The following is a 230,686-nucleotide window of genomic DNA, read 5'->3' on the forward strand; positions in this document are numbered from 1 at the left end:
ATAACTGAAAGTCTTTGGCCTGTCCAAAGGCAAAGCCCATAGACAGCATTAAGGCAATAACAAATACTAATTTTTTCATAACTTTATTTTTTATTTAATTTAATAGCCGTAGCTTTCTCTAACAACTCTTCAACACCTATATTTTTTTCATATATATCCATGTGAAAATCATGTAACTTATTTAATAGCGTTATAAGCTCAATTTTTTCACTATCCGAAAGATTTCCCGTCACGATACTGGTGGCATCTCTAATTTTTTGCATCTGACTATCCAAAACTTCTGACCCTAATGGTGTTATAGCAATAATTTTACTCCTTTTATCAGTAGAAGAACTTTCCTGTTTAACCCAGCCTTTAGACATCAATCTATTAATAATCAATATACCTACAGATTTTTCTTGTATATTCTTCCTTATAAGTTCCATTTTTGTCATTTTGCCAAAAGCTCTAAGGTTAATTAAATAGATAAAATCTTCTTGTGTAGAAAATTCCGAGTCACAAATAGCTGCCTTAGCATAATTCTTAGCAAACTTATTCATATGAACTAGCAATGTACTAATAACGCTATCAGCCGTACGACCACTATCTTTGCCTTGCCAATCGGGGGCAATATCTAATTCAACAGAGTTTGAATAATTAGCTGCAATCCACTTCTTAAAACCCTCTAAATCATTAGTATATAAATCATTAAAACGCCCAAACTCCTCCACTAAACCAACAATATTTTTTATTAGATTATAATTCATAAAAACAAATTAGTTTATAAATATACTAATTTTATTGATAAAAGTATAAATTTATACTTAAATATCCTTATTATTTAATTTCCATTTTTAATTAAGACCTCTATAAAATAGAATATTAGTACATAAAATCTTACCTTTGCAGCGTACTAAAAATAATTCAAAATAGAATGAATAAAGGATTAATTGCGTTAGCCTTTGGCGGTCTAGCTATAGGAATGACGGAATTCACCATGATGGGAATCCTCCCTGATATTGCAAAAAACATACATATAGATATTCCAACAGCAAGTAATTTAATAGGTCTCTATGCTTTAGGAGTAGTTGTAGGTGCACCTACACTTGTAGTAGCTACCTCCAAATACCCTGCCAAACAAGTCTTATTATTCTTGATGTTCTTATTCTTTGTGTTTAATGCCCTATTTACATTGGCACCAAATACATGGAGTCTTTTTGTAGCACGATTTACTTCAGGACTACCACATGGTGCTTTCTTTGGTATCGGATCAGTTGTAGCTGCAAAGCTTGCTAAACCAGGAAAGGAGGCACAATCGATCTCCATTATGTTTACAGGGATGACTATAGCTAATCTAATAGGAGTTCCATTAGGTACATACATAGGTCACGTATTTGACTGGCGTATCACTTATGGCTTTATCAGTTTATTAGGCTTGGTCACTTGTGTTGCGATCTATTTTTGGATGCCTGATATACCTGCTGACAAAGAAAATAAAATAACACAACAAATAAAATATTTCAAACGTTGGGATGCTTGGTTGATGGTTGCAATCATTGCGATCGGTACAGGCGGATTATTTGCTTGGATAAGTTATATTTCCAAATTAGTAACTACTGTTTCCGGCTTACCAGAAGCTAATGTTTCTATCATTATGGTATTGATCGGTGGCGGTATGGTCGTTGGTAATTTCCTCGGCGGAAAATTGGCAGACACCATTTCACCAAGTAAAGCAACCATATGCTCTTTTTCAGCCATGGCAATATGCCTACTGATATTATTTTTCACCGCACATATTACAGCTTTAGCCTACCCAATGGCATTTATTACAGGGATGATAGCATTTACAATAGGTCCACCATTGCAAATGATGCTTATAAATAACGCCAAAGGAGCCGAGACATTTGCCGCAGCAGCGGGACAAGCTTCCTTCAACATCGGTAATTCTATAGGTGCTTATTTTGGCGCTGTCCCAATCGCTATGGGCTTTGCCTACAACTACCCTTCCTTGATAGGTGTAGGTATGGCTTCTATAGGTGCATTTCTAGCTTTTATTTTCCTACTGAAAGTAGAAAAACAAAAGCCAGAGTAAAACGTAAAATTTAAGTGATTACTATAACGATTGGAAAAGCTCTAGGTATTTATCTATAGCTTTTCTTTTTTTGGTATCTAAATGAAAGTTTAGACTTTGAGTAAGGTAATACTTATAATCAAAATTAGCAATCGGCGGTAATGCTGAGATTACATCCGCAGGATGAGAAATACCATCTGCTAAAGCCTTATTAAAAGTAGCAATAAACCCCTCAGGAAGCACTTTATTCGAAGCCCATACAGCATAGGCAAAAGGAAGGCCTGTATATTCCATCCAGTAGTGTCCTAAGTCGTAAACATAGTTTACAGTGTCTTTTTTACCAAATGTACGATCTCCGATCAATACATAAGCATCTGCATCCCCTTCGGTAATAATCTCGACCTCTATCTTCCAGAAGTATTTAAGAAGAATACGTGCTAAGCCATTTGAGGTACGCGATTCCTTATCTAATCGCAATGTTTTTATATCTTCAATAGGTTTATCGGCAAATATAAAAACAGAATCCACCGCACCTACTGAACCGATACAATAATCAGTAATAATACGGTAATTAGGAATATCTATTAGTGCGGCAATGGGAATAATACCTAAATCAACTTCATCTTGTATCACTTTTCTTGCACACTCCGCCGGAAAATCTACCGTTAGATCAATCTCATCTATTATAGGCGAAGATTTAATACCTTGTAAAAATGGCAATGTGTTAGTATAACTCACTGCCGATATTTTTATTTTTTGCATTATAAACCTTCTAAATGTTTTGTATTGTAATAATCAATAATCTTATACTTCCCATCTTCATATTCTAATACATAAAGAGAGGTATTAGTATGTGGGAAATCATCCATCAAGTTGACAGAAACATCTGTCAGATGGCACATCAAAATACGAAGGGCTCTACCATGCATACAAACTAAGACGGTATCTTCCTCTTCTTTTTGCAGCATATATTCAAAAGCTTCCTTTTGTCTTTGTACAACTTGATTAGGAGATTCACCCAATTCTATAGCTAAATCTAAATCATTGCTGCGCCAAGATTCTACCACCTTAGCAAAGCCCGACATTATCGTTTCATCTTGCTCCTTACCTTCATAAACACCCCAGCTGATCTCATCCAGACCAATAAGCTGCTCTGTAGGTATTCCCAGTTGAATAAACTTATCTACCGTCTGATGCGTACGCAACAAGGTCGAAGTATACACTTTGTCAAATGGGATATCCTTATAGGCTTCGTAAAAAGCAGATGCTTGTTTTAGACCATTTTCATTCAGTGGCGAATTAACACCTCTTCCTTGCACTATCCCACGCAGATTAAGATCCGTTTGTCCGTGTCTTATGATGTAAAAAGTCTTCTTTTTCAATTTATATTTTTAATTTACTACTGGTAAAGCGTAATATTTCTTTTCTTTTTCCTCTTCAAAAACAACATCCTTATAATCCACGACAACATTGTACAGCGTATCACGCTCGATAGGATGTCTACCTACATTTTTGATTAACTCTACCAATTCTTTTGTACTCATAGCAGGTTTTTGCTCTTCAGCACCAGCCATTGAATAGATCTTGGTGGTATCATCCAGCGTACCATCGATATCATCAACACCATAGGCCAAAGACATCTGCGCTGTATTTCTAGATATCATAGCCCAGTATGCTTTTATATGGTCAAAATTGTCCATATAGATACGTGCTATAGCATAATTACGCAGATCTTCAATAACTGAAACCTCCGGCACATCAGACATTTGATTTTCTTTATTCCTGAATTTCAAGGGAATAAATGTTTGAAAACCACCGGTCTTATCTTGCAATGTACGCAAGCGTTCCATATGATCTACACGATGCCAAAATTCTTCGATGTGACCATACAGCATGGTTGCATTGGTACGCATTCCCAATTTGTGTGCTTGTTCGTGAATATCTAACCATTGCTCAGCAGTACACTTGTCGTACGCTATTTTTTCTCTTACTTCGGGATGAAATATCTCGGCACCGCCCCCAGGCATAGAATCTAATCCACATTCGTGCAAATATTTCATTCCTTCATAGTGGCTTAACTTAGCTTTTTTGAAGATATAATAATATTCTACAGGGGTAAGACCTTTGATATGTAACTCGGGACGATGTGCTTTACATTGGCGAAAGAAATCTGCATAGAATTCTAAATTTTGTTTGGGTACTACCCCACCCGTAATATGTACTTCGGTAACAGGTTCGCCATCATATTTCTTTACGACATCCATCATACCATCAACATCCATCTCCCATCCTTCTTCACGCTGTTTGATCATACGGGAATAAGAACAAAACTTACAATCATAGACACACACATTCGTAGGTTCAATATGAAAGTTTCTATTGAAAAAAGTATGGTCGCCGTGCTTTTTCTCTCGTATATAATTAGCAAGAACACCTAAATAGTTCAGTTCTCCCTTATGATATAATAGAACACCATCATCAAAAGAGATACGCTCCCCATCCACGACCTTCTGTGCAATAATTTTTAAATCAGTATCTAAGTTTTCATCATTTAATAGAAAACTTAGTTTTTTCGTAGCATTCATACGTCTTTCCTTCTTTTACAAATGTATCAAAAACTATAGCAAATAATCAACCCTTGGGCTTATGAATCTGCAAACTGTTGCATATCGATTAAACGCTTATAAAGGCCATTTTTGACTATCAATTCATTATGAGAACCTGTTTCAATAATTTGTCCAGCCTCGATAACAACTATTTTATCTGCATTCTGAATCGTACTTAAACGATGCGCAATAACAACTGTAGTTCTATTTTTCATCAACTTATATAATGAATCTTGGACCAAACGCTCCGATTCAGTATCTAAAGCCGATGTAGCCTCGTCCAGCAACATGATCGGCGGATTCTTCAGCACAGCACGTGCTATAGATATTCGCTGACGTTGGCCACCTGATAATTTGGCACCACGATCGCCTATATTTGTTTGATAACCATGCTCCGTTTGAGCTATAAAATCATGTGCATTAGCAATACGTGCTGCAGCCTCCACTTGTTCTAATGTAGCTGTTGTATTACCAAACGCGATATTATTAAATATAGTATCATTAAATAAGATAGATTCCTGATTTACGGTACCGATCTGATTACGCAATGATTCCTGATTCAATTCCCGCAGATCAATGCCATCAAATGTAATTCCTCCTTTATTGACATCCATAAATCGAGGTATCAAATCTATCATGGTAGATTTTCCTCCTCCAGACGGGCCTACTAAAGCAACTGTTTCACCTTTATTGATCTCGAGATTGATACTTCTTAATATCTCTTTATCATCATATGAAAAACCTACTTCATGGAAAACAATCTTATCGTTAAAATCTGTTACCACAGCAGCATTAGGCTTATCTACTAATTGCGGTTTTTCATCTATCAAATTCAATACCCGCTCCCCTGCTGCAATACCATTATGTATATTAGAAAATGCGTCTGTCAATGCTTTTGCAGGACGCATTACTTGAGAAAACACAGCTATATAACCAATAAATTCAGAAGCTTTTAAATCACCCTGACCGCTCAACACCAAACTACCACCATATAATAGAATAATAGCGACCATCACGACACCTAATAATTCGGACACAGGTGATCCCATCTGTTGGCGGCGCACCATTCGACGCATAATATTAGAATAGTTTTCACTTTCGCTATTAAACCTATTCTTTACAAAAGAAACAGCATTAAATGCTTTTATAATTTTGACCCCCGATAAGGCTTCATCCAAATAAGAAATCATATTACTATAAGACTCCTGACCTTCGATAGCTTGTTTTTTTAGCTTCTTGACAATCAACGATATAAACAATGCCGACACCGGAATTACCAGCATCGAGAAAATCGTCAATTTCGCGGAAATAGAAAATAGAAAAAGTATATATGCGATTAGTTGTAAGGGTTCTTTGAATATAACTTGTAATGTAGCAGTCACAGAAAACTGAACAACCTGCACATCCGATGCTACCTTAGAAATAATATCGCCTTTGCGCTGATTCGTAAAATAACCTAAATCTAAATCCATTACATTATCAAAAACAGATTTACGCAAATTTAATAAGGTATGAATACGTAGATTTTCCATTACACGCTGTGACAAGTAACGGAACAAATTGCTAATGAATACTGAAATTATGATAACAATACATACATATTGCAATGCTTCATAGGGACCCAAGTCATAATATAGCTTATCCGCATAATAGGTAAACCAATCGCCTATTTTGTCCCAACTTTCAGGCTTTTCCACTACCCTACTAGTGTCCACTTCGACATCTCCTGTCCCCTTAAAAAGCACCTGCAATAAAGGCACTAACAAAGCCAAGTTTAAAGTCCCAAAAACAACAGTGATAATCGTACAAATGATATAAGGAATCGCATACTTTTCTATGGGCTTAGCGAATGAGAGTAATCTAAAATATGTTTTCATCTATATTTAAAAAGTAAACAAAAATAAGAAAAAAAACAAGCATGACTGTTACTTTTGACTAACTCGCTAAATTGTTGCAATGTTTTGATTATTGCGGGTATAAATATTTCAAAAAATTCAACAAAACAATTAAGTTTTTATAAATTTAGCGACCAAATAGAATGTCAATGGAAATCGAAGTTGCAAAAAGGTTACAACAAACGGAAGAATACTACTTTTCGAAGAAGTTACGTGAGATAGATCAGATGAACCAAGCTGGTGCAAAAGTGATTAATTTGGGTATAGGAAGTCCAGACTTACCACCGCATCCCGATGTTATCAAAGTATTGCATGAGCAAGCGTCATTAACAAATACACATGGCTATCAAAACTATAAAGGAGCACCAGTATTGCGTCAAGCAATAGCCGATTGGTATTCCCGATATTATCATGTATCCTTAAATGCCGAAACAGAGATATTACCATTAATAGGATCTAAAGAAGGGATCGTTCATATCGCTATGACCTACCTACAGGAAGGTGATGAGGTATTAATCCCCAACCCCGGCTACCCAGCGTACACAAGTGCTGTAAAACTGACAGGAGCTACTGTTGTTCCTTATGAATTGAGCGCCGCCAATGACTGGTTAGTTGATTTTGACGAATTGGAAAAACGCGACCTTTCTAAGGTAAAAATGATGTGGATGAACTATCCACATATGCCAACAGGTGCTTCAGCAAATATTGCGTTCTTTGAGAATGCTGTAGCTTTTGCTAAGAAGCATACTATATTATTGGTACATGATAACCCCTATAGTTTTATCTTGAATGATAATCCTATCAGCCTATTGGCTGTAGAAGGCGCTTTGGATGTTGCGATAGAATTAAATTCACTGAGTAAGTCATCCAATATGGCAGGCTGGCGCGTGGGGATGTTAGTCGCTAATCAAAAACGCATAAGTGAAATCTTACGTTTTAAATCCAATATGGATTCAGGCATGTTTTTGCCCGTTCAATTTGCGGCAGCGAAAGCGCTAAGCTTAGACAAATCATGGTACGAAACCCTAAATAAAGAGTACGAAGCGCGTAGACTGAAGGTGTATGAAATAATGGATATATTAGGCTGTGATTACGACACCAAACAAGTAGGTTTATTCGTATGGGCAAAAATACCATCCAACTACAACAATTGTTACGATCTCGCAGACGATGTATTATACAAAGCTAAAGTATTTATTACACCTGGGGGAATATTTGGTTCCGCTGGCGAGCAGTATATTCGTATCAGCCTATGTGGTAAAATTGAAACTTTAGAAGCAGCAATCGAAAGATTGAAGGCTAATTTATAATTATTAATAGTAGAATATCTACCTAACAAATAAAACGATGAATATAGCTATTGTCGGTATAGGTTTAATCGGAGGCTCTGTAGCCATTCGATTGCGAGAGACAAAGTTTGTGGATAAAATAATTGGTGTTGACAAGAATGAAGCAAATCAAAAGAAGGCTTTGCAGCTGAATCTTGTAGATGAGATAATGACTTTAGATGAAGCAATATTAACGGTAAACGTTATTATATTGACTACACCTGTAGATGCTATTATGAAGTTGGCACCTTATATACTTGATAAGATAGAAGATCAAGTATTAATTGACATGGGTTCTACAAAGATTAATATTCTTCAACATATCGCCGATCATCCCAAAAGAGGACGATACGTAGCCGCTCATCCTATGGCAGGAACCGAATATTCGGGGCCAGAGGCAGCTTTATCGAATCTATTTAAAGATAAAAACATGGTCTATGTAGAAGCATTCAAGTCCGATGAAGATGCCTTTGATTTGGCAGATGCTATCACAGACCAATTGGAGATGAAGTCTTTATTTATGACTGCAGAGGAGCATGATATGCATACAGCATATGTATCACATATCTCCCATTTAACGTCATTTGCATTAGCATTAACGGTCTTAGAGAAAGAAAAATCACAGGGCAGAATATTTGAACTGGCAGGATCAGGATTTGAATCAACCGTACGCTTAGCAAAATCATCTCCAGATATGTGGACCCCTATTTTCAAACAAAACCGGGAGAATGTATTAGAAGTATTGGAAGAGCATATCAAGCAACTTCAAAAATTGCACGACAAGCTGGAGGAAGAGGATTATGATGGCTTACATAAATTGATAAAAAAATCAAACAAAATTAAAAGAATAATAAAATAACACCTTTTCTAAAAAAGCAAAGCTCGCTAGTATATAATTACTAGCGAGCTTTTTTGTGCTATATATCGTTCAATCGAATACAATCCGTACCTAGTCCTTATTATTCACTATTTCCACAGAATCTTTAAATTCAGAATAAGCATTAGGTGCTATTGGGGTACCATATAATAGAGCATAATTTTTGGTAAATACAGCACCAAAGTAAAGTATTATAGCCGAATAGTATACCCAAAATAGAAGTATCAAAATTGCACCTGCAGTTCCGTAAACCGTAAACTTATCTGAATTTTCGATGTACATACCAATTAACCACTTTCCAATCATAAAAAAAAAGGACGTAAATAAAGCCCCAACAAGGGTATCCCTAAATTTGATAACACCATCAGGTAATTCTTTAAACACATAAAAGATTATAAAAGTGATAACAAAAAACACAAATAACGTATCAAATAGATCAGCCAAGTAAATAATTTCTACATTAAACACTGAAGAAAGCTTGCTATAGAATACCTCAATAAAAGAATCTATGAGAAGAGAAATAATCAATATCAATCCGAAAATCCCTATCATAGAGAAGGAAAAAAATTGATCTATTACCGCATGTATCAATCCCTTTTTGGGCTTAGATTTCAATTTCCATATATCATTGATAGAGCTTTGTATCTCGGTAAACATTCCTGTTGCAGAGAACAATAACGTGATCATACCGAGCACCGTTTCTAAAATTGTAGATCTTGAAAATTGACTATTCTGCACTATTTCTTGAACTTGCTCTGCAGCTTGATTACCAATCATTTTATTGATTTGAAGAAAAAATTTCCCTGCGACCTCTTCTTCATTTAAAAAGAAACCAAAAAAAGAAATTAGAAAAATTGCAAAAGATGGCAAAGCGAAAATTGTGTAATAAGAAAGTGAAGCACTAAACTTCATACATTCATTGTCCATGAAATCTTTCCATGAATTTATAAAAAGCTTAAAAAAACGTTTCTCTTTAATTGTCATCAGCAAAATATATTCTAAATATAATTATCCTCTACCTACAAACAATTAGAAGCTCTAATGGTTTCATATAGCTTAAGTAATAAACAGCAAATATCAGTCAATTGTATTAAACTAGTACTAATAGTATAAAATAATTCACTATGAATTTCAACAACAAAACAGTGTTAATAACCGGAGGAGCTTCAGGGATAGGTAAAATAATGGGGCGTAAATCCCTGGAAAGAGGAGCTGCTAAGTTAATAATTTGGGATATCAATGAAAAGGGATTAGCAGATACTAAAGCGGAATTTGACAGGTTGGCTGGCGAAATAATAACCTATAAAGTTGATGTTTCAAATAGTGAAGAAATCATAAATACAGCACAGGTTGTAAAAGATAAAATAGGTACTATAGATGTGCTCATCAATAACGCTGGTATTGTTGTAGGTAAATATTTTCATGAGCATACCCATCTCGATATTAGTAGAATGATGGCGATCAATGCGGATGCTATAATGCATATTACACGCGCCTTTTTGCCGGAAATGATGCAAAGAAATATAGGTTCAGTATGCAATATCTGTTCTTCAGCTGGATTAATATCCAACCCAAAGATGTCAGTCTATGCTGCTTCAAAATGGGCTGCTATAGGCTGGAGTGATAGCCTAAGATTAGAGATGAAACAATTAGGGAAGCGCATCTATATAACGACTATTATGCCCTTCTATATAAATACAGGTATGTTTGATGGTGTAAAATCGAGTATATTACCTATCCTAGAACCAGAACCTACGGCAGAGCGAATAATGAAAGCTATAGAACATAAAACCAAAATGTTAGCAATGCCACTTCCATATTGGTTTATAAGGCTGAGTCAGGGATTACTTCCTATCCGCATATTTGAATGGATAATGCAACACATATTTGGAATTTATGATGGCATGAAGGAGTTTAAAGGTAGGCAATCATAAAAGCATATTTTCCAATCAGATTATAGGGATATAACCTGATTGGAATAAGTATCTATTAATATTTCCAGTTAAATCTATCAAATACTTTGGACCATAACCAAATAGGTCCAATGCCCAAAAATTTAAGCATAGTAATATTGTTCATATTTTTTTCTTTTTTCGCTAAAGCTAACAAGCCAAAAAAACCAACTAAAGAAAGCACACTACATACCAACACTACGGATGGTCCTCCATCTTTTTCTACATATTCTAATTGCACGATAAAAAAGCTCATAACACTAATACTAAATAAGGCTACATATGATAATGTAGGCGCTAATTTTAGATAAGAATAGATTACAATCGCGATAAAAAGTGAACCCCAATTTAAGAAAGTATGCATTTTTAAATTAATCAGAAATTGCATTTGAGGGAACGGTATCATCCAAATAAGCCCCATTATACCAAAAAATGCTAAACCTAAAAATACCGCATATAATACTTTATTTCCAATAGCAAAACTGTCATTTAGTTGATCAAAATACTTATCTATGGTACGCTTCTCTACGACCTTCTTTACGTTAGAATTAGATTTTTTATTCATGATACAAAGGTAAGTATATTTAAATGCAAAATATAAAACGTTTATTAATAACAGCCTAATAAAAATACCTAATTATAGTTATGATAATAAATTCATTTTCAATAAATTTGAGTGATAAACACCTTTACCTAATTGATTAACATGTCCTTAGAAATAAAGAATGAAAAATGGAAAGACCTTTTCGAGCAACAGAAATCTCAAACAGCTTCCAATGAACCTACAACGGAGAAAATAGATAGTTACTATTTCATTTATGATTGTAATATCAACCAAATTTCATTTATCAATTTGGCTTTCGAAATCATCACAGGATATGATTCAAAAACATTTACTGTAGAAAAACTGATAGAGATGATGCATCCAGAAGATCAACCTTATTTTTTCGGTTGTGAGGAAAAGGGATTACAGTTTACAAATAAATTATCATTCAATGAGCATTTTCAATATATAATGGGATATTCCTATCGTATAAAGACGGATCAAGATAAATATATTTGGATCAAACAGCAATGTCAGGCTTTGGAAGTAAATACACAAGGGCATCTTACCAAAACATTGGTTATACATCAACGTATCTCAGAAGGGAATTTTGAAAGACCTATCAATGATTATAGAATATTTGATAAATCAAGAAATATATATTTAGATGCCGAGAATTGTTATAATTTAACAAAACGTGAGCTTCAGATTCTACAACTTATCCAAGCTGGATTGAGTAGTACAAACATCGCCAATCAATTATTCACGAGTAAGTATACCATAGATACACATCGTAAAAATATACTTAAGAAAACAAATAGTGTAAACTTTATAGAGCTTATCCAGAAATTAAACATTACATAAAAAAGAGGCTGCCTATTATAAGACAGCCTCTTTTTTATGTAATCAATATTTTTAATCGTGATTATGAAATCTATTCGCTCTTTTAAAAGTACCTAAATCATTAAAACGTACACCATATTTCTTCAGTACTTCTTGTGCCTTTTTACGTCCTATATGTCGTATATAGAATGTTTCATTGACAACAAAATGATGTATACTATGTGTCCATCCAAAGAAAAAACAAAACAATTGAAAAGGAAAAGTCCACCAAACCGTCAACACTTGTGTTTGTTCCATTACATTACCATCTTCCACATCACCAAAATAGTGCATATTGGAGGTGATAAAATGCAATGAAAATTGACGCAATAAATTTGGTAACAATATGGTGTAGATAATTATATTTAACCAATCCAAACTTTCCTTAATAAACTCTGGCAATACGAAACTAGTATTAAAAGTTTTATGGAAGTAATCTAATATTAGATCACCAAAGAAAAAATACAATACCACATGCGCAATAATAGTGATCGGTATAATACTTAAAAACATAAACTTACGTAGCTTGTGCGAGATTTCAAGTTTCAGACGTCCCGCTTTCACTTCTTTATCCATATCTTTAAACATGACGCCTAGGCGCATCAAGCCTCCTAATACAACATCAGCTGTAGTTAGAAACCTCTTAAAGGTCCATTTTTCACCATTGGTAACAGATCTTTCTTCTACATCATGCAGGGTACCCGAAAACTTGTGGTGGTGGAGATGTAGTGTTCTTCGAATCCATGGATTTACCGTTAATGGTCTTAATATCCATACGACAAAAAGCATAAAATGATGTACGACTTTATTTCCTTTGAAATATAGCCAATGAATAAGATCATGCTCAATCTCATGCAATACACCCATAAAAAAGGCATTAATGATAATCATCAGCCAAGAAGCTATTTCCCCCTTATACCAAAAATAAGAAGTAAAGCCAATTGCTAAAATAGAGCCTAAAAATATGATTAGCCCTAAAGTATTCTGATAATTAAATATGGGATAAGCCTTTTTCAGTTGAAAATATGCAGCATTGATTTCCTTTCTGATTTTACTCGTTTTCTCTTGATGTGTCAAAATTTTAATCCTTCTATTTTCTCAAAAGTACACAATAATAGTATTTAAAAAGAAATCTATATGCGAAGTTTAACATTAAAAAGACGTAATAAAAGTATAAAAGCGATGCTACTAGCATCGCTTTTCGTAATTTTTATGCACTAATATGGTGATTATTTAATTTTGATGGGATCAAATACTATTGTTTTATAGTTGTCCTTTTCATACAAGACACCGACCGTATTTTTATTAATTAACACTAAGTCCGAATAAGCAGAATAAGCGCCTTTATAACCTTCAGGTGCTTTGGCTACTACTTTGTTAAAGTACCACGTTTTTCCTTGGTCTTTGGATAAACGAAGAGTTAAATTATCTCTATTACGTTCGTCCGCAGCATTGCTATGTGCTAATATAAATTTCTTACCCTTTTTCCACGATAATACAGAAGCTTGGTTTATAGGATCAGGCAAATTGGCATCTGGTGCTGAAGATACCCAGGTCTGTCCACCATCATTAGATATAGAAATGATACGCTGTTTTGGTGTTAGCTGTTGATTTCTAGAAGTCATATATACCGAGTTGTCATCGATCTGAGCAGCTAAAGATTCGTTAGTACCAGGGAAAGGAACTTTTTGGCTCAATTTAAATGTTTTACCATGGTCATCAGAATAATAAGCGTGTGCATTCCAATCTTTATTCTGTGGCGCAGGATTACCAGCATTATGATTAGCAGCAATATAAATCCTTCCCTTATTTGGTCCTGCCACAAATTGAAAACCATGTCCTGGGGTATTGGCATAAGTACGCCAATCTTCGCTAAAATTATATTGTGGATTGATTTGTGGTTGCTTTGGTCTATGTGTTTGCGTGGTTATATTTACTGCATCTTGCCAAGTTTTACCACCATCATTAGACACAACATACCACACCTCGCGCAGCCCTTTACCATTTCGCACATCCCCTTCATGCCCATTTCCAGTATTATAGAACAAAAATAAGCGGCCATTCGGGTAAGCAGGATCTAACAAATCTACAACAGGGGCAGGATTTCCTGCTTGCAAATTATCATAATCTACAGCAACCTGCAAGGGTCCCCAAGTTTTGCCATTATCTTTACTTACTTTAAAGACAATATCTACATTACCGTAGTCACCGGCATGATCCACACGGCCTTCAGAAAAAGCAACGAGATTACCATTTTTATTCTTAACAATTGCTGGAATACGGTAACTAGCGTATCCATCATCACCAGATTTAAAAACAGTTACTTCTTGCGCTTGTATTAATAAAGCAAAAGTAACAGCACAAACACTTAAAAATAGTTTTTTCATATTATGGTAGTTTATTTATTTCTAATCTACAGGAACAAAAGTAAACATCCATTTTACAGGAGTTTGCCAATTTTTCCCATTAAAATCTTTTACGGGAAGCTTTATAAAAACTTCATTCCAGCCCTTCTTCAAATTAATATTCGTAGGTGCCCTATAAGAATATCCTTCATCTACATATGGTATCTCCAAATCCCCGGCTATACCCGCTTGTTTCCAAATTGGTGGCTCTATTAGTTTATTGTTGACCTTTACCCAACTTTTTCTATTATCCCAAGTTCCTAAATCAGGAGAATCACTTGCATATGATCGGGATAAATTATCAAAACCGATCCAAAACCCTCTCTCCCCTTCTTGGTCACAGTATATACGTGCTCTAGCATACCAAGTCGTATTTTCCGAAGGATTATCAATTGCTCCTTTTACGACATCATTCCACCAATGCCTCAATACTACTGTTCCTCCTTCCACCTGCTTCATTGCGCTATAAGCTGTGGAAAAAGGAGCTTCTTCAATAGGAAATATCGCTTCTAGATCACCTCCATTATCAAAAGGGCCTATCAAATCCCAAACTAATCCCATTTGTTTAACATAGGGAAAAGGCTTGTCTGTAAAATAGGACGTTTTGTGGTTTAACAATCTAACTTCATATTCTTCAAAGTCATTATTTTCTCTTGTCCCCTTAGGCAGGATATTAGCGGTCCATAAAGATCTTCCTTGGCCGCGCCAGCTACGCTCGGCAAAAGTTAATAATCCAGGATAAACTGCATTTTGATAAAACATATCTATGGGATGAGCAACAGCACGATCAGGCCAAGCACATAAAGTGGCTCCCAGAAGATTATTGTTTCCTTCCGTTTGCTCACCGATTTTACGATAGAATAGCGTAGTTACAGTCTCTAATGGATCCATATGATTTATATAGAGGTGCTTTGAATCAATATAAACTTGGTCGCCCTTTTCTTCAATAACCGTTGGCCCACCCATCCACAATTGTCGGAATGTATTGGCTGAAAGATTAGAACCGGGCTCCCAGCCCATCGTCATTTTATAACCTAAGTCTTCCACATATTTGGTAATCTCAGGCATAAAATTATTGTTCGTTATCTTCACTTCGTCGCCACCAATATGCAGATAATCTAGTTCAGGATAAGTTTCTTTAAACTCTTTGAGTAATTCTTTTATATATAACATGCCCGCATCAGACTGCATATCCACCCCAAAATAGCGCTTAAAAGCAGCACTATGTCCGGGCATATCTATTTCTGGAAAAAATAAAATATTACGCTGTTTACAATATTTTATTAAATCTCTAAACTCAGCCTCACTGTAATACTTTCCTTCCCAACGTCTCATCACAGAGGCATCTGTCAATCCAGGATATTTTTTGCTCGCTAAGCGCCAAGCCAAATCTTCGGTAAAATGAAAATGTAAAACGTTTAATTTATATTTTGCCATTACATCGATTTGTTCCTTCAACATATCAATAGGTTGATATTTGCGACCTACATCCACTAAAAATCCGCGCCAAGCAAATGCTGGCTTATCTACTATTGTAGCATATTGAATTCTATTATTAGCTAATTCAAACTGCCTTAGTGTTTGCAAACCATAAAATATACCTACAGGAGAGCTCGCCGCTATTAGGATCCCATTCCTATCAATTTTCAAACGATAGGCTTCGTCCGATTGTTGGTCTTTAGCTGCTACTAATTCCAATCGAATCACCGGTATACCTTTCTTAGCATTGTTATGCAAAAGAATATTCCATTCCTTCAATACCCCTTTAAGCGCATCGATTTCAGCAGATAAGCTCTTGCTACTGATAGGGTCAAAAATAGAAGTTTGTAAGACTAATCCACTAGATAAATTTAATCTTCCGCTCTCTAGCTGCATATGGATAGGCATAGGTATAATATTGTTTTGTGCGAAAACAGTAAATACAATACCTGCAACAAAAGAAACGGCCATTAAAATAATCTTTAGCATATAATTATTTAGTGTATTTTTCTAAAATCGACATGCAATACCATTCTTGACGAGGTAAATGGAATGGACCTTTAAACATATTACCTTTAGCAGTCTGTGCTATGCGGCCGTCACGATGCAAGTAACCGAACCACTCGCCATGCTCTTTATCATGAAAATGTGCATATGCATAGTCATGAATCTGCTGATGCATAACTGCATATTTTTCATCTTTGGTAATCAAAAAGGCTAATAGCGTAGCAATAATAGTTTCATTTTGAGGCCACCAGAACTTCATATCTTGCCAATATTCTTGAACAGGCCTATCATAGACATCTCTAAAATATAAAATACCACCATGCTCTTTGTCCCATCCACGCTCCCACATATAATCTAACATACGACAGCCTAAATCGATCAATTTAGGATCGTTATTACGGTATATTGCTTCATGCAGTATAAACCAAGCTCCTTCTATGGCATGCCCCGGATTAAGGGTACGACCATCGATATGATCTATTATAGATCCATCGAGAGCGACTTGCTCCATTACACATCTTATATCATCCTTCACAAAATAGGTTTCAATTTCGATGATATATTTTTCTATAGCTTCATCACAGCGAGGATCACCAATGGTTTCGCGCAATTGCTGTGCCGTATTCATCATGATCATCGGTATACCAATTCCTTTTGATGGTCTAGTATTTTCAAATTTAGGTGCTATAGCACGTTCGCCATTCGCATACTCCAAGCAGACACCAAATAATCGTCGTGCAAGATCTGCCGCCTCTTGGTCTCCCGAAGCTTGTGCATATGCGGCGCAGGCAATTACAGCAAATGTCTCCGAAAAGAAATAACGCCTCATGCGAATAGGCATCCCTTCTTGATCCACGTGAAAATACATTTTACCATTGGTATCGAAGCATTTATTCTTAATAAATTCATACCCAATTTTTGCCCCTTCAAGCCATTCTTGTTTTGGTTCAACTGTATTATATAATGTCGCTAATAACCAACAAGCTCTCCCTTGAATCCATACCGCTTTATCTGTATCAATCAAGGAGCCATCCGCATCACGCATCAATAAATAGCCTCCATTTTCAAAATCATAAGATCTAGGGAACCAAAAAGGGACAGTATCATTTAAAAGCTGATTTTTATAAAATTCAGCCAACTCATTTAATTGTTGATTATTGTACATCATACTAATTGATTTTTAGATTAAATGTAGCAACAGGGACGTCACTGTTGCTGGACAAATTGCCTTCGGTGAATGCAGTATAACCATATTGTATAGATATAGCTCCTGCTAAGGGTTCTTTTATACGCACCTTATTTTTTATTATTTTACTATCCTGGATAGGTATAATATTTCCAAATCTATCCATTACAGATAAATCTTTGATGCCAGTGCCATTCGTTAACTTTAAGTGTTTACAGTTATTAAATGTGATGGTTATAAACCCTTTATCACTGACTACTGTTGTCGGCTGAGGTGAATTGGCTACGATCTTCTTTTTATATTCATGCTGTTTTACCAAATTAGCAAGACGCTTACCGATGATTTCTTTTTCTACAGGATGTACATCGTTTATGTTGCCAACATCCGAAGATACCGCCATATATGCTTTAGGAATTCTATTAGCCATTAATCGTTGTGAATTTCTAAAACTCCCCCACGAAGGGCGGTTTATACTGGATAATTGCACAAAATAGAAAGGCAACTCCTGCTTAAAAAGCGATCTCCATGAAGCTACTAATTTCTCAAATAAATATTCATGATGCTCCATATTGTGGGCATTGCTTTCGCCTTGATACCACAATACTCCTTTCATATTTGTATTAACCCACTTATGAACACCAGCTTCATAATTATATGCAGGATCATATGGATGACGTTGGTATTTGGCCGTAGCCAATTCCAAATTCTTAGCTCCTCTTTCACGACAAAAGTCTTGGACAAAATCTGACTTTCGCCATTGGTGAATATACGTAGCCAAGAGATTATCATCCTCCAATGTTTTACGTGGAATCCAAGACTCTGTATTACTGCCACCGACGGACAAATCTATTATTCCGATAGGTATATCCATAGCAGCATTCAAATCATTAGCAAATACATATGCTATAGCCGAAAAATACTTTACATTGTCTTTATTAGGCACTTCCCAAGTACCACTGAAGTAGGCTAAATCATTAACTTTTTGCAATGTATTTTGATCCCATTCCACATGTGTTGTTTCTACTAGATTTTTGTTTTTAAAAATCCTTACACGGGCATTATTTATACTATTATCAATATAAAACTTACTATTCTTCATTTGATGAAGCTGGAAAGCCATATTGGATTGTCCTGACGCCAAGAACACATCGCCAAACAAGATATCTTCTAGCGTTACCGTATCCTTATTATTAAAAATATTAATACTATAAGGCCCACCTGCTTTCATGGGAGGCAATGCAATAGTCCATTTACCTAATTGATCTGCCTTAGTAGTATATGTTTTAGTATTAAAAATCAACTTAACGGTTTCATTGGCGCTAGCAAGTCCACGTATACTATTGACTGTATTTCGTTGCAATACCATATGACTACCTATAGCCTCATCTACACTTAACTTATGCGCTAATGGCACCAAATATTGATATATATTATTAGCCAAAATCGTTGCTCCCTGAGCAGATGGATGAAGGTTGTCATCAAAGAGATCTATTCTTGCAGCTAGAACAATATGATTGTCTATTAACTGTGCATCATTCGCCCTGGCAATATCTGGAATCAAACCTTGAATCTGATCAAACCAATCACGTGTACCAGACAGAAAACGAGCATGTCCCGAAAAAATAGGGGTCATATTACAGATATATACCTCTACGGCAGGATTAATTTCTTTAAAGTCACGAATCAATTGGGAATAATCAGCAAAAAAATCATTACTGTAATTGGGCCAATTGCGTGGATCTGTATCATTCAGCCCCAAGGCCACGATAATCACATCGGGACGAAAGGCTAAAGCATCGCTATAGGCCTGAGTTTTATGATAAGGATTATGCCCTTTTCTCAATAAGGTAGCTCCCGAATGACCATAATTTTCAACCTGATAGCGCTCTCCTAATAACTGTTGCAATTGATAGGGATAAGATTTCGTATAATCTTTCAACCCATAGCCCTTGGTTACAGAATCCCCAATACAGGCTACTCTTTTTTGTGCCCAAATCAGCGTAGTTGTACTCGTTAATAGTACTAAAAAAAATAGCTTAAACAGGAACTTCATTTTTCTTAGGCTTCAATACCGTTAATTGAATAATCAAAACTACAAATACAATAACAGCTAACATCGCAAAATCAGACCCTAAGCTCCCTGCATCTGCTGAAGCGCCTAAATATTTGGTGATATATGCTCCCGCAAATACACCAACCATATTCATAATACCATAAGCTGTAGCTCTATATTTGGCGGCTACAAATTGGCATAATATAGGCATATTATTAGCATCAAACATACCAAAGCCAAAGCCAAACATCAATCCAGCAGCTACAATAGCAAAAATACTAGATCCATAACCGATCAATATTACAGCAGGAATAGTTAATGATAACCCTATTGCACTCGTATATACGCGACCTTTGCTATTTTTCTGTACCCATCTATCCGATAATATCCCTCCAAATAATACCCCCAGGAAAGATGAAAATGCAATTGTAATAGTAGATAAAGGCCCAGCTTGTTCCATAGGAATATGTAGATTTTCGGCGAATAATGTCGGTAACCAATTTTTTGTAGCCCAACCAGGTAGACTAGGTACTGCAAAATATAAGAGGATCACCCAAAAAGCGATATTACTAAATAAGATAGATAGCCCCTTCACTAAAGGTACTTTTTCAGATACTTGTTCTTCTTGTTTGGTACGTGCTGATGTTTCAAACAATGTAAATAAAAGGACAACAGCATAAATAATACCTATAAATCCAAAAAAGATAAACGTATGCTGCCACGAATAATTAGCTGCTACTATAGCACCAAATCCACCCAAGGCTTGGCCAAAGTACAATCCTGTCATATGTATCCCTATTGCTAGCGATCTTGTCTTGTCCGAGTGATAGTCCGCTATTAGGGACAAACCTGCCGGAATATAAATAGCTTCACTAACGCCCATTAAAGCGCGCATCACATACAATTGTTCATAATTCACGGCATAGCCCATGGCGAAGGTCACTGCTGACCAAACAAATAAGCTCCCAACAATTAAAGACTTCCTATTGAATTTGTCTGCGACAATCCCTGCTACGGGGCTCATAAACCCATATATCCACAAGAATACCGCCATTAAATTTCCGAATACCGCAGCACTTTCCAAATCACGAATATCCATTGCTATCGCAGGACGCATAGTAGATAATATCTGGCGATCCATATAGTTTAATAAAGCAACGAACCATAAGAGTCCGACTACGACCCAAGGATAATATTTTTTGGTTTTCATAATTTGGTTAAAGGTTATTTAAATAGGTTACTTAATTTTACCGGATAAGATTTGATTTGTTCTTACCCCTGCCCTAATCTCCCCACTAGGTATTACAATTAAATCATTCCATATTAAAGCAGTCGTTGTGACAGGACTATCGCCTACGATTTCATCCGTGGGTAACCATGCTTTGGTATCAAGGTCAAATCGCCATACTTTTTTACTAAAACCAGGATGTGCGCTTTGTATGTTATTTTTCTGTAGTGTTAATTCTTTCTTTTTAACCTCATCTGTTGTCATATTGATCTCCGCTATCAACTCTTCTACTTGGTGAAAAGTACTGGCATTGTCCCCACCGAACACCAGTATATTATCCTTATAGAAAGTACCTGTCCCCGCTGCCAATTGCTCAGGCAAATTGGGCAAAGAGGTTATATTTTTGGTATTTACATCAAGCTGATAAACCTCTTTATAAATGTCACTCTTGGCATTTACATTTCTTTTTCTACCACCTACGATATACAACTTATCCATCGCATCATTGACTACGATTGTATGTGTTATAGGATTGGGCAAGGTCAAGAATTCAGTCCATTTTGAACTAGCATCGTACAAATCTAACGCATAAATTTTATTGGAAACTGTATCCGCATTTTCACCGCCAATAAAATAAAGTACATTATTCAAATGCGTAAGGGATCCATTTGTCAATGGAATAGGCAGATTTGGCAAAACTAAATCCTGACGGATAAATTTATCTCCTTCTAAATAATAGATAAATACATCCGCAGTAGCATTTCCATTGCGTTCACCTCCTACAGAATATATCTTATTTGCGACACTAACATTAGCTGCATAGGCCAGACTATCTTGAAAATCCTGCCTTAATTGATATACTATATGTCCATTATCCTCTATGTCATAGATATAAACATCTTTCTGGTATGTCTTGGCACCACCATCCCATGGCATAGCAGCAGGGAAATTTGCGCCCCCTGCTATGATCAATTTATTATTTATAATACCCGTAATAGGCCCTGCAACACCAATATGCTGTTGTTTATTTGAATCTGGCAACACCGTATTACTTTGCCAATTTATAGCCATTTTATTTTTATTCATTTGACATCCTAAGGATAAAAGACTTACTAATAGTATAGCGGATTTGAGCATTAGATTTTAGATTTGAATGATTCAAAGCCTAAAGCTTGAACCTCCTTTTTGAAAGATTCAAAAGATTCTGTCGACATATTCGCAATAGGCAATCTAAACTCACCACAATCAATATCTACCAATTTCATATAAGCTTTACCAGTAGCAATACCGCCATATTTCCCTAATAAGCGAATCATGTCAATTGATTTTTGTTGTAATTCATTCGCTTTAACTAGATCACCACTATCAAATGCTGCAATTAAATCATGGTATAAAGGTGCTGCATAATTGTATGTACTACCAACGGCTCCTTTGCTACCTAATGCTAAAGAAGACAACATATTCTCATCACGTCCCCACAGCATTGTATATTTACCACCTTTGAAATTCATACATGATAAGAAATCCATAAAATCTTCATGTGTATATTTAATCCCTTTGAATGTTGGGACTAAACCATCTACCTCAGCCAAAAGATCTAACATAGCATAATTGCCACCCGTCAAAACAGGAATATGGTAATAATAGAAATCTGTATTAGGCGCTACCGCAGCAATCTCTTGGCAACATTTTGCCAACTGCTTTACATTAGCAGGTTTAAAATAGTAAGGAGAAGTGAAAGATATAGCATCAACTCCCTCTTGCTCTGCAATTATAGCCAATTCTTTACATTCTTTGACATTTGTACCTCCTAAGAACATAATTAATGCAAAATCTTTATCATCCTTAGTTAGAGCAGTCCAAGCTTTCAATACTTCGACCTTCTCTTGAAAAGTCAACGATACCCCCTCGCCTGTAGAACCGCATATAAAAGCTCCTGTTACTTTATTCGCCTTCAAAAGATTATAATAAGATGGTATGATAGAAACCTTTAAATTTCCTTCAGAATCAAAAGGTGTGAAAGGAGCTGAAATCAGGCCCTGAATATTTTGGTTTAACATAGTATAGATAATAATAAAACAATAATAAACAATATGTCATACATAATCAAATGTATAACATATTATTTACAATAATAAATGATTAGGTTCCCGAGTAACCTGGATTTTGTTGCCCACTTAACGTAGGATCAGCAGTTAAAGTATTCAAATCAATAGGCCATAATATTTTATGATTTTGTCCTGATACATTTTGCAACACACCTACCAAAGGTAAATCCGTTCTAAAAGCTAATGGCTTACCACTAGCATCTTGCATACGTCTCAGATCATACCATCGTTTGCCTTCAGCAACAAATTCTTTTGAACGTTCATAAAAAATAGCCAATTCATTCGCTTCAAAAGAACCGTTCACAAATTGAGGAGCAGAACCAGCGTATGCTCTATTGCGTACAGTCATAATTTCGGTTGTAGGATCTTCACCGAGTTTATTTTTTATTTCAGCTAAGAGAAGATATGCTTCAGAAAGGCGATAAATGGGATAATCATCAGTATATACTCTAATATTATTAAGAAAAGTACCTAAGTATTTACGTAAAACAACCGCATGAGTCGTTCCTTTATTAAAATTAAGGAAAGTAGCATTCGCACGTTGATCTTGGGGATCAAAAAGTTGATATAAACCAAATTTATATTCATAGCGAATAATGGAACCACTAGAAGCAATTTGTAACGGATCACCGGCCAAACTATTGCCTAATTCATCTACATAACCTGATATATCATCCGTAGGGGCATAAATAAAGTTGGAGAACAAACCATTTGCCGCTTCCCCAGCAAGGTACCTTATTGCAAATATGATCTCATTATTACCTAGGTTAGCAGGAACACTAGCCGAGTTAAAAACATTAATAAATGAAGACTGTAGCGAAAATTTAGGAATAATTGCTTCTACTGCTGCTTTAGCTAATTGCAGATCTTGAGCCGTATTAGTTGGTGCAGCGCCATCAATATCTACTTTTGCAGACCATAAATAAACTTCCGCTTTTAGCATTTGCGTAGCTGGCAAAGACCATTGTCCCTTTTGTTGCTTGATCGTATAATCCGCTCCAAAGTATTGCGTAGATTTATCAATTTCTGCTTTAATAAAATCTAAGGTTTCTTTTTCAGTTTCCGTTCTTGGCTTATATGCATCAGCGGCAGAGTTGGGCGTACTAATCGCCACTAAAGGCTCCGTAACTATAGGAACACGCCCATAAGTACGATACAAATGGAAGTAATAATATGCCCTAATACCATAAGCTTGTCCGAGATAATAAGCCTTTTGCTCATCTGTCATAAAGGCTGCTTTATTCACTTGATAAATAAAATTATTTACCTGAAATATTGGCGCGTATAAACCTGCCCAAGAACTAATGCCTGGCGAACTTTCTCGTATATCTTGTGTAATAATATTTGCTGAACTAAGAGATGCTGTACCAGTAAAACTTGTCCCATCACGTAAGGATCCACCTCTGATCTCTCCTAAATTCCAAAATGTACCTTGAAAATTTCTGAGTTGACTATGCAGCCCTATCATAGCACCATTCACCTGCTCAGGATTTTTCCAAAAGCTTCCACTTGCAAAATAATCTTCAGGCACCAAATCTAAGTCCATTTTATTACATGATGTAATACAAGTAGTTGATGCTAAAATAGCGATTGCTAAAAATATTTTTTTCATAATTTTTAAGATTCTAAAATGTTAATTGTAAACCAAAAATTATTGTTCTTGGCAATGGGTATCCACCGCCACCTTGCTCAATAGTTCCACTCTCTGGGGAGTATAAAGTACTTTTTGACCAATAGTGTAAATTTTGTCCGGTAACAGAAATACTCAAGTCCTCCAACTTAGCCTTTTGAGCGATTAATTTAGGAAGCTTATAGGATAGGGATAATTCTCTCCAAGCTAAATAATCTCCTTTATTATAAAACATACTACTAGGTCGACTGGTATTGTTTTTAAATAATTGATCTGCCCAATAATATGTTGGATATTTGGCTTCAGGATTTTCTGTTGTATAAGTATCCTTCACATCAGCAATTGTATTGAAGGTACCCTGCATCATTCCCAAAAACCAAGTTTTTGGACCATCATAAGCAACAAATCCTAGCGCATAATCAAAACGAGTATATATACTTAAATTTTTCCAAGAAACATTAATTCCATATCCCCCAGTCCAACGTGGTACAGTCCTTCCTTGGTAAACACGGTCATATGAATTAATAATACCATCTTCATTGACATCTTTCCACATAACATCACCTATTGCGATAGGATAATGAAGTCCTTTGTCAGTGGCGGACATCGCATTATAGACATCCGGATGAACAAGTGCTCGTGCACCTAATAAATCTTTAAGTTTTAAAGCATAACTATCCAGATCTGCTTGGTTACGAATGATACCTTCCGCTTGATACGCATAGGCCACATTTGGGTCTTGACCTTCTTGTGTTCCGCCAACCCAAATTAGCTCTTTCGTATTTGGATCATAAACTTGAAGGCCTCCTTGACGGTTATTTTGTACACCATTCTCTGGAAGTCGAAGGACTTTGTTTGCATTGTAGGCTGTATTCCACGAGAAATTTACATTCCAATCACTATTACGATAAACATTGTAGTTTAAATCTACTTCTACACCTTGATTTCTCATATCACCATTATTGGTAAATATGGGAAAACCACCAGATGTTGCCGGTAAGATCAATTGCGCAATTTTGTCATAAGTGGTACGGTAATAATACGCTACCGAAAGGTCTATTTTATTTAATAAACGAGCATCTATACCAACCTCCTTGGTTGTTAAGCTTTCCCATTTCAGATTAAAATTACTTGGATTGTTCATTACAAAGCCGATATTACCGCCATATGACGAACTACCATAAGCACCCTGTAGAAAGTAATTGCCACGACCATCCTTAGTAATTAAGCCTACATCACCATTCTCCCCATAACTAGCTCTTAATTTTAACGTATTCAACACATGATCTGCACCTACAAAATTCTTTGCAAAACTTTCATTATGTAAATTCCATCCTACAGAAACTCCAGGGAAAGTTCCCCAGCGATTGTTCAACAAAGTTGAATAACCATCACGTCGAGCGGTTAATGTCAATAAATAGCGCTGATCATAGTTATAATTGATACGTCCAAAGAAAGAATTAATTCGTTGTCTGGTATGATAAGAATCTATAGTACGCATATTAGCATCTTTACTTGTTAAGGCTAAATCCATAAAATCATCTGTAGGTGCCCCAGAACCAGACGCGGATAGCCCTTGATCATAAGAATCGAAAAACTCCCAACCCAACATGGCATCAAAACTATGCTTGTCAACAAATGTTTGTTGGTAATTTAATACGGAATTATAGGTTTGATTAAGCAACTTTTTATAGCCGGCACTTGAATTGCGACTTCGCACCCAATTACCCGGCGAATTCAGATAATCTTTATTAAAGGATTCATTTAATTCTTGATTCAAATACCAGCTTCCACTAGTTCTCCAACTTAGATTATCTAATAGATTAACCGTAAATGCTTGTGAAAGGGTATATTTTTGATTTTGATTATTACGAATAAACTTGTCAATATTCACGGCAACATTACCATCCCAATTGTCTCGTCCCAACAACAAATCTCCATTTTCATTATAACCACGCATAGTCGGTGGTGCACCTAAGGCGCGAGTCATATAATTTGCCTCTGCATTATCGGCATCTCTCCATTTTGTATTCGAAAAATTTACTCCTGAGCTAGACAATAACCAAGGTTTGATTTTATAATCGGCATTTAAGACAAAAGTAAGACGATCATAAAAGGTCTTTACGGGCATCCCTTGCTCATTGTATTTACCAATACTTGCATAATATTTGCCTTTATCATTTCCTCCTTGTACACCTACATTATAATCTTGGGTTACACTATTTTTGCGAAGAGCATAATCAGAATAGTCAAAGTCTGTATATATTAATTCTTTACCTGTTACAGGATCTATCATCGTTTTCCATCCTTTGGACAGTAATTCTTTATTTGTATCGTCCAAAAACATCGTACTCCAAACGGCAGTATTTGTAACATTACCGTCAAGAATATTTCCGTTTTGATCTTTATATTTATTCCCCGTTCCAAAAGGTGAAACCCCTGTCAATTGAGATAATTGACTTGGATTGTACATACCTGAAGTCTCTATAGATTTTCGTGACCAATAAATATAATCTTCAGCTCCCAAAAATTCAAAAGGTAAATTTAAGGTATTGATCCCCGTTTTGGAACGTAAAGTAACACTTGAAGCCCCTTCTTTTCCACGCTTGGTAGTAATCAATACTACACCATTTGAAGCTCTAGCACCATAAATAGCGGTAGCCGAAGCATCCTTTAAAACATCAATAGATGCGATATCATCTTGATTAATATCCTGAAAACCAGAACGGACCAACCCGTCAACAATTACTAACGGCTCACCACCACCACTATAAGTAGTACCTCCCCGCAAGACAATATTAGGTACAGAACCGGGTCTTCCAGAAGTTTGTTGAACACGTAAACCAGGAATGGTTCCTGCCAAAGCAGAGGCTGGATTGGATCGAACTCCAGTTTCAAGCACCCTATTATCCAATCGAGACACAGATCCTGTCAAATTAGACTTTTTAATAGATCCATAACCGACAACTACGACTTCATCCAACTCTTGATCATTGGTCAATAAAGTAATTTTTATAGGCGTATAATTAAGTACTGAAGTTGATAGGTCTTTATAACCTACAGAACTAAATTTCAATACATCGCCAACATTTGCAGAGATAGCGAATTCGCCATTGCCATTTGATTTGGTACTCGCTTTTCGAGACTCATTCACAATACTCACCCCCACTAAGACTGTCCCTTGTTCAGTTTGTACCAAACCCTTCAATACTGATTGTGCATAGGATACCAATTGCATACAACACAATGAAAGAAATAATAAAATCTTTCTCATAAATTAAGGTTTAATAAATTAATTAGTTTTATATTATGTTATACATAATAAATCAAATGTATAACATAATAACCTTTAATGCAAAAAAATAATATGTATTTTTTTTGTATTATTGTATATTGATCTAAAACTAATATGAGTAATTTGAAACCAGAAGTAATCAAAATCCCTATTATTGATACCTCTAGCTTAGTTGATAAAGCAGAAGAAGCAATAATAAATTATATAAAACTAAATCAACTTACTGTTGGTGATGTATTACCAAAAGAATTGGATTTAGCAGTACAATTAGGTGTTAGTAGGACAGTTATAAGAGAATCTTTACTTCGTTTGAAAGCAATAGGACTTATCGAATCCAAAAAACACAAAGGGGCAATTATTACAAATCCCGATGTATTGGGATCTATGAAAAAAATCTTTCACCCTTCCATATTGGATACAGATACATTAAAAGATCTTTTTGAAATGCGCTTAGCACTTGAAGTAGGTATAGCAGATTTTATAATCAATAAAATTACTGACAAAGACATTCAAGAGTTAGAACAAATGACAAAATCTATTGTCTCTGGTGATACAGCATTACCATGGAGTATAGAGGATGAGAAAAAATTTCATGGTAAGCTATATGAAATTTCTGGAAATGGTCTATTATTAGAGATTCAGGAAATGCTAATTCCGATTTTTCAATATGTTCATCAGTCAGGAATATTAGAAAAACCTATTATAAAAGGGGAATTTATATCACATCACGAATTAGTTGAAGTACTCAAAAAAAGAGATGCTGAAGCTTATCGTAAAGCGATTCGTATCCATCTAAACAATCACTTTGAGCGTATTCTTACTTAAAATTATTATGCAATAGCAAATAATAATAGGCATTATTAGTATGATGTAGCATGAAATTTTTGGGATTTTCTGCTGCATTGTACTTCGTATTATACCCTGTATCTGGATATAACAGAATTTGCCTACCTACCCTTACATACTCACTACTAGGTGAAAATGGAGGTAATTGAAAGGATGGATAATCCAATTTTATTTTGTTGCCAATATAATCACCCAAAAACTGTTGATACACATCAACAACTTTAAAAGGCGGTTTAATAATTTTGTTATAAATAGATTTAAAGAAAATCCTTTTGAACAAAGATTGTTTTTTAATTGATTCTTGAATAAAAGAAACAGGATTTACAGTAGGTAAATCATCTACCGTTTGCACAGTAAAAGGAGTTTGCGGTACCCAGTCTTCCGTATTCACGACATGATAAGACCATCCATCTAAAGCAACACGATCATAATCATAAGCAAAATATAAATTTCCAGGCTTAGGACTAGCAGTTGTATAAATTTTGAAACGTATATCTTGTGGTAATAGGCCATCCTTTTGTTGCCATAATAAATTAGCGGCTAATATATAAGAAAGTCCACCGCCTTGACTGTGCCCGGTGACAATTATATCTTTTATACCTATCTTATAAAGAGAATCTATCTTTGGTAATATATCACGCACCAAAAATGCAGTACTAAATACGTATCCTGCATGAACTGCTGCCTTAGGGCTCTCTGCTAATTTATAATTAAATACAAAATCCTCAGCTATAGTTAGTTGTCCTTTAGCAGGAATCTGGACCGCAAAAAGATTAGCTAACCAACTATCTGTAGACATTATAGATCCTCTAATACCTATTATAGCAATATGTTGATCTTTAATCCAAAGCTCCCATTTATTATCGAGCCCTAGCACAGGGCTTTGATATACCAGTTTAGAATATTTTGGTTTCGGCATTAAGTCTTTATTGGCTTTTGATTCAGAATAAGTAGTATTTATACTGACCAATTCTTCCAATTCTTTCTTATCAAAACCGGCAGATAAATACTGTCCATTAGCTATTACGGTTGTGAAAAAGAAAATAAATAGCACTGTAAACCTAAAAAAAGACAACATAAATTAATTGACTACAAAAAATAAATCCTAAAACTAGACCAAGGTAATTTACTAAAATTTAACACGAAAACAAATAAAGAGACCTTATAACGAATCTATATAGTTATTATACTTAGCTTTTCAAGTTAGACCTTCGAAACTTGTATTCATATATTTCTTTCACTTTGTACATTTATACCAGCTTTACTTACCATTTAACGATTTGGGCAATCTTTCGAAAACTTTTTATACGCAACTGTACTCTTGACAATAAAATGAATATAATAATAGATTCAATGAATAGGAAATAAGCATCATAATTACATAATAAACAGTCTAAAAGGATTCGGAACTAAATAATTATGACGAATTAATATGACTTTAAGATTAGATTTTATCTCCTAATTTAGGCAATTATGAAATTTAAGAAAATGATGTATACGCTATTGATATTGGTGCTGTTAAGCTTAATTGGTGGAATTTTATATATGTATCACCCAAGGTTTGGTACTGAAGCTACAGGAAAACGATTGGCGAATATGGAAAGTAAGCCAAAATACAAAGATGGTGCCTTTGACAATCTCGAGTACACACCTGCATTGGCAGAAGGCGTAACCTATACGGACATTTTAAAAAGCTTCTTTTTTGAAAAGAAAATCAGAGTAACCCCGATAGATACTCTTCCTGTAATTAAGTCAGATCTACATAATCTTCCAGCAGATAGCAACCTATACGTCTGGTTTGGTCATTCTTCTTATTTATTGCAGTTAGACCATAAAAAGATACTAATAGACCCCGTATTTAGCAAATATGCAACACCTGTGCGTGTCAGTGTAAAGGCATTTGATATGTCCTATGAATATACCGCTCAGGATATTCCAGAAATCGATATTATGGTTATCACACATGATCATTGGGATCACTTGGATTATAATACATTCCAAGAAATAAAACATAAGGTAAAGCATATCGTAACTGGATTGGGTGTAGGTGCCCATCTAGAGAAATGGGGATATCCATCTGCTCAGATAACCGAGCTTTATTGGGGTGAATCCGCTAATATAGCAGGCTTTGAATTTACGGCTGCCACAGCAAGACATTTTGCAGGTAGAACATTCAAACGTAATGTTACCTTATGGTCGTCCTTTATCCTACAGGCTCAAAATCTTAAATTGTTCCTTGGTGGCGATAGTGGCTATGGCAAACACTTTAAAGAAATAGGCGAAAAATACGGACCTTTTGATTACGCTATATTAGAAAATGGACAATACAATGAGAAATGGATTAATATACATATGCTTCCAGAAGAAGTCGTTAAAGCAACAAAAGAATTAAATTCGAAACATCTAATTCCGGTTCACTCCTCGAAATTTCCACTGGCAGTTCATCCTTGGGATGAACCATTGATACGAGTTACCAAAGAAGCGGAAAAAGAAAATATAGCCATAGTAACACCCCAAATGGGTGAAATAGTATCTTTAGATACCTACCAAAAATATCCCCACTGGTGGATTGGTCTAAATTAAAGTTAAGTTAAATTTATCTCCTTTATTACATAAGTTATGCTTAATTGAAACAAAAAAAGATAAAATATCAGCAAAACACAAAAGAGGCTACTAAATATTTTTAGTAGCCTCTTTTATTATTTTTATCCTAAATGTTAATCTTCATTAATGGCTTTCCACAGCATATCTTTCAATTGAAGAATATTCTTTCCTGCTACAGAAGATATGAAGATGGAAGGGATACCTTGAGGCAACTGAGCCTTCATTTCATCTTCCAATTCTTGATCCAACATATCCGATTTCGAAACCGCTAATAAACGAGGTTTTGTCAACAACTCTTTATTATACAATGTCAATTCATTCAACAATATATTATATTCTTCTTCGATAGTACGGTCCGTATCTGCAGGCACTAAAAATAACAACACAGAGTTGCGTTCTATATGACGAAGAAAACGAATCCCTAAACCTTTACCTTTAGACGCTCCTTCGATAATACCCGGAATATCTGCCATCACGAAAGATTTGCTATCACGATAGCTTACGATACCCAAATTAGGAACCAAGGTCGTAAACGGATAATTAGCAATCTCTGGTTTTGCTGCTGATACAACAGATAGTAAAGTTGATTTACCTGCATTAGGGAAACCTACCAAACCAACATCTGCCAATACCTTTAGCTCAAGAATAACCCATTGCTCAATACCAGGCATACCTGGTTGTGCAAAACGAGGTGTTTGTTGTGTTGGTGATTTGAAGTTATTATTACCCAAACCGCCTTTACCACCAGGGGTTAAGATTACAGTTTGACCATCTTCCGTTATCTCACATAAGATCTCACCTGTTTCAGCATCTTTGGCTACAGTACCTAAGGGTACTTCAAGAATCTCATCTTTACCTGTAGCACCAGTACAAAGCGCCGAACTTCCACATCCACCTGGAGCCGCGATAATATGCTTTCTATATTTGAGATGTAATAGTGTCCAATGTTGAGAAGAACCTTTTAAGATAATATGCCCACCACGACCACCATCACCTCCATCAGGTCCACCTTTCATGGTTGTCTTATCACGATGCAAATGTGCAGAACCTGCCCCACCATGCCCCGAACGACAACACACTTTCACATAATCAACAAAATTTGAACCTTGAGCCATATATACCTTTATAATTATTAAATATTAAAATTGATTAAGCGTTGTACCCATCAATTACAGCTGATAAATCAGCAAAAATTGTTTCAATCTCGCCTATACCATTTACTTTAGTCAATTTACCTTGAGCCTCGTAATACGGTAAAACATGAATTGTCTTACCAAAATACTCCTCAATTCTTTTTTTCAATTTATCTGCAGCATCATCAGCACGTCCTGATATTTCTTGACGTTTAGCGATACGCTCTGTTAATACTTCTTCGGTAACATCTAAGGCAACGACACCTGTAATAGCTGTACCATTAGCGATTAAAAAAGCATCTAAAGCTTCTGCTTGCGCAACAGTACGAGGAAAACCATCAAAAATAAATCCTTTAGCTTGTGGATTTTGTTTAATTTCTTCTTCCAACATTGCGATAGTAATAGAATCTGGCACTAAATTACCTTCGGCAATAATCTGGCTAACTTGTTTACCTAGCTCCGTTTGATTACTGATGTGTGCACGAAATATATCACCTGTTGAGATATGTACCAAATTGTACTTAGCGATAAGTTTTTCAGATTGAGTACCTTTTCCTGCTCCCGGAGGGCCAAATAATACTAGGTTTAGCATAATGATGCGAGTTATTTTTTTTTAGTGAAAAAAACAAAAGCCTAATCTTATGTTATAAGAATTAGGCTCTCAGTTAACTATGTGCACTCCAAGGGAGTCGAACCCCTAACCTTCTGATCCGTAGTCAGACGCTCTATCCAATTGAGCTAGGAATGCATTTTTCCATTCACTTCGAAGAGGTATCTCTTTCCCGTTTTGGTGATGCAAATATAGCTATATTTTCATTTAACACAAACATTTTGTTAAAAAAAATGAAAATAATCTATGCTTTATTTGTTGTGAACTAATCGTCTAATCAACAATTATAGTACAACTATCTAATAATGAAAATCATAGTGTATAACTTCAAAAATTAGACAGTTGTACTAAAAAAATTATTTCTTGATTGCGTATTTAAAGTTTTTACCGATGAAACGTGCATTTTCACCTAACTCCTCTTCAATACGTAACAATTGATTGTACTTCGCCATACGATCCGAACGTGAAGCCGAACCAGTTTTGATCTGACCACAGTTCAATGCTACCGCTAAATCGGCGATTGTAGCATCTTCAGTTTCACCCGAACGGTGAGACATTACCGAAGTATAGCCCGAATTTTGTGCTAAGGTAACCGCATTAATTGTCTCCGTTAAAGAACCGATTTGGTTTACTTTTACTAAGATTGAATTTGCTGTATTTGTATCAATACCTTGTTGTAAACGAACAGTATTCGTAACGAATAAATCATCACCTACTAATTGTACGCGATCACCGATTTTTTCCGTTAATGTCTTCCAACCAGCCCAGTCATCTTCAGCCATACCATCCTCAATAGAAATGATAGGGTATTTTACAGATAATTCAGCTAAGTATGAAGCTTGCTCTTCGCTAGTACGGATAGCACCTTTGTCACCTTCAAATTTAGTATAATCGTATTTACCATCTTTGTAGAATTCCGAAGCAGCACAATCTAATGCTAAGCATATATCGTCACCAACTTTGTAGCCAGCTGTTTCGATAGCTTTCAATACAGTCTCAATAGCATCTTCAGTACCGTCAAAAGTAGGTGCAAAACCACCTTCGTCACCTACAGCTGTAGATAAATTACGGTCATGTAAGATTTTTTTCAACGTATGAAATACTTCTGCACCCCAACGTAAAGCCTCAGAGAATGTAGGAGCGCCAACAGGCATAATCATAAATTCTTGGAAAGCAATAGGCGCATCAGAGTGAGAACCACCATTGATGATATTCATCATCGGGATAGGCAAAGTGTTTGCATTAACACCACCAATGTAACGGTATAAAGGTTGACGAGACTCTTGTGCCGCAGCTTTAGCTACCGCTAAAGAAACACCTAAAATAGCATTAGCACCTAAATTACCTTTATTCTCTGTACCATCAAGATCAATCATTAATTTATCGATAGCGTTTTGCTCGAATACATCAACACCTTCTAATGCTTGTGCAATTTTAGTATTTACGTTTTCAACTGCTTTCAAAACGCCTTTACCTAAGTATTTTGATTTATCACCGTCACGCAATTCAACAGCTTCATATGCACCAGTTGATGCTCCAGAAGGAACAGCAGCACGACCTACAAAACCATTTTGTGTAGTTACATCAACTTCTACAGTTGGGTTACCGCGCGAATCCAAAATTTGACGCGCTTTTACATCGATAATTAAACTCATTTTATTTTTATTGGGTTTATGACTAACAGACACACACACTTAGTGTATATCGGACACTAATATAAATAATATTATTGCCTTTTCAAAAATACGAATATAAAAACATATAGTTTCCATATTTTTTTGGCAGATATAGATTAATTTCTTTAAAATGGATTATTATGGGTAATAACCATATTACTTAACAAAAAAAGTCTTCAGTTGGGGGAACTGAAGACTTTTAATTAACCAATTATTAACCTAAATTATGAATACTAAATACTAAACAAGCACTATGCCAAAAACATATTAATCCCCAAATCGTACAGTATTCTGACATTTGACAGGTATAAAAGCAAGCTCAGCATTCACTATTGAAACTAAATACAATTTGAATAACACAATCTATCGTACATTAAAAATGGAAATAGAAATAAACTAATAATCAATATTTTACCTAAAAAAACAGCAATAAATAGTCTCGACACAGAAAAGTCTCCAGCCGGGGAGACTGGAGACTTTAAACTAACCAATTATTAACCTAAATTATGAGTTAAACACTAAACAAGCATTGTGCCAAAATATCCTAAAAGAATAAAATACATTAGCTTAAGATAATTTATTACCTCAAAACGATATAAAAAAAATACCAATCATCAATATTTATAACTCCACTTCGATTGCTAAATCAAAATATTTTTAATACCCCCAAAAAAACGTTGTTAGCGGTCGATAAGTGATAGACTAGTGTTGAGGTACCAACCCTTCCATAAATAGCAAATGAAAAAGTCTCCAGCCGGGGAGACTGGAGACTTTAAACTAACCAATTATTAACCTAAATTATGAATACTAGATAATTATCAACGACTGTGCCAATACAAAAAATAGCTTTTCTTTTAACGAAGTTTTAACAAACAAAGGCTATTACTATACTTTAATTAGCTAATTTTGTGTCATGGAAATAAATTCAATTTTACAAAGACTCAAGATAGAGGCGCTAAACAGTATGCAAACTGAGGCTTTAGAGCGCTTTGAATCTAACAAAGATCTCATATTGCTATCACCTACAGGATCAGGTAAAACGTTAGCGTTCAGTCTACTGATTGAAAAAACACTCCAAAAGGACAAAAAAAATGAAGTTCAGGTATTGATTGTAGTGCCAACACGTGAACTAGCCTTACAAATTGAATCAGTTGTAAAAAATGTCATAAAAGGACAAAAAGTCCTATGTGTATACGGTGGTCATGACACGATGACGGAGAAAAATGCTTTAAAAGAAGCCCCTTCTATATTAATAGGTACCCCCGGAAGGATAATATATCATTTGGAGCGAAATAGATTTTCTACAGCTAGTTTAGAGACATTAATATTAGATGAATTTGATAAATCCTTAGAATTAGGCTTTCAATTTCAATTACAAACTATTGCGGATGCATTTCCAAATGTAAAGCGTAAAATATTAACGTCAGCGACAGATTTAGATGAATTCCCGGACTTCTTGACATTCAATGAGCCGATCAAATTAGATTTTCTACATCTTGATGACAACAAGCCAGATATTACCTTCAAAAAGGTAATTAGCCCAGTACAATATAAATTGAAGACCTTATTCAATTTAATATGCAGCCTTGGAGAGCAAAAGATATTGATTTTTTGTAATCATAGAGATGCAGTGGATCATATCAGTGAATTGTTGGACAACAGAGATTTGATTCATGATGTATTCCATGGCGGATTGGAACAAAGAGATCGTGAGCTGGCGATATTAAAATTCCGTAATAACAGTAACCGCATCCTATTAACGACAGATTTGGCGGCGCGTGGATTGGATATTCCGGAGATCGATGTTATTGTACATTATCAGCTTCCGAGCAAAGAGGATGCGTTTATTCACCGCAATGGTCGTACGGCACGTATGCATAGTAAAGGAGAGGTAATCGTGATGCTAAAACCAGAAGATGACTTCCCTTATCTGACGGAAGATGCAGAAGAGATTATCTTGGAAGAAGAATATCCAATGCCAAATAACACGCCTTATTCAACGCTTTATATACCTTTTGGTAAGAAAGATAAAGTCAACAAAATTGATATCGTAGGTTATATTTTAAAATTGAACGGTTTAGAAAAAGACGATATCGGCATTATAGAAGTTAAAGATAAAGAAGCTTATATATCTGTCAAGCGACACGTAGCGGCTACTATCATTCGTGAAGGAACCAACGGTAAAATAAAAGGACATAAGATTAAATTTTTTAGAACATAAAATAAATACTAAAGGCTCTTTTAAAAAGAGCCTTTAGTATTTATTTTACTAATTTTGATAAGTTTCCACAGCTTATCGCTAAATAGTATAATCAGTATCACATATATTAGCTGTGAAGCAAGGTAAAAAACATCTTGCACCGCAACGGAAGAAGAAATCCAATCCAAATTGCGACTTACTATAAAATTCAATACCGTTCCAAAGACAGTTCCTATCAAAAAGCATAGTACCGCAAAAAATTGACTTCTCCCCGCTTTGGCTTTATTCAGTTCATAGCTTTCAATCTTTGACATCATACGGTCCTCGAAATCAGAAAAAGGCATTTCTAGCCTACTGTCCTGCATCAATTTCTTTAGCTTATCATCTTCATAGTCCATAATAATCCTCCTTCATTAACTTTGATAAAATACCATATAAGCTCTTCCTTCCTCGAAAGAGAATGGTCTTGGTATTGGTTTCTGTCCATCCTGTTATCTCTCTTATTTCCATCAAGGACAATTCTTCTAGATAAAATAATCGCAGCGCTAAAGCTTCATTGGCTGAAATTTTGAGCAAGCTATCCTGAATCAACTGCTCACGCTCCTTCTTTACTAGCCCTGCAAAGGCATCATCATCAAACTGAACATCATGTAAAGCGACGTCTATCACATCATGTTTTATTTTATGTTTGCGTAAAGCACCAAAAGAGCAATTCACAACAATTCGATACAACCAAGTACTAAATTTAGCCTGTGCTCTAAAACGAGAAAGAGATTGGTAACATACCATAAAAGCATCTTGCACAACTTCCTCAGCAAGATGCTCTTGCTTAACGATAGACATAGCCACCGAATAGGCCATATTCTTGTACGTTTCTAGGAAATAACGAAAAGCTTGCGAATCCCCAGCCAATACCTTATCGATGTACAATTGGTCCATCAATATTAATCTTCAGTACTTTTATCCTTATCCAACACATTAGCGATTACCATGGCGACTCCAGCACATATGGTTACTATACCAACATTGATAGCATCATTATCAATGATGGTATTTGTGTGTAAAATTCCCGTCATTAAAATCCCAAAACCAATGCCTAACACCACAATTCCTGGCTTTTGCCAATCCGACTTCCTTTTTGGAGGCATCGATACTTCCAAAACATCTGGAGGTCTTACGGATTTAAATTTCATAATAAAATAAACTGTTAATACCACCATAGTAAAAGCACCAAGCCAAACTAAAGTTATCATCATATTACTATTCATAATTTATCTTTTTAGTACATTAGTTGCATGGTAGCGCTAAAAGGTTGCATTAAAAATAAAAAAGCATTTCACAAAAATGTAAAATGCTTTCATATAAACGTATTACCGAATAATACTACTTGATAAAACGTAGTATTTCTTGCGGCACTAAACTATTTACAGAACCTCCATTGGCTAATATATCACGTACTATAGTAGACGAAATATGACCTGTACCAGATCTACTCATCAAAAAATAGGTCTCTATGGATGGTGCTAGTATAAGATTATTCTGTGCTATTGGATTTTCAAATTCAAGGTCCTTCGCATTACGTAAACCTCTCAAAATAAACTGCGCCCCTACGATTTTGCAATAATCAACTGTCAACCCAGTAAATGTTTCCACCACGACTTGCGGATTCCCCGCATAGAGCGCTACAATAGAAGCTTTACGTTGTTCGTAATCCAGCATTCCCTTTTTGGAGGAATTTACACCAATGGCAATATAGATCTTATCAAAAAGACCTAAAGCACGATCTACTAAATCTTTATGTGCAAAGGTAAATGGATCAAAAGAGCCCGGAAAAACTGCTACTTTCATAAACTGCTATTTATTGTGGTAAAAACTAAAAGAAGAATAACCGTATTTACGGGTTTCTATAAACAAAGGATGATCTACCAACTTACGTAAGGAAGGATGCTCTATAACCAATATACCGCCTTCTTTAAGCAAGCCATTATCTAATATTAGCTGTGGCAATTGTGGTAGCTGTGCAACATCATACGGCGGATCAGCAAATATAAAATCGTATGATTTTTTGCAGGAACTGACAAATTTAAATACATCAGCCTTACGTGTTGTGATAACCTCCAAATCATGCTTCTTGGCTGTATCTTTCACATAAAACAAACATTTACTATGAATATCTACGGCGTCCACTTCAAGTGCTCCACGTGAAGCAAGCTCAAAAGAGATATTCCCTGTTCCACAGAACAAATCCAAACAAGTAGACTCGTCCCATTGGATCTGATGTTGTAAAATATTAAACAACGCTTCTTTAGCGATATCTGTTGTTGGCCTAACCGGCAAATTAGTGGGAGGATTGAGACGGATTCCTCCTATTTTACCTCCTATTATACGCATAGTATTGTATCTGCTAATATATTTAAAGATGATAAATTTTGCTGTACACCGGCATTACTTGTTGTCCAAGCCGTTTTCGGCTGCAATAGAATTAAATTCTCCGCATAATTCTGTAATCTATATGCCCATTCTGATTCTTTATCAGCACCACTCAATAACACCTTATTGAGCTTACCTGTCACCGCAAAATTCTTCAAAATACTAAGGACAAAATAATTTAAATCATCTGCAGTCGCTACTTCAAACGTATTATACAACTTGAATTCACCATTGATAAATAAAAATATATCAGCTTGATTGTCGTACACATAAACAGCTAAAATCGCCCCTTGATCATTTATATAACCTTTCGCTTGATGAATAAATATTTCAAAATTAGGCACCAACTTAGCCTGTGGAAATATCTTTGTCCATCGATTCAATAACAATTGGTCATACTGATACAATGCGACGGCAGCCAAATCATCAAAATCTCTAGCCAATATGGTATCTACATTTTCATCCAAAAAATAAGTGGCATACAAGTGCTTTTCAGACGGATCATACACCTCTGCGGGCACCCATACCAAATTTTGGTGCGGCATACCTATAATAACTTTTGCAAATGGTAGACTCAAAAATCTAACCGCTTCAGCCGAAGGCTGCAAATTATCATAATGTAATAATACCAACACTTCGTTATCTTCATTAACAACGACTAAATAATCATTTTTGAAGTCACTTTGAATAAATAAAGTATAGCTTGCGATATAATGTAAATGAAAGTCTTCTGAAATAAAATTCATTTATTAATGTATTAAAAAAAGCACTATTGCCTGATGAACAAAATTAGCTTTTACAATTGAATTGACAAACCTTTTTGAATAACTTTGACCGTGCATATACAGAATCTATTATTACAACAGTTCTCATGGAACCCTACAGAACAACAGAAAGAAGTATTTTCCCTTCTAGAGGAGTTTCTACACACATTTGCTAGGGATTCTACCTTTATCCTAAGAGGATATGCTGGTACAGGAAAGACTACGATTATCAGTGCATTAGTCAACACACTACCCAGATTAGGGAAGCGTTCAGTTCTATTAGCTCCAACAGGTAGAGCAGCTAAGGTAATGGGTAGCTACTCCGGTAGAACTGCTCTTACTATCCACAAAAAGATCTATAGAAAGAAAAGTGCTGCATCTATAGAAATGGATTTTGATATCGCCGAAAATCTATATGAAAACACTTTATTCATTGTAGATGAAGCATCTATGATTACTACAGAAGGTTTTTCAGTATTTTCGGAAGGCTTATTGAGTGACTTGATACGCTATGTACAGTCGGGAAAAAATTGCTGTTTGATGCTTGTTGGCGATACGGCACAGCTACCTCCAGTCGGCCTAGATAATAGCCCAGCCCTGAATGCTGCATTTATTCAAGCAGAATATGGCTTTACGACATTTACCTACGAACTAACGGATGTAGTACGTCAAGACAAAAATTCTGGCATACTCTTCAACGCCACCAAGATAAGAAATGAAATCCGCCTAGACGAGGAATTTCCAGAGTACCAATTCCCACAATTTATTACCCAAGGGTATAGCGATGTTTTCCGTATGACAGGAGAAAGACTGATCGAAGGATTACATTATGCCTATAACAAGTATGACATAGAAAATTGTATGGTAATATGCCGCTCCAATAAATCGGCCAATCTATACAATAAGCATATACGCAATCAAATTCTTTTTAGGGAAGAAGAGATAACGGGAGGTGATATCATCATGGTTGTAAAAAACAATTATTATTGGTTACAACAGCACGATGAAAAGCATACTGGCTTCATTGCTAATGGAGATATGGCTGTCATCAAAAAAGTAAGTAATGTCCACGATATGCATGGCTTTCGATTTGCCGATTTGTATTTGACCTTTATGGATAATAACGAAGGAGATGCTATTCGTTGCCGTGTACTGTTAGATAGCTTACATGTGGATGCCGCACAATTGCCTCGGGATCAACATCAGCTGCTATATCAAAGTATAGCAAAGGACTATGAAGATATATTCTCCAAGAAAGATCGTATGGAAGCGATCAAAAAAGACCCTTATTATAATGCCTTGCAAATAAAATTTGCCTATGCTATCACCTGCCACAAGGCACAAGGTGGACAATGGCCTTTAGTATTTGTAGATCAAGGCTATCTAAACGATGATATGTTGAACACTGAATTTTTGAGATGGCTCTATACCGGTATTACACGGGCTACAAAAGAGCTATTCTTGGTCAATTTTAATGAGAAGTTTTATTAAGCTATCTAAAATATTACAGCTGAAATAATTCAGTATATGTAAATAAAGCAATATTTTAGCGTTTCATAATCAACATTAATAATACATGAAATATTATTTCTTAGGTTTATTTGCTTTTTGTTATCAACTTAGTGAAGCACAACAGAAAGAAAATCTACCTACTCCTAACTATCAATTAGCGGCTAAGTATTCGCCTAGCAAATTAAGAACAGTAATACAATCTACCGATGTAAAACCAAATTGGATAAATTATGGTGAAAATTTTTGGTATGAATATACAACCTCATCCGGCAAAAAATGGTATTTAGTACAGCCAGCATCACGCAAAAAAAGCCCTTTGTTTGACAATGGAGAAATGGCTGCCCAAGTAACATCTATTGTTAGAAATCCATTTGATGCGCAGCATCTACCTATCCAAAATTTGCGCTTTATGGACAACGAAAACTTAATTCGTTTTGAAGTACAGAGCAGTAAAGATACAGTAAAAAGCAAAGATGAAATCGCAAAGCTTACAAACAAAAAAGATACCTTAAAAAAGAAGTTATTCTTCTTTGAGTATGATTTAAATTCAAAGAAACTAACAGAAATTAGTGATACCACGAAAGAAAAAAAACGCCTTAGTTGGGCTAGCTTCAATCCAGATACGACAAAAGTATACTATGCCAAGGACTACAATTTGTATTGGATGGACTATGCTAACTATCAAAAAGCACTAAAAGATGAGAAAGATTCTACTATTATCGAACACCAAATAACGAAAGATGGCGTTCAATATTATGCATGGGGCGGCGATCAGTACAGTACGACTACAAGAGATAAAAAAGCGGACGAAGAAGAAAAGAAAAAACGTAAAGGTGTTTGGTTAAATTGGTCACCTAATGGAAAATACTTTGCATTAACAAAGAAAGATTCTAGACATATCAACGATCTTTGGGTGATCAATAATACCGGTAGTGCACGTCCGACATTAGATACCTATAAATATCTATTGCCTGGTGAAAAAGATTCTACAGAAGTAGAACTATACCTATTCGACAGTGCCAATCATCAAGCGAAGAGAGTAAATATTGCGGCTTTCAAAAACCAAACTATTAGTTTATGGAATAAAGATCGTACGAAAGATAGTTTTAAAGGAAAGCATTTTATCAACTATTGGCATGGCAACAATGAGGAGTTCTATATCGCACGTAGCAGTAGAGATTTACACAAAATAGATGTTGTCGCAGTAGGTGTAGATGGAAAAACACGTGTGCTTGTCGAAGAACGTGCTAATGTATACCAAGATATCAAAAAGCCAAAATTTATCAATAATGGTAATCAATTCATACAATGGAGCCAGCGTGATGGTTGGGGTCATTTTTACTTATATGATATCAATGGTAAGCTGATCCATCAAATCACTAAAGGTGAATTCCATTGTGATGATCTATCGGCATACGATGAAGCTACGGGTACCCTATATTTTGTTGCCAACGGCAAAGAAAATAATATAGATCCTTATTATAGCTATTATTACGCAGTATCAAAAAATGGCGGTAGCCCCAAACTATTGACACCTGGTAATTTTGACCATCAAGTAGCCATCAGCGAAAGTGGGAAATATTTTATCGATAATGCATCACGTGTAAATACAACTCCGGTAAGTAATCTATATTCAGCTTCGGGTCAATTAATCATGAAACTAGAAGAAGCTGACTTGTCACAACTATTTGCTACAGGTTACAAATTTCCTGAACCATTCAAGGTGAAAGCAGCAGATGGCATCACGGATATCTACGGTGTGATGTATAAACCATATGATTTCGACTCTACTAAGACCTACCCTATTATAGAATACGTATATCCAGGTCCACAAACAGAGGCTGTAAACAAAAGCTTCGGCCGTAGCATGGATCGTATAGACAGATTAGCACAAATGGGCTTCATCGTTATCTCGGTAGGTAATCGTGGTGGACATCCATCACGTTCCAAATGGTACCATACCTATGGATATGGTAATTTGAGGGATTATGGTTTAGAAGATAAGAAAGTCGCAGCAGAACAATTAGCAAACAAGTATCCGTTTATTGACATCAACAAAGTCGGTATAACAGGGCACTCTGGAGGCGGTTTTATGTCTACAGCAGCCATGCTAGTATATCCTGATTTCTTTAAAGTTGCTGTTTCGGGTGCTGGTAATCACGAAAATAATATTTACAACAGATGGTGGAGTGAGCGTCATCATGGTGTGAAAGAAGAAATTTCTGCAAAAGGAGATACAACCTTCAACTACCAAATTGACCGCAACTCAGATTTAGCTAAGAACTTAAAAGGAAAACTATTAATTGTCACGGGAGATGTAGATAACAATGTGCATCCTGCAAATTCTATTCGTGTGGTTGATGCTTTAATAAAAGCAAACAAGCGTTTTGATTTTGTAATGCTTCCCGGTCAAGCACATGCTTTTGGTGATATGACAGAATACTTCTTCTGGAAAATGGCGGATTATTTCGCTGAACATTTATTAGGATCATCAAAAATGAATGAAGTAGATATCACAGAAATAAACAAAGAACGCCCTCTAAAACGTTAGTTGTGGATAACCAAAGAAAACTAAAAATAGCAGCAGTACTACAAACTTGTAGTACTGCTGATTTTAACGAAGATTTCCTCAGAGAAATTTCTATAGAAGATCTGATCACTATAATAAACAGATCCTCAGACAATAAGACAGCATTTAGAGCTGCTTGGGCACTGGAGCATCTATTACTACAGCAGAGAAACTTATTACTCAAATACAAAGAAGATGTGCTACACCTCTATTATACCAGCACAAATTGGAGCGTACTGCGAAGTGTCAGTAAATTGACAATAGAATTGTTAAAAAATCCGCTGAAGTATATTTTGTATGTCAGTGACGAATTAAAAGGTAAACTCCTAAACAGGACATTTGCATTATTAGAAAACAAACAGTGTGCTATCGCTGTTCGCTGCAATACCTATGATATAGCCTTTCTATTGGGAAACGATGAGCCTTTATTACTTAAAGAGCTCCAGCAGTATATATTATTGGACTTAGAGAAAGAGCCTACTGCAGCCATAAAAAGTAGAGCTACAAGAGTAGAAAAAAAAATTAGAAGGAATATTTAATGCCTAAAGAATAAAACCTATAAAAATCATTCCCATAATCTATTTTATCACCATTCCCATCCAATGGAGTATACCCATCCAAGATATCATTGTTCGCAAAATTAAATTGTGCATTTGCTACAAATCTTAAGATATATTTACCACTACTATTTTTCAACTTACGGTAATTAATCATGGGGGAAAAACCAAAATTAAGAGCAGGTAACATCCATGAGTTAACTTTATCTTTAAAGATAGGAATTCCGTCTGCATTGTAATGGTCTATAGGACCATAAGTAGTAAAGTCATTAGGATCTCTAAATATGGATTTTAATCGATTACTGGTTTTCATAACATCAACTTCAATATATAGCGCATTTAAGAAGTAGCGTTTAATCGATAAAGCCCCTCTGCCATTATCTTCTTCTTCGAGCAAGTCAAAAGGGTATATTAATACCCCCCCACCAAAACTGGTATAACGTGAAAATAAACTCCTATTATCAAATAACGGTTCGGCACCAGGTTCAATCCAAAGACTTCCTATTTGTGCACGTGCACCTAAGAATAAGCCTTTAGTAATTCTATAATCGAAATTAAAATACGATCCTAAACCATTTGCATTGGGCAATCGTCGATCAACTTTGAGCGTTGTTAATCCTGCGCCAAATCCGACTTGAAAGGTACTAATAGAATTATTATATTTTGCATTGGGCTTTTTTTTGGAATACGTATCAGGGCAATAAAGCTGTCCATGCAGCGTCTCAACAACTGTAATAGCTAGGAGTGATAGAATCAAATTTTTCATTGGCATTGTACTTAAATATCATTTCAACAAAATGAATTTACCCCGCAGTATTATAAATAACGAATTCTTTATCTAGAACAAACTAATTACATCAAACGTATCAAGTAAAAAATATTGTTATATTATCCTCCTATAACTACCTAGAATGAATAACGAAGACCCAGAGAATAAAAATTATATCTGTCATTCTCCTCACTTATTCGATTCATATTCTGATCATATGGTGTATAACCATCTAATTCATCGTTATTTGCAAAATTAAATTGTGCATTTAACACCAATCGAATTACATTTTTTTTACCTGAAGAATTTGTTTGTGTTCTACTATTCAATACAGGAGCAAGACCAATATTTAATGATGGAAGCATCAAAGAAGTTACTCTATTTTTAAAAATTGGAACTCCATCGGCATCATTACCTTCAATAGGGCCATAGCTATTATAGTCTGAAAGATCTCTATAAACTGAATTGAAACGACTGGAAACATTTAATACATCAACAGCAATATAAAAATCTTTTACTAAGTTTCTAGCCATCGAAGTAGCCCTCCTTCTATTGTCAGCACCGTTAATTAATTCAATAGGATGAATTAATACACCTGCGCCATATCCAAAATATCGAGCATCAGATTCACGATAATCATAATTGACGGGCGACATCTTAAGACTTCCTAGTTGCATCCTTAACCCAGCATACAAACCACGAACAAACTGATAATCAAAATTAAAATACCCCGCTGTACCCATTGCATTCGCGGATTTACGGTCGCCTTTTAACGCTGTTAACCCACCTCCTATACCAATTTGAAACCTTTTCATGGTTTCATCAGTTTTTGCAAATGGACTTGGGCAGCCTGGTTGACTTTTAGCAAAGCTAACAACAACAAGACACAGTAGTATAGTAATTATAGATTTCATATCGTTTTAAAACAAAGTTCCCCCCTTATTAAAATGATTTCTTCCAAGGTGCTTAAACGCTGCCTCGGTACATTCCCTCCCACGGGAAGTTCTCATAATATATCCTTCTTGTATTAAGAAAGGTTCATAAACCTCTTCAATAGTGCCTTCATCCTCTCCTACTGCGGTAGCAATAGTTTTAAGCCCTACAGGGCCTCCTTTAAATTTATCAATAATAGTTGATAAGATTCGGTTGTCCATCTCATCTAATCCATTTTCATCGACATTCAAAGCATTTAAAGCATAATTAGCGATTTCTTTATCAATAGCTCCATTGCCTTTAATCTGCGCAAAATCTCTTGTTCTTCGAAGTAATGCATTCGCAATACGCGGTGTACCGCGGCTTCGTCGCGCAATTTCATAGGATCCTTCTTCACTAATCGCTGTATTAAGAATACCCGAAGAACGCTGAACAATTGATGTTAGTAATTTGGCATCATAATATTGTAATCGTGCATTGATTCCGAATCTCGCTCTCAATGGCGCTGTTAATAAGCCCGATCGAGTAGTTGCTCCAATTAAAGTAAATGGATTCAAAGAAATCTGGACCGATCTTGCGTTAGGTCCTGTTTCCAACATGATATCTATTTTAAAATCCTCCATTGCAGAATATAAATATTCCTCAACGATTGGCGATAGCCTATGAATTTCATCTATAAACAAGATATCACCTTCTTCCAAATTAGTCAATAACCCTGCCAAATCCCCCGGCTTATCCAAAACTGGACCAGAGGTTATTTTTATACCTACCCCCATTTCATTGGCGATGATATTTGACAATGTCGTTTTCCCTAGCCCTGGAGGGCCATGTAGCAATACATGATCAAGGGCTTCTCCTCTTAACTTTGCAGCTCTAACAAATATAGATAGGTTATCCAATATCTTTTGTTGCCCCGTAAAATCATCAAATGTCTGCGGGCGCAATACGCGTTCAATATCTTTATCAGTAGGATTCAGACGTTCAGGATTAGGATCTAGATTCTCGTTTATCATATTTTATTTATAAGATTTAAAGAAACTATCAATCTTCATCTGTATAACACCAAAAAATGCTTCTTTAAATATTTTGGTACTCATTTTAGATTCTCCCAACGTACGATCCGTAAATATTATAGGTACTTCTACAACATTAAAACCATATTTTATGGCTTTAAATTTCATTTCAATTTGAAAAGCATAACCTACAAATTTTATCTCATCAAGGTTTATTTTCTCCAACACTTTACGGTTAAAACAAACGAAACCAGCTGTAGCATCTTGAATAGCAATTCCTGTAATAAATCGAACATATACAGAGGCGAAATAAGACATTAATACCCTATTCATAGGCCAATTGACGACATTCACACCGTTAATATAACGTGATCCTATAATCATATCAGCTCCTGCTAAAGCAGCCTCTCTTAATCGGATCAAATCTTTAGGATTATGACTAAAATCAGCATCCATCTCAAATACATAAGTGTAATTACGATTTAACGCCCACTTAAATCCATGTATATACGCTGTTCCTAACCCTAATTTACCTTTACGCTCTTCGATAAATAATTTGCCTTCATATTCGGTCATTAACCGTTTTACAGCATCTGCTGTACCATCGGGTGAATTATCATCTACTATTAAAACATGAAAATCTACTGGTAAAGAAAATACTTTTCTAATAATATTTTCAATATTTTCAATCTCATTAAAGGTTGGTATTATTACAATACTATCTACCACTTTATCCTATTAAAACGTTAACAAAAATAACTTTCTCAACTAATTAAAGACCTATTCTTTAACTATTTATAAAAAATCGTAATTAAATATCTACAATAGATATTTAAAAGATTCAGTTACAACACATTTGTATGCACAAAAGAACAACAATTATGTCAAATATTATTTTACCCCTTGCATCAGTTTTTTTACTAATGGAGATAGCAAAATCAACACAAGCCCTGCTATCAAGGCATATATTCCCAAATCTTTGTATCCTTCGGTATATGTCAGTATAGTCTCAGATGCTGGTGCTCCTTCTCTTGCTTCTGCTAGGTTAGCACCAATAATCCCTGCTACATATTGACCATAGGCACTTGCCAAAAACCACATACCCATCATTATCCCCTGCAATCGTGCTGGTGATAGCTTTGTCATAATAGATAAACCAATTGGGGACAAACATAGTTCTCCAAAAGTAATCACTAATAAAGCAATGGTAAACACATCCAATGAACTCACGCCATCAAAAGCAAAAAATCGTGTAGCAAACAGCACATAATATCCTAAACCTAGAAATATAAATCCTAAGCCAAATTTTATAATGGTATTGGGTTCAATTCCTTTTTTACCCATCCATATCCACAGCAAACCAAATACAGGTGCTAAAGCAATAATAAAAAATGCACCTGCTGAATTATTTACCCCATTAGGATCTACAGTTATACCCACTAAAGAATCATTCAAATGCTTGGCTGCAAAAATACTTAACGAGCCGCCACTTTGTTCATATATACCCCAGAATAAAATAGAAAACACAATAAATACCAATGCTGCGAGTAATTTTTTCCTTTCAGCGGTAGTAACATTAGTCATCTCATAAAACAGATATAGCAGTGTCAAGGGACCAATAGTATACATAAAATAGTTTGTATACTCCGGTTTTGAAACCATAATCTGTATAATAGGAATCAACAGCAACGTACCTCCATAAACAATATACTCTACCCATCTTGGCAATGGTTTAGTCTTTACAATCGCATCTGGATGCCCTGGTTGTAAACCTATAGGTCCTAATTTCTTTTGTGTAAATGCAAAATTTATTAAGCTTATCAACATACCAAATGCGGCTAAACTGAATGCCACATGCCAACGCATAGACTCTTCAATTAAGGAGGAGAACATATATCCTTTGCCTATGGCTACACATATATAACCTCCAAGAAAAGCACCAAGATTGATCCCTGCATAAAAAAGAGAGAAGCCAGCATCACGGCGATCATCATTATCTTTATATAGTTCGCCGACCATGGTAGATATATTTGGCTTAAAGAAACCAGTACCAATAATAATAAAAGATAGGCCGATAAAAAAACAACCATGAGGATCATACCCCAATAAGGCACTTCCTATTATCATCAATATACCGCCCCAATATAAAGATTTTCTAAAGCCTAATATTTTGTCAGCAAACAATCCCCCTACAAACGTAAAAGCGTAGACAAATGCCTGTGTAGCACCATATTGAAGGTTAGCTTCTTTTTCATTAAAATCTAATTGATTAATCATAAAAAAGACGAGCATACCCCTCATTCCATAGAAACAAAATCGCTCCCACATTTCCGAAAAAAACAAACTCCATATCTGTTTCGGATACTTCCCTTTAAAATCGTGTATTTGTTCTAATGTATACATAAAAAAAGAGATTGCTTTCATTGATGAAAGCAATCTCACAAATTTATAAAATCTTACGTTGGAAAAATTGATTTCCGCTAATTATTTAACACCATGCATCATGGCTACCAATTTCTTATTTAACAGTAGTAGACCTACACCACAAACGATAACGAAAATGGAAACGTATAAGAATATATTACCGGCCCCCATTCTATCTACATAAGAGGCTAAATAACCACCTATTACATTGGCAAAGAAGGACGATAATAACCAAACGCCCATTAGCAAAGAAGCTAATTTTGGCGGTGATAGTTTGGTAACAACAGATAATCCAACTGGCGATAAACATAACTCACCAATTGTATGGAATAAATACGTAAATACTAACCATAACAAACTAGCTTTAACAGTATCGTCAGCTACATTACCACCTCTTTCACCAACAGCACCAAGCATAAAAAAGAAACCTACACCCAATAGAATCATGCCCGAGCCCATTTTTACAGGTGTAGTCAATTTCTTACCTGCCTTAGAGCTCCAGAATATACTAAACAAGGGTGCTATAGCGACAATAAACAAAGGGTTTACAGACTGAAACCACGAGGTTGGAATAGTAAAACCAAACACATCACGATTGATATATTTATCAGTATACAAAGATAAAGAAGACCCTGCTTGCTCAAATCCTGCAAAGAAGAAAATTGCAAATAAGAAATAAACAAAAATAACCGTTATTCTTTGTTTCTCATCTTTTGTCAATGGTTTATTTGGATCTACTACAGCTACATTATCTGCGCTAGGAGAAGAATTTAAGCTACCTGGTTTTTTTCCAAGGTCACCCAAATATTTTTGCGCTAGCAAATTAAATACTATCTGCCCTAAAAACATACCTATAGCGGACGCTAAAAACCCATAACGGTAGCCATAAGAGATAATTTGATTACCTGCTTCATCTTTTACTGCAAAAATATTATCTGTTAATAAACCAATTACCAATGGCGCTAGGAAAGCCCCTAAATTGATCCCCATATAGAAGATAGAGAATGCAGAATCCCTTCTATCGTCCCCCTCTTTGTACAAACCTCCTACTAAAGTCGAGATATTTGGTTTAAAAAAACCATTACCTATAATTAACAACAACAATCCTAAATATAGGCCCACATGTGAAACCATGGAGAATAAAACTATTTGCCCTAGCATCATGGTAATACCTCCGATAGTGATTGAGTTGCGTTGACCTAAATATTTATCGGCTAACCAACCACCAATAAGCGGCGTAAAATATACAAAACCTGTAAACCAACCATAGATTAAACTTGCTGTTCCTTCTTCAAATGCTAGTCCTCCCTCTAAAAACGTCTTTGTAAGATAAAGAATTAAAATACCTCTCATCCCATAATAAGAAAAACGCTCCCACATCTCTGTAAAGAATAGAAGATATAATCCTTTAGGATGTCCCTTTTGCTCCGGTGCCCCCATATAATATTATTTTATTGTTTGATTAAGAGCGACAAATATAGTTGTTTCACATTATTGTAAAAGATAAAAAACAGCAAAAAAGAATATATAATTGTTTAAGCAACCTTATGTGACTTTTCTCGATAAAATATTCCCTAAAAATAGCGCATTACTACGGTTGGGATATCCTATTTTGAGTTCTCATTTCTTGAGGTTCGATGAGGTATAAGACAAAAACACCATCCATCAGATAATAACGCAAGCGTTCCCACATTTAGGGAAAACAAATAAGGGAGCCCTTTAAGGTATTTCTTCCTAAAGAATTTCCTTTAACAATAGATTCCTATAAAACAATTGGGTTAGTTAAATAAAAATAGCAGTAAATAAATTCAAAATTAGATGTATATCATTTTCATGAAATTTCCACGATAATAGATGATTAATAAATAACAGAGAGATAATATTAAGCAGGGTACAAAAAGTTTAAAAAAAAAGAGGCTGTCTCAAAATGGACAGCCTCTTTTTCTTATTTTATAACAATAAAAAATTACTTGACACCGTGCATTAATTTTTTAATTAATGGATTACAAATCATCACTAAAAGTCCTGCCGCAGCGGGAATTGCTGTAAATAAGAAGAAAAAATGACTCAAAGAGTACTGCTCTTGGATAGTTTCAACTTGTCCACCTAATACAGCGGCTAATTTTTGTGCAATTGCGATTGCTAAATACCAAATACCAAACATAAATGCTAACATTCGCGCAGGTACTAATTTAGAAACATAAGATAAGCCGACAGGCGATATAAATAATTCACCTAATGTATGAAATAAGTAAGTCAGTACTAAGAATATCATTGATATCTTCACCCCCTCAGATACGCCCATAGCACCTAATCCTAACACTAAAAATCCAATCGCTACTAAGATTAAACCAAAGCCATATTTGAAGGCTGCCGAAGGGTTATATTTGGATTCCCACAATTTGGAAACCGTAGAAGCTAAAGCAATAATAAAGAACGAATTTAAAGTAGAGAACCAAGAAACAGTAATTTCTGATGCTTCTTTGGAGAATTCATTTTTAAGCATCCATATCGCTGCTCCCCAAATAATAACAAAACATACGATTAGAATAATATTCGAAAGAGCTATTCGTGTCCATGTAGCCTTAGCTAAGCGTATTAATACCCAAGAAATAATTAATAACGGACCGATAGTAAGTAATGCATTAATAATATTGAACGTCAACAACGCAGATCCCGACAACGATCGATCGATATAATCACGCGCAACCAATACTAAAGATGTTGCTCCTTGCTCGAAACTCATAAAAAAGAATATCAAGAAGAAAGCTAATAATACAACTGCAAACATACGATCACGAACTACCTTATCATAGCGTATAATACGTGAAACCAATAGGTATACAAAAATCAATAAAGCGACAATAATCATCATATATTGTCCTCTTAGGAAACCTGTATCTAGAAAGGCGAATAAATCTATAATTCCATTTTTAGATAAAGGATCATTAAACGCATATAAGAAACCAATAACCCCAACTATTCCTATTAATAAATAATCACTAATTGTAAATGGGTTTCTTTTATCAGTATCCTCCAATTGTTTGGCCGCAACAGCTTCTTTATCGGTATTGATAACCCCTAAGTTGCCCATCAGAGGCTTAGCGAAAGCAAACTGCAATGTACCAAGGAGCATAAAAACACCTGCCAATCCAAAACCCCAATGCCAGCCTTGCGTTTCAGCAACATACCCACATAGCATCATTCCGAAAAAAGCACCTGCATTAACACCCATATAGAAAATAGTATAAGCACCATCTTTCTTCTCCGGAAGATCTTTGTACATCTCTCCTAAAATAGAAGGCATGTTAGGTTTGAAAAAACCTGTACCTATAACTAAACAACCAAGACCGATAAAAAACATAATCGTCGTATCAAATGCCATGGCAGCATGACCTAAGGTCATAATAATAGCACCTACAATAACAGCCATACGTGAGCCGATATATTTATCCGCTATAATACCTCCAAAAATTGGCGTCAAGTAGAGCATCATCGCATAGGTACCGTACAGGGCACCCGCCTGCTCCGCACTCCAAGCCCATCCTGATTTGGCATCCCCGACAAGCACGGCTGCTGTTAGGAACTGAATTAATAAAACGCGCATTCCGTAAAACGAAAAACGTTCCCACATTTCAGTAAAGAAAAGCACGAACAATCCGGATCGCTGTCCTAATACTAAGTCCTTGTAATCGCCTTGATTTGTTGATTCAGTAGATCCACTACTTCTAGAAACATTACTCATATATTATTTTATTTTACACACTATTCTTATAACAAGAATCTATAAATAGTTAAACAATAAAGGCTTGATTTCCTCTAATCAAGCCTTCAAACTCTTCTATTGATTTTTGAATTAATTCAATATAATTACCTCTACACGGCGATTTTTTTGTCTTCCTTCGGGTGTTTTATTATCTGCAACCGGATTCGAAGGGCCAAATCCTTTTGTCGCTATGCGTGAAGCACTTATTCCTACACCTTCCAAATAAGTCTTTACAGAGTTAGCACGCTTATCGGACAACCAGATGTTATATTGTTCTGTACCCGTTGCATCTGTATAACCATCCACACGGATTTTTTTTGTTGTTTCTTGCTTTAGTACTTTTGCTAACTTATCTAATTCTACCTTTGCCTTATCTGTTAAATAAGATGAATTTGAAGGGAAAAGTAAATCTGAAGACAAGGTAAATTTGATTCCTTCTACCGTTTCTACAGCATCTTTAAATTCCTTTTTAACATTCTTCAAACCATCCTTCGTACCATCTTGCGTCACTACAGCTCCAGGAAGCACCTTTATTTGTTGTTGTTTACAAGATGTCAGAGAAATTGCACCTGCTAATACAGAAAAAAACAATATATTCTTGATCATAATTTTAACGTAATTACTAAATGTCATCTAATATAAAAAGAATTAATCAACTTCTAAAACTGCCGTATTAAATAGTCGGTCTCGTCCCTTTTTCAATTCAGGAATTTTTTCATATAACTTCCAAATTAATCCTGTTTTAACATTTTCTAAAACAATTGCTAATGTGGATTGATTCATGGCTAAATATTCGTTTGATTCATCTTTATTACGCAAATCTAACCACGATTTAAAGCCGTATTCAGAAAATAATATATTACCATAATATTTATACAAAGCCAAAACTGAAGCTTTACCCAACTGTGTATCTACCAGCATAGCTGTCGGCGCTATAGAAGGATTGATACGATAATTCCCTACAGAATCTTTGTGTTGATAGAATCCCCAAATATCACTTGTATATGCCCCCACCCCCAATTGATTATCTCTACGTTTGACATAAGTAATATAAGATTTCAAAGCATCTGACCAATTGACCAAGCTATCCGTAATTATATTGGGTTTGATAGTAAGAAAGGGTTTATAAAGATCCATTAAACTATGTGAAAACTCTCCAAATGGCACTTTAACACCGTATTTATAAACCGGATTGAAAAGTGAAGATTTAGACATTCTGTCTACATAATTAATACTATCTACCGCCTGCGTAAATCCCTCCGCAGTAACACTATCTGCATAAACATTGGATTCAAAATCATCGATTTGTTCTATCGGCTCTACACCATATGTATTGTAAATAGCATCATAATAAGTATCAATTGGTAAAGAATATTTACGCGATGAAATAGCAAGGAGATAGACATTTATAGCTTCATTAGCTCCATGAATAGGCAATAGCAAATTATTAGAACTTTCGGTCATGCCATCTAATAAACCAAATTTGGGCTTTAATAATGCATTTTCATCGAGGATAGCATTCCACTCTATTTGATCATATAAAGAAGTAATTCTATTTCGTAAATCCTTTTCATTTTCTTGATCGCTATCAAAATACTCTCTAGCAATAAGTAATGCTTCTATCAACGAAGCTGTCGCTTGGACATCATAGGTATCTGTTCCTTTTTTATATTCAGGTAAGCCTTTACGACCATCAAAATATGCTGGATATATGCCATTCTTATGCTGTGCTTTGAGAAGAAAATAAGAAATCTTAGAGATGCGATTCAGTACCTCATTTCTTGGTATTTGTTTGTTTTCGACTCCAATAATTAAAGAAAGTATAGCACCTGCAGTTTCTTTGGTAGAAACAATAGCTTTGTCTTTAGCCCGAACGGGCATATACATACCGCTATTAACATCAAAATTCTCTACAAAATAATTGATATTTGCAGCTTGAATTAGATTAAGTATAGCCGTATCACTAAGTATCTTTGTTTCCACATCTTTCGATACCGAAGCAGGAGATTCTTTATAATTATGGTCAACCCATGCTATTTTATAAAAATACTTATACCCAACATTTGGTACTACATCTAAGCAGGACTGCAAATGTATAGGACGCATAGCTACAGGGACAAAATCTTTACCATTAGTAGAACGGTAAATCTTTACATAACGGATATTGGGTGATAAAGGTAATTGCCATTTAAGATGTACCATTTTATCATAACCAATCGCTTCACTCAATATAGCAGGATAGCTCAATCTAACATCAACCAACTTACCTGGGAGAAATTCAATTTGGTCCAAAAAGAGATGATGCTCCCTATCTGAGGGTTGATTTTGTACAAAACCTACCCCTGTGACAATACTTTCCTTGTTAAGACCTGAAAAAATTTTACACGGTATCTTTACCTGAATCCATTTTTTTGGTGCATAATCTACGAAATACTTATCCAAAGATATTGTATCTATAACTCCCTCATGGGAATTAATATACAGCCTTGGTAAATCTTTTATTTTTGTATTTTTAGAATTAACAAAGATAAAGAAGCTCAGTTGATCATTTTCGCTAAAACGATAATGGCTCTTATGTTTGTTATAATTAATTCGTGCATTCCAAGATCCATTATCTCCAGAAATATAACGTAGCGATAAGGAATTTCCTGGGGTAAAGAATAGCGTATCTGAGGTCAATAATCTATTATTCATATTTTCTACCCAGCTATTCCCTTTATAAGAGACAATACTTTTAGCATAACTACCTGCACCAATACTATTATCAAAAATCACTTCAGGATACGTATCAGCTACAACTAATCGAGGTAGATAAAATAAGACTATTAAAATGTAAATTATTCTTTGCATATTTTTTAGTCAATGTTTACCTACAAAAGTACACAAAACTGTCCATCATCCTGCATAATCTACTATTTATTCAAAAAATAAAAAAAATAATACACACAAAAACAAGCAATTACACACGAAATAAAAAGATATATAAATAAAAATTTTAGAAATAAATAAAACTCTCTATATTTGCATCATCAAAACCGATAAGCGCGATGCTTTGAAAACATTGAAAAACTTATAAAAGCGAAAATAGCTCAGCTGGTAGAGCACAACCTTGCCAAGGTTGGGGTCGCGAGTTCGAATCTCGTTTTTCGCTCCAGAGTTGCCTAGGTGGTGGAACTGGTAGACACGCAGGACTTAAAATCCTGTTCCCGTTAAGGGAGTGCGGGTTCGATTCCCGCCCTAGGTACAAAGCCTCGAGAGATATCTCGAGGCTTTTTCTTTTTATAGCTATTTTAGCAGACTATATCCTCTATATAAAGCTTTGAGGTCTTAAACAAACTGCGCGCTATAGAATTTTTAAGTACTTTATATTAACTGTAATAGACTGAAGTATTTTGTTCCCTTTAGTAAGAAGAGTAATTTTTTTAAATTTCCTTGCTAAAATTATGCGAATAAATCCGGCATTAATATCAGTTGCTTAGTTCCGTTTAGCATGGGTATTATTCTACCAGCCTTGTTCTTAATCTGCATTTTCGGTATCTCTAAAATACCTATAGATTATTAAAAATATTATTGGATCATATCTTCCTATTTTCAATATCAAGATATAGCATAGTTTTTACCTTCCAAAAGCGAAGTATCTACTCAACGGATGCTGCTTACCTTCCATCCATAGGGAAACCATTTCCATACCTGTAACGGAAAAGGTAATCCCATTTCCCCCGAATCCCAATACAAAATACGAATGCGGGAAATCTTTGTGTTCACCTATATAAGGAAGGCTGTCTTTTGTTTCTCCAAATGTTCCCGCCCAGACAAAATCAACATTAAAATCAGTTTTTGGTTTAATCCTATGATATGATTTAACAAGTTTGATTTCCTTTTTGTTCAACAAAGCATCCCTTCGGGCTGGATCTCTAAATTTCTCATCTTCTCCGCCTATCAGCATTCTATGATCATCAGTAGTACGTATATAAATATAAGGATCCGCAGTATTCCATATTAATAGGTCTTTATATTTATTGGCTATTTGTTCATCAATTTCCGAAACGACAGCATAAGTACTAATTAAGTTTACAAATTTCTCCTTCACCATGGATTGGCTTTCATAACCTACACAATAAATATTTTTTTTAGCTCTTATGGTAGCGCCAGTTGACAAGGTACATTCGTTATATTTCTTTCCATATTTCACCGTTTGTAATGCCGTCTTATCAAATACCTGTAAGCCTTTCTTTACATTAAAATCAAGGATTTCATGAACTAACATAAAAGCATCTACACTAGCACCTTGAGTAGATAGGATTCCACCATATGTATGTTCCAAGTCATATTTCTTTATAATATCTTGCGCATCTAACCATGAAACATCAAATCCCGCCTGCTTTCTACTTTGATATTCCTTTTGGAGCCAAGAAACATCTTTCTTACGTGCTGCAAAGTACAAGGATTTCTTTTTTCTAAAACCCGCTTTGGAATTTACGTCCTTGCATACTTGCTCCAATTTATCGATAGCGTCATGGCATGCCCAAAAACATTTTTCAGCTCCCTTTGCACCTATAATTTCGTTGAGCTGATACAGTGGTTTGTCCACTTCGTATTGCAACATCGCAGTGGTTGCTGAAGAGCTACCGTTAGCAATTTCCCTTTTATCAATCAATATCGTTTTCAATCCATCTTTCACACATTGATGAGCAATCAAAGAACCTGTAATTCCCCCTCCAATAACTAAAATATCACAATCCAAATTTTCACGTAGTGATGGATATGATTTCATTATCCCATTTTTTAGTAACCAAAATGGCTCATTAGATTTTAAGTTCATAGATTTTTGTTTTATTAACCGTGCATTATTATATCTCGTAAGACAAAGTAAATACCAATAAATGAGTTTGAAATTATATAGCATTTTAACGTCAACAAAAAGAGCTACCTATTAAAAGATAGCTCCATATTAATTTTTATGTACTAAGGGAATTTAACCCTTTCTTAAAGACTATCTAACCAATCTTCAATTTGTTCTTTTGTTTTACCGCTTTTCTTTTGAAGGCGTCCTAATAATTCATCTTCCTTACCTTCGGAGTACAGTAAATCATCATCTGTCAAATCTGCATACTGCTGTTTCACTTTACCTTTAAGCTCATTCCAACGTCCTGTCCATTTTAAATTGTTCATAATAACCTCCTTTTATGTTTGATGTTTATTAGAAGAACAAACTTTCCCCAATAAACGTTCATTTATTTTTATTTTTCCTTTCAGGATATTATAAATTGAGTCTTTTTTGGTGAAATCATTGTTCACCAAAAAAGAATAATCTAAGCCAAAAGCACATCAAATACATGTTTAAACACTGAAATTACAGCAACAAATACATTGGTATTATTAATCCAAATAGGTATCTTAGTTATTCTCCAAATTAAATCTATATATGCTAAAACAGCCTTTGTATAAAAAGTCGAAGATTCAAGATTTTGGATACCTTATTTGCACAGATAGCTCAGGGATAATAACAGGTATAAGTACTAATATTACAGATATATTACCGCAGCAATTTGATTATTACCTGGAAAAACCTTTTGCCACTATTAGTCGTACTATTTTTGTGGAATGGGAGGATAAAATCCTTGAAGCTATTCAAGCGATAGAGGAAACGCACTATATTAGAAAAATAATTGACATTCAGATTGATCATGAGCCCTATTATTTGAGCCTTTACAAAGAGGAAAGGTCAATTTATTATGAAATAGAGAAGAAAACAACCAATTCAATGACACACCTTGCATTGAACGATTTATCTTCACTATTATCGGCACCTTCAGAACAGCTTTGGCAGAATCTATCTAACAATATCTGCAAAATATTAGGCTTACATAAAACCATTATTTTCAAAATAAACAATGATCAAACAGGAACAGTATGTGCCCAAACTATCAATGGAGACTATAAATCAAGTATGGGTCTTCATTTTGCTGAAGAATTCATTTCTGACGATATCATTGATTTTTATAAACAATCAACATCGAGGTTTTGCTATGATATAAACAAATTAAATAGTCATTTATGTACTACACATTCGAGCGATGTTAAGCATCAGCATACACAACAAGCCCCATTTCCTTGTACACACCTTACATATCTTAAAGAAATAGGTGTTAAAACAGCGTTAGTATATCCAATTATAATAAACAACAAATGTTGGGGCTTATTAATTGGGACACATTATGAAACGAAATGGATGGACCTCCATCTTCGCCAGGTAGGCTGTCTGATGGTACAATATGCATCGAACGCTTTTGGATCATCTATGAAGCATAATCTCTTAAAATTTCACAAAAAAATTAAAGAATTTGAACTTGATCTTAAAGGACAACTGCTTGTTGATAATGATATAAACACTACATTAGCACATAATATAAAAACCTTATGCGAAGTGGTCCATGCCGACGGTATAGCTATTGTACAACAAGAGGATCATACATATTATGGCCTCTGTCCTTCCGAACACCAGTTAACTCAGATCCTAAACACTATAAAAACACATAAAGATAAAAGAGTGTTTAAAGATCATAATTTTTCGCTAAAACGTAAATCAATGATTGAAGGACAATTACCTTTTGCAGGGATAATGAGTTTGCGGTTAAACAAATCTTCAGATCACTACATTTTTTGGTTTCGCAAAGAAACAGCCAAAGAAATTATTAATATAGCACACAATCCCGAAAATATTACCCTTTCAAAAGGGAGCAGTAACCTAACAAAAAATCCTAAAATATGGAATAATATAATCTCCAAAAGTAGTATTCCCTGGAATGCGAGTGATTTATATCTAGTCAACAGACTCTATAATTTAGTTCAAGAAATTAAAATTAAAAAATCTGAAGAGCAAGAAAAAGTAAACCATGAACTGATTTCGCTAAATAACGAATTAGAGATGTTGACATTCACGCTTTCACATGACATAAAAAACCCATTATCTATCGTTAAACTAGGTTCACAGATGCTTCAGTTAAATGCAAAAATGACAAAAGACGAAGTTTACAAATGGAGCAAGACCATTCAAGAAGCAACCCAAAGTATAGAAAATCTCGTGGATAGTTCGTTAGTATTCACACAGGCTAAGTCCTATATATTTAAAAAAATAGATATTCAGATTACGCCAATCATACGTAAAGTGATCAATGAGTCTAGATTGATGTACGAAAAGAACTCCTGCGAGTTTGTCTGTGGCAACCTTTTACCACTATATGGTGAACGCAATCTATTGTATCAAGTATTTCTAAATATAATAGGCAATGCTATCAAATACAGCGCCAACAAAGAGTTTCCAAAAATAGAAATATATAGTTATATGGATGATAATCACGTGATATATAATATTCAAGATAATGGAATCGGTATTCCGGAATCTGATTTACTTACTATATTTGAAATATTTAAAAGGTCAAATAATGCGAAGCAATTTAATGGATCGGGCGTAGGATTAGCCTTGGTAAAGAGAATACTAGATAGATTGGATGCATCGGCAAAAATAGAAAGTATCGAAGATGGAGGAACACTAATAAGTCTATATTTTCCGAAATCACCGCATATGACACCAATAAATTAAATGATGAGTAAGGGATATTTGTCCTTTTAAAAGCTATTAAATAGAATTTTATTCTTTAGTTATTATTTTGAATAGTCAGGGCTATTTTTCTCTCAGCTAGAAAAAAATAGCTTACTATCGCATCGGCAGCAATTAGGAAATCAAACTATTCTTCACAGCATATTTTATAAGGGAAGCTGTATTTTTAGACTTCGTTTTATCCAATAAGTTTTGACGATACCCTTCTACTGTTCTTTTACTTAAAAATAATTTATCGGCAATTTGCAAATTCGTCATTCCTTCTCCTATGAGCTCCAATACCTCGAGTTCTCTTTCTGTTAAATCTATCTCTTCCATCAACTCCTTCAACTGATAAGACATTGATGGTAAATCTTGTAGCTTATCAAGCAATTGCATACTTATTTCTTCACATAGAAACCTCCCTCCTTTGGATACATGTTGAATACAAAATAACAATTCGTCGTAGCCGACATTTTTCACCAAATAACCCAATGCACCTTTGTCAAAAGCTTCAATTACATATTGTATATTATTAAGCATAGATAATACTATGACTTTTATATCAGGATATTGAATAGTCAGACGGTCTATTAACTCCAAGCCGTCCATCTCGTCCATTCTAATATCGGTCATCAATATATTTGGAACTACTCCATTTTCTAAAAGGGTTAATACCTCTTCACCACTACTAGCTTCACCAATAACTGCAAACTCAGCTTGTGATTCCAACAACAATTTTATCCCATTACGTACCACCAAATGATCTTCAGCAAGTATAATTTTAATCATTATTAACTTCTTTTTTTAATGTAATTAATAGATTCATCCCTTTGGAATTATTACGTATATCCATCATCCCATCATAGTACAAAATACTTTTTTCTATATTCTTAAAATGAGAACTACTTTTCCAATGTTGCTCGTTATCACTATGCGCTCTATTATCAGAGATTTCTACATTAACTAAAGCATTCTTTATTCTAATATTTATACTTATACTAGATATTTCGATGTGCTGAGAGACATTCAGCAGAAACTCTTGAATAATACGATACAAATGGAATTGATACTGTATCGATAAATTCTCTACCGTACGATCTGTCGTAATTTTAAATTTAATCTTTTGATTATTTTTTTGCGATATCAAATCATCTATTGCTCTCGCAAAGCCAAAATCTCTAAGTACGGTCGGGAGCAATTGATTAGCAATCTGTTGTAATTCAGAAATAGTAGCATTAAGCATTTTTTTGATAGCATCTATTTCATCTGTTCTCCCATGCATTATTATATAACGTTGTAAGGAAACTCTTACAGCATATAATTCTTGTGCTACATTTTCATGAAGTACATGACCTAAATTCAGCATATCTACTTCTTGCGAATTAATAATTGATTTATACAGGTTTATCTTTGTCTCTTGTTGCCCTACTTTCTTCATACCTATTCACCTTGTTAAGTATTTTATAATGCGTACAATATATTTACCACTTAGACCACATCAAGCGACAAGAAGGCAAATCTATTATATGTAGTTTATATCAAAAATAACTCCTAAAAAAGTTAAATAACTACTGATTTTGGTTATTTATCACACGTATAAATACGCAAGTAATCTTAAATCTAAGAAAAATAGATGAAGATGAGCCTTATAATAGGGAATAAAATATTTGTTTTTAAAAGCTTTTATACTAAATAATCGTGAGACTATAATTCGAATTATCGGTATAACATTTCATCCTACTAAAATACTATGGTGATTTCACCGCCTACCGTATATGTAGAGGACTTACCGTATAAAATGCATGAACCAATACGTAGTTATTTCTAATAAGCTATACAAATACGTATTCTTTCCTTTTTTTTAATGTCTCTAAAATGTTACATAAAATACAAATAACTATCCTAAAAGCGCAAAGAAGAGGGTTTTCAGTAGTAAAATCACTATAAACGTAGAAACTACGTATTATCAAATGTAGTCCAAATTATGAGAAACGTAGCATTTTTTTTGATGACTACTCAGTAAGGAGTTGAGAGAAAATCTCCGTGTAGTAAAATATAAACTTAAAAACAGAAACTTATGACTACCCAAATGATCAATGCTACAATTCAGGAAAATAGACCTATTCTACAACGCTTTGCATTCAAGTTTACAAAGGATCCATTTGAAGTAGAGGATCTTGTCCAGGAAACATTTATGCGTTCCCTAAAAACCATAGAAAAACTCATCAATGATCCTAAATTATTGACATGGTTATTTGTGATCATGAAAAATATATACATCAACAAATACAGAAAAATAAATCGATACAAGCAAATTGAAACACATTTAACGCATTCGGCCAATACTGTAACATGTAAAAATAATGCCGAGTCCAATCTCGTTTACAGTGATATCAATACGGCACTCAAGAAACTTAAAACCAAGCATTATGAATGTATCGTCATGCATCTTAATGGCTATAAATATCATGAGATAGCAGCGTGCCTCCAAGTTCCAGAAGGAACTATAAAAACAAGAGTACAGCTATGTAAAAAAATTCTAAAAAAGGAACTGAAGTCCTATAGAAGTTAGCGGGAATATTATATAAAGAAACCATATAGGTACATATTAGGCGTCTACTTATTTCGTGTTTTTATTGGCAGTTGTCGTACACAAAATGTGTCATTGACGAAGTCAAAAACACCAAATACATTACTATTAAACTATTTAGCATATAATATTATTGTTTGCTAACAAAAATTAAGTCTTGTAAGGAGATAGAAATAAATGAAGAAACAATTTTTTCACTTTTCAGCTTACAGGTGATTTTCTAAACAAGATAAGACTATAGCAATAGTCCTAACAAATAATAAGACCTATGAATAAAAAAAGAACAATTATTATTTCCAATCGTTTACCCATTCGAATAGAAAGAGAAGATAATGAACTCAAATTTATTCCTAGTGAAGGTGGATTAGCCACAGGGCTTGGTTCGATCTATCAAAATGGAAATAATATTTGGATAGGATGGCCTGGTATTATTCCTCGTGACGAGCACGAAGCGCAAATCATTAGCGATCGCTTAGCAGAATGGAATTTAGTGCCTGTTTTTTTAACAGAAAAAGAAATTGAAGAATACTACGAGGGATTTTCAAATGAAATATTGTGGCCTGTCTTTCACTATCGCCCTTCCTATGCACATTATAAAACTAAATATTGGCTCGCATATCAAAAAGTAAATGAGAAATTTTGTGCCGCAACTATTGCGCAAGACATAAAAACGAAAGATAAAATATGGATACACGACTATCAGTTAATGTTGCTACCGCAGCTAATCCGAAATATATATAGTGATCTTACAATAGGTTATTTTCAACATATACCATTCCCTAATGACGAAGTATTTAGAAATATCCCTTGGCGGGATCAATTACTCAATGGTTTATTAGGTGCTGACCTAATCGCTTTTCATACGTTCAATGACACACAACACTTTTTGAATTCTTGTGCGCATATATTGGGCTTAAATATTAAAAATAGTTGTTTACATGCTGATGGACGCACTATTTTTATTGAAGTATTCCCAATGGGAATTGACTATGAAAAATTTAGCTCCTTAGCCAACAATGCGGCAGTACGTGAACGAGCAAAAGAAATAAAAGACTACTATGCTGATCAAAAAATAATCCTGACTATCGATCGCTTAGATTATAGCAAAGGCATCTTAGAAAGATTAGAAGCATTTGAAAGCTTACTGAAAGAATACCCAGAATTAATAGGCAAAGTAGTATTATATATGCTCGTTGTACCTTCTCGAGATAAGGTATCTCAATATCAACTATTACTCAATGAGATAAATCGCTACGTAGGACACATCAATGCAACATACGGCACTAATGAATGGACGCCAATTGCTTATTTTTATAACTCTTACCCTATCGAAGAGATAGCAGCCTTATACGTAGCAGCGGATATCTGTTTGGTGACTTCTATAAGAGACGGGATGAACCTTGTTTGTAAAGAATATATCGCCTGCAAAGAGGAAACCGAAGGGGTTCTTATTTTGAGTGAACTTGCGGGAGCATCCAAAGAATTAATGGAAGCTATTCAGATAAACCCCAATTCTATTGACCAAATAAGAGAGGCAATTCACCGAGCAATACATATGTCTTCAGTAGAGAAAAGAATACGGATGAAATCTTCCATAGATATTGTTCGTAAATTCAATATCAGACATTGGGTAAGGCTATTCTTTAATAGATTAAGAGAAATTAAAGTATACCAAAAGCAGGAAATTGCAAGACGTATAAACATCAATACAAAGGAAGCTATTCTTAACAATTACGATAATGCCTCAAGGCGATTATTTTTCTTGGATTATGATGGAACACTAATAGGTTTTCAAAAGGATGCAGAGGTAGCTAGCCCTACACTAGCATTATATAACCTTTTAGAAATGTTGAAGAAGGATCCTAAAAATGAAATTGTTATTATCAGTGGGCGCCCTCATCATGTCCTCGAAGAATGGTTCGGTAATCTCAATTACTATTTAGTCGCAGAGCATGGGACATGGACAAACTATCCATCCTATGTATGGACATACACAGCAGAACTATCTACACGATGGAAAATCCCTGTAAAACATATCATGACAAAATACAGCAGTACTACGCCTGGAGCATTTATTGAAGAAAAAACATACTCCATAGCATGGCATTATAGAAGAGCACAGACCGGATTAGGTACTTTGCGGGCTCAAGAATTGGAGGAACGATTACGCTATTTGATTCAACATCATGGGTTACAACTGATCATGGGAGAAAAAGTGATCGAAGTAAAAAATAGTGAGCTAAACAAAGGAAAAGCTGCTAGAGAAATCGTTAGCGATTACAAACCAGATTTTATTTTCGTTATCGGTGATGATACAACTGATGAAGATATGTTTACCGAATTGACACTCGATGCTGTGACCATCAAAGTAGGTAATAATAAATCGGCAGCCAAATATTACGTAGATACACAGATTGATGCTGTTAAGCTCCTTGAATACTTCGCTGACAAAAGCAAAGATGAAAAACATGAAAATATAAAAGCTATTATTTCAAACTAATATGAGGATGGAAGCACAAAAAAGACATACATATCAGAGCGGTATAATTGGAAACTGCTCCTATATCGCACATATTGCAAAAGATAGTAATATTTGTTGGCTCTGCTGGCCCACTTTCCAAGATTCTTTTATATTTGGCGGATTGCTAGATACTCAAAAAGGAGGTGAATTTTCTATTAAGCCTACTACAACATTATTGGATAGCCAACAAGAATATATTCAAAATACAAATATATTATGTACCTCGATCACTAGTGAAGATGGTAGCTATAAAATAACAGATTACGCTCCCCGATTTGAGCAATATGACAGGTACTATAAGCCATTGATGCTCATCCGAAAAATAGAACCTTTACATGGCAATCCCAAAATAAGGGTTAATTGTAAGCCCCGTTATGAATATGGAAAATCAGGCTTCGTAAGAAATAGAGGAAGCAACCATATTCAATTTGATAATGCTAACATCAAAGTAAGATTGACTACGAATATGCCAATAAGCCATTTTTTTGATGATATAGCCCACGTACTTAGTACTCCAATATACCTTATCCTAACTGTAGGAAACGTCTTTGAAAATTCAATTGAGGATACGGCAGAAGATTTTTTAAACCGTACCCGAAACTATTGGCAAAACTGGATTAAAAGAGCCTCTATTCCATCATTTTATCAACAACAGGTGATACGATCAGCTTTAGTTTTAAAAATGCACCAATACGAAGATACCGGTGCTATCATTGCGGCCAGCACAACAAGCTTGCCTGAATTTCCAAACTCAGGCCGTACTTGGGATTACCGGTATTGTTGGCTTCGAGATAGCTATTATGTGCTTACCGCATTAAGTCATATTGGGCATTTTGAAGAAATGGAAAAATATGCATCTTATATAGCTAATATTACGCAAACGGATCACGGTCGCCTACAACCGCTCTATAGTATTATGGGGCAACACAAGCTGACAGAAACTACATTGGACCATTTAACTGGATACCTAGACAACAAACCAATAAGAATAGGTAATCAAGCCTACGAGCATATTCAAAATGATGTATACGGGCAGGCATTAATCACGTTGCTACCACTTTTTACGGATTACAGATTCAGATTTCAAAATACCGGGTTTGCTAAATCATGGACTACATTTATTCTTAATAAAATTAAAAATACGATTGACGAGAAAGATGCAGGCATCTGGGAATTTAGAAACTTAGAAAACAGGCATTGCTACTCCAATCTTTTCCAATGGGCTGGGGCTACTGCTGCCTTAAAAATCGCCAATCAATATGGTTTTGAGGAAATGAAAGAAGAAGCTGAAATGCTACGCAAAAAAGCTTCAGAACATATTGAAGATTGTTATGATCCAGATCTTAAAGTTTATAAAAATGCCGTCGACAGCGCCAATTTAGATGCATCTACTTTACAATTAATAATGATGGGGTATTTGGATCCTACTAGTGAAAAAGCTAAAGATCATTTACAAAACTTAGAAAAAGAACTGAAAGGGGAAAAAGGATTATTCTATCGGTACCTTCATAAAGATGATTTCGGAAAACCCAAAGCTACTTTTTTAGTCTGTGCCTTTTGGTATGTCGAAGCTTTAGCGTGTGTCGGTCGTATTGATGAGGCAAAACAAGTTTTCGAACAACTATTATCTTTCGGTAATCATTTAATGCTATTTAGTGAAGATATCAATGATAGCGATGGCAGTCAATGGGGCAATTATCCACAAGCTTACAGCCATGTCGGATTGGTAAATGCAGCTTATCGAATAGCCATAAAACTAGATAAACCTACATTCTTATAATATATGTAATTGTTCAACATAACTTGAAATAAAAGATTAATAAAAAACAGATTTTATACATCCTCATTAATTTTTAATTATTAAAAATCTATATATCATGGACAAAGAAAATATCAAGCAAACGGAATTATTAAATGATTTAATAGCAATTAATACTAAACGAATAAAGGGTTATAATAATGCTATCACTTGGATAGCTAATAAAAACAAAGCCTCCATACAAAAGTATTTCGAAGACCATAGAGATCAATCCATACAAATCAACACCACTCTAAAACCGCTAATAACATTAGAGAACATACCCATAACAGATGACCGTTTACCTATAGATTATGCTCAAAAGAGTAATACAGAAGCTAAAACTGAATCATGTCATGAAAAAGATTTGAATGCGATTTTAATTTACTGTCAACAATTAGAAACTGAAACTACCCTTGCCTATAATCAAGTAATAGAACAACAATCTGCTTTAAATCCGCAACTATTAAGCATCATAGAAAGCCAAGCATCTATGCTTCTTGAAGCACATAAAATGATTAATAAAATATATAACCAAATACATGCTGCGACTTAGGGATGCTAAACTAGAGATATACAACATACTACAATAGCTATTCTACAGTCATATCATCGGAAGAAATTATAATAATAATATAAAAAATGAAACGAAATCATGCTTTCGTTTGTTATTAATTAAAAATAGCATAAAACACTATATTAAATATAAATCATATGAAAAATTTAACAGTATTATCAACAGTTCTATTGAGTGGGCTAATATTAGCTTGCAATAGTAATACGCCACAAGAGAAGGCTGAAAGTGAAATGCAAAAGTATGAGGAGAAAGCTATTGATGCAGCTAAAGAAGCTAATAGCTCTGCAATAGATGCAACGGACAAAAGTATTGAAAGTGCTGTTTATTCTAATATAGCAGCAGCAAATGAAGCTATTGCACAGATTCCACTGCCGGTATTATCCAATGCGGAAGCAAAAGATTTGTGTGCAAAATTAGGAAAATCGATCGTAAATCGTATTAATGCTACTGATGCCTCTGAAGCAGCAGAAAATGAGAAAAATATCATGAAGGAAAAGACAGAGGTAGAAAATGCACTTATAGATAAAAAAATCACGGAAGAGGATAAAACTAAAATTATGAAATATGTGGATGATTGCTTAGCAGCATCAAAAAGTTTCATTTAATTCAATCAGATATTGTTAATGCCCTTCATTGAATTGTTCTAATGAAGGGCATTTTTATCAAATTAACACCTATCATCAGCTTCTTAGCGCTAAAAAAAAAGAATTGGTCAATATATTTATTATTTATATCGCCCCATTAAAGGTTTTGTTTTAAACAATTAATAATAAATGCTCCAATAGTAATAAGTAATTGTTGAAACAAATCGAAAAATAATAAACATCTGCTATACCACTAAAAAAATAACATATTAAAATCAACATATTAAATTTCAGATAATCATCTTTAAACCTTAAACGATATTATAAGTCTAGATAGCGTAAAATATTAGTTTTAATCATAGAAAAATGAATTATAGAGTAATATTACACTAGTTTAATAGCTATGCGAATAAATATTAGCTCTTAAATTAAGATTATGATGAATAAATAATAGAATTTACATATAAATGTTGCAATCGAGAAACTAACATTTTAACAATTTTACAGTTACCTACTGAAAAACAACATGAAAACATACGAAGAATATAAAAAAGAAGAAAACTATTTTAACTTAGGTCAATTGAGTGTATATAATGATTTTATAACATCAAATAACCTTAAACCAGACTATAAAATATGGGATGGAGCGATTTTCTTACTGCTTGCTCATACAAATGTGGACGAATTGTTGGCGGAAGACTTTAAAGATTACAAATCATATTTTGACATTATTCTATTAGAAAGTAATGTTGTTAAATCTGATAATAATCATCTTTTTAATGCCTATCAACTCAAATTAAAAGAATAAAAATATTAATTATCTCAACCTAGTAAACCTTGATAGTTAATACTATTCCTTCGCATACAATATTTAGTACCTCCATAAAATTACTTATATGCACGAGTAAAGTCTATATAAATTAATTAATTAAAAGGATAATAAATAGTGTACGTGTAATTATTAGACTATAAACCTTAGCGCCTCGCGATATTCAATGCTAAAAGTATTTATTATATCCTTAAAGATATTAATAAGGAAAAATATTAATTGATATTAGCGAAGTACATAAAACACTTCTAATCAACATTTTAACCAAAGTGTAAAAAACAATCGACTAAATTTTCTTAAAAACTAAAAATTAATTAATGTAACAGAATATTAATTACTCAAAAATTATATTAATTTATTTTTGATATATTAAGTTAATTTATTAATTTTAAATTAACAATTATATCAACAATATGAAAACATACGAAGACTATAAGGCAATAGAAAACTTTATAAGTTTAGGTCATTTAAGCATTTATAATGATCTTTTGAAAACCAACAATCTAAAAGCAGACTACAAAATATGGGACGGGGCGATATTTTTGCTACTTGCTCATATTGATGTCGATAAATTACTTAGCGAAGAATTTAAAGATTACAAAAAATATTTTGATATCCTTTTAATTGAAAGTAATATCATAAAAAAAGAAAATAATCACCTTTATAATTGCTACCGCCTGAAATACAAAAATTAGATTGTTATTATTTTATTAATATATCGACACTATTACGATTCAATTTGATACGTCCCTCTGTTTCTAGGGCTTTCAAAAGCCTAGAAACAACAACCCTAGAGGTATTTAATTCTTTAGCAATATCCTGATGTGTTTTATTTACAACCCTACTGTTATCTATTTTTGATTTTTCAAAAAGGTAATTTAACAATCTACCTTTCATATCTAGGAAAGCTATAGTATCAACGGCATTTAGCAATTCATTAAATCTATTATTGTAACTTTCAAATACGAAGACCATCCAGCTTTTATACTTACCGATCCATTCGGACATCTTTTGAATAGGAATCATTAATAATATACCTGGTACCTCACCTATTGCACGTATTTCGCTCTGTTTTTCACCCATACAACAGCTCATCGACATAGCACAGGTATCACCTTTTTCGAGATAATAAAGTAGTAACTCGCCACTATCGTAGTCCTCACGCATTACTTTGACTGCACCAGACAATAATAGTGGCATGCTCTTTATATATTGGCCATAATCGATCAGTACATCCCCTTCTTTATACGCTACTTGCTTAGCCAAATGAGCTATCTCCTGTAAAAGTTCTTCCTCAAAGACATGGCCATAAGCCTTATATAATAAATCTTCCATAGTAGTTCAATTAAAAAAGCATTACAAATTTACACCCTGAAAAAGATAAAATAGGTAACAGTTGTAACCTATAGATCAAGAAATATGATCCTTATAAAAGGATTTACGAAATTCAAAAACATCAAAATCCAATGGAGACAATTCTCTATATGCATGCAATATATCATCTAACTGATGAACAGTACGTGTACCAATCAGTGCTGAGGATACTTCCTTTTGTTGAAGTACGTAGGCCAAAGGCAATATTATTTCATTCAAATAATGTATTTGGCTATATGCTTTGAGTTGACCTTGAATATTGGCAACCTCATCTTCCTTGTAATCAAGATAACATTTAGCTTTTTTATTTACCAATACTCCTTGTGCCAATACGCCACGCGCAATTACACTTACATTAGATTGTTCAAACAATGGAAAATAAGGCTCGGGTCTATTATCCAAAATACTGTATTGCATCATATTTGAAACAATATTCGACTCCTTACAATATTTTGTAAATACATTGGGACGGATAGATGAAATGCCATAATATCGGATTTTCCCTTGCTTCACGAATTGCTCCATCGTATCCACTACAGCTTCAAAGTCGTCTTGATTTGTTCCCCCATGAACTTGATACAAGTCAAGATAATCCGTCTGAAGCCGTGTAAGTGAATTATCGATAGCTTGCGTAATATAAGCCGGTGAGACGTCCCAATCCCAACCACTTCCATCTTTACGCCACCTATTCCCTACTTTACTGGCTAGAACTATATTCTTACGAAAAGGCTTTATTGCTTTACCAAGCAATAATTCATTGGCTCCATTATCATATAAATCTGCAGTATCAAAATAATTTATCCCCTGACCGAAGGCATACTGTACTAATGCTATGGCTTCTAATGGTTGATTTACATCCAAAGACATCGCTCCAAATCCAATAGAGGATACTGCTAAATCTGAATTACCTAATTTATTATATTTCACTACTTTTCTTTACCCCCAATAACTCTACTTCGAATATCAATGTACTAAAAGCAGGAATAGCTCCAGTTGCACGTTCTCCATAGGCAAGATTATAAGGTACAAAAAACTTATATTTAGAACCAATACGCATCAAAGGGATACCGAGTTTCCATCCCTCAATAACACGATCCAAATTTAAAGTCAATGGTTCATTGCGATCATATGAACTATCAAATTTTTCGCCATCTATCAATGTCCCTTTATAATGAACAACAACTTCGTCCGTACTTGTAGGATAAGCACCCTCACCTTCCACCAAGACCTCATATTGTAATCCTTCAGGTGTAACTCTAACATTAGGATTCTTTTTATTCTCCGTCAAAAAATCACGACCCGGCTTGGATCTCATTTCAATCATAGCGGCAGAAATAATAGATGATGTTTGATCTTCTGCTATTAAAATAGGTTTATCAGCAATATGCTTAGTAAGTGCTTCTGTAAGCGCAATTGTATTTAAATCAAAACCACTCTGCTTTAATGAATTAGCAATATCTACTCCTAATGCATAAGATAAAGAATCCTTGATATTTGTTAATTGGAAAGGTTTTGCTGCTGCAGCAGCACCTTTTGTAGCGCTAGTCGTTGTCTTCTTAGCACTTGGTTTTGTTTGTGCCTTCGCACAATTTATAGCCAATCCCGCAACAACGGTAAGGCATAATAAAGATTTTATTTTCATATGTTACTTTTCACAATTGATTCTACAATTGACATTGTATTATTAGGATAATTTACTTGAATTTGATTGTGGTTATTCAACCACAATTCTATATCATATTCATACTTTCTTTTTAAACTCTGTATCACGGGCACCCCCATATTTTCAAGAGATGCCGCATTCAGATGCTGCTCATATTGATTTTTCATTGGTATGACCAATAATTTCTTTCCCAAATATAATGCTTCTGCTGGAGTCTCAAAACCAGCACCGCACAATACTCCTTCTGCTGAAGCCATACTATTTACAAAAGCATCACTAGAAATAGGGTTAATATTTACATTCTTGAAATTCAATGGTTTGACATTGTGTTTCGAAAAAACATCCCATTTCACACCAGAGAACTTTGTGAGGTGCTTGAGCAGATGCGCATCATCATAAGATGGTAAATACACTGTATAGTGGCCTTTATTAGTAGGAGTTAAATTACGGATAGATTCCCTTATGACGGGTGTAAAAATAGACTTATGATATTCTTCAAAATGAAAACCATACGCCGAAGTTACGGGAGCATAATTTTTCATAATAAACTTACCCATCAAATCCCCCTCTTCAGGCTTAGGGCTATTGGGGTGCAGCGCACCGATCTGATGACTTAACCCTATACAAGGGATTTCTTTAATATGACAGGCCCATGCCGTAATAGGTTCAAAGTCATTAATAACTAGATCATATTCCTCAACCGGAATAGAGTTTATTTCTTGAATAAATCTACGAATCGTAGAACTCATGAATGTCTTCCATAAATCTACACCCCCGGACTTTCCAAAAATAAAACTTAAGCCATGTAATCTATATTTTATGGGAAAAGGCAGTTCAATATCCGCCTGAATACCACTTATCAAAACATCTACCTCACCTAGCTCTTGCAAACAAGGAACAACATCCATCGCTCTACACAAATGACCATTACCTGTCCCTTGAACGGCATACAATATTTTCATAGCTATAAATTACTCATTCGAAAATAAGAATTTTTTTCCAATCGCAATAAGGAGTTTAGATTAATTAAAAATTAAAATATTTTATTACCTTTAATATCCACAAAACTCCTTGATAATGAATAAAATACTTATCACACTAATTACCGCATTCTTATACATATTATTTTCATCATGGGGATTCTATGCACATAAAAAGATAAATGAAAGTGCTGTTTTTCTATTACCTACAGAATTAGCTATTTTCTACAAAAAAAATATCAAAGAAATAACGAACAAAGCTATCGATGCTGACAAAAGATGCTATACAGACTCGCTAGAACCTCCACGTCATTATATCGATATCAATGAAATTGACGACAATATAGATTCTATTCCAGTCCATTGGCGCAAAGCAACAGAAAAATACACCGAGCGCAAACTAATAGCAGCAGGAATCATCCCATGGCAGATTTCACGAACGTATCAAAATCTAGTGCAGGCTTTTAAAATAAAAGACAGGAATAAGATTATTCGCTACAGCGCAGATTTAGGGCATTATATCGCTGATTCGCATGTCCCTTTACATACGACAAGCAATTATAATGGTCAACAAACCAATCAAATAGGTATACATGCCTTTTGGGAAACAAGATTACCAGAAATGTTTGCCAAACATTATAATTTATTTATTGGTACTGCATCCTATGTAAACAAGCCTTTGGAGGCAGCATGGGAAATCGTTCGAAAGAGTAATACCATGGTAGATTCCGTATTAACACTCGAAAAGGAATTGTCACAAACATTCCGTCCATCGGATATCAAAGCCTACATTGAACGTAATAATCAATTGATACTCATGTATTCAGATGCTTATGCTACAGCCTACCACGACGTTTTAAATGGGATGGTAGAAAGACGTTTTCGATCTTCTGTACATGCCGTTTCTTCATATTGGTATTCGGCATGGATTGATGCGGGGCAGCCAAAATTAAACAGCTTAGATTCAACAAATGGGCTAGAAAATGAAATAGAGGCTAAAGAAGGCATAAAATCATTGGGACGCCAGGAATGGCATTGATAATAAACATTTTGCTCCAATACTACATAGGCTTATACCATTGTTATAAATAACCTTGAAAATAACAAAAGTATAATATTAGCGTAATAAAAACCATATATTATAATATTCATGTACAATAGATATCAAATTCTATTTTAAATTATCTTACCTTTGCGCAAAGATTAAAATATAATAACAAATGTCACATCAAGTACCTGAAGACGGCACACTTTTACCTCTTATGGAGGAATTTTATACTATTCAAGGTGAAGGATTTCATACAGGTAAAGCTGCGTATTTTATCCGTCTAGGTGGTTGTGACATCGGTTGTCATTGGTGCGATGTAAAAGAAAGCTGGGATGCTACTTTACACCCATTAACTACTGCAGAAACAATTGTAGAGAATGCTAAAAAACATCCGGCCAAAACAGTAGTTATCACTGGAGGAGAGCCTTTAATCTACAATCTAGACTATTTGACAAGACGCCTACAAGAAGAAGGTATAAAAACATTTATCGAAACATCTGGTGCATACCCGTTAAGTGGCTCTTGGGATTGGATTTGTTTATCTCCAAAAAAATTCAAAGGACCAAGAAAAGATGTATTAGAAAATGCAGGCGAATTGAAAGTAATCATTTTCAACAAAAGTGATTTTCAATGGGCCGAAGAACATGCTAAAATGGTAGGGCCAAATTGTAGATTATACCTACAACCCGAATGGTCAAAAGCAGCAGAAATAACCCCATTAATCATTGACTACGTCAAAGATAACCCACATTGGGATATTTCGCTACAGACGCACAAATATTTAAATATTCCTTAATTCTTAAATACGACAATAGTTTCTTATTTTTAAGTAAATAAACTTAATTATATGAGTCTTTATTGTAGCTTACGTTTTGGTATACTATTTATGCTTGTGCCGATACATTTTTTATTAGCACAGCCTACTCCTGCCAATAAAAAAGCTTTAAATGCATACAAAAAAGCGGAATTATCTCTCAATAACCGTAATATTAAGGAAGCAATAAATCAACTTCATATAGCTATTGAAAGTGACCCTAGCTTTGCGAAAGCCATTCAACAACTGGCCGACTTATATAGAGTAGACAAAAATTTTAAGCAAGCTATCCCCCTTTACGAAAAAGTAATACAGATAAACCCCAACCTTACATCGCTCTCCTATTTTGGTTTGGGAGAATCGCTCTTGGCAGAAGGCAGATATAAAGAAGCATTACCTTATTTAACGGAATATGCTAGAGGTAAATTAACAGAAAAAGGAGCTTTACTTACAAGTAAGTATATTGAGGATTGCAAATATGCTTTAAAGAATGAGATTAATCCATTAATAATCATTGAAAAGCTCCCTTCTACTATAAACACTAAAGACAATGAATATTTCCCTAAATTTGCAGCGGATAGTAGACGTATCATATTCACACGAAAAACTAACGATCAAGAAAATTTTCACGAAAGCATCTTCAGAGATGATAAATGGTCAGCGGCGCAAAAGCTAACGGAAAATATTAATACTACAGACTTTAATGAAGGCGCACATTCCATCTCTCCAGATGGCAAATACCTATATTTCACCGGTTGCAACCGCCCCGATGGACTAGGCAGCTGCGATATATATGTCTCACAACTAACAAATGGTGACTGGGGCATACCACGAAACTTAGGTGCTCCTATAAATTCCAATAATTGGGAATCTCAACCTTCCATATCTGCAGATGGTCGTTTTCTATATTTCACCAGTAATAGACCTGGCGGATTCGGAGGATATGATATTTGGAAAAGTGAATTGCTTGAAAATGGCATTTGGAGCACAGCAATCAATCTAGGGGATAAAATAAATACTGCATTTGATGAAGGATCCCCATTTATTCATGCAGACAACAAAACACTGTACTTCGCATCCAATGGCTGGCCCGGATATGGTCAGCAAGACCTATTTATGAGCAAAATAGATAGCATGAATAATTGGAGTACACCCATCAATCTAGGGAGTCCTATTAATAATCACTATCATCAAAACTCAATACAGATTACGATGGATGGTGATAGTGGCTATATTTCCTCTCAAGATTCCAGTAGGCAATTAGATATATACAAATTTGCTATACCTAAATCCATAAAACCTAATCCTATAGCTTATATCATCGGTAATATCTATGACAAAGACACTAAGAATAATATTTCCGCAACTATCGCTATCACCAATACAGCGTCCAAAGAGATCGTGTACAAGGAAAAATCTAACTATATAGATGGTAGTTTTTTGGCAACATTGCCAATTGGCTATAACTATGCTCTACATATTCAAAAAGAAGGTTACTTGTTTTACTCGGAGCAATACGATCTTTCACCAAGCCAAATAAAGGATAAAGAGTTTATAAGGGAAATATTTTTAGATCCCATCAAATCAGGAAGCTATATTAAATTGAACAATTTATATTTTGATACCAACAAATACAATCTTTTACCAGAATCATTCACCGAACTACATGTACTTATTGATTTCTTGAACCTCCATCCAAACTTAAATATTGAAATTGCGGGGCATACTGATAATACTGGAGCTGTTAATCATAATATCCTACTATCAGAAAACAGATCCAAAGCAGTATTTACATATTTGGTGGAACATAAAATATCGCCAAAAAGAATAACCACCATTGGCTATGGGGACAAGCAACCAATAGCTGATAATAATGATGGCGCAGGAAGAAAATTAAACCGAAGAACAGAAATTAAAATCATCAAATAACGAGAACCACCTATTTCATATTAAAACCATAAGCTCCTCATAGCTTGAGGAGCGCTTAATATGGAAAGTAGGTTAAAGGTTAATTGTATGCCCTGTTTTTACAGATTCATCACAGGCCAGCGCTATTACTAAGCTATTCACCGCATCTTGCATAGACTTAGTCAAATCAAGGTCATGGCGGATAGCATCTAAGAAAAATAGTTGCTCTCGGTTACATAATTCCTGATGATCAGGCTCATCTGTTAAATTTATCCATTCATCATTTTTGACAAATTTATTGTCATGATCAATCGCTGCATGGTGAACACGTATGGATTCTGTCTTGGTATGCGATTCAACAGAATCCGAATTACCATCTTTTGAGGCTTCATCAGCTACTATGGATACGGAGCCATTAGGACCGATAACGTCTTTCACAAAAAAAGCCGTTTGGCTCATCATAGGCCCCCATCCTGCTTCATACCAACCGACACTACCGTCATCAAAACGAAGCTGCAATTGCCCATAATTATAATTATCATCAGGAATATCAGCTGTCAGCCGAGCACCGATAGCCGAGACGCTGACAGGCTTGGCATCCGTCATCTGGCACATGACATCAATATAATGTACACCACAATCAACAATAGGGCTTAAGCTCTTCATCAGGTTGCGATGTACGTTCCACATGTAACCCTGACTCTGTTGGTTCAAATTCATTCTAAAAATCAAAGGACTACCCAATTTGCGTCCTTCTTCTATAAATCGAATCCAAGAGGGATGATGCCTCAATATATAACCGACGACTAGTTTTTTATTAGCTTGATTCGCTGCTTCGACTACTCTCTTAGCTCCTATAACAGTATCTGCTAATGGTTTTTCGATAAAAACATGAGCTCCACACTGAAAAGCTTTCACCGCATATTCTTCGTGTGTATCTGGATAGGTCGATATACATACCGCATCGGGAGAAGTAATACGTAAGGCTTCGTCATAATCATTAAACAAAGGATAATCTGCGTTCAATACTTCATTCAATTTTATTTTACTATCTCCTCTAGCCACTAATCCTACGATTTCAAAATCATCAAAATCATGGTATGCCTTAGCATGTGATGCGCCCATATTACCACATCCTACTACCAGAATGCGTATTGCTCTATTGCTCATTATACAAATTTCTTTAATCCTGGTCTAGCAATTTCAGCTTCGTCCAATTTCATATCTTTAGAATACTGATCTGAATGAGGGCCCAACGTTTCCGTTGAGTTCATAATTTCTTCATAGGTAATCTTCTTTCCCGTATATGCAGCCGTTCTACCCCATATCGCTAATAAAGTGGAATTAACCATGTGATCACCGTCATTAAGGACTTCATTATTATGTATTGCCTTCATCAACTCATCATGTTGTGTCTGATACATATTATTGATCGTGCCGGAATATACATAAGGAGAATCGCCTTTAATAGCATAATTACTCATAATATTCACATCCAACACCCCTTTGGTTCCAATCACTTCAACAGTATTTCTGGAGTCAGCACCATTCTGCTGACGTGCAAAATGCATCCCTTTGATACCATCACCGTAATCATATTCTACGGCAAAATGATCGAATATATTACCTTTAATATTCCAGGGTCTACTCTGACGTCCACCCGTAGCAAATACAGCCTTGGGAAGTTTATTATTCATCAACCAATTCATATAATCGACACTATGTATAGACTGCTCGACAATTAAATCTCCTGAATAACGTTGATAATTGAACCAATTTCTCAATTCATAATCCAAATCACTCCAATCAGGCTTTCTATCATGTGTGGTCAATTCACCACCACAACGAAAGGTCATTACCGATTTTATATCTCCTATCGCTCCAGCCTGTACTCTCTTCATTATCTCTCTATTAGGAAAAGAATAACGGAAACAAAAACCAGACACCAATTTCAAGTTACGCTCTTTAGCAAGCTTTACGCTTTCCATTACACGCTTTAAGCTAGGAATATCTACAGCAACAGGTTTTTCACAAAAAATATGTTTATTTTTTTGAACAGCATATTCTAAATGATCTGGTCTAAAATTTGGTGGACTACAAAGCAAAACAACATCAACACCTGAATCAATTAACTTTTTATAGGCATCAAAACCTACAAATTGTCTTTCAACAGGAATATCAATACGCGCACGATCTTTATTATTCAACACCTTCAACGTTTGATCTAGTTGATCCTGATACACATCTGCTAAAGCTGTAACGACCACAGCAGGATCAGCTGTAAGCGCTTGTACGACAGCACCTGTACCTCTCCCCCCACAACCTACCAATCCTACTTTAATTGTAGATTTACTATCGATGGTATTTGCTATAGAAATAAATGGCATCGTGCTCAAAGCTAAGCCGCCAGTTTTCACAAATTGCCTTCTAGATATATTCATATTGTTCAATTGTTATCATAATTAGATGAATCTAAAAACCAAATTAATTAAAAATAATGTTACATTAGAAATCTTATCAATATTATTACATATTTGCATAAAATATTAAATTTAAACTATGTCAACCTTAGCACTAGCACCTGAACCATTAATTACAAATACTACCGTGATCGTCGGGATATTAATGAGTATTTTAGGTTTAGTTTTTTACACTTCCAATTTATCAAATAAATACATTAAGGGATTTTATAACATAATGCCTCCCTTATTAATGTGCTATTTTATTCCAGGGATTCTTAACTCATGTGGCGTATTTGATGGCGAAAACTCCCCATTAACTACAGTTGGAAGTCGTTACTTCCTCCCTGCTTGTTTAATTTTATTTATATTAAATCTCGACCTAAAGGAGATGTGGGCATTACGCAAACGCGCAGGCTTAATGTTCATTACTGGCACAATAGGGATTATTTTAGGAGGTCCAATCGCCGTTTACCTAACCTCATTAATTGCTCCACAAGTAGTAGGCGGAATAGGCCCAGACGCGGTATGGAGAGGATTGGGTACATTAGCAGGATCTTGGATCGGCGGCAGTGCTAATCAAGTTGCACTTAAAGAAATACTTCAGCCTTCACCAAAGTTATTTTCTTCTGTGATTGCTGTCGATGCATTTGTGGCTTACTTATGGATGGCCTTTTTATTATACGGCGCTAGTAAATCAGCGCAATTTGACAAATTTTTCAAAGCTGACGCTAGAGATGTAGAGGAATTAATGGTAAAGATGGAAGCTCAAGACAAAGAGAATGCACGATCACCAGAAACAAAAGACATTATAATAATGCTTGCAATAGCTTTCGCAGGAACAGGATTAGCCACCTTTTGCGCAGAGCCAATAGCCCAGTATATCACAGCTAATTACCCGCATTTAGAAACATTCTCCTTGACAAACACATTCTTTTGGATTATCCTTTTTGCGACTATAGTAGGTGTTATTTTATCCTTTACACCGGCGCGTAAATTGGAGCATGCAGGCGCTTCGAAATTTGGCTCTGTACTACTCTATATGCTAATCGTGACAATAGGAATGCAGATGGATATCCTTGCAATATTAGAGAATCCAGGATTATTTGTAGTAGGTATAATATGGATATCATTTCATGCTCTTTTATTATTGATCGTAGGTAAAATATTCAAAATACCATTCTTCTATTTTGCTGTAGGATCTATGTCGAATATTGGAGGGGTCGCTTCTGCCTCTGTAACCTCCGCTGCATTTCACCCATCTTTAATTTCCGTAGGTGTTATATTGTCCGTATTCAGCTATGCTATAGGCACATATGCAGGTTGGCTAACTGCGAAGCTCATGGAATTAGCATCTCCCGTACTTTAATACCTTTAATCAAACATTTGAAAAATACAAAACTCAACAGGACAACTATTGATAATATAGCAACTCATAATAAATAAACGGACAATATTATATATATTAATAAAAATCAGGTATTTGCATAAATTTGTTTTTAGCGATCAAAATATACTTTAAACAAATGAATATAACACACCTAAAACTAAGCGGATAGGTATAAAATACGTTTACTAACAGTACTTATTAAATAGCATGGTTATTAATAAAAAATAGTTCATATGAATAAGGGTAATTTCTTCAAAGGGCAAGTATTATGGTCTCAAATAGATGCTAACAGACATTTGAGACATTCGGCGTATGCAGATTATGCCACCCAAGCAAGAAGCAATATGCTCAATGAAATAGGCTTATCATTAGATCTGTTTGCGTTAAAAAAAATTGGTCCTATTTTATTTAAAGAGGAATTACTCTATTATAAAGAAGTAAAATTAGATGAATACATCCATGTTAGTGTTCATCTTTCTAAATTAGATAAATCAAATGGTCGTTTTTCATTTCGACATTTAATATATAAAGAAAACGGGACTGTGGCTGCTGAAATCAATGTAGATGGCGCATGGCTAGACTTAACAACACGAAAGTTGACCGCTATACCTTCTGAATGGTATAGTATATTTAATAAAATACCGCAAACCGAAGATTATACAGAAATTCATTCTTAATCATGTTTAATAAAATCTTTCCATACCTCCTTATTGGTATCATTTCTTTCTTTAATGCAGATGCATATTCGCAATTGATGCAAGCAAAAAACATGTATACTAAAGCGGATTCCTTACGTGGACAGTTAACTCCTTTACGAACATGTTATGATGTCAAATATTACCACCTCGATATAAAAGTAGATATTGACAATAAATTTATCTCTGGGTCAAATCTTTTTAAATTTCAATCCGTTGAAGATTTTGACAAATTACAATTTGACTTATTCGACAATCTTTCCGTAGAACGAATTGAATATAAAGGTGCTCCCCTCCAATTCACACGTGAATACAATGCTGTATATGTAGAGTTTCCTAACGTAATACCTAAAGGTGAAGTCGACTCCTTCAAAGTATTCTATGCAGGACATCCTATTCAAGCCACAAAAGCACCTTGGGATGGCGGTTTTGATTGGAAAAAAGACAGCAATGGTAAGCCATTTGTTGCTACAGCATGCCAAGGGTTAGGCGCTAGCGTATGGTGGCCCAATAAGGATCATCAATCTGATGAAGCAGATAGCATGCTTATTTCGGTAGCTGTCCCTAAAGATTTGATCAATGTATCTAATGGAAGATTAGTAAAAACAGAGAAATTAAAAGACGGCTATAAAAAATATCATTGGCAAGTACAAAATCCAATAAACAATTACAATGTAGCTTTAAATATAGGCGACTACATCACATGGGATGAAGTCTACGAAGGGGAAAAAGGAAATTTAGATATCTCTTATTATATTTTGAAAGAAAATAATGATAATAGAAAGAAAGAGCACCTTAGTAAAAATGTCAAGGAAACACTAGAAGCCTTAGAGCATTGGTTTGGTCCTTATCCTTTTTATGAAGATAGTTATAAAATCGTAGAAACTGCACATCTGGGGATGGAACATCAATCAGCAATAGCCTATGGTAATAAATTTGACAACGGCTATCTAGGTGGTGACGGCTCCGGTACAGGATGGGGCAAAAAATGGGATTTCATTGTTGTACACGAGTCTGGTCATGAATGGTTTGGGAATAATATAACAGCCAAAGATATAGCAGATATGTGGATACATGAATCATTTACCAACTATTCTGAGGCCTTATTTATTGATTACTATTATGGTAAAGAAGCTAGCCAAGCATATGTACATGGCAATAGAAGATCTATTCGCAATGACTCCCCATTACAAGGACCTTTTGGTGTCAATAAAGAAGGATCTGGAGACATGTACAACAAAGGAGGTGTGATACACAATATGCTACGCACCATTCTTAACGATGATGAAAAGTGGCGCTCGATATTAAGAGGATTAAATAATAAATTCTACCATCAACAAGTTTCTTATGACGATATAGTAGAATATATCAATGAAAAGTCAGAAATGGACTTGAAAAAAGTATTCGAACAATATATAAAGCACAAAAGCATTCCCGTTTTAGAAATTAAATTTGAAAATAATGAAGCATTTGCACGATGGATAAGTGAAGTAAATGACTTTCAAATGCCAATTCATATTGGTATTGGACATATGGATAAAAAGTTATTTCAGGTAACCACCTCTTTCAAACCCATTGATTTACAAGGGTTGACAAAAGAAAATATAAATGTTGACACTTTTAATTACTATATTGGAGTCTTATTACAATAAAAAGTAATTTTTAACGTTTCTAACAGTAGGATAATCATAATAAAAATTGACGTAATAATTTAACGTATTTTTATATATGGTTACACCATCTTAATCATTTTTTTTTAATATTTTTGCCTCATATTTAAATAGAATCAGGACTTACTAAATGGGTTTATTCAATTGGTTTACGCAAGAAGTTGCGATTGACTTGGGTACTGCAAATACCCTTATAATACATAACGACAAAGTAGTGGTGGACGAGCCCTCTATTGTTGCATTTGACAGAACAACCAATAAAGTTATCGCTATTGGTAAGCAGGCGATGCAAATGGAAGGTAAAACCCATGATAATATAAGAACTTCTCGCCCATTACGTGATGGTGTTATCGCTGACTTTACTGCAGCAGAGCACTTGATACGAGGAATGGTAAAATTAGTTAATAATGGAAAATCGTGGTTCTTTCCTTCATTACGTATGGTAGTATGTATTCCTTCGGGAATTACAGAGGTTGAAAAACGTGCTGTACGTGACTCTGCTGAGATTGCAGGTGCGAAGGAAGTATATTTAATTCACGAACCAATGGCTGCTGCTGTAGGTATCGGAATTGATGTAGAAGAGCCTGTAGGAAATATGATCATCGATATTGGTGGTGGTACCACTGAAATCGCTGTTATTGCCCTTTCAGGTATTGTTTGTGATCAATCTATACGTGTAGCTGGAGATAATTTTGACGCTGATATCGTTCAATATATCCGTCGTCAACATAATATCATGATTGGTGATCGTACAGCAGAGAAGATCAAAATTCAAGTCGGCGCAGCACTTCCCGAATTACAAGAGCCACCTGAAGATTTTGCTGTTCAAGGAAGAGATTTAATGACAGGTATCCCGAAGCAAATCACTGTTTCTTATACTGAAATTGCTCATTGCTTGGATAAGTCTATTTCTAAAATTGAAGAAGCTATTTTAAAAGCATTAGAAATTACACCTCCGGAATTATCAGCAGATATCTATCAAACGGGTATTTACCTTACTGGTGGCGGAGCATTATTAAGAGGACTTGACAAACGTATTCAAGCAAAAACAAAATTACCCGTTCATATTGCTGAAGATCCACTTCGTGCTGTTGTTCGTGGTACAGGAATTGCTTTAAAAAATATCGGAAGATTCAAATTCCTTATGCAATAAAAAAGAAATAAATAACGTTTTAATACGCGATATAGAAAAATATTTTTCTATATCGCGTATTTGTTAATAACAAATACAACAACTATAGTAGTTTATGAAAAACCTATGGCTCTTCTTTGTACGATTTAATGCCTTTTTTTGGTTTTTATTGTTTTTCACCTTTTCTATAGTTTTAGTAATCCGTAACAATAATTACCAGCAATCAGCTTTTATTAATTCGTCAAATATTTTTGTTGGCACACTATACACAAAATTTAACTCGTGGCAAGAGTATATCAATCTTTCGAAAGATAATGAGCTATTAACAGCAGAAAATGCAGCACTTAGACAGCGTTTGCAATTTTTTGAAGATTCAGACTCTACTGTTATGCCTGCAATAAAATTAACAATGGATGAAGCTCAGTATGAATTTATTCCTGCAAATGTTATTAATAATAGTATAAGCCAAAAAAACAACTTTATCACACTAAATAAAGGTATAAAAGACGGTATCGAGCCTAATATGGGCGTTATCTCTTCGAATGGTGTAGTTGGTACAGTTTTAAAAGTATCAGAAAATTTTTGTACTGTTACCTCTTTATTAAATTCAGCAACAAAGATTTCGGTAAGTCTAGATAGTACGAGTGAGACTTTTGGTTCATTGGTATGGGGTAATAATATAGACTCTAGATATGCTATGGTAAAAGATATACCTAATCATATTAAAGCTTATGTTGGACAACCCCTATTTACATCAGGATATTCAACTAAATTTCCCAAAGGAATTAAGGTTGGTCATATCTTAGAAACTGATTTGACATCAGGAGGTTCGTTCAAAGATATGCGTGTATTATTGACTACTAATTTTTCTAATTTAACGCATGTATATATCGTTAAAGACAAATTAGCTAAAGAAAAAATAGAATTAGAATCCTCAAATAATAACAATGGCTAAAATTATTATTTTCAACATAATACGCTTCATATTACTAGTTATCTTACAAGTAGCACTATTAAAAAATGTAAGCTATTACAATATAGCCACACCATTTCCCTACATATTATGTATCTTACTGCTACCTTTAGGTATATCAAATTTAACACTATTTACATTAGCGTTTCTGACAGGTATAACTATCGATGCTTTCTATGATAGTGTAGGTGTACATACTGCTGCATGTGTAGCATTAGCTTACTTTAGAATATTTTTTCTAAACATTACTTTAGAGGTTGACCAAAGAGATTCATTCCAGACACCTAGCTGGGGAAATATGAAATTCAAATGGTATAGTACCTATATTCTATTGGCTACTTTAGTACAGCATATCGTTTTATTTACTATAGAAATATTTTCGTTCGAGAATATTTTACAAACATTAATTAGAGCATTATTAAGTACTATATTTACTATTGCTATTATCTTTGTTATTAGTTTACTTACATATTCTGGTAAAAATAAAATACCTAACAATTAGAAATGAATAGTTTTTTTGAACGAAAGTATATTATTCAAGGTATATTCATTGCGATTGCTTTATTAATTATAGCACGGTTGTTTTATTTACAAATAATAGATAATTCGTATATCTTATCTGCAAATAATAATGTCCTTCGCAAAGTAATTGTATACCCTGCTAGAGGTGTTGTTTTAGATCGACATGGTCAGGTATTAGTTCAAAATGAACCTGTTTACGATATCTTAGTTACTCCACGCGAAGTAAAAAATATTGACACATTATTTTTGTGTCAATTATTAGATATTAATAAAGAAGAATTTGATAAAAGGCTAAAAAAAGCACGCGACCATTCTCCATATAGAGCATCCACCTTTGAGAAATTATTGGATGTAAAAACATTTGCCAAATTCCAAGAGCATCTTGATAAATTCTCAGGCTTTCAAGCACAACCGAGAACCATTAGACATTATCCAGATAGTATTGCGGCACACTTTTTAGGATATATACAAGAAGTCCAAGAGAAGGATATAGAAAAATCAAATGGGTTTTATCGCTCAGGAGATTATATCGGAGCTTCAGGTGTCGAACGATCTTACGAAGAATTGATTAGAGGTACTCGTGGTATAAAAAACCAGATGGTAGATGCTTTTAGTAGACCTAAAGGTATATTTATGGATGGCAAATATGATACTCTTGCTGTTTCAGGCGATGGACTAGTTTCTTCTTTGGACAAGAATTTACAAATGTTAGCAGAGAAGCTAATGAAGAATAAATTGGGATCCATTGTCGCTATTGAACCAGCAACTGGTGAAATATTAACTTATGTAAGTAGTCCAGGCTATGATCCTAATATGATGGTCGGTAGACAAAGAGGTAATAATTATATGAAATTATTGAACGATCCTAATCGCCCTCTTTTCAATAGACCAATAGCAGCCTCTTACCCGCCGGGATCTGTATTTAAGGTTGTTGCTGCACTAACAGCACAGCAAGCAGGAGTTATCAATCCACAAACAGTGTTCAACTGTCCGGGTGGCTATTATGTAAACGGTGCACGTATGCGCTGTACACATGTCGATGGCCCGACAGATTTAATCAAATCGATCCAAAAGTCATGTAATACGTATTATGGTTATGTATATGCAAGAATGTTAGATTCAAGAGGTATTTCTACCCCTGAAGCATACAGCCTTTGGAGAGAAGGATTGACAAAATTTGGCTTAGGAAATCCGTTAGGAATTGATTTACCGGGCGAGAAAGGCGGTGGAATATATACAGCAGAGCAATACACCAAAAAATTTGGTAGTGCCAAATGGAAATCTACGTACAATATCTCTAATTCAATTGGCCAAGGAGAAATCGGAATTACCCCGCTTCAAATGGCAAATATAATGGCTATTGTTGCGAATAGAGGGTTTTATTACAGACCACATCTAATAAAGGGAATCGGTGAAAAACAAATTGTTAAAAAAGAATATACAGAAAAACTTTTTGCCGGTGTAGATGCTAAGCACTATGAACCTGTAATAGAAGGAATGAGCCGAGTAGTAAATATGCCTGGAGGTACTGGTTATTCTGTAAAAATAAACGGCATTGAAATGTGTGGAAAAACAGGTACCGTACAAAATGCACATGGAGAAAATCACGCTGTATTTTTTGCTTTTGCTCCACGTGTTAATCCTAAGATTGCAATTGCTGTCTTCGTTGAAAATGCAGGTTATGGCGGTACATGGGCTGGACCTATAGCGAGTATGCTGACCGAACAATATCTACGTGATACAATTACTTTACCAAAGCATCTTCAAGATCGTATATACAATGGCTATTTATTACCCAAAGTAGAGAAGAAAAAGGAAGAGGTAAAGAAAGAAGATAATAAAATAGATAGTTCAAAAACTAATAATCAGATTGCTATTGCAAATAAGAAAAAAGAATTAGTAGTACACCATAGCCAAATTGTAAGATAATGAATAATCAAAATAATAGCTTCTTTGGAAGAATTGATTGGATTACCATCGCTTTATGGCTAGCTTTATGTATTATTGGCTTGTTCAACATCCATGCTGCAGTATTTAATCCAGAACACCCTGGCTTATTCAACATGGAAACCAATTATGGTAAGCAATCAATTTATATTTTCACAGCCATAATTATTGGTTTTAGCATATTAATTATTGATCAGCGTTTTTTTATTTCTGCAGCGCCGATCATTTATTTTATTGTTGTATTACTATTAATTACAGTACTTATTGTAGGTCGAAATGTCGGTGGAAATCAAGCATGGATACCTATCGGTAGCTTTAGACTGCAACCGTCCGAATTTGCAAAACTAGCGACATGCTTACTTCTTGCTGTATACTTAAACTCACAATCTAGTAAAACACCCAATATGCAATCCTTATTAATAGGCTGTTGCATCGTTTTATTTCCGGTATTTTTGGTTATGCTACAACCGGATACAGGTTCTGCTTTAGCCTTTTTTTCCTTAATCTTTGTATTCTATAGAGAAGGATATGTAAGCACAAAATTTATGGTCTTTGGTGGTTTAGCTATAGTATTATTTGTGCTCGCTTTATTAGTTCCTAACGAGTGGATATTAATTATCTCGTTAACATTGATAGCAACAATATCCATATACCTTAACAGGCAAAAAAGAAAGCATATAATCAATATATCCGTCCTATTTTTAGCCTCAATAATTTATGTTTTATCGGTAGATTTTGTTTACGAAAATGTATTACAATCACATCAACGGAATCGTATAGATATAATCTTAGGGAAAATGGATGACCCACGAGGTCAAGGTTATAATTTAAACCAATCTAAAATAGCTATTGGTTCAGGACAATTATTTGGAAAAGGCTATTTGCAAGGTACACAAACAAAATATAACTTCGTTCCCGAGCAAAGTACTGATTTTATTTTCTGTACGATTGGCGAAGAATGGGGGTTTGTAGGATCAGTAACCTTAATAGGGATCTATATATTTCTTCTACTAAGGATCATCAATATTGCAGAGCGACAACGAACGACATTTGCTCGCGTTTATGCTTATGGTGTAGCTTCTATATTATTCTTTCACTTTTTTATTAATATAGGAATGACTATTGGTATTGTTCCTGTTATTGGTATCCCGCTACCATTTATTAGCTATGGGGGATCGTCGTTATGGAGTTTCACTATACTCCTATTCTTATTGTTAAGATTTGACTCCGCAAGAAAAGGAATAAATCAAAACTAAATTAAAATGCGCTACTTTTTAAAATCGTTAGATCCTAAAAAGTAGCGCACAAAATATAAATATTTTTATTAAAATCTATCCAATATATAACGAATAGCGCCATCAACAACCTGTTGTGGATTGTCACTAAATTCTTCTTTTACACGCGATGCGAGAATCGCATTTATGGATATAGCATGATGGCCAAACATATTCGATAGAGCATATATCCCTGCAGTTTCCATCTCTAAGTTAGTTATCTGACGGCCATCGACCACGAATGAATTTGCCTTTTGAATCAGATTGGGATATACATTATGTGAACGCACACATCTACCTTGAGGGCCATAAAAACCAGGTGCTGTCATCGTAATCCCTTTAGGTAGATCCTGAGCAAACTGTTTTAACAATTTTTCACTTGCTCTGCCTACATAGGGACGGAAGGATAAAGATGAAAACTGCTCATCGATAGCTTCCTTTATACGTTCTTCTTGATCTGTATAAGATTTAATATAATATTGCATTAAAGCATCAAAGCCTATTGCATACTCACTAGCCAATATAGCTCCTATAGGAAGATTGGGTTGAATAGCTCCTGAAGTACCAATACGAATGATATCTACGGATTTAAGATTTTCTTTTAATGTTTTTGTTGCAAAATCTACATTGACCAAGGCATCTATTTCATTCAATACAATATCAATATTATCAGTACCTATTCCGGTAGATATCACAGAGATACGCTTACCTCTCAATGTACCGGTATGCGTTATAAACTCGCGCTTTCCTTTCTTAATATCTACAGAGTCAAAATATTGGGACACCAAGCCTACACGATCTGGATCTCCAACGAATATAATGGTATCTGCTAAATCTTCTGGGCGAAGATTCAAATGGTAAATACTACCATCTGGATTTATAATTAATTCAGAATCTGCAATCATATAGTAGTTATATATTTCGTCTTTACACCTTCTATTTTATCAAATTTGCCAATAACAGTATTAACTTGCTGCTTACGCATTTCCACTTTAATAACGCAATTATTATCAAATTGTTGTTCTGATACCAGTATATTTTCATCCTTAATAATTCGCATGACATCATTCATCTGTAGATAATCAAAAGCTACAGCATATATATCATTGACTGTTTTTTCTACTATAGCAGCATTTTCTAAAGCGTCTAAAGTAGCCATTTTATAGGCATTGATTAATCCTGGTACGCCCAATAAAGTACCTCCAAAATAACGAACCACAACCACAAGGATATTCGTAATATCTTTGGAAAGTAAAACATTTAAAATAGGACGACCTGCAGTACCAGATGGTTCACCATCATCATTAACACGAAAAACAGTACGATCAGGGCTCAATCGGTAAGCCCAACAGTGATGTCTAGCTTTGGGGTGTAAAGCTTTAAGCTCGGCAATAATATCCTTAATTTTAGATTCATCACGAAAAGGATAAGCATAGGCAATAAATTTACTCCCCTTATCTCTAAAAATTCCCTCCGATGACTCTTCGACTGTTGAATACGTATCTTCAAATAAACTCACAGATATGTAATTATAATTATTGAAACAATAGCCAAAATTAACCCAATAAGATTGATTTTACTTAATTTTTCTTTAAATAACAAAATACCTACAAACGTGCCTAAAACTATAACACCAATATTCATCGTCGTAAATACGATAGATGGATTATCCGGTAAAGCACGATGGGCCTTCATATAAAAGAAAATATTGGAAAAATTAAATACCCCCAAAATAATACCCCATACAATAGCAGATCTATCAAAATACTCTCTTTTGACTAAAATCTTCCACAATAGCAATAATAACGCAAAGCATAAAGCACCAATAAAAACAATAAACATGGACGTTATATAAGGAATTTCCTTGTGTTGCGCGATCTGCTTAAATAGAATATCTATAATCCCCATTCCTACAAATACTATAGCAGGAAAATAGAAACTTCCCTTTTTGGATTGTCCCGATGATTGTCCCCAAGAAATAGAACATATAACCGCTATTAGTCCTACAGATATACCTATAGCAGTATTCACAGTTAGCTTTTCATGGAATAATAAGAAAGATGCTAAGAGCGGAATAAATAATGACATCCGTTGAGCAACGTCAGTTTTTACGATTCCACTATATTTAATGGCTAAAGCAATAAAAATAAACAGACTTGGCAAAAGAACTATTAGTGGTACATACAACTGAATAGGCAATCGGTCTATAGCAATATCAGAAAATGAAGGTTGAAATAAAAAATAAGTCAAAAGCACAGTACTAGGATAGTTCCACAGCACCATTTGCTGTACATCGATCTCCCGCTTACGCGCAATCTTAATAAGAACAGCCACTATAATACTGCAAAAAACACTTAAAATTACATACAACATATCTTATATCTTTACCTCCGACAATAGTACAAAAAAAATATACATTAATAAAATGCTAAAAAAATCACTGAAAAATAGGATATATAAAGGCTAAATATTTGATTAAAAAAATCATTAAAAAAACATAAAAAAATAGCATATATTCATATTAAAAAAACACCATTAAAAACACAGTAAAAACAACAAAACCACATTTAAACGCATTAAAACACTATTTAATAAAAAAATACATACTATTTTACGGTAAAAAATAAGGATAAAAAAAATACAAAATAAACACTATTTTTAACGCAAAAAACAACATCTTTTTTCAATTATTTTAAAAATAATTTTGATTTAATATATCAATAGTATACCTTTGATTTATCAAAACAGGAACATGAATAACTTTTCGACATATAATTTTTATTATTTCTTTTATTTTAACAATAAAAGCAAGGACTAATTGTACAGTTAAAAGTTAACTAGTAAAATATACAAAAGGTCCGGATTTGAAATCAGGGCCTTTTTTTGTTAAAAAACAAACTATGAGTATTAAAATTGCAATTCAAGGTGTTAAGGCCTCATTTCATGAAGAAGCTGCTTATAAATTTTTCGGTGAAGACATTGAAACAATAGAATGTGGATCATTCAAACAGACATGTGAAATGTTAAAGCAAGGGAAAGCTGACTATGTAGTAATGGCTATTGAGAATTCTATTGCAGGAAGTATCTTACCAAACTACAATCTATTGAGAGACTATAGATTCCATATCATTGGAGAAGTACACCTTAATATACAGCAAAATCTATTAGCATTGCCCGGTGTAAAATTGAGTGATATTCAATTTGTAGAATCCCACCCTATTGCCATTCGCCAGTGTGATGAATTCTTAAGCGAGCATCCAAACTGGATCGTAAAAGAAGGTATGGATACTGCAGGATGTGCAAAAAAGATTAAAGACGAAAACTTAACACATACTGCAGCAGTAGCTAGCGAATATGCTGCTAAAACATATGGATTAAATATCTTAGAAAAACGTATTGAGACGCACAAAAAAAATGCTACACGATTCTTAATTCTATCCAATGATGTAAAAGAGCAAAAAGGTGCTAATAAAGCTTCTTTGTCATTCCAGACAGGAAATGCGGTAGGCGCTTTAGCATCAGTACTTCAATGTTTTGCAGAGCAAAATGTCAACTTAAGCAAAATACAATCGATGCCAGTTATTGGTCGTCGCAATGAATATGATTTCTACGTAGATGTAGAATGGAAAAAACAATCAGACTATGATGCCGCAATACGCAAAGTACTAAAACACACCGTTAACTTTAGTATAATGGGTGAGTACATCAAAAACGAAAAAGTATAAATAACAGAGCTACTAACAATTTGTAAATAAAAAAATTAAAATAAAATGAAACATTCATTAGAGATTCTTCCTTTAAGTTCATGGATTGACACAGAAGGTAAACCATTGATCATATCTGGACCTTGTAGTGCAGAGACTGAAGATCAGTTAGTATCTACAGCACACCTATTAGCAAATACGGGCAAAGTTCATGTATTGCGCGCAGGTATCTGGAAGCCTCGTACTCGTCCAGGAGAATTTGAAGGTATCGGAAGCATCGGGTTAGAATGGTTAAAGCGTGCTAAAGAAGAAACAGGTTTATTGACAGCTACTGAAGTTGCAACAGCAAAACATGTAGAAGAAGCATTAGCTTCAGGTGTTGATATTCTTTGGATCGGTGCACGTTCTACAGCAAATCCTTTTACTGTTCAAGAGATTGCAGACGCTATCAAAGCTTCAGGAAAAGATATCCCTGTTATCGTTAAAAACCCAGTAAATCCAGACTTATCTTTATGGATTGGTGCATTAGAGCGCATCAATGGTGCTGGCATCAAAAAAATCGCTGCTATCCACCGTGGTTTCTCATCATACGAAAAAACAGCTTTCCGTAATGAACCCATGTGGGATTTAGCTATACAATTGAAAACTATAGCACCAGAATTGCCTATTATCAATGATCCTAGCCATATCTGTGGTAACCGTGAACTAATTCCTTACGTAGCACAAAAAGCAATGGACATGGATATGCAAGGTTTCATTATCGAGTCACATATTGATCCTTCCGTAGCATGGACTGATGCTAAACAACAAGTTACTCCTGCTGCATTAGCTGAATTATTAGACAACTTATCATACCGCACACCAGAATCTAGCGATCCTTCATTCGGAGATAAATTGGCTGAATTGCGTCAACAAATTGACAAATTAGATGACCAAATATTAAAGTTAATTGGTGATCGTATGAAAGTAGCTGAGAAAATTGGAGAATATAAACGTGATAACAACGTTACTATTTTACAAGTAAATCGTTGGGACGAAATCATCCAAAAACGTGTTCAGTTAGCTAAAGCTTTGAACTTGGGTGAAGATTTCTCTATCAAATATCTAGAGTTATTGCACAACGAATCTATTCGCAAGCAAAACGAAATTATGAACGTAAAAATTTCTGCGGAGGCATAATATAATGAGTCAAAAAAGCATTACGCTAACTCATCCAACAAAACATGTAAGCGGCACGGTACAGTTGACAGGCTCTAAGTCTGAGAGCAACCGTGCTCTTATTATTAAAGCGATAAGCAATGGAAAGGTAACGATAGAGAACCTGTCCGAAGCTGATGATACTGTTTTATTAACGAGAGCACTGGAGATAGCCAATACAGCATCAGAGGACGCTAAGATCATAGATATCGGCCCTGCAGGTACTGCTATGCGTTTTATGACGTCATACCTTAATCTTATTCCAGGAAAATTCACATTGACTGGAACAGAGCGTATGCAACAACGTCCTATTGGTATATTAGTAGATGCACTGAAAGATATTGGTGCTGATATTCATTACCAAAACAAGGCTGGCTTCCCTCCTCTTCAAATAGAAGGAAAAATTTTCCAAGGCAAAGATACTGTAAAAATTAAAGGCGACGTAAGTAGTCAATACATATCTTCTTTATTATTGATCGCTTCAGTATTGAAGAAAGGATTAACGATAGAGATTCAAGGTGAACTAACATCGCGTCCTTATGTAACGATGACCTTAAATATGCTTGAAGAAGCAGGCGTCAAACACAGTTGGATTGACAACAAGATTACCATAGCGAAACAAGAAGCGCAAGAATCCACGATCTATATTGAACCAGATTGGAGTGCTGCTTCTTATTGGTATGCTATCGTTGCCTTAGCACAAGAAGGAGAAATTAGACTTCCAGGATTAAAGAAGAATAGTCTACAAGGTGATATTGCAATCGCTGAAATAATGGAATACTTCGGTGTAAAAACTACCTTCGAAGAAAAAGGTATATTACTTCAAAAAATTGCTATTGATACTACAAAGACACTTTTTGACTTTAAGGAATGTCCTGATTTAGCACAAACGGTAGTAGTTATTGCCGCAGCACAAAAGCGAAATGTTTCTTTTACAGGCTTAGAAACGCTAAAAATTAAAGAAACAGACCGTATCGCAGCATTACAAAATGAGATCGGTAAATTTGGTGCTACATTGACGGAAGATAATGAAGTCTATCATTTAGACAGTACTCATGTCAAAGAACCAGATTCTATTTCAATAGCTACATACGAAGACCACCGCATGGCCATGGCATTCGCACCATTAGCGTTGGTATTCAAAGACATCACTATCGAAGAACCACATGTTGTTGAAAAATCATACCCTATGTATTGGGATCATTTGACAGCACAGGGTTTTTCGTACTAATTCTATATTTTATAGGATAAAACATAATCGGCATACCGTAGCCTGCAAATCAACTATTCTAATTAGCACATTCTACGGTATATCGATTTTTTAGTTACTTTTTAGTAAAAATGTAACTGCCTAGCCGGCAAAATGGCTATTATTTATATAATTCTTATATTAGTAATTTACTAATCATTATGGCAGGAAATTCATTCGGAGATTTATTTAGAATTACTACTTTTGGCGAATCCCATGGGAAAGCAATAGGTGTAATTATTGATGGATGTCCATCCAATATAGAAATAGACGAGTTATTCATTCAGTCTGAATTAGACAAAAGAAAACCCGGTCAATCAAAAATAACAACCCAACGCAAAGAAAGTGATACTGCACAGATTCTATCTGGCACATTTGAGGGCAAGTCTACAGGAACACCTATTTCAATAATAATTCCTAACGAAGACCAACGATCAAAAGACTACTCGCATATTTCAGATAAGTACCGCCCCTCACATGCCGATTATACGTACCAAATGAAATATGGTATACGTGATTATCGTGGCGGCGGACGTTCTTCAGCACGTGAAACGGCTGCTCGGGTCGCGGCAGGTGCAGTAGCTAAATTGTTCTTAAAACAAGAAGGTATTGAGCTATTTGCGCATGTATCCGGTGTAGGTGAAATTGAAGCACCCAATGTAGATAGCACTGATCTTAATGCTTTATTAGAAACACGTGAAGCTAATATTGCGCGCTGTGCTGACCCTGCAACAGCCAACGAAATGATTGACTATATAGATAATACAATTCGCAAAAATGGCGATACTGTAGGTGGTCGTATATCTGCTATTGTACGTGGTGTTCCGGCAGGCTTAGGTGAACCTGTATTTGATAGACTTCATGCCGAAATAGGCAAAGCAATGTTGAGTATCAATGCTGTACATGGCTTTGAATATGGATCAGGCTTTGAAGGTTCTAAATTAAAAGGTTCGGAGCACAATGATATATTTACCACAGAAAACAACAAAGTAGTAACAAAAACTAACTTTTCAGGAGGTATACAAGGGGGCATTTCAAATGGTATGGATATTACATTCAAAGTAGCATTCAAACCTGTAGCCACAATTATGCGTGACCAAGATACACTCAATCAATCGGGAGAAGAAACGACTATTTCGGGCAAAGGACGTCACGATCCTTGTGTAGTACCACGCGCAGTTATCATTGTTGAAGCTATGGCAGCTTTGGTGATAGCCGATCAATTATTAAAACAAAGAGCTTACACAAAATAAAGAAATAAACTTCCGTATATATTTACGGAAGTTTATTATCACAAATTGTATCTCATTCCATAAAAAAATTATGTGCGTAACGTTTTTTAATTAAAACGCGAAAAAAGATTTTTTGATTTAACAAAGAACAAAAATAAACATACAACCAATGCCTGAGATAAATGCTTTTTACAATTAGCATTTATAATAATAATAATAAACAAAATTATCTCCAAAAGATATAGAAAACATATCTTTGATATATAACAAACCATTGCTATTTACCAATTATGTCAGAAAATCCTAAATATATTTTATCATGTGATATTGGAGGTACTCATATTACTAGCGCTATCGTCTTAAAATATGATTGGAAGATTATTCAGAATACGATCACTAGAATGTACATTGATTCATCTTTAGATGCTAAATCGATTTTTCAATTGTGGGCTTCAAATATTCAACGCTGCATAGATCGTAGTGATCATGAGATTCTGGCTCTTGGTATTGCAATACCAGGGCCCTTTGACTATGAAAATGGCATATCTTTAATGACAGGACAAAGTAAATACGACTCCATCTATAGCCTCAACACAACTTTAGGAATCCAAAAAGCCTTAAATAACCATACCCTCGAAATCCGATATATCAACGATGCCGCAGCATTCCTACAAGGAGAGGTTTATGCAGCACATCGTGAAAATGAAAATTGTGTATTAGGATTAACGCTAGGTACGGGGTTAGGAAGCGCTGTTAAACAAAAGGGCACGAAAGCATTTGATGCAGACCTATGGAATATAGCCTATAAAGAGTCAATCTTTGAAGAATATTTAGTGACCCGATGGTTTACAAAAAGGTTTTTTGAACTAACAACAATTCAAGAAAAAGGATTGAAAGAAATCATTCAAAATCATCAAGATACGATTGAATTTCAACAATTAATGGAAGAATATAGACATCACTTAAAAGACTTTTTAGATTATTTTAGTAACAAATATGACTGCAATAGTTTTATTATAGGTGGTAATATTGCCAAAGCTTGGTACATTATAAATATACCACAAACATTTAATAATTATAATATCACAATTGGCCAATATGCTGAAGAAGCAGCACTAATTGGTGCTGCTTCTTTATATTAAATTCCTATAAAAATGTGGGAAATTGTTGTGGGTTGACATCATTCATAATACCATATACCACCTCTATTACATCCTCAACGGATGGCTTCGAGAAATAATCTCCATCCGAACCATAAGGAGGTCTATGTGCTTTTGCAGACAATGTAACAGGCTGACTATCTAAATGATAATAACCTTTTTGCTCTTCCAATATCTGTTGTAAGATATAAGCAGATGCTCCACCCGGAAAATCTTCATCTACAACCAACAATCTATTTGTTTTTGCTAACGACTGTGCACACAAATGCTCTCTATCAAATGGCTGTAAACACTGTGCATCTATGATTTCTATAGAGATACCTAATTTTTCTAATTCCAATGCTGCTTCATATACTACACGCAAAGTAGAACCATAAGAAACTACAGTTACATCGCTGCCTACACGAAGTGTTTCAGCAATACCAATTGGAACTGTAAACTCAGCTATATTAGTAGGCATCTTCTCTTTCAGTCGATAGCCATTCAAGCATTCAATAACAAGTGCCGGATCATCTGACTTTAATAAGGTATTATACATACCTGCTGCTTGAGTCATATTACGAGGAACACAAATATGAATACCACGCAATGCTCCTAATAAAACTGTCATTGGTGAGCCCGAATGCCATATTCCTTCTAACCGATGTCCTCTAGTACGAATGATAACAGGTGCTTTTTGGTTTCCTTTTGTACGGTAACTCAAAGATGCTAAATCATCACTCAAAACAGGAAGGGCGTAAATCAAATAATCTAAGTACTGAATTTCCGCGATTGGGCGTAGCCCTCGCACAGCTAGACCTATCCCCTTTCCAATAATCGCGGATTCACGAATACCCGTATCAAATATCCTTAAATCCCCATATTTATCTTGCAAGCCAGCAAATCCCTGATTTACATCACCAATTTTACCTACATCTTCACCAAAAGCAATAAGTCGTTCATCTTTAGCAAAATTAGCATCAAAACAAGCGTTTAGCACTTCTCTACCATCTACTATAGGTGCGTTATCCTCATAAATTGGTACGGAAGCTTTAATATTAATAGGAGATTTTTCAGACTCTGAAAACAACATACTGTTGTATCTATCTTTATTAATTTCTTTCTTTTTATTATACCAATCTAGTAAAATGGATTTCTCTGAAGAATCTTTGAATCTTAAATCTCTTAATACCTGACGAACTAAAGAATATATCTCCTTTAAAGAAGGATCTGTTGAACTTTGTAAAGTTTTCAATGGTAATTCTACGACATCTTCTTTGATTGTATCAAGTAATACAATCGCTTCCTCTAATTCTTGTTGAAGTAATTTCTTATAGTCTGTCCAAGCACGTTTTTGTTCTGCCCTAACAAAATCTTTTGCTTTATCTTCAATTTCAATCAATTCACTATCAGTAGCAATCCCTGAGCTCAATAACCATGAACGCATCTTTGCATTACAATCATGATCCAATTCCCAATTCAACCTTTCTGAGGATTTATATCGCTCATGAGAGCCCGATGAAGAATGCCCCTGAGGCTGTGTTAGCTCTGTGACATGGATTAAACAAGGGATATGCTGCTCCCTAGCTATCTTAGCTGCATTTTCATACGTTTCTACTAAGCCTGGATAATCCCAACCTTTTACTTTAAAGATTTCAAAGCCTTCATTATTTTCATCCCGTTGGAAGCCTTTCAATACTTCAGAAATATCGCCTTTAGTAGTTTGAATACTGTTAGGAACAGAAATACCGTAACCATCATCCCAGATAGAAATAACTACAGGAATTTGCTTAACACCCGCAGCGTTTACCGTTTCCCAAAATACACCTTCAGATGTGGCAGCATTACCAACATTACAGAAAACAACCTCATTACCATTATTTGAAAAAGAATCCAAATAGGCTAATTCTTTATTGTTTCTATACAATTTTGAAGCTAATCCTAAGCCCATGATTCTGGACATCTGTCCACCTGTAGTGGATATATCTGAAAAAGAATTCTTTTGAAGCGTCTGGTTTCTCCATTCTCCAGATTTATCTACCAAATTAGTAGAAAAATGGGCAACCATCTGCCTACCTGCAGAAGAAATATCTGCTTCTATGGTAGGATTGGCATATAACTGTGAGAAAAAATTATATATAGTACTTATACCTGTAACAAATGCTAATGTTTGATCACGATAATATCCAGAACGCCAATCCCCATCCCTAAACACTTTAGCTAAAGCGATTTGAGGTAATTCTTTACCATCTCCAAAAATACCAAACTTAGCTTTTCCTGTCAGTACTTCCTTGCGTCCCAAAAGACTAACAATTCTACTCTGCACCGCATATTCATAATCCTTCAAAATCAATTGACGAAAATCATCATAACTTAATTTAGAAGAAGATAAATCTGCAGGTCCTTTCAAATTCGAATCTATCATTAATAAATATTCTATTTCAACAAAAATAGCAAAATAACTTATACCAATATAGCCAATAATTTATTATTCTACTTAAATTATACATGATAAATATGTACTTTTAGCCAGAATAAAAAATACTAGAAAAGATATATGAGTGCAACAAATAATGAGAACGCTACTGAATTTGGTTTAGGGGATTTAGAAAAAACAGTAACATTAAATGCCTTATTAGAAATTCCTTTTGACCAAAGAGATCAAGCTTGGGTCACTACTTTCTTAGATAATATTGCTGGAGCAAATCTAAAAATTAGTCAAACAGAAGTCGTTATAGCAAGTGATGGATTCCCTTATGTACAATTAGAATCCGTTCACACAGACGAGAATTTTCAAGCTTTTGTTATTAATAAACAATTACCTACCTTACTAATGCAAGGCTTTGGTGTTGTTATAAACCCTCAAAACACGCAGCCTGATTGGGTATTTTCATATGGTGACATCGTAAATTACGAGTTAAACGACTCCTTCTATACCGAAGAGAGTATATTTTCACACAACAAAGAAAATGTAGCTATCGGATCTGATGAAAAGATATTAATAGGGCAACCATCTGATGCCATATTACCCAAATATTTAAGAAATCAACTGCGTGAATTTTTGAAACATGCTGGTATCGAAACCCCAAAAGCAATGCTTATTGCAAGAAATCCTGAAGATGAAGCTAACGTAAAACAAGATTTAGTTTTTAATTTTACACCGCATCAATTTGCTAATGAAGAACAATTTCAACAAGTTGGAGGAACCATTGCTTGGTTTTTACCTAAGCACTATTCTTTTTTGTTCGTCGATGAAGCAGCTGTAGAAAACGGCTTTCAAGCTATTTAAATAAGATAATGAGTATAAGAAATAGTTTTAAGTCACTATTCCTATTTGGATTAATAAATCTCACCTGTGTGTCATCTTCTTTCAAGGAAGACGAATGGACAGCATTGTTTAATGGTAAAGATCTAAACAACTGGACAGTAAAAATATATCCTTACGAGGTAGGCAATAATTTTGAGAACACTTTTCGTGTAAAAGATGGTGTTATCCAAGTAAATTATGACGGATATGGTGATGACTATAAAAATAGATTTGGTCACCTATACTATGACATTCCTTATTCTCATTATCACTTAAAATTAGCCTATAGATTTTATGGCGATTTATACCCTGGTGCACCATCCTATACGCTAAGAAATAGCGGCGTTATGTTTCATGCGCAAGATCCACGTACAATGCCTACACATCAAGATTGGCCCATATCAGTAGAGATGCAATTTTTGGGTGGCTTAGGTGATGGAAAACCGCGCCCTACCGGCAATATGTGCTCTCCTGGTACACATATATATTTAGCGGACACCTTTTTCCCAACACATTGTGTGAATTCAAAATCAAAAACATATGATGGGAACCAATGGGTTCAGGCAGAATTAATTGTCTTAGGAGATTCTATCATAAAACATATAATCGAAGGAGATACCGTATTAACGTATTCCAAACCACATATTGGTGGCGATGTAGTGAATAATTATGATCCTCGAATTAAAATTGACGGAAAGGCACTAAAGTCGGGTTATATCGCGCTACAAAGTGAAGGGCAACCCGTAGAATTTAAAAATATTTACATAAAAGACTTATCTAAGCGAAATAAATAATAGTTATGTTCCCATTTAATGTGCGTGTGTATGGAATATTAATAGACGAGAATAATCGGGTATTAATCAGTGATGAAAGAACACAAAATGTTTCGTTCACCAAATTTCCAGGTGGAGGATTAGAATACGGAGAGGGTTTATTGGATGCTTTAAAACGAGAATTTTTAGAAGAATGTAATCTAAAAATAGAAATTGTACGACACATCTATACAACAGATTTCTACGAAAAATCAAGCTTCAATAGCAGTCAAATTATTTCAATATATTATCAGGTAAAGGCTATAGAGGAGATTAATATTAATATTAAAACAAAACCTTTCGACTTCAATCCAGTACAGAATGATACTAATTTTGACAAAGAAGAAGCCTTTAGATTTGAAAAAATAGATAGCCTTCAAGAAGCAGATTTAACATTCAAAACTGATAAAATAGCGTGGAAAGTTTTTACAGAATTAAAAAACTAAGAAATACAATAACTATTAATTAATTTACAATAAAAATTTGGCGATAATGGATAGTATTCATTATCTTTAAATTGATAAATGTCCATAAGTAATATTCCGGCATTTATTTATTGAGGCCTTTTGTTCGAAAGGTACATCAATAATAGTTAGTGTGATATAAGGCGATACTCCCAATATCGCCTTATTTTTTAACCAAAAATCTAATCATGACTTTCCCAACAACGATGCACTGCGGGATGTCGTAATAGGTATTAACTATCTAAAAAAAATGCTATCGCCGCTAATGCTATCCCACATACTATTATCAACCATGTTAGTGGTCTTTTATTTCCCTCGTCGCTCCTGTATTTAAAGTCGCGTTTATATTTGTTCATATCCATATTAAAACTCCCATTATTTAATAATACTATATAGTTATCAAATCCACTATTCATGATGATAGGGTTCACCTTTCATAATAGAAAATGCTCTATAAACTTGCTCTACGAAAAATAAACGAACCATCTGATGGGAGAATGTCATTTTCGAAAGAGATACCAAATAATTGGCTCTTTCTCTAACTTTCTCTGCAAAACCATAAGGACCACCAATCAAAATAACCATATGTGTAACCCCAGAGACCATTTTTTTAGAAAGATAGTCCGCAAATTCTACAGATCGGAATTCTTTCCCCTTCTCATCCAATAGTACAACAAAATCCTGATTAGTTATATTTTTAAAGAATAATTCGGATTCTTTATCCATCTGCTGGGCTTGAGACATATTCTTTACATTTTTTACATCTGGTAAAACCACGATATTAAAAGTAATATAATGCTTCAAACGATTAAGATATTTATCAATCCCCTCTTGAATAAATTTATCATCTGTCTTACCTATACACAGTAATGTAATCTTCATTTAACAAAAATGATAAATAATAATCAAAAACCATATAATGTAAAAACAAAAAGCTATCCTCCGCAGGAGAATAGCTTAAAACAACAAACTATACTATATATTAATCCTTAACTTCCTAGTTAACGGTAGATCCTACTTTATTACTAAGCGTACGTTTACCATCTTTGGACTTTTTTTTCATTTCCTCACGTTTAAAATACGGTTTCCCATCATTGTGAAGATCAAATTTTTCTGCGATAATTTTTTGTTGCTCTGGGGTCAATATTTTGAATAATTGATCTTTAGACTCCTTCTTAGCGAGGCGATTTGCATCACTTTCTTTTTGTCGTGCCTCCATTTCTATTTTCAGGGCTTTGGCATCCTTAAGATTTAATGCATAAACTTGCTTACGCTGACTCGCTGTAAGTTTAACTTCTTTATCCAATCGATCTGTACGCATTTGAGCAATTTCTTCTGCAGACTTTTGCATCATCTCTTTTTTGTCATGCCCTGTATGATCATCGTGTCCTTTTTCAGACACATCTTGCGCCATAATTACAAAACTCATACTTGATAATAATAATGCTAACGATAATATCTTTTTCATCTTTATTTGTTTTAATTCCATGTCCTTTAAATCATAAATCTACAACAATATAACTACTGTAAAGAAAATAGTTTAAAATAATATAAAATAAATATCATTAAAAAATATTTAACAAACTAAAAAGTAAATTATTAGATTATGATAACATTAATTCATTAGCTATTTACATAAAAAATAAGCTATCCTGAAAAAGGATAGCTTTCATATACACAAAATATTTTATTAGGCTTTGTGACTTTTAGTTAGTTTTAGCTTTATTCTTAGCGTCTTGACTTTTAGCTGATTTATGGCTTTTACTTTTTTTATCTGCTAATACTTTTTGCTGCTCAGGAGTAAGTAATTTATGTACTTCATCATTAGCACCCTTTTTAGCATTTCCTTTTCTCTCCGTATTAGTTTGACTAGCTTTTTGCTCAGCTTCTATCGTAGCTTTTGCTTCTTTCAGATATAGCGCATACACATCTTTACGTTGCTGTTCGGTAAGTTTCACCTCTTTATCAATATGTTCAGTACGCTTCTTAGCAATCTCTTCTGCTGTTTTATCTACCAGTTCCGATCTCTTACGATCTGTACGACCATCTTTCTTAGGCGTTTGTTGTGCGAATGCTGCAATACTAATACTTGATAACAGTAATACTATTGATAATATCTTTTTCATGTCTAGTTATTATTATTTTATAACCTTAATACAATTAAAAATGCTAATTGTTTACTAAATACTCACCTATTTTCACCAATAATAATAGCATTAAAATAAGAACAAATTGTAATGATAAATAAAAAGCTATCCTCTGATCGAGGATAGCTGAATACCTAACTATACATTTTTTTAACTATTTCTAAGATTTAGAAGTACCTCCAGTAGATGACTTTACCTTGTTACCTTCGCTACGATTACCACCTTTAAAGTCCTTTTTATACCCTTCTCGTCTATGCGATTTTTTTCCTTCATCCTTAGACATCTTTTCTGCCATCAATTTTTGTTGTTCAGGAGTAAGTATTTTATTCAGTTGCTCTTGAGAGGCTTTTCTTGCATCTTGACGTACCTGCATGTCTTTCTTACGTGCATCCATAGCTTGTTTTTTTGCTTTAGCATGCTCCAAATTCAAAGCATACACATCTTTGCGTTGCTGTTCAGTAAGTTTTACTTCCTTATCTAAGCGATCGGTACGCATTTGTGCCATTTCTTCAGGTGTTTTCTGAATCATCTCTTTCTTGTCATGCCCTCTACGTCCAGTTTTATCTTTTTTAGTAGTCTCTTGTGCAATAGTTGCAAAACTAATGCCTGTCAATAATAATCCTAATGCTAATATCTTTTTCATTTTTTTATTCTCCTATTTTGATTTTTATATTATATAGCGTACTATAAGCCGCTAAAGTTAAATTCTATCCTAAATTATATCGTTTATTAATACTAAACTGAAGCTTTACTAACTTAAGCCTTATTCATCGACTTATCTGCTCCTTTTCTTTCTTTTTTGATACCATCATGATATACTGGTTTTACATCTTTAGAACCTTTGCCATGCCCATCGTATTTCTTTGATTTATCAGCAGACATATCATCACTTTTAGATTTATTCAATTTATGATACTTTCCTGAGCATCTACCTTTCTTGTCAGCAGACTTTTGAACCATTTCCTTTTTTCCTTGATCATTACGACCTACTGTACCTTCACTTGGCAATTGTTGTGCTATAGAAGCGAAACTAATTCCTGATAATAATAATCCTAATGCTAATATCTTTTTCATATTCTTTTACTTTTAATGTTATAAATCTCTATGTTATTAACTATATCAATAGAGCTATTTAATTCTGTAAAGTTTAATTACAACAACGTTAAATTCTGTTAATTCAAATAATGTGCAATGAAAATTCTAAAAACAATAAAATATAACTATGCACACTACTTTATATAGAGTAATTAAACCGGCATTTGTTTAATCGATCTCTTGTTAAATATTGTTAATAAGAAAATTGGGAATAAAAAGGTCTATAAACAAAAAAAATGCTTTCGTATGGAAAAGCATATCATCTGATTTTTTGTTTTTTAAGTTTAACGGGTAGTTAAGCTTTCTGTTTTTTTGGCATTTGCCTTAGTTGGCTGTTGATCTACGAATCCCCAATTGGTAACATAATACATGTATGGGCTTCTGTCTAATGTAGTTTGATTTTTCTTTTCTTTTTTTATCATATTATACCTTTCATTTTGTTGTACGTAATATAAGACTCAATAAGCGAGCCAAAGTTTAATCTTGAATAGAATATTTTTTTTATTACACTTATGTCATGCTATACCTCTAAAAAACAGAAGATAATGACAGGATTTCACAATATATGTCAGTCATACCGTTAGATATAGTGAAAAGATATATAAGAATCGAACAAATACTGACTTCGATAAAATTGTCCATATAGCCGTTGACAAGAATTGGGCTAGACTTACCTGTTTTTCAATCTGTTCAAAAATGTTACCATTTTTTGAGACAAACATCTCTTATAGGCATTAATAATATTTCCCCTAATTTCCATCAAAAATATATAATGGGTATCCTAAGAATATCTGATTATAAAAACATTAAATTAGATGAGAATGGAAAACCGATTAATAACCCATGTTAAATTTTTTGAAATTGAAGAAAATTGAAAAAACACATAATCACAATGATACTTATAATTGGTATGACTATAGTATCTCAAGCACAGGTATATGTTCAAGGGAAGAATGTTGTCCCTTTTAGTACAATAGCGAACAGCACCTTGTTAAATCCAACAAATCGGCTGAATATGGATGTTGCATATAGTAGACAAGCGCAAGTAAATGCGGCTAATTATTATAAAAACACAAATGAAATGGTCGGGGAATTTTGGTGGGTAGATGGAATGTTAGTACAGATTGTTTCTCGTCGCATCACAGCGACCTATCCAAAAGACAACCTTGAACATGTACGTTATGCCACTACCCCCTCTGTTAACTCTATTATCGGAGGCCCGGCACCAGACAGGACTGTTCAAAATGATCATTTTTCGGAGATTAAGTCTGTCAATAATTATGAAGTACTAGTTCATTATTTACGTACACGCTCAAATATAAAGTATTTTGAAATGCAGGACAATCAAGATAAGTACAAAGTTTTCGGTACAGTATATACTAATGATCATCATAAGGCACATAATTTAATCAACACTATTTTAAACAGTATAAGTTTTAAATAGTCATTCTTAAAAAATATTAATCAATTACTCTATCGGATTATAATAAAGTAGTCTGATAGAGTAATTGATTAATACAGTATAATAAACTAATGTGATTAAAAAACAACCTTATTCCAAAAGTCTCAATAACCCCTAGAAATATTAGACAGTACATATGTAACGAGCAAAATTCTAGCCCCAATTAAGATTTTATAATTCATTGACTAGCTTGCTTCTCTTAGGTCCAAATAGCTCATCTTTCAATAGTTATTCGATCACAATAAATCTATTGGCCTTTTCTAAAAACATCCTTGTTTGAAGTTTTTCTGAAACCCAACTTGCAAAATCTATAAATTCGGGATTATTCATTTTATACGTAAGATCTCCCACTTTATTCTATCAATTTTCTTTTCTGTTATTGCTTATAGTTTATCACCTACATTAATATTAAAAGCTATCTCCCTTCTCGGATTGTCAATAATTTTTAATTCAAATACAATTTTTATTTACCAACTTCTACGGATTGTACTATCTTGAAAAAATAACTCAATTCTATTAAGATACAATACTAAATGCTATTAAAGCGATAAAAGAAAAAAGCCTCAAAACAAATTTTGAGGCTTTTTTCTTTTATGTAAAGGATATTAAATCACGATATTGATAATCTTTCCTTTCACGAAGATTAGTTTTTTGACTGGTTTACCATCCAAATAGCGTTGTACATCAGCATTAGCCAATACTATTTCTTCTACTGCTTTATTATCTAAATCCAATGCCAAAGGCAAATTCATTTTCATCTTTCCATTGATCGAAACAGGGTAAGCAAATTCAGATTCTACTAAATAATCAGGGTTAAATTTAGGGAATGACGCATATGAAATTGTTCCTGCATCATTGCCTAATAAAGTCCACAATTCCTCAGTAATATGTGGCGCATAAGGCTCTAACACAATGATTAAATCTTGCAAAATAGCACGTTTATTACACTTCAACTCTGTCAATTCATTTACACAGATCATAAATGCTGATACCGAAGTATTGAAAGAGAATCTTTCGATATCATCTTCAGCTTTCTTGATGATCTTATGCAATGCTTTGTATTCTGCTTTTGTAGGCTCTTCCTCAGAAACATGGAAGTTGCCTTCCGTATCATGGAATAAACGCCATACCTTGCGCAAGAATTTATAGACTCCTTCAATACCATTTGTATTCCATGGCTTCGCTTGCTCCAAGGGCCCTAAGAACATTTCATAAAGGCGTAATGTATCTGCTCCGTATTGATCAACAATATCATCAGGATTTACTACATTAAACTTAGATTTGGACATTTTCTCCACCTCAGTACCGCAGATATATTTACCATCTTCAAGTACAAATACAGCATCCGTATATTCTGGTCTAGAGGATTTAAATTTCTCTAAATCCAGTACATCATTATATACGATGTTTACGTCTACGTGCAATGGAATAGTATTATATTGATCTTTCAACCCTAAAGAAACGTATGTATTGGTACCTCTCCCCTCTTCATCTAACACACGGTATATAAAGCTAGAGCGTCCTTGAATCATCCCTTGATTAATCAATTTTTTGAAGGGTTCTTCTTCATTGTGGTAACCCAAATCCTTCAAGAATTTATTCCAAAAACGAGAATATAATAAGTGACCAGTAGCGTGCTCCGATCCACCAATATATAGATCTACAGATTTCCAATAATCTACCGCTTCTTTGGCTGCAAAATCCTTCTCATTGGTCGGATCCATATATCGAAACCAATACCATGAAGAACCAGCCCAACCTGGCATAGTGCTTAATTCATAATCATATTGATCTTGGTATTTCCAATTTTCGGCACGTCCAAGAGGAGGTTCACCAGATTCTGTAGGTAAATATTTATCTACTGAAGGTAATAATAATGGTAACTCTTCTTCTTTAATCAAATAAGGTAAACCATTTTTGAAATATACAGGTACTGGCTCACCCCAATAACGTTGACGACCAAAAATCGCATCACGCATACGGAAGTTTATTTTTGCCTTTCCTAGTTTTAATTCTTCTAATTTAAGGATTAATGCATCCACAGCTTCTTGATAAGTCAAGCCATTGATAAATCCAGAGTTGATATATCTACCCTCTTTATTTGCGTCAGCTGCTTCTTCGATATTTTGAGAATCAGAAATCGCAATGATCGGTAAGTTAAAATGTTTTGCAAAAACGTAATCACGTTGGTCACCTGAAGGTACAGCCATAACAGCACCAGTACCATAACCTGCCAATACATAATCTGCAATCCATATCTGCACATCTTCGCCTGTGATAGGATGTTTCGCATAAGAACCCGTGAATACACCTGATACCGTCTTAGTATCAGCCATACGATCTAATTCAGATTTTTTGGCTGTTTTATCGATATATGCATCTACTTCAGCACGTTGTGCATCCGTTGTCAAAGCATCGACTAAATCGTGCTCTGGTGCCAATACCACAAAAGAAACACCAAAAATAGTATCCACACGTGTGGTAAAAACCTCAATATTCGTATCCAGCTGCGGCACAGGGAACTTGACAGATGCGCCTACCGATTTACCGATCCAATTGCGTTGCATCTCCACCAAAGGCTCTGGCCAATCGATGGTATCCAAACCACGAAGCAAACGATCTGCATACGCCGTGATACGCATCGACCATTGCATCATTTTCTTTTGTTCCACAGGAAATCCGCCGCGTTCCGAAAGGCCATTAATAACCTCATCGTTCGCTAATACAGTTCCAAGTGCTGCACACCAATTTACGGTACTTTCGCGTAGGTATGCTATTCTATATTTTAACAACTCGCGTTGTTGTTCTTCTTCAGAAAAAGCTTTCCATTGATCCGCAGTGAAAGACAACACCTCATCATCAGCTTCAGCTTTAATATTCGAAGATCCTGTAGTTTCGAATTTAGCGATCAAGGTATCGATCAGCTCTGCACGATCTGTTTCTTTATTATACCATGAATTGAACAATTGAATAAAAATCCATTGCGTCCATTTATAGTATTCAGGCTCTGATGTACGTATCTCACGCGACCAATCAAATGAAAAACCAATATTATCCAATTGCTCTCTATAACGATCAATATTAGCTGCCGTAGTAATCGCAGGATGTTGTCCTGTTTGAATGGCATATTGCTCTGCAGGAAGGCCAAAAGAATCGTATCCCATTGGGTGCAATACATTAAAGCCTTTCAATCGTTTGTAGCGCGAAAAAATATCCGAAGCAATATAACCTAGTGGGTGTCCAACGTGTAAACCTGCTCCTGATGGATAAGGAAACATGTCTAAAACATAATATTTAGGTTTATCTGTTGTCTCTGCCGTTTTGAAGGTTTGATTATCCGCCCAAAACTTTTGCCACTTTTGTTCTATTGATTTATGATTATAATCCATCTTTACTATTAAAAAGAAAATTAAATAAGAGATACAAAACTAAATATTTTACAGCAATATAGATACAAAAGTTTTCGATTAGCTAGAATAAATTCAGATATTAGGAGAGAATTAATTCAAATGTGATAAAGTGAAAAAATGTTAAAACCTAAATAATCAATGCATGTAATTACATTATTAATTCATTAAATCAGCTTAATTCTTTATTTTCGCATCAAATATTAATGCTTTATGTCAGTATTAGAACAGGGATCACCAAGAACAAAAACAAAATCAGTATATATATCTACAGTTATTAGTATCGCTTTGGTACTCTTAATGATTGGATTATTGGGTTTAATATTAGTAAATGCCAAAAACCTATCTAAATATGTTAAAGAGAACATCGTACTAAATATTATCGTTAATGATAATGTAAGTGAGGGTGAAGTTTTGACGTTGCAAAAAGATATTGAGAAAAATAACTATGTATTGCGCACAGAATACGTAAGTAAAGACCTTGCCGCAAAGAATCTTAAAGAGGATTTGGGAGAAGATTTTGTAGAATACCTTGGTAAAAACCCATTATTGCCATCCATAGACATATATCTAAAAGAACAATATGCCAACTCGGATAGTATTCATACTTTCATTCAAGGAATCTCAAAGAACAGTAAAATAAAAGAGGTGGTATACCAAGAATCACTGATTGATATGGTGAACCAAAATATTCGCAATATATCTATGGTAGTATTGGCTTTTGCGGTTATACTATTAATTATAGCCATTGCATTAATCAATAACACCATACGTTTATCAATCTATTCGCAACGATTTTTGATTAAAAGTATGCAATTGATTGGAGCAACAAAGAGCTTTATTCGCAGGCCATATATCCTTTATGGTATTGTTCATGGCTTAATTGGTGCCCTTATTGCTATTTTATTACTAATATTTACGTTACAATTTGCACAAAAACAAATTCCGGAGATTATCATTTTAGGAAATTGGGCAGAATTTGGAGTAATATTTGTGGCTATCATAATTCTAGGAATTTTAATATCTGGATTAAGCACTTATTTTGCGGTAACAAAATATCTGAAAGCAAAGTCACATAGTTTATACCGCTAATAATTAGCACTATACTTAAACATTATATATCATATAATTTAATTATGTCAGAAAAAAACACGTTAACAAACGATAATAAAAAGATGAATGGCTTTGTTTTCCAAAAAATAAACTATCAAATCTTTATTCTAAGTATACTAATTGTTGCTATAGGCTTCTTCTTGATGATGGGTACAGAAGATATCTATAGCTTCACAAAAATAACATTAGCACCATTAGTCATCATTTTAGGCTTCGCATTAGGTTTTGTTGCTATTTTATACAAACCAAAGAATAAATAATATATACCTAAAATATGAATTACTTTGAAGCTATTATACTTGCTATAATAGAAGGGTTAACCGAGTTTTTGCCTGTTTCCTCGACAGGACATATGATTATAGGCACTGCATTGATGGGTATAGAACCTTCCGCATTTGTCAAATTATTTACTATCGTCATACAATTAGGCACAATTCTATCCGTATTAGTACTATACTGGAAAAGATTTTTCAAGTCAATGGACTTCTACTACAAATTGGTAGTAGCAGCGATTCCAGCATCCATATTAGGCTTATTATTAAATGACTTTATCGATTCATTATTAGAAAGCCCTCTTATGGTAGCTATCATGCTCGTTGTAGGTGGTGTTATTTTATTATTTGTAGATAAATGGTTCAACAAACCTACTCTAGAAAGCTCAGATGATATATCGTACAAACAAGCTTTGGTTATTGGTTTTTACCAATGTCTAGCGCTAATACCAGGCACATCACGTTCGGCGAGTACTATCGTGGGTGGTATGACCCAAAAATTGACACGTAAAGCTGCGGCAGAATTTTCATTCTTCTTAGCAATCCCTATGATGCTAGGAGCTTCCGTGGTTAAATTATATAAATTTCTTAAAGAAGGACATACATTTACGGGTGAAGAGATAAATTTACTTATTGTAGGTAATATTATAGGATTCATTGTTGCTATTATAGCAATAAAAACATTTATTGATATCTTAACTAAATACGGTTTTAAAGTATTTGGTTGGTATAGGATTATAGTTGGGGTGGTGATTATAGCTATGCTTTTAAGTGGTCATAGCTTACAAATTATTTAATGGAAAACATTCAAGATAAAACTTTCTCTTTTGCCGAGGGCGAGTTGTTGTTAGTAGACAAACCATTGACATGGACAAGTTTTGATGTAGTAGGTAAGCTTCGAAATACGATGAAACCACTAAAACTAAAAGTTGGTCATGCGGGTACATTAGATCCGTTAGCAACAGGTTTGCTAATCGTGTGTACAGGTAAGTTAACAAAGAAAATAGATTTAATTCAGGCGGAAGATAAAGAATATACAGGTACAATCACACTAGGTTCTACTACAGCATCTTTTGATTTGGAAACAGAAATAAATCAAACCTTTGATATCTCTAGCATTACAGAGCAAGCTGTTTTGGATACAGCCAAATCTTTTGAAGGAGAGTTAGAGCAATATCCACCAGCTCACTCAGCGGTTCAGATAAATGGTGAGCGCGCTTATGAAAAAGCAAGACGTGGAGAAGAAGTAGAATTAAAATCACGCAAAGTATTCATTCAAGAATTTGAAGTAGAAAAAATCGAATTACCACATGTATTCTTTCGAATTAAATGTTCGAAGGGTACCTATATTCGATCCATAGCTAGTGATTTTGGAATTCGCCTTAATAATGGAGCACATCTATCGTCATTACGTAGAACGATGAGTGGTGAACACCACGTTGATAACGCGTGGAATTTGGATGAATTAATCCAAAAAATTAGAGAACAAAAAGCTTTAGCAGAATTAAATACTGAAAATAGCGATCATGAAAATTTATAGAAGCTTAGAAGAGTTTGAATCGCTTGACAATGCAATTGTTACTATTGGGACATTCGATGGCGTTCATATCGGTCATCAAAAAATCTTAAAGAAACTAGTTGATTGCGCTAAAGAAACAAACGGTGAATCTGTACTATTAACTTTTTTTCCGCATCCACGACTCATTTTCAATCCAGAAGATGAAAATCTACGATTGATAAATGATATCGAGGAAAAAGTACATCAATTAGCAATTGCTGGATTAGATCATCTAATTATAACACCTTTTACACGTGATTTTTCGAATCAAACAGCGGAAGAATACATCCGTAATGTGTTAGTTAATAAATTGGGTACTAAAGTGATTATAATCGGCTATGATCATCATTTTGCTAAAGATCGTAAAGGGAGTATCAAAGACCTCATAGAGTTGTCTGACATCTTTGATTTTCAAGTAAAAGAGATCCCTAAGCAAGATATTGAAGATGTAGCAGTTTCGTCGACACGTATCCGTGAAGCGCTTATAACAGGTAATATAGAGAATGCAAATAAGTACTTAGGTTATGCTTTTGAACTTACAGGTACTGTTATAAAAGGAGATCAGATAGGCCGTACAATAGGATTTCCTACGGCTAATATTCATGTACACGAATCCCATAAGCTGATCCCGGCATACGGTATTTATGCGGTTGAGGTGGAAATATATCCTTCAGTGCCATCTATTTCTGCCGGAGAATATGTAGACCCTACGCCAGAAAGAATAGCTAAAGGTATGTGTTATATAGGTACGCGTCCTACTGTAGACGGAATGAATAGAAAAATTGAAGTCAATTTACTAGATTTTAGTGATGACCTATATGATAAAACGATTAGAATAAATTTTTATAAACATATACGTGGCGATGAGCGATACGATTCATTGGAGGAACTACAAGCGCAAATCAAAATTGATGAAGAAAATATTAGAGCCTATTTTAACAAATAGGCTCTATGTCTTTATATTTATATAAGATCAAATAAATCCTTTACGCCTAACAATTTTCTTGATGTAAATGCTTCGGCATATTTCACTTGAATATTACGTCCAAACTCATGCGCTCTACCTCTAGTAGATTCCATAAAACTAGGATCTGAAATATATGTCTGTGGCCCATCTTCGGTCGAAGAAGAATTAAACTGCGTTTTATAGGCTAATATTGATTGTTCTTTTATATCCCAAAATTCGGTGATATCCAATATAACGTCGGGTTTTATATATTTATCTTGTATCAATTGCAGCTGCAATCTGGGCCTAAATGCCTCCTGAAGCTCACCACTATCATAAGTTTCAATACGACGTAATCCTGCTAAAAAAATAGAGTCATTAACTAATTTACTGGCACGCCCATGATCAGGATGTCTATCATCCAAAGCATTAGTAATTACTATCTCGGGTTTATACTTGCGGATGGACTGAATAATGATTCGTTGCGATGCCTCTTCATTAACAAAAAAACCATCTCGAAGTCCTAGATTTTCGCGTATAGCTACGCCTAATATTTTTGCTGCGGCCTTAGCTTCCTGTGCTCTCGTTACCTCAGTACCACGTGTACCGAGCTCTCCCTTGGTAAGGTCTATTATTCCGACCTTCTTTCCCGATGCGACATACTTAGCTATTGTTCCTCCTGCGCCCAATTCGGCATCATCAGGATGAACCGTCATGACCATTAAATCTAACTTTGTATCCATTATCGTTATGATTAAGTACAAATATACTAAATCATAATACTACTCTGACAATAGCTGTTCAATTCGATTTTCTATTTTTGAAGATAACGGTGAAGTCGTAGGGTAAAAATAATCTATTACCTCTCCTTTCTTATTGATTAAATACTTGTGAAAGTTCCATATGGGCTTACTACCTACCCTTCCATTCAATTCCTTGTTCGTCAAAAAATTATATAAGGGATGGATGAATTCACCTTTTACATGTATTCTTTTAAACACAGGAAATGTAACACGCTGATTAATGCGACAGAATGTTTCTAGATTTGTTCCTGTTCGAGGCTCTTGGTTATTAAAATTATTGGATGGAAAAGCTAGTATTTCAAAACCCTGGTCTTTATATTTTACATATAACTGCTCCAACGTCTTGAATTGCTTTGTAAAAAAACACGCACTAGCGGTATTTACAACTAACAATACTTTGCCCTGAAAATCTTTTAAAGATCGTTCATTACCAGAAAATTCAAGCGCCTTAAAATCGTATATATTATTTGACATAATTGGGCTATTGATAGGGTTTATTAATAGGTCTTACACTTTCATATTCACGAATAATATTCTCAATTACAAAATCCTCTTGTGGATCATAAGTCGTTTTCAGGTTATGTCCAAATACCCTTGCGACTCCTTGATAAACAAAAGCGCGCACTGAACCTTTCATGCTCTTGACTAGTTCATAACTTGTACTTCCTGTTTGACGTTCAATGAGCTTTATTAATATTTTACCTTGTGAAACGGACAAGTTTTTTACTTCATTATGAATCTTATCCTTTATTTCATCTTCACAAGCTTCAATCAATTTTTTTTCTTCTTTTTTTGAACTTACGAGTGCCAGGTCCCGATCCAACTGTTCGTAGCGTTTTTGGGCATAGATTGCATAAGGAAGCACACGTAAAACATTCCTTTTTAATCGCAGATATTGCTCTCTTTCTGCCGCACTCTTCCATTCTCTACGCGCTTTGACCACGACTGTTTCGATAGGAAACCAAGGTACTTCTTCTCCAGATTCCAGTTTTGTAGTAAGGTAATACCCCACCACTTCAGGCTTGCCATCGCCATAATGCGGAAGTGTTAATAAAGACATACTTTCTTGCCCACTTAGTTCATAAATGAAAAAAGAAACTAAAAAAGTTATGATTATAATTTTTCTACAGCGCATTATTTTTTAAGTTCGAATTAGTTGCTTACGTTTATTTTTTGTCTATATTTATTTTTGTACAAAAAAACAACTCACTAACAATAATATTTTAATATAAAAATATAACTTTAGTCTGAAATTACGAAATAAATAAACGAGGGTGGTTATGGAAGAATATGTGATTGATATTGAAGCCGAAAACAAAGAAATTAGAAAGAGATATAGAGCATTGCTTCGTGCTTGTAAACCAACCTTACAAAAAGGAGACAAACAACAAATCCGCAAGGCCTTTGATTTAGCGCTCGAGAGCCACAAAGATATGCGTCGCAAATCTGGGGAGCCCTATATTTACCATCCTATCGCAGTTGCTCAAATTGCAGCGGAAGAAATAGGGTTGGGTACTACTTCTATTGTCTGTGCACTTTTACATGATGTAGTTGAAGACACTTCCATTACATTACTTAATATTGAAGAACAATTCGGAAAGAAAGTAGCTAAAATAATAGATGGCCTAACAAAAATATCTGGAATATTCGACCCAAATAGCTCTATACAAGCAGAGAATTTCAGAAAGATGCTCTTGACACTGGCTGATGATGTTCGTGTAATTCTAATCAAATTGGCAGATCGGCTACACAATATGCGTACCATGGAATTCATGGCGCGCCATAAACAATTGAAAATAGCATCAGAAACAAGCTATCTATATGCCCCGCTAGCACATCGTCTAGGTTTATATGCTATAAAATCGGAATTAGAAGATTTGTCAATGAAATATACAGATCCTGATACGTATAAATTTATTGCTAAAAAACTAAATGAAAAAAAGGCTGAACGTGAGAAATTTGTTACTGCTTTCGTAGCCCCAATAAAAGAAATACTCGAAGAGCAAGATATTCGTGCGCAAGTATTTGGCCGTCCCAAATCAATACATTCCATTTGGAACAAAATGCGTAAAAAATCAATCCCTTTTGAAGAAGTTTATGATTTATTTGCTATTCGCGTAATCATTGACACTTCATTAGAAAAAGAAAAAACTGAGTCTTGGAAAGTATACTCCATCATCACGGATCTATATCGTCCAAATCCAGACCGTCTACGTGATTGGATCTCTACACCGAAAGGCAATGGCTATGAGTCTCTACACACTACTGTAATGGGCCCCAAAGGACAATGGGTAGAAGTACAGATTCGTACCAAACGCATGAATGAGATTGCAGAGAAAGGCTTTGCTGCGCATTGGAAATATAAAGAGTCAAATACTGACAATGGTTTAGATCAATGGATTCAAAAAGTACGTGATATTTTGAGTAATTCAGATCAAAATGCGATTGACTTTTTGGATGATTTCAAAATGAATTTATTTTCAGATGAGATATTTATTTTCACTCCAAAAGGGACATTGATACAGCTTCCAAACGGTGCCACAGCATTAGATTTTGCTTTCGAAATACACACTGATATTGGTGCAACCTGCATTGGAGCTAAAGTAAATCATAAATTAGTACCTCTGAGTCACCCGTTGCAAAATGGCGACCAAGTAGAAATCATTACTTCTAGTAAACAAGCTCCAAAAGAAGATTGGTTAGGTTTTGTGGTTACCGCAAAAGCGAAATCTAAAATTAAATCTTCCTTAAAGGAGGAAAAACGCAGAATTGCCGAAGATGGTAAAGAGATTTTAGAACGTAAACTAAAATCGCTCAAAATCACGTATAACACGGATAATATCAATAAAATCGCCAATTTCTTTAAACTTCCTAGCTCACAGGATCTATTCGTTAATGTGGCCAAAGGTGCGATTGATATTAAAAATCTACGTGAATTTGCTGCCAATGAAAAATTAAACGAGCCTATTCAAAATCAATTCAATACCCATATCTCTGGTCTCGTTGATAAAATTGACAAAAAAAATGCAGACACTATTCTCATAGGCGATGATTTCCAAAAAGTAGATTATACATTAGCACCATGTTGCAATCCTATACCTGGAGATGACATCTTTGGATTTTTAACTGTCAATGATGGTATAAAAATACATCGTACCTCATGCCCCAATGCGTCAAAACTAATGGCAAACTATGGCTACCGTATTTTGAAAGCTAAATGGGCGTCCTCTAAACAAGAAACCTGCTTCCTTACAGGGATCCGTTTGGTGGGAATCGATGATGTCGGTTTGGTAAATAAATTGACAACAGTTATATCCCAAGAATTCAAAGTAAATATTCGATCCCTTTCGATTTCTAGTAATGAAGGTATCTTTGAAGGAAATATCATGGTAAATGTAAATAATTTGGAACAATTAGATAATCTAATTAATCACTTACATGAAGTTTCTGGAATAACAAGCGTATCACGTTACGAATCAGAAAATTAACACCCAAATGACGCGCATATTTCAAAAGGTGTGAAAAATAGAATAGAATTTGGTAAATTTGTGAAGGAGCAAGTATTAACATGAATCAAGTGGAAAATTACGAAACCGTAAAAAAAATATTCGAAGCTTACTTAGAGAACAAAAATCTAAGAAAGACTCCAGAGCGCTATGCCATTTTGGAAGAAATCTATTCGCGCACGGATCACTTCGATGTAGAGTCTCTCTATATACACATGAAAAACAAAAAGTATCGTGTAAGCCGTGCTACGGTATACAATACATTAGAGCTTTTAGTTTCTTGTGATTTAGTGACTAAGCATCAATTTGGGCGCAATATGGCACAATTTGAGAAGTCTTATGGCTACAAGCAACATGACCACGTAATCTGCATTGACTGTAACAAAGTAGTAGAATTTTGTGACCCTCGTATTCATCAAATACAAACTATGATTGGTGATTTATTGAATTTTGAGGTAAAGCATCATTCCTTAAATTTGTACGGTGTTTGTCAAAGCTGTCAGTTGTTGCGTGCCAACAATGATAAAAATAAAACGAGTAAGGAAGTAATTTCAAATTAATTCCTATAACTACTTTTTAAATATTAAATTTGTTCGGAAAATCGCAATAGCATTTTCCGAACATTGTTTTTTAGACGTATATAGAAATTTCAATTTTAATCTCAAAATAATACATTATGCAAGTTGATGTGCTATTGGGCTTACAATGGGGCGACGAAGGTAAAGGTAAAATCGTGGACGTATTATGTCCGCAGTACGATTTAATCGCGCGTTTCCAAGGAGGTCCTAATGCCGGACACACACTAGAGTTTGACAACAAAAAATTTGTTTTAAACACTATTCCTTCAGGTATTTTCCATACAAAAACCTTAAATCTTATAGGTAATGGTGTCGTAATCGACCCTATTATTTTAAAAAGAGAATTAGACAATCTTAAAGCTGCTGGATTTGATCCTGTAGGTGCTGGTAAATTAGTATTAGCGCGTAAAGCTCACCTTATCTTACCTACACACCAATTATTAGATGCTGCTTCAGAATCTAAAATGGGGGATGGTAAAATTGGTTCTACCCTAAAAGGTATCGGCCCTACTTACATGGACAAAACTGGCCGTAATGGTCTACGTGTAGGCGACACTACGCTTCCTGATTTTAAAGAGCGTTATGAGAAATTGAAAGAAAAACACCTTAATATCTTATCACACTACGGTGAAGTTCCTGACTTCAAAGAGCGTGAAGAAGCTTTCTTAGCAGCTATTGAATTTATAAAATCTATCCCTCATGTGGACTCAGAGCATTTAGTAAATCAATACCTAAAAGAAGGTAAAAAAGTATTAGCTGAAGGTGCTCAAGGTACATTATTGGATATTGACTTCGGTTCTTACCCATTTGTTACTTCTTCAAATACCACTACTGCAGGTGCATGTACAGGTCTAGGTATTGCTCCAAATAAAATTGGCGGCGTACTAGGGATCTTTAAAGCATACTGTACACGTGTGGGTGGCGGTCCTTTCCCTACAGAATTAGACAATGAAGTAGGAGAGAAATTACGTCAATTGGGCCATGAATTTGGTGCTACTACAGGTCGTGCCCGTCGTACAGGATGGATTGATATTCCAGCATTGAAATATGCAATCATGTTGAACGGTGTTACAGAATTGGTAATGATGAAAGCTGACGTATTGGATACTTTCGAAACTATCTATGCATGTACACATTACAAGCACGATGGTGAAGTGATCGACTATATGCCTTACGACATCAATTCTATCAAACCAGAGCCTATCTTAGAAGAAATCGAAGGATGGAATCAAGATTTGACAGGTATTCGTACAAAAGAAGAGATTCCTACGGCATTAGCTAATTACATTGCTTACTTGGAGAAAGCATTAGAAGTGCCTATCAAGTATTTGTCTGTAGGTCCTGATCGTACACAAACTATTATATTGAAGTAATAGCATGGCTAAAGCCATTTTTGAAGTTGACATATTGACTTTTGAAGCAAAAGCCCTGCAATGGGCTCAGCAATTCAATGAAGTATGTTTTCTACAATCTAATGGTTATACCGACGAATATACCCGTATTCAAAGCCTTTTGGCTGTAGATGCAGCCTATTCATTCAAAGCAATGGATAGCAATGCTTTTGAGGGGCTTGAAAAATTTAGAGCCAAGCATGCAGATCAATGTATGCTTGGCTTTTTTTCGTATGACCTCAAAAATGAGGTAGAACAGCTCGAAACTACTTTTCCCAATCGATTAGGTTTCCCTGAGAGCTACTTTTTCATACCACGTATTCTTATTCATTTTTCAAAGGGCTCTTTGGTAATTGACGCAGATAACCCGCAGGATATATTTAATAGCATAGAACAAATTACGGTAGTAAATGAACCTACGCATTTGACTTCCATTAAGATCAATAATCGTCTTTCAAAACTACAATACTTTGCGGCATTTGAAAAAATGATGGAGCATATCCGACGTGGAGATATATATGAAGTAAACCTATGCCAGGAATTCTTCGCCGAAAAGGTAGAAATAAACCCGCTGTCCGTGTACCAAAAATTGAATAGCATATCTCCTACTCCATTCTCTACCTTTTTCAAATTAGGTGATAATTATATATTGTCAGCTTCGCCCGAGCGATTTATGGCAAAAAGAGGAAATACATTGTTATCTCAACCGATTAAAGGTACTGCAGCTCGAGGAAATAATGCACAGGAAGATGCTTTTCAAATAGAGACCCTCCGTAATAACCCAAAGGAAATTGCCGAAAATGTTATGATTGTTGATCTGGTACGCAATGATATGACACGATCAGCAATGCCAGGCACAGTAAATGCGGCACGTAAGCTAGAGGTACATTCCTTCAAACAAGTACATCAGCTAATATCAACTATTACCTGTACTCAAGATCCAAATATTTCGGATATTGAGGTTCTCAAAAATGCATTCCCTCCGGGCTCAATGACTGGAGCACCAAAAATATCAGCCATGCAACTTTGTGATTTATACGAAAATTCTAGACGCGGAATTTACGCTGGTTGTGTAGGGTATTTTGCTGCAAATGGGGATTTTGATTTTAATGTAATTATACGCACCTTATTATACAATAGTAGTACACAATATCTATCCTTTCATACTGGTGGAGCAATAACTATAGATGCAGACGCCGAAAAAGAATATCAAGAATGCCTACTCAAAGCATCAGGTATTTTAAAAACACTAGAGGCTTAAACAAAATCTACTACATCCTACTACAAACTGATCTTTAGTTAAACAATCTATTATTCTATAGATTAGTACATATCCATACCGATATATACTGGTAATCTATAATTGTACTATACCCTTACAACGAGTAATACCTTTGCAAGGTATGAATTAAAGGTATTTATACATCAGCTGACACCCTCAAAAGAAATCCCTAAAATAATCTTAATCGTAAAAACACAATGGTAAGGCTATAAAAAATTGCCCTTCAATATATTATTAGGTCAGCCTGTGTCATTATATCAGCAATATTAATAAAACAGCAAAATATTGCAAAAATCAAGTTGTGAGAATCTCGTATAAACCTTACATTTATGCCAAATAACTAACTTAACATGGCATTAAATTACGTCTGGGTATCATTTTTCTTAATAACATTTATTGTTGCAATAATAAAGTTAATCGGTGGAGACACAGAAGTATTCCAAAATATTGTAAAATCACTCTTCGATAGCGCAGCAAATGGAGCTACCATTTCATTAGGCTTAATCGGCATGATGACTTTTGCATTGGGTATTATGAAAATAGGCGAAAAAGGTGGTATGATTAACGTATTCGCAAGAATTGTAGGTCCATTTTTTCATAAATTATTTCCCGAAATCCCCAAAAATCATCCTGCATTAGGTTCCATTCTAATGAACTTTTCAGCAAATGCTTTAGGTTTAGATAATGCTGCTACTCCACTAGGGTTAAAAGCAATGAAAGAATTGCAAGAATTAAACCCAAATAAAGACACAGCAAGTAATGCACAAATTATGTTCATTGTATTGAATGCATCCAGTTTGACATTACTACCTATTTCAATCATGGCATACCGCCAAGAAGCAGGTGCAGCACAACCATCAGATGTATTTTTACCTATATTAATTGCTACCTTTTTTTCTACTTTAGCCGCGTTAATACTCGTATCTATCTACCAAAAAATAAACCTTCTTAACAAAACTGTGCTCTTGTATTTAGGTTCACTTTCATTTATTATTGGTGGTTTATTGTACTATTTCTCTACCCAAGAACAAGAGCAAATAGAGATTATCTCTAGAGTAGTAGGTAATGTAGCGTTATTCTCCATTTTTATATCATTCATAGCACTAGCCTTTATCAAAAAAATAAATGCATACGATGCTTTTATAGAAGGAGCAAAAGAAGGATTTAGTATCGCCGTAAATATTATTCCGTATCTTGTAGCTATTTTAGTTGCTATAGCTGTATTTAGAGCTTCAGGAACCATGGATTATCTCGTTAATGGTATTGCATATTTATTTGCTACATTGGGTTTGGACACCTCTTTTGTAGAAGCCTTACCAGTAGCTTTCATGAAACCTTTGAGTGGCTCTGGAGCCAGAGGATTGATGGTAGATTTAATGAATGCCAAAGGAGCGGATGATTTTGCTTCTCGCGTAGCCTGTGTTATTCAAGGTTCAACAGAAACAACATTCTACGTATTAGCAGTTTATTTTGGGTCCGTAGCGATTAAAAATACAAGACATGCTTTACCTTGTGCTTTGATTGCTGAAGCCGTAGGTGTAATTGCTGCAATCATAGTAGCTTATATATTCTTTACATAAAAAACTAAATATATGAAGACCATTGCATTAATTGCCCATGATGGAAAAAAAGCTGAAATGGTAGGTTTTGTAAAAGACCACATCGCATTTTTGCGCAAAGCGAAGCTTGTAGCCACCGGTACAACAGGTACCTATATACAACAAACAGGATTAGCGGTAGAGTTGAAATTAAGTGGCCCTAAAGGTGGTGATGCACAAATTGCAGCTATGACTGCCGAAGGAAAAATTGCTGGTATTATATTCTTTAGAGATCCACTGGGCAAACATCCACATGAACCAGATATTCAAATGTTGATGCGTATTTGTGATTTATACAATGTACCATTAGCGACCAATCCTGCTACAGGATCTTTAATAATAGAGGGTTTACTAGAAGATTAATTCTTAATAAATGACGCCAGCAGTTATAGTCAAAATAGGAAGAGATAAATATCAAACAGAGGTTTTAATAGACAAACATCAGATTATCGTTGATGAACCTGAAGATATTGGAGGTCATGATTTAGGCCCAACACCTATGAGCCTGCTCCTATCCTCCTTAGGTACATGCAAAGCTATTACAATGCGTATGTATGCTGACCAAAAGAATTGGGCCCTAGAGAAAATAGAGATCAATTTGGATATAGATATTGTTAAGAATGGAATTGAACAACTAACACATATTACTATCGGAGTAAAGTTATTTGGTGAATTAGATGATCTGCAACGTGAACGTATCTTAAAAGTTGCCGAGAAATGTCCTGTTCAAAAAATATTAAGTAATCCTATCTACATAAAAACACATATCGTCCAATAATAATCTATTTATTATAGGTTCAAGATAGTATATTTGCGCTTTAAAAAATATAGCATGACCTCATTGCAAGAAGAGATGGTATTAAGTGGTCCATATGAAAAATTTGGACGTAAAGAGTGGAAAAATTTGAACGGTCACTTCAATTTAAATATAGAAGCAGCCGATCTACACAAATTACATGCACTAAACGAACCACTTACGATCCAAGAAATAGAAGAAATATACTTTCCTCTTGCACATCTTATAGAGCTACATATTCAGAACTACGTACAAGTACACGAAGCACGTAAATCATTCTTCCAACGTGATCAAAAGAAATTACCTTTTATCATCGGTATTGCAGGATCTGTCGCTGCGGGAAAAAGCACTACGGCGCGTGTTCTTCGTAAAGTGCTCTCATTGTTGCCACAAAAGCCTAAAGTAGAATTAGTCACTACCGATGGATTCTTATATCCTAATAAAATCCTTGTTGAAAAGAATATCCTTAATAGAAAAGGTTTTCCGGAGAGCTACGACACAAAGAAATTATTAAATTTCCTATCCGCTATGAAATCGGGTAATCCTACATTTAATGTTCCTGTTTACTCCCATTTGGAATACGATATTTTACAAAATGAAGATCAAAAAATTGATCATCCTGATATCTTGATTGTTGAAGGGATCAATGTACTTCAAGTAAACTCTCAAAAAGGACAAAATAACAAAGTTTTCGTTTCGGACTTTTTCGATTATTCTATCTATGTTGACGCTTTAGAAAAAGATATTATAACCTGGTATATTGAGCGATTTGAGTCATTAAGAGCTACAGCCTTTCAAGATCCTACTTCGTATTTCCACAAATATGCCGATATGACCATTGCTGAAAGCACAGATATGGCTACGCAGATATGGAACGAGATCAACAAACCCAATCTCCATGACAATATACTACCTACTAAGTATAGAGCTGATTTAATATTGAAAAAAGGATCCAATCACTTCGTAAAAAATATACGCGTTAGGAAGCTTTAGTTCGAAGAGTTTCCATCAAAAGAATCTGCTTTAAGATTTCATTTTCGATTTGCTTATGCAAATAATTGCTACTACTCGTGGCATGCAATTCTATTTTATAGCGTACATAATCCTTTCCTACTTCATTTATATTGAGATCAATAGATGAATTAGGGTCTAGATTAGGATGATTAATAAGTAAAGACCTTATTTCATTCTCCAAATCCAAAAGATTGGTTGCCATAGCGATCGGAAGTTCAAATCTAACGGTAAACAAATTGGAGCGATGTGCCGATAAATTAACCATGGAATTCGTGAATACAAGATTATTAGGGATCATCACGATATCGTCTTCTTCATTTTGTAATTCTATGTGTGCAAAAGTGATATCTACGATTCGCCCTTTATGATCGCCTACCTTAATACGATCGCCTACAGAAAGTTGCTCTGAAAACATAATAAACAATCCACTTATCATATTCGTGATATAATCGCGTAGAATTACAGCGATCGCCATGGCTACGATTGTCAAACTTGTTAAGAACTCGATAGGTTTTATCCCAAAGGCTATCATAATAGCTATGACAACGAAAATAAAATTCAAAACGGCTGTTAAACGATTTATCCCTAGCACAAAATTACCTCGTACTGTACGATTAGCATGTCGGGCATTATAAAAGGAAATAATTGTAAGCCTAGTGATTGAAAAAACGATACTGGGTACTAAGAAATAATTAAGTCCAACTATTGGATGTAATAAATACTTTTTTTCACCAATATTATCAATGCTGCCAAGAATAATAAAACTTGTAATTACTAATACTATCTTAACAACAAAAGTTAATAGTTGTCTAATCTTGCTGCCTTTTTGATCCATACTTATTCTAATAACCCACAAAAATACTAATTTACTAAATTTTGCTGAAATGGCATATTCAATTATGCCATAAAAGAGGTTTTCAATTCCAAAAAAATAAGTTAACTTAGCCGATTCTAAGACGTAAAAGTTTTTATATGAAGACAACATTTGATTTTGAAAAACCGATTGCAGATTTGCAAACTCAAATAGAAAAAGTACATCAAGTAGCTGAAAAAACTAAAGTAAGCATGAGTGCTACTATTAGTGAACTTGAGGAAAAATTAGAGCAAACGAAACTCGATGTGTATAAAAATATGTCAGGATGGCAAAAAGTGCAAATGTCTAGACATGCCGATCGTCCCCAGACATTTGACTACATCGAAATGATTTGTGATGAGTTTGTAGAATTACACGGTGACAGAACAGTTAAAGACGATAAAGCTATCGTAGGTGGTTTTGCGTCTATCAATGGCGAGTCTGTGATGATTATTGGTCATCAAAAAGGTAAAAACACCAAAGAAAGACAATTTCGTAATTTCGGGATGGCTAATCCAGAAGGATACCGTAAGGCTTTACGCTTAATGAAAATGGCAGAGAAATTTAATAAACCTGTTGTTACATTGATCGATACTATGGGTGCTTACCCAGGTTTGGAAGCTGAAGAACGCGGCCAAGGAGAAGCTATAGCGCGTAACCTACTAGAGATGTCAGTATTGAAAGTCCCTATTATCTGTATTGTTATCGGTGAAGGAGCTTCTGGTGGTGCATTGGGTATTGGTATCGGTGATCGTGTATATATGATGGAAAATACTTGGTATTCGGTGATCTCTCCAGAGTCATGTTCATCTATCTTGTGGAGAAGCTGGGATCATAAAGAAAGAGCTGCTGAAGCATTGAAATTGACAGGCGAAAATATGCTATCTAATGGTTTGATAGATGGAATTATCCCTGAGCCATTAGGTGGAGCACACCAAAACCCTCTTGTTGCAGCTGAATTTGTAAAGAATCAAATCTTGTCAGATTTAACTGTATTGAAAGCTAAAGATAAAGAAACACTTGTTGCAGAGCGTATCGACAAATTCAGTAAAATGGGTGTTGTAAACGAATAATAAGCTGTTTGAACAATACACAAAAGCCTCCATGGATCCATGGAGGCTTTTGTGTATATAAATATGTAGAGCTATTACTTAAAGGCTACATAACTTGCGAAGCACAAATTCTTGTGCAATATATCAACTTCTTTAAATCCTACATGACGTAATAAATCCAATTGATACATCAGTGGACGTGGTGAGTCTTCCTTCTCTATATATGCAAATACCTCATCACGATATTTTTCATCCTTTAGTGACGTGAGATACCTCCCATATCTATCGTCATAAATAAGCTGTTGTAAAGAAGGGGTTGCCTGTTTTACTAAATCAAATATCCAGATACTACCGCCGGGTTTCAACCATCGATAAAAATTAGAAAACGACGTTTCCCAATCGGCGTCATCACGAAGATGATGCAATACAGCTGTCGCCATGATGACATCGAACGTTTCCTCCCCTACCGACAAGTCTCTAAAATCACCCTTTACGATTTTTGTCGTACCAGCAGTATTCAGTGCTTCAACCCGCTCTTGTGCTTTAAGAAGCATAGGCATACTTAAATCAGAAAGTGTCATGTGCATTGGAGAGGTATATTGTAGTAACTTGACATCATAGTTGCCCGCACCGCAGCCTATGTCTAACACAGATGATAACTGAGGATAGTATTTTGCTATACCTTGTGCCATCAATTCCATATTGAAAGAAGAATCGAGTGTGGTAAGCTGTCCCGTTTCTAAATTTGAAAACCGTCTAACATCATGATCAAAGCGATTCTCAATTTCCGCAAGTGTAGATTTATTTTGCATAGCGATTATGAATATATCTAAAGCTAAATATAACATTTAAAAATAAAAAAGGGTTTGTGACAAATCACAAACCCTTTTTTATGCTATATTAAGAATATATCTACCACTTTATTATATCATTACCAAAGGTAAATATCATCAAAGCGATCAATATGAAGAAACCTATCATCTGTGCCGTTTCTAATACCTTTTCACTCACAGGTTTGCCTTGTATCATTTCTATCAATAAGAAGACAACATGACCACCATCTAGTGCCGGAATAGGCAATAAATTCATAAAGGCTAATGCCATAGATAAAGTACCTACAAGAGTCCAGAATTTCACCCAATCAACCGTTGTTCCAAACATCTTGGCGATTCCTACAGGGCCAGACAATGCTTTATCAGCACGTATCTCTCCTTTAAATATTTTACCAAAACCTTTAATATTATCTGTTACCACAGAAACAGCCTTGTTGATACCAATTGGTAAAGACTCCGCAAATGAATATTGTCTAGATACAATCGGTAGATTATTAAAACCCAACTTATCGGTAGTATCTGCTGCCGCCACAAGCGTAACAGGCACACCAGCTCTGCTGACATCAAGTTTAATCTCTTTTCCTTTACTCTTAGCTACTTCGGCTTGAAATTCATCTAGACGCACTACAGCAACACCATTAATAGCAATAATACTATCTCCTTTGGCCAAGCCCATATCTTTAGCTCTGGTACCTTCAATAACAGTATCTACCGGAAGCATCTTGAAGATAGGCGTTACGAATTCATTGCGTTTATGATCTGCCACATCATTCAACATCGTAGCTGGCAACGTAATATCTAAAGTTTGTCCTTGACGCTCTACTTTTAATACCGCATCCCCCATCAAGACGTCAGAAGTCATTAGATCCTTCAAAAAAAGATTTGCTTTATTACCATTTACAGCAATTATCTTATCTCCTTCTTTAAGACCAATTTTCTCACCTATTATTCCAGGCTGTACGCCCCATAGTTTTGTATTATCATAGTCAGCCTCACCATATTTAAAGGTTAGTCCCCAGAAAACAACAATACCCACAATAACATTAACGATGATACCACCAAGCATCACAATCAAACGTTGCCAAGCAGGCTTGGAACGAAATTCCCAGGGTTGAGGATCTTGTTTCAGTTGCTCTGTATCCATTGATTCGTCGATCATTCCGGCGATTTTTACATAACCCCCCAAAGGCAACCAACCAATACCATACTCTACGCCTTTATAATCAAACTTAAAAAGCTTTACCCCCCAAGCATCAAAAAATAAATAGAACTTCTCCACCTTAATTCCGAACATACGAGCGGCAAGAAAATGTCCCAATTCATGTAATATTATTAAAATTGACAGGGCTAAAATTACCTGTCCAATCATTACTAAAGTACCCATCTATATATTATTAGTGTTTTACTGTATTAAATATTAAATTTCGTGCCACACGCCTACTTTCGGAATCAAAGGCAATATAATCCTCTAAAGAAAGGTTATATTGATTTTTGACCTGACACAATGTCTCTTCTATAATAGAAGACATCCCTAAAAAAGAAACTTCATTTTTCAAAAAAGCCTCTACTACTACTTCATTTGCTGCATTCATCACACAACATCTATTTCCTCCCGCTGCCAATGTATCATAGGCAATTTGTAGATTTCTAAAAGATTCTAAATCGGGCTTTTCAAAAGTTAAGGATGGGTAATCTACGAAATTAAATCGTTTAAAATCATTTTTAAAACGATTAGGATACGTCAATGCGTACTGAATAGGTAACTTCATATCCGGTAATCCCATCTGTGCTTTCATAGAACCATCCTCAAATTGTACTAAAGAATGAATAATAGATTGAGGATGTACGATAACATCTACTTGATTAGGTTCTAAGCCAAATAACCATTTAGCTTCTATTACTTCTAACCCTTTATTCATCAAACTCGCCGAGTCAATAGTAATCTTTGCACCCATCGACCAATTAGGATGTTTCAACGCTTGTGCTAACGTCACCGATTCTAGCTCCTGGGTAGACATCCCTCTAAAAGGACCTCCTGAAGCGGTAAGATATATTTTCTCGATAGGACTAGGCTCCCCTACCAAACATTGAAAAATAGCAGAATGCTCCGAATCAACAGGTAACATTTTAACATTATGTTGTTCCACGAGCCCCATGATTAGTTCGCCAGCAACTACAAGTGTTTCTTTATTCGCTAACGCGATATCTTTACCTTTTTGAATTGCGCGCACTGTAGGCTTCAAACCTGCAGACCCCACAATAGCATTGAGTACCACATCAATCTCTTGCAGCTCTACAGCCTCTACCAACGCAGATTCACCTGACATTACGCATATTGAGGTAGCGGCCAAAGCTTCTTTTACAGTTGCATAATGTTTTTCATTAACGATAACGACGATTTTAGGTAAGAAAGCTAAAGCTTGTTCTATCAGTAGCGATACATTATTTCCCGCTGTTAATACAGAAACACTAAATTTTTCCGGAAAAGCCCTTACTACATCTAAAGCTTGCGTCCCTATGCTTCCAGTAGAACCAAGTATTGCAATATTTTTTTTCTTCAAAATGCTATTATAATATATTTTTAAACAATTCGGGATTATCACTCCCTTTATATTCTTTTATCATATCGACATAGGCTATTGCCATAACGATACTAACTGCTGGAATAATAATAAATGTATTCAATATCCCTGAGATACTCGCTAATATAGGATATTCCAAATATTCAAATGTTAGTTGAAAAATATAAGCTATCGCTAAAAATAACATCAACACCAATAAATTAATAACATTACCTTTTGTAAATGAAATACTTAATTTAAAAGCTCTAAATATGTTAAATCCTTTTTCTAAAATAAAAAATGGAAAAAATGAAATACGTATTAAAATCAACATCATCACTATCCCTGTCATGAATGGATTAAGCTGCCAGAGAATAGTATCCATTTCTACCCCAATGTACAACAACGGCATACAAAGTAATGAACATATCAAGTAAATAGCGGGTAATAATATGGAATAAATTATCAAACCCAATATAAAGTTCAAAAATTGCTTCACCGATGGCAAATAAGTTGTCAATGGTGCATGTTCAATATTATTAGCTAATAATACCGCCCTTTTTATCAGTACCAATTGTAAACCAAAAAATAAACTTACAAATACTAGCAATAATATTATTTTAATAAAATTTCCTGCTATATCATCTAGATATAATGCTAAATATGTGGACAATGTATTTGTTACAAATAACAAAAAACATAATCCAGCTACCGAAATATAGTGCTTTTTGAGAATGGTTAATGCTCGAAAAAAAACATCATTCGCTCGAAAGGTACTGTTCTTTAAAAATTCTAACATATTGATTAATAATAGTGCAAAGATGATATATTTTTTGGATTAAGACAATGATAATTTATCAATATCTATATTATTTATTAACATAAAAAATACGGTTTTGTTAGGCGCTAAAATAAATAAGGCTTCTAATATTAGAAGCCTTATTTTATATATTATTTTATAGTTTATCAAATTCCTTTGGAATAGGTTTTTCCAATAAATATTGGTAATAAAAGCGTACTCTTTCACGGAAATCATACTTCGTTTTACTACGATTCCATCCATGTCTACTTCCTGGATATATCATAAATTCAAAAGGTACATTACGATCGGTCAAGGCATCAACTAATTGCAAAGAATTTTGTAGATGAACATTATCGTCCATATCACCATGCATCAAACGTAAACCACCTTTATACTGATCTACATAATTCAAAATAGAACCATTTTTATATCCTTCAGGATTGTCTTGGGGAGTATCCATCCAACGCTCTGTATAGTGGGTATCATACAATTCCCAGCTTGTTACTGGAGCACCAGCAATACCATAATCAAAATAATCTGCCCCTTTTGTCAGGGCCAAACAGGTCATATATCCACCATAACTATGACCCGTGATCAATAACTTATCATTAGCTACATAGGGTTTATCTTTCAACCATTTAGCAACAGTGATATAATCTACCAACTCCCAATTGCCAAGGTCACGGTGCATCCATGCTACGCCTTGCTTACCAAAATGTCCCGATGCTCTGTGATCACAAGCGATCTGAATTATCCCTTCGTTGGCCCAGTATTGAGACATTGCGCCATATGGGCTCATCGAAGACGACTTCCATGTATTCTTAACTGTACCCGCATCTGGACCACCATAAATATACATGACAACAGGATATTGTTTTGATGGATCAAAATCTGTTGGATAGGTAATTACAACAGGTAAATCAAATTTGCCATCGTCAGACTTTATTGTAAGATATTCGGTTTTACCAAATTTATAATTCGCAAATTCCGGAGACTTAGAATCTGCAAGCTCTCTTATTACTTTACCTTTATTATCTACTAATGCAACTTTATTAGGTGTAGACACATTAGAATAGTTGGTAATAAAATAAGATCCATTAGGAGATACATTAACATCATGTGAATACTCACCAAAAGTTAATCTTTTCAAATTTCTACCTGTATAATCTACACGATACAAATCTGAAGTAGCTGAATTCTCCTTACGAGCCGTAAAATAAATAACTTTATTTTTTTCGTCTATATTTTTTAAAGATGTTACTTGCCAATCACCTGCTGTAATAGGGTTAAGCAATTTTCCATCTAAAGTATACAAATAATAGTGCGCCCAGCCTGTCTTATCAGATTTTAAAATGTAATGCTTGTTATCGCCTAAGTACGTGATGCGCTCATCATGATCCAAGTTTATCCATGTAGGTTGCTTTTCATCATAGATTTCTTTCTTTGCGCCATCATTAGGATTAACAGCATAAAACTTCAAATTATTCTGATCTCTGTTCATCCATTGTACCATGATAGATTTACTATCAAAGCTCCAATAGGGTTCTCCAAAATACTGGTCGTCCTTAGGATTAAAATCTGCCCACACTACTGGTGATCCTTCGACTTTAACAAAACCTATTTTTACTTCTGGGTTATCTTGACCAGCTTTAGGATAGCGGGTCTCTTCTAGGTATCCATTCTGTCCTTTGGATACATAAATTGGAAACATAGGTACTTTGGTATCATCGAATCGCATAAATGCAATTTCTTTACTATTCGGTGCCCACCAAAAAGCTTTATAATTTGTTGCTCTCCCTAATATCTCTTCGTAATAAACCCACGATGACCAACCATTATAAATAACATCTGTACCATCTGTTGTGTATTGAATCTCTTTGCCATCTTCAATATTTATAGCATATAGATTGCTCATCCTTGTAAAGGCTACATATTTTCCGTCCGGAGATAAGGTAGGATTTTGCTCTGCAATAGAAGGTGAATTGGTCAACTTCTTTTGCTCTTGCTTACCATATTTGATGTATATATCATTATTCTCTACATACACTTTTACATCATCCTTGGGTTGGGGTGTATATAATTCCTTTTTACCAGTCTTTACGTTTACGATATACGTTTTACCACTTACATTGTCATACTCCAAGTAATTATTATTATCGGCCCAACCAATATATCTATTAATAGGTTCGGTAATAGACTTCTCAATCCCCCATGCTTGATTGAAACTAAGTGGTTTTGTCTGTGCTTGTGAAGAGTGTGTAACAATGAACAAACCAAAAGTTAAAACTCCAGCAAATACTTTTTTCATCTTAAAATTAATTTTCGCTAAAATAAGAATACCCTTCATGAATATTCATACCATTATTGTAACATAATTATAATAAATAGAAAAAGTCACCTTATCCATAGGTGACTTTGTTATACTATTGAGAGAATCTTACTAAAAAGTAAAGTTATCTTTAGCGACAAGATCTTCTCTACTTTCGTAAGTACCTTCTTCTTGTCCTGGCTCGTATCTTTTCTCTATAACTTCTTGGTTGCTTTTAATATATTCAACAACACCTGTCAATCCTTCTGCAAATTTTTCAAAATCTTCTTTGTATAAGAATATTTTGTGTTTAATAAACTGACCATCTTCAAAACGTTTTTTGCTCTCCGTAATAGTCACATAGTAATCATTTGATCGTGTAGCTTTTACATCAAAAAAATAAGTACGTTTTCCAGCTCTCACCTTTTTTGAAAATACCTCTTCACGTTCTTTGTTTTCAAAATCTCCCATTAGTCTTGTTTAGTATTTAAGTTTAATCCTCTTTTAATATGTCATAAATATATAATATTTAATTTTAAACAACCAAATTTTCAGAATAAAAACATGTATATTTTATAATCTTTTTTTATTTCCAATAGAAGTATGGTATTTTCACCGAATAAATGGTTCATTTCACCGACAAAGTAAAAACTTACACCTAATTAGAATATTTGAAGCGTAAAGATGTTTCTACTTTTGAACCATAGAACAACAAACAAATGGAAACAATTAACAATACACAGCAAAAGCCCGTATTACCGCCAAGTAATAATAAAAGTTCCACAACAGTAGGTACTATTATCATCCTATTTGGTATATTCTTATTAATGAAGAATCTTGATTTGGGTTATTTCTTTCCAAATTGGTTATTTGGATGGGAAATGATATTGATTATTATCGGACTTGTTATCGGTGTAAATTCAAAATTTCAGAAAAAATCGTCTATTATACTTATCGCTATCGGTTCGATATTTTTACTTAAAGATTTATTGAATTTTTCTACCGGCAAAGTATTGATTCCTATCCTTGCTATATCAATAGGTATTTATATTATCAACCGCAATCGCAAAACAGTAGAATTACCTACTCCACCTCAAGATCCACCAAAACATCCTACAGATGAATTTGACTGGGACAAACGTGTAATAGATTTTTCTAGCGATACGAACGAACAAGCGTACAAAAATACGATTGCCCAAGAGCCTACTGCTCAAGGGCAGTATTCAAATTATTATGCAGAAAATTACTTGAAAGTAGAATCTATCTTTGGTAATGCTAAAAAAATTGTTCTTAGTAAAAACTTCTTAGGAGGTACTATAACAAATGTATTTGGTAGCACACAAGTCAATCTTTTACAAGCAGATTTACGTCAACCTATTGTTATTGATGTATTTTCCCTATTTGGAAGCACAAAGATTATTGTCCCGCCACATTGGATGGTTAATTCATCCATATCATCTATATTGAGTGAAACTGATGACCGACGAGTGATCATTAATCATGCATTTGATGATAGTAAAAAATTATACATAACAGGGACCTCGATATTTGGGAATGTAACAATAAAAAACAGTTAATGTTACATGGCAACAGAACCTTTTAAAATAAAATCTAAAAATAGTCTTATCCACCTTAGCTCGTGGATCATTTTTATTTTATACTTTATCGTGTCTTATCTTCTTCTTTGGTGGGAATTCAGACCTGCAAAGATTAATATATATGAACCATTGATAGGTTCACTTTCTATTACTGCTTGTTGTTATATTATATTTAGTTCTATGCAGTTCTATATGCCTAGAAAAAATCAATACCTAAAGATTATATTGATATGTACTACATTGACTACACTTAGTATCGTTATATCTTTATTTGTATTACTTCAATTTTTTGACATTCAATCTATAGCACATTATTATAATAATATACCCTACAAATTTATCATCAACTTTTTACTATTAACATGTGTGATGATAATCAATATTTTTTGGAATATCCAAGAAGAATACATCGATAATAAGAAACGTAAAGAAGAATCTGAGCGATTGGTTCGCGAAGCAGAATTATATAATTTACGCCAACAATTGCAGCCTCATTTTTTGTTTAATAGCTTAAATTCTATCATCGCATTGATCAGCATTCAACCAGACTTGGCAAAAAAAATGACGTTTCAGTTATCTGATTTTTTACGTGGAACACTACGCAAGGATGACACCCAGTTAATTCCGCTTTCTGATGAAATCAAACACCTTGAATTATACCTAGAAATCGAAAAAGTGAGATTTGGTCATAGATTGAATACGGCATTTAAGTATGATGAACGTATTTTACATGCAAAAGTTCCTGCTATGATAGTACAACCACTCATGGAGAATGCCATCAAACATGGACTATACAATATAACGGGTGATGTATGTATTGAAACTAACCTTACGCTAGAAAATCAAATGCTTACAATTTCTATTAGCAACCCGTTTGATGAGGATCAATTCTATAATAATAAGGGCACAGGATTTGGATTAAGCAGTATTCAAAGGAGATTATTTCTCCTTTACAGTAGAACAGACTTATTACAAATCCGTAAAAATGAACAACAATTTACCGCAACCATAAAAATACCACAACATGATTAAAGCAATTGTAATAGATGATGAACCATTAGCACGGATGATCATAAAAGGATATCTCAGTAAAGAAAGTGATATTGAAGTCGTAGCAGAATGTGGTGATGGCTTTGAGGGGGCAAAAGCGATACAAGCACACAATCCAGATCTTGTATTTTTAGATATTCAAATGCCAAAATTAACAGGTTTTGAGATGTTGGAAATATTGGACCATATGCCTCACATTGTATTTACGACAGCATTTGAGGAATTCGCAATCAAAGCATTTGAAAAATCTGCTGTAGATTATTTATTAAAGCCTATCTCAGAAGAACGATTTGAACAAGCATTACAAAAATTTAGAGGATTATATCAGAATAAACAGCCTCAAAAAGCGCTTACAGCATTAAAAGAAGAAATTGAAGAAGAGGTATTAGAAAGAATTGTGGTAAAAAACGGCACGCAAATAAAGCTTATACCGGCACAACAGATTATATTTCTTGAAGCATACGATGATTACGTTAAAATTCATACTAAAGATGGGATGTTTCTAAAAAATAAAACGATGGCCTCTTTTGAGAAGCAATTAGATGCCAAGCAATTTGTCCGTGTTCATCGTTCATTTATCATTAAAGTAGATCAATTAGCAAAAATTGAGCCTATGGAGAAAGAAAGTTATAGGGGAATTTTATTAAATGGCGAAAAAGTAAGCATTAGTAAATCAGGATATGCAAGACTTAAACAAACAATTGGTTTATAGTCATTGCATTTTGTAATTTTGCTACATGATTTACAAAGCATTTATAAGTTTCATTCTTATACTATCAAGTTTACCTATTTTTGGACAATCTTCAATAGAGGATAAAAACAGAATAGTCTATAACCGTATAGAATATTTTTTCAATACGCAACAGACGGATTCCATTTATGCATTGGCAACTGAAGATTTCCAAAAACAAGTTTCCTCGTCGGATTTTGGTTTAATCATACAATATTTTTATCAATTCGGTAAAATAAAAGAAGCTATTCCTGTATCGGCAAATAATAATATTATTGGTTACAATATTGTATTCCCAAACAAAACTAGTTACCTTCAATTGGCCGTTAATGATGATTTTAAATATTATGGCTTTACCATTAAAGACGAACCCTACATTGCAGTAGAGGCAAAGGATATCAAATCAAATGTAACAACAACCACAACGTTAGATTTCTTTGTGGATTCAATTGCTAAAACATATTTAAGCAATCCTAACACAGCATCTCTTTCTATAGGTATAATACACAATAATAAAATAAACACTTTCTTCTACGGCGAATCCATAAAAGGGGATAAAGCTTCACTACCTACAGGTAGTAGTATTTATGAGGTAGGCTCTATCTCTAAGTTATTCACTTCTATCCTACTGGCAGATTTAGTAGAGAAGAATATTATATCACTTGATGATAGCATAGCCAAATATCTACCCGATTCTGTAAAAACTAATCCATATATCCAAAAGATAACTTTTAAACAACTAGCAAATCATACGTCAGGATTAGCGCGTATTCCTTCTAACTTGGACAAAGCATTGAAATATGATGCTAAAAATCCATACGCAAATTATACACGAAAAGAGTTATATCATTACTTAAAGAGTGTACAACAAACCACAGAACCGGGTGAAATGTACGAATATAGCAACCTAGGCTTTGGGTTATTGGGTGATATTATAAGTACTATTACGCGCAAAAGTTTTGATCAAAACATTAAAGAAACGATTAGTATGCCATTGGGCATGACGAATACAGTAGAGAAGTTAGATCCAAAAACACAAAAAATGGTGGGTGTTTACAATACGGATGGCACAGCAACACTAGCATGGGATTTTCAAGCATTAGCGGGAGCAGGAGCATTAAAATCTACCACAAATGACCTGTTGCGTTTTGCGCAATATCAATTCAAAATGCCTGAAAGTAACTTGGAAAATGCACTTGCATTAACAAGACAATTTACCTACTATTTGCCGCCAAATACGGATATCGGTTTGGCATGGAATATGAACATGTCTAATGATGTGATTACTTATTGGCACAACGGAGGAACTGGTGGTAGTTCATCTTTTATAGCGATAGTTCCAGATTTAAAATCTGCCATCGTTGTATTGTCAAATTCAGCAAATTCCGTAGATGATATAAGTATAAAAATATTAGAAAAGCTATTAAACACCAAATAATCTATAACAGGAACTTAACAATAGAATTATAGTGATATAGAACAAATAGCTATATTATTTTTTTATATTTGACTATTCACTTAACATTTAAATTAAAGCTGTGAAAAAACGTATTGCTATTTTTGCATCGGGATCAGGTTCAAATGCTCAAAAGATAATGGAACACTTTAAGTATTCTGAAGAAGCTGAAGTTTCCTTAGTATTGAGTAATAATCCAGATGCCTACGTATTGCAAAGAGCCGATAATTTCGAAATACCATCACATGTATTTGACAGACAAGAGTTTTATCAAACAAATGAGATCGTTGATTTATTGAAAAGATTAAACATTGATTTAGTCGTATTGGCAGGATTCTTATGGTTAATTCCAGAAAACCTTTTGCAGGGATTTCCTAATAAAATAATCAATATTCATCCGAGCTTATTACCAAAACATGGTGGTAAAGGAATGTATGGAGATCGTGTGCACAAAGCCGTTTTAGCTGCTGGTGATGACGAACATGGTATTACTATTCACTTTGTTAATGAGAATTTTGACGAAGGAGAGGTCATTTATCAAGGACGTTTTAGGGTTGAAAAGGGAGATTCATTAGAGCTTCTAAAATTCAATGGTCAACAATTAGAACACCTACATTATCCTAAAGTGATCGAAAATCTGATTAAAAAAATATAAGCGTAAGCGTCTTTTCAAAGCCTCCAAAAAGTTAACTACTTTTTGGAGGCTTTTTTATGGTTTAGATTTCTAACACAAAATACAATCAACACTCAATCTTAGCCATTAAAACAGCATGATATGCTTCGGCCGTTTTGATATAGAATCTCAATTGTAATAGTAAGTTCAAAATATGTGTCTTACTACATCCCAAGAGCATTTTGTCCTCTCTAATATATTATATTTGCTTTGTCCATAATAGTTGAATCTATAGATTAGTTTGTCTCTATAAAGAAAAGATACAAAATCCAACATAACTAACTTGGTTAATAAAAAATGTTTGATGATTATCAATTAAACATCTACCCTAACTAAGCTTTGTATATGTAACAAAATTCTACCGACATAAATAAAGATTTTATACAACAAAAAATAATACATAAATGGCACTAATAGATGATTTAAATTGGAGACATGCAGTAAAAGCATATGATCCCTCAAAAAAAGTTTCTCCAGAAAATATAGATAAAATAATAGAAGCAGCACGCTTAGCACCTACATCTTCGGGATTACAGCCCTTCACGGTTATCATCGTAGAAAATCAAGAACTTAAAGATAAAATGACTGCTGGAGCATTAAATCCAGAATGTATGCGTGATGCATCACATATCATGATATTTGCGGCATGGGATACCTACACAGCTGCACGTATAGATGAAGTATATGATTTCACTACTGATGTACGTGGATTACCACGTGGAAGATTCTCTTCCTATACAGACAAATTAAAATCGATCTACCTAAACGAGTCAGACGATAACAACTTTGCACATGCTGCAAGACAAACGTATATCGCACTTGGTCTAGCACTAGCTCAGGCTGCAGAATTAAAAATAGATAGTACGCCAATTGAGGGTTTTGACAACAACCATATCGACGAAGTATTAGGATTAAAAGAAAAAGGCCTTAAAAGTGTATCCTTAATCTATTTGGGTTATGCAGATCAAGCAAAAGATTGGTTAGCCACAATGAAAAAAGTACGTAGACCAAAGGCTGATTTTATTATAGAATACCGCTAATTAAAACCAATAAAGGGCGAGTTCACACCGTAATATAAGACGCCCCCTTCTTATTATAGATGAATATCACAGTATCTAATACTATCAGCATATTCATCTATAATTTTTAGACTTATAAACGTAAATTGGTAAATCTTAAACAAACAAAATATACTATTCTAGAACAAACACTAATTAAAAATTACTTCAATTTCCAACGTAGTATTTTGTCTGTATTTGTTAAATAAAGTGTTTTTTCATCTTTGGACAGCGTACAATTAGATATGGCATTAGGAACTATTAAACGTGCTATAGGTTTATAATCTTTATTAAATATCCATAACCCTTTGGGACCAGTAAGATAAATATTACCATTGCTATCAATTGTCAAGCCATCCAAGACGCCATGACCATTTTTTACTTCGTTGGAGAAGTCGTAAATCTCCTTTCTATTTTTTATACTATTCGTCGTATTATCCAGTTCAAATTCATATAATATAGCTTTATTTTTACTTGTATTAGCTACTAATAAATACTTTTCATCCAAACTCAGCCCTAAACCATTAGGACCTTCTAAATCAGAAACTAATAGAAACAATTCATTATCCTTAGTCAACTTATATACTCCTCTATGCTTAAGGTCTGGCGTTTGATCCATGCCTAAGCCAAATATCGGATCTGTAAAATAATAATTGCCTGCGCGATCTTGTATTATATCATTAGGGCTATTTAATCGCTTACCATCATAAGTATTCACCAGGGATTTGAATTTTGGCACTGGTGTATCTACTGGAGCCTCCATCATGGCGATTTGCCTATTACCATGCTGTGCAATTATTAATTGGCCATCCATATTTAATAATAAACCATTCGATCCAGGCTCCTTACCTACATATTCTATACTATCCGCCAATCCTGCATTTTCGAGATATACCGTTGAACTACGTCCTTCTTTCCATTGGTAAATTTTATTTTGTGCTACATCAGAAAATAATAAAGACGATTGTTCGTCAAGCCATAACGGCCCTTCTGTCCATATATAGCCTGAGTCTATTATTTCAAGGGTAGACTCATCGCTTAAAATACCATAAGCATCATCATCTAATATTTGCACCTCTCCTATTGCCTTGGGGTATTCATGTACCTTCGTATTAGTGGCACATCCAACAATACAAGCAACACAAACAGATAATAACATCCAACTAATAAACTTTATCATAACCGTAATATTAATTATAAATATATAAAAAACAATCATTAGTTAACAGGTGAGTTTCTAAATATTTCAGCCGATGTATACTATACCTCATTAACCAAATATTGCTTCAAATTCATTACATGCTGAACAAAAGGAAGCCAACAGGTATAGATGATTATTCAAATGCCTTTATATTAAAGAGAACTATGTATATCCTTAATCATAGAGACTCTTCATTTTAAATAAATATCACAACAGATTAATACTTAAAATTCGTACATTTGCCCCTTCAAACAAATCAAAATGAATCATCCTGTTAAGATCAAAAATGCTTTGGTGTCTGTTTATTATAAAGACAACCTAGCTCCTCTAATCCAACTATTAAACAAATACGGTGTAACTTTCTACTCTACAGGCGGTACGGAAGCTTTTATCCGTGATTTAGGTATTGGCGTAGAACGTGTAGAAGATTTAACTGGCTATCCTTCAATCTTAGGTGGTCGTGTAAAAACATTACATCCAAATGTATTCGGTGGTATACTTTCACGTCGCCCTTTAGCGGAAGACAAAAAACAAATCGAGGAATATAATATTCCAGAAATCGACTTAGTAATCGTGGATTTATATCCATTTGAAGAAACTGTAGCTTCGGGTGCTTCGGCAGAAGATATTATTGAAAAAATAGATATTGGTGGTATTTCACTGATTCGCGCTGCAGCGAAAAACTTTAACGATGTTGTGATCATCTCTTCAAAAAATGATTACACAGAATTAGAGCAATTATTAGCCGCTCAAGAAGGTACAACAACATTGGAACAGCGTAAATCATTTGCAAAACGTGCCTTCAATACTTCATCGCACTACGATACTGCTATCTTCAATTATTTCAACCAAGAAGAACCATTACAAGTTTTCAAACAATCAGAGCAAAAAGCACAAGTGCTACGTTACGGAGAAAATCCACACCAAAAAGGAGTTTTCTTTGGTGACTTAGAAGCTATGTTTGATAAATTAAATGGTAAAGAATTATCCTATAACAACCTTGTAGATGTAGATGCTGCAGTAGCCATCATAGATGAGTTCGAAGAGCCTACATTTGCAATCTTAAAACATACTAATGCTTGTGGTGTTGCATCACGTACTACGGTAAAACAAGCATGGATAGATGCGTTAGCATGTGATCCTGTTTCTGCTTTTGGTGGTGTATTAATTACAAACCGCGAAGTAGATGGCGAGACAGCATTAGAGATAAATAAATTATTCTTCGAAGTATTAATAGCTCCTTCCTATTCTTCTGAAGCAATCGCTACATTAACAGAAAAGAAAAACAGAATTATCTTGCGTCGTAAAGATGTTCAATTGCCTACAGCGCAATTCAAAACTTTATTGAATGGCGTTATCTTACAAGATAAAGATAATACAGTAGAAGGTCCTGATCAAATGACTCCAGTGACGACTGTAGTACCTACAGCCGAACAATTGGAAGATTTGTATTTCGCGAACAAGATTGTTAAACATACGAAATCAAACACTATTGTATTTGCTAAAAATGGCACATTGATTGCGTCGGGTGTTGGTCAAACATCACGTGTTGATTCATTAAAACAAGCTATTGAAAAAGCTAAAGCTTTTGGTTTTGATTTAAATGGATCATCCATGGCATCAGATGCATTCTTCCCTTTCCCAGACTGTGTAGAGATCGCTGGTGACAATGGTATCGCAGCAGTATTACAACCAGGTGGTTCTATCAAAGATCAATTGTCTATTGATATGGCCAATGAAAAAGGTATCGCAATGGTAACTACAGGCGTGCGTCACTTCAAACACTAATAAAAAAATATACTTATATACAATAAATAATGCGGTTTTCATACCGCATTATTTATTGTATATAATATTTAATATTTAGAGTCTACACTATAGTGAAAGAAAGTAGGATTAATGAAACTAATACAATTAATCTAACTATTGTATTACATAAAATAAGCTTAGATAACGGGATTACAAATTTGTAAAAAGCCCTTAATAAAAGCTGCTGATCGTACTGTACTTACATGTATCTCTTGTGGACTATAATGCGTATTGCTACTTACCAATTTAATCCAATCTTCTCCCTTATCTGAAGAATGAATGTAGTGAACTGTCATATACTCACCATCGTCCGTATTGAGATCAAGCAGATACATTCCTCCCCAACATAAATTATCTTTAAAATCATTGATTTGGGAATAAAAAATAATATCTCCAGATTTCAATATTGGAAACATAGAATCACCAATAATAGAAAAAGCACCATCTACCTTTGGTAAATTCGGAATGCTATAATAGTCAACAGGTTTTTGAATATTGTTATTGAAAAACAACTCCAATGTTGTTATGGAGTTAATATCATACTTAGGAATAATTTGATTATGTTGAAATATACTGCCTGTAATGACTGATAATTCACCAATAATATTTGTAAAACTATTTAAGCTAGGATCTGAAAAAGAAAAATCACTTGATACATTTTGAGTAGCATTTGATTTTAACATCGTTCCCTTCCCTGTCAATAACCAATTAGCATCAATATCTTCACACTTTGAGATTACTTTTTCGTAATCCATTGTGTTTCTACTGTACCAATTTGCTAAAGAATTAGGCTTAATACCTAGAAACCGTGCAAACTCGGCATCAGTCTTTAGCCTATAATGCAATTTTATATCCCTAAGAATCAGTGAATTATCTTTTTTCATACTCAAAATGTGACTAAGCTTTTTTATTATTCACAAATCGTATATACATTTACCTAAAATAAGTAAGAGTAAACACTATTTACTTCAAACGCAACTATATAAGCAATGGACAAAGTTACGAAAAAAAGGAACAACTACAACAGTGCTGTGATTGAGTATATTGTAAAGAAATATGGAGTCTCCAAAACTTACATTCGTCAAAGCATAGATGGTACACGAAAAGGGGTTACATGTGATATATTGAAAAAAGAGTATCACAAACAGGAAGCTGCAGTTAACCTTGCTTTAAAAAAAGTGCTAAAGCAATGAATACATCATTTGCTTTATAAAGAAATATAACACTAACTTTTAAACCAAAACATGTTATTTCCACTAATCAAAACTATTACAAAAAATAGTTAATTCGACTCGCGATTAGGGTACATAAAAAATGTATAAATAGCTCCCTTTTATACGAGCAAAACATATACACGATAATGCATTACATAAGAACCAAGCTACCTAAATAGGTATTTATACTATTAGTAATAACTATAATTAAATAGTACTTAGTTGATAAATGGTTTAATTACTGTTAATGGATATGCTAGCTGCAAAAAATATACAAGCAATACAATATGACATTATAATAGTTTATTATAGAGGATCTACACAACAGTTTAATCGAGTTATTTTATATTGAAAAATAACCAGTGCTCCATATATTTCTGTTAACATTATTCATCGGGATATAAAAAATCAAAAAAGTAACCCTATTATAATACTTAGATATTTTTTAAATCCCGATAACCACTAACCTGATAGCGTATATATTATTCATTTCAGATATATTCACTAATAGCTTTTTTTATCTTTTCTAAACAAAATAAAAATTAATGTTGCTATACCAGTTAAGAATGGATAATAAAGGTATTGGATAAGGTCCAAAGGGCTAATTGTAGGTTTTCCTAAATCGGCACCTGCGATTATCGACGTAGTAGCCAATGCCGCTAATATTTGAGCACCATAAGGGATCAAGCCTTGTACAAAACAAGAAACGGTATCTAAAATACTTGCTACCCGCTTAGGTACTAAATTAAAACGATCAGAAATTTCTTTTGCTATTGGACCAACGATAACTATTGTAATCGTATTATTTGCTAACGTAAAATTTACTAAAGCTGTCAACAATGCAATCCCTAGCTCTGCTCCTCGAGATGATTTAATATTCTTTAATACAATATTTAACAAATAATCTATACCTCCATTGAAACGTATAATTCCTACTACACCACCTATAATCAAACATAAAATGCTCAACTCAAACATACCGGCAAATCCGGTGTTAATCGCTTTTACACTCTCCAGAAAAGTTATATCCCCAGAACCTATCCCTATCAGCAGAGCTGTTATAATACCTATCCCCAGAGTCCAAATTACTTGTAGCCCTAGTAAAGCTAATATGAACACCAATAAATAAGGTACTATTTTTAGGAATTCATAATCTTCGACATTTAGATAATCAATATGCTGAACCAAAGCAGCACCTTGAAAATAATAAATGATAAACACAATTATGGCAACAGGCATTACAATTCCAAAATTGACTTTGAATTTATCTTTCATACTTACATTTTGGGTGCGTGTAGCTGCTATTGTAGTATCAGATATAAAGGAAAGATTATCGCCAAACATAGCCCCTCCTACTACCGCAGCCAATGCTAATGCTGTAATCCCCGGCAAATAACTTTCAAATCCGACAGCTATAGGAGCCAAAGCTACTACAGTACCTACGGATGTCCCTAATGAAGTAGACACAAAACAAGATATCAAAAATATACCTGATATTATAAAACTAGGCGATATATAGGTAAGCGCGAAATTGATCGTCGAGGATATAGCACCTATAGATTTAGACAGTTCACCAAAGGCACCTGCTAAAAGAAAAATAAGAATCATAATCAATATATTCTCATCTCCAGAACCTTTGGAAAAGTGATGTAATTTAGTCGCAAATGATTTCTCTGGGTATTGTAAGAAAGCGACAAAAAGTGCTATAACAAAAACCACTAAGACAGGAACAGCATAAAAATCACCGATTAGCAGTGACGACAAAAAATACACTACTATAAATAATATTAAAGGCAATAAAGCCCAAAAGCCCCCAATAGCTTGATTCTCTCGATCCATGTATAAAACAATTTATTAATGGACAAAAGTAGCTAAATGATAGTATTATAAGATAGTATAAAAAGGATAAATAATACTATTTATCTTTTTCCCAAAACTCCGCATTTTTGATACCTAAGGATTTCGGATCAAATTTAGGATCTAGAATACCTGCCTTTCGTTGTTTGACATAATCCTTCCAAACTGTTATGCCAGTTTTACTTAACAAAAGAATGGCTATCAGATTGACCCAAGCCATTAACCCTACGCCTATATCTCCCATATCCCAAGCAAGCGTTGCTGTCTTAATAGTTCCTAAATATGTAGCAAATAAAAATATAACCCGCAATAACCAAATAATTACAATCTTAGTTTTTTTACTCTTAAAAACATAGGCAAGATTAGTTTCGGCATAATAGTAATAAGCCATAATCGTGGTAAATCCGAAAAAGAATAATATAATAGCTACAAAGTAATTTCCTACAACAGGAAATAAATTTGCTATAGCAGCTTGTGCAAAAGCACCGGGCTTCATATCCCCCACATTATCTACGATATACTTAGACACATTTCCATTTACATCGATTTCTTCAGCTACATTGTAGGTTCCACAAATCAATATCATCAGCGCTGTAGCTGTACAAACAAAGAGTGTATCTACATAAACAGAGAATGCTTGTACCAAACCCTGTTGTGCAGGATGAGAGACGTTGGCAGCTGCTGCGGCATGCGGTGCTGTACCTTGTCCCGCTTCATTGGAATATATCCCACGTTTGACACCTAGTGAAATAGCCGTCCCCAAAATCCCAGCAAAAGCAGCATCCATACCAAAAGCAGCACTAAAAATCAACTTGAACACGGCAGGCACCTGTGTTATATTCATCCCTATAATGATCAATGCTATCAAAATATAAGCTCCAGCCATAAATGGCACAATAAACTCAGACGCTTGCCCCAATCGTTTTACCCCACCTATAATAATAATACCGAGCAGTACTACAATACTTAGACCAACCCAGCTAATGGTAATCTCATTACTTCCGATAATGAGTATATCATTTGAAAGATTAAATGCATTCCCTAATGTCGCACTAATAGCATTGCTCTGCACCCCAGGCAATAAAAAACCCGTACTAACAATGGTAATCAAAGCAAATAAAACAGCATACCATTTTACACCCAATCCTTTTTCAATATAATAAGCAGGGCCACCACGAAAGTCATCTCCATCCTTTTGTTTGTATACTTGGGCTAAAGCAGACTCTATGAAAGCCGATGAAGCACCTAAAAATGCAATCAGCCACATCCAAAATATAGCGCCAGGACCACCTATTAATATAGATGTAGCTACCCCTACTATATTTCCCGTCCCTACGCGTCCCGATATCGCCAAAGAAAAAGCTTGAAAAGAAGAAATCCCTTTTTCATTATTTTTCTTCTTAAAAAGAAGCCGAACCATATCTTTTAAGTAGGTTACTTGTAAAAAACCTGTCCTAAAAGAGAAGTACAAGCCCGTTAGCAAACAAAAAACAATAAAAAAATCACTCCAAACATAGCTGGATATAGTTGAGATTATATTTTCCATTAAAATGTCGTTATTAACTTTTGATTAATTATTTTTTGAAAAATACAAACAAATTGACGCAATATAGAATCTACAAGGAAATAAAAATAAATCAAAAGAAAAATATCATTCATAAATAATCCATTACACATATATTTATAAGTAGGATTACTATTGGAATTAAGGACATATGAAGCTAATAAAGTAAATATTGCGAAAATAGCTAGCTAATAAATAGAGCTTATAAAGTACCAATACTTTATAAGCTCTAACTATATTTATAAGGTTTATGACAACAACCAAACTACCTATAGTAGTAGATATCTATAAGCGAAGAAACAGTACTATTTGTCTTTTTTCCAAAAATCAGCATTCTTTATCCCCAAAGACTCTGGATCAAAATTTGGATCTTCGACACCTGCTTTACGTTGTTTTACATAATCCTTCCAAACCACCATTGCTGTCTTACTCAATAATAAAATGGCAATTAGATTGACCCAAGCCATAAGGCCAACGCCGATATCACCCAAATCCCATGCTAACTTGGCCGTTTTTATGGTTCCTAAATAGGTGGCAGACAAAAACAAAATACGCAAAACCCATATAATCAAAGTTTTATTTTTCTTCTTAAAAATATAAGCAATATTGGTTTCAGCATTATAATAATAAGCCATAATAGTTGTAAATGCGAAGAAAAACAAGGCTATAGCGACGAAAGCATTACCAAAGCCCGGAAATACATGTGAAATAGCAGCTTGTGTAAAAGCATCAGCTTGCATGTTGGCAGCATTCTCAACGATATAATGTGTCACCTCACCTTTGGCATTTACAGTATCTGCAACATTATAAGTACCTGCAAACAATATAATCAGTGCTGTAGCAGTACAAACAAAAAATGTATCTACATAGACAGAAAATGCTTGTACTAATCCTTGTTGAGCAGGATGAGAAACTGCTGCTGCAGCTGCAGCATGTGGCGCAGTACCTTGACCAGCTTCATTGGAATAAATACCACGTTTGACCCCCCATGCAATAGTCATGCCTATGATCCCTCCAAAAGTAGCATCCATACCAAGTGCAGAAGTAAAAATTAATTTAAAAACTGCTGGCACCTGTGTAATATTAATTCCTATTATCACTAAAGCCATCAAAATATAGGCAGCAGCCATAAATGGCACAATAAACTCAGAGGCTTTACCCAATCGTTTTACCCCACCTATAATTATAAAGGCTAATAGAACTACAATAAATATACCTACCCAACTGATCGTGAACTCACTACCTCCAATAAATATGACCTCATTGGTTATATTAAAAGCAGTAGTAAATGTATTGCTTACTGCATTACTCTGGATACCTGGTAATAAAAACCCAGTGCTAACGATAGTAATAATAGCAAATAAAACAGCATACCATTTTACACCAAGTCCTTTTTCAATATAGTATGCAGGACCTCCTCTATACTCATGGCCATCTTTCCGCTTATACACTTGAGCCAATGCTGATTCCACAAAAGCTGAAGACGCCCCTAGAAAGGCGATAAGCCACATCCAAAAAACAGCTCCAGGTCCACCCATGAAAATAGCCGTCGCCACACCTACAATATTACCTGTCCCTACACGGCCAGAAATCGCTAATGTAAAAGCTTGAAAGGAGGATATTCCTTTATCCGTTTTGTTTCTCTTAAAAAGAAGCCGAACCATATCTTTCAAGTAGGCAACTTGTAAAAAACCTGTTCTAAAAGAGAAGTACAAGCCCGTTAGTAAACAAAAAACAATAAAAAAATCACTCCAGACATAGCTGGATACCGTTGAGATTATATTTTCCATCAAAATATTTTTATTTATCTTTAATTAATTTTATGAAAAATAACAATAAAATAATACAATAATGTATTTTAACGAAATAAAAATAAACATCGAGAAAATAAAACCTTTTTGTTTAGATATTAAAATTCAACCGCTACGCGGTAAAAGAATTTATAATGATTAGGGATAATTATTGGTAATTAAGTATTTGATAGCTATTGCATAACATACTGCTCATAATAGTAGCTATTTAAAAAATAGCTATTAAAAAAAAAGAGGTCATAAAGTACCAATACTTTATGACCTCTAGCTATAATTCAAATGCTGACGATAATGACAATACTACATATCCTTGTAGATATCTATACGCCAAAAAAAGCACTATTTGTCTTTCTTCCAAAATTCTGCATTTTTAATGCCCAATGATTCGGGATCAAAGTTAGGATCTTCAATACCCGCTTTTCGTTGCTTCACATAATCCTTCCATACCACCATTGCTGTTTTACTCAATAACAAGATGGCAATTAGATTGACCCAAGCCATTAAACCTACCCCGATATCTCCCAAGTCCCAAGCTAGTTTTGCGGTCTTGATAGTCCCTAGATATGTAGCGAACAAGAATACAATACGTAAGGTCCAAATTAAAAGTTTCTTATTTTTATTTTTAAAAATATAAGCAATATTAGTTTCTGCATAGTAGTAATAAGCCATAATAGTGGTAAATGCAAAGAAAAATAATGCTATAGCCACAAAAGAATTACCAAAACCTGGGAACTCATGTGAAATTGCTGCCTGCGTAAAAGCATCAGCCTGCATATTTGATGCATTCTCTACAATATATTTGGTTACCTCACCGTTAGCATTTACTGTATCTACAACATTGTATGTCCCGGCAAACAATATCATCAATGCTGTAGCGGTACACACCAGGAAGGTATCCACATAAACAGAAAATGCCTGTACCAATCCCTGCTGCGCTGGATGCGAAACATCTGCCGCCGCCGCTGCATGAGGGGCTGTTCCTTGACCTGCTTCATTGGAATAAATACCACGCTTTACCCCCCAGGCTATCGCCATACCCAAGATACCACCAAATGCAGCATCCATTCCAAATGCAGAAGTAAAGATCAACTTAAAGACTGCTGGTACTTGTGTAATATTTATGCCTATTATTACTAAAGCCATCAAGATATAAGCACCAGCCATAAAAGGAACAATAAATTCAGATGCTTGTCCCAAGCGTTTTACCCCACCTATAATAATTATAGCTAAAAGAGCTACAACACCAAGTCCTACCCAACTAATTGTAAATTCACTCCCTCCGATTACTACTATTTCATTGGTTATATTAAAAGCATTAGCTAATGTACCACTAATCGCATTACTTTGAACACCAGGCAGCAAGAAGCCTGTACTAATGATAGTTATTACAGCAAATAAAACAGCATACCATTTTACACCCAATCCTTTTTCAATATAATAAGCAGGCCCACCACGAAATTCATTGCCGTCTTTTTGCTTGTATACCTGTGCTAAAGCAGATTCTACAAAAGCAGATGAAGATCCAAAAAATGCGATTAGCCACATCCAAAATACAGCACCTGGTCCCCCCATCATAATAGCTGTAGCAACACCGACAATATTTCCGGTACCTACACGACCAGAAATAGCTAATGCAAAAGCTTGAAAAGATGATATCCCTTCATCAGATTTTTTCTTTAAAAATAACAACCGTATCATATCTTTTAAATATGTTACTTGTAAAAAACCTGTCCTAATAGAGAAATATAAACCTATTAGTAGGCAGAAATAAATAAAAAAATCGCTCCAGACATAACTGGATATCGTTGATATAATCCTTTCCATTAAAAATTGTTGATTAGATTTTGTTTTATTAGCGAAAAATAGTGATTTTTTAATAAAAACAAATAATTAAATTCAGAAACAACATAAATAAAAGACTATTTATAACGATAGAATAATAAATATGTAAAAATGGATAAAGTGCTTAGAATAATACACTAAAAGACAAGGATCATATTTTATTATAGAAAACACTTTTACATCCTTCAAAATGGTCAACATATAAATAGTTTTTTTTACAAGTATTTAAAAGAAAAGGTATGTTGAATGGATTCTTTTAGAATAAAAAATTTAATATTGGACGGCTCAGCAAATTCGTAATACAAGGCACAAACTTAAAATTTCTAAGTATAAATCATTAGCAACAAAAAAGCGATCAATTACCTATTTAGATGATTGATCGCTTTGAAGTTATTAGATGGAAAAACTATTTGATAGCCTCTCTAATACGTATTAATTTTTCTAATAAAGGCTCTAAAAGATCTAACTGTAACATATTAGCACCATCAGATTTTGCGTTCGCAGGATCCGGATGTGTTTCAATAAATAGACCATCAGCTCCTACAGCTATTGCCGCTTTAGCGATAGTTTCAATCAAAGCCGGTTTTCCTCCTGTCACACCAGAAGTCTGATTGGGTTGTTGTAAAGAATGCGTACAATCCATCACTGTAGGTACGCCAAATGAACGCATCACAGGGATTCCTCTAAAATCTACAATAAGATCTTGATAGCCAAATGAGTTACCTCTATCCGTCAAGAATACATTATTATTACCCGAATCTTTTACTTTATCAACCGCAAAACTCATTGATTCAGCGGATAGAAATTGTCCTTTCTTAATGTTAACGATTTTACCCGTTTTTGCAGCAGCAACTAATAAATCAGTCTGTCTACACAAGAAAGCAGGAATTTGTAATACATCAACATATGCTGCAGCCATTGCAGCCTCTTGACTTTCATGAATATCTGTTACGGTAGGTACACCAAACTCCTTACCTACTTTTTCAAGTATCTTTAATGCTTTTTCATCTCCTATACCTGTAAATGAATCCACTCTAGATCGATTTGCTTTGCGATAAGAACCTTTGAATATATAAGGTATATTTAATTTGTCTGTAATCGTTACAATTCGTTCTGCAATACGTAGTGCTATTTCTTCACCTTCAATTGCACATGGCCCTGCCATCAAGAAAAAATTGTCTGAAGTACCGTTTTTAATATTCGGCAAATAAGTATTAATCATTTTAATTCCCTAACTCTGATAAAAATTTAATTCGCATTAATTGGATATCTTCATAAGAATAATCCTCTTCCCCTAATTCAGCAAGTGCTGTTTTTATAGAATCAACTTCTGCTGATTTAAAATAATCAAACACTTCTTCCTGTCTATCTGGGTCAATCATCTCGTCTACAAAATACCCAATATTGATTTTTGTACCTGAATAAACGATAGATTCTAACTCTTTCAAAATATCCTCATAACTAATCCCTTTAGAAGAAGCTATATCCTCTAAACCTATTTTACGATCTATATTTTGTATTATACTCACTTTAAGAGCTGATTTATTAGCGGCACTTTTCACGACTAAATCCTGCGCGCGATCAATTCCATGCTCTTCGACATAGTTTTTGATTAACTCCACAAAAGAAGCACCAAATTTTAAAGCTTTCCCCGCACCTACACCATGAATCTGTTTCAATTCATCTATTGTAATTGGATAGTGGGTACACATCTCATCCAATGATGGATCTTGAAATATTACAAACGGTGGTAATGATTTTTGTTTAGCGATCTTTTTACGTTGATCCTTCAACATTTTCAATAACTCCGTATCCAATGCACTAGAAGCTTGATTGGTGTCATCTACGCTACCATCTTCATCTGCTGACTCCAATGGCCTATTCAATACATACTTAATCGCATATGGATTATTAACATATTTTTTGCCATCTTCGGTTAAGGCTAGAAGACCATAATGGTCAATATCTTTCTTTATAAAGTCTGATAATTCGGCCTGTCTAAGTAAGGAGTTCCAATAATTTAGACCTTTTTCTTTGCCAGAGCCAAAAAAAGGATGTTGATCATGCTTATAAGACGATATAGGCTGATTATTTTGACCTAGGAAAACATTGATGATATGATGGTCATCAAATTTGTTACCCTCATTTTTGATAAAGTTCAATACTTTTAGTAAATCCTCCTCAGCATCAAAATACGTTTTCTGTGTACGACAATTGTCACACATATTATTACATCCTGTCTCATCAAATTTTTCACCAAAGTAATGAAGAATCTGTTTACGTCGACAGACAGAAGATTCAGAATAATCTATAACTTCTTTTAATATTTGAGTACCTATTTCACGCTCTGCAACAGGCTTGTCTTTCATAAATTTTGTGAGCTTCTCGACATCTTTTTTAGAATAGAAAGCTACACATACCCCTTCCCCACCATCACGGCCTGCTCGTCCTGTTTCTTGATAATAACCTTCCATTGACTTAGGAATATCATGGTGAATCACATAACGGACATCCGGTTTATCAATCCCCATACCAAAAGCAATCGTTGCAACAATCACTTCCACATCCTCCATTAAAAATTTATCCTGCGTATCTGCACGTGTCTTGGCATCCAAGCCTGCGTGATAAGGCAAAGCTTTAATACCATTGATATTAAGTACTTCTGCTATTTCCTCAACTTTCTTGCGACTCAAACAGTATATAATACCGGTTTTATCTGCATTATTTTTTATGAATTTAACGATCTCCTTAACGACATTTTTCTTGGATTTGACTTCGTAGAACAAATTAGAACGATTGAATGAAGACTTAAATAAAGTAGCATCATTCATTTGCAAATTCTTACGAATATCCGATTGAACCTTTGGCGTAGCTGTAGCTGTAAGCGCTATAATAGGAATATTATCACCAATTTCATTTATTATAGAACGAATCTTTCTATATTCAGGTCTGAAATCATGTCCCCATTCAGAAATACAATGGGCCTCATCAACCGCTACAAAAGAAACTTTTATACTTCTCAAAAACTGCACATTATCTTCCTTCGATAAGGATTCAGGTGCTACATAAAGCAATTTAGTTTTGCCTAAAGTAACATCTTCTTTAACTCGGGTAATCTCTCCCTTTGTCAAAGATGAATTTAAGAAATGAGCAATACTATCTGTACCTCCAAAAGCCCGTAATTGATCGACTTGATTCTTCATCAATGCTATCAAAGGCGATATCACAATAGCCGTACCTCCACTCATTAATGCTGGTAATTGATAACATATAGATTTACCACCTCCTGTAGGCATTATGACAAAAGTATCCTTCTTGTTTAAAATATTAGTAATAATTGCTTCTTGATCTCCTTTGAATGCATCAAAGCCAAAAAACTCTTGAAGATTATCGTATAACGATTTTTCTATTTCCATCTGCGCGGCAACAAAATTAGGTAGTTCTTTACCAAAAGTGAAGTTTAAAAAACTTATTTTTGTAAAACTTAATATAAATATAAAAATAAGGAGAATTTCTGTGAAAAGCAATTTAGAAATTAAAAAAGAAGCAATTGAGGTATTAGAGTTAGAGTCTAGAGCACTACTCGAAATCGCTACTAAAATTGATGATAATTTTGTAGAAGTCATCCATTTAATTACAAAATTAGCTGGTAGGGTCATCGTAACAGGGATAGGTAAGAGCGCAATTATAGCACAAAAGATTGTTGCTACCCTAAATTCAACAGGTACACCTTCTATTTTTATGCATGCAGCAGATGCAATACATGGAGATCTAGGTATTATACAAAAAAACGACCTTGTGATCGCGATATCAAAAAGTGGAAATACACCAGAAATTAAGGTTTTAGTTCCATTTTTAAAACAAGCAAATAACCCGTTAGTGGCTATCGTAGGCAACAAAAGTTCTTTTTTAGCAGAAAAGGCTGATTATATTTTAGATACAACAGTAGAGAAGGAAGCCTGTCCGAATAATCTTGCACCTACGACGAGTACCACAGCGCAATTAGCAATGGGAGACGCACTAGCCGTATGTTTGCAAACTGCTAGACAATTTACAGATCGTGATTTTGCTAAATATCACCCCGGAGGTGCTTTAGGGAAGCAATTATACCTTAAAGTATCTGATTTATCAGACAACAATGGCACCCCTTCCGTTCGTTCGACTGAGAATATTAGACAAACTATAATTACGATTACAAAACATCGATTAGGAGCTACAGCAGTGATCGAGAATGATCAAATAATAGGGATTATAACGGATGGTGATATCCGCAGAATGTTAGAAAATCATGAAGATTTGACAGCTCTTACAGCATCTGCTATTATGTCTGTTTCTCCAAAAGTAATTGACGCAGAAGAACTCGCTGTAAATGCCCTTCAAACAATGAGAGAAAACAATATTTCTCAACTTTTGGTTACCAAAAACAACGTATATTCTGGTATTATACACATTCAAGATTTATTGAAAGAAGGTATTATTTAACGATAATTATAGCCAAAAAACTACACAATGAGTGTATAATGTAAAATTATTGTGGTTTAAGGGTTGATTAATTTTTAATCACATTAAATAAGTTACATTTGGCATAGGTATTGACTACATATTGTTAATTAAGTTTATAAATTTCGAAGTATGAAAAAAATATTAGGACTAGCTACAATTTTTATTGCATTTGTAACATTCACAGCAATGTCATTTGCTATTGGCGAATTTAAATTTGATAAGGAAACGCATGACTTTGGCACTATTCCTTTCAACAAACCAGCTACTTATGAGTTTTCATTTTCAAATGCTGGTGATGCTCCAATTATCTTAACAGATGTAGCTCCTTCATGTGGTTGTTCGGTGGCTGATTTTTCAAAATCACCTGTTGCACCTAATGGTTCAGGTAAAATAAAAGTTACTTACAATGCTGCAGTAAAAGGACCATTTACAAAATCATTTATTGTAAAGTCTAATACAAAAACACCTATCAAAACCTTAACTATTAAAGGTAACGTAGAATAATATAAAACAACTATAATTTGTAAAAAGCCGTAATGATATTCTATCCTTACGGCTTTTTTAATATACAGTTTTTGTATCTTTGTAGTACAAATTTTTATAAAACTAAAACAGAATGCCGAAGATTTCGCACAAAGGTATTAATATGCCTGCATCACCTATACGTAAGCTTACGCCTTTCGCCGATCAAGCGAAAAAAGAAGGAAAAAAGATATACCATTTAAATATTGGACAGCCTGATATTGAAACACCAGAAATTATGTTGAATGCTTTAAAAAATATAGATTTTAAAGTATGGGCATATACACCTTCAGAAGGTACAGCTTCTTATCGCAATAAATTAGCTGAATATTATAATAAACTAAATTACAATATCACAGCTACGGATATCCTTGTTACTAATGGTGGTTCCGAAGCAATCACAATAGCACTTCAAGCATGTTTAAACCCAGGGGAAGAAATTATTATTCCTGAACCATTTTATGCTAACTATAATGGCTTTGCTTGTTCAGCAGATGTTGTTGTAAAACCTATTATGTCTTATATAGAAAATGGTTTTGCATTACCTCCAATTGCAGAGTTCGAGAAATTAATCACAGAAAAAACAAAAGCTATTGCGATATGTAACCCCAATAATCCTACGGGCTACCTATATTCTCGCGAAGAACTTGAAGCATTGCGTGCATTATGTATTAAACATGACTTATATTTATTGTCAGATGAAGCATACCGTGAATTTTGTTATGATGGCCGTGAATTTATCTCTCCTATGCACCTTGAAGGATTAGAGGAGCATGTAGTCGTATTGGATACAGTTTCAAAACGCTATTCCGCATGTGGCGCACGTATCGGCTGTTTGATTACAAAAAATAGAGAGTTGTATCTTACGGCATTAAAATTTGCTCAAGCACGCCTAAGCCCTTCATTAGAAGGACAGATAGCTGGCGAAGCAGCAGTTGACACACCAGATTCATACTTTGAGGCCGTTACCAACGAATATACAGCAAGAAGAGATACACTGGTTACAGGCTTAAATAATATAGAAGGAGTTTTCTGTCCTAATCCAGGAGGTGCATTTTATGTAGTTGCAAAATTGCCTATTGATAATGCGGATAAATTCTGTCAATGGATGTTAGAAGATTTTTCAAATAATAATGAAACAGTGATGATGGCACCCGCTACTGGTTTCTATAGCTCAGAAAATGTAGGTACAGATGAAGTACGCTTAGCATATGTATTAAATCAAGAAGATTTGGTCAAAGCATTAGCTTGTTTAGAGAAAGCTTTGAAAGTTTATCCAGGCAGAACGATCTAATCCTAATAAATATATATGTAAAAGGGTATGTAATACTAATATTGCATACCCTTTTTGTATTTACCGCATATTCAAAAGGATATATTTCTTAATGTAGATTAACTTTTAGCAGTACTATTATTCTGATTTTTGTGCTATAATATTAAACACAAATAATTGTATGAAAAAATTAATAAATCTATTAGTTGCTATTATATTAGTAAGTAATGTAGCGGTAGCTCAAGTAAAATGGTCCGTAGATCCTGCGCATACTAATGTACGTTTTGATGTCAATCACTTAGGTATTTCATTTGTTGATGGCCAATTCAAAACTTTAGAAGGAAATGTAGAATCCGTAAATGAAAAAGATTTTGCTGGCGCAAAGGTAAATTTTACTATCGATGCAAATAGTATTGATACGCGTATAGAAATTCGTGACAATCATTTAAAATCTGATGATTTTTTCAATGTAGAGAAATTTCCTAAAATGACATTAAAAAATGGCCTTCTTACAAAAGATAAAAAGGGTAAATACATATTGACAGGTGATCTAACCATCCGCGATGTCACTAAAAAAGTAACTTTCCAAGTAGCTCAAAATAATGGAATCATTACAGATCCTTGGGGAAAAACTAGAGCAGGTTTTACGGCAACAGCCACAATCAATCGTTTCGATTATAATATCAAATACAATGATAAATTACCTACAGGAGTAGATGCTGTCGCTCCAAACGTGAAAATCGTTGTGAATGTAGAGCTTGTAAAAAATTAGCAAATAGAAAAGGTGTTGATCGCTCAACACCTTTTCTATTTTATCTTAAAAGTTATTAAAATGTATAACGTGCAGTCACGCCACCATTGAAATATACACTATTGTAATAATCCGATGCTTTTACGATATGTACAGTAGGTCTAAAATCTATTGAAAATGCAAAAGGCGATTTTTTAAGTTTATAGTCTACCCCCAAAGTCGGAAAAATACCCGCACTAACTCCTTTGTAATAGCTCTGGTCGGAAAAAGTATTTGTCAATATAACACCAGCACCATAATACAATTTCAATCCTTTATCCTGCACTGGAATATGGTATTGATAAGCAGCAGACAACGACAAATTCGTCCATTTGTCATCTCCCACAGAGCGTGTTCTGAAACCTAAATCAAATTCTAAAGCCGATGGTTGACTGATAAATGTTTTAAATGAGATTCCTGCAGTTTCATAATAACTCTCTCCAAATCTAATACCTATTGAATTTTTGTAATCTTGCGCTTGGCTGAAACCAAAAATTAATAATCCAGCTATTGTTAAGTAAATTTTCTTCATTAAAACTATTTGTAATATATTTTGTAATTATTTATTACACACTAAAAACAAATTAGCGCAAAAATTGTTTTGGGCGCTTACAGAAAGGATTAAAACGTAGGATTTATGAAAACATATTTTATATTTTAAAAAAAATAGCATAACTTTGCACTCCGACAAAGCAGTCGGAATTCTCTTCTAAAACAAGGCATTTCGAAGGTTTGTCCATAATTTACAATTTGTATTTTAACACTTTTTGATTTAATAAATAATGCCAAGAAACACCTCCATTAACTCCGTATTAATTATAGGTTCTGGTCCTATTGTTATCGGACAAGCGTGTGAATTTGATTACTCGGGATCTCAAGCTGCACTTTCTTTAAAAGAAGAAGGCATCAAGGTTTCGATTATCAACTCAAACCCTGCGACAATCATGACCGACAAAGTTGTAGCAGATAATGTTTATTTATTACCTCTTACATGCGAGAGTATTGAACAAATCCTTCAAGAGCAACAAATCGACGCTGTATTACCTACAATGGGTGGTCAAACAGCATTGAACTTGTGTATCGAAGCATCGAATCGCGGTCTTTGGGAAAAATACAATATTCAAGTTATCGGTGTTGATGTAGCCGCGATTGAAAAAACAGAAAATCGTGAAGAATTCCGTCAATTAATGATTGACATTGGTGTTGGTGTGGCACCATCAAAAATCGCAAACTCTTTCTTAGAAGGTAAAGAAGCAGCTCAAGAGATTGGTTTTCCCTTGGTAATTCGTCCTTCGTACACATTAGCTGGTACAGGTGGTGGTTTTGTACACAATAAAGAAGAATTTGATGCGGCATTAAATAGAGGCTTACACGCTTCTCCTACACATGAAGTATTAGTAGAACAAGCTGTATTAGGTTGGAAAGAATTCGAGTTAGAATTATTACGTGATAAAAACGATAACGTTATTATTATCTGTACGATTGAAAACTTCGATCCAATGGGTATCCACACAGGAGATTCTATTACGGTAGCACCGGGCATGACTTTATCGGATAAATGTTATCAAGACATGCGTAATCAAGCAATCTTGATGATGCGTTCTATAGGTAATTTTGCAGGTGGTTGTAACGTACAATTCTCGGTTAACCCTGTTGACGAAAGAATCATTGCCATCGAGATCAACCCACGTGTATCCCGTTCATCAGCTTTAGCGTCAAAAGCAACAGGTTACCCTATTGCTAAGATCGCTGCCAAATTAGCGATTGGATACAACTTAGATGAATTACAAAACCAAATTACAAAAACTACATCTGCTTATTTTGAACCTACGTTAGATTATGTAATTGTAAAAGTTCCACGTTTCAACTTTGATAAATTCAAAGGTGCAAACAAAGAATTAGGTTTACAAATGAAAGCTGTAGGTGAAGTAATGGCTATCGGTCGTACATTTATCGAGGCATTACAAAAGGCTGCTCAATCATTAGAAACAGGCCGTGCAGGTTTGGGCGCAGACGGACGTCAGTTGCGCAACTTGGATGAGATTATGTACAGCTTAGAGCATCCTAGTGCAGATCGTTTATTCCATATCAAAGATGCCTTTGAATTAGGTGTTCCATTAGAATCTATTCGTAAAGCTACGTTAATTGACAAATGGTATTTGACACAAATCCAAGAGTTAGTAGGCTTTGAAACAGAACTTCGTCGCTACCAATTGAATAATATTCCAAAAGACTTCTTTATGACTTTGAAACAAAAAGGTTATTCAGATGTGCAGATCTCTTGGTTATTGGGCAATGTTACAGAGGATGAAGTATATGCACGTCGTAAAGAATTAGGTATCAATCGTGTTTACAAAATGGTAGATACATGTGCTGCTGAATTCCCTGCTCAAACGCCTTACTATTACTCGACATTCGAAGAAGAAAATGAGTCAATAGTTTCGGATAAGAAAAAAGTCGTAGTATTAGGTTCAGGACCTAACCGTATCGGTCAAGGTATTGAATTTGATTACTCTTGTGTACATGGATTATTAGCTGCTAAAGAAGCAGGTTTTGAAGCTATCATGGTTAACTGTAACCCTGAGACTGTTTCTACCGATTTCAATATGGCGGACAAATTATACTTTGAGCCTGTATTCTGGGAACACGTTCGTGAAATCATCGAATTAGAAAAACCTGTAGGTGTTATCGTTCAATTAGGTGGTCAAACTGCACTTAAGATGGCGGATAAATTAGAAGCATTAGGTGTTAAGATTATCGGTACATCTTTTGAAAACATGGACTTAGCAGAGGATCGTGGCCGTTTTTCTGACTTATTAAAATCATTAGATATTCCTTATCCTAAATATGGTGTTGCAGAATCTGCTGAAGAAGCTATCAAAGTAGCTAACGAAGTAGGTTACCCAGTATTAGTACGTCCATCTTATGTATTAGGTGGTCAAGGGATGAGTATCGTTATCAATGATGAAGACTTAGAAAAAGCAGTAGTTAACTTATTGAAAAACCTTCCAGGTAACCGTGTTCTGATTGATCACTTCTTGGATCGTGCGGAAGAGGCAGAATCAGATTCTATCTGTGATGGTGAAGATGTTCATATCATCGGTATGATGGAGCACATCGAACCTGCAGGTATTCACTCTGGTGACTCTTACGCTGTTCTTCCTCCATTTAGCTTATCACAAGCTATACAAGATAAAATGGAAGAATATTCTATCAAATTAGCAAAAGCATTAAACGTAATCGGTTTATTAAATATTCAATTTGCTATCAAAGGTGACAATGTATATGTAATCGAAGCAAATCCACGTGCATCACGTACTGTTCCTTTTATTGCTAAAGCATACGACGTACCTTATATCAATATTGCTGCAAGAGTAATGTTAGGTGTTAACAAATTGAAAGATTTCAATATCGAGCGCAAATTAACTGGATGGGCAATTAAAGAGCCTGTGTTCTCATTCTCTAAATTCCCTGAGGTAGATAAACAATTAGGCCCAGAGATGAAATCTACGGGTGAAGCTATTCGTTTTATCAAAGATCTTCAAGATCCATATTTCAGAGAATTGGTTTCTAAGAAATCAATGTTCTTAAATGCACAATAAGAATAGCATATAAACTATTTAAATAATAAAGAAGGTGCCTAAAAAGGCACCTTCTTCTATTTTATAGCTTTCTCTAGCGCAATTCAATTTTCATTTTAAGAGCAAGCAGCTGCTGGCGTTGCTATCCTTTTAAAATAATAAAAAGTTATTCCGAAAATTTTTAAGCGCTTTGAGCCCTGATAAATTTTTCAAAATAACTTTTCAACTTACACAGCTAGCGAGATGTTATCACCAAAAAAAATACCAGTTGAGTCCATCCGTATCGATGAGCTCAACTGGTAAATATTTATTATTTTTCAGTGCTCTGATGGTCTTCCTTTGGGACTACACGAATCCTAAGAAGCCTCTTCTTGACTCCTGTCTGCCGAAGCGATAGCTTCCTTGAAACGATTCAAACGGATCCATCCTGGGCATTTTTCCAAATCTTTGGTCCATTGCTCTGCTTCAATAAATGATACTTTAAGAAACAAAGGTACATCGACGACTATTTGATCCACATGGATTTGTACTTCATCGGGATATTCTTTACCTAACAATTCAGCTTTCAATTCTTCTATACTCATCGTAACTCTATATACTATATCTCTTTTAACTATTCATTGATTAGGAAAGAATATTTATCCTATATACGCATAGGTGATTCCATCACCACCTCTATCGGCATGCTCATCTTCAAAACGACTTACATGATTATACTTACGCAGGTAATCTCTAATAAACTTGCGGAGGATACCATCCCCTTTACCATGGATAATCTTTAGGGAAGGATAACCAATCATCACTGCTCTATCCAGTACTAATTCTAACTTATGCAAAGCATCTTCGGTACGCATTCCTCTCACATCCACTTCAGGATGGAAATCAGCAATCGACCCTGTAGAGACATTTGTTTGACGTTTGATAGCTTTGGACTTATCCTTACTCTTCAATTTAGATACCCTATTCTTTTTCACAACCGTTCGAAGTTCACCTAAGGCAATAATCAAACTATTATTCTTGGTAATTTCTAAGATTTCACCTTCTGATCCTGAATCGTTAATACTCACCCAATCACCCACTTCGAGGTTAGCATTATCTGTTGACACTGTAACATTTGGTTTCTCGGGCTTCTTGAGAGCGCTATTATGATTGTCCAAGGCTTTATTTAAGCCAGATCTCAATACTTTAGTTTTCTCCTTGTCTGCTTGAGAAGACTTAATTTCAGATATTGTATTTTCGATGAGCTTATTTGCATCCTTAAGAATAGTACGCGCTTCGTCCTTCGCTTTTCTAATAATTTCTTTTTTGTTCTCTTCAATAGAAGACTGTAAAAGCTCATAATTTGCTTTGAGCTCTATCAATTCCTTCTCGCGTTTTGCTACAGCGTATTTGGTATCTATGATTACTTTTTTGTCTCGTTCCAAATCTACCAGAAGCGTATCTACTTTCTTTTGTTGGACACCAATTTTACTTTTTGCTGATGCTAATATTTCCTTAGAAAGCCCAATTTTTTGCGCTATCTCAAATGCATATGAACTCCCCGGTTTACCGATTTGCAATACATACATGGGCTTCATAGCTTGATTGTCAAATAGCATAGAAGCATTTTCCAAACCTTCGGTATGGCTTGCAAAAACTTTCAAATTTGAATAGTGAGTAGTTACAACACCACGAACCTGTTTTTTGTTCAATTGCTCTAATACAGCTTCAGCGATAGGTCCTCCAAAAAGAGGATCTGTACCTGTACCAAACTCGTCAATGATAATAAGCGTTCGTCCATTGGCAAAAGAAGTAAAATGCTTCATCTTGGATAAGTGAGCACTATACGTACTCAAATCAGATTCTATAGATTGATCATCGCCAATATCAGCAAAAATCTGCTTAAATATCCCTACAGAAGAAGTATCATCTGCCGGGATCAATAATCCTGACTGCACCATAATCTGCAACAGGCCTACTGTTTTCATACATACAGATTTACCGCCTGCATTGGGGCCTGATACTAAAATAATACGATCGGTATCATCAATTTTAATGTTTAAAGGAACAACAGCATGGCCATTATTTTTCAAGGCATTGAGGTGAAGAATAGGATGTCTTGCTTCTATTAGGTTAATCGAAGCATCTTTACTCAATACAGGCATCGTAGCTTGTAAGTCAATAGCAAATAATGCTTTGGCACGTACAAAATCCAATTTTGTCATTAGACTATGATACGACATTAATAAAGGCACGTGAGGGCGCAGATCATTCGTCAGACTTGTTAGAATACGTATAATCTCCCTACGTCTTTCAAAAGACAAATCCCTAACTTTATTATTCAATTGAAATACTTCCTCAGGCTCGATATACACCGTCTGTCCCGTTGCTGATTCATCATGAATCAGACCTTTGAGCTTGCGCTTATTCTCCGCTAAAATCGGAATACTCAATCTTCCATCACGAATGGTCAATCCTCCGTCAGCTGTCCATCCTTTGGCTTGCGCTTGTTTAAAAACAGTATCCAGACGTTTTCTAGCTTCCTGTTCTGATTTTAATATTTGCTGTGTCAGCTCTAACAGCAATCTTGAGGCATTATCTTTCAGACGACCATGATCATCCAATACTTGCTCAATAGAACGTAGTATTCCCTTTTCTATGGGGAGATGTTCAAATAGCAACTCCAAATGCTCATACTGCCCTTCACGCTCATTAAAATAGCGTATAATAGCGTATACAGTCCGCAACGACAGCAGCATACGATACAACTCATCCTCCGCCAAGAAAGATCCTTCTACCCTTACCTTTTCGGCAAGAGGCTTGATGGGATACATATGATCCACAGGTACAGGGGAATCATGTAATAGCAGTTCTTTAAATTCATTCGTTTGACGTAAGAAACGTTCTATTTGGTCAGGCTTAATTTGCGGTTGGATTTTATCCACCATTTGCCTCCCCGACTCACTCAAACATTTTTCCTTTATTAGGTCACGTATTTCTGAAAAACCTAATTTTTCAATGGCATTCTGTGGATAAATCATTAATTACGCTGTTGTATTATTTGCAATTTCTTAGGTACTTGTGCTGTTGTATCTTTACGTATAATCTTCTCTTTCACGGGCTCCAAGGGGATTTTCTTTTCGCTTTCGGGCAAAATTATTTCGGCTGGCGCTATCTCACGTGAGATAACATTTGTCGTATCAGACACTGATACAACAGCTGGCGTAGGTTCAAAAGTAAATCCTGACCTTACATTAAACCCTTTATTGTGAAGAAAATAAGCGCCATGTAATTTAAAATCAAAAGGGGTTGAATTTTTCGGTGCATTAAGTAGTAATTGCTTAATAGGAACATTCAAATATTCCTTCAATGTCGTATTCGACAAAATAGGATCTGTAAAGACAGGTGTATTCTGCTGGCTCGGAATAGCTTCAGTTTGAATACCGTAGGCATTTAAATTTAGCTCTGCACGTCTTAAGAAATCCAAACCGTTAGTTTTATAATTGTATGTAGAATTGTCTCTATAATAATTTGTGGTAAGATTGCGACGTTCAGAATCTAACATTTGTATACGAGTGACACGACGTATGCTATCGGTTACAAAAGCATTTCTAACAGAATCCTCTTGGCGAATATTTCTCTCATATTGCATCAGTTCCGTAGCGACATTTGTATATATTTTTTCTGTCAAGACAGGATTACCATAGTAAAAGTCCAAATTCTGTTTGAATTGCATCGAATCAATCTTAAACTCTTTAAATAAATTATCATAAAGCACTGGCATTACTTTACGGCCACTATCGAGCGGCAAAGTATTAAGATAAGCATCTATTAAAGAAGCCTGCGTTAATATTTCTGTAATTTCACTGTCCGACAAAATGCCACTAGGCTTCTTTTTTGCACAAGAAACAATAAAAAAAAACGAGATAAATATGATATAAAGTAAACGTTGCATTTTGTAATTTTGTTCAAATTTACAAAATGCCTTCGTAATAGGTATCTTTGTATTAAATATCTCCAAAAAAATATTTCAGATCATGAGCATAACATCAAATATTCAAGATATACAAAAAGAATTACAACCGATAGGCGTTACTTTGGTTGCTATATCTAAGACGAAGCCCAATGAAGATATAATCGAGGCATACAATGCTGGGCAGCGTATTTTTGGGGAAAACATGGTCCAAGAATTAGTAGAGAAGTATGAACAACTACCCAAAGATATTGAATGGCATTTGGTGGGACATTTACAAACAAATAAAGTAAAATACATCGCTCCATTTGTATCATTAATACAATCTGTCGATTCTTTAAAATTATTAAAAGAAATAAACAAATACGCAGAAAAAAACAAACGCATCATCGATTGTTTGTTACAGATTGATATTTCATTGGAAGAGACCAAATTCGGCTTAGATCACGTGGAACTCATCGAGTTGCTGGAGAGTGAAGATATGTTTGGTATGCAAAATATTCGTATTCGTGGTTTGATGGGAATTGCGACAAATACAGATAATCAAAAAGAAATTAAAGAAGATTTCTACGAGCTTAAAATGTTATTTGATGGTATCAAGGTAAGTTACTTCCGCCAACAAGAATCTTTTGATATGTTGTCAATGGGTATGTCTTCGGATTATACCATCGCTATCGAACAAGGTAGTAATATGGTGCGCTTAGGAAGTACTGTATTTGGACAGCGTGTTACTAAACACTTTAAAGCTAAATAGCAGTATTGTACGATGAATATTCAAATAAGGAATGCAAAAATTGAGGATTGTGAAGCTATGATGATCCTTGTACAAGAGTTAGCAGATTATGAAAAAGCCCCCAATGAAGTAACAGTAAGTATAGACGAATTTAAAGAGGCTGGTTTTGGAGAAAACCCCGTTTGGGGAGCTTTTGTAGCTGAAGTAGAGGACAAAATAGTCGGTTTATCATTATATTACATACGATATTCTACATGGAAAGGTCGTCGTTTATATTTGGAAGATCTTATCGTGCATGAACCATACCGTGGATATGGTGTTGGCAAATCATTATTGGATCGTACAATAGCATATGCTAAGGAGAAAAAATATTCGGGGATGATGTGGCAAGTATTAGATTGGAATGAGCCTGCTATTAAATTTTACGAAAAATATGACGCCACATTTGATGGTGAATGGATTAATGTAAATTTAAAATTTTAATATAAGATGTCTAGGCTATTAATATATATTCCTCTCTTGTTTTCAGCATGCAACAATCTACCGCAAGCAAATACCAAGACGAATACTAATTTACATTTGAATACCATAGATACTATTACATATAGTTATAATACGATTAGTGAGCATAGTGAATTCTTTATAGCCAACGAAGATATAATAGACACAACCTATTTCAAAATAACATATCCCATTTTCTCCAAGGACAACCTTAATGATAGCATTAAGAAATATATCCTCATTGATGGAGAGAATACCCCTGCAGAGGCGGCACAATCTTTTATAGATGGTTACGATGAATTTGCGAGTGACCTACAGGGTAATGGAATTCATGGCACCTGGTTTAAAGATGTAAATAGCCAAGTAATTCTAAATACACCGATGCTTATATCATTAGCTACACAAGTAAATGAATATTCTGGAGGTGCACACGGACAACATTACACGCTTTATGCCAATTTTGACCTCCATAGAAATCAAACTATCATTTTAGAAGACATCCTTCAGAAGGATAAGCTTAAAGAACTAACAGCAATTGCTGAAAAACATTTTCGCAAGCAAGAGAATATCTACGAAAAGGAATCTTTAAGTAAAGATTTTTTCTTTGAGGATGGAATTTTCACATTAAATGATAACTTTGGATTTACAAAAAATAGTCTTATCATCTATTACAATGAGTATGAAATCAGGCCTTATGCAGACGGGCCTACAATCTTAGAAATTCCGTATAAGGATTTGAAAGATGTATTCAATATTCGTGGTCAAGAATTTGTTAAAAGTATTTTATAATTACAAAGCTAATAACCTTATACATCAATAATGCAGGTCTTTAAATTCGGTGGGGCTTCCGTTAAAAATGCGGAAAATATTAAAAATGTAACTTCAATTATTTCGAAATACAAAGCTTCAGAGCTTCTTGTTGTAGTTTCAGCAATCGACATAACTACAAACAAGCTAGAAGCGCTTACCAAAAACTATTACCATCAAAATGGTGATTTTTACGGCTTATTAGAAGAGGTAAAGAAAGATCATTTTGAGGTATTAAATGATTTATTTGAAGATCAAACACATCCTATTTATGACGACATAATAAATTCATTTGTTGAGATAGAGTGGATACTGGAAGAAGAACCACAGGATCCTTACGATTATTTATTTGATCAAATTGTATCGTTGGGCGAAATACTTTCTTCAAAAATATTGGCTGCTTACTGCACACATATTGGTATTGCTACAAAATGGGTAGATGCACGTGATTATATCTGTACAGACAATACCTATCGTGAGGGAATTGTTGATTGGCAACAAACCGAAGATCGCATACGCAAAGACCTACCTGAAATTTTAGACAATCATGTCATCATCACACAGGGGTTCATCGGCTCTACATCCGAAAACTTTACGACTACTTTAGGTAGAGAAGGATCTGATTATTCTGCAGCTATTTTTGCATCATGCCTGAATGCGGAGGATATCACCATTTGGAAAGATGTCCCTGGCGTACTGAATGCCGATCCAAAATGGTTTGAGAGAACAGAGCTGATCCCAGAGCTTTCTTACACTGATGCTATTGAGCTTACCTACTACGGAGCTACAGTAATTCATCCGAAGACAATAAAGCCACTTCAGAACAAAAAAATTACGTTAAATGTACGCTCTTTCATTAATCCTGAAGGTGCAGGTACAAAGATTAGAACGACGAACCAAACCCTCCCCGTTCCTTCTTTCATATTTAAGGTAAATCAAGTATTCATCAATATATTGCCGCGTGACTTCTCCTTTATTGTCGAAGACAACCTAAGTCATATTTTCAATCTATTTCACCAACATCGCTGCAAGATTAATATGATGCACCACAGTGCCATTAGTTTTTCGGTAAGTATTGACGACACAGGCGAAAACATTCAAAAGCTACTCATCGAACTAGAGAAAAGATTTAAAGTAACCATGGAGAAAGGGTTAGAATTAATTACTATTCGCTATTATAACCAAGAAACAATTGATCGTGTAGTAGTCAATAAAGAGATTATTCGTGAACTAAAGGATAGTTATACTTGTCAAATGTTAGTGAAAAATATCTAAATGAATACTCATATTTTAGATAAAGAAGTTCAAGCTTATATCAAAGCACATCGGGAATTATCACCTAGTGATATTGCGTTGAAAAAAAGTCCTTTTGAGCATGTTAGTTCCTCGGAAATTGCTAGTCAGATCGATGGTTGGCAGCGCGCTGTCAAAAAATTACCTACATGGGCTTTCTCTACTAACATTTACTACCCTGACAAAATAAATTTGGAGCAATGCTCCTCTGAACATACCGCTTTAGTAAAACAAACCTTGATTCACAAAGGAGCTAAAGTAGTGGATGTAACAGGAGGATTTAGTGTAGACAGCTGCTATATCGCGCAAGAAGCCGAAATCGTCGTTCACTGTGAACTCAATCATAAACTATCTGCTATCGTAAAACACAATGCTCGTGAATTGGGTGTTTCAAATCTCATTGCTTTAGCTACAGATGGCGTGGAGTATGTTCGAAATCAACCTGATGATTCATTAGATTATATATATATAGATCCTTCGCGTAGAGTAAATCATGCTAAAGTATTTCTATTGGAAGATTGCGAGCCCAATATTGTCGAACTACAGGATATGTTCGTCCAAAAATCACGTTATACCATAGTCAAGTTATCGCCACTGATGGATATAAGCACCGCTTTACAAAAACTTAAAAATGTAAAGCTTGTCTATGTAATTAGTCTGGATGGCGATTGTAAAGAGCTTTTATTTTTTCAAGATCGCGAATTTATTGGTGAAGCGAAAATTTCCGCAATTAGACTCGCGCAGCACCAAATTCAAGAAATTACTTTTACGGTAGAAGAAGAAAAAAATGCTTTAATAAAAACTTCAGAGCCCCTTAAATATCTGTATGATCCCGATGTAGCCGTGACCAAAGCTGGTGCCTTCAAAACAACGGCTAAGCTCTTTAACTTAGCAAAGTTGCATACCCACGCACATCTATATACGTCTGACCTCCTTGAATTAAGATTCCCTGGTCGGATATTTGAAGTTGTTAAGGTCTATAACTTTAATGAATTTAAAAAACAAAATACAATAGCGAAAGCTAATGTAGCAGCTAAGAATTTCCCTGTAAAAGTAGATGATATTCGCAAGAAATTTAAGCTTAAAGATGGTGGTAAAGATTTCTTGTACTTCACAACCGATCCTTCGGGTAATCATATTGTCATTCATTGCCTTAAAGTCCAATAAAAGACATTTCGCTTACAAAATTTTATTTATTTCATAATATCTTCGTATATGAAGACATTAAAACTATCGGCACTAGAATTGGTGACCGTTACCAAGGGGAATAATCATACACAAGCAATACAAAGAGCCGTAGAAGGTGCTCAACATATAGAAAAATTAGGATACAATAGATTGTGGCTTGCGGAACATCACAATATGCCACATATTGCGAGCTCCGCAACAGCGGTACTCATTGGGCATATCGCAGGCAAGACCAATCAAATTCGCGTAGGCTCTGGAGGCATCATGTTGCCAAATCATACGCCACTAGTCGTTGCAGAGCAATTTGGGACATTGGAGAGCATCTATCCAGAACGTATAGATCTTGGATTGGGGCGTGCCCCAGGCACGGACCAAGCGACCGCGATGGCATTGCGACGTAATAATATGAATACATCATTCTATTTTAAAGATGATATTCTAGAGCTTCAACAATATTTGGATGAGAATAATGCACATGCCACAGTACGCGCTTTCCCCGGCGAAGGGTTAGCTATTCCTATTTATATACTTGGCTCCAGTACAGATAGTGCCTATCTTGCTGCAGAGCTGGGCTTACCTTATGCTTTTGCGGCACATTTTGCCCCTGCTATGCTAGGGGAAGCGTCAAAAATATACCATGCACATTTTCAGCCTTCGAAATATCTACAGAAGCCTTACTTTATAGCTTGTGTAAATATTGTTGCTGCGGATACCGTTGAGGAGGCTCACTTTTTAGCGACTAGCTTATTCAATATGTTTGCAGGGATACTTACCAATTTACGTAAACCATTGTCCCCTCCTACCGAAAAAGTAGTATACCATGGAATACCAGAACTGGAACAAGCGGTACTAAGCATGGTAAGCTGCACATTTATAGGTACCGAAAAAGAAATCAAAGAAGATGTATTATCTTTTGTTGATGAATATAATGTAGACGAAATCATGACAACAAATTATATATTTGATGATAGTAAACGTTTAAAAGCGTTTGACATTATTGCTAAAGCATTATTATGTTCAGAAAAATAATATTACTATCGATATTCCCTTTTGTTTTTGCTTGTCAGCAAAAACAAAAGGATGATGCGAAAGACAATCAAGATTCAAGTGCTATAGTACTTGATGGGCCAACAGAAAACACTTCTTTAACAAATAGCCCCGAAAATAAAGAAAATCATACATCAACAATAAATTACAAACAGGGAGATTTGTTGCTTGCAAATGCGAGCTACCGTATTGGTGAAGAAAATGAAATAGGTAAAATATTAAATCATGGCACATGGTTTATGTTGCGCAAAGATCAAAAAGGTTATAAAGTTGAAAAGGCTCAATATAAACTTATCAATGCGGAAGAAGAACCTTGCTCCGGATTGCCTACGCAAACCCTAGAATCAGATAGAAGTAGTTTACTATTCTTCAATATTCCTACTATAAAAATAGGTACTGTAGATACCATTGCTATAGAGTACAAAAACATAGCACCAAACAAATCACAATCTTTTGTTTTCAATGGACATTCTTATACATTAGAAGCTAAAGGAATCGATCCGCTGAAACAAGATTATTCAAGTACAGCAAATGCATTTTATCAATTAATATTGACAGTAGACAATATAAGCCAGGAAATATTATATCAAACAGAATATAACGACACCCATACAGAAATTCTATTTATTGGCGATTTGGATAAGGATGGTAAACTAGATTTTATGTTATCAAGTCCTAGAGATTATGAAGAAGAAAGAATCATCCTCATATTATCTAGTGATCCCATACATTATGAAGAAACAAGACAATTTGACTGTTAACATATATTATTATAACAGCTAGTCAAAAAATAAAAGAGTCAAAATATTATATTTGACTCTTTTATTTTTATTCAATATCGCGAATATTCAGTAAGCTATGTTGTGTGGCCGTAAACAAATTACGAAAGACAATATTAAGTTCTTGGTCCACTTGTGCCGCTTGGATACCTAGTAAAGGCATCAATATAGTAACAGCATTACGAATAGATTCGACAATATCTTTAAATTGCTTCGATATTTCTGCTAAGAAAGGGTCCTCCGCAGAAACCGTACCCGCTGCGGAAAGAACATTGACCATATCAGCGATTTCATTGACTACAGCACGATGATGCGCGAAGTTCTGTTGCAAACTATCGAGCAATTGAAATCTAGATTTACTGTATTTATCGGCCCAAAAAGGGTCTTTAGATTTCTCAAAAAAATACTTTTCCGTAAGGTCTAAGAAACGTTTATACATCCCCATGTAGTTCACCAATAATGTCAACTCCGCAAATGTCATAAATGGTATCCTATATAATGGACTATCGTAATATCTTTTACTTGGTGATAATATAAATGCATTTGCCGCATCGACTTTCACGTTATCAAGGGAAAAACTATGGCTTGCAGTACATTCTAATCCGAATGTATTCCAATCGTAATGCACCAAAACATAATCACGAGGCACAAAGAAAGAATAAACTACAGGTTTACCATCTGCATCATGACGAGGAATATCTCCATCATAAACAGGCGCATTCAGCGTAAAATGGGACAAATGTGGTGCCCCCGTCGCAAAGGACCACATGCCGGTGATCTCAAAAGATCCATCTTTCCAAATCGCTTTACCTGCGGTTCTTCCTGACCCTCCAAAGCACACTTTGGCCGTACTAAATACTTCCTTGGCTTTGCTAGGTTCAATAAATCCTGCAAACATATTGGCTCCAGAACAAAGGGTAATGGTCCAAGCCAGTGCCCCATCGTGGTAAGCCAGCTCCTCCAACAAATTTAACCCTTGTTCAAAAGAATACTCCGCACCACCATATTCTTTGGGTACCCAAATATTAAACCACTTGTTGTCATAGATAACTTGCAATTGGCTATTAACAAGAGCCTTTGCTGTAATACTTTCATATTGACTATCCCGTATTACTTGTATTTGTTCAGGTTGTAACATATTTTAGATAGGTTGATTATTGAAAATGCGCTTCCATTGGAAAAAGCCAAAAATAGCGACTATAAATAAAAATAAGGTAAGTGCAGCAAATAGATAAAGTTCCTTATGTATCTGTAAAGGTATAGCAAATAGGTTACTAATATTAAGCAATATCCAATTTTCAATTTTTCGTTTGGCCAGCAACCACATCCCAGCCCATGCTGTAGCGCTCACCCATGCATCCCATAAAGGTACATCAGAATCGGTAAATTGTGAAAGAATTAAATATAAAAAAGCAAATCCTAGAATACTAATAGCGGCAACAATGGTCCATTCGCGCCTATTGCAGTATGAGATAGGTTGTATTTGAGCTGATGTATTGATATTCCAATACCACCATCCATAGATGCTCATCACGAGGTAATACATATTGAGCGCTATCTCTGCATAAAGTTTAGCACCAAATAATACATACATACCACTTAATATCCCTAATATACCAAATATATAGTTAGATGATTTATTATTTTTTGAAAGTATAACTTGAATAATGCCACAAAGGACAGAAAATCTCTCTAACCAAGAGGTTTGGTAGAAAGCGGTTAGTAAATTTTCAAATATTATTTCCATAAAAGTGTGTTTAATTAACAAACTACACTTATGAAAATGCTACTAAGACATTTATTATAAAATCCCTACGCCAGCATTACCTGGATCAGGTTCCTTTCGAATAAATTCGAAATTGGGTATAATCTCAGCCTTATTAAAGAGACCGTCTAAAAAATATCTAACCTATTTGCTAGAACAGAAAATACGAAAAAATACTTTTTAGACAGTGACCTTAATAGCACCCCATAAGTACTATATACTTATAATTTATTTATCTAATTTCAATGATCGTTGTGAAGCCTCACGTACCTTAGCACATAGCTCAGCATCATCATTTAATTTTTTACCCCATGAAGGTATCATCTCACGAAGTTTGGCTTTATATTCTTGTGAAGTAGCACGCTCTGGGAAACATTTTTTCAACAACTGAATCATGATAGCTACAGAGGTAGATGCCCCCGGAGAAGCGCCCAATAAAGCTGCTATAGAACCATCAGCACTTGATACTACTTCCGTACCAAATTCTAATACACCGCCATGTTTAGGATCTTTTTTAATTACTTGAACACGTTGACCAGCAATTTCGATTTTCCAATCTTCCATTTTTGCTGTAGGCATGAATTGTTTCAAAGACTCTAATTTATCTTTTGGTTTTTTCATTACTTCAGTGATCAAATACTTCGTCAAATCTAAATTATCCAAACCTGCAGAAAGCATTGGTTTGATATTCGATAATTTGATAGAAGCAGGTAAATCAAAGAAAGAACCTTTTTTCAAGAATTTCGTAGAAAATCCAGCATATGGGCCAAACAATAATGCTTGCTCGCCATCAATATAACGGGTATCTAAGTGAGGAACAGACATCGGTGGAGCACCTACAGATGCTTTTCCATATACTTTTGCAGTATGTTGTTTAATGACGTCCTTGTTTATACAACGCAACCATTGACCACCTACAGGGAAACCACCATAACCTTTAGATTCCGGAATTCCTGATTTTTCTAACAATAGTAAAGAGTGACCACCAGCACCAATGAATACAAATTTAGCTTTGATATCACGTTTATCACCAGTTACTAAATCTTTAACTTCGACTTCCCAACGACCATCATCTTCACGCTCAATATCTTTTACTTCTTGATTCAGCGATAAATTGATGTTATCCTTTTTTGCTAAATGATTAATTAAATCTCTCGTCAATTCACCAAAATTTACATCGGTACCGATTTCCATTTTCGTGGCAGCAATCGGTTCATTAGCTTGACGACCTTGCATCATCAAAGGAACCCATTTTTTCAACAGCTCAACATCTTCTGTGTATTCCATTCCTTTAAACAAGTTTTGCTTCGACATAGTCTCAAAACGCGTTTTCAAGAATTTAACATCTTTTTCACCAAAAACAGCACTCATATGAGGCACTTTACGAATAAAGTGTTCAGGTTTTTTGATTATACCTTTCTCGACTAAGTAAGCCCAAAATTGCTTAGATATTTCGAATTGCTCCGCAATGTTAATTGCTTTTTCAATTTTTACAGAACCATCCGCCTGTTCAGGCGTATAATTTAATTCGCAAAGAGCAGAGTGTCCTGTACCTGCATTATTCCATGCGTCTGAACTCTCAGCTGCTACTACATCTAATCGTTCTACAATCTCAATATTAACGTCGGGATTTAACTCATTGATAAGTGTACCTAAGGTAGCGCTCATTATACCACCACCGATTAGGAGTACATCAACTTCTGTGTTTTGCTTTTTCTTACCCATGTCTTCTTAAAAAATTCGTACAAATTTACCATTCAAAATCATTACAAACGAATGATTTTGTCAAAATTCTTTCATTAAATTTCGAATTTGATCACATTTTTAAACCTATTTTACAATTATTAAAAAAGCATGTCATTTTTCAATAAATTAGTAGTATTTCAAAATTTGTTTATTTTTGTTGTGTTCGACTAAAAATTAGGAACTATTATATTCCATAGACGAGCAACGATTTGTTTAATTGAATAAAATATAATATTAATAATATGAAATTACTAGAGGGAAAAACGGCTTTAGTTACTGGAGCCTCTAAGGGTATCGGTCGTAAAATTGCAGAAGTATTTGCGCAGCATGGTGCAAATGTAGCATTCACCTATTTGTCTTCTGTAGAAAAGGGCGAAGCCTTAGAGCAAGAATTACAATCATTTGGTACTAAAGTGAAGGGTTATCGCTCTGATGCTTCAAAATTTGATCAAGCAGAACAATTAATTAATGATATCGTAGCTGAATTTGGCACTTTAGATATCGTAGTTAATAATGCTGGTATTACTAAAGATGGTTTATTGATGCGTATGACAGAAGAAAACTGGGATGATGTAATCAATGTAAACTTGAAATCTATTTTCAATGTTACCAAAGCAGCATCAAAGGTAATGATGAAAAATCGTAAAGGATCATTTATCAACATGTCTTCTGTAGTAGGTGTACAAGGAAATGCAGGACAAGCAAATTATGCTGCCTCTAAAGCAGGCATCATCGGCTTCACCAAATCTGTAGCCAAAGAGCTAGGCTCTCGTAATATCCGTGCTAATGTGGTGGCACCAGGATTTATTAAAACAGAAATGACCGACGTATTAGACGAGAAAGTAGTAGCAGGATGGGAAGCAGGTATTCCATTGAAACGTGGTGGCCAACCTGAAGATGTTGCTAATGCATGTCTTTACTTAGCGTCAGACTTATCATCTTATGTAACAGGACAAGTATTACCTGTTGATGGTGGTATGTTGTAATAACAAGCATATTTATTAAAAATAAAGCCTTTTCACAAAATGAAAAGGCTTTATTTTTTAGTCATCTAGGGACTTTCCTTTGGTCTCTGGAAGACATAGAATAAACAAAAATGATATAACTACCATGATAGCATAGAATAAAAAGATATAATAACCACCATCAGGAATCCCTTCCACGATAACAGGAAAAAACCAAGATACTAATGCCGCAAATACCCAGTGTGTGGTACTTCCTAATGAAGAGCCTTTAGCCCGAATTTCGTTAGGAAATATTTCGGATAAAAATACCCAAATAACAGCACCTTGAGATAAGGCAAAACATGCTATAAATCCTAATATATAATAGAGTAGAAATACATTGTTGCTATCACGCAAGCCAAATGCAGTGAGCAGTAAAAAAATAAACATCCCTACGGCCCCTGCTAGCAATAGTTTCTTGCGTCCCAATCTATCAATAATAGACATCCCTATTACTGTAAAAAGTACATTAGTGCCACCAATATAAATGGGTTGTAAATAACTCATCTCCTGACTAAACCCCGCCAATTCAAATATGCGTGGTGCATAGTAAAGAATAGCATTGATCCCTGTCATTTGATTGAAAAATGCAAGAAGCATAGCAAACAGAATCAGCTTGGTATATTTAGACTGAAACAAGGAAACATCTGCACCTGTACTCGTTGTAGTAGTATTAACATGAATTTGAATATTTAACTGATCTGCTATTGCATTGGCTTCATCGACTCTATTATGCTGCATTAACCAACGTGGGCTTTCCGGAATATTTCTTAACAGAAAATAAAAAGCAATAGAAGGCACAGCCATTATCCCTAGCATATAACGCCAAGCATTATCCCCAAAATTTACAAAAAGGAAATTTGTTAAATAAGCTATGAAAATTCCCGTAACAATCATAATTTGAAACAAACCAGTCAGTTTACCCCTATCAGCGGCAGGAGATATTTCGGATATATATACTGGGCCTACCACAGAGCTTATACCTACAGCTATACCTCCCATAAGTCGGAATAATAAAAATAAGCTCCAAAAAGGAGATATGGCGCAGCCAATAGCTGAAAAAAGATACAGCATTGCAATAGCAAAAAGTATAGGTTTACGTCCATATTTTTCGGACACTCTACCTGCGACTATAGCACCTAAAATAGTACCTATCAACGATATTGACACTGTTAAACCATGCCAAAAAGCACTCAGTTTCCATAATTTTTGTATTATTTGTTCTGCCCCAGATATTACTGCCGTTTCAAAACCAAATAAGAATCCTCCCATTGAGGCGATTAAGGCGTACTTCCATACATTATTCATAATTTTATAATTGATTTAGTTCGTTTATATATTAATACTGGTCATCCCGCAAAAGATGTTAAAATCATCCATTGAGGCTACTTTAATTGGTATTTTGACCTTTTGCTGTAGCCTATTTAGAAACAAGGCATGCGCTTTAGCAATACTACCACCTATAATAATGGTATCTGGCTCGAGTTTGTCTATATATTGATGGATAAAATCTGCTAATGAATCTGCCAAATAGGAAAAAGCCTCCGAACAGACCACTTCTAAATTATCATCTACAATAGCTTTGACATTAGTATATTTTATCTGATAACGCTGCTCTACAAAATCAAGGATACCCCTAGTAGAGATATAATCTTCAGCTATTCCATCCCTAAATTTTGCCGATCCATAGTTTAAATCTACCGCATTGTTGGAGTTATAAAAGGCGGAGCCTAATCCAGTACCTAATGTTAAACCTACTACTTTTTTATCAAACAATTGACTAAAATATAATTCACCTAATAGAAAAGCTACAGCATCATTATAAAAGTGAATACACTGAACATCAATGCTATACATATGAGCAAACCACGATTTCACATCCATATGCAATAGGCTTTGGTATTTATGCATACCGTCCATCAGGCAAATGCCATTATCATAATCAAATGGCCCCGGGATAGATATAACAATATTATCAATAGCGAATTTACATTTTTGTAATACCGCCGCAATAGCATCATCCCATTGCTTCAATATAGCCTCTCTCCCGGCATTACTATCTACAACAGCATGAACTTGGGCATTATTATATAAAGATATCGTACCCTCATCAATTACCGCAGCTGCAATGTGCGTACCACCGATATCTATACAAAGTGTGCGTTTTTTAGTCATCATATATTTAGGGTAAAGGGTCAAATTCACTTGGGTTATTTGGGTCAAAAACAGCTACACCGACTTTTGAATCCGCACAACCATAGTAAAGAAACCATTTGGATTTATAATAAGCCAAACCTTGCAGGAAAACTGTTCCATCAACATATTGACCACTCTTCTCAAAAGCTTCCATGGGCCGCAAAAAAGGAGTATCTAGTCTATGCAGTACTTTAGTTGGATCATTCTTATCAAACAATACTTGTCCAGCACTATAAGTACCTATATTAAAACGTGGATCAGCATACTGGGGGTCATTATGATTTTTTCCATTGTATAATAATAAAATACCTTTATCTGTCATCACTGCAGGAGGCCCGCATTCAGTCAATGCACTATCAAAATAACCTTCTCTAATATTCATAAAAACTGCTAGTTCACCATTTTCATCCAATACAGGCTCCCAATCTATAAGATTGTCCGATGTAGCACCTTTTACCCCATGCTCTCCCCAATACATCCAATATTTACCATTTACCTTAGCAATGACTAGCTTATCATCTTTTAGGGCAGTGACGATAGAAGCGGATTTATGTGAGGTGGTCATTAATTTTTCATACTTAGATTTAGCGAATATTGGACCATGTTTATCCCATTTGCGTAAATCCTTAGATGTTGCAACTCCCAAACGCGGAACATCTCTATTCCATTGGGTATAGAAAACTACATAAGTACCATCTTCAGTGACACTCACACGCGGATCTTCTATACCACCTGGCCATTCATATTCCTTTTGACTATCTTCATCTGGAAATAACACAGGCTCATTGGCACGTTCAAAATGCAAACCATCTGTACTCTTTGCTAAACCGAGCCTCGAAGTACGAAATCCTATTCCGATACCATATTTATCTTCGGCACGATACAGTACAAATAAAGTATCATCTTTGACAACAGCACCAGGGTTGAACGTATCATTCTCCTCCCATCGCACTAATTTATTAGACATAGGGTCTAAAAAAACTGTTGTTGAATCAGGTTCAATAATTGGATTTATGGCTGTAGGGCGTACAAAGCCTCCCAAAGTCCAATCAGGATTTTGTACTTTTTTAGTACCGTTACAGCTTACTAGTATACTTGACAAGGCAAGTGTAAAAACATAATTGATTTTCATATTTAATAATCTGGATTTTGTGATATTTTACCTACTGTTTTATCTACCTCAGCTTGAGGAATTGGATATAGCATATGCTTATCCTCAAAAGGTTTCCCTAAAGTTGATAGAGTAATTTTTGCAATTCCCCATCTTCGCAAATCGGACAAGCGATGGCATTCCAAGCCCAACTCTACCCTACGCTCCTGCTGCAACCATTTTATAGCCGTAGAAGCATCATTCTCCAAGACAGAATGATCGGCTAAGATATTTGTATTCTCTCCTCGAGCTCTTTGTCTGATTTTATTGATTAGCTTAACACCTTCCGCCACCTGCTGATCTCTTATTAAAGCCTCGGCTTTCCATAATAACACATCAGCATAACGAATATAAACTCTATTCACAGGAGAATTATCATTGCCAATAAAGCTGGTATTTTGTGCACCTACTAATTTATAAATAGCCTTATCAGCGGTATTTACTGTTGCAGATTTACGAGGATCCCCAGTTTCAAAAGCCGCTAAAAAATCAGTTGATGGCGCCATAAAGCCCCACCCCATTAATGCCGTAAAACCATTGCCTCGACTCGGTTGTTTTCCTGGTTCGTGGTCATAAATAAATATATTTTCTGACTCATTGTAAGTCTTCGACTCGTCAAAAGAGTCAAAATAATTTATGTTCAGGGAATAATAACCTAGGCTTTCAAGACTGTTTACTTGTTTTATCACTTCCTTCCAATCCCCCTCATACAAGGCAACCTTAGCAAGCAGTGCAATAGTGGCCCCTTTGGAAGCACGCCATTTTTCCGAAGAGTTGCTATACTTGCTATTCGGAAAATAGTCTACCGCTATGATCAGATCACTCTTTATTTGCTCATATATTTTTGCTTTATCTGTCTTTACAGCAACATCATAAGCTTCATTAAAATCTTGGAGAGGTTTTAAAACTAAGGGAACATCACCAAAATTCTTCACCAAATCAAAATAAAAAAATGAACGCAAAAAATAAGCTTCTGCAAGCAATTGCTTTCTTTTATCTTCGGGCATATTTACCTTAGATAAGGTAGATTCATCGGTCAACTGAAAGATCGCCATGTTGGTACGAGAAATACCCTCGTAGTCATATTTCCATATTCCTGCAAAAGCACCATTTTCTGCTGTAAAATTATAATTAGCAATATCATCCATCCATGCTTGATCACCATCAGGGCTCCATTTCTTGGCTGCATCCCCTGAAGCAATATCCTCTAATAAAAAATCGGGACGAATTACTAATCCTCCAGTCCAATCCCAATTGCCAAATATGTTAAGCGTATAAGCCAAGGGTCTATATGCATTTTCTACTGCTGCCACTATGGTGCCCTCTGTAGGATCTACCTGAACCTGCTCTTGTGTCAAGATACCAATTGGATCTTTATCCAAATATTTAGAACAACTTGAAAATAATAAGCTCGTTCCTATTATATATAATGCTAATTTCCTCATAATCTAAAAACTAAAGTTTAAACCTAGTAATATGGTTCTTGATTGTGGATAAGTACCTCTATCAATCAAATCTGTATTTTCAGGATCCAATCCAGTATATTTTGTCCAAGTAAAAACATTCTGCGCCGACAAGTAAACTCGAGCATGATTGACTCCTATTTTATTTAAATATTTACCAAATGAATAGCCTAGTTCAATATTCTTTAAGCGCAAATAAGAAGCGTCTTCAATATAAAGTGTGGAGAATTTACTAACCCCCGTATCTTCGAAAGCTAAGCGTGGCAATGAATTTGATGTACCTTCACCGTCCCAAGCGTCTAACATTCGTGTCGTATAATTGAATGGCCTAGTATCAAAATTTATAATTCGCATACCATCATTATACCGATCTACGGCTTTGACTCCCTGAAAAAAGATATTTAAATCAAAAGATTTATAGTTTAAATTTGCGAAGAAACCATAACTCCATCTAGGGATAGGATTACCGATGTAAGTACGATCAGCATCATTTATTAATCCATCTTGATTAATATCTTTAAAACGAATATCTCCTGGCTTACTACTTGGTGAGCCTACAGAAAATAAATGAGATTGTATTTCGGCTTGATTTTGATAAATTCCCTCCATTTGGTATCCATAATATACATCTAAAGGCTGTCCTATCTCTGCCCTCGAAACCTCGCCGATTATCCTTGGGACATTTTCATGCAAGGCAACTACTTTATTTCTAATCCCAGTCAAATTACCACCTATACTATAGCTAAATCCTTCAGTAAATGTTCCTTTGTATTTGGCACTAACCTCAAAACCCTTATTATCAACCTGCCCAGCATTGACATAAGTGGCATCTACATTTCCTACAAACGTAGGTAAACTAGCCGCTAGAAGAATATCCTTTGTTTTCTTATAAAAAATATCCGTAGTTACTTCTAGTGAATTTTTAAAAAAACGTAAATCAAGCCCCAAATTATCCTGCGTAGTAGTCTCCCACTTGAGCTTTGAGTTACCATATCTAGTAATATTACCCTCTCTACTATATAAAGTCAAATAAGCATAATTGGGGATATTCTGATTGCCTAATTTCCCTGTGCTTGCCCTTATCTTGGCATAGGTAATAAAACTATTTGCAGGGAAAAAATCCTCATTACTCACGGTCCAACCAAGCGCTACAGAAGGAAAATACCCCCATTTATTGTCTAAACCGAAACGAGAGGAAGCATCAGCTCTAAGATTCCCTGTAACAGCATATTTATTTTTATATGAATATGTAGCAGAGCCAAAAAGAGAAAATAAAGCCCACTCTTGAGCAAAGCCTCCATTCCACAGGTCCTGACCAGTACCTCCTAAATCTAAATAGTGGAACCTATCCGAATCATATTCAAACCTTCTACGAGAGGCATTTATCGAACTACTATTGTTATTAATAAATTCAGTACCTACTAGAGCATTAATTAAATGATCTTCATTAATAGTCTTGTCATATGATAGAACATTATTCCAAGTCAGGGTATAATCCTGACCACGGTCTTCATTCAGACCATTTGGCCTATTGATACGTCCGAGCCCTACATCTACTGTGGGATCCGTCCGATCTTCATCACCAAAATTACTTAAGAATGATTTGCTATGATTGAAATTCAGCTCTATTCCTAACATTGAACGAAAGCGTAGTGATCTATCTTTTAATAAAGAAACCCCAAGTTCCGCATTTCCGAAAAGCTTAAATTGGTTCTGATTGTTATTTGAGAAATAAGCTAAAGCCACAGGATTTTGACTCCATTCGTACAAGCTAGATTGAAAATTTGTGGGGTTTACATAATACGGTAAGTCCGTAAATGGATCTTGTACGGAATATGTGGGATCGGTTTTATCTTTGTACACTCCAAGAACGGGAGGTCTTAATAAAGCATGTCTTATAATACCTGGAGAATCTCCTCTGGAAGAAACAACCATTTTATCTTGGCTATTTAATAACACATTCGTTTTTAGCTCTATTCTATCCGTAAGGTTTATTTGTAAATTCGTTCTAAATTCTAGACGTTTATATTTATCATTATCATAAACGACAATACCATTTTGATCATAATATGCTGTAGAAATCAAATACTTAATCTTCTCTGTTCCTCCAGAAATCCCTACTTGAAAGCTACTTGTCTTCCCTGTTTCAAACAACTCACCCAACCAATCGGTATTCGATAAGTCAGTACGCGATAATTGATTTGTATAAGGATTTACACCCGTTGAGTTTGAATTGTTCCAGGCCTTTTCTACACTTTTTAGATACTGATTAGTATTCATCATCTTAGGTAGATTGACTGCATTTTGAATTCCAGTGTACGCATTCACGTCAAACTTTGTTTTACCTAGCTTCCCTTTCTTTGTTGTAACCAATATGACACCGGCTGCAGCTCTAGATCCATATATCGAAGCCGCTGAAGCATCTTTCAAGACAGACATAGTTTCAATATCTGCGGGATTAATAAAGCTAAAATTCGTTGTGGGCACCCCATCTACTATAAACAAGGGTGAGTTGTTACCTATAGTACCGACACCACGTATACGAATATCTATAGCATCCCCCGGCTGTCCTGTTGATTGTGTCACTGTCACACCAGAAGTTTGCCCTTGTAACATCTGCGCGACATCCTGAACCCTTCGTTTGTCTGCATTTGCCATATCCACTCGACTTACAGCACCCGAAATATTAGACTCCCGCAAACTATTGTACCCGATCACGACCACTTCATCTAGATCCTGAGCATCTTCCTTTAGTTTTATCTGTAATACTACATTTGAATCTAAAATAATACGTTCAGCAGTATATCCTGTGTATGAAATAGCAATGATATCCCCTATACTTCCAGTCATTGCAAACTGCCCCTGAGCATTAGTAACCGTTACTGTATTCTTACTTACATTACGTATGGAGGCTCCATCTAACACTTTACCATCTATACCACTAACACTACCATTGTACATTTGTTGTGTATACTTGGACTCCCAAAGGTTCACACTTCGTGCAAGAGAAGTAGGAACATTTATAAGGGAAAACGCAACATAGCTACACATCGCACCCAAGCAAATGATTTTTTTTGATTTATACATAGAGTTTATATTGGTTATAAACCAATGCAAAACCGGTTTTGCATTGGTAAAGTAAAAATAGGTATTATTTTTACAAATAAAAATTTATTGGGTACTTTCTCTAATAATTAACTCAGAAGGGATAATAATGTCGTCAAAAGGCTTTTTATGATCATTAATTTGTCCTAATAGTGTAACAACGATTTGTTTAGCTATTTCTTCGATAGGTTGCCTCATACAAGAAATTGTAGGCAAATTCAATTCAAAAATCTCATGATCATCGAAGGTAATCATGCCATAATGCTTATGCTTCTTATTGGCTTTTAAAACTTTTAAGGCCGATACACAAAGATAATTTGTACTAAAATATAAAGCATCAAAAGAATTTTCACTTAAAAAACTATCAATCATCGCTTTTCGACTATCCCCCACCAAATTATAAGGAATCTGTAGAATATCTTCCGTACTATTATTGCTATCTACAACTTCGCGATAACCTCTAAGTCTATCCAACATTTGAACTTGCTTTGAATCAATTGTTATCATACCTATTGATTTATAGCCACATTCAAATAAGTACTGAACAGCCCTTTTACTGGCGGAATAATTATCTGTACCGATATAATTTGTTTCCAGAGATGGGATCCTTCTATCAAATACGACTAGTGGAAGTTTAGTGTCTATTAGCTTTTGAACCTGTTCTTCTTGTCCCAAAGTAGGTGCCATTATTATACCATCCACATACTTATCCAGCATTGTATCTAAGATAGTATTCGCTAGTTTTTCATCATTTAAAGTGCTACTATATAATACATGATAATTGTATTTGCGTAAATATTCTTCAATATACAAGGCAATAGGACCAAAAAAAGAATCGCCAATATTCTCTACGATGAGGCCAATAGTACGTGATTTGCCTGTTGCTAAACTCTTGGCTAGCGCATTGGGTTTATATCCTATAGAATCAACATAATCCATTATTCGCTTCGCAAGTGCTTCACTAATCCTACCTTGCTCCGCCTTGCCATTAATAACGAGGGAAACTGTAGACTTAGAAACATTTAATTTAGCAGCAATCTCTTTAATAGACATACACAAGCAAATTTATTTAATATAGGAATACTCAAATATCCTAATTTATATCCTAATATTGAATTCATATGCCTTAAAAAGGCAAAAACTATCGATAATAAACTACATCTCATAGTATATCTTCATATGATAAACTATGAGATGTATATAATTTTGATTTTATGAAAATCTATATTGAGACAGCAACTTGCGATATTATACAATTTATTATTCATGAATAAACTTCATGTCACTCGTAATTATACTACGGTAATTAATTAACTATAACAACTACTTAATTCTATTATATTTGCATTTATTGTTATGGAAAAAAAAATCGTTTTTAATATCAGCGATGATGCTAAGTTTAATCAGGTAGCTCTAGCCGTATTCAGGCATCAAGCAGAGACCGTTGAAGTCTATAAAAAATATATTAATTACTTAAAAATAAATGTAAATAGCATCTCTACTTACCGTGATATTCCGTTTTTACCCATACAATTTTTTAAAACGCAAAATATCTTAGAGCAAGGTTTACAACCGCAGATTACCTTTACGAGTTCTGGTACTACTGGCATGATCAACAGTCAGCATCATGTGCCTGAGCTAAGCTGGTATGAAGAAAGCTTTAGAAAGGCTTTTGAGTTATTCTATGGCAGTATTAAAGATATAGCTATACTGGCCTTACTCCCCAATTATCTTGAGCGCGAGGGATCTTCTTTGATTTATATGGTTGATGATCTTATCAAATCTTCAGAACAAACAGAAAGTAATTATTTCCTTTACAATCACAAGGAGCTATTTGAAAGCTTGTCATCCCTAAAAACGAAAGGTACAAAAACGATATTGATAGGAGTTACTTATGCCTTATTAGATTTTATTGATACCTATAAGTTAGATTTTCCAGAATTGATAGTCATGGAAACTGGTGGGATGAAAGGAAAGCGAAAAGAAATGATTCGTGAAGAACTTCATCAACTATTATGCGATGGGTTTGGGGTTTCAAAAATACATTCTGAATATGGCATGACCGAATTACTATCACAGGGATATTCAAATGGCGATGGGCTATTCCAGACACCTCCCTGGATGCGCATTTTGATTCGCGATACGAATGACCCATTAACACTATTAGACGATACAAAAACAGGAGCTATCAATGTTATTGATTTAGCTAACTATCACTCTTGTTCATTTATTGCAACACAAGATTTAGGTAAATTCCATCCCGATGGCACTTTTGAAATTCTTGGCCGCTTTGACAATGCAGATATTAGAGGCTGTAATTTATTGGTTCAATAAGCAAAACCCTTTTATTTTTAGTAAATTTGCAGTAATTTAAAGTAGCCTATATGAGTTTAGAAAAGCAATTACAAGACAGGAGTAACCATCAATGTGAGTTATGCAACAGCACAGACAGTCTATCCATTTATGAAGTTCCTCCTACTTCAAATGCCAATATAGACAATTGCATTTATGTATGTAACGAATGTAAGTCTCAAATAGAAAAAACAGAGCAACTAAATCCAGAACACTGGAAAGTACTTAGTGATACAATGTGGTCTGAGTCACCTGCCGTTCAAGTAGTAGCATGGCGCATGCTTAGCCGATTGAGAAATGAGGGTTGGGCATCAGACAATTTGGACATTCTATATTTGGACGAAGAAAATTTAGAATGGGCAAAAAAAACAGGAGATCATGAAAATGAAGGTACTGTAGAATTTCACCAAGATTCAAATGGAGCAAGATTATACGAAGGAGATACCGTAGTATTAATCAAAACACTGGACGTAAAAGGATCTAGTTTATCTGCAAAATTAGGTACTGTAGTTAAGAATATCCGTTTAGTACATGACAATGTTGAACAAATAGAAGGAAAGGTTGAAGGGCAAACAATCGTAATCCTTACAAAATATCTTCGCAAAGGATAATCCCAAACCTTTGCATATTATCACTCTATTTTATCTCAAAACAAAATAGAGTGATATTTTTTTTCTAAAAAAGATAATTATTATACTTTCATTATCTATATTTGCTATACAGAAGTAACAAGTGTTTAATAAAAAGAAATTTACTTCACTATGAAGACAGATATTTTTGTGTATATCGAAAAATATTGAAAGAAAAATACTCAATCACAAAATTAGATTTTGTCTGCTGATTACTTTTTTGAATATGAACCTTTAAAATCAGATGATTTTTATAAGTTTTTCATAGACCTAAATATTATAAACTGTGTTAGAGAAAAAAAAGCTGAAAAACAGAAGACTATTAATCTCATTCTTAATGATTACAGCGTTATTAAGCTTAAGTATTTTAATAATCTATCATTATAATAAGTACAATCAAGTTGAGGATAGGATAAATACAGCTTATTCAGCTTCAAATTTTCAATCCTCTACATTGTACAAATTATTCTCCACTTTTAGTGAGGCAGATTATATTTTTAGAATGTATGCCATAAATTTTAAGGATGAGGATTATAACTTATACCGTCATAAACTAGACTCTGTAAAAATTGTAATTGATTCACTAGCATCGATACCAATCTCTAATAAAGCGATAAAACAAAAAACCGTTAACGATTTAGCTTTAACAACAGAATATTTATTATTAAAAAAACAAGTAGATCATCTTGTAATCTATGCAAAAGACACCATGGCTTACATCGTTGATATCGAGTCAAAAAATGCTTTAGAAAGACCTAACATACAATTACTACAACCTGATTCTATCATTAAAAGTATTCTAAATGACACCTCATTGTACCTAACTGATGTAGATCCTAATTTCAATAGTAAAGAAAGCATATTTAAGCGTGTATTTACCGCAAAAAAGAGATCTCTCATCCCAACAGATAATCCCGAAAGATACCATTCTGATCCTGCAGATATTACTTTTAGAAATAATTTAGAAAAACTAATTACACATAATAAAAATATATATAACGATAATCTAAATCAATTAAAGGCTAATTTTGAAAAATTACAAGCAAAAGAAAGGCAATTATTATTTGCAAACTTCACCCTATTGAACAGCTTAAAAATTGGAATTGAAAGACTTCGGAATTTAGAATTTGATAACTATAAAAAGAATCAAGAAACAGATTTTTTACTCTATAATAAAAACACAAAAACGATAAGAAACCAACTGATTGCAGCTATATCGCTAATGATTTTAATGATTATCTTAATTATCGGTTATCAACGTCAAGTTTATTATTATGAATTGAAGCTGATCAAAGAAAAAGATTATGCCGACAAAATAGCAGAAGAAAAAACGAGTGTATTGGCTAATATTAGTCACGAAATTAGAACACCCTTAAATTCATTAAAAGGATTAGTAAATATCTTAAAAAATAATAACTCAGCTAATCTTATAGATAAAGAAATAATACATTCTGTGGATCATGATATAACTATCATAAATAGTACTATCAATGATATATTAAGCCTTAGTAAATTAGAATCTGAATCATTGCAGATTATCAATGATCAAATAAATATTTATAATCTTATAGAAGACGTAATTGCATTGCATACCTACCAAGCTAAGACAAAAAAACTACAACTAAATAATATAAACAGACTTCCAATATCAGCTTCAATATACTCTAATTCATTCAGGATAAAGCAATTATTATCAAATCTTATTAGTAATGCTATTAAATATACAGACAAAGGCCATATAAATGTAATCAGTGAAATCATAAATAAAGATACCCTTATTGTAAAAGTTGAAGATACAGGAATAGGCATTAGCAAAGAACATAGCGATCAGGTATTTAGAAAGTATTATATCGCTGAAAATAAAGGTAAAACTGGAGGATTCGGTTTAGGATTATACATTTCAAAAATATTATCTGAACAAATAGGAGGTAAATTATATTTCGAAAGTACCATAGCGTGCGGTACTACGTTTACCTTTGAGCTACCGCTATCGAGCATTAAACAACACGACTTAGATAAGATTACTATTCATAAAATTCAAGAAATTCCTGAATCAATTCATATCGTATTTATTGATGATAGCAAGATTAATTTATTCTTCATACAACAACTTTTCAGGGACAAGAAAAATATAAACCTTTTCTTAGATGTATCAACAGCTCACGCCTACATCAAGAACAATCATACTGATATTGTTATAACAGATATACATATGCCGCGAATTACGGGATGGGAAATATTAAACATCATTAAAGAGGATGAAAATCTAAAGCACATAAAAGTATTTGCGCATACTGCAGATCCTCTTTTAATAGAAGATAAAAAAAATAAATATCAATTTGATGGTGTTATCAACAAGCCTATTGATGAGGATGATCTTGTATATGCCATCATGAATACATAAGATTACAAATCGACTGGATAATATATTTTACCGTAAGAAGTTAAGTGGTTTAAATCAATACTCTTTTCAAAGATTCCGAAAACCGAAGATCCTGACCCAGACATAGATGCGTACAATGCTCCTTCTTCATATAATTTATTTTTTAATGCTCCAATTAGCGGATATTTCTCGAAAATACCCAGTTCAAAATCATTAATAATATGGTATTTCCATTCTTGTATAGGTAATTGGATTGCTCTTCTGAGGTCAGAGGTAGGCATTTGTGGTATTACATTTTGATAAGCCTCTGCTGTTGAGATGTGTATATCAGGCTTAATAATTACTATGAAATACGTAGACAAATCAACATCAACATGCTCAAAAGTAGTACCTATACCTGACGCATAAACCGCTTTATTTTCGATAAAAAATGGACAATCAGCGCCTAATTTCTCTGCATAACTCTTTAACTGATCTACCGTAAGCCCTAATTGTTGCTGTTCATTAATTGCTTTTAATACAAATGCTGCATCCGAAGAGCCTCCACCCAAACCGGCACCAATGGGTATATTTTTTAATAAATAAATAGATTGAGGTTGTATCTCAAAATCAGCTCTCAATAGATCATAAGCTTTCTCACACAGATTTTTACCCTGATCAGGGATATTAAGGCCCACCGTTTCAAAAGAAAATGTATCCGCTGAATGCAACTCCAATACATCATACAATTTTACCGGATAAAAAACGGTTTCGAGATTATGATAACCATCTAATCTTTTCTCCGTAATTAATAAGCCTAAATTTATTTTAGCATTTGCAAATGAAATCATAGAAGCAATTTAGTAATAAATCCGATTAAGGCAAAGAACAATACTTAATATTTACAGCATACAAAAGCTATTCGTAAAATCAAATTTGCAGAATTTAACCATAAAATAATATAAAAAAAAGCTTCCGTGGCACAACTTTTTTTTACCTTTATCTTATGAATAATTATGCTGTATTGTTCGATATGGATGGCGTTATATGTCATACGAACCCCTATCATGCTAAAGCTTTCGAAGCTTTTTTTGATAAATATCAAATATCGTATACCGAAAAAGAATTTGAGGAGCATATGTATGGTAAACATAATAGCCATATTATGACTTATTTTTTTAAAAGACCTATCCATGGCGAAGAGCTTATGCGATTTGAGCATGAAAAAGAAGCATTATTCAGAGAAATATATCGTGACAAAGTGGAAACCATTCCGGGATTTATTACCTTTCTAGATGCATTAAAAGCTTATGGTTTCAAAACTGCCGTTGCTACATCTGCTCCTAGAGCCAATATGAATCTGATTATCGATAAACTTGGGATTCGTAATAAGATGGATTCCTTAATGGCTAGTGAAAATGTAACCTTACATAAACCACATCCTGAGGTTTATCAACATACTGCCTCAAATGTTGGTGTTCTACCTGAAAATGCTCTTGTTTTTGAAGATTCCTTTTCTGGCATCACTGCAGGGCACAATGCAGGCATGAAAGTAGTCGGCGTATTGAGTACACATAGAAAAGATCAATTACCTCCTTGTAGCTATTACATCAATGATTACACGGAGATAACAGTAGAAATAGTATTGGAGATACTACGGAAATAACATGCAAGAAGCCTTAGCGCTCATCAGCAGCCCTTTGGGTTGGGTAATATATTTCTCCTGTGCGATTCTTATTGGCATGTCAAAAGCTGGCATCCAAAACATAGGAGCTTTAACGGTACCGTTATTCGCTTTATTATTTGGCGCAAAATATTCCACCGGTATTGTACTTATCCTCCTATGCATTGCCGATCTTGTAGCAGTAATATACTATCGTAAAACTTTTTTATGGAATGAGGTAAAGAAATTACTTCCCTTAGCATTTGTAGGGCTATTGGCGGGCCTTTTCATTGGTAATTACATTGATGATAAGTCATTTAAAACAATAATGGCTATTTGCATTATAATAGGCTTACTTATTATGTTGTTTTTTGAAAGCATAAACCAAAATAAACAGGCCACTATCGTTAATAAGAAATGGTATTCACCCATATTTGGATTTATACTTGGTATATCCACTATGATTGGAAATGCTGCTGGACCAGTATTATCGGTCTATATGCTATCCAAAAGATTAGATAAAATATCATTTGCTGCCACCTCCGCTTGGTTTATCATCCTATTGAATGTCACGAAGATTCCATTACAAGCATTCGTATGGAAAAACCTCAGTTGGTCTGGTTTTTACTTAAATCTAATGGCGATTCCATTTATCCTTATTGGAGGATATATAGGAATTAAACTCGTCCAAATACTACCCGAAAAATTGTACAAAAACAGTATTAAAATTTTGCTTTTTATTTCATGTATTATTTTACTTATTACTTAATTAAATAACAATATTGATGTGGCTATCATGGTTTTTTCATAAAATGCTAAGTGATCATTCAATCTTTTAAGCACATCCGCGCTACATCAAAAATTAATAGTATTTAATTACATGATCTCTTAAAAAAAACTAGCTATCTTTGTTAATAATGAACGTAGAGAATTTATTAGAACGAGCACTGCATTTTGAATTTCTTTCTAAAGAAGAAGGAATGTTTTTGTACAACAATGCTTCTACAGCTGATCTGGCTTTTGTCGCTAACGAACTTCGTAAAATTCAAGTTCCTCATGGCAAAGTCACTTGGCAGATTGATAGAAATGTAAATACTACGAATGTATGTATTGCAAACTGTAAATTTTGTAACTTCTTTAGAAGACCAGGTCATGAGGACAGCTATATCACAGATATAGAAACGTATAAGCAAAAAATCGAAGAAACTTTTAAATTAGGAGGTGATCAACTACTATTACAAGGTGGTCATCATCCAGATCTAGGAATTAACTTCTATGCGACCCTTTATAAACAATTGAAGGAGTTGTATCCCAATCTCAAACTTCACTCTCTAGGGCCTCCTGAAATAGCGCATATAGCAAAATTAGAAGGTATGTCGCATCTGGAGGTATTAACTACGCTCAAAGAAGCTGGCTTGGACTCGCTACCGGGTGCTGGAGCAGAAATTTTAAACGATCGTGTACGTCGCCTGATTTCTAAAGGTAAATGTGGGGGGCAAGAATGGTTAGATGTCATGCGCGCAGCACACAAAATCAACCTTCCTACTTCAGCGACTATGATGTTTGGGCATATTGAAACGATCGAAGAAAGATTTGAACACTTAGTTTGGATCCGTGAAGTACAGGCAGAAAAACCCGACGGAAATTATGGATTTATAGCATTTATACCATGGCCATTTCAAGATGATGGTACCTTGCTTAAAAGGTTAAGAGGTATATCTAATAATGTAACGGGAGACGAATATATTCGTATGATTGCATTAAGCAGAATTATGTTGCCGAATATAAAAAACATTCAAGCCTCATGGCTTACAGTGGGAAAACCTGTAGCGCAATTATGTCTACATAGTGGTGCTAATGATTTTGGATCTATTATGATTGAAGAGAATGTCGTTTCTGCGGCAGGTGCTCCTCATCGTTTTACATCAAAATCAATACAAGATTCAATTAAAGAAGCTGGTTTTGAACCTCAACTGCGTACGCAAACATATAAATTTAGAGAGATTCCTGAATCTATGGTTGAACAAGTAATCAATTACTAAGTGAAAGATATTCAGTTAAATATTGAAGCATTAATTTTCTCTTCTGAAGAAGGGATTTCGGCACAAGAAATTAAACACGTCCTACAAGACGGTTTACTCATTACCATCAATAAAGATGAGGTTCTTGTATTCATAGATAGCATTAAAAATAAATACGAAAGTGAAGATTCTGTATTCTCACTTAAGATGATCAACAATAAATATCAACTTTTAACAAAAGAATCTTACCATGATGTGATTAATCAATTACAAGCACATCGTGATCGTAAAAAATTAAGTCAGTCTGCATTAGAAACATTAGCCATTATAGCCTATAGACAGCCTATTACGAAATTAGAGGTTGAACAGATCAGAGGGGTAAATTGTGACTATTCGATACAACGATTATTAGAGAAAGATTTAATTAAGATTACTGGAAAAGCAGAAAGTATTGGTAAGCCCCTACTCTATGCAACAAGTGATCAATTTATGAACCATTTTGGTATTAATTCGGTAAAGGATCTTCCACAACTAAAAGATATTATTAACGAAGAAAACAGTATAGGAGAAATTGTAGAATAAGTATGCAAACACTAACTATATAACACTGACTGTCAATGTTATATTTTTTAAAAAAAATTTTATCTTTTCAATTTCTTATCTAATTTTACAACTTGAAATATTACTAGAAAGATAACATTAAGATTATGAATGTGAGTGTAGAAAATGTTGAAATTGATGAGGAATTTATTAATTTCAATGGTCCTGAAGACGACTCGGATGATTTTGAAAACGATGATTTCGACTTAGAGATTGATGCTACAATTGGTGGTTTTGATGATTTTGATGATGAAGATGATTTCTAATCTAGAGAAAAGGCATTATTTACCAATTTAACAACAAAAAAGGCGATTAAAAATTTAATCGCCTTTTTATTACTTTTTATGTAATTGCTCGTAAAGATCAATTACTTTCTTTTGTAATTCAATCACTTCTACTTCTCTATTCTGAAGCTTTTGTGATAAATCATTCACTAAGTCTAATTTTTCTTTATCTTCTTCTGCTTCAGATGTAGATAATAACTGAACTAATGATAGTTCAAAAAGCTTAGAAATCTGGTTAAGACGTGATAAATTCACATCTGTAATCCCTGTTTCAATCTTCGAAAATGCAGGAATGGAAATATCCAATCGCTTTGCTACATCCTCTTGACTCCACCCCTTTTGGTGTCTGAGTAATCTAATTTTTTTTCCTAAAGTATTCATTTGGTAAATGTTATTATTAATTACTTCAAAAGTAAATAAAATATTCAAAATAAAAAACAATTTAAATAAAAATTATTTTACTATAGAGAAAAACTTGTCAGAAAAACTTAACATATTTACACCGCTATAATTATTGGAACTCATAAATAACATGTTAAAATGTTGATTATCAAAACTCTCAACATATGATATCAAATCATTAACATTCGAAATAACCAGTAAATCGTCATGATTAAAATTAAACTTAATTACATTAATAATATTATCTAAATCAATATTTTTTTCCCTAATAATACTTTTGTTAACAAATACTATAGCCGAATCCGATTCTTCCATAGTTTTATTATATTGCTTTATTTTATCTGTATCAAGGACATCATAAGGATTTAACTCAATTATTGTTAACAATTTTGAGGCCGGGAATTGTTCTTTTACCGCATGAATACTAGCCTTTAATTTGAATGGTGTATGTGCAAAATCTTGATAAACTACAGATTCTCCATCACTCGCCACGAACTCCAAATATCGTATTGAGCTTTTAAAATCTTTAATAGCATGATAAAACTCATCTCTTTTAACACCCAACCACTCACATACTGTATAGGCTCCAGCTATATTAGAGAGGTTCTGTTTACCTATTATTTGCAAAGGAATAACTTCTTCACCAACATGTACAAAGGTAACACCTTTATTTATAGAATACATAGGGATTTTATACCCATGTCTATTTATCTTACATCCTTTGGTATGAGATAGCAGACTTTGGATATTTTGATCTTCTTTGTTATACACAAGCGTACCTTTAGGTACAATTGTATCTACAAATCTTTCAAATTGATTCAAATAATCCTCTTCACTAATAAGCATTTTAAAATTATCCCATTGAATATTACTTATCAATGCAATATTTGGGTTATAATAATGAAATTTTGCATGATCATCTATGGAAGAAGCATAAAATTCATCCCCTTCAATCAAAATAACAGGTGAATTGGCAGTTAACTTAATTAAAGAATCAAACCCTTCCAACTGAGCACCTATCACGTAATCAAAATCCTTCCCAAGCTTGCGCAAAACGTGCATAATCATACTTACAATCGTTGTTTTTCCGTAAGTACCGGCAATAACAACCCTAATTTTATTTATCGATTGCTCATAAATAAACTCAGGAAAGGAGTATATCTTAACATTTAACTCTTGGGCTTTCAATAATTCCGGATTATCAGCCATAGCATGTTTACCCAAAATTATAGCATCCAAGTCTGTGGTTATTTTTTCAACATCCCATCCTATTTGCGTAGGCAACAATCCAACTTCTTTCAATTTAGATTTTGAAGGCTCAACAATTTGGTCATCAGAACCCGTTATCTGATGCCCCATCTTAGCCAAGCTAATAGCTAAATTGTGCATCACACTCCCGCCTATTGCAATAAAATGTATTCGCATTGGTTATTGTTTTACAAACTTGGCAGCACACCAATTATCCATCACTTTATTTTCTTTAAAGATGATGTTTAAACTTTCACATTTATCCTTTAAAATCTGTAAATCTTGATCTTCGTAAAAACCACTTAAATATAATTCACCTTTAGATTTCAACACAGCGGCGTACGTTTCTAATTGATCTAATAAGATATTGCGATTGATATTAGCAATAATAGAATCAAACATCTCTGCCCCAATAGCTTCTTTAGAACCTAATCTAGCTTCAATATTAGTGACATTATTCAATTCTCTATTTTCAATCACACTATCAAAACAAATAGAATCAAAATCTATAGCTACGACAGATGCAGCCCCACGTTTAGAGGCTAAAATAGCTAAGATACCTGTGCCACAACCCATATCAAGAACTCTCTTTCCCTTAAAATCATTTTCAAGGATATAAGAAAGCATCATAGATGTGGTCTGATGATGACCTGTACCGAAAGACATTTTGGGATCAATAACAATTTCGTAATCATAGCTTGGTAGTGCTTCATGAAAGGTTGCTCTCACATAGATCCTATCATCCACTATGATTGGATTAAAATTACTCTCCCAAAGAACATTCCAATTCTGTTCTTCGATATCTTCAATTTTATAGTCAAGTTGATATCCATCAACTTGACTTAATAATACTGTTTCTAAAGCTTGAATATCTAGATTCGAACTAGGGATATAAGCTGAAAACCCATAATCCTGGTCCTCAAAAGTATCAAAACCTACTGATCCTAATTCATCAATAAGTAAGTCCTTTTGCCATTCTTGGATATCCGAACTAAAAAAATTTACTACTGTATATTTCATTTTAAGCGTTAAATACTTTCACTATTTCTAAGAAATCACGTGATTTCAAAGATGCACCACCGATCAAACCACCATCAATATCTTTTTGTGAAAATAAAGTCTGTGCATTCGAAGGATTACAACTACCACCATACAAGATTGTCGTTGACTCTGCCACTTCTTCACCGTATTTTGCAGCAACTACTTCACGAATAAAGGCGTGAACTTCTTGCGCTTGCTCTGGAGAAGCCGTAAGTCCTGTTCCAATCGCCCATACTGGCTCGTACGCTAATACAACTTTAGCAAATTCTGCAGCCTCTAAATGGAAGATTCCATTTTCCAATTGCGTTTTGATAACATCAAAGAAACGACCTGATTCACGTTCTTCTTTCGTTTCGCCAATACAGAATATAGGCGTTAAACTATGTTTTAAAGTTACATTTACTTTTTCTGCTAATATTGCATCTGTTTCTCCAAAATAAGCTCTACGCTCAGAGTGACCTAATATTACGTAATTAGCGCCTACAGATTTAACTTGTGATGCGGAGATTTCTCCTGTATAAGCTCCTGATTCAGCTTGGTAAATATTTTGTGCCCCTACAGCTACATTACCAACTGTTTCGGCCAATTTGCCTATTGTATTTAAATGGATAAATGGAGAGCAAACAACAACCTCTTGTTTACCGATTACTTCATCTTTAACCATGTTCACAATCTCTGAAAAAAGACTTACTCCTTCTTCGAAATTCAAATTCATTTTCCAGTTTCCAGCGACAATATTCTTACGCATAATATATTTATTTAGTGTTGATTATTTTCTCTTAGTTCTTTCGTATCCTGATGAATATAGCTTAATATCATCATATCATGATCTGTTAATTTTTCTTTCTTCAACAATGCTTTACGTTTCATCATATCTTCAAAACGAGAAAAGAGATACGTCTCACATTTATGATCTGTCAGCCAACAAAAGTCAGGTACAAATTTCGGAATAAATTTTGACATTGCAACCTGCGCTCCAACACCAATAATTGTTCCTGTCGTAAGCATGGAATGAATACCCAACATTACCTGATCTCCAATCACAACACCACACTTTTGTAGGGTAGTATCACGAAGTCCATTGATAGCATAATCGTACAGCTTTACTGTACTCCAATCATTTTTTAGGTTAGAATTTGTTGTACCTGCACCCAAGTTACAACCCTCCCCCACAACAGCACATCCCAAATAGCCAGCATGACCTTTGGCAGAATTTCCCCATATTACGACATTGTTCAACTCTCCTCCTACCGTAGAAAACTCTCCTATTGTAACATTCGGATAGATAACAGCGCCGGATTTCACCCTACAATTTGCACCGATTGAAACAGGGCCGTAAATGACTACATTGGGTTCTATGACGGCGCCCTCACCGACATAAATCGGTCCTTTGGTCGTATCCAACACAGCTCCATTTATAGCTGTATTTTGTGCTATATATAAATCATTACCGATAATGGTATTAGTTGAACTAACCTCATTAGGCTTAATATTCATGAGCTGCAAATCAAATAAAATTTGTGATGCATTATTTAGGAAAATATCTTCAGGAAATAAAATTCTATTTACATCTCCTTGAAGCTCTACTTTTTCGTAACCTTCTAATGTTTCCGCATTAAAATGAGCTCCCTGCCCCACCTTAACAGCAATCCACTCTCCTGCCTTATCTACTAACTGCTGATTTAAGGTTAATGAACGTAATGCCTCAAGGAGGCTATCATTAGGTAAAACAGAACCCTTTATTACCAACAGCTCCCTATCTGAAAAGGTATTTATAGAAAATTTGTCTCTTAAGTAATCGACTGTAAGATAAGAAACATCAGTATTGAATATCGATTCCCATTTTTTGTTTATCGTCAGTATACCGACACGCAAATTGCCGATAGGTCGCGTAGCAACTAAAGGCAACAAATGATTACGTGCAATCAAATCATCAAACAATACAACAGAAAATACCATACCCTAAAAATACAAAAAATCCCGATAATTGCTTATCGGGATTTGTACCTATATTATAATATAGATTATTTCTTGTTGTAACGAGTACGGAATTTATCAATACGACCTGCTGTATCAACCAATTTCATTTTACCTGTATAGAAAGGGTGTGAAGTATGAGAAATCTCCAATTTTATTAATGGATATTCAGTACCATCTTCCCAAGTTATCGACTCTTTAGTATCTACACATGATTTAGTTAAGAAAGCATAGTCATTTGACATATCTTTGAAAACAACTAATCTGTAGTTTGATGGATGTAAATCTTTTTTCATTTTATCTTATGATTACTATATATTCTACTAACAATTGAGGTGCAAAGATAATTTATTTTATAGATAAATACAAAATAAAACTTATCCACATTGATAATTTTTCTCCACCTCTATTACGGTTCCGATTTAGTCTACAAAAATAGGTATTATTTGACATATAAAGAACATAAAAAAGCGAATTTGTTTATGCTTTTTGCTATTTTTGCAGACTATTTAGAATAATTCATAAATCATGAGTATTGCATTATCCGAACAGGAACTACAACGCAGACAAAATCTTCAGGGAATAATCGACTTGGGTATCAATCCTTACCCAGCCGAAGAATTCGAAGTAAATGTAACTGCCGAAGATATATTAGAAAACTACGAAAGAGACAAAATCAATTATAAGAGCATTCGTATCGCTGGCCGTATTATGAGCCGTCGCATCATGGGTAATGCTTCTTTTATAGAGATACAAGATTCTACAGGTCGTATTCAAGCTTATGTAAAGCGTGATGACATCTGCCCTAATGAAGATAAGACTTTTTACAATACCGTATTCAAAAAATTATTGGATATAGGTGATATCATAGGTATTGAGGGCTATGTATTCACGACTCAGACGGGTGAAATTTCTATTCACACAGAAAAACTTACTGTTTTAACCAAATCTTTACGTCCGTTACCAATTGTTAAGGAAGCGGAAGGAAAAACATTTGACGCATTCACAGATCCAGAGCAACGCTACAGAATGCGTTATGTAGATTTAATCGTAAATGCTCAAAACAAAGATATTTTTGTAAAACGTACGAAACTATTCAATGCTATGCGTCATTTCTTTAATGAAGCTGGCTATATGGAAGTAGAGACGCCTGTTTTACAAGCGATCCCTGGTGGAGCGTCAGCACGACCATTTATCACACACCACAATGCATTAGATATCCCTTTATACCTACGTATCGCGAATGAACTATACCTTAAGCGCCTGATTGTAGGTGGTTTTGATGGTGTATACGAGTTCTCTAAAAACTTCAGAAATGAAGGAATGGATCGTACGCATAATCCAGAATTTACGGCAATGGAAATATATGTTGCCTACAAAGACTACAACTGGATGATGGACTTTACGGAGCGTCTATTGGAATATTGTGCTATTACTGTTAACGGTACTTCAGCAGCTACATTTGGTGAACACCAAATTGACTTCAAAGCACCGTATCCTCGTGTTACTATGACAGATGCTATTAAGCAATTCACTGGATTTGACATCACAGGCAAATCGGAAGAAGAGCTTCGCGAAGCAGCTAAAGGCATGGGTATCCCTGTTAATGAAACAATGGGCAAAGGCAAGTTAATAGATGAAATATTCGGAGAGAAATGCGAAGGTAACTTTATTCAACCTACTTTCATCACGGATTACCCTATTGAAATGTCACCATTGACCAAGAAACATAGAGACAATCCAGCGTTAACAGAGCGCTTTGAATTAATGATTTGCGGTAAAGAAGTAGCGAATGCTTATTCAGAACTTAATGATCCTATCGATCAACGCGAGCGTTTTGAGGAACAATTACTTCTATCTGCAAAAGGAGATGATGAAGCTATGTTTATCGATCAAGATTTCTTAAGAGCATTAGAATATGGTATGCCTCCTACCTCAGGATTAGGAATCGGTATGGATAGACTTATTATGTTTTTGACAAATAACGCTTCTATCCAGGAAGTATTATTCTTCCCGCAGATGCGACCTGAAAAAACAGAGCCTGTTGTAGAGTTGAATGATGACGAAAAAATTATTTTAGCAATTTTATCGACAGATGAAATTTCATTATCTGAAGCTAAAGAAAAATCAGGATTGAGTGGCAAAAAATGGGATACAGCATCAAAAGGCCTTCGTCAAAAAGATTTAATAAATATTATAGTTGATGGAGACAATAAATACATTGTCAAAAAATAATCACTATTAATATAATAGTAAAAGGCGATCTATAATAGATCGCCTTTTTTTAGCGTTTTTCTTCCAACATATTTTGGAGATCCTCTCTTAACTTCTCGTAAGAAGAATCTTTCTCTATCCTCTTCCAAGTCATATAAGCATGTACAAGTTCGCCATTTGATAATATGGGCTCTAAGGTTTTCTGATATAATACATCCCCTTCAAAATCTAATTTCCGTAACAATTTTGCACCCATCCAATTTGGATATAAAGAAGTCTCGATATGATAGATTACGCATGCTGCTTCATTGTCTACAGCATACTTACCCGAAAATGCAATATAGGTATTCAATCTATTTCTTAATTCTTCATCAGAGGCAATCATCCGGTCTTCAGAGACAAAATGCTGCGCATCATCAGCAGTGATTTGGACAGACATAAAACCATCAGGATTATAAATCAAAATACCTTTAGGCATTTTTCCGACAGGAAAGTAAGAATCAACACCATCTATTGGCACTTCTATATAAGATAGTAGCTTCCAGCTACCTATAATTTCATTTTTTATGGAGGACATTCGATTATTTTCTTTTAATTAAAACGTCTGAATTATAAAAATAGTTTGTCATCAATTGACAAATCACATCTTTTTACACTAAACAATATATTCTTGATATAAAGCAATAAATATAACATTAATAAAATACATGATATTATAAGAACATTTTTAAATAATTAACGCGTCCAAATCATAAACCTCAATTTTTACGTATTTTTACATTGTATTAATTACTCATTAAAGTTAAAAAAATATGACCTGCCCCTGTGGAAATACTATAGAATTTGAAAACTGTTGCCAAAAAATACATACCGACCCAAGCTGCGCCCAATCTGCCGAAATGCTCATGCGTGCACGTTATAGTGCTTTTGTAAAGCATGAAATAGATTTTATATATAACACATTTCATCCGAGCACACGTCATTTCCAGGATAAAAAAGATATTCAACAGTGGGCAATATCATCCAAATGGATGAATTTAGAGATCTTAAAATCTACAGATACTATTGTTGAATTCAAAGCACATTATTTGGATCAGTATTTAGAAACCCAAATACACCACGAAAGATCTACTTTCAAAAAAGATCAAGGAATATGGTATTATGTAGATGGTATAATATTACCATAACAACTATTAATGCAAACTTAACATCCAATTAATATATTGATAATTATTGACAATTATATTTGTATAGTTAAAATATATAATATGATTAAAGATTTAGAATTTGCAGTACTAGAGCACATCACTGAACCAATAGAATGGTTGTACGATGGCGACGATTATGTTGTTTTAGAAGACTAAAGCATCCATTTACTTAAGTTTTAGTACTTAAGTAATTCACTTTGTATAATACAGTATACTACTATATATTAAAATACAAAAGGCTAATCCGAAGATTAGCCTTTTATTATTTTGAACACTTACTATTTTAATTACTAAAGTAAGCGCGTACATTTTTACCTTCAACCCAGTTCATATAGGCTCTATTTACTACTTTGTTACCACCAGGAGTAGGATAATCACCTGAGAAGTACCAATCACCTAGATGATCAGGACATGCAGTATGTAAATTATCAAGTGTTTGGAAAATAACTTTCAATTCGGCTTTCAAATTCACTGGACGAACGATATTCGATATTTCTTCGGATACCTCTTCATAGGTGAATGGTTCATAGATTGCCTTTACGTAATTCTCAATCTCATCTTTCGGTTTAGCTATTGAAGCTACACATTTTTGATATACTTCTTCGATAATATGCGCTAAGCCCTTACGTCTTAATAAATTGATTGCCGCCTCAAAAGCTACAAACTCACCCATACGGGACATATCAATACCATAACAATCAGGGTAACGAATCTGCGGTGCCGAAGAAACAACAACAATTTTCTTAGGATTTAAGCGGTCCAATATTGTTAATATCGACTGTTTCAATGTCGTACCACGTACGATAGAATCGTCTATAGCTACGATAGTATCAGTATGATCTTTTACAATACCATATGTCGTATCGTACACATGCTGAACCATATCGTTACGATCGGCGTCTTGTGTAATGAATGTACGCAATTTGGCATCTTTGATATTCAATTTCTCAAAACGCGGATGAATACTTAAGATATCATTCAATTCGTTATCAGATATTTTCTCATCACGGTTTAATAAAATCTCCTTTTGATAATCACGTACATATTTATTCATTCCTTCCATCATACCGTAGTAAGAAACTTCGGCTGTATTAGGAATAAATGAAAATACTGTATTCTTTATATCGTTATTTATAGCACTTAATACTTGTGGACACAATAATTTACCTAAAGTCTTACGCTCTTGATAAATATCAGCATCAGAACCTCTAGAGAAGTAGATACGCTCAAAAGAACATGATTTTTGCACTTCTGGCTGTCTAAACATTTCCTCAGTAATAGTACCATCTTTCTTCGCGATCAAAGCATGTCCAGGCTTGATTTCTTTGACAGCACCTAATGGGATATTAAATGCAGTTTGAATCACTGGTCGCTCAGATGCTACGACCAATACTTCATCATCTTGGTAATAAAACGCAGGACGTATACCTGCAGGATCACGCATTACAAAAGCATCACCATGCCCCATAATACCTGCGATAGTATATCCACCATCCCAAGTTTTTGCGGAACGCGTTAATATTTTAGCGACATCAAGGTTTTTACCTATCTGCGCAGATATCTCCATATTTGAATAGCCGTCTTTCTTAAATTGATCAAAAAGCTCTTGATTTTCATCATCTAAGAAATGACCTATTTTCTCTAAAACGGTCACGGTATCAGCCTGCTCTTTTGGATGCTGTCCCAGGTCATATAATTGCTGTAGTAACTCATCAACATTAGTCATGTTAAAGTTACCTGCTACAACTAGATTTCTGGTCATCCAATTATTTTGTCTCAAAAAGGGATGACAACTTTCGACACTATTTTTTCCATGTGTACCATAGCGCAAGTGTCCCAACAGCACTTCTCCTGTAAAGCTCACATTATCCTTAAGCCATTGTGTTTCTTTAGATTCTATAGGATGTGCTTTCTGAACCGCAGCAAATTTCTTTTGAACGTATTCAAAAATATCGGCTACAGCAGTAGATCCCATAGCTCGATAACGGCTTATGTAACGGTTACCTGGCTTAACATCAAATTTAATAGTAGCAATACCTGCTCCGTCTTGACCACGGTTATGTTGTTTCTCCATAAGAAGATACAATTTATTAATTCCGTAGTAAGGGGTACCATACTTTTCTTGGTAGTAAGATAGAGGTTTTAGTAGTCTGATTAGTGCGATTCCACACTCATGTTTTATAGCGTCACTCATAGCTTGAATTGATGGCACAAAGGTAACAAAATTCACTTTGTTATTAATCACCTCTATACTTTTTTACAAAAAAAAAGAGGAATTGACAAAATATAATAGTAATATTTGAAACAAAACACTGAAAACCAATACATAACAACCTTATACATAGGGGATAATAAAAAATACATCTACTTTGCTATTGAGCGATAATCCTACGCCAAAAGGCACTAAATATTAATAATAATAAACAGCGATCTGTATTTTACCGACCGAACTCCAGGTATCGTATGGGTATAATCATATAACTAAATCTTATAGCGAAAGCTAAAAATGAGAAATAAACATGGCAACTGTAGCTGCTTATTTATAATAACTAACCTACATAAGCTTAAAATGTCTATGGCTATTTTTGAAAGCACACTCTATACTAGGTCAGATCAATAGTTAGATATAAAAAATCTAGAGCTCCTACAGAATAAATGAGGAGCTCTAGTATAATAACACACCTTTAGATACTTCTGCTAAATACATTCAGCATTGGAATTTTAGAGATATCAAAAATTAAGCCATTTTTTAACATTAAATAACATTTTCAACACAATAAAATTAAACCAACTAATTATCAACACTATATATAAATAGTCCACATTCCAAAAAAACACATAATGCGATTTAACAAGTCCATTTAAAAAAGTATACTTTTTTAGTATAAAATCAATAATATACCTGTAAAACATTGACAAATAAACAACTAAGACATGTAATCAAGTTTTATTTTATACCTAAAAAAACTCGGCCCTGAACAGGACCGAGCTATCATAATTTAGAACGAAAAGTGTAGGTAAATTAATAAGATAATTTTTCTCCATGTTGCGACTCATCCAACCCAACCTCTTCTTCCTCTTCCGTAACACGTAACGGCGTTATCAAATCCGTAACTTTTAATAAAATAACTGCGAATACTAATATAAAAATAGCAGTACCTATTAGACCTATAATATGTGCTTTGAATAACGTCGTTTCTCCATAAAACAATCCATTATTTTCAACTGCAGAATTTATCGCTTTATTAGCAAAAACACCTGTCAAAATCATACCCACCATACCACCAATGCCGTGACTAGGAAATACATCCAATGTGTCATCTACTTGAGATTTTGTTCTCCATTCTATACATAGACGACTTACTATAGCTGCTACGGATCCAATCACTAATGAATTAGGGACTGTTACAAAACCCGCAGCAGGTGTGATAGCAACCAATCCGATTACAATACCAATACAAACCCCTAACGCTGATGGCTTAATACCACGAGCTGCATCAAAGAATATATAAGTTAACGCCGCTGCACCTGATGCTGTAGACGTCGTTGCTAATGCTGTAGCTGCCAATTCTGTCGCTCCAAAAGCAGAACCCGCATTGAAACCTACCCAACCAAACCAAAGCATACCAGTTCCTAATAATACGTAGGTAATACGAGCGGGAGTATGATCTTTAAAATGCTTCCCTTGTTTCAAATAAATGGCCGCCACTAAAGCCGTCAATCCAGCAGACATATGTACAACAGTACCACCTGCAAAATCCAAAACCCCCATTTTGAATAAAATTCCGTCTGGATGCCAGGTAGCGTGTGCTAAAGGGGCATATATAAAAATAAAGAACAGGCAAATAAACAAAACGTAAGATGTAAATTTAATGCGCCCCGCAACAGCACCTGTAATTAAAGCGGGCGTGATAATAGCGAATTTCAGCTGGTATATTGCGAAAAGGGTAAATGGAATAGTAGGTGCCCCTCCCCAAGGTTTACCATCTAATACATTATTAAACATAAAAAATGTCATAGGGTTACCAATAATACCGCCTAAAGAATCTCCAAATACTAATGAAAATCCAAATACAACCCACAAAACTGCAACTACAGCCATAGAAATAAAACTCTGTAACATGGTAGAGATAACATTTTTCTTTTTCACCATACCACCATAAAAATAGGCTAAACCTGGCGTCATAATCAATACTAATGCTGTAGAAGCTAACATCCATGCCACATCTGCTCCATTATATTCATAATTTTTAGTAAAATTAGGTAGAGATGAGTTAAATAATGCTACAAAAACAAGAATAAGCATCAATAAAATAGGTAAATATGATTTTTTTCCAGATAAACTCATGTATTTTTGATTAGATTTTTAAATTATACCCAAATTAACATGTTTGAAAATTAAAAAACAACAATATTTTGATTTTTTTCTATAAAAAAAACATTTAATTGAAAAAAACCATAAAAAAAAGGTAAAAATGATATCAAAAACAACATTTTGTTATACAATCACTAAAATGTATATTTAATAAGTGAAAGAATTATTTAAAATATACAAGATTGGTCATTTAGATGCTTTACACATCGCAGAAATTGACAATTCTCCACATCAACATAATTTTGAAGAACTCATAATTGGTATAAAGGGCAGATTAGAGCATTTTATTGATTATAATACCCAATATTATGACGCTCCATTTATTTCTTTTGTTACAAAAGGAAAAATACACCGTATTCAGCCTCATATCTTAAACAATGAGTGTGACTTTTGGGTAATTCGTTTTAAAAGTGAGTTTATTCCAGACATCACCTTTCAATTGTACAACTATTACCATGATCAAGCTAATATTTCACTCGTTAGCGATAAACAGTTTGACAGACTAAATCGACTATGCCAATTTATATACGAGGAAATGCAAAATCATCATCCCAATCTAGGTACCGTAAGAGACCTCCTCTCTGCCCTATTTTCTATGATTGAAGAAAGACGTATGAATCTTGTTGAAAACAGTAATAAAATATTGACGAATCAGAATAAAACATTTCAAAACCTCCTTGCTATACTTGAAGAAAACTTCCGACGATCTGATGGAGTTACCTTTTATGCCGAAAAATTATTCACCAGCACAAAGACATTAAATACGATAACCCAGAACATATTACACTTAACCGTTTCCGAACTTATTGAAACAAGAAAACTTGTAGAAGCCAAAAACCTACTCTTTACAACAGAAATGACGATTTCGGAAATTGGCTACGAAATTGGCTATAGTGACAAAGCATACTTCACCAGTGTGTTTAAAAAGAAATCCGGACAGACACCTACAGAATTTAGAGAAGATATGAAGAAAATTATTTCCTAATCTTTATACATTTTCGCCAAAATTTCATACTTACCACAAACTACTTATACTGATATTTGTAATAATATAATAACATATTGAATTGAACAATGGAAAATATGAATAGAAAACAGTTTTTAGTTGCAGCTGCAGCATTACCGCTTACAGGAGCAGCGTTCAAACTGAGCTCTCTTAATAAGTTCTCTAGCGAATTGCCCGAAACGAGCAAAATGCCTGTTCTATTTTTAGGACATGGTAGTCCAATGAATGCTATCGAAGAAAATGAATTTGTAAAGGGGTTCCGCACTATCAGCAGTCAAATAGAAAAACCTAATGCTATCCTTGTTATATCTGCGCATTGGGAGACAAAAGGAACCTATGTTACAGCCATGGAAAACCCACAGACTATTCATGACTTCGGTGGATTTCCACAGGCTTTATTTGATGTACAATACCCAGCTCCAGGGTCTCCAGACTTGGCCCTATTAACAAAAGAAATAGTTACTTCGACAGATATACACCTTGACGACAAATGGGGTTTGGACCATGGATCTTGGTCTGTTATCAAGCACCTATACCCAAACGCTGATGTTCCCATCATACAAATGAGTATTGACTATACAAAGCCGCCTTCCTATCATTATGCACTAGCCAAAGAGTTAGCAGCACTACGCAGAAGAGGAGTATTGATCGTTGGCAGCGGTAACAATGTCCACAATCTACGTATGATTTCATGGCAACATCTCAATACAGCAGGATTTGCATTCGATTGGGCTAAATATGCTGATGAAAAAATGAAGGAATATATTAGAGATGGTAACCATCAACCTTTGATCGATTATCATCTACAAGGAAAAGAGTTTCAATTAGCTATACCCACTCCTGAGCATTATATGCCTATGATATATGCATTAGCACTTCAAGATAAAGAGGAAGAAATTAATATTTTCAACGACCAAGCAGTAGCTGGCTCATTAGCGATGACATCATTTAAAATAGGATAACTCATAAATAAATAGCGTAATAAATAATTACGCTATTTACTAAACAGTCTACTCCACAAAGAAGAGCCAAAATAAACCAAACACCTATCTGCTTCTATTTTTGTGGGATATATTTTTATATAATTATGTTGTCCTAATTTACCTCGTCCAGTTTTAAGATCAAAACTATGCCTATGAAAAGGACAAACAATCTGCCCATCTTCACACCAGCCATCAACCAATGGCGCACCAGCATGAGGACAGCTTTTGGAAAAAGCTACCCATTTGTCATCATTAAATACTAAGCAAAAACTCCTCCCTTCAATATTCAACAACTGAACACGACTACGAATAGACATATATTTGACGGGAATTTCATACCAAGGCATAGTTTAAATGTAAGCAAATTCTTTCAAAAATTTATGCTTAATAATTATAATTATTGCGTTATAAAAGATACTTTGCTTATAGATTTATAAAAAACTTTAAGAGAATTGGAGATATATTAATTCATCTACAGTCCAAACGCATTGTAAAGGCTCGTGAATTAGCTTAACTTTTTAACGTCAGCCTATGTGACATTTGTCGCGATAACAAAAACTTAGAATAATCTGGCGCACCTATTATTGATGAAGCTGGCAGTGGCTACAGCTTAGCCGATAGCTACATCTTCAAACCTGATACTCTTGGATATCCCGAAAATCATTATCGAAAATATAGAGGATGCTCAAAGGGATGAAAAGATATTTGCTACCCCTTAAAATACGATTTGTAATGACAGCTAAAAAAGCAACCTCTTTTTTTATGGCACAGCATCCTTTTGCTACATTATTTTTAAATGAGGAGGTTACGTTGAAAATTTTAAGTAAAATGTTAGTGCAAAAGAATATTACAACCACACAAATTTATATTAAAATACTCAACAAAAAAGTTGGTAAAGGCATGTTAAAAGGTATCACATAAATTCAAAGGTTTGGAATAGTCTTCTGTTTGGCAACTATAAATCAATTAAATAAAGTTTTTAAAATTTAATATTTTTTCGCATTTTTAGTTTTAATAAACTATTTATTCTATTATACCAATCAATAAGTTTAAATTAAAATGAAAAAATTCCATCCATTTTTCACAATCGGAACTCTAGGCACAGTTGTAATTTCCTTATTGCATATTTTTTTGGCTTTGGGTCTATCATTAACCTCAGTTCATTCTTCGTTTTTTGTCCTTTATCCAATATTTTTTGCCTTTCTTATGATTGGTTTTGGATTAACACTTAAAAAGCAAAAAGAAACTAAATCCGCATAAAAACCATTTTTCTAAACATTTTTTAATCAGCTAACGCTGATAGTTAACGTTCAATGCCTTTATAATGTTCATCAGTAGGTATACTTCCTGTTGGTCGAGCCATTTTGTGGCCTTTTGCAATATCTTGTAGGCTGCAGGTATTTCTTTAATCAAATTAGAAATATCCTAAACTTTTCTGTGCAATTCTCCCAAATTCTAAATATCTAAACTGTTATTTACATATTCTAATCCACATTGACTTCAAATGTATAAGGTGCATCTTTAGGCCGTTCGAATATTTCTTTCAGAGGGACATATAGCGTTCAATGACTGGATACTGCAATACAATACCAGTTTCGGTTTATTGTTTTTAGCGATATTTTATTGTGATTTGTTGCTGCTACTTCAACACTAATAGCTGAATCTATAAAAGATTTAGTAAAAACATTACTAGCTAAAAACTTAAAACGAATAATATAAATTCTAAACACTTAAGCCACAAAATTAAATATTAATTCAATATATATTAGAAAACTGATATGTTGTAAAACATAAATCAGATTTTGATGTTATAAACTATAAATTATTGTTATTTAATAAAAAAAATTTAGAATTAATTATGAAAACCTATTTATTCTTTATGTTGTTATTGATGAGCATCAACATTTCCAATGCTCAAAACATACAAGACAGCATTGCAACAAAACATTCTAAAAAAGATAGCAACCAGCATAAGAAAAACAAGATTGACAGCACAACGACTAAACACTGGAATATAAAGGGGACAACCTCTCTTTCAGGGAATCAATCAGCATTCAGTAATTGGCTAAATGGAGGAACAAGCAATATTACAGTAAATTTGCGATTGAATTATGATTTCAACTACAAAAAAGACAATTGGGTTTTAGACAATAAATTTATAACGGCTTATGGCTTCAACAGAAATAAGTTTAGTTCCGTAAAAAAAACAGAAGATAAAATCGAACTCAATTCTATATTAGCTAGAAATATAGAAAAAGAATGGCACTATTCATTCTTCTTCAACTTCAAATCTCAATTTGGTAAAGGCCTAGATCCTAAAGATCCAAAAAATAAAGTATCACATTTTTTATCCCCCATATTCTTAATGACTGGACCAGGTATATTTTGGAGAAAGTCTGATAATTTCAAAATTAATTTCTCACCTGCTACACCTCGATTTGTATTCGTCCATAGTGAGTTCACAAAAATGGGCAAATCATTTGGCGTATCACAAAATGAAGTACATCGTTTTGAATTTGGTTCCACAGTGTATGCATACTACAAATTTGATATAATGAAGAATGTTACTATGGAAAATATCTTAGGTCTTTTTGCAGATTATACCCATGATTTTTCAAAAGTAGATATTGATTATCAAGCAAGCTTATATTTGAAAGTAAATAAATTTATATCTGCCAATGTATATTATGATGTATTGTACGATTATGATACCTCTAAAAAACTACAACAAAAAGAAACTGTCGGTATAGGGTTTAAATATTCATTCTAAAAAAGCAATCGCTTTAGTTTTTATACTAGAGAAATCTAATACTAAGAAAACAATTTGACGCAAAGATATCCGAATGAAATAATAAACTTTAGGACTAAGTTGAACAAACGGAATTTGAAATATCTACACCACATATGAGGGTATAAAGCAAAAATGCGTTAATAAGCTATTAATAAACGGCTAAAAATTTGTTTATTTAAGAAATATAAAAAAATCCCTACAAAATATTAAACAATACGAAGTGGATAACACCTCTAATTGAACATATCTAAACAGCTTAAAACTCCTCACTTTTTAAAAACAAAAGGTAGAATAAAATGAAGAAAAAATATATAACCAATTTTTTCTTATATTTATAAGAAAGCTATAATGTTATGAAAGACAATTTTTCAAATTCTTCAGACAAATACGCTAAGTTTCGGCCCACCTATCCGCAAACTATTTTTGAATTTTTATACCCTTTATTAAGAGAAAAAAATAGAGCGTGGGATTGCGGAACCGGCAATGGCCAAATCGCACTAGAGCTTAGCAAGGAATTCGACAGAGTAGAAGCAACAGACATCAGTCGATCCCAGCTAAACCATGCTTTTCAAGAGAAAAACATACAGTATTCTCAACAACCGGCGGAAAAAACAAATTTCGAAAGTAATTCCTTTGATTTAATTACCGTCGGGCAAGCGGTGCATTGGTTTGATATTGAATTATTCAACCAAGAAGTCAAGCGTGTAGGTAAGCAAAATAGTATCATAGCCTTAATAGGCTACGAATTAGCTTATATAACGCCTGAAATTGACGAAGTGATTCTACATTTTTACAAAAAAATAATCGGTCCCTATTGGGATGCCGAAAGAAAGCATTTAGAACAACGCTATGAGTCGATTCCATTTCCTTTCAAAGAACTAGAAACTCCGGCAATCACTAACATTAAACTTTGGAAATTAGAGCATTTAATTGGCTACTTAAATACATGGTCTTCCGTAAAACACTTTATCAAGGCACAAGGTTATAATCCAATCGATGAAATAAGTAAAGACCTAAAACTAGCTTGGGGAACTACAGAAATACGTAAAGTAAACTTTCCTATCATATTTAGAGTAGGAAGAATAAAATGATCTTCCTACTCTAGTTTATTTAAAATCTATCCCAGAAAAATGATAGCTCAGTCGCCAAAGATCTAAGACAAGCATCCTCCTGACCACGATGATGAATCTCTTTATGATTAAAATATAGAATAGGCTGAATCACACTAACACGTAGCTCAACATACATAGCAAACTCCTCATGAAATTGCCCCTTTGAAATTTGATTGTACAATTCATAATTTGAAGCAATATCTAAATCCCACATTTCCATGATAGCTTTTTAAGTAACCAAGTGAACACTATAATTATAGCCTACCTTTTGATTTTTCAGAGTAGCATTTAATTCAAGTACAGCTATACAGAACAATTCATTTATCCTACCATCATTTGTATGCATTTAATCGTAATGAATGTAAATAGTTTATTCTCAAAAAACCGCTATATAGCCTTAAGTGTCGAGGCACGATATAACTACCAAGCTTTCAACAATTCATCTTTAGAAATAATAGTTTCTGTCATCATCATTACAATGAATATATAGTTATGTTATATAGATGATTTCTAGTATTGACGGCTGCATATCCTTAGATTACACCTTGAAGAATATATTTAAACATTTTTTATTACGCTAGTAAAACTATTATATCTCTAATTTTTCGTAAATTGTCACTATGAAAATATTAATATTTGGAGCAAGCAACAGTTATGACTCTATCAATAAAAAGTTTGTCACTAGTGTGAGTAAATATTATAAAGAGTTGGACGATGAAAAGGAAATATTAGATCTTAATGATTATGATATGCCTATCTTTAGCAAGCAACATGAAGAAAAAAATGGTATACCTCAAAAAGCATTAGATTTTGCACAAAAGATAGATTGGGCAGATCTAATCCTAATTTCTTTCGCAGAAAACAATGGAAACTACAACGCATGTTATAAGAATATAATAGACTGGATTTCAAGAATACCTGGACGAAAAATATATCAAAACAAAGCTGTTTTTCTTTTAGCGACCAGCCCTGGAGCAAGAGGAGGCCAATCAGTGTTACAAATCGCTACGGACAGAATGCCTTTTGATGGCGCAGAAGTATTAGAAACATTTTCATTACCTGAGTTCAACACTAAATTTGAAAATGGTAAAGGCATTACCGATAATCTTCTTCGCAGCCAACTAGAAGCTAAAGTAAGAAAAACAAAACGCTTGATGGCAGCACGTTTAACACAATCGTAGTAAACTAAATTTATTATTAATTGTTATTAACATATTAGAAATCTCTATATCATGGCAAAAAAAGTTTTATTATTAGTAGGTGACTTCGTAGAAGATTACGAAGCAATGGTTCCTTTTCAAGCAATGGGCTCTATCGGCATCGAAGTAGATGCTGTAGCTCCAGATCGTAATAGTACAGAAAGTGTACCTACTGCAATTCATGATTTTGTAGGATTTCATACTTATCAAGAATTGCGAGGACATAACTTTGCTTTAAATAAAGACTTTGATAAAGTAAATCCTGAAGATTATGACGGCTTATATATCGCTGGAGGAAGATCAGCAGAATACATCCGTCTTAATAAACGTGTAATAGAAATTGTACAGCATTTCTTTGAGCAGAATAAGCCTGTAGCAGCAATCTGTCACGGCATACAGGTTTTGACAACAGCACGTGTATTAGAGGGCCGTACATTAACCTCATATATTGCTGTAGGACCAGATATAGAACTTGCGGGAGGGATTTGGAAAAATGTCCCTGCTGACCAATCTGTATTAGATGGTAATCTAGTTACCTCACCCGCATGGCCAGGACATCAAGCTATCCTTAAAGATTTCTATACGTTATTAGGCATTTCAATCAACTCATAAAAAAATGAAAAAAAGAAAAAAGGTATGGTTTATAGCCATACCTATTATTTTAATATTAGGTTATTTAATATACGATGGTTATAGCCAACCAAGCTTGACAAGTATACCAGGTCAGTTTGAAGAAGTTGCTTTTATTAGAAACGAACAAAATAAAGGAGGCATTGTACGAATTTATGCTGTAACAGTTGGTAATATGACGGATGCAGCATACGATGTAGCGGCGGATTTATTCCCTATAAATGACTATAATAGCGTCACAAGAATATTCTTTTTTGACAAAAATAAACCTTTTCCTAAAGAATTAAGTTTAGATCCCCCCTATTATGACACTACACAATACGAGGCTGTTCATATCTTAAAGCGAACAGGTACAAACTAAGATAATGATGCGTTAATAAAAATTAAATAATTACATCATATTCAATTTTTATTTTTGAATAGCAAACAGGTAGTATGGCACAAAAGTTTATTCCTAGAGATATAAGTTGGTTAAGTTTTAATGGTAGGGTTTTACAAGAAGCAGCTGACAAACATGTCCCCATTGCTTCTAGGATAAATTTTCTAGGTATATTTTCTAATAATTTAGACGAATTTTTTCGTGTTCGTGTTGCTGGCTTAAAACGAGCATTAATTGTAGACGAGAAAGAAGCTAAAGAAATATTCTTTGAAAAACCACAAATTATACTAGATCAAATCACTTCTATTGTCATCAAACAACAAAAGAAATTTGATACCATTTGGAATGATATACAGAAAGGAATGGCCAAAGAATCTGTATATCTTAAGACCAATGAGAATTTAACGCTAGAACAGCAGAAATTTGTACGAAGCTATTATGAAGATGAGGTAGAGCCAAATATTATCCCACTATTATTGGATGAACATAGAAATATGCCTTACATACGGGATAAATCATTGTATTTGGGGATATCTATGCGAAAAGAGGAATGGCAGTATGAAACGAAGTATGCCGTTATAGAAATACCTACTACACAAAATGGAAGATTCACCATCTTACCCTCACCAAAGAATGAGGTCCATGTCATTCTATTAGAAGATATTATAAAGTATAATTTACCGTATATATTTTCATATTTCGGTTTTGATAGCTTTAGTGTGCATGCATTTAAAATAACAAAAGATGCTGAGTTTGATATTGACAATGACATACAAACTAGCCTGGCCGAAAAAATAGCTAAAGCGCTAAAAAATAGACGAAAAGGAAAACCTACCCGTTTTGTTTTTGATGAAGAAATGGACAAAGGCTTAGTAGAATTCTTAATAAAAAAACTTCATCTTTCAAAAAAAGACAGTATAATTCCCGGTTCAAAGATTCATAATTTCAAAGATTTTATGAATTTCCCTAATGTTTTCAAGACCAATAAACCAGTAGAACGCACCTCCTTTTTGCACCCGGATTTGGCTCCATACTTTCGTGTTACAGATGTTATAACTAAAAAGGATGTTCTCCTTTCTTTTCCATATCATAGTTTTGTTCACGTGATTGATTTATTAAGAGAGGCAGCAATGGATCCCGATGTGATATCTATTCAAATCACTGCCTATCGTTTAGCTAGTAATTCCAAAATCGGTAATGCATTAATCAATGCTGTACGCAATGGTAAAGAGGTAACGGTAATGTTGGAGCTTAGAGCACGGTTTGATGAACAAAACAATCTCAATTGGAAAGAGAAATTTGAAACTGAAGGAGTTCAAGTTTTAGTAGGTATACCCAATAAAAAGGTACATGCCAAACTCTGTGTAATAAAAAAACGAGTAAATAAAAAAACCATACAATATGGTTTCGTAAGTACAGGAAACTTTAATGAAAAAACAGCAAAAATATACGGTGACTATTGTCTTATGACGAGCAATAGAGCAATAATGGCTGATATAAATAAAGTATTCGCAGCGATCCGAAAACCAATCGAAGACATCAGCCTTCTTACGCAAAAAACTGGCAAAGGACTAATTGTCTGCCCTAATCAAATGAGGGAGACTATGATGTCCTATATAGATACTGAAATCATCGAAGCATTAGCTGGACGAAAAGCCCATATCATCATAAAAGTAAACTCATTGAGTGATAAAGAAATGATAAAAAAAATATATGAGGCTGCAAAAGCAGGTGTAAAAGTAGAAATGATAATAAGGAGCATATACTGTGCTACCAATCAAAAAGCTTTTGACAAACCCATATATGCTATTAGTATTGTGGATGAGTACCTAGAGCATGCGCGCGTTATGTACTTCTACAATAAAGGTGAAAATTCAATTTATATATCTTCAGCAGATTGGATGACAAGAAATCTAGATCATAGAATAGAGGCTGCAGTAAGTATTCAAGATAAAAAAATAAAAAATGAATTATTGGAAATGCTAAAAATCCAATTGAAAGGAAATGTAAAAACAAGAATTCTCGACAATAAACTATCGAATGAATATGTAACAAATAACAAACCTCCTTTTCGTTCGCAGATCGAACTTTATAGATATTTGAAAGATATAGCCTCAAAAACAGAATAATTGATGACTTTGGCATAGGCATACACCTTAAAAACAATCCCATCCATCGAAACAATGAGATATAGATTCTTTTGAGGTCGATTCTGCCAAGCAACTACTTCGCTAGTGCGCATTGGTGATAAGGAAATTAGTGGATGTGGATATGTAAAAATCATGCATTTAACGGATTTGCACCTTAATGTCAGTAACGTTCATTCCTTTAGCGCAAAAAGATAATAATATTTTCCAGCCAATCGGTATTCCTGTGACGTTTCGGGATTAAAAAAGGTAGGTAACTACCAGATCGATTGCTCGGTACTTTAATCTCCGACTCGCCGGATAAGGATTATATTTATTTATTCCATGACCGTTTCATTAATAGCCATGAATCACCTTGTCGTGTTATGAATGGTCAAAACAATAGTGTAATTATCCATATAGCATGTGTTCTACAGCATTATTATGTAGTTCTTTGAAAATGATGTTAAATCTTCTCCATTCTAAAAGAATTTGCAAAAAGTATTGTTATTCAATAAATCTACTTTATCGATCATAACTATGGAACGTCTAAATTCAGAATAACATTTCAACTTACACAGTTAGCGAGATGCTACCAACGAAAAAAGCCTCTCGAACTTATTCGAGAGGCTTGACACTAAATTATTAACTATAATTAACTACACCCTATTTCCATCCGCCTCCTAAAGCTTTGTACAATACGATTTGATTCAATAGGTTTTCCTTCTGCAACTCCACTTGTGCTACTTGTGCTGATATTATACCTTTTTGTGCTGTAATAATATCCAAATAACTAACACGTCCAGCTATAAACAATTCTTCTGCAGCTTCGATTGAAGACCCCAAAGCTTTCACTTGGTCTTCGATCAATACCGCTCTATCTTGAATCGCTTGTTGCGTCTGCACTGCCAAAGAAACTTCATTTACAGCATTTAGAATTGCTTTTTCATATTCTAAAAAAGAAATACCATATTCTGCTTTCATTATTTCATATTCACTTTTTAGTTCACGCTGACGTAGGATAGGAATATTTATACCTCCAAATAATCCATAAGCTACCGACTTATCAAGGTTAAATAACTTATCAAAGCTAAATGTCTGTAACCCCAAATAAGGACTAATGGCTACTGAAGGAAGAAATGCTAAACGAGCAACGTCAACATTGGCAAATTTACTTTTCAAAAGAAAGCCTGCTTGTCTTATATCTATCCTATTATTTAATAATAAATCAAAAGAACCTACATTAGCATCTGCGAATAAGTTTTTTTGCATCACCTGAGTACCAGATCGCTCTATGGGCTGATATATCCTCCCTAGTAATTGATTGATCTGATGTTCATATTTCAAGATTTCTTGTAAGGCGAAAGCTCTATTAGCACGGGACTCAGCAAGAATTGATTTAAATTGCTGCACCGCCAATTCATCAGCACGCCCTGCTTCTTTTTGTGCTTCTACTATTTCTAAAGCTCGCTCATGAAGGAGAATATTTTCATTGTAAACAATAATTTTTTCATCCAAGCCAATAAGCTCAAAATAGGCTGCCGAAATACTACTTACAAGCTCTGTTTGTACTAATCGATGTGCTTCTTTATCTGCCATATACCCCATATAAGCAGCTTCTCTTCTATTGCGTAGTTTTCCCCAAATATCAATCTCCCAAGAGGAACGGACACCTACAAAATAATCTGGAATAAATGGTTCAGGAATCTTCTCATCGGCTTTTAGATTGTCAGAGAAATTAGAATCATAATTTCCTATTCCAGATTCCGTATAATGTCCATATTTACGTATACCACCTTCTATAGCACCTTCCAAAGAAGGTAATAAAGCCGCTTTTCGTTGTTTAAAATTGGCCTGAGCTATTTCGATACGGAGTAAAGCTTGACGTAGATCTTGATTATTTGCTAAGCCAATATCTATCAATTCTATAAGCTTATCATCGTTGAATACAGTACGCCAAGAAATATTAGCCAAGGAAGTAGTATCTTTTAATATTTGTGAAGCATTAGCCTCTATGTTTTGAGACAGTTGCTCCGGTACAATTTTCTTAGGAACCGAACAAGCAGAAAACAAAAATAGTACCCCGATAATAGCTGCACCTTTTGTTACTTTCTTCTTATTGCCCTTTGCAAATAACACAATCAATCCCGGGATAACAATAACACCCAAAACTGTACCTATAATCATCCCTCCAACAGAAGCTGTTCCAATTGTACGATTCCCTAATGCTCCAGCTCCAGTAGCTAACATTAATGGAATAAGTCCCGCTGCAAAAGCAAATGATGTCATCAAAATAGGGCGCAAACGCGCTACTGCACCTTCAATCGATGCGGTTAATACATCCATTCCTTGCTTATGCTTCAGATTGGCATACTCTACAATCAGAATTGCATTTTTACCCAATAAACCAATTAACATTACCAATGCTACCTGCGCATAAATATTATTTTCTAAACCTAAAATTTTGAGAAATAAGAATGAGCCAAATATACCAGCAGGTAAACATAATATCACTGGTAGTGGCAATAAGAAGCTTTCGTATTGAGCAGATAATAATAAGTAAACAAATACTAAACACAATAAGAAAATATAAGCCGCTTGATTTCCTGAAATCTTTTGCTCACGCGTCATTCCAGACCATTCGATTTCATATCCTTGAGGTAAAGATTCAGCTAATTTCTCTACTGCTTCGATTGCTTGTCCAGAGCTAAATCCTGGAGCTGCTTGTCCTGTAACCATTGCTGAATTGAACATATTGTATCGCGTAATCTGCTCTGGACCATAGACACGATTCATCTTCATAAAAGAAGAGTAAGGAACCATTTCACCTTCAGCAGTCTTAACATACAGAGCCAATACATCTTCTGGTTTTTGACGCGTAAAAGCATCCGATTGAACCATTACTTTGTACATCTGGCCATAACGAATGAAATTGGTCGCATACTGACTTCCTAATAATGTCTGCAATGTATTCATTGCATTTTCTACCGAAACACCTTTTTTTGCTGCTAAGTCATAATCTATTTCCAACATATACTGTGGAAAACCAACGTCAAAAGTTGTACTTGCTGATTCAATAACATTATCCGCTTCCAAAGCTTTAATAAAATCATTGACAACAACACTTGTTTTATTTAAATCCTCATTTCCACTTTTATCTAATAATCGCATCTCAAAACCGGATGAATTACCAAATCCTGGTACTGTAGGTGGCGGAAAGAATTCTAGCGTAGCGTCTGCGATATGTGCTGTCTTTTCACGTAAAATACGCATCACATCGTCTACTGTTTCTTTACGGTCATCCCAAGCTTTAAGGTTGATCATACCCATTCCATAAGAAGAACCAGAAACTTCAGTTATGATACTATATCCTGCCAGCGTAGAAACTGTCTCAACCATATCTAAATCACGGGCTATCTGATCCACCTCATCCAATACAGCCTCCGTTCTATCTACAGTCGCCCCCGGTGGAGTCGTAACCGCAACGTATACCATTCCTTGATCTTCAGTAGGAATAAAACCACTAGGCACAATAGACATCGTACCCCAAGTCGCAATAAACATGATCACCAAGGTCAATAAAGTAAGTATGCGACGTCCTGCAATACGTGTTAATAATCCTTTATATCGTCCCGCAATTTTCTCATAATAGTGATTGAATCCTTTAAAGAATCGTGCTAACAAACCATTACTTTCTTTGGCATCATGTGGTGAACGCAATATAATAGCACATAATGCTGGTGTTAATGTCAAAGCATTAATACCAGAAATAAAGATAGAAGCTGCTAAAGTCAACGAAAATTGACGATAGAACACACCAACAGGTCCATCTAAGAAGGCAACAGGAATAAATACTGCCGACATCACTAAAGTAATCGCAATAACGGCTGTTCCTACCTCTTTCATAGCAGCCAATGTTGCTTCCATAGGTTGCATATGCTCTTCTTCCATCTTTGCATATACAGCTTCTACTACAACAATACCATTGTCCACAACGATACCAATAGCCAAAACCAGTGCAAATAAGGTTAACAAGTTTATGGAGAAGCCCATCAATTGCATAAAAAACAATGCACCAATCAAACATACAGGCACTGCTAATATGGGAATAATCGTCGCTCTAAGATTTTGCAAAAATATAAAGACAACAATAAATACTAAGATAAATGCTTCCAACAGGGTTACTAATACTTTACCAATAGAAGCATCCAAGAAACGTGAGACGTCATAGCCCATCGTATATGTCATTCCCGGAGGGAATGTACTGCCTTTAAGCTCTTCCATACGATCTTTTACGCGCTGAATAACTTCCTGAGCATTAGATCCTGGCAATTGTTTTAACATGATAGATGCAGAAGGACGACCATCTGTTTTAGATACCATCTCATAATCTAAAGATCCAAATTCTACATCAGCGATATCTTTAACACGAATAATAGAACCATCTGCATTGGCACGAATAGGTATATTATTGTATTCCTCTACTTCTGTAAACTTACCTGGATAGCGCAATACATATTGTTGCATATTGCGGGCTTTGTCAGATGAAATACCTGTTTGCCCTGGTGCAGCCTCAATATTTTGACGACGCAAAGCAGCCACAAGCTCATCAGTAGAAATAGCATACGAGGACATACGATCAGGTTTTACCCATATACGCATCGCATAATCCTTCGCTCCCATAATCTGTGCAAAACCAACTCCTTCGATACGCTTTAATTCTTTTAAGATATTGATATCTGTAAAGTTGTAAATGAATCGTTCGTCGGCCGTCGCATCATCCGTAAACATATTGAGATACATAAGCATGGAGTTTACCTCTTTTTCTGTGGTAACCCCTGCTTTGATAACTTCCTCTGGTAATTCATCCAATACAGTAGTCACTCTGTTTTGAACGTTTACAGCGGCAATATCGGGATCTACTCCTACCTTAAAGAATACCTGAATTAATGTAGTACCATTATTTGTCGATACCGTATTCATAGATGTCATACCAGCGACACCATTGATAGCACGCTCCAATGGTATAGCTACCGCATTAGTACTCACCTCCGCATTAGCACCCGTATAATTCGCCGTCACCACTACGGATGGTGGTACAATATCAGGGAATTGTGTGATAGGCAAAGTAAATAAGGCCAATAACCCCAGTAAGGTTATAAAGATCGAAATAACCAGTGACAAGACTGGTCTTCTTATATACGTTTCAAACATCTATTTCATCCCTCCTTGTGTGCTTAAAACTTCTTGAGGTTGTATTTGCATACCATCACGCAAAGATTGTACTCCTTCATATACCACTTTGGTGTTTGGTGCCAAACCATCTTCAACAATATAATAATGACCTACGCGCTGTCCATTTTTAAATGGAGTCATCTTTACTTTGTTGTCATTACCGACAACATACACATAAGCCTTATCTTGAATCTCTAATACTGATTTTTGATGTACAAATAATAAATCACCTGTACTCGTCGGCACACCTATTCTACCTGAGGCTCCATGTTTTAATAGACCAGTAGGATTATTAAATTGAGCACGCAAAGAAATGGACCCTGTACTCGCTTCAAATTCATTTTCTACCAACTCTGCTACACCAGCATAAGGATATATATCACCATTAGCCAGTATTAATTTAACATCCTGTTTAAAGGATTTATCTTTAAAAGAAGAGTCTGTAGCAAGATCCAAATATTCAGATTCAGAAATATTATAATATACATTTACATGCTCTAAATCTGAAATGGTAGTAATCAAAGCGCCTTCCGTAAGCAACGATCCTTCTTTCAATTGAATACGATCAATCTTACCATCAAAAGGAGCACGAATCAATGTGTAGCTTAATTTTGTACTTGCTTGATTCAAAATTGCCTCTCCTTCATTAACTTTAGAGATAGCCGCTCGCAACTGTACTTGCAACAAGTCAGCTTCTGTAGAGCTCACAATATTCTTTTCAACAAGTTTTTTTGTACGTTCAATTTCCAACTCTACTTTCTTTACCTCCGCTTTAGCACTGTTCAGTGCTGCTCGTGCCTGTGCTAAATCGGCCTTATACTCTTCATCATTGAGGGCAAATAATATCTGTCCCTTCTTAACAAAAGCACCTTCATCAATATAGATTTTATTCAAAAATCCAGTAAGCCTAGAACGTAACTCTACATTCTTTTGTGATTGAATATCAGCGATATACTCTTTGTATATCACGGTATCCATTTGTACTAACTGAACTACAGGTACAGCCTTCAGCTGTTCTTCAGATTTAGCAACACCTTTGGAGTCTGTACAAGACGCAAAGATTAATGTTCCCCCCAATAAGGAGTACAACAAACTATTTTTCGACATAGTTATAAATAGATTATAATTGAATTATAAAAAAAGAAATTGACCACTAATGAATACTAGGGCCTAAAAAAAAGGAAATTAAAATAACTAAAACGGGATATACCTATATAGAAAAGTATAATAACCCGGCAAAATCAATCGCTTTACATAATATATAGAATGAATAACTCTATCATTAATTAAATAAATACGACGTAAAAGCCACGAGAAGTAAAGTATTACAGGTAATATACTTAGCAGCAGTACCAATATCCGATAATCATCAAACATAATCTCAGGTAACTTCTCCTTTTCATGATTATGGTCTAGTTCTAATATATCTTCCAATACCACTTCTAAAATGGTCTCACTTGCCGCTACTGGCTTTGAATCGAACAAATTACAATACTTCACCTCATAACAAAGGATGTTGAGGTAGCCAAAAAGCGCCATGAAGTACATAAATTTATACATATCGCAAATATAGAGAGCTCAAAACTATTAATAATAATAATCTTGTAAAAAAAATGTTAGATAGTTTATAATAATCTAAAGGGATTCTCTATTACCATAGAGAAAGAAAAATAATAAATAGAACAGTAATTTTGCTCCATTAACATATTATTCATGTAACCGATATTGAGTAAGATGATAGCTACTAGCTATTAAAACCTTCCTATGGCTATTCAAATCAGGATAAAACTCCTGATTAACTAGCAATATAGATGGACGATGCGCTGTAGGGTTATCCCCTTGACCTATTTTAAACCCTGTCCCTACATATGTCATCGACTCCAAGTCCTTGGTTAAATCTTGACGCAAACCAACAGCATACCAACTGCCTAGTTCTATATCACCCAATCCAGAAGGATAAATCTGAGCTTGCGATGATCTTACATATAGTAATGCGAAGGATAATATAAAGAATAGCATTTTCATAGTTTCGAGATAAAAGAATTATTGTTATTAACTTAATATTAAACAAAACTATAAAGTGATTCTGGAATAAATTAGGAATTACGACTCCAAGAAAATCTAATAAACTCAAATAAAGTATTTTTTAAAACTCTCAAGATTATATAATTATAGCTATCGCCCACTATCTAAAAAAATTGGTTTTAAAAAACAAATTCTTTTGCAAAAGTTAGAAATATTCATACTTTTGTTATTTAGAATTAATTTAAATAAAATTAACATAATTACATTATATTAAAATATATGAAAAAGACATTCTTTACTGTCCTATTAGTAGCGGCAGCATTATTTAGCAAAGCACAAAACAATACCCTTATGTCTGCAGACTTCTGGAAAAATTCTCCAAGTATAGAAGTTGTAAAAGCAGAAATAGCTAAGGGTAATAGTCCATCACAACAAAATGCAGGATTTTTTGACCCTGTAGTAATGGCGATCAATAATAAAGCATCGAATGATGTCGTTAAATTTTTAATTGATCAAAAAGGTAACGATATTAACAAAAAGACACATCACTCTAGAATATATTTACAATGGGCTGCCGCTCAAGGTAATTTGGATTTAGTAAACTATCTAATTGCCAAAGGATCTGATGTAAATTATAAGGATAGTCATGGTGAATCGGTGATTGCATATACAGCTACAGGTAATAAAAATACAGCAGTTTTTGATGCCTTATTCAAAGCAGGGGTTGACCCAAAAGCTAAATATGAAAATGATGCAAACCTTATTATGTATGCCATTGCATCTGACAATGATTTAAAAATTACAGATTATTTTATCTCTAAAGGTATTTCGCTACAGGATACCGATAAGTACGGCAGAACAGTAGCTGACTACGCTGCTAAGCTAGGTAATTTAGCGATTATCGATCAATTGATTGCAAGAGGTGTTAAACCTACGGATCAAGCACTATTCTTTGCTACACAAGGGTCACGTCAAAAGCAAAATGGTTTAGATGTATTCGAAACTTTAGTAACGAAATATAAATTAAACCCAAAAGCAGTAAATCCTGACGGAGGCAATATCTTACATGTTTTAGGACGTCGTCCGAATACCGAACTATTCAATTACTTCTTGAATCAAGGTGTGGATGTAGCTCAAGTAGATAAAGCAGGCAACACAGTATTAATTGCTACTGCCGGAGGACCGAACGTTGCTATTATAGAAACCTTATTAGCTAAAACAAAAAATGTAAATGCTAAAAATGAAGATGGCGAAACCGCATTAACAAAAGCTATTGCTGGAGGTACAGCTGAAGTTGCGGCATTATTGATCAAAAATGGTGCTGATGTAAATGTTTTAGATAAAAATGGAAATAATCTAGCTTACTATTGGTTCAACTCTTACCGTCCTGCGGGAGCACAAGCAGGTAGACCTGGTGCTGCAGCACAGAATCAAGGTCCTAAAGTAGATGACTTTGCGGAGAAATTAATGGTATTACAAAAAGCAGGTTTAGATTTCACAAAACCACAACAAAACGGCATTACTTTATTACACTTGGCTGTAGAGAAGGATAATTTAGCACTTATCAACCAAGCTATAGCCTTAGGTATAGATATCAATGCACAAGATGAAGAAGGCAATACAGCCTTACATAAAGCGGCGTTGACTGCAAAAAATGATAAAGTATTAGCAAAGCTTATTCAATTGGGAATCAATACAGAGTTGAAGACAGATTTTGATGAAACAGCTTATGATTTAGCGCAGCAAAATGACTTCTTAAAAAGTAACAATGTAAACATCGACTTTTTGAAAAAATAATATGAAACAAACTTATAAAACTTTATTACTAGCTTTTATAGCTGTATTGTTTAGTGCGAGTACTTTTGCGCAAACGACAAAGTACAAATGCATGATTCAGATGCAAAGTTATACGGGCAAAGAGGCATACCTTATTATCTCATTAATTAATCCTCAAGGACAATACGATAAAACATTAGCGGTATTAGGTCCAGATAATGAGTGGTATAACACCCTAATAGAATGGGATAAATTCCGCAAAAAGAAAAATGAAAAACTAAATGCTATTACTGGTGCTTCTATCGCTGGTGGTGCAAGAGCAACACGTGTATTAGATATTGATACAGATAAATTTAATAAAGGCTATAGCTTGCGTTTTGAATCTGCTGTAGAAACACAAAAATACTACGTTAAAGATGCTGAAATACCACTAACTACGACAGTATTAGATAATAAAGAAGGGGTAAAAGGAACTGGATATATCCGTCAAATACGATTTATTAAAGTACAATAATACTAAGAAAATGACATTATCTATTTGGAGGTATGCCCATCTTGCATTGGCCGTTATTTCCAGTGCCTTCTTGCTGATCCTTTCCATCACAGGTGTAATATTAGCCTACGATGCTATTGAAGAAAAAACTCCAGCATACCGTGTAAAAAATTTTAATGAAATAACACTCGCGCAAAGCCTACCAGCTTTGCGTGATGCATATTTTGAGGTTTTAGAAATCAAAATTGACCACAATGACTTTGTTACTATAGATGCTATGGATGAGGATGGTAATCCTTTACAAGGGTATATTAATCCTCTTACAGGCGAAATAATAGCAGAGATAAAACCCAAGAGCGATTTTATTCAATGGACAACCGCATTGCACCGTTCCTTATTTTTAAAAGAACCAGGACGTGCTATTGTAGGTATAGTTTCATTTTTACTAATGTTAATTACCATCAGTGGTTTTGTTCTTATTCTTAAAAGACAAAAAGGAATACGTCATTTCTTCGCTAAGGTAAATAAAGACTTCTTTTCTCAATATTTTCATGTCGTAACAGGTAGATGGCTGTTACTACCTGTGTTTATTATTGCCTTAACAGGTACTATTATCTTTATGGTACGTCTTGATTTTTTCAAATCAGAAAACATTGAAATTGATTATAAAAATAAAACCTCAGACGATATCACCAAAGAGTTAAAAGAAATAGAATTTTTCCAAAACACCAAACTTTCGGACGTCGAACGTATAGAGTTTCCATTTATCCCTGATGATGCTGCAGAGCCATTTATCGTGCACCTGAAAGATAGATCTGTTTTTATAAATCAAATAAATGGGGATATCATATCGGAAACACAATACCCTTATGCTGTAGTTTTAGAAAAAATAAACATTGACTTACATACGGGCAGAACAAATATTATTTGGGCTGTTATATTGGGTCTGGCATCATTAAATATTGTATTCTTTATTTATAGTGGATTTGTCATCACCTTCAAGCGTACACGTACAAAGATCAAAAATAAATATAAAGCGAGTGAAGCGGAGATTATAATACTTGTAGGTTCAGAAAATGGTACTACCCTATTTTTTGCGAACCAAGTACAAAAGCAGTTGATCTCCGATGGTAAGAAGGCATATTTATCAGAAATGAATAGATACCAAGCATACCCAAATGCTAAACATCTCCTCATATTCACTTCTACTTATGGATTAGGTGATCCACCAACTAATGCTACGCACTTTAAGGAATTAGTTAGTAAAATACCACAGAATCAAAAAATACAGTATTCAATTGTTGGTTTCGGGTCTAAATCATATGCAGATTATTGTGCCTACGCCGAAGATGTTGATCAATTCCTTTCACAACAAGAATGGGCCGAGCAAATTATAAACTTACAAACTGTAAATGATCGTGCTACAGAAGATTTTGTGAATTGGGTACAATTGTGGTGTGAAAAATCATTATATGCATTAGCAACAACTCCAGCAGTTTACAATAGTAAAGTGCCCGGATTAAAAAAATTCACTGTTGTAGAAAAAACTTCCGTAACAGAAGATAATAGCACATTCAAGGTAGTGCTTAAAGCACAATCTGGACTGAAGTTTGAATCAGGCGATCTTTTAGCGATCTACCCTGCCAATGATAATAAAGAGCGTTTTTATTCTGTAGGTAAATCAAATGGTGCTGTTCAGCTTATTGTTAAGTTATTTCCTGATGGATTAGGGTCGAGCTACCTACATAATCTTACTAAAGGAGATAGTATCCAAGCTAGAATAATGGCTAATCCTAATTTCCATGTACCACAATCAACGAATAAAATAGCAATGATTGCTAATGGAACAGGTATAGCACCATTCTTAGGGATGATACAAGAGAATAGCACAGACATAGAAATCAATCTTTATGTAGGATTTAGATACAATAACTCCTTAACACAGGGATATCAAACCTTTGCTGATGAACAAATACAGAAAAAACATTTACAGCATATACATTTTGCCTATTCAAGGGAAGGAAACAAACAATATGTAATGGATTTGATCCAAAGAGATGCAAAGTATTTCACAAACTTATTGAAAGATGGCGGCATAGTGATGATCTGTGGAGCACTTAAAATGCAGAAAGATGTAGAAATGCTATTAGACGAAATATGCATCACTTACAATGGTACACCATTACAGCATTATATAGATAATAAACAATTGCTAACGGATTGTTATTAATGAAGAAAAATAACTTATCGTCAACAAAAACAGTATTAATCTTACTGTTTTTGTTTTTTTTAAGCGTTAATATTTTCGCTCAACAGAAAGTGACTGTAGAAAGGCAAACTATCTTGATGGGATCACAATTTCAAATCACGATAGTAGCTGAGGATAGCTTAAAAGCAAACCACTATATCGATATGACGATCGATGAAATAGCACGAATCGAAGAATTGATATCAGAATGGCGCCCACATACGCAGATTTCTCAAGTGAATGCTTATGCCGGAATCAAACCTATCCAAGTAGATAGCGAAGTTTTTGATTTAACAAAAAGAGCTATTGCCTATTCTATGATGAGTGATGGCGCATTTGACATCAGCACAGCAGCAATGGATAGGATTTGGAAATTTGACGGT

202 protein-coding genes and 3 tRNA genes (2 of these 205 only partly in view) are annotated in these 230,686 nt (G+C 34.5%); 99 read left to right on the forward strand and 106 right to left on the reverse strand.

Annotation, left to right across the window (positions count from 1 at the left end; genetic code table 11):
• Both uraH and IP023_RS00300 read right to left on the reverse strand, forming a co-directional pair.
• On the reverse strand, positions 1-79 hold the 5' end (the start) of the coding sequence (gene uraH, locus IP023_RS00295) for a hydroxyisourate hydrolase (RefSeq protein WP_241788245.1). Its footprint begins 332 nt before the window's first position; 79 of the gene's 411 nt are visible here — the first part of the coding sequence; it begins with the start codon at positions 77-79; its stop codon lies beyond the left edge, outside the window.
• A gap of 4 nt (positions 80-83) precedes the next feature.
• A complete protein-coding gene (locus tag IP023_RS00300; protein ID WP_241788246.1) occupies positions 84-746 on the reverse strand; it encodes a MarR family winged helix-turn-helix transcriptional regulator in 663 nt (220 codons plus the stop codon).
• A gap of 167 nt (positions 747-913) precedes the next feature.
• Here IP023_RS00300 and IP023_RS00305 point away from each other — a divergent pair, with 167 nt between their 5' ends.
• Positions 914-2,071 carry an MFS transporter gene (locus IP023_RS00305; RefSeq protein WP_241788247.1) on the forward strand — a complete coding sequence of 386 codons (1,158 nt, stop codon included), beginning with the start codon at positions 914-916 and terminating at the stop codon, positions 2,069-2,071.
• A 21-nt stretch (positions 2,072-2,092) separates the two neighbouring features.
• On the opposite strand, the gene IP023_RS00310 is transcribed toward IP023_RS00305, so the two are convergent.
• Genes IP023_RS00310 through IP023_RS00325 form a run of 4 tightly spaced genes read right to left on the reverse strand, consistent with a single transcriptional unit; the run spans position 2,093 to position 6,533 of the window.
• Positions 2,093-2,812 (reverse strand): menaquinone biosynthetic enzyme MqnA/MqnD family protein, encoded by a 720-nt coding sequence (locus IP023_RS00310; protein WP_241788248.1) that lies wholly within the window; start codon positions 2,810-2,812, stop codon positions 2,093-2,095.
• Positions 2,812-3,432 (reverse strand): histidine phosphatase family protein, encoded by a 621-nt coding sequence (locus IP023_RS00315; protein WP_241788249.1) that lies wholly within the window; start codon positions 3,430-3,432, stop codon positions 2,812-2,814. Before IP023_RS00315 ends, IP023_RS00310 begins: the two co-directional genes overlap by 1 nt.
• Before the next feature lie 9 nt (positions 3,433-3,441).
• Entirely contained in the window at positions 3,442-4,635 is a 1,194-nt protein-coding gene (gene mqnE / locus IP023_RS00320; RefSeq protein ID WP_241788250.1) for an aminofutalosine synthase MqnE, read from the reverse strand.
• Positions 4,636-4,694: 59 nt separating this feature from the next.
• Positions 4,695-6,533 (reverse strand): ABC transporter ATP-binding protein, encoded by a 1,839-nt coding sequence (locus IP023_RS00325; RefSeq protein WP_241788251.1) that lies wholly within the window; start codon positions 6,531-6,533, stop codon positions 4,695-4,697.
• 167 nt (positions 6,534-6,700) lie between these two features.
• Between IP023_RS00325 and IP023_RS00330 the strand changes: the two genes are divergently transcribed.
• Together IP023_RS00330 and IP023_RS00335 are read left to right on the forward strand one after the other, a co-directional pair.
• Positions 6,701-7,861, forward strand: coding sequence for a pyridoxal phosphate-dependent aminotransferase (locus tag IP023_RS00330; protein ID WP_241788252.1), 1,161 nt, complete (start codon positions 6,701-6,703; stop codon positions 7,859-7,861).
• A gap of 37 nt (positions 7,862-7,898) precedes the next feature.
• Positions 7,899-8,738, forward strand: a complete 840-nt coding sequence (locus IP023_RS00335; RefSeq protein WP_241788253.1) for a prephenate dehydrogenase — start codon at positions 7,899-7,901, stop codon at positions 8,736-8,738.
• Positions 8,739-8,828: 90 nt separating this feature from the next.
• Here IP023_RS00335 and IP023_RS00340 read toward each other — a convergent pair whose 3' ends face one another.
• Entirely contained in the window at positions 8,829-9,740 is a 912-nt protein-coding gene (locus IP023_RS00340) for a YihY/virulence factor BrkB family protein (RefSeq protein WP_241788254.1), read from the reverse strand.
• 140 nt (positions 9,741-9,880) lie between these two features.
• Between IP023_RS00340 and IP023_RS00345 the strand changes: the two genes are divergently transcribed.
• Positions 9,881-10,690 (forward strand): SDR family oxidoreductase, encoded by an 810-nt coding sequence (locus IP023_RS00345; RefSeq protein ID WP_241788255.1) that lies wholly within the window; start codon positions 9,881-9,883, stop codon positions 10,688-10,690.
• 55 nt (positions 10,691-10,745) lie between these two features.
• Here the strand turns inward: IP023_RS00345 and IP023_RS00350 are convergent, their stop codons facing one another.
• The gene (locus IP023_RS00350; RefSeq protein WP_241788256.1) at positions 10,746-11,273 is read right to left on the reverse strand and encodes a hypothetical protein; all 528 of its coding nucleotides are present in this window, start codon (positions 11,271-11,273) and stop codon (positions 10,746-10,748) included.
• A gap of 141 nt (positions 11,274-11,414) precedes the next feature.
• Here IP023_RS00350 and IP023_RS00355 point away from each other — a divergent pair, with 141 nt between their 5' ends.
• Entirely contained in the window at positions 11,415-12,116 is a 702-nt protein-coding gene (locus IP023_RS00355) for a LuxR C-terminal-related transcriptional regulator (RefSeq protein ID WP_241788257.1), read from the forward strand.
• A 51-nt stretch (positions 12,117-12,167) separates the two neighbouring features.
• Here IP023_RS00355 and IP023_RS00360 read toward each other — a convergent pair whose 3' ends face one another.
• From IP023_RS00360 to IP023_RS00405, 10 genes are all read right to left on the reverse strand, one after another.
• A complete protein-coding gene (locus IP023_RS00360; protein WP_241788258.1) occupies positions 12,168-13,211 on the reverse strand; it encodes a fatty acid desaturase in 1,044 nt (347 codons plus the stop codon).
• A 152-nt stretch (positions 13,212-13,363) separates the two neighbouring features.
• On the reverse strand, positions 13,364-14,521 hold the full coding sequence (locus IP023_RS00365; RefSeq protein ID WP_241788259.1) for a sialidase family protein: 1,158 nt from the start codon (positions 14,519-14,521) through the stop codon (positions 13,364-13,366).
• A 21-nt stretch (positions 14,522-14,542) separates the two neighbouring features.
• Positions 14,543-16,507, reverse strand: coding sequence for a family 20 glycosylhydrolase (locus IP023_RS00370; RefSeq protein ID WP_241788260.1), 1,965 nt, complete (start codon positions 16,505-16,507; stop codon positions 14,543-14,545).
• Between the two features lie 4 nt (positions 16,508-16,511).
• The gene (locus IP023_RS00375; protein ID WP_241788261.1) at positions 16,512-17,693 is read right to left on the reverse strand and encodes an AGE family epimerase/isomerase; all 1,182 of its coding nucleotides are present in this window, start codon (positions 17,691-17,693) and stop codon (positions 16,512-16,514) included.
• A gap of 1 nt (position 17,694) precedes the next feature.
• Positions 17,695-19,764 carry a GDSL-type esterase/lipase family protein gene (locus tag IP023_RS00380; protein ID WP_241788262.1) on the reverse strand — a complete coding sequence of 690 codons (2,070 nt, stop codon included), beginning with the start codon at positions 19,762-19,764 and terminating at the stop codon, positions 17,695-17,697.
• Positions 19,748-20,974, reverse strand: coding sequence for an MFS transporter (locus IP023_RS00385; RefSeq protein ID WP_241788263.1), 1,227 nt, complete (start codon positions 20,972-20,974; stop codon positions 19,748-19,750). Before IP023_RS00385 ends, IP023_RS00380 begins: the two co-directional genes overlap by 17 nt.
• A gap of 27 nt (positions 20,975-21,001) precedes the next feature.
• On the reverse strand, positions 21,002-22,078 hold the full coding sequence (locus IP023_RS00390; protein WP_241788264.1) for a kelch repeat-containing protein: 1,077 nt from the start codon (positions 22,076-22,078) through the stop codon (positions 21,002-21,004).
• A 50-nt stretch (positions 22,079-22,128) separates the two neighbouring features.
• The gene (locus IP023_RS00395; protein ID WP_241788265.1) at positions 22,129-23,052 is read right to left on the reverse strand and encodes a dihydrodipicolinate synthase family protein; all 924 of its coding nucleotides are present in this window, start codon (positions 23,050-23,052) and stop codon (positions 22,129-22,131) included.
• 82 nt (positions 23,053-23,134) lie between these two features.
• Positions 23,135-24,712 (reverse strand): RagB/SusD family nutrient uptake outer membrane protein, encoded by a 1,578-nt coding sequence (locus tag IP023_RS00400; RefSeq protein WP_241788266.1) that lies wholly within the window; start codon positions 24,710-24,712, stop codon positions 23,135-23,137.
• Positions 24,713-24,725: 13 nt separating this feature from the next.
• Positions 24,726-28,004, reverse strand: coding sequence for a SusC/RagA family TonB-linked outer membrane protein (locus tag IP023_RS00405; RefSeq protein ID WP_241788267.1), 3,279 nt, complete (start codon positions 28,002-28,004; stop codon positions 24,726-24,728).
• A gap of 135 nt (positions 28,005-28,139) precedes the next feature.
• Here IP023_RS00405 and IP023_RS00410 point away from each other — a divergent pair, with 135 nt between their 5' ends.
• Positions 28,140-28,850 carry a FadR/GntR family transcriptional regulator gene (locus IP023_RS00410; RefSeq protein ID WP_241788268.1) on the forward strand — a complete coding sequence of 237 codons (711 nt, stop codon included), beginning with the start codon at positions 28,140-28,142 and terminating at the stop codon, positions 28,848-28,850.
• Here the strand turns inward: IP023_RS00410 and IP023_RS00415 are convergent.
• The gene (locus IP023_RS00415; RefSeq protein WP_241788269.1) at positions 28,843-29,949 is read right to left on the reverse strand and encodes a lipase family protein; all 1,107 of its coding nucleotides are present in this window, start codon (positions 29,947-29,949) and stop codon (positions 28,843-28,845) included. The two genes, IP023_RS00410 and IP023_RS00415, sit on opposite strands and share 8 nt — an antisense overlap.
• Positions 29,950-30,344: 395 nt before the next feature.
• Here IP023_RS00415 and IP023_RS00420 point away from each other — a divergent pair, with 395 nt between their 5' ends.
• The gene (locus IP023_RS00420; RefSeq protein WP_241788270.1) at positions 30,345-31,454 is read left to right on the forward strand and encodes an MBL fold metallo-hydrolase; all 1,110 of its coding nucleotides are present in this window, start codon (positions 30,345-30,347) and stop codon (positions 31,452-31,454) included.
• Between the two features lie 134 nt (positions 31,455-31,588).
• On the opposite strand, the gene obgE is transcribed toward IP023_RS00420, so the two are convergent.
• The 4 genes from obgE to eno form a co-directional block, all read right to left on the reverse strand.
• Positions 31,589-32,590, reverse strand: coding sequence for a GTPase ObgE (gene obgE / locus IP023_RS00425; RefSeq protein ID WP_241788271.1), 1,002 nt, complete (start codon positions 32,588-32,590; stop codon positions 31,589-31,591).
• Between the two features lie 34 nt (positions 32,591-32,624).
• Positions 32,625-33,200 carry an adenylate kinase gene (locus tag IP023_RS00430; protein ID WP_241788272.1) on the reverse strand — a complete coding sequence of 192 codons (576 nt, stop codon included), beginning with the start codon at positions 33,198-33,200 and terminating at the stop codon, positions 32,625-32,627.
• Positions 33,201-33,282: 82 nt separating this feature from the next.
• Positions 33,283-33,356 (reverse strand) — tRNA-Arg (locus tag IP023_RS00435).
• 218 nt (positions 33,357-33,574) lie between these two features.
• Positions 33,575-34,873 carry a phosphopyruvate hydratase gene (gene eno, locus IP023_RS00440; RefSeq protein WP_241788273.1) on the reverse strand — a complete coding sequence of 433 codons (1,299 nt, stop codon included), beginning with the start codon at positions 34,871-34,873 and terminating at the stop codon, positions 33,575-33,577.
• Between the two features lie 985 nt (positions 34,874-35,858).
• Between eno and IP023_RS00445 the strand changes: the two genes are divergently transcribed.
• Complete coding sequence (locus IP023_RS00445) at positions 35,859-37,115, forward strand: DEAD/DEAH box helicase (RefSeq protein ID WP_241788274.1); 1,257 nt, start codon at positions 35,859-35,861, stop codon at positions 37,113-37,115.
• Between the two features lie 20 nt (positions 37,116-37,135).
• Here IP023_RS00445 and IP023_RS00450 read toward each other — a convergent pair whose 3' ends face one another.
• The 6 genes from IP023_RS00450 to IP023_RS00475 all read right to left on the reverse strand — a co-directional run bounded on the left by IP023_RS00450 (position 37,136) and on the right by IP023_RS00475 (position 40,270).
• Positions 37,136-37,492: a hypothetical protein gene (locus tag IP023_RS00450; protein WP_241788275.1), complete on the reverse strand. Its 357-nt coding sequence runs from the start codon at positions 37,490-37,492 to the stop codon at positions 37,136-37,138.
• On the reverse strand, positions 37,482-38,033 hold the full coding sequence (locus IP023_RS00455) for an RNA polymerase sigma factor (protein ID WP_241788276.1): 552 nt from the start codon (positions 38,031-38,033) through the stop codon (positions 37,482-37,484). The genes IP023_RS00450 and IP023_RS00455 overlap by 11 nt, the downstream gene beginning before the upstream one ends.
• Before the next feature lie 5 nt (positions 38,034-38,038).
• Positions 38,039-38,362, reverse strand: a complete 324-nt coding sequence (locus tag IP023_RS00460) for a hypothetical protein (RefSeq protein WP_241788277.1) — start codon at positions 38,360-38,362, stop codon at positions 38,039-38,041.
• 115 nt (positions 38,363-38,477) lie between these two features.
• The gene (gene coaD, locus IP023_RS00465) at positions 38,478-38,942 is read right to left on the reverse strand and encodes a pantetheine-phosphate adenylyltransferase (protein WP_241788278.1); all 465 of its coding nucleotides are present in this window, start codon (positions 38,940-38,942) and stop codon (positions 38,478-38,480) included.
• Positions 38,943-38,948: 6 nt separating this feature from the next.
• Positions 38,949-39,485, reverse strand: a complete 537-nt coding sequence (locus IP023_RS00470; RefSeq protein WP_241788279.1) for an RsmD family RNA methyltransferase — start codon at positions 39,483-39,485, stop codon at positions 38,949-38,951.
• Positions 39,476-40,270, reverse strand: coding sequence for a DUF3822 family protein (locus tag IP023_RS00475; RefSeq protein WP_241788280.1), 795 nt, complete (start codon positions 40,268-40,270; stop codon positions 39,476-39,478). Before IP023_RS00475 ends, IP023_RS00470 begins: the two co-directional genes overlap by 10 nt.
• Before the next feature lie 90 nt (positions 40,271-40,360).
• On the opposite strand from IP023_RS00475, the gene IP023_RS00480 reads away from it, so the two are divergent.
• From IP023_RS00480 to IP023_RS00490, 3 genes are all read left to right on the forward strand, one after another.
• Positions 40,361-41,779: an ATP-dependent DNA helicase gene (locus IP023_RS00480; protein ID WP_241788738.1), complete on the forward strand. Its 1,419-nt coding sequence runs from the start codon at positions 40,361-40,363 to the stop codon at positions 41,777-41,779.
• 85 nt (positions 41,780-41,864) lie between these two features.
• Entirely contained in the window at positions 41,865-44,351 is a 2,487-nt protein-coding gene (locus IP023_RS00485; protein ID WP_241788281.1) for a S9 family peptidase, read from the forward strand.
• 2 nt (positions 44,352-44,353) lie between these two features.
• Complete coding sequence (locus tag IP023_RS00490; RefSeq protein ID WP_241788282.1) at positions 44,354-44,908, forward strand: hypothetical protein; 555 nt, start codon at positions 44,354-44,356, stop codon at positions 44,906-44,908.
• Here IP023_RS00490 and IP023_RS00495 read toward each other — a convergent pair.
• From IP023_RS00495 to IP023_RS00535, 9 genes are all read right to left on the reverse strand, one after another.
• The gene (locus IP023_RS00495; RefSeq protein ID WP_241788283.1) at positions 44,892-45,692 is read right to left on the reverse strand and encodes a hypothetical protein; all 801 of its coding nucleotides are present in this window, start codon (positions 45,690-45,692) and stop codon (positions 44,892-44,894) included. The two genes, IP023_RS00490 and IP023_RS00495, sit on opposite strands and share 17 nt — an antisense overlap.
• Before the next feature lie 140 nt (positions 45,693-45,832).
• Positions 45,833-46,609, reverse strand: coding sequence for a hypothetical protein (locus tag IP023_RS00500; protein ID WP_241788284.1), 777 nt, complete (start codon positions 46,607-46,609; stop codon positions 45,833-45,835).
• Positions 46,610-46,615: 6 nt separating this feature from the next.
• The gene (gene ruvB / locus IP023_RS00505; RefSeq protein ID WP_241788739.1) at positions 46,616-47,638 is read right to left on the reverse strand and encodes a Holliday junction branch migration DNA helicase RuvB; all 1,023 of its coding nucleotides are present in this window, start codon (positions 47,636-47,638) and stop codon (positions 46,616-46,618) included.
• Positions 47,639-47,644: 6 nt separating this feature from the next.
• Positions 47,645-48,370: a polyprenol monophosphomannose synthase gene (locus tag IP023_RS00510; protein WP_241788285.1), complete on the reverse strand. Its 726-nt coding sequence runs from the start codon at positions 48,368-48,370 to the stop codon at positions 47,645-47,647.
• 162 nt (positions 48,371-48,532) lie between these two features.
• Positions 48,533-50,065: a peptide MFS transporter gene (locus tag IP023_RS00515; RefSeq protein WP_317224517.1), complete on the reverse strand. Its 1,533-nt coding sequence runs from the start codon at positions 50,063-50,065 to the stop codon at positions 48,533-48,535.
• Positions 50,066-50,125: 60 nt separating this feature from the next.
• On the reverse strand, positions 50,126-51,505 hold the full coding sequence (locus IP023_RS00520; protein ID WP_241788286.1) for a peptide MFS transporter: 1,380 nt from the start codon (positions 51,503-51,505) through the stop codon (positions 50,126-50,128).
• 526 nt (positions 51,506-52,031) lie between these two features.
• Positions 52,032-53,810: a peptide MFS transporter gene (locus tag IP023_RS00525; RefSeq protein WP_241788287.1), complete on the reverse strand. Its 1,779-nt coding sequence runs from the start codon at positions 53,808-53,810 to the stop codon at positions 52,032-52,034.
• Between the two features lie 111 nt (positions 53,811-53,921).
• A complete protein-coding gene (locus IP023_RS00530; RefSeq protein ID WP_241788288.1) occupies positions 53,922-54,437 on the reverse strand; it encodes an OmpA family protein in 516 nt (171 codons plus the stop codon).
• Between the two features lie 42 nt (positions 54,438-54,479).
• On the reverse strand, positions 54,480-56,681 hold the full coding sequence (locus IP023_RS00535; protein ID WP_241788289.1) for a glucoamylase family protein: 2,202 nt from the start codon (positions 56,679-56,681) through the stop codon (positions 54,480-54,482).
• Between the two features lie 228 nt (positions 56,682-56,909).
• Here IP023_RS00535 and IP023_RS00540 point away from each other — a divergent pair.
• Positions 56,910-56,985, forward strand: a tRNA-Gly gene (locus tag IP023_RS00540).
• Positions 56,986-56,990: 5 nt separating this feature from the next.
• Positions 56,991-57,075: transfer RNA gene (locus IP023_RS00545), tRNA-Leu, on the forward strand.
• A gap of 372 nt (positions 57,076-57,447) precedes the next feature.
• Here IP023_RS00545 and IP023_RS00550 read toward each other — a convergent pair.
• Entirely contained in the window at positions 57,448-58,653 is a 1,206-nt protein-coding gene (locus tag IP023_RS00550; protein ID WP_241788290.1) for an NAD(P)/FAD-dependent oxidoreductase, read from the reverse strand.
• Between the two features lie 164 nt (positions 58,654-58,817).
• Entirely contained in the window at positions 58,818-59,003 is a 186-nt protein-coding gene (locus IP023_RS00555) for a CsbD family protein (protein WP_241788291.1), read from the reverse strand.
• 253 nt (positions 59,004-59,256) lie between these two features.
• Between IP023_RS00555 and IP023_RS00560 the strand changes: the two genes are divergently transcribed.
• Complete coding sequence (locus IP023_RS00560) at positions 59,257-61,434, forward strand: ATP-binding protein (RefSeq protein ID WP_241788292.1); 2,178 nt, start codon at positions 59,257-59,259, stop codon at positions 61,432-61,434.
• Between the two features lie 132 nt (positions 61,435-61,566).
• On the opposite strand, the gene IP023_RS00565 is transcribed toward IP023_RS00560, so the two are convergent.
• Together IP023_RS00565 and IP023_RS00570 are read right to left on the reverse strand one after the other, a co-directional pair.
• Positions 61,567-62,223: a response regulator gene (locus IP023_RS00565; RefSeq protein ID WP_241788293.1), complete on the reverse strand. Its 657-nt coding sequence runs from the start codon at positions 62,221-62,223 to the stop codon at positions 61,567-61,569.
• The gene (locus IP023_RS00570; protein ID WP_241788294.1) at positions 62,216-62,872 is read right to left on the reverse strand and encodes a sensor histidine kinase; all 657 of its coding nucleotides are present in this window, start codon (positions 62,870-62,872) and stop codon (positions 62,216-62,218) included. The genes IP023_RS00565 and IP023_RS00570 overlap by 8 nt, the downstream gene beginning before the upstream one ends.
• Before the next feature lie 639 nt (positions 62,873-63,511).
• Between IP023_RS00570 and IP023_RS00575 the strand changes: the two genes are divergently transcribed.
• The 7 genes from IP023_RS00575 (at position 63,512) to IP023_RS00605 (ending at position 71,028) form a co-directional block, all read left to right on the forward strand.
• On the forward strand, positions 63,512-64,006 hold the full coding sequence (locus IP023_RS00575) for an RNA polymerase sigma factor (protein ID WP_241788295.1): 495 nt from the start codon (positions 63,512-63,514) through the stop codon (positions 64,004-64,006).
• 286 nt (positions 64,007-64,292) lie between these two features.
• Positions 64,293-66,524, forward strand: coding sequence for a bifunctional alpha,alpha-trehalose-phosphate synthase (UDP-forming)/trehalose-phosphatase (locus IP023_RS00580; RefSeq protein ID WP_241788296.1), 2,232 nt, complete (start codon positions 64,293-64,295; stop codon positions 66,522-66,524).
• A gap of 7 nt (positions 66,525-66,531) precedes the next feature.
• On the forward strand, positions 66,532-68,325 hold the full coding sequence (locus tag IP023_RS00585) for a glycoside hydrolase family 15 protein (protein ID WP_241788297.1): 1,794 nt from the start codon (positions 66,532-66,534) through the stop codon (positions 68,323-68,325).
• Between the two features lie 97 nt (positions 68,326-68,422).
• Positions 68,423-68,899, forward strand: a complete 477-nt coding sequence (locus IP023_RS00590; RefSeq protein WP_241788298.1) for a hypothetical protein — start codon at positions 68,423-68,425, stop codon at positions 68,897-68,899.
• A gap of 158 nt (positions 68,900-69,057) precedes the next feature.
• On the forward strand, positions 69,058-69,525 hold the full coding sequence (locus tag IP023_RS00595) for a hypothetical protein (protein ID WP_241788299.1): 468 nt from the start codon (positions 69,058-69,060) through the stop codon (positions 69,523-69,525).
• A gap of 505 nt (positions 69,526-70,030) precedes the next feature.
• A complete protein-coding gene (locus IP023_RS00600; protein ID WP_241788300.1) occupies positions 70,031-70,312 on the forward strand; it encodes a hypothetical protein in 282 nt (93 codons plus the stop codon).
• Positions 70,313-70,746: 434 nt separating this feature from the next.
• Positions 70,747-71,028: a hypothetical protein gene (locus tag IP023_RS00605; RefSeq protein WP_241788301.1), complete on the forward strand. Its 282-nt coding sequence runs from the start codon at positions 70,747-70,749 to the stop codon at positions 71,026-71,028.
• Positions 71,029-71,035: 7 nt separating this feature from the next.
• On the opposite strand, the gene IP023_RS00610 is transcribed toward IP023_RS00605, so the two are convergent.
• The 4 genes from IP023_RS00610 to IP023_RS00625 form a co-directional block, all read right to left on the reverse strand.
• Positions 71,036-71,668 (reverse strand): Crp/Fnr family transcriptional regulator, encoded by a 633-nt coding sequence (locus IP023_RS00610; RefSeq protein ID WP_241788302.1) that lies wholly within the window; start codon positions 71,666-71,668, stop codon positions 71,036-71,038.
• Between the two features lie 75 nt (positions 71,669-71,743).
• On the reverse strand, positions 71,744-72,634 hold the full coding sequence (locus tag IP023_RS00615) for an aldo/keto reductase (protein ID WP_241788303.1): 891 nt from the start codon (positions 72,632-72,634) through the stop codon (positions 71,744-71,746).
• Complete coding sequence (locus IP023_RS00620) at positions 72,624-73,349, reverse strand: FKBP-type peptidyl-prolyl cis-trans isomerase (RefSeq protein WP_241788304.1); 726 nt, start codon at positions 73,347-73,349, stop codon at positions 72,624-72,626. Before IP023_RS00620 ends, IP023_RS00615 begins: the two co-directional genes overlap by 11 nt.
• Positions 73,346-74,332, reverse strand: a complete 987-nt coding sequence (locus tag IP023_RS00625; RefSeq protein WP_241788305.1) for a glycosyltransferase family protein — start codon at positions 74,330-74,332, stop codon at positions 73,346-73,348. The genes IP023_RS00620 and IP023_RS00625 overlap by 4 nt, the downstream gene beginning before the upstream one ends.
• A 115-nt stretch (positions 74,333-74,447) precedes the next feature.
• On the opposite strand from IP023_RS00625, the gene IP023_RS00630 reads away from it, so the two are divergent.
• The 3 genes from IP023_RS00630 to IP023_RS00640 all read left to right on the forward strand — a co-directional run bounded on the left by IP023_RS00630 (position 74,448) and on the right by IP023_RS00640 (position 78,141).
• Entirely contained in the window at positions 74,448-75,389 is a 942-nt protein-coding gene (locus IP023_RS00630) for a zinc dependent phospholipase C family protein (RefSeq protein ID WP_241788306.1), read from the forward strand.
• 181 nt (positions 75,390-75,570) lie between these two features.
• Positions 75,571-76,194 carry a 7-carboxy-7-deazaguanine synthase QueE gene (locus IP023_RS00635; protein WP_241788307.1) on the forward strand — a complete coding sequence of 208 codons (624 nt, stop codon included), beginning with the start codon at positions 75,571-75,573 and terminating at the stop codon, positions 76,192-76,194.
• Between the two features lie 51 nt (positions 76,195-76,245).
• On the forward strand, positions 76,246-78,141 hold the full coding sequence (locus IP023_RS00640; RefSeq protein WP_241788308.1) for an OmpA family protein: 1,896 nt from the start codon (positions 76,246-76,248) through the stop codon (positions 78,139-78,141).
• Positions 78,142-78,213: 72 nt separating this feature from the next.
• On the opposite strand, the gene IP023_RS00645 is transcribed toward IP023_RS00640, so the two are convergent.
• Together IP023_RS00645 and IP023_RS00650 are read right to left on the reverse strand one after the other, a co-directional pair.
• Positions 78,214-79,290 (reverse strand): Gfo/Idh/MocA family protein, encoded by a 1,077-nt coding sequence (locus IP023_RS00645; RefSeq protein WP_241788309.1) that lies wholly within the window; start codon positions 79,288-79,290, stop codon positions 78,214-78,216.
• Positions 79,290-80,561: a Gfo/Idh/MocA family protein gene (locus IP023_RS00650; protein WP_241788310.1), complete on the reverse strand. Its 1,272-nt coding sequence runs from the start codon at positions 80,559-80,561 to the stop codon at positions 79,290-79,292. Before IP023_RS00650 ends, IP023_RS00645 begins: the two co-directional genes overlap by 1 nt.
• Before the next feature lie 118 nt (positions 80,562-80,679).
• On the opposite strand from IP023_RS00650, the gene IP023_RS00655 reads away from it, so the two are divergent.
• The 8 genes from IP023_RS00655 to rodA all read left to right on the forward strand — a co-directional run bounded on the left by IP023_RS00655 (position 80,680) and on the right by rodA (position 90,164).
• Complete coding sequence (locus tag IP023_RS00655) at positions 80,680-81,948, forward strand: DUF819 family protein (protein WP_241788311.1); 1,269 nt, start codon at positions 80,680-80,682, stop codon at positions 81,946-81,948.
• Between the two features lie 254 nt (positions 81,949-82,202).
• A complete protein-coding gene (locus IP023_RS00660) occupies positions 82,203-82,646 on the forward strand; it encodes an acyl-CoA thioesterase (RefSeq protein WP_241788312.1) in 444 nt (147 codons plus the stop codon).
• 2 nt (positions 82,647-82,648) lie between these two features.
• Positions 82,649-84,316 (forward strand): M1 family metallopeptidase, encoded by a 1,668-nt coding sequence (locus IP023_RS00665; RefSeq protein ID WP_241788313.1) that lies wholly within the window; start codon positions 82,649-82,651, stop codon positions 84,314-84,316.
• Between the two features lie 148 nt (positions 84,317-84,464).
• Positions 84,465-85,487, forward strand: a complete 1,023-nt coding sequence (locus IP023_RS00670; protein WP_241788314.1) for a rod shape-determining protein — start codon at positions 84,465-84,467, stop codon at positions 85,485-85,487.
• Between the two features lie 94 nt (positions 85,488-85,581).
• The gene (gene mreC, locus IP023_RS00675) at positions 85,582-86,421 is read left to right on the forward strand and encodes a rod shape-determining protein MreC (RefSeq protein ID WP_241788315.1); all 840 of its coding nucleotides are present in this window, start codon (positions 85,582-85,584) and stop codon (positions 86,419-86,421) included.
• A complete protein-coding gene (gene mreD, locus IP023_RS00680) occupies positions 86,414-86,941 on the forward strand; it encodes a rod shape-determining protein MreD (RefSeq protein ID WP_241788316.1) in 528 nt (175 codons plus the stop codon). The genes mreC and mreD overlap by 8 nt, the downstream gene beginning before the upstream one ends.
• A 2-nt stretch (positions 86,942-86,943) precedes the next feature.
• The gene (gene mrdA, locus IP023_RS00685) at positions 86,944-88,890 is read left to right on the forward strand and encodes a penicillin-binding protein 2 (protein ID WP_241788317.1); all 1,947 of its coding nucleotides are present in this window, start codon (positions 86,944-86,946) and stop codon (positions 88,888-88,890) included.
• A complete protein-coding gene (rodA, locus tag IP023_RS00690; RefSeq protein WP_241788318.1) occupies positions 88,890-90,164 on the forward strand; it encodes a rod shape-determining protein RodA in 1,275 nt (424 codons plus the stop codon). Before mrdA ends, rodA begins: the two co-directional genes overlap by 1 nt.
• A gap of 68 nt (positions 90,165-90,232) precedes the next feature.
• Here rodA and IP023_RS00695 read toward each other — a convergent pair whose 3' ends face one another.
• The 3 genes from IP023_RS00695 to IP023_RS00705 are packed head-to-tail and all read right to left on the reverse strand — an operon-like array spanning position 90,233 to position 92,555.
• Positions 90,233-91,087 carry a nucleoside phosphorylase gene (locus IP023_RS00695; protein WP_241788319.1) on the reverse strand — a complete coding sequence of 285 codons (855 nt, stop codon included), beginning with the start codon at positions 91,085-91,087 and terminating at the stop codon, positions 90,233-90,235.
• Positions 91,084-91,701 (reverse strand): IMPACT family protein, encoded by a 618-nt coding sequence (locus IP023_RS00700; RefSeq protein ID WP_241788320.1) that lies wholly within the window; start codon positions 91,699-91,701, stop codon positions 91,084-91,086. The genes IP023_RS00695 and IP023_RS00700 overlap by 4 nt, the downstream gene beginning before the upstream one ends.
• A complete protein-coding gene (locus IP023_RS00705) occupies positions 91,698-92,555 on the reverse strand; it encodes an EamA family transporter (protein ID WP_241788321.1) in 858 nt (285 codons plus the stop codon). The genes IP023_RS00700 and IP023_RS00705 overlap by 4 nt, the downstream gene beginning before the upstream one ends.
• 527 nt (positions 92,556-93,082) lie before the next feature.
• Here IP023_RS00705 and IP023_RS00710 point away from each other — a divergent pair.
• From IP023_RS00710 to IP023_RS00730, 5 genes are all read left to right on the forward strand, one after another.
• Positions 93,083-93,907: a prephenate dehydratase gene (locus tag IP023_RS00710; protein ID WP_241788322.1), complete on the forward strand. Its 825-nt coding sequence runs from the start codon at positions 93,083-93,085 to the stop codon at positions 93,905-93,907.
• Positions 93,908-93,952: 45 nt separating this feature from the next.
• On the forward strand, positions 93,953-95,065 hold the full coding sequence (locus tag IP023_RS00715; RefSeq protein WP_241788323.1) for a chorismate mutase: 1,113 nt from the start codon (positions 93,953-93,955) through the stop codon (positions 95,063-95,065).
• Between the two features lie 4 nt (positions 95,066-95,069).
• A complete protein-coding gene (gene aroA / locus IP023_RS00720; RefSeq protein ID WP_241788324.1) occupies positions 95,070-96,314 on the forward strand; it encodes a 3-phosphoshikimate 1-carboxyvinyltransferase in 1,245 nt (414 codons plus the stop codon).
• Between the two features lie 179 nt (positions 96,315-96,493).
• Positions 96,494-97,585, forward strand: coding sequence for a chorismate synthase (gene aroC, locus IP023_RS00725; protein WP_241788325.1), 1,092 nt, complete (start codon positions 96,494-96,496; stop codon positions 97,583-97,585).
• A gap of 269 nt (positions 97,586-97,854) precedes the next feature.
• The gene (locus IP023_RS00730) at positions 97,855-98,706 is read left to right on the forward strand and encodes an ROK family protein (protein ID WP_241788326.1); all 852 of its coding nucleotides are present in this window, start codon (positions 97,855-97,857) and stop codon (positions 98,704-98,706) included.
• A 4-nt stretch (positions 98,707-98,710) separates the two neighbouring features.
• Here IP023_RS00730 and IP023_RS00735 read toward each other — a convergent pair whose 3' ends face one another.
• A complete protein-coding gene (locus IP023_RS00735) occupies positions 98,711-101,128 on the reverse strand; it encodes an alpha-ketoacid dehydrogenase subunit alpha/beta (RefSeq protein WP_241788327.1) in 2,418 nt (805 codons plus the stop codon).
• 132 nt (positions 101,129-101,260) lie between these two features.
• Between IP023_RS00735 and IP023_RS00740 the strand changes: the two genes are divergently transcribed.
• From IP023_RS00740 to IP023_RS00750, 3 genes are read left to right on the forward strand one after another with little or no spacing between them, the layout of a single operon-like run.
• Positions 101,261-101,992 carry a hypothetical protein gene (locus IP023_RS00740; RefSeq protein ID WP_241788328.1) on the forward strand — a complete coding sequence of 244 codons (732 nt, stop codon included), beginning with the start codon at positions 101,261-101,263 and terminating at the stop codon, positions 101,990-101,992.
• Positions 101,993-102,000: 8 nt separating this feature from the next.
• Complete coding sequence (locus tag IP023_RS00745) at positions 102,001-102,804, forward strand: 3-keto-disaccharide hydrolase (protein ID WP_241788329.1); 804 nt, start codon at positions 102,001-102,003, stop codon at positions 102,802-102,804.
• Between the two features lie 5 nt (positions 102,805-102,809).
• Positions 102,810-103,268 (forward strand): NUDIX domain-containing protein, encoded by a 459-nt coding sequence (locus tag IP023_RS00750; RefSeq protein ID WP_241788330.1) that lies wholly within the window; start codon positions 102,810-102,812, stop codon positions 103,266-103,268.
• A 426-nt stretch (positions 103,269-103,694) separates the two neighbouring features.
• Here the strand turns inward: IP023_RS00750 and rlmH are convergent, their stop codons facing one another.
• The 6 genes from rlmH to IP023_RS00780 all read right to left on the reverse strand — a co-directional run bounded on the left by rlmH (position 103,695) and on the right by IP023_RS00780 (position 106,950).
• The gene (gene rlmH, locus IP023_RS00755) at positions 103,695-104,168 is read right to left on the reverse strand and encodes a 23S rRNA (pseudouridine(1915)-N(3))-methyltransferase RlmH (protein ID WP_241788331.1); all 474 of its coding nucleotides are present in this window, start codon (positions 104,166-104,168) and stop codon (positions 103,695-103,697) included.
• A 115-nt stretch (positions 104,169-104,283) separates the two neighbouring features.
• Positions 104,284-104,754 (reverse strand): hypothetical protein, encoded by a 471-nt coding sequence (locus tag IP023_RS00760; protein WP_241788332.1) that lies wholly within the window; start codon positions 104,752-104,754, stop codon positions 104,284-104,286.
• Between the two features lie 238 nt (positions 104,755-104,992).
• The gene (locus tag IP023_RS00765; RefSeq protein ID WP_241788333.1) at positions 104,993-105,412 is read right to left on the reverse strand and encodes a hypothetical protein; all 420 of its coding nucleotides are present in this window, start codon (positions 105,410-105,412) and stop codon (positions 104,993-104,995) included.
• A gap of 181 nt (positions 105,413-105,593) precedes the next feature.
• Positions 105,594-106,076, reverse strand: coding sequence for a DUF1682 domain-containing protein (locus IP023_RS00770; protein WP_241788334.1), 483 nt, complete (start codon positions 106,074-106,076; stop codon positions 105,594-105,596).
• Between the two features lie 113 nt (positions 106,077-106,189).
• Positions 106,190-106,507, reverse strand: a complete 318-nt coding sequence (locus IP023_RS00775; RefSeq protein WP_241788335.1) for a hypothetical protein — start codon at positions 106,505-106,507, stop codon at positions 106,190-106,192.
• Between the two features lie 305 nt (positions 106,508-106,812).
• Positions 106,813-106,950: a hypothetical protein gene (locus IP023_RS00780; protein WP_241788336.1), complete on the reverse strand. Its 138-nt coding sequence runs from the start codon at positions 106,948-106,950 to the stop codon at positions 106,813-106,815.
• Between the two features lie 470 nt (positions 106,951-107,420).
• Between IP023_RS00780 and IP023_RS00785 the strand changes: the two genes are divergently transcribed.
• Positions 107,421-107,972 carry a hypothetical protein gene (locus IP023_RS00785; protein WP_241788337.1) on the forward strand — a complete coding sequence of 184 codons (552 nt, stop codon included), beginning with the start codon at positions 107,421-107,423 and terminating at the stop codon, positions 107,970-107,972.
• A gap of 623 nt (positions 107,973-108,595) precedes the next feature.
• Here the strand turns inward: IP023_RS00785 and leuS are convergent.
• Positions 108,596-111,379 carry a leucine--tRNA ligase gene (gene leuS, locus IP023_RS00790; protein ID WP_241788338.1) on the reverse strand — a complete coding sequence of 928 codons (2,784 nt, stop codon included), beginning with the start codon at positions 111,377-111,379 and terminating at the stop codon, positions 108,596-108,598.
• Between the two features lie 231 nt (positions 111,380-111,610).
• Between leuS and IP023_RS00795 the strand changes: the two genes are divergently transcribed.
• From IP023_RS00795 to IP023_RS00815, 5 genes are read left to right on the forward strand one after another with little or no spacing between them, the layout of a single operon-like run.
• Positions 111,611-112,489, forward strand: a complete 879-nt coding sequence (locus IP023_RS00795) for a cell division protein FtsX (protein WP_241788339.1) — start codon at positions 111,611-111,613, stop codon at positions 112,487-112,489.
• A 44-nt stretch (positions 112,490-112,533) separates the two neighbouring features.
• Complete coding sequence (locus IP023_RS00800) at positions 112,534-112,770, forward strand: DUF3098 domain-containing protein (protein WP_241788340.1); 237 nt, start codon at positions 112,534-112,536, stop codon at positions 112,768-112,770.
• A 14-nt stretch (positions 112,771-112,784) separates the two neighbouring features.
• Positions 112,785-113,579, forward strand: coding sequence for an undecaprenyl-diphosphate phosphatase (locus tag IP023_RS00805; protein WP_241788341.1), 795 nt, complete (start codon positions 112,785-112,787; stop codon positions 113,577-113,579).
• Positions 113,579-114,322: a tRNA pseudouridine(55) synthase TruB gene (truB, locus tag IP023_RS00810; RefSeq protein ID WP_241788342.1), complete on the forward strand. Its 744-nt coding sequence runs from the start codon at positions 113,579-113,581 to the stop codon at positions 114,320-114,322. Before IP023_RS00805 ends, truB begins: the two co-directional genes overlap by 1 nt.
• The gene (locus IP023_RS00815) at positions 114,309-115,286 is read left to right on the forward strand and encodes a bifunctional riboflavin kinase/FAD synthetase (RefSeq protein ID WP_241788343.1); all 978 of its coding nucleotides are present in this window, start codon (positions 114,309-114,311) and stop codon (positions 115,284-115,286) included. Before truB ends, IP023_RS00815 begins: the two co-directional genes overlap by 14 nt.
• Positions 115,287-115,303: 17 nt before the next feature.
• On the opposite strand, the gene bshB1 is transcribed toward IP023_RS00815, so the two are convergent.
• The 3 genes from bshB1 to IP023_RS00830 are packed head-to-tail and all read right to left on the reverse strand — an operon-like array spanning position 115,304 to position 117,149.
• Complete coding sequence (gene bshB1 / locus IP023_RS00820) at positions 115,304-116,029, reverse strand: bacillithiol biosynthesis deacetylase BshB1 (RefSeq protein WP_241788344.1); 726 nt, start codon at positions 116,027-116,029, stop codon at positions 115,304-115,306.
• 39 nt (positions 116,030-116,068) lie between these two features.
• Positions 116,069-116,563 carry a glutathione peroxidase gene (locus tag IP023_RS00825; RefSeq protein WP_241788345.1) on the reverse strand — a complete coding sequence of 165 codons (495 nt, stop codon included), beginning with the start codon at positions 116,561-116,563 and terminating at the stop codon, positions 116,069-116,071.
• A 7-nt stretch (positions 116,564-116,570) separates the two neighbouring features.
• Positions 116,571-117,149 (reverse strand): DUF4294 domain-containing protein, encoded by a 579-nt coding sequence (locus IP023_RS00830; protein ID WP_241788346.1) that lies wholly within the window; start codon positions 117,147-117,149, stop codon positions 116,571-116,573.
• A 220-nt stretch (positions 117,150-117,369) separates the two neighbouring features.
• Here IP023_RS00830 and IP023_RS00835 point away from each other — a divergent pair, with 220 nt between their 5' ends.
• The 8 genes from IP023_RS00835 (at position 117,370) to coaA (ending at position 126,233) form a co-directional block, all read left to right on the forward strand.
• A complete protein-coding gene (locus tag IP023_RS00835; RefSeq protein WP_241788347.1) occupies positions 117,370-119,577 on the forward strand; it encodes a RelA/SpoT family protein in 2,208 nt (735 codons plus the stop codon).
• A gap of 80 nt (positions 119,578-119,657) precedes the next feature.
• The gene (locus IP023_RS00840; RefSeq protein ID WP_241788348.1) at positions 119,658-120,155 is read left to right on the forward strand and encodes a Fur family transcriptional regulator; all 498 of its coding nucleotides are present in this window, start codon (positions 119,658-119,660) and stop codon (positions 120,153-120,155) included.
• Positions 120,156-120,271: 116 nt separating this feature from the next.
• On the forward strand, positions 120,272-121,546 hold the full coding sequence (locus IP023_RS00845; protein WP_241788349.1) for an adenylosuccinate synthase: 1,275 nt from the start codon (positions 120,272-120,274) through the stop codon (positions 121,544-121,546).
• Between the two features lie 4 nt (positions 121,547-121,550).
• On the forward strand, positions 121,551-122,825 hold the full coding sequence (locus IP023_RS00850; RefSeq protein ID WP_241788350.1) for an anthranilate synthase component I family protein: 1,275 nt from the start codon (positions 121,551-121,553) through the stop codon (positions 122,823-122,825).
• Between the two features lie 371 nt (positions 122,826-123,196).
• The gene (locus IP023_RS00855; RefSeq protein ID WP_241788351.1) at positions 123,197-124,426 is read left to right on the forward strand and encodes a nucleoside recognition domain-containing protein; all 1,230 of its coding nucleotides are present in this window, start codon (positions 123,197-123,199) and stop codon (positions 124,424-124,426) included.
• Between the two features lie 12 nt (positions 124,427-124,438).
• Entirely contained in the window at positions 124,439-124,807 is a 369-nt protein-coding gene (locus tag IP023_RS00860) for a methylglyoxal synthase (RefSeq protein ID WP_241788352.1), read from the forward strand.
• 10 nt (positions 124,808-124,817) lie between these two features.
• Entirely contained in the window at positions 124,818-125,222 is a 405-nt protein-coding gene (locus IP023_RS00865; RefSeq protein ID WP_241788353.1) for an OsmC family protein, read from the forward strand.
• Between the two features lie 54 nt (positions 125,223-125,276).
• The gene (coaA, locus tag IP023_RS00870) at positions 125,277-126,233 is read left to right on the forward strand and encodes a type I pantothenate kinase (RefSeq protein WP_241788354.1); all 957 of its coding nucleotides are present in this window, start codon (positions 125,277-125,279) and stop codon (positions 126,231-126,233) included.
• Here the strand turns inward: coaA and IP023_RS00875 are convergent.
• Positions 126,220-127,089, reverse strand: a complete 870-nt coding sequence (locus tag IP023_RS00875; protein ID WP_241788355.1) for a mechanosensitive ion channel family protein — start codon at positions 127,087-127,089, stop codon at positions 126,220-126,222. The genes coaA and IP023_RS00875 overlap by 14 nt on opposite strands.
• Positions 127,090-127,226: 137 nt before the next feature.
• Here IP023_RS00875 and IP023_RS00880 point away from each other — a divergent pair, with 137 nt between their 5' ends.
• Positions 127,227-128,180: an acetyl-CoA carboxylase carboxyltransferase subunit alpha gene (locus IP023_RS00880; RefSeq protein ID WP_241788356.1), complete on the forward strand. Its 954-nt coding sequence runs from the start codon at positions 127,227-127,229 to the stop codon at positions 128,178-128,180.
• A 74-nt stretch (positions 128,181-128,254) separates the two neighbouring features.
• Here IP023_RS00880 and IP023_RS00885 read toward each other — a convergent pair whose 3' ends face one another.
• From IP023_RS00885 to IP023_RS00910, 6 genes are all read right to left on the reverse strand, one after another.
• Entirely contained in the window at positions 128,255-128,971 is a 717-nt protein-coding gene (locus tag IP023_RS00885) for a class I SAM-dependent methyltransferase (protein ID WP_241788357.1), read from the reverse strand.
• A 100-nt stretch (positions 128,972-129,071) separates the two neighbouring features.
• Positions 129,072-130,376, reverse strand: a complete 1,305-nt coding sequence (rseP, locus tag IP023_RS00890; protein ID WP_241788358.1) for an RIP metalloprotease RseP — start codon at positions 130,374-130,376, stop codon at positions 129,072-129,074.
• 10 nt (positions 130,377-130,386) lie between these two features.
• A complete protein-coding gene (locus tag IP023_RS00895; RefSeq protein WP_241788359.1) occupies positions 130,387-131,553 on the reverse strand; it encodes a 1-deoxy-D-xylulose-5-phosphate reductoisomerase in 1,167 nt (388 codons plus the stop codon).
• Between the two features lie 7 nt (positions 131,554-131,560).
• Positions 131,561-132,352, reverse strand: a complete 792-nt coding sequence (locus tag IP023_RS00900) for a hypothetical protein (protein ID WP_241788360.1) — start codon at positions 132,350-132,352, stop codon at positions 131,561-131,563.
• Positions 132,353-132,509: 157 nt separating this feature from the next.
• Positions 132,510-134,663: a S9 family peptidase gene (locus tag IP023_RS00905; protein WP_241788361.1), complete on the reverse strand. Its 2,154-nt coding sequence runs from the start codon at positions 134,661-134,663 to the stop codon at positions 132,510-132,512.
• Between the two features lie 132 nt (positions 134,664-134,795).
• The gene (locus tag IP023_RS00910; protein ID WP_241788362.1) at positions 134,796-135,134 is read right to left on the reverse strand and encodes a DUF3276 family protein; all 339 of its coding nucleotides are present in this window, start codon (positions 135,132-135,134) and stop codon (positions 134,796-134,798) included.
• Between the two features lie 248 nt (positions 135,135-135,382).
• On the opposite strand from IP023_RS00910, the gene IP023_RS00915 reads away from it, so the two are divergent.
• The 6 genes from IP023_RS00915 (at position 135,383) to IP023_RS00940 (ending at position 141,210) form a co-directional block, all read left to right on the forward strand.
• On the forward strand, positions 135,383-136,240 hold the full coding sequence (locus tag IP023_RS00915; protein WP_241788363.1) for a LiaF transmembrane domain-containing protein: 858 nt from the start codon (positions 135,383-135,385) through the stop codon (positions 136,238-136,240).
• A gap of 6 nt (positions 136,241-136,246) precedes the next feature.
• Complete coding sequence (locus IP023_RS00920) at positions 136,247-137,293, forward strand: sensor histidine kinase (RefSeq protein ID WP_241788364.1); 1,047 nt, start codon at positions 136,247-136,249, stop codon at positions 137,291-137,293.
• Positions 137,286-138,023, forward strand: a complete 738-nt coding sequence (locus IP023_RS00925) for a LytR/AlgR family response regulator transcription factor (protein ID WP_241788365.1) — start codon at positions 137,286-137,288, stop codon at positions 138,021-138,023. The genes IP023_RS00920 and IP023_RS00925 overlap by 8 nt, the downstream gene beginning before the upstream one ends.
• Positions 138,024-138,048: 25 nt before the next feature.
• Positions 138,049-139,479, forward strand: a complete 1,431-nt coding sequence (locus IP023_RS00930; RefSeq protein WP_241788366.1) for a serine hydrolase domain-containing protein — start codon at positions 138,049-138,051, stop codon at positions 139,477-139,479.
• 100 nt (positions 139,480-139,579) lie between these two features.
• Positions 139,580-140,152: a phosphoribosylglycinamide formyltransferase gene (gene purN / locus IP023_RS00935; RefSeq protein ID WP_241788367.1), complete on the forward strand. Its 573-nt coding sequence runs from the start codon at positions 139,580-139,582 to the stop codon at positions 140,150-140,152.
• Between the two features lie 422 nt (positions 140,153-140,574).
• Positions 140,575-141,210: a nitroreductase family protein gene (locus IP023_RS00940; protein WP_241788368.1), complete on the forward strand. Its 636-nt coding sequence runs from the start codon at positions 140,575-140,577 to the stop codon at positions 141,208-141,210.
• Between the two features lie 181 nt (positions 141,211-141,391).
• Here the strand turns inward: IP023_RS00940 and IP023_RS00945 are convergent, their stop codons facing one another.
• A complete protein-coding gene (locus IP023_RS00945) occupies positions 141,392-142,408 on the reverse strand; it encodes an SMP-30/gluconolactonase/LRE family protein (protein ID WP_241788369.1) in 1,017 nt (338 codons plus the stop codon).
• Between the two features lie 282 nt (positions 142,409-142,690).
• Here IP023_RS00945 and purH point away from each other — a divergent pair, with 282 nt between their 5' ends.
• The gene (gene purH / locus IP023_RS00950; protein WP_241788370.1) at positions 142,691-144,217 is read left to right on the forward strand and encodes a bifunctional phosphoribosylaminoimidazolecarboxamide formyltransferase/IMP cyclohydrolase; all 1,527 of its coding nucleotides are present in this window, start codon (positions 142,691-142,693) and stop codon (positions 144,215-144,217) included.
• A gap of 158 nt (positions 144,218-144,375) precedes the next feature.
• Here purH and IP023_RS00955 read toward each other — a convergent pair whose 3' ends face one another.
• Entirely contained in the window at positions 144,376-145,122 is a 747-nt protein-coding gene (locus tag IP023_RS00955) for a LexA family transcriptional regulator (protein WP_241788371.1), read from the reverse strand.
• Between the two features lie 105 nt (positions 145,123-145,227).
• Between IP023_RS00955 and IP023_RS00960 the strand changes: the two genes are divergently transcribed.
• Complete coding sequence (locus IP023_RS00960) at positions 145,228-145,431, forward strand: hypothetical protein (protein WP_241788372.1); 204 nt, start codon at positions 145,228-145,230, stop codon at positions 145,429-145,431.
• Between the two features lie 525 nt (positions 145,432-145,956).
• On the opposite strand, the gene IP023_RS00965 is transcribed toward IP023_RS00960, so the two are convergent.
• From IP023_RS00965 to recQ, 6 genes are all read right to left on the reverse strand, one after another.
• A complete protein-coding gene (locus tag IP023_RS00965; protein ID WP_241788373.1) occupies positions 145,957-147,291 on the reverse strand; it encodes a Na+/H+ antiporter NhaC family protein in 1,335 nt (444 codons plus the stop codon).
• 76 nt (positions 147,292-147,367) lie between these two features.
• Positions 147,368-148,855 carry an alanine/glycine:cation symporter family protein gene (locus IP023_RS00970; RefSeq protein ID WP_241788374.1) on the reverse strand — a complete coding sequence of 496 codons (1,488 nt, stop codon included), beginning with the start codon at positions 148,853-148,855 and terminating at the stop codon, positions 147,368-147,370.
• A gap of 323 nt (positions 148,856-149,178) precedes the next feature.
• Positions 149,179-150,663 carry an alanine/glycine:cation symporter family protein gene (locus tag IP023_RS00975; RefSeq protein ID WP_241788375.1) on the reverse strand — a complete coding sequence of 495 codons (1,485 nt, stop codon included), beginning with the start codon at positions 150,661-150,663 and terminating at the stop codon, positions 149,179-149,181.
• A 360-nt stretch (positions 150,664-151,023) separates the two neighbouring features.
• The gene (locus IP023_RS00980; protein ID WP_241788376.1) at positions 151,024-152,508 is read right to left on the reverse strand and encodes an alanine/glycine:cation symporter family protein; all 1,485 of its coding nucleotides are present in this window, start codon (positions 152,506-152,508) and stop codon (positions 151,024-151,026) included.
• Positions 152,509-152,932: 424 nt separating this feature from the next.
• Positions 152,933-153,748: a 3-deoxy-8-phosphooctulonate synthase gene (gene kdsA, locus IP023_RS00985; RefSeq protein ID WP_241788377.1), complete on the reverse strand. Its 816-nt coding sequence runs from the start codon at positions 153,746-153,748 to the stop codon at positions 152,933-152,935.
• Between the two features lies 1 nt (position 153,749).
• Complete coding sequence (gene recQ / locus IP023_RS00990; protein WP_241788378.1) at positions 153,750-155,942, reverse strand: DNA helicase RecQ; 2,193 nt, start codon at positions 155,940-155,942, stop codon at positions 153,750-153,752.
• 100 nt (positions 155,943-156,042) lie between these two features.
• Here recQ and IP023_RS00995 point away from each other — a divergent pair, with 100 nt between their 5' ends.
• The 4 genes from IP023_RS00995 (at position 156,043) to IP023_RS01010 (ending at position 159,596) form a co-directional block, all read left to right on the forward strand.
• Positions 156,043-157,008, forward strand: a complete 966-nt coding sequence (locus IP023_RS00995; protein WP_241788379.1) for a KpsF/GutQ family sugar-phosphate isomerase — start codon at positions 156,043-156,045, stop codon at positions 157,006-157,008.
• Between the two features lie 150 nt (positions 157,009-157,158).
• Positions 157,159-157,533, forward strand: a complete 375-nt coding sequence (locus IP023_RS01000) for a DUF1573 domain-containing protein (protein ID WP_241788380.1) — start codon at positions 157,159-157,161, stop codon at positions 157,531-157,533.
• A 112-nt stretch (positions 157,534-157,645) separates the two neighbouring features.
• Entirely contained in the window at positions 157,646-158,845 is a 1,200-nt protein-coding gene (locus IP023_RS01005) for a pyridoxal phosphate-dependent aminotransferase (protein WP_241788381.1), read from the forward strand.
• A 160-nt stretch (positions 158,846-159,005) separates the two neighbouring features.
• Positions 159,006-159,596, forward strand: coding sequence for a YceI family protein (locus IP023_RS01010; RefSeq protein WP_241788382.1), 591 nt, complete (start codon positions 159,006-159,008; stop codon positions 159,594-159,596).
• A 55-nt stretch (positions 159,597-159,651) separates the two neighbouring features.
• Here the strand turns inward: IP023_RS01010 and IP023_RS01015 are convergent, their stop codons facing one another.
• Complete coding sequence (locus IP023_RS01015; RefSeq protein WP_241788383.1) at positions 159,652-160,146, reverse strand: hypothetical protein; 495 nt, start codon at positions 160,144-160,146, stop codon at positions 159,652-159,654.
• A 250-nt stretch (positions 160,147-160,396) separates the two neighbouring features.
• Between IP023_RS01015 and carB the strand changes: the two genes are divergently transcribed.
• Entirely contained in the window at positions 160,397-163,216 is a 2,820-nt protein-coding gene (gene carB, locus IP023_RS01020; RefSeq protein WP_241788384.1) for a carbamoyl-phosphate synthase large subunit, read from the forward strand.
• Positions 163,217-163,551: 335 nt separating this feature from the next.
• Here the strand turns inward: carB and IP023_RS01025 are convergent, their stop codons facing one another.
• From IP023_RS01025 to IP023_RS01035, 3 genes are read right to left on the reverse strand one after another with little or no spacing between them, the layout of a single operon-like run.
• A complete protein-coding gene (locus IP023_RS01025) occupies positions 163,552-163,779 on the reverse strand; it encodes a DUF6965 family protein (RefSeq protein ID WP_241788385.1) in 228 nt (75 codons plus the stop codon).
• Positions 163,780-163,833: 54 nt separating this feature from the next.
• Positions 163,834-166,215, reverse strand: coding sequence for an endonuclease MutS2 (locus tag IP023_RS01030; RefSeq protein WP_241788386.1), 2,382 nt, complete (start codon positions 166,213-166,215; stop codon positions 163,834-163,836).
• A complete protein-coding gene (locus IP023_RS01035) occupies positions 166,215-167,051 on the reverse strand; it encodes a DUF4296 domain-containing protein (protein WP_241788387.1) in 837 nt (278 codons plus the stop codon). Before IP023_RS01035 ends, IP023_RS01030 begins: the two co-directional genes overlap by 1 nt.
• Positions 167,052-167,211: 160 nt before the next feature.
• Between IP023_RS01035 and IP023_RS01040 the strand changes: the two genes are divergently transcribed.
• The 7 genes from IP023_RS01040 to IP023_RS01070 are packed head-to-tail and all read left to right on the forward strand — an operon-like array spanning position 167,212 to position 173,477.
• Positions 167,212-167,901 (forward strand): YggS family pyridoxal phosphate-dependent enzyme, encoded by a 690-nt coding sequence (locus IP023_RS01040; protein ID WP_241788388.1) that lies wholly within the window; start codon positions 167,212-167,214, stop codon positions 167,899-167,901.
• A gap of 12 nt (positions 167,902-167,913) precedes the next feature.
• Positions 167,914-168,363 (forward strand): GNAT family N-acetyltransferase, encoded by a 450-nt coding sequence (locus tag IP023_RS01045; protein ID WP_241788389.1) that lies wholly within the window; start codon positions 167,914-167,916, stop codon positions 168,361-168,363.
• A gap of 6 nt (positions 168,364-168,369) precedes the next feature.
• Complete coding sequence (locus IP023_RS01050) at positions 168,370-169,170, forward strand: DUF3298 and DUF4163 domain-containing protein (protein WP_241788390.1); 801 nt, start codon at positions 168,370-168,372, stop codon at positions 169,168-169,170.
• A 30-nt stretch (positions 169,171-169,200) separates the two neighbouring features.
• Positions 169,201-170,463: an aspartate kinase gene (locus IP023_RS01055; RefSeq protein WP_241788391.1), complete on the forward strand. Its 1,263-nt coding sequence runs from the start codon at positions 169,201-169,203 to the stop codon at positions 170,461-170,463.
• The gene (locus tag IP023_RS01060) at positions 170,464-171,648 is read left to right on the forward strand and encodes a THUMP-like domain-containing protein (protein WP_241788392.1); all 1,185 of its coding nucleotides are present in this window, start codon (positions 170,464-170,466) and stop codon (positions 171,646-171,648) included. It abuts the gene before it with no gap.
• Positions 171,649-171,696: 48 nt separating this feature from the next.
• A complete protein-coding gene (locus IP023_RS01065; RefSeq protein WP_241788393.1) occupies positions 171,697-172,698 on the forward strand; it encodes an LLM class flavin-dependent oxidoreductase in 1,002 nt (333 codons plus the stop codon).
• Complete coding sequence (locus tag IP023_RS01070) at positions 172,683-173,477, forward strand: hypothetical protein (protein ID WP_241788394.1); 795 nt, start codon at positions 172,683-172,685, stop codon at positions 173,475-173,477. The genes IP023_RS01065 and IP023_RS01070 overlap by 16 nt, the downstream gene beginning before the upstream one ends.
• A gap of 67 nt (positions 173,478-173,544) precedes the next feature.
• Here IP023_RS01070 and IP023_RS01075 read toward each other — a convergent pair whose 3' ends face one another.
• The 3 genes from IP023_RS01075 to IP023_RS01085 all read right to left on the reverse strand — a co-directional run bounded on the left by IP023_RS01075 (position 173,545) and on the right by IP023_RS01085 (position 176,985).
• Positions 173,545-174,633, reverse strand: a complete 1,089-nt coding sequence (locus tag IP023_RS01075; RefSeq protein ID WP_241788395.1) for an acyl-CoA dehydrogenase family protein — start codon at positions 174,631-174,633, stop codon at positions 173,545-173,547.
• Between the two features lie 3 nt (positions 174,634-174,636).
• Positions 174,637-175,242 (reverse strand): nicotinamide riboside transporter PnuC, encoded by a 606-nt coding sequence (pnuC, locus tag IP023_RS01080; RefSeq protein ID WP_241788396.1) that lies wholly within the window; start codon positions 175,240-175,242, stop codon positions 174,637-174,639.
• 246 nt (positions 175,243-175,488) lie between these two features.
• Positions 175,489-176,985, reverse strand: coding sequence for a malate:quinone oxidoreductase (locus tag IP023_RS01085; RefSeq protein WP_241788397.1), 1,497 nt, complete (start codon positions 176,983-176,985; stop codon positions 175,489-175,491).
• 263 nt (positions 176,986-177,248) lie between these two features.
• On the opposite strand from IP023_RS01085, the gene fabG reads away from it, so the two are divergent.
• A complete protein-coding gene (fabG, locus tag IP023_RS01090; RefSeq protein ID WP_241788398.1) occupies positions 177,249-177,992 on the forward strand; it encodes a 3-oxoacyl-[acyl-carrier-protein] reductase in 744 nt (247 codons plus the stop codon).
• A 57-nt stretch (positions 177,993-178,049) separates the two neighbouring features.
• Here the strand turns inward: fabG and IP023_RS01095 are convergent, their stop codons facing one another.
• The 6 genes from IP023_RS01095 to IP023_RS01120 all read right to left on the reverse strand — a co-directional run bounded on the left by IP023_RS01095 (position 178,050) and on the right by IP023_RS01120 (position 186,977).
• Positions 178,050-179,318: a sugar porter family MFS transporter gene (locus IP023_RS01095; RefSeq protein WP_241788399.1), complete on the reverse strand. Its 1,269-nt coding sequence runs from the start codon at positions 179,316-179,318 to the stop codon at positions 178,050-178,052.
• Positions 179,319-179,342: 24 nt separating this feature from the next.
• Positions 179,343-180,188 carry an ROK family protein gene (locus tag IP023_RS01100; RefSeq protein WP_241788400.1) on the reverse strand — a complete coding sequence of 282 codons (846 nt, stop codon included), beginning with the start codon at positions 180,186-180,188 and terminating at the stop codon, positions 179,343-179,345.
• 4 nt (positions 180,189-180,192) lie between these two features.
• Positions 180,193-181,338, reverse strand: coding sequence for a glycoside hydrolase family 130 protein (locus IP023_RS01105; protein ID WP_241788401.1), 1,146 nt, complete (start codon positions 181,336-181,338; stop codon positions 180,193-180,195).
• A gap of 2 nt (positions 181,339-181,340) precedes the next feature.
• A complete protein-coding gene (locus IP023_RS01110; RefSeq protein WP_241788402.1) occupies positions 181,341-182,801 on the reverse strand; it encodes a RagB/SusD family nutrient uptake outer membrane protein in 1,461 nt (486 codons plus the stop codon).
• Between the two features lie 3 nt (positions 182,802-182,804).
• Positions 182,805-185,906: a SusC/RagA family TonB-linked outer membrane protein gene (locus IP023_RS01115; RefSeq protein WP_241788403.1), complete on the reverse strand. Its 3,102-nt coding sequence runs from the start codon at positions 185,904-185,906 to the stop codon at positions 182,805-182,807.
• An 84-nt stretch (positions 185,907-185,990) separates the two neighbouring features.
• On the reverse strand, positions 185,991-186,977 hold the full coding sequence (locus IP023_RS01120; protein WP_241788404.1) for a LacI family DNA-binding transcriptional regulator: 987 nt from the start codon (positions 186,975-186,977) through the stop codon (positions 185,991-185,993).
• A 303-nt stretch (positions 186,978-187,280) separates the two neighbouring features.
• Here IP023_RS01120 and IP023_RS01125 point away from each other — a divergent pair, with 303 nt between their 5' ends.
• The 3 genes from IP023_RS01125 (at position 187,281) to IP023_RS15865 (ending at position 191,309) form a co-directional block, all read left to right on the forward strand.
• Positions 187,281-188,258, forward strand: a complete 978-nt coding sequence (locus IP023_RS01125) for a LuxE/PaaK family acyltransferase (RefSeq protein ID WP_241788405.1) — start codon at positions 187,281-187,283, stop codon at positions 188,256-188,258.
• A gap of 50 nt (positions 188,259-188,308) precedes the next feature.
• On the forward strand, positions 188,309-188,887 hold the full coding sequence (locus IP023_RS01130; protein ID WP_241788406.1) for a PhnA domain-containing protein: 579 nt from the start codon (positions 188,309-188,311) through the stop codon (positions 188,885-188,887).
• Positions 188,888-189,191: 304 nt separating this feature from the next.
• Complete coding sequence (locus IP023_RS15865) at positions 189,192-191,309, forward strand: ATP-binding response regulator (RefSeq protein ID WP_241788407.1); 2,118 nt, start codon at positions 189,192-189,194, stop codon at positions 191,307-191,309.
• A 2-nt stretch (positions 191,310-191,311) separates the two neighbouring features.
• On the opposite strand, the gene ispE is transcribed toward IP023_RS15865, so the two are convergent.
• Positions 191,312-192,118 carry a 4-(cytidine 5'-diphospho)-2-C-methyl-D-erythritol kinase gene (gene ispE, locus IP023_RS01140; RefSeq protein ID WP_241788408.1) on the reverse strand — a complete coding sequence of 269 codons (807 nt, stop codon included), beginning with the start codon at positions 192,116-192,118 and terminating at the stop codon, positions 191,312-191,314.
• 155 nt (positions 192,119-192,273) lie between these two features.
• Between ispE and IP023_RS01145 the strand changes: the two genes are divergently transcribed.
• The 5 genes from IP023_RS01145 (at position 192,274) to IP023_RS01165 (ending at position 195,817) form a co-directional block, all read left to right on the forward strand.
• On the forward strand, positions 192,274-192,933 hold the full coding sequence (locus IP023_RS01145; RefSeq protein WP_241788409.1) for an HAD family hydrolase: 660 nt from the start codon (positions 192,274-192,276) through the stop codon (positions 192,931-192,933).
• A gap of 1 nt (position 192,934) precedes the next feature.
• Positions 192,935-193,699: a sulfite exporter TauE/SafE family protein gene (locus IP023_RS01150; RefSeq protein WP_241788410.1), complete on the forward strand. Its 765-nt coding sequence runs from the start codon at positions 192,935-192,937 to the stop codon at positions 193,697-193,699.
• A gap of 148 nt (positions 193,700-193,847) precedes the next feature.
• On the forward strand, positions 193,848-194,972 hold the full coding sequence (locus tag IP023_RS01155; protein WP_241788411.1) for a CofH family radical SAM protein: 1,125 nt from the start codon (positions 193,848-193,850) through the stop codon (positions 194,970-194,972).
• Positions 194,973-195,533, forward strand: a complete 561-nt coding sequence (gene scpB, locus IP023_RS01160; RefSeq protein ID WP_241788412.1) for an SMC-Scp complex subunit ScpB — start codon at positions 194,973-194,975, stop codon at positions 195,531-195,533.
• A 125-nt stretch (positions 195,534-195,658) separates the two neighbouring features.
• Positions 195,659-195,817, forward strand: coding sequence for a hypothetical protein (locus tag IP023_RS01165; protein ID WP_241788413.1), 159 nt, complete (start codon positions 195,659-195,661; stop codon positions 195,815-195,817).
• Between the two features lie 69 nt (positions 195,818-195,886).
• On the opposite strand, the gene IP023_RS01170 is transcribed toward IP023_RS01165, so the two are convergent.
• From IP023_RS01170 to IP023_RS01195, 6 genes are all read right to left on the reverse strand, one after another.
• Positions 195,887-196,216: a helix-turn-helix domain-containing protein gene (locus IP023_RS01170; protein ID WP_241788414.1), complete on the reverse strand. Its 330-nt coding sequence runs from the start codon at positions 196,214-196,216 to the stop codon at positions 195,887-195,889.
• Between the two features lie 72 nt (positions 196,217-196,288).
• Positions 196,289-197,662 carry a Mur ligase family protein gene (locus tag IP023_RS01175; protein ID WP_241788415.1) on the reverse strand — a complete coding sequence of 458 codons (1,374 nt, stop codon included), beginning with the start codon at positions 197,660-197,662 and terminating at the stop codon, positions 196,289-196,291.
• Positions 197,663-197,665: 3 nt separating this feature from the next.
• Positions 197,666-198,505: a 50S ribosomal protein L11 methyltransferase gene (gene prmA, locus IP023_RS01180; RefSeq protein WP_241788416.1), complete on the reverse strand. Its 840-nt coding sequence runs from the start codon at positions 198,503-198,505 to the stop codon at positions 197,666-197,668.
• Between the two features lies 1 nt (position 198,506).
• Positions 198,507-199,274, reverse strand: coding sequence for a triose-phosphate isomerase (tpiA, locus tag IP023_RS01185; protein WP_241788417.1), 768 nt, complete (start codon positions 199,272-199,274; stop codon positions 198,507-198,509).
• Positions 199,275-199,285: 11 nt separating this feature from the next.
• The gene (locus IP023_RS01190) at positions 199,286-200,485 is read right to left on the reverse strand and encodes a putative sugar nucleotidyl transferase (protein ID WP_241788418.1); all 1,200 of its coding nucleotides are present in this window, start codon (positions 200,483-200,485) and stop codon (positions 199,286-199,288) included.
• Between the two features lie 65 nt (positions 200,486-200,550).
• Positions 200,551-200,799, reverse strand: coding sequence for a type B 50S ribosomal protein L31 (locus IP023_RS01195; protein ID WP_241788419.1), 249 nt, complete (start codon positions 200,797-200,799; stop codon positions 200,551-200,553).
• A gap of 232 nt (positions 200,800-201,031) precedes the next feature.
• Here IP023_RS01195 and lysS point away from each other — a divergent pair, with 232 nt between their 5' ends.
• Positions 201,032-202,738: a lysine--tRNA ligase gene (gene lysS, locus IP023_RS01200; protein WP_241788420.1), complete on the forward strand. Its 1,707-nt coding sequence runs from the start codon at positions 201,032-201,034 to the stop codon at positions 202,736-202,738.
• Positions 202,739-202,787: 49 nt separating this feature from the next.
• Here the strand turns inward: lysS and IP023_RS01205 are convergent, their stop codons facing one another.
• Positions 202,788-203,294, reverse strand: a complete 507-nt coding sequence (locus IP023_RS01205; RefSeq protein WP_241788421.1) for a lipocalin-like domain-containing protein — start codon at positions 203,292-203,294, stop codon at positions 202,788-202,790.
• A gap of 235 nt (positions 203,295-203,529) precedes the next feature.
• Between IP023_RS01205 and IP023_RS01210 the strand changes: the two genes are divergently transcribed.
• Entirely contained in the window at positions 203,530-203,904 is a 375-nt protein-coding gene (locus tag IP023_RS01210) for a YchJ family protein (RefSeq protein ID WP_241788422.1), read from the forward strand.
• Between the two features lie 304 nt (positions 203,905-204,208).
• On the opposite strand, the gene IP023_RS01215 is transcribed toward IP023_RS01210, so the two are convergent.
• Complete coding sequence (locus IP023_RS01215; RefSeq protein ID WP_241788423.1) at positions 204,209-206,119, reverse strand: amidophosphoribosyltransferase; 1,911 nt, start codon at positions 206,117-206,119, stop codon at positions 204,209-204,211.
• Between the two features lie 828 nt (positions 206,120-206,947).
• Positions 206,948-208,273 (reverse strand): ammonium transporter, encoded by a 1,326-nt coding sequence (locus IP023_RS01220; RefSeq protein WP_241788424.1) that lies wholly within the window; start codon positions 208,271-208,273, stop codon positions 206,948-206,950.
• 181 nt (positions 208,274-208,454) lie between these two features.
• Between IP023_RS01220 and IP023_RS15870 the strand changes: the two genes are divergently transcribed.
• Together IP023_RS15870 and ygiD are read left to right on the forward strand one after the other, a co-directional pair.
• Complete coding sequence (locus tag IP023_RS15870) at positions 208,455-209,285, forward strand: helix-turn-helix domain-containing protein (protein WP_241788425.1); 831 nt, start codon at positions 208,455-208,457, stop codon at positions 209,283-209,285.
• A 98-nt stretch (positions 209,286-209,383) separates the two neighbouring features.
• Positions 209,384-210,268 carry a 4,5-DOPA-extradiol-dioxygenase gene (gene ygiD / locus IP023_RS01230; protein ID WP_241788426.1) on the forward strand — a complete coding sequence of 295 codons (885 nt, stop codon included), beginning with the start codon at positions 209,384-209,386 and terminating at the stop codon, positions 210,266-210,268.
• A 32-nt stretch (positions 210,269-210,300) separates the two neighbouring features.
• Here the strand turns inward: ygiD and IP023_RS01235 are convergent, their stop codons facing one another.
• The gene (locus IP023_RS01235; RefSeq protein WP_241788427.1) at positions 210,301-210,636 is read right to left on the reverse strand and encodes a Rieske (2Fe-2S) protein; all 336 of its coding nucleotides are present in this window, start codon (positions 210,634-210,636) and stop codon (positions 210,301-210,303) included.
• 385 nt (positions 210,637-211,021) lie between these two features.
• On the opposite strand from IP023_RS01235, the gene IP023_RS01240 reads away from it, so the two are divergent.
• The 3 genes from IP023_RS01240 to IP023_RS01250 all read left to right on the forward strand — a co-directional run bounded on the left by IP023_RS01240 (position 211,022) and on the right by IP023_RS01250 (position 214,171).
• A complete protein-coding gene (locus tag IP023_RS01240; protein WP_241788428.1) occupies positions 211,022-211,210 on the forward strand; it encodes a site-specific integrase in 189 nt (62 codons plus the stop codon).
• 937 nt (positions 211,211-212,147) lie between these two features.
• A complete protein-coding gene (locus IP023_RS01245; RefSeq protein ID WP_241788429.1) occupies positions 212,148-213,059 on the forward strand; it encodes a DUF3078 domain-containing protein in 912 nt (303 codons plus the stop codon).
• 374 nt (positions 213,060-213,433) lie between these two features.
• Positions 213,434-214,171 (forward strand): class I SAM-dependent methyltransferase, encoded by a 738-nt coding sequence (locus IP023_RS01250; protein ID WP_241788430.1) that lies wholly within the window; start codon positions 213,434-213,436, stop codon positions 214,169-214,171.
• A 19-nt stretch (positions 214,172-214,190) separates the two neighbouring features.
• Here IP023_RS01250 and IP023_RS01255 read toward each other — a convergent pair whose 3' ends face one another.
• Positions 214,191-214,406 carry a hypothetical protein gene (locus IP023_RS01255; RefSeq protein WP_241788431.1) on the reverse strand — a complete coding sequence of 72 codons (216 nt, stop codon included), beginning with the start codon at positions 214,404-214,406 and terminating at the stop codon, positions 214,191-214,193.
• A 406-nt stretch (positions 214,407-214,812) separates the two neighbouring features.
• Between IP023_RS01255 and IP023_RS01260 the strand changes: the two genes are divergently transcribed.
• From IP023_RS01260 to ppk1, 4 genes are all read left to right on the forward strand, one after another.
• On the forward strand, positions 214,813-215,373 hold the full coding sequence (locus IP023_RS01260) for an NADPH-dependent FMN reductase (protein ID WP_241788432.1): 561 nt from the start codon (positions 214,813-214,815) through the stop codon (positions 215,371-215,373).
• Positions 215,374-215,424: 51 nt separating this feature from the next.
• Complete coding sequence (locus IP023_RS01265) at positions 215,425-216,003, forward strand: DJ-1/PfpI family protein (protein ID WP_241788433.1); 579 nt, start codon at positions 215,425-215,427, stop codon at positions 216,001-216,003.
• A gap of 4 nt (positions 216,004-216,007) precedes the next feature.
• Positions 216,008-216,382 carry a hypothetical protein gene (locus tag IP023_RS01270; protein ID WP_241788434.1) on the forward strand — a complete coding sequence of 125 codons (375 nt, stop codon included), beginning with the start codon at positions 216,008-216,010 and terminating at the stop codon, positions 216,380-216,382.
• A 74-nt stretch (positions 216,383-216,456) separates the two neighbouring features.
• Positions 216,457-218,529 carry a polyphosphate kinase 1 gene (gene ppk1, locus IP023_RS01275; protein WP_241788435.1) on the forward strand — a complete coding sequence of 691 codons (2,073 nt, stop codon included), beginning with the start codon at positions 216,457-216,459 and terminating at the stop codon, positions 218,527-218,529.
• A 663-nt stretch (positions 218,530-219,192) separates the two neighbouring features.
• On the opposite strand, the gene IP023_RS01280 is transcribed toward ppk1, so the two are convergent.
• The 4 genes from IP023_RS01280 to IP023_RS01295 form a co-directional block, all read right to left on the reverse strand.
• A complete protein-coding gene (locus IP023_RS01280; RefSeq protein WP_241788436.1) occupies positions 219,193-223,740 on the reverse strand; it encodes an efflux RND transporter permease subunit in 4,548 nt (1,515 codons plus the stop codon).
• Positions 223,741-224,868, reverse strand: coding sequence for an efflux RND transporter periplasmic adaptor subunit (locus tag IP023_RS01285; RefSeq protein WP_241788437.1), 1,128 nt, complete (start codon positions 224,866-224,868; stop codon positions 223,741-223,743). It abuts the gene before it with no gap.
• An 87-nt stretch (positions 224,869-224,955) separates the two neighbouring features.
• Positions 224,956-225,321, reverse strand: a complete 366-nt coding sequence (locus IP023_RS01290; protein ID WP_241788438.1) for a hypothetical protein — start codon at positions 225,319-225,321, stop codon at positions 224,956-224,958.
• Between the two features lie 147 nt (positions 225,322-225,468).
• Positions 225,469-225,786: a hypothetical protein gene (locus tag IP023_RS01295; RefSeq protein ID WP_241788439.1), complete on the reverse strand. Its 318-nt coding sequence runs from the start codon at positions 225,784-225,786 to the stop codon at positions 225,469-225,471.
• Between the two features lie 279 nt (positions 225,787-226,065).
• Here IP023_RS01295 and IP023_RS01300 point away from each other — a divergent pair, with 279 nt between their 5' ends.
• The 4 genes in view from IP023_RS01300 to IP023_RS01315 are tightly spaced (at most 10 nt apart) and all read left to right on the forward strand, a layout consistent with a single transcriptional unit that may run on beyond the window.
• Entirely contained in the window at positions 226,066-227,583 is a 1,518-nt protein-coding gene (locus tag IP023_RS01300; RefSeq protein ID WP_241788440.1) for an ankyrin repeat domain-containing protein, read from the forward strand.
• Between the two features lies 1 nt (position 227,584).
• Positions 227,585-228,076, forward strand: a complete 492-nt coding sequence (locus IP023_RS01305; RefSeq protein WP_241788441.1) for a DUF2271 domain-containing protein — start codon at positions 227,585-227,587, stop codon at positions 228,074-228,076.
• A gap of 10 nt (positions 228,077-228,086) precedes the next feature.
• A complete protein-coding gene (locus IP023_RS01310) occupies positions 228,087-230,285 on the forward strand; it encodes a PepSY domain-containing protein (protein ID WP_241788442.1) in 2,199 nt (732 codons plus the stop codon).
• Positions 230,285-230,686, forward strand: partial view of an FAD:protein FMN transferase gene (locus IP023_RS01315; RefSeq protein ID WP_241788443.1) — the 5' portion only. Its footprint extends 585 nt past the window's final position; the window shows 402 of its 987 coding nt (coding positions 1-402); its start codon is at positions 230,285-230,287; its stop codon lies off the right edge, out of view. Before IP023_RS01310 ends, IP023_RS01315 begins: the two co-directional genes overlap by 1 nt.

This window comes from Sphingobacterium rhinopitheci, assembly GCF_022627575.1.
Classification (GTDB): domain Bacteria; phylum Bacteroidota; class Bacteroidia; order Sphingobacteriales; family Sphingobacteriaceae; genus Sphingobacterium; species Sphingobacterium rhinopitheci.

Excerpts from the sequence above, each read along its gene's own strand:
- IP023_RS00300 (WP_241788246.1), bottom strand. The coding sequence starts at position 746 with ATGAATTATAATCTAATAAAAAATATTGTTGGTTTAGTGGAGGAGTTT.
- IP023_RS00305 (WP_241788247.1), top strand. The coding sequence starts at position 914 with ATGAATAAAGGATTAATTGCGTTAGCCTTTGGCGGTCTAGCTATAGGA.
- IP023_RS00310 (WP_241788248.1), bottom strand. The coding sequence starts at position 2,812 with ATGCAAAAAATAAAAATATCGGCAGTGAGTTATACTAACACATTGCCA.
- mqnE (WP_241788250.1), bottom strand. The coding sequence starts at position 4,635 with ATGAATGCTACGAAAAAACTAAGTTTTCTATTAAATGATGAAAACTTA.
- IP023_RS00325 (WP_241788251.1), bottom strand. The coding sequence starts at position 6,533 with ATGAAAACATATTTTAGATTACTCTCATTCGCTAAGCCCATAGAAAAG.
- IP023_RS00330 (WP_241788252.1), top strand. The coding sequence starts at position 6,701 with ATGGAAATCGAAGTTGCAAAAAGGTTACAACAAACGGAAGAATACTAC.
- IP023_RS00335 (WP_241788253.1), top strand. The coding sequence starts at position 7,899 with ATGAATATAGCTATTGTCGGTATAGGTTTAATCGGAGGCTCTGTAGCC.
- IP023_RS00340 (WP_241788254.1), bottom strand. The coding sequence starts at position 9,740 with ATGACAATTAAAGAGAAACGTTTTTTTAAGCTTTTTATAAATTCATGG.
- IP023_RS00345 (WP_241788255.1), top strand. The coding sequence starts at position 9,881 with ATGAATTTCAACAACAAAACAGTGTTAATAACCGGAGGAGCTTCAGGG.
- IP023_RS00350 (WP_241788256.1), bottom strand. The coding sequence starts at position 11,273 with ATGAATAAAAAATCTAATTCTAACGTAAAGAAGGTCGTAGAGAAGCGT.
- IP023_RS00355 (WP_241788257.1), top strand. The coding sequence starts at position 11,415 with ATGTCCTTAGAAATAAAGAATGAAAAATGGAAAGACCTTTTCGAGCAA.
- IP023_RS00365 (WP_241788259.1), bottom strand. The coding sequence starts at position 14,521 with ATGAAAAAACTATTTTTAAGTGTTTGTGCTGTTACTTTTGCTTTATTA.
- IP023_RS00370 (WP_241788260.1), bottom strand. The coding sequence starts at position 16,507 with ATGCTAAAGATTATTTTAATGGCCGTTTCTTTTGTTGCAGGTATTGTA.
- IP023_RS00375 (WP_241788261.1), bottom strand. The coding sequence starts at position 17,693 with ATGATGTACAATAATCAACAATTAAATGAGTTGGCTGAATTTTATAAA.
- IP023_RS00380 (WP_241788262.1), bottom strand. The coding sequence starts at position 19,764 with ATGAAGTTCCTGTTTAAGCTATTTTTTTTAGTACTATTAACGAGTACA.
- IP023_RS00385 (WP_241788263.1), bottom strand. The coding sequence starts at position 20,974 with ATGAAAACCAAAAAATATTATCCTTGGGTCGTAGTCGGACTCTTATGG.
- IP023_RS00390 (WP_241788264.1), bottom strand. The coding sequence starts at position 22,078 with ATGAATAAAAATAAAATGGCTATAAATTGGCAAAGTAATACGGTGTTG.
- IP023_RS00395 (WP_241788265.1), bottom strand. The coding sequence starts at position 23,052 with ATGTTAAACCAAAATATTCAGGGCCTGATTTCAGCTCCTTTCACACCT.
- IP023_RS00400 (WP_241788266.1), bottom strand. The coding sequence starts at position 24,712 with ATGAAAAAAATATTTTTAGCAATCGCTATTTTAGCATCAACTACTTGT.
- IP023_RS00405 (WP_241788267.1), bottom strand. The coding sequence starts at position 28,004 with ATGAGAAAGATTTTATTATTTCTTTCATTGTGTTGTATGCAATTGGTA.
- IP023_RS00410 (WP_241788268.1), top strand. The coding sequence starts at position 28,140 with ATGAGTAATTTGAAACCAGAAGTAATCAAAATCCCTATTATTGATACC.
- IP023_RS00415 (WP_241788269.1), bottom strand. The coding sequence starts at position 29,949 with ATGTTGTCTTTTTTTAGGTTTACAGTGCTATTTATTTTCTTTTTCACA.
- IP023_RS00420 (WP_241788270.1), top strand. The coding sequence starts at position 30,345 with ATGAAATTTAAGAAAATGATGTATACGCTATTGATATTGGTGCTGTTA.
- obgE (WP_241788271.1), bottom strand. The coding sequence starts at position 32,590 with ATGGCTCAAGGTTCAAATTTTGTTGATTATGTGAAAGTGTGTTGTCGT.
- IP023_RS00430 (WP_241788272.1), bottom strand. The coding sequence starts at position 33,200 with ATGCTAAACCTAGTATTATTTGGCCCTCCGGGAGCAGGAAAAGGTACT.
- eno (WP_241788273.1), bottom strand. The coding sequence starts at position 34,873 with ATGAGTTTAATTATCGATGTAAAAGCGCGTCAAATTTTGGATTCGCGC.
- IP023_RS00445 (WP_241788274.1), top strand. The coding sequence starts at position 35,859 with ATGCAAACTGAGGCTTTAGAGCGCTTTGAATCTAACAAAGATCTCATA.
- IP023_RS00450 (WP_241788275.1), bottom strand. The coding sequence starts at position 37,492 with ATGGACTATGAAGATGATAAGCTAAAGAAATTGATGCAGGACAGTAGG.
- IP023_RS00455 (WP_241788276.1), bottom strand. The coding sequence starts at position 38,033 with ATGGACCAATTGTACATCGATAAGGTATTGGCTGGGGATTCGCAAGCT.
- IP023_RS00460 (WP_241788277.1), bottom strand. The coding sequence starts at position 38,362 with ATGAATAGTAATATGATGATAACTTTAGTTTGGCTTGGTGCTTTTACT.
- coaD (WP_241788278.1), bottom strand. The coding sequence starts at position 38,942 with ATGAAAGTAGCAGTTTTTCCGGGCTCTTTTGATCCATTTACCTTTGCA.
- IP023_RS00470 (WP_241788279.1), bottom strand. The coding sequence starts at position 39,485 with ATGCGTATAATAGGAGGTAAAATAGGAGGAATCCGTCTCAATCCTCCC.
- IP023_RS00475 (WP_241788280.1), bottom strand. The coding sequence starts at position 40,270 with ATGAATTTTATTTCAGAAGACTTTCATTTACATTATATCGCAAGCTAT.
- IP023_RS00485 (WP_241788281.1), top strand. The coding sequence starts at position 41,865 with ATGAAATATTATTTCTTAGGTTTATTTGCTTTTTGTTATCAACTTAGT.
- IP023_RS00495 (WP_241788283.1), bottom strand. The coding sequence starts at position 45,692 with ATGAAAAATTTGATTCTATCACTCCTAGCTATTACAGTTGTTGAGACG.
- IP023_RS00500 (WP_241788284.1), bottom strand. The coding sequence starts at position 46,609 with ATGAAATCTATAATTACTATACTACTGTGTCTTGTTGTTGTTAGCTTT.
- IP023_RS00515 (WP_317224517.1), bottom strand. The coding sequence starts at position 50,065 with ATGAAAGCAATCTCTTTTTTTATGTATACATTAGAACAAATACACGAT.
- IP023_RS00520 (WP_241788286.1), bottom strand. The coding sequence starts at position 51,505 with ATGGGGGCACCGGAGCAAAAGGGACATCCTAAAGGATTATATCTTCTA.
- IP023_RS00525 (WP_241788287.1), bottom strand. The coding sequence starts at position 53,810 with ATGAGTAATGTTTCTAGAAGTAGTGGATCTACTGAATCAACAAATCAA.
- IP023_RS00530 (WP_241788288.1), bottom strand. The coding sequence starts at position 54,437 with ATGATCAAGAATATATTGTTTTTTTCTGTATTAGCAGGTGCAATTTCT.
- IP023_RS00535 (WP_241788289.1), bottom strand. The coding sequence starts at position 56,681 with ATGCAAAGAATAATTTACATTTTAATAGTCTTATTTTATCTACCTCGA.
- IP023_RS00550 (WP_241788290.1), bottom strand. The coding sequence starts at position 58,653 with ATGAACTTAAAATCTAATGAGCCATTTTGGTTACTAAAAAATGGGATA.
- IP023_RS00555 (WP_241788291.1), bottom strand. The coding sequence starts at position 59,003 with ATGAACAATTTAAAATGGACAGGACGTTGGAATGAGCTTAAAGGTAAA.
- IP023_RS00560 (WP_241788292.1), top strand. The coding sequence starts at position 59,257 with ATGCTAAAACAGCCTTTGTATAAAAAGTCGAAGATTCAAGATTTTGGA.
- IP023_RS00565 (WP_241788293.1), bottom strand. The coding sequence starts at position 62,223 with ATGATTAAAATTATACTTGCTGAAGATCATTTGGTGGTACGTAATGGG.
- IP023_RS00570 (WP_241788294.1), bottom strand. The coding sequence starts at position 62,872 with ATGAAGAAAGTAGGGCAACAAGAGACAAAGATAAACCTGTATAAATCA.
- IP023_RS00575 (WP_241788295.1), top strand. The coding sequence starts at position 63,512 with ATGACTACCCAAATGATCAATGCTACAATTCAGGAAAATAGACCTATT.
- IP023_RS00580 (WP_241788296.1), top strand. The coding sequence starts at position 64,293 with ATGAATAAAAAAAGAACAATTATTATTTCCAATCGTTTACCCATTCGA.
- IP023_RS00585 (WP_241788297.1), top strand. The coding sequence starts at position 66,532 with ATGGAAGCACAAAAAAGACATACATATCAGAGCGGTATAATTGGAAAC.
- IP023_RS00590 (WP_241788298.1), top strand. The coding sequence starts at position 68,423 with ATGGACAAAGAAAATATCAAGCAAACGGAATTATTAAATGATTTAATA.
- IP023_RS00595 (WP_241788299.1), top strand. The coding sequence starts at position 69,058 with ATGAAAAATTTAACAGTATTATCAACAGTTCTATTGAGTGGGCTAATA.
- IP023_RS00600 (WP_241788300.1), top strand. The coding sequence starts at position 70,031 with ATGAAAACATACGAAGAATATAAAAAAGAAGAAAACTATTTTAACTTA.
- IP023_RS00605 (WP_241788301.1), top strand. The coding sequence starts at position 70,747 with ATGAAAACATACGAAGACTATAAGGCAATAGAAAACTTTATAAGTTTA.
- IP023_RS00610 (WP_241788302.1), bottom strand. The coding sequence starts at position 71,668 with ATGGAAGATTTATTATATAAGGCTTATGGCCATGTCTTTGAGGAAGAA.
- IP023_RS00620 (WP_241788304.1), bottom strand. The coding sequence starts at position 73,349 with ATGAAAATAAAATCTTTATTATGCCTTACCGTTGTTGCGGGATTGGCT.
- IP023_RS00625 (WP_241788305.1), bottom strand. The coding sequence starts at position 74,332 with ATGAAAATATTGTATGCCGTTCAAGGGACAGGTAATGGTCATTTGTGT.
- IP023_RS00630 (WP_241788306.1), top strand. The coding sequence starts at position 74,448 with ATGAATAAAATACTTATCACACTAATTACCGCATTCTTATACATATTA.
- IP023_RS00635 (WP_241788307.1), top strand. The coding sequence starts at position 75,571 with ATGTCACATCAAGTACCTGAAGACGGCACACTTTTACCTCTTATGGAG.
- IP023_RS00640 (WP_241788308.1), top strand. The coding sequence starts at position 76,246 with ATGAGTCTTTATTGTAGCTTACGTTTTGGTATACTATTTATGCTTGTG.
- IP023_RS00645 (WP_241788309.1), bottom strand. The coding sequence starts at position 79,290 with ATGAGCAATAGAGCAATACGCATTCTGGTAGTAGGATGTGGTAATATG.
- IP023_RS00650 (WP_241788310.1), bottom strand. The coding sequence starts at position 80,561 with ATGAATATATCTAGAAGGCAATTTGTGAAAACTGGCGGCTTAGCTTTG.
- IP023_RS00655 (WP_241788311.1), top strand. The coding sequence starts at position 80,680 with ATGTCAACCTTAGCACTAGCACCTGAACCATTAATTACAAATACTACC.
- IP023_RS00660 (WP_241788312.1), top strand. The coding sequence starts at position 82,203 with ATGAATAAGGGTAATTTCTTCAAAGGGCAAGTATTATGGTCTCAAATA.
- IP023_RS00665 (WP_241788313.1), top strand. The coding sequence starts at position 82,649 with ATGTTTAATAAAATCTTTCCATACCTCCTTATTGGTATCATTTCTTTC.
- IP023_RS00670 (WP_241788314.1), top strand. The coding sequence starts at position 84,465 with ATGGGTTTATTCAATTGGTTTACGCAAGAAGTTGCGATTGACTTGGGT.
- mreC (WP_241788315.1), top strand. The coding sequence starts at position 85,582 with ATGAAAAACCTATGGCTCTTCTTTGTACGATTTAATGCCTTTTTTTGG.
- mreD (WP_241788316.1), top strand. The coding sequence starts at position 86,414 with ATGGCTAAAATTATTATTTTCAACATAATACGCTTCATATTACTAGTT.
- mrdA (WP_241788317.1), top strand. The coding sequence starts at position 86,944 with ATGAATAGTTTTTTTGAACGAAAGTATATTATTCAAGGTATATTCATT.
- rodA (WP_241788318.1), top strand. The coding sequence starts at position 88,890 with ATGAATAATCAAAATAATAGCTTCTTTGGAAGAATTGATTGGATTACC.
- IP023_RS00695 (WP_241788319.1), bottom strand. The coding sequence starts at position 91,087 with ATGATTGCAGATTCTGAATTAATTATAAATCCAGATGGTAGTATTTAC.
- IP023_RS00705 (WP_241788321.1), bottom strand. The coding sequence starts at position 92,555 with ATGTTGTATGTAATTTTAAGTGTTTTTTGCAGTATTATAGTGGCTGTT.
- IP023_RS00710 (WP_241788322.1), top strand. The coding sequence starts at position 93,083 with ATGAGTATTAAAATTGCAATTCAAGGTGTTAAGGCCTCATTTCATGAA.
- IP023_RS00715 (WP_241788323.1), top strand. The coding sequence starts at position 93,953 with ATGAAACATTCATTAGAGATTCTTCCTTTAAGTTCATGGATTGACACA.
- aroA (WP_241788324.1), top strand. The coding sequence starts at position 95,070 with ATGAGTCAAAAAAGCATTACGCTAACTCATCCAACAAAACATGTAAGC.
- aroC (WP_241788325.1), top strand. The coding sequence starts at position 96,494 with ATGGCAGGAAATTCATTCGGAGATTTATTTAGAATTACTACTTTTGGC.
- IP023_RS00730 (WP_241788326.1), top strand. The coding sequence starts at position 97,855 with ATGTCAGAAAATCCTAAATATATTTTATCATGTGATATTGGAGGTACT.
- IP023_RS00735 (WP_241788327.1), bottom strand. The coding sequence starts at position 101,128 with ATGATAGATTCGAATTTGAAAGGACCTGCAGATTTATCTTCTTCTAAA.
- IP023_RS00740 (WP_241788328.1), top strand. The coding sequence starts at position 101,261 with ATGAGTGCAACAAATAATGAGAACGCTACTGAATTTGGTTTAGGGGAT.
- IP023_RS00745 (WP_241788329.1), top strand. The coding sequence starts at position 102,001 with ATGAGTATAAGAAATAGTTTTAAGTCACTATTCCTATTTGGATTAATA.
- IP023_RS00750 (WP_241788330.1), top strand. The coding sequence starts at position 102,810 with ATGTTCCCATTTAATGTGCGTGTGTATGGAATATTAATAGACGAGAAT.
- rlmH (WP_241788331.1), bottom strand. The coding sequence starts at position 104,168 with ATGAAGATTACATTACTGTGTATAGGTAAGACAGATGATAAATTTATT.
- IP023_RS00760 (WP_241788332.1), bottom strand. The coding sequence starts at position 104,754 with ATGAAAAAGATATTATCGTTAGCATTATTATTATCAAGTATGAGTTTT.
- IP023_RS00765 (WP_241788333.1), bottom strand. The coding sequence starts at position 105,412 with ATGAAAAAGATATTATCAATAGTATTACTGTTATCAAGTATTAGTATT.
- IP023_RS00770 (WP_241788334.1), bottom strand. The coding sequence starts at position 106,076 with ATGAAAAAGATATTAGCATTAGGATTATTATTGACAGGCATTAGTTTT.
- IP023_RS00775 (WP_241788335.1), bottom strand. The coding sequence starts at position 106,507 with ATGAAAAAGATATTAGCATTAGGATTATTATTATCAGGAATTAGTTTC.
- IP023_RS00780 (WP_241788336.1), bottom strand. The coding sequence starts at position 106,950 with ATGATAAAAAAAGAAAAGAAAAATCAAACTACATTAGACAGAAGCCCA.
- IP023_RS00785 (WP_241788337.1), top strand. The coding sequence starts at position 107,421 with ATGATACTTATAATTGGTATGACTATAGTATCTCAAGCACAGGTATAT.
- leuS (WP_241788338.1), bottom strand. The coding sequence starts at position 111,379 with ATGGATTATAATCATAAATCAATAGAACAAAAGTGGCAAAAGTTTTGG.
- IP023_RS00795 (WP_241788339.1), top strand. The coding sequence starts at position 111,611 with ATGTCAGTATTAGAACAGGGATCACCAAGAACAAAAACAAAATCAGTA.
- IP023_RS00800 (WP_241788340.1), top strand. The coding sequence starts at position 112,534 with ATGTCAGAAAAAAACACGTTAACAAACGATAATAAAAAGATGAATGGC.
- IP023_RS00805 (WP_241788341.1), top strand. The coding sequence starts at position 112,785 with ATGAATTACTTTGAAGCTATTATACTTGCTATAATAGAAGGGTTAACC.
- truB (WP_241788342.1), top strand. The coding sequence starts at position 113,579 with ATGGAAAACATTCAAGATAAAACTTTCTCTTTTGCCGAGGGCGAGTTG.
- IP023_RS00815 (WP_241788343.1), top strand. The coding sequence starts at position 114,309 with ATGAAAATTTATAGAAGCTTAGAAGAGTTTGAATCGCTTGACAATGCA.
- bshB1 (WP_241788344.1), bottom strand. The coding sequence starts at position 116,029 with ATGGATACAAAGTTAGATTTAATGGTCATGACGGTTCATCCTGATGAT.
- IP023_RS00825 (WP_241788345.1), bottom strand. The coding sequence starts at position 116,563 with ATGTCAAATAATATATACGATTTTAAGGCGCTTGAATTTTCTGGTAAT.
- IP023_RS00830 (WP_241788346.1), bottom strand. The coding sequence starts at position 117,149 with ATGTCTTTATTAACACTTCCGCATTATGGCGATGGCAAGCCTGAAGTG.
- IP023_RS00835 (WP_241788347.1), top strand. The coding sequence starts at position 117,370 with ATGGAAGAATATGTGATTGATATTGAAGCCGAAAACAAAGAAATTAGA.
- IP023_RS00840 (WP_241788348.1), top strand. The coding sequence starts at position 119,658 with ATGAATCAAGTGGAAAATTACGAAACCGTAAAAAAAATATTCGAAGCT.
- IP023_RS00845 (WP_241788349.1), top strand. The coding sequence starts at position 120,272 with ATGCAAGTTGATGTGCTATTGGGCTTACAATGGGGCGACGAAGGTAAA.
- IP023_RS00850 (WP_241788350.1), top strand. The coding sequence starts at position 121,551 with ATGGCTAAAGCCATTTTTGAAGTTGACATATTGACTTTTGAAGCAAAA.
- IP023_RS00855 (WP_241788351.1), top strand. The coding sequence starts at position 123,197 with ATGGCATTAAATTACGTCTGGGTATCATTTTTCTTAATAACATTTATT.
- IP023_RS00860 (WP_241788352.1), top strand. The coding sequence starts at position 124,439 with ATGAAGACCATTGCATTAATTGCCCATGATGGAAAAAAAGCTGAAATG.
- IP023_RS00865 (WP_241788353.1), top strand. The coding sequence starts at position 124,818 with ATGACGCCAGCAGTTATAGTCAAAATAGGAAGAGATAAATATCAAACA.
- coaA (WP_241788354.1), top strand. The coding sequence starts at position 125,277 with ATGACCTCATTGCAAGAAGAGATGGTATTAAGTGGTCCATATGAAAAA.
- IP023_RS00875 (WP_241788355.1), bottom strand. The coding sequence starts at position 127,089 with ATGGATCAAAAAGGCAGCAAGATTAGACAACTATTAACTTTTGTTGTT.
- IP023_RS00880 (WP_241788356.1), top strand. The coding sequence starts at position 127,227 with ATGAAGACAACATTTGATTTTGAAAAACCGATTGCAGATTTGCAAACT.
- IP023_RS00885 (WP_241788357.1), bottom strand. The coding sequence starts at position 128,971 with ATGCAAAATAAATCTACACTTGCGGAAATTGAGAATCGCTTTGATCAT.
- rseP (WP_241788358.1), bottom strand. The coding sequence starts at position 130,376 with ATGGGTACTTTAGTAATGATTGGACAGGTAATTTTAGCCCTGTCAATT.
- IP023_RS00900 (WP_241788360.1), bottom strand. The coding sequence starts at position 132,352 with ATGTTAGAATTTTTAAAGAACAGTACCTTTCGAGCGAATGATGTTTTT.
- IP023_RS00905 (WP_241788361.1), bottom strand. The coding sequence starts at position 134,663 with ATGAAAAAAGTATTTGCTGGAGTTTTAACTTTTGGTTTGTTCATTGTT.
- IP023_RS00910 (WP_241788362.1), bottom strand. The coding sequence starts at position 135,134 with ATGGGAGATTTTGAAAACAAAGAACGTGAAGAGGTATTTTCAAAAAAG.
- IP023_RS00915 (WP_241788363.1), top strand. The coding sequence starts at position 135,383 with ATGGAAACAATTAACAATACACAGCAAAAGCCCGTATTACCGCCAAGT.
- IP023_RS00920 (WP_241788364.1), top strand. The coding sequence starts at position 136,247 with ATGGCAACAGAACCTTTTAAAATAAAATCTAAAAATAGTCTTATCCAC.
- IP023_RS00925 (WP_241788365.1), top strand. The coding sequence starts at position 137,286 with ATGATTAAAGCAATTGTAATAGATGATGAACCATTAGCACGGATGATC.
- IP023_RS00930 (WP_241788366.1), top strand. The coding sequence starts at position 138,049 with ATGATTTACAAAGCATTTATAAGTTTCATTCTTATACTATCAAGTTTA.
- IP023_RS00940 (WP_241788368.1), top strand. The coding sequence starts at position 140,575 with ATGGCACTAATAGATGATTTAAATTGGAGACATGCAGTAAAAGCATAT.
- IP023_RS00945 (WP_241788369.1), bottom strand. The coding sequence starts at position 142,408 with ATGATAAAGTTTATTAGTTGGATGTTATTATCTGTTTGTGTTGCTTGT.
- purH (WP_241788370.1), top strand. The coding sequence starts at position 142,691 with ATGAATCATCCTGTTAAGATCAAAAATGCTTTGGTGTCTGTTTATTAT.
- IP023_RS00955 (WP_241788371.1), bottom strand. The coding sequence starts at position 145,122 with ATGAAAAAAGATAATTCACTGATTCTTAGGGATATAAAATTGCATTAT.
- IP023_RS00960 (WP_241788372.1), top strand. The coding sequence starts at position 145,228 with ATGGACAAAGTTACGAAAAAAAGGAACAACTACAACAGTGCTGTGATT.
- IP023_RS00965 (WP_241788373.1), bottom strand. The coding sequence starts at position 147,291 with ATGGATCGAGAGAATCAAGCTATTGGGGGCTTTTGGGCTTTATTGCCT.
- IP023_RS00970 (WP_241788374.1), bottom strand. The coding sequence starts at position 148,855 with ATGGAAAATATAATCTCAACTATATCCAGCTATGTTTGGAGTGATTTT.
- IP023_RS00975 (WP_241788375.1), bottom strand. The coding sequence starts at position 150,663 with ATGGAAAATATAATCTCAACGGTATCCAGCTATGTCTGGAGTGATTTT.
- IP023_RS00980 (WP_241788376.1), bottom strand. The coding sequence starts at position 152,508 with ATGGAAAGGATTATATCAACGATATCCAGTTATGTCTGGAGCGATTTT.
- kdsA (WP_241788377.1), bottom strand. The coding sequence starts at position 153,748 with ATGATTAATACTTATTTGCCGAATATTAAAAACGGTACTTCAGACAAT.
- recQ (WP_241788378.1), bottom strand. The coding sequence starts at position 155,942 with ATGGAAATAGAAAAATCGTTATACGATAATCTTCAAGAGTTTTTTGGC.
- IP023_RS01000 (WP_241788380.1), top strand. The coding sequence starts at position 157,159 with ATGAAAAAAATATTAGGACTAGCTACAATTTTTATTGCATTTGTAACA.
- IP023_RS01005 (WP_241788381.1), top strand. The coding sequence starts at position 157,646 with ATGCCGAAGATTTCGCACAAAGGTATTAATATGCCTGCATCACCTATA.
- IP023_RS01010 (WP_241788382.1), top strand. The coding sequence starts at position 159,006 with ATGAAAAAATTAATAAATCTATTAGTTGCTATTATATTAGTAAGTAAT.
- IP023_RS01015 (WP_241788383.1), bottom strand. The coding sequence starts at position 160,146 with ATGAAGAAAATTTACTTAACAATAGCTGGATTATTAATTTTTGGTTTC.
- carB (WP_241788384.1), top strand. The coding sequence starts at position 160,397 with ATGCCAAGAAACACCTCCATTAACTCCGTATTAATTATAGGTTCTGGT.
- IP023_RS01025 (WP_241788385.1), bottom strand. The coding sequence starts at position 163,779 with ATGAGTATAGAAGAATTGAAAGCTGAATTGTTAGGTAAAGAATATCCC.
- IP023_RS01030 (WP_241788386.1), bottom strand. The coding sequence starts at position 166,215 with ATGATTTATCCACAGAATGCCATTGAAAAATTAGGTTTTTCAGAAATA.
- IP023_RS01040 (WP_241788388.1), top strand. The coding sequence starts at position 167,212 with ATGAGCATAACATCAAATATTCAAGATATACAAAAAGAATTACAACCG.
- IP023_RS01045 (WP_241788389.1), top strand. The coding sequence starts at position 167,914 with ATGAATATTCAAATAAGGAATGCAAAAATTGAGGATTGTGAAGCTATG.
- IP023_RS01050 (WP_241788390.1), top strand. The coding sequence starts at position 168,370 with ATGTCTAGGCTATTAATATATATTCCTCTCTTGTTTTCAGCATGCAAC.
- IP023_RS01055 (WP_241788391.1), top strand. The coding sequence starts at position 169,201 with ATGCAGGTCTTTAAATTCGGTGGGGCTTCCGTTAAAAATGCGGAAAAT.
- IP023_RS01060 (WP_241788392.1), top strand. The coding sequence starts at position 170,464 with ATGAATACTCATATTTTAGATAAAGAAGTTCAAGCTTATATCAAAGCA.
- IP023_RS01065 (WP_241788393.1), top strand. The coding sequence starts at position 171,697 with ATGAAGACATTAAAACTATCGGCACTAGAATTGGTGACCGTTACCAAG.
- IP023_RS01070 (WP_241788394.1), top strand. The coding sequence starts at position 172,683 with ATGTTCAGAAAAATAATATTACTATCGATATTCCCTTTTGTTTTTGCT.
- IP023_RS01075 (WP_241788395.1), bottom strand. The coding sequence starts at position 174,633 with ATGTTACAACCTGAACAAATACAAGTAATACGGGATAGTCAATATGAA.
- pnuC (WP_241788396.1), bottom strand. The coding sequence starts at position 175,242 with ATGGAAATAATATTTGAAAATTTACTAACCGCTTTCTACCAAACCTCT.
- IP023_RS01085 (WP_241788397.1), bottom strand. The coding sequence starts at position 176,985 with ATGGGTAAGAAAAAGCAAAACACAGAAGTTGATGTACTCCTAATCGGT.
- fabG (WP_241788398.1), top strand. The coding sequence starts at position 177,249 with ATGAAATTACTAGAGGGAAAAACGGCTTTAGTTACTGGAGCCTCTAAG.
- IP023_RS01095 (WP_241788399.1), bottom strand. The coding sequence starts at position 179,318 with ATGAATAATGTATGGAAGTACGCCTTAATCGCCTCAATGGGAGGATTC.
- IP023_RS01100 (WP_241788400.1), bottom strand. The coding sequence starts at position 180,188 with ATGATGACTAAAAAACGCACACTTTGTATAGATATCGGTGGTACGCAC.
- IP023_RS01105 (WP_241788401.1), bottom strand. The coding sequence starts at position 181,338 with ATGAAAATCAATTATGTTTTTACACTTGCCTTGTCAAGTATACTAGTA.
- IP023_RS01110 (WP_241788402.1), bottom strand. The coding sequence starts at position 182,801 with ATGAGGAAATTAGCATTATATATAATAGGAACGAGCTTATTATTTTCA.
- IP023_RS01115 (WP_241788403.1), bottom strand. The coding sequence starts at position 185,906 with ATGTATAAATCAAAAAAAATCATTTGCTTGGGTGCGATGTGTAGCTAT.
- IP023_RS01120 (WP_241788404.1), bottom strand. The coding sequence starts at position 186,977 with ATGTCTATTAAAGAGATTGCTGCTAAATTAAATGTTTCTAAGTCTACA.
- IP023_RS01125 (WP_241788405.1), top strand. The coding sequence starts at position 187,281 with ATGGAAAAAAAAATCGTTTTTAATATCAGCGATGATGCTAAGTTTAAT.
- IP023_RS01130 (WP_241788406.1), top strand. The coding sequence starts at position 188,309 with ATGAGTTTAGAAAAGCAATTACAAGACAGGAGTAACCATCAATGTGAG.
- ispE (WP_241788408.1), bottom strand. The coding sequence starts at position 192,118 with ATGATTTCATTTGCAAATGCTAAAATAAATTTAGGCTTATTAATTACG.
- IP023_RS01145 (WP_241788409.1), top strand. The coding sequence starts at position 192,274 with ATGAATAATTATGCTGTATTGTTCGATATGGATGGCGTTATATGTCAT.
- IP023_RS01150 (WP_241788410.1), top strand. The coding sequence starts at position 192,935 with ATGCAAGAAGCCTTAGCGCTCATCAGCAGCCCTTTGGGTTGGGTAATA.
- IP023_RS01155 (WP_241788411.1), top strand. The coding sequence starts at position 193,848 with ATGAACGTAGAGAATTTATTAGAACGAGCACTGCATTTTGAATTTCTT.
- IP023_RS01165 (WP_241788413.1), top strand. The coding sequence starts at position 195,659 with ATGAATGTGAGTGTAGAAAATGTTGAAATTGATGAGGAATTTATTAAT.
- IP023_RS01170 (WP_241788414.1), bottom strand. The coding sequence starts at position 196,216 with ATGAATACTTTAGGAAAAAAAATTAGATTACTCAGACACCAAAAGGGG.
- IP023_RS01175 (WP_241788415.1), bottom strand. The coding sequence starts at position 197,662 with ATGCGAATACATTTTATTGCAATAGGCGGGAGTGTGATGCACAATTTA.
- prmA (WP_241788416.1), bottom strand. The coding sequence starts at position 198,505 with ATGAAATATACAGTAGTAAATTTTTTTAGTTCGGATATCCAAGAATGG.
- tpiA (WP_241788417.1), bottom strand. The coding sequence starts at position 199,274 with ATGCGTAAGAATATTGTCGCTGGAAACTGGAAAATGAATTTGAATTTC.
- IP023_RS01190 (WP_241788418.1), bottom strand. The coding sequence starts at position 200,485 with ATGGTATTTTCTGTTGTATTGTTTGATGATTTGATTGCACGTAATCAT.
- IP023_RS01195 (WP_241788419.1), bottom strand. The coding sequence starts at position 200,799 with ATGAAAAAAGATTTACATCCATCAAACTACAGATTAGTTGTTTTCAAA.
- lysS (WP_241788420.1), top strand. The coding sequence starts at position 201,032 with ATGAGTATTGCATTATCCGAACAGGAACTACAACGCAGACAAAATCTT.
- IP023_RS01205 (WP_241788421.1), bottom strand. The coding sequence starts at position 203,294 with ATGTCCTCCATAAAAAATGAAATTATAGGTAGCTGGAAGCTACTATCT.
- IP023_RS01210 (WP_241788422.1), top strand. The coding sequence starts at position 203,530 with ATGACCTGCCCCTGTGGAAATACTATAGAATTTGAAAACTGTTGCCAA.
- IP023_RS01215 (WP_241788423.1), bottom strand. The coding sequence starts at position 206,119 with ATGAGTGACGCTATAAAACATGAGTGTGGAATCGCACTAATCAGACTA.
- IP023_RS01220 (WP_241788424.1), bottom strand. The coding sequence starts at position 208,273 with ATGAGTTTATCTGGAAAAAAATCATATTTACCTATTTTATTGATGCTT.
- ygiD (WP_241788426.1), top strand. The coding sequence starts at position 209,384 with ATGAATAGAAAACAGTTTTTAGTTGCAGCTGCAGCATTACCGCTTACA.
- IP023_RS01235 (WP_241788427.1), bottom strand. The coding sequence starts at position 210,636 with ATGCCTTGGTATGAAATTCCCGTCAAATATATGTCTATTCGTAGTCGT.
- IP023_RS01240 (WP_241788428.1), top strand. The coding sequence starts at position 211,022 with ATGACAGCTAAAAAAGCAACCTCTTTTTTTATGGCACAGCATCCTTTT.
- IP023_RS01245 (WP_241788429.1), top strand. The coding sequence starts at position 212,148 with ATGAAAACCTATTTATTCTTTATGTTGTTATTGATGAGCATCAACATT.
- IP023_RS01250 (WP_241788430.1), top strand. The coding sequence starts at position 213,434 with ATGAAAGACAATTTTTCAAATTCTTCAGACAAATACGCTAAGTTTCGG.
- IP023_RS01255 (WP_241788431.1), bottom strand. The coding sequence starts at position 214,406 with ATGTGGGATTTAGATATTGCTTCAAATTATGAATTGTACAATCAAATT.
- IP023_RS01260 (WP_241788432.1), top strand. The coding sequence starts at position 214,813 with ATGAAAATATTAATATTTGGAGCAAGCAACAGTTATGACTCTATCAAT.
- IP023_RS01265 (WP_241788433.1), top strand. The coding sequence starts at position 215,425 with ATGGCAAAAAAAGTTTTATTATTAGTAGGTGACTTCGTAGAAGATTAC.
- IP023_RS01270 (WP_241788434.1), top strand. The coding sequence starts at position 216,008 with ATGAAAAAAAGAAAAAAGGTATGGTTTATAGCCATACCTATTATTTTA.
- ppk1 (WP_241788435.1), top strand. The coding sequence starts at position 216,457 with ATGGCACAAAAGTTTATTCCTAGAGATATAAGTTGGTTAAGTTTTAAT.
- IP023_RS01280 (WP_241788436.1), bottom strand. The coding sequence starts at position 223,740 with ATGTTTGAAACGTATATAAGAAGACCAGTCTTGTCACTGGTTATTTCG.
- IP023_RS01285 (WP_241788437.1), bottom strand. The coding sequence starts at position 224,868 with ATGTCGAAAAATAGTTTGTTGTACTCCTTATTGGGGGGAACATTAATC.
- IP023_RS01290 (WP_241788438.1), bottom strand. The coding sequence starts at position 225,321 with ATGTATAAATTTATGTACTTCATGGCGCTTTTTGGCTACCTCAACATC.
- IP023_RS01295 (WP_241788439.1), bottom strand. The coding sequence starts at position 225,786 with ATGAAAATGCTATTCTTTATATTATCCTTCGCATTACTATATGTAAGA.
- IP023_RS01300 (WP_241788440.1), top strand. The coding sequence starts at position 226,066 with ATGAAAAAGACATTCTTTACTGTCCTATTAGTAGCGGCAGCATTATTT.
- IP023_RS01305 (WP_241788441.1), top strand. The coding sequence starts at position 227,585 with ATGAAACAAACTTATAAAACTTTATTACTAGCTTTTATAGCTGTATTG.
- IP023_RS01310 (WP_241788442.1), top strand. The coding sequence starts at position 228,087 with ATGACATTATCTATTTGGAGGTATGCCCATCTTGCATTGGCCGTTATT.